Origin of the sequence: Thermoactinomyces sp. CICC 10521, assembly GCF_016055135.1 — a bacterium.
Lineage (GTDB): Bacteria > Bacillota > Bacilli > Thermoactinomycetales > Thermoactinomycetaceae > Thermoactinomyces_A > Thermoactinomyces_A daqus.
In genome coordinates this window covers 1-229,369 of sequence record NZ_JAECVZ010000001.1, presented here as the reverse complement: position 1 = coordinate 229,369, position 229,369 = coordinate 1, and the positions used below count along the sequence as shown (strand labels likewise).

The window sequence follows — 229,369 nt, the reverse complement described above, 5'->3', positions numbered from 1 at the left end:
ATTATGAAACGGATTATATCACGCGCATCCGTTTGCAATCCCGATAAGGTTGTGTTTGTTTGGCAAACAAACCCTGTTTCGTCCTCTGTTTCCGGGGGGTTGTTTTTCGTCAATGAATGAATAATTATTCATGAACAAGCAATGACTTGACGACAAAACCCCAGGATAGGCTTAAGCAATGGATTGGAGTGGTGCCCCCCTCAGTGAACATGGGGAGGTCTGGGGGGACACCACGACCCGGCAAGCAGCAAAATTTTACAGAAAAAGGATAGAGAGAGATGGGAAAAAGGGGGAACTGTATGGTGGCGGGGCCGATCATTGAGGCGGATTTTATTGCTGAACCTCAAGGGAAAAGACTTGCGTCAGGCAGCTATCGGCGGAATCGCGCCCGCATAGAGCGATTGCTCAAAAATGACCCGAGAGTCGAATATTATCTGGTGCTGTCCATTTTGGAGGCGCGCAAAGGATATTGGCACCGGGCGCAAGCAGCCGTTGAGGAAGCGCTCAAGCTGGAGCCTCAGCATGCTGATGCCATGCTCCTGTTGGCGCAAATTTGTGAGGCGCAAAACGACCTGAAAGAAGCTGCATCGCTTTATCAGGCGTGTGTGCGGGTACATACCCGCTTTGCCAAGGCTTACCGTGAGTATGCGCGCTACTTGATGAGCCATACGGATACGATCACCCTGGCGCAAAATTTGTTGTTTCGCTGTCTGGAACTGGACCCCAAAGACTCAATTGCTCACACGCTGATGGCGGAAATTTACCTTTTACGCGGAAAAACCGGACAAGCTCTTTTGCACTTGGAACTGGCAGCTCACTACTATCGGGCCAACCCCTTGTACCATCAACGCAAAGCAAAAGTGTTCATCGAGATGAAAAAGTACGAGGAAGCGGCGCGGCAATTGAAATTGGCGCTGAGGATGGACCCGAAAAACAAAGTGATACGCTCAGAATTCACCGAGGTGCTTAAAGCGACGAACACACCCCGGATTTTCCTGTTTTGGAAGCGTTGGGTAATTTAAAACTGTTGGATTAGACCGCCAAACTTGAAAAAGTTTGAAAATGATCATCGACATGATATCGACAAATTTCGGGGAGCGTGTTAAAATGTTCGTGTAAGTAAGGTTGACCTTCTTGCTTACGCTACCACGCTTCTTTTTAACTCCTTAATCTTGACCCTCTTTCATGTGACCAGGTAAACCTGGTCTTTTTTCTTTTTCCCGGGTTTCTGTTATGCTGATTAAAAATGGAATGTGAACGGAGGTTTGAATAAAAGCGATGGCTCACAATCTCTATCAATTATTTTTTATTTATTATCACCGGGGGGAATATTGGGAAGCGCACGAAGTTTTGGAAGAATTGTGGCAATCACAGCGTCACAATGACTTTTATCACGGTTTGATCCAAATTGCGGCCATCATGCATCAACTCAACAGAGGAAAAGTGCGCGGAGCCAGAAAACTGGCGACCAGTGCCATCAAATACCTTTCGCCGTTTGCTCCCGAAAAAGATGGTGTTTTGGTCGATCGGGTTCTGGATTGGTTGAACCTCTGTCTGGAGGTGCTTCCGGATGGAGTGGAAAAACTGCCGCCCGATGATGCGCTGTTGAAAGAAATACCGGTTTGTCCGCTGCCTGATGTTCGGGAGGTAAATTCCAATTAGCGAACCCTGTGAGGAAGAGTTGGAACAAAGCCCGAAGCGGAGTGAAGCGCCTGAGGAAAGGATGACTCAGCGATCAGTCAGCAACAAACTTTCACCGATGCAGGTCTATCCAAAATGAATATTTTTTATGATGTGTTATCATAAAAACCTCCTTCTCCGACTAAATAATGAATATAGAAAATGTGTAGGAGCATCATCAGCGGAGAGGAGGAGGATGGATGAAAGGGCGGGGCTGGACAGCTGAAGAAGATCAACTGTTAAAAGAATGTGTACTCCAGACAATTATCAATGGAGGCACGCAGGTTGAGGCGTTTGAAAAAATTGGAAAAAAATTGGGCCGCACGCCCGGAGCCTGCGGGTTTCGTTGGAACGCCGTCCTGCGGCAAAAAGATCCGCTTTCCTATACAGAGGCAAAAAAGAAGCGTGTCTACCGCCAATTGCAACAAAAACGCGCCAATTCCCCCCAAAGCATATCGCAGTTGATTCCCCTTATAAAGCAGATGGAAAAAGAGGGCAGCAGACTGAAAGCAGAAGTGAAATCGCTGTCTGAAAAAGTGGAGAGCAAGCGGAAACAGGAGAAAGAATTGAGGGAAGAAAATAAAAAACTGCGGGAGGAAATGAACTCTTATCAATGGTATCAGCAGGAAGTGAAAGATAAATACCAGCATCTCATCCGTTTGATCTCTTCCGTGAAAGAACAGGCAGAGATCCCGTTTGAACTGAAAAATGACAAACGCCTTCAGGTGAAAGCCGATAACGAAGAAGGAATCACAACATAAGATAAAGTGCTTCTTAAGTTCTAAGGCAGAAAGAGGTGCGGGTTTTGCCTGACCGGCTGACAGAATGCTTGGACTCTCGGTTGTCTCGCCTCGAAGAACAGATGGAAAAGGTGCAAAGCCAGCTGGAACAATTGATTAAGGAAAACCGGAAAATAAAGCAAGACTTCAAGTTTTTTGAACTCATGCTATTGGAGGAATACCAGTTATTGGTTCATTTGCTCAGCAAGGAGCAAGACCATCTTTTGATTCAGTCCATCGGCGCCGGTTCCAAACCGAATGAAGAAAAATGAGCCTGAAACGGGTAAGGCTCATGTTTTTTTGGTATTAAGAAAGTGCCCTCCGGAGCGGGGGCACTCAGCTTGTTGGCAAATTCCTGAATCGGAAGTCCGACGGGTCAGGGTGCTCTTTGTTTCCGTCGCCTTCGTCACCAATGCCGCGCGTTTCTTCCGGTTGCGTTGATTGAGAAGCTTCGGCCGAAACCGCAACAGTAAAAGCCGCTCCTTTCAATGCACCTTCAACCGGGAATCGCGGTTTATGACTATGCCAAGGGTACAAAGGCCTCCCCTGCCTGCGTTTCAAAGATTGGCGACAAAGACAAAAATCGTGGGAATGACCAGCAAAAACAGCAGCAGATTCAGCCATGGGGAAATGACGGGCGGACGGAAAACGGCGGCCTTTACTTGCACGGGTTTGTAACCCATTCTGCTTCAACCCTTTCTGCCGACTGGTTAGTAAAATCCTATACCTTTCCCGCAAAAAAAGTGTTGGGTTGGTACCCGTTTCTCCTCTTTTGGGCTTGTTGGCAGGGCTTTTGCCCCGGACTGCACCGCCTCTCTTTACATAAGGTGTACAGAGTTGCCTTAATAGGAGGGGATCTGATTGGCCGGAAATGAAATCACGGTAAAAGATTTGGTGCAGATGATCAATTCTGTCATGGGACAGCGTGTATTGACTGAACAGCAAATGGAACAGATTTTGGCCGGAGCAAAGAGAGCTCATGACCGCGGCGGAATGAACGCGGTATTGGAATATCTGATGAAAGTGACCCGAGCCGATGTTGATTTTAAGGAATTAAAACAATTTGCAGATTCCATCAGGGCTGATCCTTCGCTGGGGATGGACATTCTGCAGGGGAAAAAGAAAGTTCCGCGCAAGAAAAAATAGCAGGCTTGAAGCAAGCGAGGCCCTCCCGATCCGGGACAGGGCCTTTTCCTGTGAGTCAGTTACCATTCCGGGGACGCCTGCCCCTCTTCTCCTCGATTTTCGTTAGAGCGGATTAGAAGTAGGCGGGCTTTTGAGAAACGGGGTCCGTCTTTTCCATCGGCAAACAGCCGCCCAATTGCACGGCGAAAAAATTTCCGTCGCCGGCGAGTGTGGAAAAGACACTTGTTTCGCGCCGGCCTTTCCCGTTTCTTCATCCGGTCACGATGCTGTCCAATTTTTGTCATCGTTTTCGGTTATGCTAGTAGAATATCGCCGAATTAGGAAAAAGGAGGAGAGCATCGATGCTTTCATTGAAAAAGCTGATCGGAACGGCTGCCGTTCTGGGGCTGATCGGGGGCATCGCTTTTGGCGTCCATCAAGTCAGTTTTGCGCAGGTGAAAAAGCAAATCCTTGGCGAGAGCGGTCAGACACAGCAACTGCAGGGAACTCACCGGGAAAAAGCGGAGGAAATCGTCGCGAAACAGTTGGGAATGGATGTTGCACAGGTAAAACAATTGATGGCCACCTACCAGGTGAAGCCCGGAAAGCTGGCCATTGCCGGTGTAATTGCAAAACTGAGCCGCCAACCGCTCGATCAAGTGCTGCAAACGATGAAACAGAAGCAGAATTGGAAAGAGGTGCTGTCCGTTTATCATTTGGACCGGAGAGCGGTGGTGCAGGAGCTGCATAAGTGGTTTCCGCGCGCACACGCAGCGAAATGGCTGAAAAACCATCCGGCTGTCGCTTTTGAGATTCTGGCCGATTATCTGGGCCGCACCCCGGCGGAGATTCAACAGGCACTCTACCATTCCCGGCTCGGTTTGCCCGGGGCTGTCAAAGCTGCCGTTTTGTCCAAAGCAAGTGGAAAATCTTATGAAGAAGTGCTGAAATTGAAAGAAGAAAAAAAGTCATGGAAAGAGGTTGAACAAGCTCTGCAGATCGATCAGGCCAAGCTGAAGGCGGAATATAAAAAACTGAAGTCCGTTTTCCGCAAAGAGATCAAACAGTGGCGGCAGCAATGGGAAAAGAACCCGGCGTGAAAAGACATGAACATTCGTATCACTGTGCACTTTCATGAAATAACGCCCAAAGGTACAACCTGCTGTACCTCCGGGCGTTATGTTTTGACGGCTTAAAATCCTTGCAAGGTAGTCCATACTTCCAGTTTGGTCTGCACTTTGCTGATCACTTCGTTGGTAAATTCGGTTGTGGTGGAGCTTCCGCCCAGATCGGCAGTGCGGACGCCTTCTCGCACGCTTTCGATCACGGATTCGTAGATGGCGCGGGAAGCGGCGGTTGCTTTGGGATCATTGAAATAAGTGAGCAGGGAAGCAGCGGCCAGGATCATCGCCATCGGGTTGGCGACATTTTTGCCAAACAAGGACGGGGCGGTGCCATGGGGAGCTTCAGCCATAACGACTTGAGAATTGAAATCTTCATTAAAACTCATCAAAATCGATTCTGAGCCGGCGATCGTTCCAAACATTTGCAGAACGAGGTCGCTGAGGCAGTCACCATCGCGATTGAGTGCAGGAATTACCAGGGATTCACCGGAATTGTTGATGAGAAGCGCATAGGTGGCATCAATCAGTTGCGGCTCGTAACGAACTTCAGGATAACGTTTGGCTGCCTCATCCATTTCTTCCTTGAGCATTCCTTCATAGACGGGGCTGACGGTATATTTGGGGCCGCCAAACACTTTTGCATTGGTTTTTTTTGCGTGGCGGAAAGCAAATTCGGCCACGGCGCGGCAGGTTTTGCGGTCGATTTTTTCGGTGCGATAGGCGATTTCATCCAGACCTTCCCCTTCCCGCCATTCTTTGGCACCGTAGGCATCACCGACTGCCATGCGGATGACGGAAATCGGGGCAAATGTTCCGGCCACAGGGCGAACTCCTGGAATGCGGCGGCCGGTACGAATAATCACCTTGCCGTCGATTTCCTTGCGCAAAATTGCGTTGGGGCTGCCGACATCCCCTTTTTCCTCCGGTGTGATTGTTGCCGCTTTCAAACCGAATCCGGCCCGTTTCATGGCTTGAGCCGCATCATAAACAACTTGATTTTTCGTGTTTCGGCGATTTTCTAAACTTAAGTCAAAAGTTTGAAAATCGATCTCAAAGCCGATCACATTGGGATCAAGGACGCGCAATGCTTCGTCCAACAACTCTTGTCCTGTTTGGTCACCTTTCATGACTACGACGGATTTCGTATCCATATTCTTTCACCTCAAGCATTTTAACATTCCCCGTCTATTATACAGTTTCCAAATTGATCGTACTAGCGCTGAAGATTCGGACTAATAACTTAACCCGAGGATTTGGAGTTTTGCCTCATTTTTGGTGGAGCTTGCAGGAGACTATTCGGTACAATGAAAAAAGAAGCAAGCGGATGCGAAGGGAATATTTGTCATTCGATTTTTCGGATTCGCCTCCGCCTTCATCCCCGGTCCTGGGCGAAACGGGGGCAGGAATGATTGCTGAGAAATGGCAAGGAGGTTCTCGCGTGATTATTGAAGTGAGTGTGGCAGTGATCGCGGCAGCGCTCGTGATTCTCGTTATTTTTCTCATTCGTTCATTAAATGCTTTGACCCAAACATTGCTGTCTGTAAACCAGACACTTGCCGACCTCAAGGGGAAAGTGGAAAATACTGTTGAGGAATCGTCCCGCACACTGAAAGAAGTCCGGTTTTTGGTGGAAGACGTGCGGCAAAAATCGCAAAAGGTGGAGCACCTGTTTGATTCACTGGGGGAAATGGGGAAAAGTTTACAGGAGGCTTCCACAAGTGTATTAAAAAGCGTAGAGGTGAACCGCAACCGTTGGGGAAATGCAATTGCGCTCCTCGGTGTCGGAATCGAGCTGGCCAAAAAGTGGAGGCAGGACCATCAGTATGAAAAGGGAGAACGAGGAGGAAAGCTGGATGGCGAAAAACGGTAGATATTTTGTGGCGGGGGCCATTCTGGGCGGTTTGGTCGGTGCGGCGGTTGCCCTGTTAACCGCGCCGCGTACGGGCAAAGAACTGCGCGAAGAATTGGGGAAAAATCTTGAAACAGTGAAAGCGAAAGGGAAAGACCTGTATGTGACCGTGAAAAATCAGGCGGAAGACCTGATGGATAAAGCGAGTGATGCAGGAATAGAGTTTTCCGGCAAATGGCTGGAATTGCCGCTGAAGCCAAAAGAGACGTCTGCAGCGGAAAAAGAATAAATGAAACGGGCTTTGGAGCATGGCCTTCCGCAAGGGGGGAACACGTTCCAAAGCCCGTTTTTCTTCTCAAACGGATTTCCGTATTCTGCCAACATCGCACAAGTCAACACTCCGGAAACGGATGTGTTAAAATAAGAAAAACCGACACAAAGGGTGAAAAAGATGAGCACCTTTACACAACTGAGCGAATTAAACCAATGGGATGAAGTGTATAGCCAGTCAAAACAAATTCCGGTACTGGTGTTTAAACATAGCACAACCTGTCCGATCAGCGCCAATGCCTTTGCGGAACTGAAGAGATTCAGCGAAACCCCTGCCGCGGCCGGCGTCAAAATAGCCGTGGTGCATGTGAGGGAAGATCGGGCGGTGTCCAATCACATCGCCGACCAACTTCAAGTGAAGCATGAATCGCCGCAAGCCATTTTGCTTTCGGACGGAAAAGTTCTCTGGCACGATTCGCATTGGAATATCACGGTCGAATCCCTGCAAAAAGCAGTTGAACAATAGAGAAAGAGAGGTGAAACCCCTGTTGTGCAAAAATCGCCGTGCAACAGGAAGCCATGAACAGCAATGGGATGGGGGAAAGAGCGTGGAAAAGCGTTGCGGATGAATTTATGGAGCGGCTGCACAAACACCAGCGGTACTTGTTCCGCATCGCCTACCGCTTGACCGGAAACCCGGAAGATGCAAAAGATTTGACGCAGGAAACGCTGTGGCAGGCTCATCAGAAATCAGGCAAATATACATATGAAAAATCGCTGAAAGCCTGGCTCAGGACGATGATGACGAATCGTTTTCGCGACCAGAAGCGGAAAAAGAGCCTGCCCGTGGTTACCCTGGATGAAGCGATGCCCCAGGCCGAAGCAGCCGTGAATGCAAATGCTTCAGTCGAAGAACAGGTGGAGCGCAAGCTGTTATTGGAACGGATGAAGGAAGAAATCGGTTCCTTGCCGGAAATATACCGGCGCGTCATTGTCTTGCGCCATTATTACGGGTATTCTTACGCGGAGATCAGCAAGGAATTGGGCATTCCGGAAGGAACGGTGAAAACTCAATTGTTCCGTTCCCGCAAACTGTTGAAAGAACGGTTATCCAGGAAGGGGTAAGGGAGAGGGGCGTATGAGCCGAACCTGTAGGGAAGTAGAGACGCTGATCCAACTCTATGCGGACGGTGAGATCCAGGATCAAGAGATGATGGTGCTACAGGCGCACGTGAAGGTTTGTCCGCATTGTCGGCAGCTTTTTTTCGAGATGGTCGATTTGGTCACGTCACTGGAAAAACTGGGGCGGGAAGCACGGACAAAACAGCGGCGCATCCTGTTCCAGCCGCTGAAATGGACGACAGTCATCGTAGTGGTAGCTCTTTTCGCCTTCATTTCCTCCTTTCATGCCAAATCAAAATCCCCGCAGATCCTTTCGGCAGAAGACGATCCGGAAATGGAAGCAGTTTCCGGCTTGTTGGTATTTGCGACAAGGGACAGACAGGCTCTTCCCGAGGGGACTCCCTTTATTGGCAGTCCGGAATATGTGCCGTACTCCATGGCCTCCGAATCCGCTGCAATTAATCCGGGCAAATCTCCAATCTTTGTCCGGACAAGCACGGCCTGGATGCGAAAAGTGAACCGGTTTATTTTTGTCAGGGTGAGAGATTCGCGCACCTTTTATTACCTGCTGAAGGAGGCGGGCATTCCGGCCCAAACGGAATGGCTTGGAGAGGGATCGGTTCATTTCCCCGCTTCTTTTGTGATCACAACCGGAGAGAGGCCCAGCATTGAACTGATCGATGATTCCGAAGTCGCCCCCGAAAACCCGGGCTGGTTCAGCCGGTTGACCAGTCAAACTCTGATCACTCCCTGAAATCAGGGGGTGACAAGAAAAAAGAATTCGGATATAATGTACAAAATTATTTTTAGGATCGCTTCTGGCATCCAATCCATTTTACGCTTTTCATCGAGCGGAACCTCGTTAAACTACAACATGGTGAGGGCATGGGATATGCCATCGCAGAGAGAACGCCAGCAGGCTCAATGTAAGTGAAGCCACCATAAAAGCTGGCGGGGCAGTTTTTAAATGAGTAGAGAGGAGAAAGACGAGTGAGTGAGCATCGGTTATCTGATTTGCGCGAGAAATTGGATGAGATCAACCTGAAATTATTGGCTCTGTTAAACGAGCGTGCGAGCATTGCAAAAGAAATTGGGGAAGTCAAGAAAAAACAGGGAATTAACAAGTTCGACCCTGAGCGCGAACAAAAGATGTTGGAAGTGCTCACCAAGGAAAATAAGGGGCCTTTTTCCGACGAGACCATAAGCTATCTGTTCAAACAGATTTTCAAGGCTTCGCTCGATTTGCAACAGAGTGATCAGAAAGAAGCGCTGTTGGTCAGTCGCAAAAAGAAGAATTCCGATACGGTAATTGACCTCGGAGGAACCCGGGTTGGCACAGGACGCCCGCATGTGATCGCAGGACCGTGCGCGGTCGAGTCGGAAGAGCAGGTGTTTGCCGTTGCGCGGGCACTCAAGGCACAGGGGATCGAAATCATGCGCGGCGGAGCCTTTAAACCGAGAACGTCGCCTTATGATTTCCAAGGATTGGGCCTTGAGGGATTGAAAATTTTGCGCAAGGCTGCCGATGAATTCGGCCTGAAGGTGATCAGTGAAATCGTGAACCCGGCCGATATTGAAGTGGCAGGCGAATATATTGATGTCATTCAAATCGGGGCGCGCAATATGCAGAACTTTGAATTGCTGAAAGCCGCCGGTTCCGTCAATACGCCGGTTCTGCTGAAACGGGGACTTTCCGCTACACTGGAAGAATTTTTGTTTGCCGCGGAATACATCATGTCGCGTGGAAATGATCAGGTCATGCTCTGTGAGCGCGGGATCCGAACCTATGAGAAGTGGACCCGTAATACACTCGATATCTCAGCCGTTCCCATTTTGAAGAACGAATCGCACTTGCCGGTGTTTGTGGATATCACTCACTCAACAGGCAGACGGGATATTTTGCTGCCCTGTGCGAAAGCGGCTCTCGCAGCGGGAGCAGACGGCATTATGCTGGAGGTTCATCCCAATCCTGCTGTCGCCTTGTCCGATGCAAAACAACAAATCGATATTCCCTCGTTTGATCATTTTATGGGAGAGCTTCGTGCATCGGGCTTATTCGAACAGTCGAAAACCGCTCCAACCGGTGTTTAAAAGGGATAAAGAGAAAAAAACTTTAACGAAAAAGCGAACAGACGTCACAGTCTGTCCGCTTTTTTTGGCTGGAAATTTGGTATGATGATATACAGATAAAAGTCCCGTTTTTGGAAACAGGTTTCAGTTGTTGTCTAGAGGGAGGAACGGTTTGTTGAACACGAGGGAATATCTAGAATTAGCCAGTACCAAGCAGGTAAGCCCGGATGAACTTTATCGTTTTATGGCTACACAAGTTCCGGAGTTAGCGGTTTTGTACCAGGTGACAGAGGGAAGTAAAAAGCCGTTTTTGGCCAAGGGTAATGCGCCGGATCGCCGATATGTTGTCGCTTTCTCGGATGCGGAGGCATCGGCGGTGGTCAAGGTGGATTACCCTGAATATATGAAACGGGAAGAGGAAGCGGCCCTGCCCTTTCTTTTGAAAGCTTTTCGTTCCGATGCGGAAGGGATTGTTTTGAACCCGGGTCTTCCGTCGCGGTTGTTTTTAAATAAAGGTTATTTGAAGGAATTGATTCGCGAGTACGCTGCAGAGCAACTTGCGAAAATGCCCGGGCCGTGGGTGCCGACGATGGAGCAAAATGTGTTGTTGGTCGAATATGAAAAAGGGCAATATACGGTGGCTGTCTACTTGCGTGAGGAAGATGCCGGGGCCGTGACGCAAAAATCAGGCGGGAAGCCTGTTCAGCGTACCTGGAGCGAGGTTTTGGAGCGTTGCCGGCAACTCGGTGCCGATGCTCCCTATTTTCACTACGGATTGCCGGAACAAATTCCTTTCACAAAAGAGCAGGCAACGCGACTCTTCGCCAGCGTCCAGCCCAAGCAAGTCACGGAGACACCGTCGAAAACGGAGAATATCACACCCCAGCAACGACCGATCGATCCGGATGTGGCCGCAGGGCTTAAGAAATTGGAGAAAGCGACCATTGAAGGACAGGGGATGGGAAATGGCTGGGAAGTTTGCCGGGCGATGGCTGAACTGCGGCGGATCTGGGTCGTTGTGGATCCGGAGGGCAATATGGTGATATTGGCTGGACAAGATCAAAGCCCGATCGTCGACTTTTTCACATCGGAAGTTCATGCCAACCGTCTGATCGCCGAGGCCAGGCAAAAAAACCCCAATCTGCCTGCGATGACGCCCCGCCTCATTTCCACGAAGAAGTTGTATCGTGCTTTGGCCCCGCGCAAGCCGATCGTGTGGATTAACCGCGGATCTCCCGAGGCGTGGACCAGCATTATGGGAGACACTTTGCCCTATGTTCTGCAATTGATGGGGCAATTGCAGGGAGAGTCGGTTTAACCGGGGCAGCTCATTCTTTTTTCATGGATGGAAAAGCTAAAGAGTAACTTAGTCTGAACTTGTATTGATTTTGATAAATGGATGTGGAGATAGAATGGCAAAACAGAAGGAAACGATTACGATTTATGATGTGGCAAGAGAAGCAGGGGTTTCGATGGCGACCGTATCGCGGGTCGTAAATGGAAACCCCAACGTAAAGCCGGCTACCCGAAAAAAAGTATTGAATGTTATCCGCCAGTTGGGTTATCGGCCGAATGCCGTGGCCCGGGGGCTGGCAAGTAAAAAAACGACCACTGTCGGCGTGGTGATTCCGGACATTTCCAATCATTTTTACGCCGAACTGACACGGGGAATCGAAGATATCGCGGCCATGTATCACTATAATATTATCTTGAGCAATTCCGATCTGAAAAAGGAAAAAGAAATCAGCCTGATCGAAACTTTATTGGAAAAACAGGTGGATGGATTGCTCTTTCTCGGCGGGGAAGTGACAGAGGCGCACCGGGAGGTTTTCGCTGCCACTTCCGTCCCGATCGTACTGGCGGCGACGAGAGATGAGAAAAAAGAGTTGCCCTATGTGACGATCGATCAGATTCAGGCGGCAAAAGAAGCGACCAGCGTTCTGATCCATGAAGGAGGCCGGCGCATCGCTTTAATCGGGGGGCCGCTGACAGACTCGGTCAACGGGTATCCGCGTTATCTTGGCTATAAAGGGGCATTGGAAGAAAATGATCTCCCGTTTGACGATGAATTGATCCGGATCGGTGATTACCGTTACCGCTCCGGTTATGAGGCGATGACCGATCTGTTGAAGTCCAAACCGGATATCACTTCCGTCTTCGCTACCAGCGATGAAATGGCGGTGGGGGCTCTGCATGCCGCGCAGGACATGGGGCGGAAGGTTCCCGAAGAACTGTCGGTTATCGGCTTTGAAAATATTCCTCTTTCCTCGCAGGTTCGACCTTTGTTGAGCACGGTGGCGGTTCCGATGTATGATATCGGTGCGGTGGCGATGCGCCTTTTGACCAAATACATGAACGACGAACCGGTCGAGTCAGGCCAGGTGATCCTGCAATACCGCATTGAATTGCGAAATTCGACCAGATTGCGGGAGTGGGAAGAAGAACGCTTGTAACAGAAAACATCCTGTCTGGTCAAACTGCAGCACGGGATGAAAGGGAAGCAAAAGGGAGAGGTTGAAGCGAATGCAGGAAAATCGGAGAGTCGGCCTGATCGGCGCAATGGATGAAGAAATCGCATTGCTGCTGGAAAAAATGGATCAGGCAGTAACGCAGAAAGTGTATCAGACTACCTATTATACGGGAACGCTCAACGGGACCCCGGTTGTGGTTTGCAAATCAGGCGTCGGGAAGGTAAACGGTGCGATTTGCACACAGGTTCTCATCGAGCGGTTTCATGTTGAATCGATCATTTTTACCGGAGTCGCCGGAGCGCTGCATCCGGATCTCGATATCGGGGATCTGGTTATTTCGACCGAATGCCAGCAGCATGATCTCGATGCCAGCGCGCTCGGCTTTCCCAAAGGAACCATTCCGTTTCAGGAAACATCCGTGTTTCCCGCTGATCCGAAATTGATCGAATGGGCGGCGCGAGCGGGCGAAAAGCTCGAAGGAGTTCAGGTGCGCCTGGGCAAGGTTTTGTCGGGAGATCAGTTTATTTCCGACAGCGGGAAAGTAACCGAACTGCGTGAACAGTTGGGCGGGGACTGCGTGGAGATGGAAGGCGCGGCAGTGGCTCATGTGTGCCACTTGAGCGGAACGCCTTTTGTCGTGATTCGCTCCATGTCGGATCGGGCCGACCATTCGGCAGATGTGAATTTCACCGAGTTTACCAAGCTGGCGGCGGAGCGTTCCTCGGTTCTTGTCTGCGAAATTCTCGAACAGCGCAAACGGGAAAAAGAACGGAGTTAAAACCAAAGCACCTTGGGCTTTTGGCCCTTGGTGTTTTTTTCATCATGTTGCCAGTGTACCTCCTCCTGCCGGTGCACATAATAAGGATACGCCAAAGGGGGGAAGCATAATGCCGAAAGACGTACTGTGCGAAGTGAATACCTGCACCTATTGGGGACAGGGAAATCTGTGCAAAGCAGATGAAATTTATGTCGTGACCCATACTGAACAGGCCAAGGATACCAAAGAAACTGATTGCAAGACCTTCAAACCCAAGCACTAACCGAATTTCCGCATCCGGCTGCTTTCGTTATGCAGGCAGCCGGGCTGCTTTTTTGATGTCAAATTGCCAATATTATAATGTATGATATAATAATGAAAAATGAAATCGTTTACAGGGGAGGCGTCTTCATCATGAAAAACACGGAACGTATACCCGTTCAAACCAATGGGAATAATTTGCAAAATTATGAAGAAACCTATGCATCTTTTGACTGGAAACAGGTTGAACAGGAATTTTCCTGGTACAAAACCGGAAAAGTAAACGCCGCCTATGAAGCGATCGACCGTCATGTGGAGCAGGGAAAAGGGGAGAAGACTGCGCTCATCTACAGCGCCCCCGATCGTGAAGAAACGTATACGTTCAGGCAATTAAAGGAGAAATCCAACCAATTTGCCCATTTGTTGAAGCGGATTGGCATACATAAAGGGGACCGCGTTTTCATCTTTATGCCCCGGACACCGGATTTATATGTTAGCTTTTTAGGGACGATTAAAATCGGGGCCATTGTCGGACCGCTTTTTGAAGCCTTTATGGAAGCAGCCGTACGAGACCGCCTGGAAAACAGTGAAGCAGTTGCCCTGGTGACTACGCCAACCCTGCTGGAACGGGTTCCTGTAGACGATTTGCCTCATTTGAAACATATTATTCTCGTCGGGGCCAAAGGGGAATTGACGGACGGCTATTACAGCTTTGAAAAAGAACTGGCCAAATCCCCGACCGAACTGGAACCGGTGTGGGTGGATCGCGAAGATCCGATGCTGATCCATTATACGTCCGGATCAACAGGTAAACCGAAAGGGGTGGTTCACGCCCATAACGCGATGATCCAACACTATCAAACGGGAAAATGGGTGCTGGATCTGCAGGAAGGGGATATCTACTGGTGTACGGCCGATCCCGGCTGGGTGACGGGAACATCTTACGGGATTTTTGCCCCGTGGCTCAACGGTGTCACCAATGTCGTGCGCGGGGGACGGTTCAGCCCTGACGATTGGTACCAAACACTGGAAAAATATAAAGTGACGGTCTGGTACAGCGCTCCGACCGCATTTCGCATGTTGATGGCCGCCGGTGAAGATTTGGTGAAAAAATACGACATTTCTTCGGTGCGCCACGTCCTGAGCGTCGGTGAACCGCTGAACCCCGAAGTGGTGCGCTGGGGACTCCAAGTGTACGGCAAACGGATTCATGACAACTGGTGGATGACCGAAACCGGGGGGATTCTCATCTCCAACTATCCGCAGATGGAGATCAAGCCGGGTTCGATGGGGAAACCGTTCCCGGGCATTTATGCCGCGATCCTTGATGATCAGGGCAATGAGTTGCCGCCGTATGAAATGGGCAACCTGGCGATAAAAACACCTTGGCCCTCGATCATGCGCAAGATTTGGAAAAATCCGGAGAAATACCAAGAGTATTTCCGCATCCCTGGCTGGTATGTATCGGGTGATTCCGCTTATAAGGATGAAGACGGCTATTTCTGGTTCCAGGGGCGTTTGGATGATGTGATCAATACCTCCGGCGAGAGAGTCGGTCCCTTTGAAGTGGAAAGTAAACTCGTGGAACACCCGGCAGTGGCTGAAGCCGGTGTGATCGGAAAACCCGACCCCTTGCGCGGTGAGATTATCAAGGCCTTTATTTCCTTGCGTGCCGGTTATAAGCCATCCGAAGAGTTGAAGGAAGAGATTCGCCAGTTTGTGAAAACGCGCCTGGCTGCTCATGCGGCGCCGCGAGAAATTGAATTCAAAGATAAATTGCCGAAAACGAGAAGCGGCAAAATCATGCGCCGTGTCCTGAAAGCTTGGGAATTGGATTTGCCGGTTGGCGATTTATCCACGATGGAAGATTGAGCGACATAAAAAACCCCTTTAGGCGTTCAGTTCCTAAAGGGGTTTGGTTCGTTACTACTGTATAATGCCTCCCGGTTGCTCCGCTCCTCCGTCTGACGGGCCTTGTCCGCCGTTATTATTGTCAGTCGGTGGCTGGGACGAAGAGGGCGGTTGCTGTGTGCCCGGGTTTTGATTGGGCGGCTGAGCCGGGTTATTTTGCCCGGGGTTGGGTACGGCCGGATTATTGGCCGGCGGTTGTGCTCCTCCGCCCTGTTGACCGCCGGATTGCTGTCCGCCTTGTTGCGGCTGGGCAGGTTGGCGGTTGCACTCAAAGCATTGAAAGGGAACAGAGCCTTCGCTTTTAAACTTGCTTCCCTTCGGAATCATGGAAGGCTGCGCTTGGGCCGCCGCTTTGAAAATGCGATTCCAGGCCATCATGGAAAGATCGTGAACCACGACTGTTGCCGGTTGGTCAAAACCGGTCCAGACGCCGAGCGAGATTTCGGGTGTCGCCCCGATAAACCAGACGTCCTTTTCCGAGGAAGTGGTACCCGTTTTCCCGATCACTTCATAGCCGCTGGTTGCATTTCCAACCATTTGTGCCGTACCGGCGGCCACAACCTGTCGCATCATGCCGCGCAGGTCAGATACAGCTGCCGGGCTGAAAACTTTGACCGGCTTGTTGTCCCTGGCGTAATCGTATACGACGTGTCCTTCGGAATCGATGATCTTATCGATCAGATGCGGTTTGTTGAAAACCCCGTTGTTGGCGATCATCGCATAGCCGCCCGTCATTTGTGTGACGGAAAAACCATCGTGAAAACCGCCAAGTGCCGATGCTTCCCCGTCATATTTTTCATTTGGGTTGATATCCATTTTGCGCAGGTACTCAAACCCGTGCTCCACTCCCAGTTTGCGAATGATCTTGATGGCCGGAATATTGAGCGACCATTGCAAGGCGTATGTTGCTGTAACCGGAGCGTTATGGTATTTGCCATTGGCATTGCGGTATGGTGAACCGTCCGGCTTGTAAATCTTCTCATCCACAATCTGCGATGTCGGTGAGATGATGCCTTCATTTAAGGCCGGTCCATAGACCAGGAGCGGTTTGATCGACGAACCGGGTTGCCGTTGCGTGTCGAGGGAACGGTTGAGCCAGTCATAATGCGTTCCGCCGACAAAGGCGAGGATTCCGCCCGTTTTGTTGTCGATCAGGGTTGCACCCACCTGCTCCTTGACCCGCTTGCCATTGATCTTTTTCGACGGCATATGCATTTTGGCAACCGCGTCGTTGACGGCATCGTACATCTTTTGATCGATCGTGGTGTATATTTTGTAACCGCCATTGGTCACTTGCTGGTTATAAGCTTCCAGCGGTTTGTCAATCCCTGCTTTTTTGTCCTTCTCTTGCAGGATTTGTGCAGCTTCTTTGGTGACTGCGTTGATGATGTAAGGATAATCGGCAAATCCGTTATGGAACGACGATTTTTTCGCCAGATGTTTGGCAACATCGTAATGGATTGCTTCATCGTATTGCTCTTTGGTGATTACCTTGTTTTCCAGCATTTTGCCGAGCACGTATTTCATGCGCGCTGTACCGGCTTTCAAATGCGCTTCCTCGTCGCCGTCCTTGGGTGCGTAAAACGGGTTATAGGCATAAGGACTCTGCACCATTCCCGCAAGGTAAGCTGCCTGCGGAATGTCGAGGTCTTTGATGTCCGTATTAAACAAGCCTTTTGCCGCGACGGCAAATCCGGTCATCCGCTTTCCATCCGCATCCGGACCAAACTCGACGCTGTTTAAGTATTTGACCAGGATTTCATCTTTGCTGTAATACTTCTCCAGGCGGATGGCGTCGATGATTTCCATCGTCTTGCGTTCATAGTTCTTGGAACGGTCGTCGAGAATCTTGTTTTTCACCAATTGTTGCGTCAGCGTACTGCCCCCGGTCTGCACGTCGCTGCCGATCACTTGTTGGATTGCAGCCCGAGCGATCGATTTGGGAACAATCCCGTTGTGGGTCCAAAATTCCCGGTCTTCCGTTGAAATTAAAGCGTCGATGAGATTCGGGCTCACTTGATTGAGATTTTTGATCAATTTGCTGTTGGTTTTGGTAACCATGTACCCGATTGGTTTGTTGTCCCGGAAATAGGCGTAGCTTGTTTGCGACCAGCCTGTCAGGTATTTGTCATAATCCTTTTTGGTCATGACCGGCGCGTTTTTAGCGAATGCGGAAAAGACGCCGGTTCCGACGCCGATCACCGCGACGGCGATGATGGAAACTGACGCGAGCAGGATGAGCGCAACGCGTTTTATCACCGGAACGATTTTACTTTTTCCCCATTTTGTCTCTTTCTCGCTGGGGCTGCTTTGAGAGTCCTTCATTCCCTCATTTCTCCCCCCTTTGTCATGCGAAATTAATTATATCACATCCGCCAAACCGCTTGGTGATAGAGAATTTTTGACAATATCTTATTCATTTTTTTAAGACAAAAGACCCCCATCGGGGGAGATGGGGGCGGTCAAAAAGGAAAAGGATCATGATGCGGTTTCTTTTTTCCTTCATCCGGCGGAGGCGGATACCAGGGTTTTGTCGGAGGTTCCGAAGGTTCCGTCGGAGGTGGGTTGTCGCCGTTGTTCGGGGGCGGGGGTACCGATGGAGGAAGCGCCGGTGGAAGATCAGGCGGCTGGTTGTTATGCTGATCCCGGTTATTCTTTTGTTCTTTTTTCTTCTTGTCTTGATATTTTTTGATTTTATCGCATTCCAGGCATTTTACACCGTCAAACAGATGCCCGGGGTTTTCAAAACGGGCTCCTTTGTCGAAGTAAGAAGGGCTTGATTTTGCTGCGGCGTTAAAGATATTCACCCAGGCCCGTTTGGTAAAATGGTCATTATGAGACATGCTGAATCCGTAATCATAACCGCTCCAGGCTCCAATGGTAACCTGTGGTGTATAGCCGATAAACCAGAGATCGCGGTCATCGGTCGAGGTACCCGTTTTGCCGGCCAGGTCGTAGCCGTGAATCCGGCTGCCGATGAAGACACCGGTTCCGCTTTTCACCACATCCCGGAGCATGTCTGTTATCTGATAAGAGGTTTGCGGTGAAAAAATGCGGGTTGGAGCCTGTTTGTGTTCCCAGATCACATGGCCGTTTGCATCTGTCACTTTGGATATGAGATAAGGGCTGTTGTAGTTTCCCTGATTGGCAAAGGTAGCGAAAGCGGCGGTCATTTTAGCCACGGTGTAGCCCCGGGTCTGCCCGCCGATCGCCGCTGCTTCCCCGTCGATCGGATCAGGCGGTATTCCCAGTTTGCGGAGGTAGCTAAAGCCTGTGTCGTGGCCCAACCGGTTGAATACTTTGATGGCTGGGATATTGTACGACCATTTTAGTGCCTCCTTCACAGTAACCGGCCCGTGGTATGTTTTGCCCGAATTCTCATAGTAACCGGAGCCGTCGGCGCGGGGAATTTTCTCGTCCAGAACCAGTGTGTCGGGAGAGATCACTTTTTCCTCGATGGCCGGCCCGTAAACCAGAAGCGGTTTGATTGTGGACCCCGATTGTCTCGAGGCATCCAGCGCATGGTTTTTCGCATTCTGGTTATAACTCGAAGTGCCCGGGACAAATGCGAGAATGGCACCGCTGCGGTTGTCGATGATCACTGCTCCCAGCTGTTCGTGCCCCTTGATCCCTTTGTAGGTGCGGTTATGAAAAGTCAAATTTTTGGTTGCGGCTTTGTTTACGGCGTCATACATTTTTTGGTCGATTGTGCTGTAAACGTGGTAACCGCGCGTCTGTACCTGCTTGACATACTGTTCGAGTGTGGAGCGGTATTTGCCCTGTTTGCTGAGTTCTTCGATATTCAGGCCGTCATGCTGCATGAGAATTTCCGCTGTTTCCGTTTCCAGGGCATACATGATAAATGGATAACTGCTATAGCCGTTGGCAGACGGATCAGGTTTGGCCAGCGATGCCTTAATGTTGAATTTCAGTGCTTCGTGATACTGTTGCGGCGTAATCTTGCCAGTTTCCAGCATATTGCGCAGAACCAGTTGCATTCGCTTGATACCGTGTTGCAGATTTTTTTCACCGCGGAAGGGGTTATAATCGTTCGGCCGCTGAACCATACCGGCGATATAGGCGGCTTGTGGCAGATTCAATTCCTTGGCATCGACGTTGAACAAACCTTTGGCAGCTGCCTGGACACCGTATAAATTTTGCCGGTTTGCCCCTTTTCCGAAGAAAACGCTGTTCATATAGTAGACAAGTATCTGGTTTTTGCTAAACATTGCGTCGAGGCGAACGGCCAGAACGATTTCCTTGGATTTGCGCTCAAGGTCCTGTTCGCGGTTTTTGAGGATCACATTTTTGACCAATTGCTGGGTGATCGTGCTTCCGCCGGTCGTGACGTCCGCATGAACCAACTGCTGGTAGGCAGCGCGAAGAATCGAGCGCGGCACGATTCCGTGATGAGTGTAAAAATCGCGATCCTCCGTGGCGATAAAAGCATCGACGAGGTAAGGACTCACATCGTTGACGGATCTGATCAATTTGCGATATTCACCGTCATTGCGAAAAGCGCCAATACGTACAGGGTTATTATTTTTGTCCGTATTTTGAAAATAGGCATAACTGTTTTGAAATAAACTGTCGAGATCGCGTTGGAAATCTGCTTTGCTGCGCACCGGTTCATCTTTGACCATGGCGGAAACGATTCCCACCCCGATTCCGGCTCCGCAGGCAGACAGGATAAAAAGCAGCGCCAGGGCCCACCAGACGGTCTTTAGCGTCCATTTGAGATAGCGCCTTTTTTTCCTGTGTCGCTGGCGCCTGGATTCATGTTTTTTCATTCACTTGATACCCTCCTCGTTCTAGGGTAATATTATAACATAATCTGGATGAAACATTCTTTCACCACGAATAAACTTAAATATCAAAAAAGCTGTGAACAAGCCCAGTAGCCGATAGAGAGGACCTTTCAGAGAGCTGGTGGCCGGTGCAAACCAGCAGGCCGCTATCCGGTGAATTACACTTTGTGAGCTGACACTGGTTATGTTTGGATCAGTGTACGGACCGGTTCCGTTATCAGAATAAGCGGGAAGCAGAAGCTCTGCTTTCAATTAGGGTGGTACCGCGGAAATCAAGCTCCGTCCCTTCTTTGGGCGGGGCTTTTATTGTTGAACAAAAGGAGGGTGTCTTTGCATGAAAGTAAAAGAAGAAGTTTTATCGCCTGAAATCGAAGCGGAAGTAAACCGACAGTTAAAAATCATCAAACGGGGGGCAGCGGAAATTCTTCCTTTGGAAGAGCTCGTTTCCAAATTGCGCCGCTCCATTGCCACGAAAACCCCGCTGAAAGTAAAACTGGGACTCGATCCCACTGCACCCGACCTGCATCTCGGCCACACAGTGGTCTTTAATAAGCTTCGTGATTTTCAACGGCTGGGCCATATCGTGCAACTGGTGATCGGCGATTTTACTGCGCAGATCGGTGACCCGACGGGCAAGTCGGAAACCCGTAAACAGCTGACGGAGGAAGAAGTGAAGGAAAACGCCAAAACCTATACGGAACAGCTTTTTAAAGTACTTGATCCGGAAAAGACGGAGATCCACTTCAACAGTCATTGGCTGAGCCCGCTCACATTTGCCGACGTCACCCGGCTGGCTTCCAAATGCACAGTGGCCCGGATGTTGGAACGGGATGATTTTTCCAAACGCTACCATAGCGGGCAGGCGATCAGCATCCATGAGTTTTTCTACCCGCTGATGCAGGGCTATGATTCCGTCGCTCTGAAAACCGATGTGGAACTTGGTGGAACCGATCAAACCTTCAACCTGTTGATGGGACGCCAGTTACAAAAAGAGTTTGGCCAGGAAGAACAAGTGATTTTAACCATGCCGCTCCTCGAGGGGTTGGATGGCGTCAAGAAAATGAGCAAAAGCCTCGGCAATTACATTGGCGTCGATGATCAGCCGGATGATATGTACGGGAAAGCGATGTCGATTCCGGATGAGCTGATGGCTAAGTACTTTGAACTGGCGACCGATGTATCGCTCGAGGAGTTGGAAAACATCAAGAAAGGGCTGGAAAGCGGACAGCTTCATCCCCGTGACACAAAAATGAAATTGGCGCGCACTCTGGTGCGGATGTACCATGGTGAGGAAGCGGCAGAAGAAGCGGAAAAACGCTTTAAGGTCGTGTTCCAGCAGCGGGAACTGCCACAGGATATGCCGGAAGTGGCAATCGGGGAAAATGAGCTGGAAGATGGCCGGATGTGGATCGTCGCGCTCTTGTCCAAACTGGGGCTGGTTGCCAGCAATGGAGAAGGACGCCGCATGATTCAGCAGGGAGGCGTGCGCATCAATCAGGAAAAAGTCTCAGACCAGTCAGCACAAGTTCCGGTTGAGGACGGAATGGTCGTGCAGGTGGGCCGGCGCAAATTTGCCCGGGTCAAGCTCGAATCATGATCGTGAGGGGATGGTTTGTCAGTGGGCAAGCCGTCCTTTTTTTCATTGAAATTGTCCGATCGCGGGTTCCGGAGTTCCCCCTGAATCTCCTGACGTTTCTTACACAAAAAACTTTGGCCCGCAGAACAGCCAAAGTTTTTTGAAGCCGCCGATGACTGGGACGGAGGGTAAGTTAAAATTCTACGAAAAACGGGTGTTTTTTTTCGTCGAGGCAGTAGAAGATCCGTTGTTTCATGTTGCGCCAGGATACCAGGCGCATCGCCGTTTCAATCGGAAAATAATCAGCATCTTCGATTTCATTGTTTTCATCAATCGTAATGCGTCCACCAATGGGCTTCCCGCGGAAAAGAAAGTTGCAGATGCCGGAACGCGGATTTTGGAAAATTCCGCAATATTTGACCAGCTTAATGTGAATTCCCGTTTCTTCTTTCACTTGACGGATCACGGACAGGCGGATCGATTCTTTTTCTTCCACAAGTCCGCCGGGAAGCTCCCAGCCCCGTTTCGGATGTTTCACCAGCAAAATCTCGGCATCATAGTTGAGAACGACGGCATAGGCAGCCAAAACATGTTTGGGTGAAGCCATGGGGATCACCTGACCTTTCGTCTCATGGGGCATACGTGGAGCTCGAAAGCGAGAAGAAAACGTTTGGTTACTACCATTTTAGCAAAAACCGGCTGGAAAAAGTATAGAGCAAAAAAGTGCAGGAGCAGGATAAGAGGGGAATATTATTGGAATTGGCCGGAGTTGTGTTCTGTTTCTGTTAATCTATGCAATTGGATTTGTGATGGTCAGGGCAGCACCGCTTTCCTCCCGATTTTGTCTTCCTTTTTCACGGGGATGACCATTGCCGGATTTGTTTTGACAGAGAAAAAAGCCACACCCCGGACAGGAGTGCGGCTTTTCACGGTATATGATGAGATTAACGAGAGTAGAACTCTACGATCATCGTCTCGTTGATTTCAGACGGCAATTCGGACCGCTCCGGAAGACGGGTGTAAGTGCCTTCCAGTTTGTTCTCATCAAAAGAGAGATACTCCGGCAGATATTGACGTTCTTCCAGAGCCTCTTTTACAACCGTCAAATTGCGGCTTTTTTCGCGCAGACCGATCACATCGCCAGGTTGTACCTGATAGGAAGGACGGTCAACGGTTTTACCGTTAACGGTAATGTGACGGTGTACCACCAATTGGCGGGCTTGTGCGCGGGTACGGGCAAAACCGAGACGATAAACGAGGTTATCGAGACGGGATTCCAAGAGCTTCATGAAGTTTTCACCATGAACCCCTTTCATTTTACCCGAGCGCACGAACAAGTTGCGGAATTGTTTTTCGCTTACGCCGTACATGAGGCGCAGTTTTTGCTTCTCCTGAAGCTGCAATCCGTATTCAGAAAGTTTTTTGCGTTGGCCGGGTCCGTGTTGTCCTGGCGCATAAGGGCGTTTAGCCAGCTCTTTTCCGGTGCCGGAAAGAGAAATACCAAGACGACGGCTCAATTTCCAACGCGGTCCGGTATAACGTGCCATTTTTGTTGCTCCTTTCATCATTTGCTTTGAAATTGACGCAAATGACAGGGTGCTAATTCGCTTTGCTTTATCCAGGCCTTCCGGATAGCGGCGAAAGACCGGATACCCATGATAAAATCACGGGGCGAATTAGTGAGGGTGATCCCTTCACCTATCCTTTGCTGCTATCCTCAAATCCCCTTTGGAGGCAGTTTTGAGCCATACAAACAACAATTATAGCCGATTTGGGCGAAATGTCAATAAAGGGAAGAAAGCGGCCGGGCCTTGCCGCAGCAGCCGATGGAACGGGCCTATTCGCCCGGATCAGCGGAACCTTTCCGGCCCGGTCTTACCCGGACATAGTGGATCGGCATTCCACGGGAAACGAATTTGTCTTCATACTCGGTTGTGATATTGGCCGAAGCATAAGGGCTGTGGTGCAGATCACGGGAGAGTTCGATCGTCTCCCAACCGGCTTCCTGAAATTCTTCCAGCGAAAAATCGAAAAGGGAAACGCTGTCGGTTTTCAGGATCAGGTCACCGCCCGGAGCCAGTAATTTCTCATAGCGCTCGAGAAATGTGCGGTAAGTGAGGCGGCGTTTGGTGTGGCGTTTTTTGGGCCACGGATCGCTGAAGTGGAGATAGAAGCGGTCGACTTCCCCGGGTGCAAAAATCTCATCCAGCCATTGGACATCGGCCCAGATATAACGAAGGTTGGGGTTTTTCGTCGCTTCACCTTTCCGGACAGCCATGAGCAGCGGTTCTTCAATCCGCTCAACCCCGATCCAGTTGATTTCGGGATGAAGACCGGAGGTTTTGGCCAGGAACTGTCCTTTTCCGGTGCCCAGTTCCACATGGAGCGGTTGCGCCGGTTCGGGGAACAGCTCGCGCCACCTTCCCTGAAATTCGCTTTTATTTTCTTCCGTCGCCGTGAAGACGAGCGGGTGTTCACTTAAAATCTTCTTCGCTTCGGGTTTTCTTCGTAGACGCATTTTTCTCAACCATTCCTACATTTTTTTTCGTTTCTTATTATATCGGGGTTTCGCCCAAAAACAAACTTGAAAATTCCCCGTCGCCTTAACCGGTAAAAACAATATAAATTTATACTTGCGGGAATTTTGGATCTACATTATTCTATTCTTGAGAAAACGTTTTCATCAAATTTGTGAGTTTTTTTATTCAATTTGAAAAAAAGGGTGCCGTTTACGGGAGGTGTTGGTTCCCCGCGGCGAAAGTCGCCGGTTTACAGATCATCTCCGGGAGGGATCACGCTCCCGGGAAATGTCTTTCCGCTCAACTCATCGCAAGGAGGAGAAGGAAATGAAGCTAGGGGTTTTTACTGTTTTATTTTCCCAGAAGCCATTTGAAGAGATGCTGGATTACGTCAAGGATGCAGGTGTTGAAGCAGTGGAGATCGGAACCGGCGGATATCCTGGCTCCGCTCACTGCAATCCGGATGAATTATTGGAGGATGCGGGCAAGCTGAAGGCGTTCAAAAAAGCTGTGGCCGATCGGGGCTTGGTGATCAGCGCTCTCAGCTGTCACGGGAATCCGCTCAATCCGAATAAGGAGCACGCCAAAGCTTCTCATGACATCCTTATGAAAACGGTTCGCCTGGCTGAAAAGTTGGAGGTTCCCGTCGTCAATACCTTCTCGGGAACGCCCGGTGATCACGAGGGAGCCAGGTACCCGAACTGGCCTGTCGCACCCTGGCCGCCTGAATACCGGGAAGTGCTTAAATGGCAATGGGAAGAAAAAATCATCCCCTATTGGAAAGAAGCCGGGAAATTTGCCGAAGAGCATCATGTGAAAATCGGCCTGGAACTTCATGGCGGTTTCTCTGTCCACACGCCGGCCACGCTGTTGAAATTGCGTGAAGCGGTAGGTGAAGTGATCGGAGCCAATCTTGACCCCAGCCATATGTGGTGGCAGGGCATTGAGCCGGTGGGCGCGATCAAGATATTGGGCAAGGAAGGGGCGATTCACCACTTCCACGCGAAAGATACCGTGATTGACCAAGACAATGTGAATATGTATGGACTGACGGATATGCAGTCTTATGAAAATTTGCAATCGCGGGCATGGCAGTTCCGGACGGTCGGATTCGGGCACAGCCTGAAGGAGTGGGCCGATATTTTGAGTGCTTTACGCTTGTCCGGCTATGATTACGTAGTCAGTATTGAGCATGAAGATGCCCTGATGTCGATTGATGAAGGGTTCCGGAAAGCGGTTGCCAATCTGAAACAGGTCATGCCGAGCGAGTCACTGTCCGAGATGTGGTGGGTCTGACCGAGTAAAAAGAAGATGGGGTGGAGTGGATGAGTGCACAATTGAAGATCGGGCTGATCGGGGCCGGCGGGATTGCCCAGGCCCATCTCCGGGCCATCGAAAAAGAGCCGCGGGTCAAGGCGGTGGCGATTGCCGATGTTGCCGAGGAGTTTGCCCGCACAACGGCTGCCAAGTTTGCCATCGATCAGGTTTATACGGATTATGAGAAAATGCTCGAGCAGGAGTCACTGGACGCAGTCATCGTCTGTGTCCCCAACTTCCTGCATGCTCCGGTGGCGCAGGCTGCACTGGAAGCGGGAAGCCATGTACTGTGCGAAAAACCGATGGCTTTAAACGTTGAATTAGCCGAAAAAATGAAAGAAACGGCCGACCGGGCCGGCAAAATTTTGATGGTGGCACAGAACAACCGGTTCCGGGCGGAAACGCAACTGGCAAAAAAATGGGCGGACGATAAAAAATTCGGAAAAATCTATCATGCCAAGACCGGCTGGGTACGGCGCAACGGAATTCCCGGCTGGGGCAGTTGGTTTACGCAAAGGGAAAAAGCGGGAGGAGGGCCGCTGATCGACGTCGGGGTGCACGTGCTTGACCTGACTTTGTGGATTATGGGTTATCCTCAGCCTGTATCTGTCCTTGGCCGGACGTATGATATGTTCGGTTCACGCAAAGAGAAACTGATGGGTTATGGCCGGATTGTCGACCAGGGATCATTCAATGTGGAAGATCTGGCGGTTGCGATGATCCAATTCGCCGATGGATCTTCCCTCGTACTTGATGCCAGCTGGGCAAGCCACATCCGAAAAGAGAGCGTTTACCTTGAATTGTACGGAGATCGGGGCGGAGCCTCCCTCGACCTTATGGAGCAAACAGTGACATTGTATCAGGATGTGGATGGCAAGCCGGTCGACCAGGTCACTCATTTAGATTATCAGGATGAACGCCTGGCATTGCTGAAAAATTTCGTTGATGCGGTCACCGGAAAGGCAAATCCGATCTGCAAACCGGAAGAGAGCATCATGATTCAAAGAATTTTGGATGCGATTTACCAGTCGGCGCAAACGGGTGAATTGGTTCGTTTCGCATAAGTGTTCCCAATTTTTCCTCACGGGAGGTTATGTCGATGAAGAACTGGAAAAAGTGGATCGCGGCCGGACTGCCTTTCCTGATGGCTTTTTCATTGACTGCCTGCTCGCAGGATGAGGCGGGCGGAGGGCAAGGAAAAGGTGATGTGGTCACCATCACCTGGGCCCGGGGCAAAGACGAAACACAAGAATCGAAAAAATTGGTGGAAGCTTTTGAAAAGGCGCATCCCAACATCAAAATCAACATAAAGGACATGCCGACGGACACCGGACAGTACCATGATCAAATGGTGACGATGCTCAGCGCAAGCTCGAGTGAAATCGATGTTTTTAACGCGGATGTGATCTGGCCGGCCGAATTTGCCAAAGCCGGTTATCTGGAGCCGCTCGACCGCTATATTGATCATGACCAGATTGACCTTGGCAAATATATCCCCGGTGCTGTTCAAGCAGGGAAAGTTGATGGTCAACAGTATGCACTCCCCAAGTATATCGATGCGGGCCTTTTGTTTTATCGCAAGGATTTGATTCCGTCCCCTCCGAAAACGTGGGATGACTTGATCAAACTGGCCAAGGAAACCAAAGGCAAAGGCGGTACTCAGTTTGGTTATCTGATGCAGGCCAAGCAATATGAGGGGCTGGTCTGTAACTTTATCGAATTTGCCGGCGCTTATGGCGGCCGCATTCTGGATGACAAAGGCAATGTGGTGATCAACAGCCCGAGCACGATCAAGGGCTTGGAGAAATTGATCGAAATTACGCAGTCCGACTTCGTGCCGAAAAACATTTCCACCTTTACCGAAGTGGAAACCCATACTTCCTTTACTCAGGGACAAGCCCCGTTGGCGCGAAACTGGCCTTATATGTATAACCTTGTGCAGGACAAATCCCAGTCGAAAGTGGTTGACAAAGTGGGGGTCGCCCCGTTGCCGGCCGGAGACCACGGATCGGTCGCTGCGCTGGGCGGATGGATGATGGGGATCAACAAGTTTTCCAAGCATAAAAAAGAGGCCTGGGAATTCGTCAAATTCATGTCCGGCCCGGAAGGGCAAAAGATTTCGGCCATTTATGGAGGGAAAACGCCGACTTATCTCCCGACCTTTGACGATCCTGAAGTACAAAAGGCTTATCCGCTCTTTGGAGACAAGAACTACGTCCAGGGAGTGAGCGCTGCTATTCCGCGCCCCATTTCACCGGATTATCCGAAAATCTCTGACGTGATCCAAATCGAGGTTTCCAAAGCGGTTACGGGCAAAGAAACAGCAGAACAGGCTGTCAAGAACATGGATACACAGCTGAAACAGCTTTTGCACCAATAACATCGATGTCTGATTCGGCCCGTCCCTTGGTCAAAACCGGACCGCCGTCCGCATAGCGCTTGCGGTAAGAGGAGATACCCAAGAGCCGAGAGTCATAGGCCGAGTGCTTATGGCTCTTGGTTTATCAGGTCTTTTTGGCTCAACCCGAGTTTGATAGTCCAATCAACATCGAATCGACATGCGATGGCACTTTCACAGAAGAGGTGAAGGTAATGTGGAGAACATGGACGCAGTCAGAGAAGAGGATGGGCTTGATTCTCATTCTGCCAACCCTGATCACGATTTTGGTGATCGCCATTTGGCCCGTTCTCCGATCCTTCTGGATCAGCCTGTACGATGTGGAACTGAACAACCCGGCCAAGACAGAGATTCATCACAGTTACGGAATCGATATGGAGAAGTTTGTCAACATATTCCCCCTTTTGACCAAAAACCTGGATGAGTCCAGCGCAAAGGCCGATCCGCAGACGAAACAACAACTGGAGGAAATCAAAAGGAAGACGGAGCAATTAAAGGCAGTACTGGATGGAAATCCGCAATTTTCCCGGCAGTACAAACAAGTGGATGATATTCTTTTTGACGGTCAATCTGTGCCTGATGATCTGAAAATCTTCAAACTGGACAAAGCACAGGCAGATAAGGTGACCGGGGAGATGAAAGCGATCCGCCAGCAGCTGGCGGAGATGACGGAAGCTCACCAGTTAACGGACAATACGCTGGCCGGCTTGTCCAACGGCTTGACCGAATCACTGATCCAACCCAATTTTGTCGGGTTGAAGTATTACGAAAAGTTGTTGACGGGCGGACGCTTGTGGGCTTCGCTTACCAACACGATGATTTTTACGGTCGTCTCCGTCGGCTTGGAACTGGTGTTGGGGTTGATGATTGCACTGGTGGTCAACCGCTCCTTTCGCGGAAGAGGACTGGTCCGGGCTGCCGTTCTCATTCCGTGGGCGATTCCCACCGTGATTTCGGCGCTGATGTGGAAGTTCATGTTTGACGGTCAAAATGGCATCATGGCCAAATTTTTTGCCCAGATCGGTCTGGTATCGGATATGGGTTTGCTGCTCACCACCAAGTGGGGTTCGATGTTTGCGGTGATTTTTGCCGATGTGTGGAAGACGACGCCGTTTATGTCCCTGTTGCTGCTCGCCGGATTGCAGATGATTCCGGAGTCCCTTTATGAGGCGGCGGCTGTCGATGGCGCTTCCAAGGTACAGCAATTTTTCCGGATCACGCTGCCCCAGTTGAAATCGACCATCCTCGTGTCGCTTCTGTTCCGCACCCTCGATGCCTTCCGCGTCTTTGACCTCGTATATGTGCTGACGGGCGGGGGGCCGGCCAACTCCACGGAGACCATTTCCATTTATGCCTACAAAACGATGTTTGCTCAGATGGACTTTGGCCAGGGTTCCGCTTTATCGGTGATTGTTTTCATCTGCGTGGCGATCATCAGCATGATATTCGTCAAACTGCTTGGCAGTGACTTGATCAGTGACGGACAGGGCAAATAAGGGGGGACGAAGATGAAGAAAAAACGAACTGGCTTCCTGTTTTACCTTTTTATCACCGCCATGCTGATCGTGATCTTGTTTCCGTTTTTCTGGCAGTTTATCGCTTCGGTCAAACCGCCGCTCGAGCTGTTTGGCGACCGGGCCTTCAATTTCATTCCACAGCACCCTACCTTTGATAACTATGTGCGGGTTTTTACGGAACGGCCTTTTGCGATTTATCTCTGGAACAGCCTGGTTGTGTCCATTTTCACCACCCTGTATTGCATTCTGATCGCTTCTTTTGCCTCCTATGCGATTGCCCGTCTTCAATTTAAAGGAAAAACCGTGATCCTCGGACTGATTCTGGCGGTGTCGATGTTTCCGCAGATCGCTACAATTGCGCCGATTTTCCTGTTTATGCAGGAGATGAATCTGACTAACAGTTATCTGGGGCTCATCATTCCTTATACCACTTTCGCCCTGCCGCTTTCCGTTTGGAATCTGACCTCTTTTTACCGGAAGATACCCGCCGACTTGGAAGAAGCGGCCAAAATGGACGGGGCCAACATTATGCAAACGTTTTGGAGAGTGGTGTTTCCGCTGGCGGTTCCGGGCACCTTCACCACGGCGATTCTTACCTTCATCGCCGCCTGGAACGAGTTTTTGTTTGCTCTGACCATCAATACGGATGAAAACATGAAAACCGTTCCGGTCGGCATCGCCCTGTTTCAAGGTCAGTACACGATTCCCTGGGGGGAAATTGCAGCTGCATCCGTGATGGTGACCATTCCGCTGGTGGTGATGGTTCTCATTTTCCAGCGGCGTATTATCGCCGGGATCACGGCCGGCGCAGTAAAAGAATAGAGGAAAGCGGGTTTTGCGCCCTTAGCCTCGTTCCGGCTAAGGGTTTTTTGGAACCATTGTGAACAACGAAGAACGTTCCCTTGCCCTGTATGTTCTTGCGTTAAAATAAAAAGAAGCAGTTGGTTTTGTTAACGGTTTGGGTATGTTGGTCAATCAACAACTGCCAGTTTGGGGTGTGATTGTGACAACCAGATCAGCATTTCATTCTTTTGTCCTGCTTTGCCTCTTGTCCGCAGTCTGTGCAGGTTGCCAATCTTTTTCCGCCATGCCCCCTTGGCAGCGGGGGAGCATCTATCCCTTTTCCTTTCAGCCTTATGCCCGAAATGAAGTACCCGCTTTAAAAGAGCTTGTGGCAGAGCCGGCATTTGCGGTGTATCTGAAAACCCGGCCCTATCTTTTGGGAATCAGCGGGAACGGGCGTTATCTGGCGTTGATTGTACCCGAACGGAGCAGGGAAACTTGTCGCCTTGATGTGTTTGATTTACGGTACTCTTCCATCATCCAGTCGTTTAATTTACCCCTGGGATCAGCATCAAAGGAGCCGAATGGAGACGAATATATAAAGCTGGTGCAAAATACGGTGAAAACGGAATACCAAATCAGCCGCGGGGTCCGGCCTGCCATTCTCATTCCCGGTTATCATCAGGAACTCGCGGGGCATGGCTCGCTGATTTTTGAGGAAGATGACTTGCGCGTTTCCCTCACCACACCTGCCGGCGAGCAGTGGACGGTGGCCAAAGGGGAAACGGCGGAAAAAGATGAAGCGTCCGCCTACACGATTCCGCTGACGCCCGATCGGCAGACGTGGGGAGTGATCATCTTTGCCCGGAACCGGGGGGATGTAAAGATTGTGGCGGTTTCCGCCGTTGTCCCCCGCCAAGTGTACCGGTCACCGTCGGATCAGCAATTGGCGGGAATTTGCCAGTCCGTCCTGCAATCATCGAAGCCATGCCGGTTGCTCATGCGCGGAACCGGCGAGAATGACTGGTTTTTGGCGGGAATTGAAAAGAAGAAAACAGAAGGGGATGGCCAAACGGGTTATGCCGGGGAAGCATGGCAATTTACCGCAGGCGATTTGTCCGGCAAACGGCTGGTGATCGGGAGCAAAGAGGGGATCATCGAGGGAAAGCGTCACGTATCGCCGACGCAGCCGGTTTCCTACTATCAACTGGTGCTCTCCGCTGAGGGCGATGCGGAAGAGGCGAACAGACTGACCGTTGATGTTTACAATCGGGAAGGAAATCTGTTCCGGACATTGGAATGGGAATGGAAGAAAGGCCGCTTTCAGCGCGTGACAGGGGGATCATAATGGAAACAGAGGTTTACTTGGTGCGTCATGGGGAAACGGAATGGAATACGGAGAAGCGAATTCAGGGGCACCGGGATGTCCCTTTAAGCAAAACGGGGGAGAAGCAGGCCGAACTATTGGCGCAATATCTGAGGCAACATTCCTTCCAGGCGGTTTATGCCAGCGACTTGGTCAGGGCGCGCCGGACTGCCGAGCGGATTGCCGGTCAATGGGGGCTTCCGGTGACATGCCTGTCTGAGTTTCGTGAGCAAAGAGTCGGAGAATGGGAAGGGATGCTGCTGGAAGAAGTGAAAAGAAAATATCCCGATTGGGAGAAGTACCGCATGCACGGGGGAATGTTTGGAATTGAACCGATCGAAGAAGTGCAGGCACGCTTCGTTCGGAAATTCAATGAACTGGTTGACAAGCACCGGGGGAAGCGGATTTTGATCGTGGCCCACGGCTTGTGCCTCAATCTGGCCATCTCGTTCCTGACGGAAGGAGAATATGGTTACGGGAAAGGAATATTGCAAAATACCAGCATCACCCGGCTCGTTTCCCGGGAAAATGCGGGTTGGACGGTGAAAGCCTACAACGTTACACCTCACCTGCAACAAGGCAAAGAGAGATTTATCGACGGATAAAAGGCGAAACCGCCGGGCGTTCGGCTTTTGGACGAAATGGAAGCGAGTTGCCATTTTATTCCCGATTCGATAAGATAGATGGAGAATGGAAGAAGGGGAAAAGTACATATGACACTGGAAACATTGTACCAAGAATTGCAAGACCTGAATCCCAATGAAGTTCGGACCATTCACAAACTCGTCCAAGCCCTGAAACGAACCCGGGTCAGCCCTCTTGCTTTTGTCGAAGAGCTAATGAACTTTCAAGCGGTCGGCTATGACCAGGAAAAAGGCGCTTACGTGCATCGGATGCTGATTACCGATGAACTGAAAAATCGCTACAAAATCCTGCATGGCGGCATTACAGCCACATTTATCGACACGGCTATGGGTTCCACCATTTTCCATATGGATGAAGGAACCAAAGCTGTGACGCTGGATCTTAACGTGAATTTTCTGGCACCCGGAGAAAGCGGATGGCTGACCGCAGAGACAGCTGTCATCAAAAAAGGGAAAACGATTATCCTGTTGGAGACGAAAGTGACCGATGAACGGAAAAAGTTGATTGCCACAGCTTCTTCAACCTTTTTTCGATTACAGTAGGTGGAAAATCCGATGAACAAACCATATAAAATTGTTGCGAAAGCGATCATTTTTGATCATCAGGACCGAGTGCTCATCCTGCGCAAATCTCTGGAAGAAAGGCTGGCCAATGATACGCACGGCTGGGATTTTCCGGGAGGCGGGCTTGAGCCCAGTGAACCGTTGATGGATGCGCTGGCGCGAGAGGTGATGGAAGAGACCGGGCTGCAAGTGAAAGTGGTGGCACCGGCCTACATCTATGATGAAATTCAGGAAGATAAACACCTGATTATCGTGAAATTTGCCTGTGACAAGCCTTTGGGCGAGTTAAAGTTAAGCTCGGAGCATGATCACTATTTCTGGGTTGAGCTCCATCGCTTGAACGAAGCGGAATTTCCGGAGTGGATGAAAGAAGAAATCCGCCGTGCTTACCGGATCTATGCCGATTTTCGGGGAATTCAGCAATAGGCATGTTTCCCTCTGGTTTTTGGCCAGAGGGTTTTTTTTCGGGTTTGCAAGATTTTCTCTTCCGACCTGATCAAGCTCTGGTCAGCGGGGACCAGTCGGTTCCTTCGACCAGGATGCGGGCATATTGCTCCAAATACGTTTGATCTTCCGGGGTAAAACGGGCCGTTACCGGACTGTCGATATCGAGAACGCCGATCAGGACTCCGTCTGCCTTCAGCGGGATGACAATCTCCGAGCGGGAGGCCGCATCGCAGGCGATATGGCCCGGAAATGCAAATACATCTTCGACCAGCTGCGTTTTCTCTTCTTTTACTGCCGTGCCGCAAACACCCCGTCCGACCGGAATGCGGACGCAGGCGGGTTTTCCGTTAAAGGGGCCGAGAACAAGTTCATTCCCTTTCAACAGATAAAAGCCTGTCCAGTTCACATCGCTCAGAGTGTGATACAGATGGGAAGCGCAATTGGCCAGATTGGCCATCCAGTCTTTTTCACCCTCGATCAGATGCTTCAATTGTTTCAAGATCAGCTCATAGCTAGTTTTTTTATCTCCTTCAACACGTTCAAAAGCAAACATGATATATTTCCCGATCCTTTCCGTAAATGTTAAAATAAAATCGTTCACACGACTGCAGTAAAGCTTTCTCGTGCTATTGTACACCTGCGGATTCAATCTGAAAAGAGGGTATGCGGTGTGCATAACTTGTGAATTTACGGACTAGAAAGAATTTTGGGAAAGGTGGCGATTCGTCATAAATGCCTTTCTGTGGCATTAATTGGATAATGAGTGCCACTCTATCTATTGATTAAAATGGAAGCATTTTAAATTATAGTCATCTCGTGATAAAATAGTAGCGTCGTTTAAACGTTCGTTGTTTTTTGCAAAGGGAATACATATTAGAAGGAGATGTTTTCCAATGCGTGATCCTCGTATTTCCAAATTAGCTAAAATATTGGTTGAACATTCTTGCCGGGTTCAACCGGGAGAACGTGTTTTAATTGATATTTTTGGAAAGGAAAGAGAGCTGGTCCGGGCTTTGATCGCAGCGGTATATGAGGCGGGAGGGTACCCGTATGTGCAGCTGAATGACCATGTTGTCACCCGTGCACTCTTGCTGGGAACATCGGAAGAACACATGGAAACCATGGCGAAACATGCCCTGAACCAGATGAAATCGATGGATTGCTATATCGGGGTGCGCGGAAGCGACAATGTGAGCGAGCTGTCTGACGTGCCGGAAGACAAAATGAACCTCTATGCCCGGATGTTCAATCATCCCGTACATAGCGAACAACGGGTGAAACATACGAAGTGGGTTGTGCTTCGTTACCCCAACTCCGCCATGGCACAGCTGGCCAACATGAGTACGGAAGCATTTGAAGACTTCTACTTCCGCGTCTGCAATGTCGATTATGAACGGATGGCCAAAGCGATGGAGCCTTTGGTGAAACGGATGGAGCGGACAGATCAGGTTCGCATTGTCGGACCGGGTACGGATCTCACCTTCTCGATCAAGGATATTCCGGTTATCAAATGCGCCGGGGAGTGCAATATCCCTGATGGTGAAGTTTATACCGCACCGGTGAGGGATTCGGTCAATGGCGTGATCACCTTTAATACGCCATCGGTCTATCAAGGGGTCACCTTTGAAAACATCCGCTTTGAATTGAAGAACGGAAAAATCATCAATGCCACCGCGAATAATACCGAACGGCTGAATCAGATTTTGGATGCTGACGAGGGTGCGCGCTACATCGGTGAATTCAGCCTGGGCGTCAACCCGCACATCAACCATCCGATGAAAGATACCCTGTTTGATGAAAAAATTAACGGAAGTTTCCATTTCACTCCGGGTCAGGCCTACGAGGAGGCAGACAACGGCAACCGGTCGTCCATCCACTGGGATCTCGTCTTGATCCAGCGCGCGGATTACGGCGGAGGCGAAATCTATTTTGACGGGGAACTGATCCGCAAAGACGGGCTGTTTGTGGTCGATGACTTAATTCCGCTCAACCCGGAAAATTTAAAGGCAAGCGAATCTTTTTAAGGAGGAATCGGGTTTGTTCTGGAGACGCAAAAAGTCGGTTGAAATTGCCGCCCCGCTAACAGGGCGTTACGTTCCGCTCGAAGAGGTGCCCGATCAGGTTTTTTCGCAGAAGATGATGGGCGACGGATTTGCGATCGAACCGGAAAAGGGCGAAGTATATGCTCCGGCAGACGGTGAAATCACCAATCTGTTTCCGACCAAACACGCGATTGGAATCAAGACGAAAAACGGCTTGGAAATCCTGATTCATGTCGGCATCGATACGGTGGAATTAGAGGGAGACGGATTTACGGCATATGTATCGGAAGGAGATCGGGTTTCGGCCGGCCAGAAATTGCTCGATTTTGATATGGAGAAGATTAAAAACAGCGGGAAACCTCTGATCACGCCCGTTATTTTTCCGGAATCGGCGGCATGGTCACTGGAACTCTGTGCAACCGGTTCTCTTCAGGCAGGAGAAACCGTCGTCGCCAGAGTGGAACAGAAATGAGAACCGCTCCTGATTTAATCAAATGATGCGGATGCAAATCCCGGCCGGATTTGTGCTGGCGGAGTGATGGATGTTCTACGGCTTCCTTCTCAGACAATATAGAAGGAAGCCGTCTTCTTTCGACATTAAAAGGGAAGCGAGGTTTTGGTGATGATTTCATTTCCTGAGGAGACTGTGCTTCAAACCCTGATTCAATTATTGGAAATCCACAGTCCGACAGGCAGGGCGGAAAAAGCGGTCGATTACATTCATTCCCGGTTGAAGCAATCCGGTCTAAATGCGATGCTTACAGCCAAAGGCGGATTAATCGTCACGGTTCCGGGAGAAAACGACCAGGTTCATCGACTGGTTACCGTCCATGTGGATACGTTGGGAGCCATGGTGAAGGAAATCAAGGAGAACGGCCGCTTGCGGTTAAGTAAAATCGGGGGATTCGGCTGGTTTTCCGTCGACGGGGCTTATTGCCGGGTGGAAACGAGGAAAGGCCGGATGTTTTCGGGGACGATCCTTGCTTCCCATACATCGGTCCACGTTTATGCTGATGCGGAAGAGCAAAAAAGATCGGATGAGCACATGGAAGTCCGGTTGGATGAGCGGGTGAAATCGGCGCAGGATGTAAAGGCACTGGGAATTCGCGTCGGCGATTTTGTATCTTTTGATCCGCAGGTGGTGACGACAGAGGCGGGATTTATCAAAGCGCGTCATTTGGATGACAAAGCGAGTGCGGCCATTCTGCTTGAACTGTTGCTTTACTTGCATGAGTCATCCGTCCGGTTGCCGCACACAACCCATTTCTTCTTCAGCAATTTTGAAGAAGTCGGATTTGGTGCAAACTCCAGCATTCCGCCGCAGGTCCGTGAATATTTGGCAGTGGATATGGGCGCGATCGGTGAAGGACAAACGACGGATGAGTACTGCGTTTCCATCTGTGCCAAAGACGGAAGTGGTCCCTATCATTACGGACTTACGACCAAACTGATCGAAATAGCCGAAAGAGAAGGAATCTACCATCAGGTTGATTTGTACCCCTTTTATGCTTCCGATGCCAGTGCGGCGGTTCGGGCTGGCTATGACATGATGCATGCCTTGATCGGGCCGGGCGTCGACGGTTCTCACGCCTATGAACGCACACACCTCGAAGCTTTGAAAAATACCTATTTGCTCTTATATCACTATTTGTTGTCGCCTTCATTGTAAAGAAAGAAGGGGATCAGGGATGACGTTGGCGGATGAGCTGCGGGAAGTATTGGAAAACGGGACGGAAGAAGAAAAAGAAGTGCTGGCATTGGCCTTACAGGCGATCCGGCAGAAACGGGAACGGAACAGCGCCTATCTCTCCGGCTTTCTCGGTTTGTCCGGCCGGTTTATCGAAGAGAAAGTATACGAATTTCGCGTGCCAATTACCCCGTTTATGTTGAATCGCCGCGGCATTGTGCACGGAGGGATCGCGGCGACGCTCGCTGATTCCACGATGGGCTCCTGCATCAACCGTCTGCTTCCCGAAGGTTCGGGAGCAGTAACAGCTGAACTGAAGATCAATTATTTAAAACCGGGGACGGGCAAAATGCTCATTTCACGCGCGGAACTGCTCCACCTTGGCCGGACGCTGGCTGTTCTCAATTGTGAAATTACCAACGAGAAAGGGAAGCGAATCTGCTATGCGACAGCGACTTTTTATCTGTTGCCAAAGGGAAAGTGATATTCGCCTTTTATGGCGGACGGCATCTTGGTGAAAGGCAAGTCTGACCTGCCTATATGATGCAATCGTTTTTTGATATGAAAGGGATATAAAAAATAGCAGGCTGGTTGCCCGCTGAGGCTGTCGACAAGTTCAGGCGGAAGGGGATTGGTGCTTTTTTGTGCGACCTTTGCGGCGAAGGGGGCCGGGAGCAGAGGAAGTACCAAGAAGGGACTTTGTCAACAAGCTGGAGCGAGCCGGTTGCCTGCTTTTTCTCTTTCTCACATACTGGTTACTTCCAGTTCGGTCAGATGGGAAACCGGGTTCTCTTTGTTGCTGCCGTCTGCCAGATACAAAAGGGCCGGGCCGCCTTCGCGAATCGGTTTATTTTCCTTGGCAAAACACAAAAAGGAAGTTTGCGCTTGTTCCATTGTCAGGATCACTTTTTCTCCCACCGAACGGTGAAGAATCACGTGGGTTGCGTCTGGAGCGGGCCCGGCGTTATTCAGAAAAGGCGCGAGTTCCATGGCCAGCCCCTCCGTTCCGGGGATGCGATCGCTTAAAGAAAAACGGCGGTCATCGATGATCCAGATCGTCGGATCGAGATTGATCTTGAACTGAACTTTTCCGGTTATGAGAATAACGGAACTCATAGCGATCACCTGTTTCATAAAATATTTGATCATGCCCTATTCATTATAGCGAAGTTTGGCGTTGCAAAAAACAGAAGAAGAGACGGTGACGGAGAGAACAGCGTTGCCGGGACGGGGGGACGCAGCCGTGACAGGATGCAAGTGTTTTGCAAAAGCAGGAGGATCGTGATACACTATGATTAGTATTAGTGTACAGGTATTAGGGCCGTTTTCCGCAATCCCGAGTAGAACGGTCGATGGGGGGGTTTGCGTTGACCACACCGACACAGACCGATTTAAATCTGCGCGCGGTGCAACTCTTAAATGAAGATGCAGAAAAAATTGCTCAATTGATTTCGGTTCAATTGGATAATTTAACTTTGCCGAAATGTCCTTTATATGAGGAAGTTTTAGATACACAGATGTTTGGTTTATCCCGGGAAATCGACTTTGCTGTTCGTGCCGGATTGATCACACGTGAGCAAGGTCAGCAGATTATTCATGATCTTGAACGAAAACTTGCGGATTTATATGCAAAAATTCTTCCATGATTCCTGAAATCAAATAAAGATTACGATCGTAGACTCCTTGTGGGAGTCTTTTCTATTCTTCCGATTCGACAGGATAAATCCCGCTGATATCATGGATCAGCTGGCGAATTGCGCGGGGCAGGTAGCGCCTTTTCAGAAAATAGAGAAAAACGGGGAGCGTATGCTCAAACTGGGTTACCCGGATGTGGCGCAAGCGGAAATCTCCGCTGCCCAGGGCGAGTCCGGGGATCAGGGCGGTGCCGAAACCCTCTGCAACCAACCGCTTGATTTCTTCAACGCTGGACAGCTCGATCTGGATATTTAGTTCAATTCCGTATCTTCTCATGATCTCGTTCAGGAGATCCCGTTCGGTGGTTGCACCGGCAAATGAGATCATCGGCAGCTTATCCAACTCTTTCAAAGGGAGAAAAGACCTTTTATTATTTATAACTGGCCGGGTCGCTGAGTCAATCAGGGTAAAGGAATCGTAAAACAGTGTCTTTTTTTCCACTTGGGAGGGCAACGGGGAATAGGAATAGGCAATCCCCAGTTCGATTTGCCCTTCCTGAAGCAGCTTCATCATCTTTTCCGTTCTCAAGTTAAGGATTTTGAGCGGAAGCCCGGGGCTGCCCGTTTGGAAATATTTCGAGATGCGGGAGACAATCGCCAAAGACAGGCAGGCAGTCGTCCCGATCGTTACGGGGCTATGGGCTTTCTCTTTTTCTTCGGTAATCACTTCGCGCCCCTCTTGCATCAAATCAAGAATTTTTTGCGCATAAGGATAAAAGAGAACACCGCCGGCCGTCAGTTTCACTTGCGACCGGTAAAAGAGAGTGGTTCCCAATTCTTCTTCCAGGCTGCGGATCTGTGCGCTGACGGCAGGTTGGGTTAAGTTCAGGGTTTCCGCCGCGTGCCGGAAGTGACGCTTACGGGCCACTTCGATAAACGTGATCAATTGCTGTTCATTCATGTTTGTCACCCCTTTAATTCATTTTTAAATTTTAAAACGAGATGATCACGCCGGACAGGAACCAGGCAACCTCGTTTCTATGGAAGATTGGTGCTTTCGGAAAGGATGACGGCATGCAGAATGCCATTTTGACGTTTGGTGTGGTGATCACTGTTTTTAAAATGGAATTATCATTTAAAAAGTGTATTCATATTTAGTATTAAATTATTTCATTATTAATTTATAGATTCCTGCCGGGTAATTTTGAATAAAAAACGATCATGTCCGGTTCCGTTGCACCAAGAAAGGCCCTTCCGCACTTTGGCGAAAGGGCCTTCCCGTGTTCAGGGGGATCAGACGACAAAAAAGACAGTTCCCAAGATGATGTAAACCAGCACCAGCAGAATTCCTTCATACCAGTTGGTAGATCCATCACGGGAGATCGAGGAAGCGATCAATGAGGCCACGGCGATTGCCGCAATTTCGTAATTGCTGAAGATGATGTTCATGGGATTGCCGAATAACAGGCTGACAAAGACGAGAACCGGAGCGACGAACAAGGCGATTTGCAGGCTGCTTCCGACGGCGATTTCAACAGCCACTCCGATGCGGTTTTTCATCGCCATAAAGACGGCGGCACTGTGTTCGGCAGCATTTCCGATAATCGCAATCAGGAAGGCCCCGATGAACAATTCCGACCAGCCCAGCGCTTTGGCTACAGATTCCACACTATGTACAAGCCATTCGCTCTCGATGGCGACGAAGACAGTGGCGATCAGCAGGAACAGGAGTGATACGCCTTTGGACCAGTCCGGTTCTTCATGCTGATCCAAATCAGGCATGCCGTCCACTTTATCCCCCAGCTCTTCTTTATGGGTGACCAGGGAAAAATAGAGCCACAGAAAATATCCGATGATCAGGACAATGGCGATGACGACGCTGACCATGCTGATTTCGCTGCGGGTGAGACCGTGCATAAAGACGGCAGGGATAAACAGGGCGATGACCGCCAGCATCATCAATGAAGCGTTATGACCGGCTAAGAGTGGATTGAATTGCTGAATTTTGAATTTCAATCCGCCGGCGAATACGCTCAGCCCGAACACGAGCAGCAGATTTCCGATGATCGATCCGGTAATGCTGGCTTTAACCATGTCGAACAATCCGGCTTTCACCAGAAAGATGGCGATAATCAGCTCCGCCGCGTTACCGAAGGTGGCATTTAACAGCCCGCCCAGCCGTTCGCCGGAATAATGGGCCACGCTTTCGGTCGCTTTCCCCAGAAGCGCCGCCCAGAAGAGAAGGGACAAACAGGCACTGGCAAATTGAAAAGGCTGATTGTGGGTAAAAAAGTGTGCTCCCGCACTGATGATTGTTGTGAGAAGGAGCAAGGCAACAAACCACTTTTTCTTCAAAATGTTCACCTCTTAAATTTTCGTTTGTCAAAAACAGGAAACAAACCTCTCGATGGAAAAAGTGTGAACAACATATTAAATAATCCTCAATTTAGCATACGAAACAATCGAAATATGTCAAATCCTATCAAAGTAGATTGCAGACTGTTTTAGCCGATTTTGGAAGGAATACTCTCCCAAGGATCGAAATAATTAAATATGCTTGAATGATTAGAAAGGAGGTAGAATGGTTGAATGGCAGGGTAAAAGATACAGCGATCTTTATTGATTTAGAGAATGTTTACTACGGTTTGAAGAAATATCACATGGATCCTGACCATCCCGATGAATCACACAACCTGTTTTTGCGCCTGCAAGACCATTATGGCAGAGAATCGATCCGGATGATTGAGGCATATGCCGATTTTGAGCAGTTGGATTTGTCCATGATGAGCCTCCAGAAAAAAAGAGTTCATGTGCATCAGGTATACGGAAACGGCAGAGACGGCAGGGACCGGAAAAACGCGGCAGATATCCAGCTTTGCCTTGACGCCATGGAAGTGCTTTACCAGATCCCGGAGATCAGCACCTACATTATCGTCAGTGCAGATCAAGACATGATCCCCCTCCTGGACCGGCTATGGTCAAAGGGAAAACGGGTGGAACTTTTTTGCCTCTGTGATGAAAGTTTGTCCCGTTCGGCCGGGCTGCATGAATTCTGCGATAACACCCACAATTTATTTGAATTTCTCAATATTCACCAATTCCAAAATCTCTCCCGTGTCGACCGGCTCATTCATAACGCGGTCGTGCAAATTTATGAGTGGTATCACGATCCCAATAATATTGGGAAGAGTTATGGAAGCACTTGGATAAAGAATGATTTTATTCGCAAATTTCATTTGGATGAGCTGGAAGCCAACCAATTGTTTTCAAAATTGTTAAAAGGGAAATATATTATACCTGTGGAAATTGAGATGGATTCCAAAACATATTACGGGTACAAAGTGAATCTGACCCATCCTCAGGTACAAACGATGGTGAAAATCGCAGGATACAAAGTGAGCTAGGCCTGGGACTGCTTGTCTTCCGTGTGATGTTCCGATGCGATTTTATGACAACGAGGGGGAAAACAAATGGCAGATCTTCAAGGTGGAACGCTGCGCATTGCCGATGATGTGGTCGCTGTGATCGCCGGGTTTGCGGCGAGCAAGACAAACGGCATTGCCAGCATGTCAGGCGGGATGGCCGAGGGACTGGCCAAACGCGTCAGCGGCAAAAACATCACTAGAGGGGTCAACGTTCAGGTTGGAAAATTGGAGGCGGCAATCGATCTTCGGGTGATTGTGGAATACGGGGTGAAAATTGACGAGGTGTGCCGGAATCTGCAACAAAGGGTGAAAGAAGCCGTTGAAATGATGACCGGCCTGAAAGTGGTAGAGGTGAACATCAAAGTGGACGGGGTGGAGCTGGGGGAATTTCACGATTCGAAGGCTGCGGAAAACAAAATAAAATGAGGAAAGAGGGTGAGGATCGAAAGCACCCTCTTTTTTTGCCTTGGTGCAGCAGGCGGCATCCCTGCGGTTCCTGCCACCCCGGTATTTCACTCCGTTTTCATCCCGGGGGTGCCGGCAGACCGTCATCGTTTTGCAGCAACGATGGTCAGCCGTTTAACGCTTTTTCCAGTTCTTCCAGTTTGGCGTTTACCTGTTGCCGTAACGATTCGGGAACCTCTGCTGTTTCATCGATACCGTGCGGGAAAAAGTGGCGCACAAAGACCGGGGTTCCGATTTCCAGAAGTGCTTTCGGGTGTTCGAGACGTTTGTCATTGATTACATCTGCCCGCAAGCGCAAGAAATAATCAATTTGATCAGACGTATATTTCAAATCATAAGTGACTTTCTCATAATCCCAGGACCAGCGGACAAACCCCAATTTTTTCATGATTTTTTCCATTTCGCCGAATTCTTTCTTGATACCTTTGGTTTTTATGTGGTTAAAAATCATCTGGGCGCCTCCCTTTGCATTTCACACCGAATTGAATCATTATTTATGATAGTACGATTACCCATGTAAGCGCAACCGATCGGGGGTGACAGAAGTCCGAAATTAGAGAAACATGAGTATTCAAAAAATATCCGCTGCCGCTTCAGTTCGTGTGCCAATGAAAAGGGGAGAGATAAATGGAGAGGATAAAAGAGCGAATTGCGGAAATTTATCCACGGATGGTTGAGTGGCGCCGGGATTTTCACCGTAACCCCGAGCTTTCATTTAAGGAAAAGGAAACCGCGCAAAAAGTGGCTTCCATTTTGAAAAGCCTCGGTCTGGAAGTGAGAACGGGAATCGGCGGGCATGGCCTTGTCGGACTTCTCCGCGGAAAAGGGCCGGGGCGAACTGTCGCCTTAAGATCTGATATGGATGCACTGCCGATTCAGGATGAAAAGGATTGCTCCTACCGGTCACAGGTTCCGGGAGTGATGCACGCCTGCGGACACGACGGGCATATGGCCACTTTGCTCGGGGCAGCTGCCGTCTTGACAGAGCTCAGGGAGCAATGGGACGGTTCCATCTTGTTTTTGTTTCAGCATGCGGAGGAGTTGTTGCCGGGCGGTGCGGTGTCCATGATCGACGCTGGTGTGCTGGACGGGGTTGATGCCATTTTCGGCGTCCATCTGTGGACTCCTCTGCCTTGCGGGGTCATTGGGATTCGCAGCGGGGAACTGATGGCATCCGCCGATTCCTTTGAAGTGGAGATCATCGGCAAAGGCGGACATGGCGGACTGCCGCATGAAGCGGTTGATTCAGTGGTGATTGCATCCCATGTAATTGTCCAGTTACAGACGATTATCAGCCGCTGTCTCAATCCCCTGGATTCAGGCGTCATCACGGTCGGTCAAATCGAAGCCGGCAATGCGTTTAATGTGATTGCTGAGCGTTGCCGATTTTGGGGAACGGTCCGTGCCTTTAAGCAAGAGACGCGCGAAGCGATCGTGGCCAGGATGGAAGAAGTGATTCAGGGGGTTTGCCGGATGTTTGGAGCAGATTACCGGTTTGATTATACCTGGGGATACCCTCCGGTTGTCAATGAGCCTGCCGCCACTGACATATTGGCCGAGTCCGCCAAGGCGATTGTCGGGGAGCAGGGGGTCTGGCAAATCGATCCGGTGATGGCAGGGGAGGATTTCGCCTATTACCTGAAGCAACGGCCGGGAGCATTTTGCTTTGTGGGCGCCGGCAACACGGAGCGGAATATCACGGCTCCCCACCATCATCCCCTTTTTGATTTCGATGAAGAAGCGATGAAAATCGGGGCGGAATTGTGGGTTCGGACGGCTATGCGGTTTCTTGGAAGCGGAAAGGGAGAATGAGAATCCCCCGTTTGGTTACCATAAGGCTCAGGGGGGGGGATCTTTGATGCACACGTTGCGTGAGATTATGACGACTGATGTGGAATACGTTACGCCGCAGGACAATGTTTTTGAGGCAGCTTCCAAAATGCGGGCATCGAATGTTGGGATGGTTCCCGTAGTGGAAAACGGCGTCTTGAAAGGAGTCATTACCGACCGCGACCTCGTTGTGCGCGGAATCGCCGGCAAACAGCCCAATTCCGGTTCGGTGGCTGACATTATGTCCACTTCCCTAGTGACGGGAACTCCGGACATGACGGTGGATGAAGCGGCGAGAATAATGGCTGAAGCACAAGTTCGCCGGTTGCCGGTCGTGGAAAACAACCGCCTGGTCGGTGTCGTGTCGATTGGGGACATGGCTGTACGCGAGCAACATCAAGATGAAGCGAGCCAGGCTCTCAACGAAATTTCAGAAACGCATAATCCGAATGCATCAAATGATCTCAAGTCATAACCCGAAAGGTAAAAAGCTGCCGGTTGACCCGGCGGCTTTTTACGTCAAGGGAAGGACGTGTGCTGTGATGATTTCCGGCGAAGAATATGAGTCTTTCCTGACCTTGGTCAAAAAAACGGCCATTTTGCAGGTGCTTGCCCTTGTCTTGCAGGCCGATTACCGGACCGTGGCCCGTTCCCCCTGCAAACTGAAGGAAATTTGGTTGGAACAAATAAGGAAAATGTCAGAACGTCTGGCGGAAAAAGAAAGCGAGAGCAGAAAAGCGCTGAGGCGAATGGGCGGGCGAATCATTGCGGTGAAACAAACACCGGACCATCGTGAGATTGAAGCGGAACTGCACGGGTTTCTCTATAAAGAAAAGTTGCTGAACGAGTGGATCAAAGTCGAATGCATGCGGGAAGCGCAGACCTTGCTCGGCGAAGCGTACGGAGTGCAGTCAGAATAGCAGGGAGGCATTTTTTATGATGCATAAAGAGAGTGGGAAGGCGCACTCTAAAAACGGACAGATCGAAAAAAGGGGGCGATGGCGATGGAAAAGCACAGACAGAAGGAAAAGGAATTGGCTTATGAAAAAATCGCAAACAAACATCGGCCCAAGCCTAAAATATGGATGAATTCCCTGAAAGCTTTTGTGATCGGCGGATTGGTCTGCGTACTTGGCCAGGCGCTCATGCTGATGTATATTCACTGGTTTGGGTTTAAACCGGAAAAGGCCGGCGATCCGACCGCAGCCACACTGATCTTTATTTCCTGCCTTTTGACCGGGCTGGGAGTTTACGACCGGATCGGTCAATGGGCCGGCGCCGGATTGGCCGTACCGGTCACGGGATTTGCCAATTCGATTGCTTCGTCGGCGCTGGAACACCGGGCTGAAGGCTATGTTCTCGGAGTAGGCGGAAACATGTTTAAGCTGGCAGGGGCAGTGATTGTGTTTGGAACGCTGTCCGCCTTTGTGATCGGTTTGATCTATACCTTGACCGGACTGGTGAGATGACATGGGGGAGACGAAATGACAGGAACCAAGCTGATTGGAAAAAGCACATGGGAATTTCAAAATGATGTTCGCGTCCTGTCCAGTGCTGCCACAGTCGGCCCGATGGAAGGGGAAGGATTGTTAAGGGAGAGTTTCGATAAAATTTATCCGGATCTGTATGCCGGGGAAGAAACATGGGAAAAGGCGGAACGCAAAATGCTTGAGGATGCCGTTTCCCTTGCCATAGAAAAGGCAGGCCTGACCCCGGAACAAATCGATTTTTATCTTGCCGGCGATTTGCTGAACCAAAACATTTCCGCCTCGTTTTCCGCCAAAACGAACCAGATTCCGTTTCTCGGCGTATACGGCGCCTGTTCCACTTCGATGTTGTCTTTGGCTTTGGCGGCGGTATTGGTCGATGGCGGCTATGCCCGTCATGTGATCGCCGGTGTGAGCAGCCACAATTGTACAGCAGAAAAGCAGTACCGCTATCCGACAGAGTATGGCGGACAAAAGCCGGAGACGGCCCAATGGACCGTGACCGGGGCAGGCGCCTGCTTGTTGGGGCGTTCGGGTGACGGCCCGGTTGTTCGCTATGCCACCGTTGGCAAAGTAACCGACCTGGGCGTGAAAAATCCGATGGATATGGGTTCTGCCATGGCGCCGGCGGCCGCGCAGACGATTCAAGCGCATTTTGCCGATACCGGCCGATCCCCTGAAGATTATGACTTAATCGTCACCGGGGATCTTGCCAAAGTGGGATTGCCCATCGCGCGGGAGCTGCTGAAGAATGCTGGCTTTGAGATGGGGGAACATTTTGCGGATTGCGGGTTGATGATTTATACCCAGAAGCAAGAAACATTTGCCGGCGGCAGCGGGTGTGCATGCAGTGCTGTCGTAACCTATGGGCATCTGTTGAGAGAAATGATGCGGAACAAGTGGAAGCGCATCCTGGTAGTCGCGACCGGTGCCTTATTGAGTACCGTTTCATACCAACAGGGGGAAGCCATTCCTTGTATAGCGCATGCGGTGGCTTTTGAAATGGAAGAAGGGAAGGAAGGAAAGGCATGAACGAACAGCGGATCTCACCTGTCGCTTATCTGGCCCTGGGAGATTCTCTCACGGAGGGGATTGGAGCCAGTAACCCTTCCGCACATTTTGTTGCCCAATATTTTCAGCATTTGCGGCATTCAAACCAATGTTATGTGCGGAATTTTGGAATTTCCGGTATGACCTCTGACGAACTGCTATCCTTGGTGAGCAACCCTGCGATGATTCGCCTGTTGCCTAGAATGACGCACATTACCATCACCACCGGGGGATGCGATTTCATTTCGCTTTATGAAAATAATGAGTTGACTCTGAGAAAAATTATGAAGACAACCCATAAACTTCAGGATAATGTCAGGAAGATGCTTACGCTGATGCGCAGAGAAAATCCGGCGGCGGTGCTTCGTGTGCTCGGATTTTATATTCCTTTGCCAGCTTATGAAATCGGCGTTGGCAAAGCCTCATTTCTCATCCAATCCCTTAACCGTGCCTTGGAGAAAATCTGCAACCAATTCGGAGCCAAACTGATCAACCCGTTTGATGTTTTTTTAAATCGCAAAGAATATTTCAGCGATGAAGTACACCCGAACCAGACGGGATATGATGAGCTTGCCAAACTCTTCATCTCAACTGTCCAAACCCGCACTGATGCATTGCCATCTCTGACACCGCTTACTCAATGACCATTTTCCATTCCTTCGCCGAGCTTTTTTCGGCCGCAGGAATGGATTTTTTATTATCATAATGATATCATATAGATAACAAATTGATAAGGGGGCAGCGCATGACACGCACTGAAGAGAGAGTTGCATGGAAGGCAAATGGATTTTTGTTTTTGTTGCTCGAAATTTTCTTGCTTTTGGCCGGAGCCGGACTCGTCATCTACGGGATTGGGATCATTTTTCTGGTGGTGGCCGTTCTGCTTCTCCCCGGATTCGTTATGATTCAGCCGAATGAGGCCCGCGTTCTCACCTTTTTTGGCAAGTATGCCGGTACGATTGCGGAAGATGGGTTTTTTTGGGCGAATCCTTTCGCATCAAAAAAGAAAATCTCCCTGCGCGTACGCAATTTTCACAGTGATAAACTGAAAGTAAACGATGCTGATGGAAACCCGATTCTGATCGGCGCTGTGATTGTATGGAAAGTGGTCGACTCCGCTAAAGCGCTTTTCGATGTGGAGGATTTTAACGTTTTTGTGGCGATCCAGAGCGAAACCGCCATCCGCTCCCTGGCCAGCCGTTACCCTTATGATCGCCATGACCAGTCGCTTCCTTCGTTGATGGGAGCGCCGGAGGAAGTGGCGGAAAATCTGTGCACCGAGCTGCAAGAGCGGCTGAAAATCGCCGGAGTGGAAATTTTGGAGGCGAGGATCAGCCATTTGGCTTATGCTCCCGAAATCGCCCAGGCGATGCTTCGCCGCCAACAGGCGCAGGCGGTGATTGCAGCCAGGCAGAAAATCGTAGAAGGTGCGATCGGCATGGTGGAAATGGCGTTGGACCACATCGAAAAGAAGGGCGTCGTCGAACTGGATGAGGAAAGAAAAGCTGCGATGGTGAATAATCTGATGGTCGCCTTGGTATCTGAAGGAGAGACGACTCCGGTAATTAATACCGGAACCTTGTTTACATGAGTACCAACAAAAAGCGGTTTTTGCTGAGAATCGATCAAGAGCTTTACAATATGATAGAAAAATGGGCGGCCGATGAATTTCGAAGTGTAAATGCACAGATTGAATTTCTATTAAAAGATGCGGTGAAGAGGGCGGGCAGAATTCCCTCAAGCAAGTCAAAGAAGCCGGATGGCGAAACTTAAAATCAACTAAATACTTACCAATCTAGTCCAAGCAAAATCACCCTTTTATTCATAACTAGAATAAAGGGGTGATTTTATGTCAGCTGTTTCACCGGAAGGACGTTATACGTTTGTTTTTCGTTCAGTTGCCAAACCTGAAATCGTGAAACAAGCCGGGGGACAGATTCACCATGTCGGAAAATATTCTTCCACCGTTACGGCATCGTTTAAATCCCCGAAAAATGCCTTCAAATTGAAAAAGGACCCGGATTTAATCAGTATACAGGAAGACCGCTTGCTGCGGCTGCCTTTTTTCAAGATCGAAAAAGTGTTTTCAGCCTCCCGCAGGATCAATGACAAAAGGGCCGTCAACAGCCAGGTGCTGACCTGGAATGTCGCAAGGGTCCTCGGGAAACGCAGATTGAACAACGGTACGGGAGTGCGGGTGGGGGTCATTGATACCGGGCTCGACTTTCATCATCCGGATCTGGTTTCAAACATTAAAGGCGGCGTAAATGTTCTTTCACCTTTTCTGCCTCCGCAAGATGATAACGGCCACGGGACCCATATTGCCGGAATCATCGGGGCATTAAACAACCACTTTGGCGTGGTCGGGATCGCCCCGAAGGTATCTCTTTACGCGATCAAGGTATTGAATTCTGCAGGACACGGAACGATTTCCAATTTGATTAAGGGAATTGAATGGGCGATTGCCAATCGGATGCATATCCTGAATATCAGCATCAGCGGCGGGCAAACGATTCACCCGGCCTTGGCGCAAGCGATTGCGGCAGCCGTAAGCAGGGGGATTTTGATTGTCGCTGCCGCAGGGAACAATGGAAATGCGTCCGGAAAAGGCGATACCGTTTCGATCCCGGCAAGGATATCCCCGGTGATTTCCGTGGCGGCGCTGAATAAGTTAAACCGTCGGGACTCGTATTCAGCCACCGGAAAAGTGGATATCGCAGCGCCGGGAACGGGGATCTTGAGCACTTATTTCTACAGCCGTTATGCGGTGTTGAGCGGAACCTCGATGGCCGCAGCCCATGTGACGGGAGTTCTGGCCATCTATCGGGCTGCTTTTCCCAGGGCGACTTCGGCCGAGTTGAAAGCCATGCTGTATCACCGGGCGATCGATCTGCCGCCGGCGGGGCGGGATCCGCTTACCGGAGTAGGACTGGTGCAGGGGCTGTAGGAAGAGGGTTTCTCTCATAAGGCAGGCCGGGCGGGCATATATTGGTGGTGTATCGTCAGATCAAAGGAGGGACAGACATGGATTACGGATATTACCAACCGGGTCCGGTTGGCTTCCGAAATTATCCTGCTTACACATACGGGTTTATCCCGTATTATCATTACCATTATACGCCTGCCGGTTCCGGATGTTGCGGAGGGCAAAGCATGACCTCTGCTTATCTGCCGCCTTATGGTGCATGGCATCCCTGGATGATTCCCACACCTCCGGTTCACGCACAAGGTTTTCCGGGAGCGGCGATCCCTCCGCAAGGCCCGGGGATGATGCCTCCTCCTCCACAACCAGCGTATTCCGGCACGGAAAAACCGGTATGGGAGTCGCCGGAATCGCCGGAGTCCCCATGGCTGAGAGCTTATGAAAATCAAAAGCGGTCATGATGGATCGTCGCAACAAACGGGCTCCAGCCGGAAAGTGACAGGTTGACCCGAATTCCGTTTTTCGGAAAGAGATATATACCGTTTGCGATGCATGGATCGATCATACGGGAAGCATGCACGCTTCCTCCCCTCCCAACTGTTCCCCCCGGCTGCCGGTCGGAGGGATTTTTTAATGGGAAAAAGTGAAAACGTAAAACCGGAAGGAGTGGGAACAATACGGATAACGAGGAGGGAAGCTGAAATGATTTGTTTTAAGATACCGGATGTAACGTATCCAACACACGAACCTGAAATTTCCCAGCCGTATTTTCCGGAAATCATGACACCATATGAACCGGTCAAGGATCCATATGAACAACCGCATCAGCCTGAACAGCCGAAAAAATGACATCATCGATCATTTGTACTTATCGCTTTTTTAGGGATGCAAGGGATATAAAACTGCTTGAAAAAAGGAAGCGGAACCCTTTTCACAGGGAATTCGCCTCCTTTTTTTGTCAGCTTTGTGTCCATTTCACTTCCAAATGCTGCACCGGCTGTTTGGCGGAAAAAGTGATGATAATCGAAGGGTGGGTGATCACCTGTGCGGCAAAGCTTCCTTTCGCCGGAGTTTTTTCCGTGGCATATACCGTTACGGTATTTCCCCGGCGGACAACTTGGTCAACGGTGATGGTGTACCCGGCCGTTTTCTGTTCGCCCAGGGTAATCAAAGCGAAATGTCGGCTATCTTCGTGAAACAGAACAGCCTGTTTCTTCGGTGTCGCCAGTTTTTGATTCACTTGCTTCTGAATCTCTTCCGGCAGCCCGGAAGGTTCGATGGTATGAAAAGTTATATTTTCTTTGGGTTCTTCCATTTTCAGTCCTCCTGTTAGTCCGGGGGCATCTGCGATTTGACAACTGGTCATGAGCAAAAGAATCGGCATCAGAGCGATCAGCTTGCGCATCCTTTCTCCTCCAAGCTTGGTTTGTTGTATGAAATAGACGATGAAGAAGAGAAAAAGTTGCATGATTCGACAGAGTATTTTGCAATATCAATAGCTTTTCAGCCGTTAGGAAAAAATAGAGATGGAGGGAAAAGAATGTCAGAAAAAAGTTTGCTGAAAAAGGGGCTGATCATTCAGCACGACGGTACCGTTTTATTGGAAAAAATAGCGGACAGCGGAAGTGAACTGAGTTTGAAACTCAACCGCTTTGCGCAAAAGGTACGAGAAACGGAGCAGCTTGTCACTTTTCGTTTAACGCCGTTTACCCTGTGGCAAGCGGCAGCCTCCGGGATGTCGGCCAAAAGTCTGCTGGAATGGCTGCGCTCGCACAGCAAATTTCCGTTGACTGGTGCATTTGAGCGGCGGGTGGAAGAAACGATCAACCGGTTTGGGCAGATTCGACTGCAACGAAGAAAAGAGCACACCTTTGCACTGGTTGGTGCATCTCCTTCCATTTTCCCACAAATCCTGACGCATTTAAAGCGGGAAACTGTACCCGTACCGGAAAGTGAGCGGGCATTCATATTTCCCATGCATTCACTTGGAGCCGTAAAGCAGGCATGTGTTGCCGCCGGATATCCGCCACTGGACGAAACCGGCTTTGCCGGAGGGGAATCGCTTTCCTTTTCGCTTTCTGAACATGATCGTTTTCGCGGTTTGCGTCCCTATCAGCAGGATGCGCTCGAAGCGTATTTTGCCGAAGGAGCGGACTGGTATGGCGGGGGAGTAATCGTATTGCCATGCGGTGCGGGAAAAACGGTTGTCGCGCTGGCGATCATGCAGCGGGTCGGGAAGGCGACTCTAATATTGACGCCGAATGGCACGTCGGCGAAACAATGGGTGCGTGAGATATTGGATAAGACGGATTTACGGGCGGATGAGGTGGGGGAGTATACGGCGACGGTCAAACAGATTCGCCCGGTGACGGTGACAACTTACCAGATGTTGACTCATCGGGATGGAAAGGATGCATCATTTCCGCATATGGAACTGTTGCGTTCGCGTGATTTTGGCTTTGTGATTTATGATGAGGTTCACCTGCTGCCGGCTCCGGTTTTTCGCCTGACCGCCGAGTTTCAGGCGAAACGCCGGTTGGGACTGACGGCGACACTCGTGCGGGAAGATGGGAAAGAAGAGGATGTGTTTTCCCTGGTCGGGCCGAAGCTTTACGAAGGATCATGGAAAGAATTGGAGAGAAACGGATGGATCTCTGAGGCGGTGCTGCGGGAGATTCGCATTCCCTTTGACCCTGACTGGGAAACCGCTTATCAAAAGGCGGACCAGCGGCAGAAGGTGCGATTGGCGGCGGAAAATCCGCGAAAAATTCCGTTGATCGAGGAGATTATCAACCGGCACCGGGATGAGCAGATCCTGATCATCGGACAGTATTTGCGTCAACTGGATAGAATCTCCAGACGGTACGGATTTCCTTTGATTACGGGGAGTATGCCCGCAGATAAAAGGGAGGCGTGGTATCGCCAGTTTCGCCAGCGACGTATCCGGGTGCTGATCGTTTCCAAGGTGGCCAATATGGCGGTTGATCTTCCCGATGCCAGTGTCGCGATTCAAATTTCCGGCACATTCGGCTCCCGGCAGGAGGAAGCACAACGGCTTGGACGCATATTGCGCGTCAAGGAAACAGGGAGTAAAGCTTATTTTTATCATTTGGTGACGAAGGATACGGTCGACCAGGAATATGCCTGGCGCCGGCAGAGCTATCTTGCCGAGCAGGGATACCGGTATGAGGTGATCGATATGGAAAGGGAGTGCCGGCATGTCAGATGATTTGCGGATTTGTTTGGAATCGCTGAACGAAGAAGAAATCAGGCGGATCGGCAATCTCCATTCGGTGGCCGATCCTGACCCCGGGGCTCTCGCCGGGCGCATGACTGATCCGGCTTATTTGCGCCGCTGTTTCCAGCAGATGCCGTCGGAGAAGCGGGCCGTTTTGCTTTATTTTTTGTTCGCCAGCCAAAACGGGGTGATCAGAGAAAGGGAGATTCCCAGGGAGCAGCAGAAGTTCGGGCTCAAAGCCTGCCGGAGGAAAATATCGGAATTTTTTCGGGGAGGCTGGATATTTCCCGTGCGAAATCAGTTTCACGAACGGTTGTACTATCTTCCGGCTGAGCTGAGGCGGGCATGGATTGCGGCGCTTGCTGCCGGCTCCCTGCCAAAGCCGGTAAACGCCGCTTCCGTTATGCATTGTTCCGAACCGTCGGCAGGGATTTGGCAGGCGTTTTTCCACTTTTTGTTTATGCTGGAACAGGAACCGCTGTTGTTGACAAAAACGGGGCAGATTCCCAAAAAAGAGGCGCAAAAGCTGGATGTGGAGCTGGATTTGGATGCATCTTCCCTGAAGGAGACAAAATGGGGGAAACAGGATGAGTTGCCGCCATGGATCTCCTTTTTGCTCGAACTTAGTCAGCTGCTCGGTTTGACAGAGCGAACAAGCCAATCCGTCAGAGTGCGGCAGATGAACTGGCAACAGTGGCTTCAGCTCTCTTTTGACCAAATGATGAGAATCCTCTATCAGGCTGTTTTTAATCTGCTCACCGCCGAAAGGAACGGCTTGCATGGTTATTTGCAACTGCTCGAATGCCTGGAGGCGGAGAACTGGTACGCTTTGAAAGAGATCATTTGCTTTTTGTCCGAATGGGATCTCCCCTTTTTTTCTCCTGCGCTCCTGGAGCATCTGGAAAAGCAATTGATCGATCCGCTCGTGGCCATGGGCTGGATGGAAAAAGGACAATCAGGCTCAGGCGAAACTTATTTTCGCTGGCTGGAACTCCCGCCGAAGGGTCAGGTGCCGGATGAAGTGCCTTTTTACATTGAACCCCACATGGAAATATACCTTCCTTATTACTTTCCTCTTCCGCAACGTTATGTCTTGGCTCAGGCCGCTGACTTCATGGGCGGAGACCGGATGCTCATCTATGAGTTGAATGAGCGTTCCGTTCAACGGGCAAGGCGGTATGGCCTGACCGGAGAGGATTTGCTCAGCTTGCTGGCCGCCTGGAGCGGGACGGAGGTGCCCGAACCTGTAAAGGAACAGGTGATTCACTGGTTTCGCCAAGCTCCGTCGATTCTGGCTGAGTCTGCTTTCCTGCTGCATGGATCGCCGGAGAGACTGGACCGATGCCGCCGGATATTGGAGAAAAAAGGAATCAACATACCGGAGTTTACCGGGGAGCGGCTGATCATTTCCGCTGCCGATTTTGCTGCGGCGCAGGCTGCTTTGCAGGAGAGCGGGCAGGAAGTGCAACAAATGCACCATTCCCTCCACGGCAACGATGAACGAAACATCAAGCATGTGGATTGGGGCCGGTTATTGTCTCCCTTAAAGGAGTGGCGTGTGGAAACGCATTGGCCTTCCGGGCTGGATATGCGCTCAAATGCCGACAAACTGCCCAAAATTTGGACGAGCGGCCTGCGGGCATACGGGCGCGAAATGGTAAAAGAGATGGTAAAACAAAGCATTCATTATGGTTTTGCGCTGAAGATGGAATATCAGGGCGACCTGATCACAGTCAGTCCGCAAAAGGTTGAGTACTGCGGGGGAGATTGGCTGATGCACGCAAAAGTGGGAAAGGAAAAAAAGTTCTATCCGCTTGGGAGGATTTCCCGCGTACAAGTCATGGTGGAGCAGTGAATGGATGGATTTGTCCCTTTGCGTGCTTGTGAAATGTGAGCTGTCCGGCAGTTGGCAGGTTGCCGTTCATGGCCGGGCAGGGAAGCCGTTCTATTTTTTCCTTCTGCCAAACAGTGGGATTCATCCGGAAACTGCTATACAATAAAGGTGGAGGGAATCGATGATGAATACACTGGACATGACGGAAATATTGCTGGCAGCCTATCGTTTGGCAGATCAGATAAATAATTCCCAAGAAGTGCAGCATTACCTGGAATGCAAAAAGAGGATGGAAGAGGATCCGGAAGCGCAAAAAATGATCAGGGAGTTTCAGAAACTGAAAGACCGATACGAAGAAGCACAGCGCTTTGGCATTTTTCATCCCAATTATCATGAAGCTAAGGAGGCGGCGCTTTCTTACCAGAAGAAACTGCGCCAGTACCCCGTTGTTCGCGACTGTTTCGAAGCGGAAGAACGATTGGATCAATTGCTCCACGCGGTTTCCCTGACGATCGCCCGCTCAGTCTCCCCGTCGATCAAGGTTCCGGGCAATGATCCCGAACCGGGTGTAAAGAAACTGCGGCGCGCATGCGGCCGGTAAATGGCCGCTCCTGTTCACCTGTCCATTCTAATTTTGGTGGTCTGTTGATTGAATTCCGTTTTCCGGAATGGTACGATAATATTGGGTGAATTTTTCGCCTGTTACCCCAAACCAACGTGTAAGCGCCCTTTCGGACATGTTTTTAGAAAAGGAGCTACAAAATCAATGGATATTGTGGAAAGATTAGGTTTAGCTGTTTGGGTAAAAGATTTAAAAGCAGCTCGTTCGTTGGGACGCCTGGGAAATATTCATTATATCTCCAAACGATTAAAATATGTTTATCTTTATGTGGACGGAAAGACGTCAGACCAAGTGATCCGCCGGATCGAGAAACTGCCGTTTGTTAAACGCGTGGAACCGTCACAGCGCATGAACATTTCGCTTGAGTTCAGCAGGCCGGTTCATTCGTAAAGGCCTGATAAATTTGTTGATAACTGCCAACTCCAAAGGCAGTTTTTTTTTCTTTTGATATTTCGTTCACCGAAATATATAATAGTGACTTGAGGAGATGAAGGTTCCATGGCCTGGTGGAAAAGAAACCTATATATTTTGATGGTGTCGCAGTTTCTCGTGATGAGTGCCATTTCCATGATTATGCCCTTTTTGCCGCTTTATCTGCAGCAAATGGGGCTAAAGGATCCGAAGACCGTTCAGCTTTGGGCGGGCTTCATTTTTGGAGTCAACTTTTTATCCCAATTTATTGTCGCGCCGATCTGGGGGAGTCTGGCTGACCGTTACGGGCGCAAGCCGATGATTCTCCGCTCGGGGTTTGGGATGGCGGTGACCATCTTTTTGCTGGGATTGGCCACCTCACCCATCCAGCTCTTTTTCCTGCGCATGCTCAACGGGATGATTTCGGGCTTTATTCCGGCCTCGATATCTCTGATGGCCACCAATACACCGAAAGAAAAAGTGGGCTACGTATTGGGGATGATGCAGGCCGGGCAAGTGGCCGGTTCAATCCTGGGGCCGTTTATCGGCGGCCTGTTGGCAGAATTGATCGGTTACCGCGATATTTTCTTCCTGACTTCGGCAGTCCTGGCCATTGCCAGCTTTGTGGTTCTCTTCCAGGTGAAAGAAGAGTTCCAGGCAAGTCCGAAACAGAAAAATGAAAGCTTCTTTAAAGACGGAGCCTTCATTTTGCGGCAGCAACCGCTGCTGATTTTGTTTTCTGTTGGGATGCTGTTGCAATTTGCCATGATCGGTCCGTCGCCGCTCATGTCTTTGTTCGTTGAAAAGCTGAAGGTTCCGGGAGGCTATATTTCCTTCTTTGCCGGTTTGGTGACGGCGATGACCGGATTTGCCAATATGCTGTCCTCCCCATTCCTGGGCAAATTCGGCGACAGGTTCGGTTCAGAACGGGTTTTGTTTGTCGCTCTGATCGGTGCGGGGATTATCTTTATTCCGCATATGTTCGTACAGAATGTGTGGGAATTGCTGCTCCTGCGCTTCCTGTTGGGGCTGTTCGTCGGAGGATTGCTCCCTTCTCTCAATACCTTGATCCGCAAAAATGCTCCGGAAGAGAAGGTAAGCACCGCGTACGGATTCTACCAGAGTGCGGTAGCCCTTGGAAATATGCTCGGTCCGGTCACCTACGGGATTTTGTCGGGGCCGATCGGTATTCCAGCCACTTTCCTGCTGACGGGAATTCTCCTGCTGTTAAATGCGCTATGGCTCAAGCACGGATTTAAAGAAAAAACGTCGCTGTCGAAGAAAAATTTAATGAAGTCGTCAGCTTGAAGAAGTGTTCACCTGATTTTTGCTTGTGGGCCAGCCGAAGAGTCCTTAAAATAGACATCAGGGATGTCTGGATAAGGAGCGATTCGTTTGAGTTTTTTACAGGATTTGAAACAAAAGCTGGAAAAAGGTGTGGAAACCGCCGGCCAAAAATCGCAAAAAATGATTGAAATCAGCCGGTTAGCTCTGCGTATCAAAGGGAAAAAAGAAGACATTGAACGACAGGTTCAAAAGCTGGGCTGGGAAGTGTATACACACTGGGAAAAGACGGGGGAACTGAGACTGAACGAGTCGATTCATCTTTCGCTTCAGGGAATCCGCAGTCAGCAAGAGCAGCTTTTTGAACTGCAAAAAGAACTGGAAGAAGTGAAAAAGGCTGATATCGTTCCGCGCAGACAGGCAGAGAAAGTGAACCTGGTGATCGCCGAAACGGAAGTGGAAGCTGTACGGCCTGAAGCTGTACGGCCTCATGAGGAAACGATCTTGCTCGGGCCTGTTTCTCCGATTCAGCCGAGCGCCGATGAACGGAAAATCCCTGCGGTTGTCTTTCTTTGCCCGTTTTGCGCCCATCAGGTATCCGATGAGGCCACTTTTTGCAACCATTGCAACGAGAGGTTTTATTGAGCAAAGGAGGCGGATTGATTGCAGGGAAAGAACCGGAAGATCGTCCAAACCCTCAAGAAATTAAAACAGCGTTCGTTAACCGATGAAGGGGAACGGACGGTCCTGGATCAGTTTAATCAAAAAGTGGAGCGCGCCGGTGGCATTGAAGCGTTGATCGAGAAGCTGAAGGTGATGTATCAATATTTTCGGGATCCGCATGTGAGCAAAACGAAAAAGGGACTGGTGGGTGCGGCCCTTTTGTATTTTATTTTGCCGACGGATGTGGTTGCAGACTGGATTCCCGTTGCTGGCTACCTGGATGATATGACGGCAGCCCTCTTAGTTTGGCGTTTGCTTTCGAAGGAACTGGAGCTTTTTGCGCAAAAATCGATCCAAAATGACTCTGCCAAACGGTAAGAAATCAGCTTTTTAGGATAAAGTTGGTAAAAAGCTGATTTCTTACTTTTTTTATTCTTGCGGTTTTGCTACAATAATGGTGAAACTTGTTGAAAACCGCGGGTTTTGGGAAGGTCAACCCTGAATATTTATGTTTTTTGGCACAACTCGGCGAAAAAGACATAGCAGATTCGGGAAGGCGTGAGGACTCTGCCGGCCGACCATTTGGAAAACCGGGAGGTCAGTGAGGTTCCATAACCCGTTGCAACACGATTTCACGGAAAAATGACTGGGGATTATATCACGAAAAAAAGGAGAAACACCGATTTCATCTCGTTTACACATAAGAACAAAAAGAGGGTTAGGAAAGGGGTATCGAGCATGAACCGCATGTCAGTGGCAATTACAGTGACAAGTGGAAAAGGTGGGGTTGGCAAGTCGACCACGGTTGCTTCCCTCGGATTGGGCTTGGCTCAGCTTGGCTACAAAGTCTGCCTGGTCGATACCGATATCGGGCTTCGCAAGCTGGATCTGATGCTGGGCCTGGAAAACCGCATCGTTTACGATTTGGTCGATGTGATCGAAGGAGTCAGCAAATTAAGGCAATCTCTGGTTCGGCACAAGGAATATCCGGATCTTGCCCTGCTCCCGGCGGCACAGACGCGATACAAAGAAGAGGTGACACCTTCGCAGGTGAAGGCTGTCGTCGATGAGCTCCGCAATGAATTTGATTACATATTGATCGATTCCCCCGCCGGGATCGAAGGAGGGTTTCGCAACGCGATTGCCGCGGCTGATCGCGCCATCCTGGTCGTCAATCCGGAAATTCCGTCTGTCCGCGATTCGGATCGGGTGATTGGTCTCCTCGAATCAGCCAATGTCAAAATGATCGACTTGATCGTGAATCGTGTCCAGCCGGGCATGGTGCGTGACGGAGATATGTTGAGCGTTGAGAGAGTGCAAAGCCACCTGGCAATTAATCTTCTGGGAGTGGTTCCGGAAGATAAGCGAATTATTCGCTCCTCCAATACGGGAGAACCAGTCATTCTTGACAGCAAATCGTTGGCTGGAAAAGCATTCAGCAATATTTCGCGCAGACTGACCGGTGAAGACGTACCTTTTTTGGAATTGGATTCTACTACGTTGATCACAAGAATCAAGCGTTTGTTCCACATCGCCTAAACTTGGACAGGGGTGAATCAGGTGGCCTTTTTAAATATGTTTAATCGTGAGAAAGAAGAACCTACCGCCGTAACCGCCGATGACCGTTTGTCATTGGTACTCAGCTATCAACGTTCCGATATCGACGAAAAAAAACTGAAGCAGTTTCGAGCCCGGCTGATTGAATTGTGCGATGACTTCGGTTATGATGTTGTCGGACATGTCGAAGTGATTCCACAGTCAAAAGAGCGTACTACCATCATTAATGCCAGTATTCCGGTACGCTTAAAAGAGCCTCTCTGATGCACGGACCGATCGGGTTCGTGTTTTTTGTCAGATAAACTTGTGATGATGCAGCCTGCGCTCCAAAAATTCAATGATATGCGCCGGAAATGCCTTGTCTTCCGCCAAGGTGAAAATGGCGATGGAAACGCGGGTGCAGCCAAACTTTCTCATCAGCTCGATCAGTTTGCTTCTCGCTTCCCCGCTCGGGCGGCCATAGCGTTCCTCAAATGCTTTTAACAGCATCTCTTCCTCCAATGTAGATGTGCTGGGCTGTTCCCTTTTGCCGGATGAAAGGGAGGAGTCGGGCGTCGAACCGTAGTTATGTAAATGATCGATTGCCGCTGCCAGCTGTTTTTCCGCGGTCGATGCCAGTTCTTTCGGATGGATTGGATACGCTTCATCAAGAGAACGGATCATGGGATGCTGTGAGCCCCATTCATTGAATTTGCGGCGGCGGCGAGGGCGCTCGGCAGGTAAGTGCTTAAACCGCTCCGGATGTTTGCGGCGCAGTGTGTAGATGCGTTGATAGATGGCCCCCTGGGTTCGGGAAAGTTTTTTTTCCAATTCCATGATCGCCGCTGAGAGGGATTTGCCTTCTTCCAAAAATGTATTTACCGTGTTGATCACGATTTCTTCCTCTTCCTCATTCCAACTGTTCAACCGGTTGCCACTTTCCCCTGAATCTTCATAAGAATGGAAACGCTCCGGGTATTCTGATCTCAGCTTACGCGCATGCGACATGATTCCCGAATATCCTCGTTTTAATTGAATCGATAATTCTTTAAGGATTTCACGTTCTCGTTTTCCTTCCTTCAGCCCTTCATTCAGCGCACGAATGATCGTTTCATTTTCTTCTTTTGTATATTTTCCTTTTTTTGTTTCAAAAATCATTCGATAGAAACTCCTTTCTTAAACATAATTATCCTGAAAATCTTTACTTATAAATATAACAGAAAAGACATAATCTTTTCCACTATCCCTCTTAAAAACTTTTTTATTTGATGATATTTACAACGAAAAAGGTCACATTAAAGCGTTAGAATAAGAAAATTTAATGATATGATCATGAAATTATATATTAAATCATTTTCTGGGGAGTGTGTATGAAAAAGCGTATTTTTGACTATAACCCTTATTAAGATCAAAAATTGGATATTTTTGATAGGAAATAGCAGAAAGGGGAGTTATCATTGAACCGAATTTCGGTTAAAGAAATGAGTTCCCTTTTAATGACGCGAATTGCCGTTCCAAAAGCGGCTCAAGCCCGGGAAGAACCTCCTCACCGCGCATGGGGATTAAGGGATCGTGCGGCGATTGTAATTTTATGGGGATTGCTGGTCTATCCGCAACTGGACCCTGATTTGAAACGGGAAAAACGGACTTACTGGGTAAATATAGAGCAACTCACCTGTTTGTTTCGGGATTATGTGGGAGATCGCGAGCAGTGCTTGAAGATACTTAAGCGTTTGCAAAAACATGATTACATACGAATAAAGAGAAATGAGGAAATCATTCCCGGAACCGGTTTGTTCGCTTCGGTCGATGCCGCCAAAATGTACCGCTATTTTCGCGCTTCCGTATTGGCCAGAAAAATGTTTCAGCTTGAGAAGCCGCAGGAATAAATGAAAACCCCAGTTCCTTTCAATACAATTTGAAAGGGCTGGGGTTAATCAAATTTCAAAGATTCCAGGAAACGTCGCAACGTCTTTCGCTGATCCGGTGATAGTTCCATGGCGACATGAATAAGATGCTGAATGTCGTCAGGTAAATGATGGATAAATTGTTGCTGCTGTCCGAGTTGATTGATCAATTGTTCAATCAGATTCCGGGATTCGTTGATATGTTTGTAGGTTTGGATTAAGAGCTTTTCTGTCGGTTGACTCATCGCGGCTCATCCTACTCTTTATCGGAATGGAGTAATTGGTCAATTTCCTTTTGAATTCGCATGAGCTCCTCGTGGGTTAACTTATGGAGATCACGGATTATCATTTCCAGTTTCATCGACCGAAATTCTTCCAAAAAAGATGGCATGTATTGAGGATTAACAGACACAGAAAAAACTCCTTTCGCCCTGTGATTCTGCCAATAGTTGATTGTCTGATCGGCCGCCAGGAGATGCTCAAGGTAGACTTCCTTCATTTTATCAAAAATTCGACGCGGGTCAATGTTGATAAAAGGAAGTATGCTCCAGTTTTTGTCAGTTTTTTGACTCAGATTCGCCGTTTTACAATTTTTCAGCAAATATTTTTGCGCGTTGGGACAATTTTTTTGGGTTTAAATTGAAATCTATCAGGGTAACTATTCTCCGAACGAGCATTTTGATATCAATTTAAAAGAATTGAGGTGCTTCGTTATGTTAGAGCAGTTAAAAGCACTGGAAGAACGGCTCTGTTCCGTTAAGCAAGAATATTTATTGGCGAAAGAACGTCACGAATTTTTGGCGCAATACGACCTTTATGAAGAATTGAAACAATTGAACAAAAAGCGCCGTGAGCTAAAAATGAAACTTGGATTAAATTGAAATAGATAAACGATAAAAAGAAAGGTTTTCTGTCTTCAACATGAAGAAAAAACCCCAGGCCGTTGCGGTATGCAAGCCTGGGGTTTGTATCATTGTATTTCGTTTCAGCAAAATGAATCGCTCTGTTTCGGGTTTTTTAATCCGAACAGAGGACGCAGTTTCAGGCCGGCATAGGTTCCTAGAAGAGCAAAAATGGCCCAAATCCATCCGTGCAGACTGAAAGAGGCGATGCCGCTGAAATAGGAGCCGATATTGCACCCGTAGGCGAGTCGTGCTCCATAGCCCATCATGATCCCGCCGATCAGCGAAGCGAGATGGATTTTGAACGGGATTTTTTGCACTTTGAACGTACCGCTTGCCGCTGCGGCAAAAAAGGCGCCGATGATAATGCCGAAGTCCATCAGGGATGTTTTATCCGCCAGAATCGGGCTTTGCAGCGCCTTTGCTTTGGCACCGGACCAGTAAACCCAGGAAGAGACGTCCACACCGAAGGATTGCAGGATTTTGGAACCCCATAGAGCGAACGCGGAGGTAATGCCCCAGGGTTGGCCGCTGATGAACAAGGTAAGTGCGTTCAAAACAGCCAGCACGATGGCTGAAACCCAGAGCGGCCATGATCCGCGGATAATTCGTTTCCAGCCCTGAGCGGTTGGCACCGGTTTACGGGGCGGCGGATTTTTCCTTTTGGCAATCCAATAGGTGAAGAGGACGATGCCAGCAAACAGAATCAGTTGCAGAAGAGCGGCTCCTCCGTAACCCAGACCTGTGGATGTTGCCAGCGAGACGGGCGGAAGAGAGGGCAGGTCTTTGGACCAGAACTGCCAGTGATAAGCCGCCCAAACCGAACCGGCAATGAAACCGATCAAGGTTAAAATGAAAGACGGAGTCCCGCCGCTGACACGATAAAGGCAGCCGGAGGCACATGCCCCGCCCAATTGCATTCCGATTCCGAATAAAAATGAACCGAAAACGAGGCTGATTCCGATCGGTTCCACATTTCCTTGCGGAGCTGCTCCGGTCAGGGTCGTGCCGGTCGAGAAAATGACAGCGAACAATACGCTGGCGATCGCCAGCATAAGCATATGTGCGCGCAATCCCTGCCCTTGTCCGACGGATAATAGTTCGCGGAAAGCGGAAGTAAAACCGAACCGCGCGTGGTAGAGCGCAACACCGAGCAAAACGCCGATGATGAATAATAATTCCTTTTGCCAGCCGTACCTGTACACGAAAGCTCCCAAGACAATAAAGGCAAGGATCGCAATCCAAACGAGCGGAGCTTTCAGTCCGGGCAGGCGCGAGTGGATGGATGGTGCTGATTTTAGGGAAGTTTGCGGCATTGACATATTTTCTCACCCTTTCCGATCAAGATAGTTGGTTTAAGAGGATAAAAAAAGCGACGAACCATTCCATCGCAGGTTGAAATATGCAATTGGATATTTTATTTTAACATGTATTTACATAATAAGAAAAGAGTGTTGTGGAAAAGCAGGCTCCTCTTTGAAGCAAGGGAGCCTGCTTTTTTATGCCTTAATGCGCAGATCATAAGTTTCCGGCGACGCATCGAGGATAAAGGGGCTGGGCTTGCCGGGTGTGAAAAGATGCAGTTCATGCATGGCCCGAGTGCACGCGGTGTAAAAAAGTTTTCGCACGCTTTCGGCATGATATTGTTGTTCGGAAGCGTTCCAGATGATGACCGCATCGAGTTCGATCCCTTTGGCCAAATAGGAGGGGATGACGATGATTCCGGGCTTGAAGGCGGCAGTTTCCTCGCGGATGAGTTGGATGTCAAAGTGCGGTTTGAGCGACTGATAAATCTCTTGGCATTCGGCGGCTGTTTTTCCGATGACAGCGATAGTCTGATGCTGTGCCAACAGCAGTTCCCGGATTTGTGTTCGGACCGCTTCCCGAAGCGCAGCCTTGTCAGCCAGTTGGGTGACTGTCGGTTTTTTTCCGGCCCGATTGAAAGGAACGATGGCCTCGCCTCCGGGAATCATCGCCCGGGTGAATTCCACGATCGGCCTTGTTGATCTGTAGGTCCGGTTCAGCACAATGGTCTCGATTTCCTCCCCGTCCGACAGGAAAGTTAAACTTTGGAAAGTTTCCAGTTCACTGTCAGTGTGAGAAAAGATGGCCTGTTTCAAATCCCCGAGTATGGTCATTTTGCTCAGGGGAAACAGTTTTTTCAAATAGGCGAATTGAAACGGGGAATAGTCTTGCGCTTCATCGATAAAGAGATGTTTGACGGAGCGGTTGACATGAAACCCTGACAATTGTTCCCTGAGATAGAGAAAAGGGGTTTGATCTTCGTAAGCCAGGGTTCGCTTCTGCAATCGACTGGACGTTTGTCGGCAAATCTCCGTCCAGTGCCGCGGGGGCTGAAAGTCGGGCCAAAAGCAGCGGACATATTCCGGGTCTGTGAATAACTGTCTGTAAATATCAAGGAAGCGAACGAACTGCAGTTGTTTGATCGATTTGCGCAAGGGTTTGAAATGTTGGTCGACCACCCGGGTGGACAACAGTTCCTCTTCGCGCTGAAAGTCATCAAACGTATCTTCGCTGTAACGTTTGGCCTGTTGCAAACGGTTATAGGCTTTTTGGTATTCCTCCTGGCTCATGTAGTTGATTTCTTCTTGCACCCAGGGTTTGTGCCGTTCCTCTTTCGCCTTTTCCGCCAATGCGGCGAGCAGCTGTTCCGCTACCAACTGCAACCGGTTGGGAATGGGCAGCTTCGGATCCAGTGAGGTGAAATGCTCGTTGATCTTCGTTTTGGGAATAATGATTTCGCCGCGTAATTTCACATCCCGGAACAGCAGATCGGTTTGGCCGAGATGGGAAACATAGCGGTCAATCAATTCCATAAACTGGAGCGACGACTTGAAGCGAATCCCTGCCATCCGGGCGGCATAGCCGGGCTCGCCTTCCTTGGTCAGGATGTATTCCATCAGTTCGAACGGGGTTTCCAGACGGAACGAATGCCCCAGACGCTTCTCCAGCAGTTCCGGAAATGTGGTTTGTGCCATGTTTTCTTCACCCAGTTCGGGGAGAACCGTAGAAACATAACTGTTGAACAGGGGATTGGGGGAGAACAGGACGATCTGTTCCGGACGCAAGTGATCACGATACCGATACAGGAGATAAGCAACCCGTTGCAAGGCAGCCGAAGTTTTTCCGCTTCCCGCCGCACCTTGAACAATCAGGAGCCGGCTCCGTTCATTGCGGATGATGCGGTTTTGTTCTTTCTGGATTGTGGCGACGATGCTTTTCATCTGATGATCGGCTTGCTTGCCCAGCACTTCCTGTAAAAGCTCATCTCCGATGATGACACCGGTGTCGAACATCGCTTTGATCTCCCCGTCCCGGATGAGGAACTGTCGCTTGAGTTCCATCGTGCCTTTCAGGATGCCTCCGGGTGTTTCATATTGGGCAGGCCCGGGGGAAAAATCGTAATAAAGGCTGGAAATCGGGGCACGCCAGTCATAGACGAGAAAACGGTTGTTCTCGTCTTGGAACGACCCGATGCCGATGTATACACGATCGGTTTCGTTTTCTCCATCTTCGCGGAAATCGATGCGCCCGAAATAGGGGGAGTAACATAGCCGCTTCAGCTTATCCAGTTCCTTTTGCATATGCTGGTGCGACCGCTCTCTTTGTCCCAGCACTTCAGCTTGCTGCTTGATGGCTGTTGCTGTTTCCAATGCTTCCTCCGGGTCGTCGAAGTTAACCCGCACATCATCCCAAAAACCTTTACGGATTTCCACCACATTGGACTTAACCTGATCCATTTGTTTTTTCAGAAGCCGGAGGCGCTGTCCGGCTTTCTCTGCAACATGGCGGACACGTTTTTGTTCGGCTCTCAATTCTTGCTCGTGTTTGTCCATTTTTTCTTTCCTTTCTCTAACCTTTTTAGCCTTGACACAGCAGATTTTATATATTATAATGTATATTGGGTTTTTATTGTTTTTGCATTTCGTTGTTACCTTTTTATTATAGGATGAATGGAAGGGCAAATCAAGGGAATGCCGTAACTTGTTTATTTACTGAATATTATGATATCATGACTGCTAATACTGACCTGTGATGAATGAAAGCAATCGCCTTTAATGTCAGTTGGCCAAAAATGAATTGGCGGACCGGATGATTTTGCACGATGAAATCAGAACACAACAAATCCCCATCCACATAACGGATGGGGATTTCTTTTGAACCTGTGTGCACAGGAACCTAAAAAAACTTTTTCTGCCCCTGATACTCCTTAATCAGCTCTACTGCTTCGCGAAAACGTTGCGAGTGAACCACTTCGCGTTCCCGTAAAAACTTGAGAGCGTCGTTGATATCCGGATCATCCGAGATGTCGATCAACCACTGATAAGTGGCCCGCGCCTTTTCCTCGGCCGCAATATCTTCGTACAAATCGGCGATCGGATCGCCTTTGGCCTGGATATAGGTGGCTGTCCAAGGGGTGCCGGCCGCATTGTGGTAAAAAAGCGAATAGCCGTGATCGACAAAATGCTCTCCCAATCCCGCCTCCCGCAATTGCTCGGGCGTTGCATCTTTCGTGAGTTTATTGACGTATGTACGATGGGTACTACAGTTTGGGATAAACGATCAGTGTAAATTCATCGTTTTTTTGATGCTTCTCCTTGTGATACAGGCAATGATCGACGACGCTTTTCAGCAAGATGTTTTTTTCTTTCGGGTCATCCACATGATGATACGTATCCAGGAGATGAGTGATTTTTGGAATAACGTTTTGTTTTGCATTTTCCCTTTTCTTTTCCATTTCCAATTTCATTTTGTTTTCCCGGATTTTTTCGCGGATTTCTTTCAATCGCTTAGCAATGCTGTTTGACCGCTCGATGTATGTCTGCACATCATATACGCCTTGTTCCAATAAGTCATGCAAGTTGCTTTTTTGCGTTTCCAGTTTTCTTTGCTGCAGTGACAGGTTTTGAATCGCCAGTTCATAAGCCGTCGTTTCGTGGTTTGCAGATTCCTCGTTCAGGTTCAATTCGATCTTGTACGCCTTTAACCAGTCATACAATGCCTCCAACAGGCGGGATTCAACATAATCGAGCCGGCTGCTTTTGTTATTGCAACCGCCTCCTCTTTTCTTATTGTCGCAGATGAGATGAGCCACCTTATAACGCGAATACTTCAACAGCATCGTACCGCCGCATTGATCGCAAATTACAAGACCGGCCAAAGGATTTTTAAATGAATAATGATAGGGTGAATTTCTTCTTTTGGTCCGGATTTCCTGGGCTTTGTTAAAAGTTTCGATAGAAACGATCGGTTCATGTTTTCCTTCCACATCGATCCATTCGGTATATGGTCGTTTCCGGTATTTGCGACCGCTCTGATCCGGTGTTTTTCTTCTCTCCATTTTTCTCCATTGAATTCTCCCAATGTAAACTGAATTTCGAATGATATTGAGAACACCGTTTGAGTTCCACTTTGTCTTGTTGTAAGAAGGAATGCCCATCTCATTCAGTCGTTTGGCAATATTTACGGTTCCCAGCCTATCTTCGGTATACCAATTAAAAATTTGCCTGACAATGGGGGCTTGCTCCGAATCTGGTATAAGGTAGCGTCCGGAGTGATCCTCTTTGATTTGATATCCATACGGCGGCCGGGTACCCACATAGTTTCCGTCCTGAACAGAGCGGATCCGGCCATTCTGAAGCCGGCGGGTAATGATTTTCAATTCCTTGCGGGCCATGAATGCTTCGAATTCACTGTATTCTTCATCAAATTCATCCTGAAGATCGTATATTTTCCGGGGGGTGATGATTTTTGTCCCGGACTTTTGGAAGGTTTCCAAGATAATCCCTTGCTCACGCATGTTGCCGCGCCCCAACCGGTCCATGTCCATGACGAGAACGGCATCGTAGCAGCCGCTTTCCACTTCTCTGAGAAGTTCCATCATTTCGGGCCGATGGATCAAGCTTTCTCCGGATACGATTTCCTGCCGGATCTTCACGATGTTCAGGCTTTTTTGCTCGGCGATCTGGAGCAGCGTTTTTTTATGCTTCGCCAGTGTTTCCCCTTCTCCGCGGGCTTCGGCTTCCAAGTCGGCGCGACTCTTGCGAAGATACATGCAAACCCGATCCATACGATTCCCTCCCTTTCTGTTCTAATTTATATGGCTGTCCCTTTGCCATTCTTGCATACCATTTACCGAGGTGATCCATGTGAGGGAGAGGGAAACGGGCTTTGACAGAACTTACCGGATCGGGAATACGACCATTCATATTGTTGCCGCAAAGCAAACGGAGGAAGAAAAGGATCGGCGGTTGAGTGAAATCATTGAGATTATTGAGATGATTTGGTTGAAAAGAGCCCTCTGGTGAGGGCTCGATTGGTAAGCTTAATTTCCGGGTTTTCCTTCAGTATTTTTATTAGTTGCGAAGGCGAGCCTTTGGGTTTAATTCGACATTGGTAATATGCTGTACATAGCGGATTGCGCTTTGGGCAATTTCTTCGTCAGTGATTCTGTTTGCGTCATATTGGACAAAGGAAGGCAGGAAGGTCATGCCTACAAAATTGGCAGATGCCTGGAACGGTCTGGTCAGTTCACTCATTGAAAATGCATTGGAACCTCCGGCTTGATAAGCATGTTCAGGTGCACCGGCGGAAATGGCCAATACCCATTCTTTACCGTTCAATTTGGTTCCGCCGGGGCCGTAAGCCCAGCCATAGGCAAGCACTTCATCAAACCACTGTTTTAAGAGCGGGGGACTGCTGTACCAATACAACGGAAACTGGAACACGATACGATCGTGGGCGAGGAGTAATTGCTGTTCAAATTCCACATCAATGGGTTGATTGCGGTATTTTTCATAGAGATCGTGAACGGTTATGCCCGGTTCATTCAAAACCGCTTCTTTCCATCTTTTATTGATTCGCGAGGATTCGATGTTCGGGTGAACAACGATCACCAGCGTTTTCATCTATGTCTCCTCCTTCTATCTTTTATTGTTTGTACAAACAAATATGTGATTAAAAATCTTACTCGGTTAATTTGCGCATTGCCTCCACAATTTGACTGCTCAGCAGATCGCCTGTTTCTTTTTCGAGAACTTCTGAATATCTTTTATGCAGCTCATCCCAGCATTCTTGAATTTTGCTTTGAAATTGCACCCCGGCTTCGGTAGGGTACAGTTTCGACAGTTTCCCTCCCGTTTTTCTCTCGACCAGGCCTTTTAAAATCAATTTATCGACAAAGCGCGTGACGGTCGAAGGAGAGACATGTAATATTTTTCCCAGATCAGTTGAGGTAATACCGGGTTGTTCAATCACCACAAGGACGATAAAAGCGTATGTCGGGGACAAGCCGATCGGAGCAAAAGTTTCCTCCGCCATCTTTCTGATCTCGCGAGCCAGGCTTTGAGTCGTAAAGTAGAGACATCTATTTAAAAGGTTCTCGATCATGTACCATCACTTCCTGCATATTTGTTTGCGCAAACAAATAATATGATAAAGCACGACCGATGTCAATGGTCAAATACCATTTATTAATTTGATTCGTAATTAATCACAGAATTTAACATTTATAATTTTTATAATTTTATATTGACTGAAATAATAATAATTGATAATATTCTAATATCCTGTTGTCTAGACAAATAAAAGGAGGGGGCATTGCGTTGCGTTAAACGAATTCTGTTGGCGGCAATGGCGCTGACCGTTCTTCCCGCCGGTTTTCTGTACAGCCAAAAACTGAAAGCGGAGAAGTCAGTGAACCCTTGTGCAACGGACGGGTTGTGTTCCTTGAAAGAGGCTTACCAAATTGCCCGGAAAAAGGCAAGAGCATGGGATCGTCATGCGGAGCTCCTCGTCATGTCCAGCGTGGATGACGGCGAGAAGCAAAAAGCCGGGTCTGAAGGTAGAAGGAAAAATTGGAATTTCATCTTTGCAGATCTATCCTCTGAACAAACGTTTGCCATCACAATGCACGACGGCCTTATCACAAAAGAAATACCTTCCACGGAAAAGACGGATCAAGCGTTTTTAATTCCCACCCAACTCATTCAGCTCGATTCAACCGATGTCATTGTAAAAGTGAAGCGCCATTTCCATGTCAAACCAGGACAGAACCGGGCGAGGGGATCTCGCTTCCCAAAAATCCCAATATTGGGTTGACATCTTTTTCGACTATGAGAACAATCCCCAAGCGGTTCCAAATGCGATTCAGTTTGGTGATCAAAAAGTAAGCTATACCGTCACATGGTAAAGATTGACGATGGGAAAGAGCATCAGCCCAGCTTATACAAGGGAGGGAGAAAAATGTTGAAAAAAACACTATTGGGCATTCTTTGCCTGGCGATATTGATTGGGACGTTTATGGGAGTGCCTTTAATCCCGAAGGCTAACGCGGCAATTGATTCCGATGACTTTCTGAAAGCCAGCGGGAAAGTAATCCGGAATCACTCCGGTACCGGTGACATAGTCAACTTGCGGGGGACGAACCTTGGAGGTTGGCTGTTGCGGGAAGACTGGATGTCGCCAGCAGGAGCGGTTGACGAGTACACCTTGCGGCGCAAACTGATTAGCCGTTTCGGAGAGGCGGATACGCAAGAGCTGCTGAACGCATACCACGACACCTGGATTCAGGCGAGCGACCTTGACAATATCAAGAATTTGGGCATGAATGTGGTTCGCGTACCGATGTATTGGGAAGATTTCATGAATACGGACGGTACGATGAAACCGGACAGCATCACATTCAGAAAATTGGACTGGCTTGTTTCTGAAGCCGGAAGCCGCGGAATTTATGTCATCCTGGACCTTCATGGTACACCCGGCGCCGATTGTCCGTGGCAATCCTGCGGTCGCGAAAATTACAATCAATTGTGGAAGAACGCCACCTTCCAGGATTGGACCGTTCAAATTTGGCAGCGACTGGCTGCGCATTATAAAGGAAATCCGACTGTAGCTGCTTACGACTTGTTGAATGAACCGCTGGTCACGATGGGGGAGGGAGAAAACTCCAGCCAGATCCAGCAAAAGATGCAGTTCTATAATCGGCTCTATCAAGCAGTTCGTGCGGTCGACCCGGACCACATTCTCATTATTGCGGCTTTCTTCGATTGGTATGCGGCTTATCCGCCGTCCACCTATGGATGGACCAACGTCGTTTACGAGACACATCATTATAACTTTACAAATTATGATGACTGGAATTTGACCAATTCTGAAATAGAGAGATGGCTGACCGATCTGGCCAATTACCAAGCCAAATGGAACATACCTTTATATGCCGGTGAATTTTCATTCGGTCAAAACGATTTGTATGAAAAATGGCTTTCCAGGTTAAATGCCCTCAATGCATCTTGGACCAACTGGAGTTATAAAGTGAAGGGCGGCGGAAACTGGGGTTATTATATCAACAACAACAACCCGTCTCCCAATTTGGATACTGACAGCAAAAGCACCATCATCGAAAAATGGAAAAAATTCAGCACAGACAATTTCACTCCCAACACAACGCTCCAAAATATCGTTAAAAAATACACAACCGCACCTCCCGTTCCGGAAACCGTGTACAGTATCAAAGCGGTTGCCAACGGCAAATATGTGAGTGCCGATAATTACGGGAACAATCCGCTTATTGCCAATCGCGATGCCGTAAAGGAATGGGAAGAATTCAAAATCATCAACAATCCGGACGGAACCGTTTCCCTCCTGTCGATGGCCAACCATAAATATGTGAAAGCGGATTTGAATCAGCAGGGAAAACTGATCGCATCAGCAGATATCGTTCAACAGTGGGAGAAATTCAAATTGGAGCCTCTGGGTGACAATACCTATGCCCTGAGGGCTTTGGCGAACAATATGTATGTATGTGCTGATCTGAACCAGTCTTCGCCGGAGTTGATCGCCAATCGCAGTTCGGTTGGTGGCGCTTGGGAGTCTTTCACCATAACGGTGGCTCCGTAAGGCTTTGATGATCCGTTTGTCAGAGACGTTTTACGGGTGGCAGCGCGTATGCCCGCGGAAAGTTGATCAGATGCGATTGTTTGAATATTTATGCGATTCAACCTGAAATTGCAATCTTCAAAGAAGGCTTCTCCACTTGGGAATGCGTCTGTTTGACATCCAAGTCGCTTTTCGGAATACCCTGTTTCTTGTTTTCTGATTTTTTCCGGCATAAAAGGAGGTATACGCATGTTCTTGAAGAAGGCATTCTCTGCAGGAATATGTTTCCTGTCCCTGGTAACCACCTTGTCATGCGGGTTTATGACAACTTCACCCAAGCAGACGGAAGCGGCCGGCTCATGGGTGCAAGTCTGGGGAGATGAATTTAACGGCAACAGCGTTGATAGTTCCAAGTGGAATTTTGAAATCGGCCCCGGACCCAATAACGAACTCCAACTCTATACCCCGAATAACGTTCATTTTGAAAGTGATCCTAACAACAGCGGAAACAAATATTTGGTTATTGAAGCCAAACGGGAAAACCAGGTATACAATGGTCGGACCTTTAACTATACTTCCTCAAGACTGAACACTTCAGGCAAATTTGATTTCAAATACGGCAAAATCGAAATGAGAGCGCAACTTCCGAAGGGGCAGGGAATGTGGCCGGCCTTTTGGATGCTGGGCAGCAATTACAGTCAGGCAGGCTGGCCCGATTGCGGGGAATTGGACATTATGGAATACGTGGGAAAAACCCCATCCACGGTTTATGGAACCCTGCATGGACCCAATTACTTCGGGTCGACGGGAATCGGCGCCTATCATGACACGTCCGACACGATCAGCACCCAGTTCCATACGTATACGGTGGAATGGGAACCAAATGTGATCAGATGGTATGTGGATGGCCAATTGTATCAGGTAAGGACGCCGCAAGATCTCGATGGACGCAAGTGGGTCTTTGACCATAATTTCTTTATCATCCTGAATTTGGCCGTGGGCGGGGATTGGCCTGGTTCCCCGGATAACACCACCATCTTCCCGCAAGATTACAAAATTGATTATGTCCGGGTTTATCAGCGCCAAAACAATGATTATGAGCCAGCTCCCGCGAAAAACTTCATTGCTTTGAAAGCGGCTGCCAACGGAAAGTTCGTGACAGTGGACAAGTTTGTCGGTGACCACAAGCTCCGCGCCAACCGCGATAGTGCCAGCGTGTGGGAAATGTTTGAAGTCAAAGATCTGGGGAATGGCAAAGTGGCGCTGTTGTCCTCGACCGATTACAAATACGTTTCCGTCAAGCCGGATGGCTCCGTCTACGCCGATAAAGAAACGGTCGGACCATGGGAAACTTTCCAGGTGGAAACCCAGGCAAACGGAAAAAAGGCACTTAAAAATATTGGAAATAACGAGTATCTGAGTGCGGATCTGAATCTGGATTCGGTACTGGTGGCAAACCGTCCGACGGCCAGTACATGGGAGCAATTTGACTTCGTGCAAAAATAGGCCAATCCTTTGCCGGTTTTCTCAATTCCCTGTGGGGAAGTTCCCTGCTTCCCCGCGGGGAGGATGACACCATTAAGCAGAGGGGACGAGTGCTTTTCAGCTGCGACCTTTGCGGCGAAGAAGCGGGAGAAAAGAGAAGCATCAAATACATTGGGACCCCTGCTTTGGATCTTTGTCAACAGGCTGCGGGTTCAATGTTCGGTACATTGAACCCTTTATTGTTTGCTCAGGGGATGTACTCCGTTACTCGTGAAAGGAAGGTTTAACAGTTGATAAAAAAATACGAGCCGATTTTCAAACCCTTTACTTTTCCCTCCGGAATTACCATTCGCAATCGCATTCTGATGGCTCCGTTGACAACTGCTTCGGCATTTGAAAACGGAATGGTTACACAGGACGAGCTTGCGTTTTATGAAAAACGTTCAGGCGGTGCGGGCGCGCTCATTACTGCCTGTGCTTATGTCGAAAAAATAGGAAAAGCCGTTGCCGGAGGTTTCAGTGCGGATTCTGACAAAATGATTCCCAGCCTGAGAAAAGTGGCCAAATCCATTCAAGGTAAAGGTTCCAAAGCGATCTTGCAAATTTTTCATGGCGGGAGCATGGTTTCACCTCAGACGATTGGAGGAGAAACGCCGGTAAGTGCCAGTGCTGTTCGGGCAGCAAGGGATTGGACCGTTACCCCCAGAGAAATGACGGAACAAGAAATTGACAATGTCATCAAAGCTTTCGGGGAAGCAACACGTCGGGCGATTGAAGCGGGTTTTGACGGGGTTGAAATTCATGGAGCCAATATGTACCTTATACAACAATTCTTTTCTCCGTATTCAAACCGACGGACAGATCAATGGGGAGGGACGCTGGAAAAAAGAATGCGATTTCCGCTAGCCGTCGTGAAATCCGTTTTAAACACGGTAAAAAAACATGCGAAAAATCCATTTCTTGTCGGGTATCGCATTTCACCGGAGGAAGCGGAAGAGCCGGGGATTACAATTGAAGATACCTTTCAATTGCTTGATAAATTGGCAGAGGAAAATCTCGATTATATTCACCTCTCGATCGGAGAACTGTGGAAAGGTTCAATCCGCAACAAAGAAGAAACTGAACCTTTGCTTCTTCGTATCCATGAGCGCATTGGTGACAAGATCCCGTTGATCGGCGTGGGGTCTGTCTGGCATCCGGATGAGGTCCTGCAAGCATTGGAAAAAGGGATTCCATTGGTAGCGCTGGGCCGTGCACTGATTGTCGAACCTGAATGGGTTCAAAAAGTGCAAAAAGGGAGAGTCAATGCAATTCGTAAAAGCTTGTCCGCTCAAGATAAAGAAAAATTGGTCATTCCCGATCCCATGTGGGAAGGTTTTTCAGCAATTCCGGGATGGCTTCCCATCAGGAAAGATCAATAAGGCCGGATGATCGTGAATTTTCAATAAAATGTGCCGGATGTCCTGTACATAAACAAATGACGCTTTAAATGCCTTAATGATTTCCTGAACATTTTTTTGATGTGCGGGAAGGAAACAAGCTGTCTGTAGGGTCAGGACAGCTTGTTTAAGCTCTTCATGAATGCACAAAGACTGAATTGGGGTTAAATTCATAAATTAATTATTGAAATAAATAAAATTATATGAAATAATATTATTAATTAATTTAATTTTCCAACCTGAAAGGGGGTGTGGAAGTTCGTTTTTTTCTAATAACATTATGGATTTGAGAGTTTCCCGGCCGTCCTCGTTATGCATCTTAAATCCATGTCCGACAGGAGGTCTTGCGAATGGTAAAAAAAATCGTTGCTTTGTGTGCGATCATCACTTCACTGGTAATATTCCCGTCCATACCGCAGTCCACCGCGGCTGTCTCCAATTCCATCTACTCGATTCCCGCCTCGTCCATCCCGTTCCCGACCGGAAACGGGGTGCTGTCCGTCAAGGTCATGAATGGAACGAACGGAGCTTATGCCGATGGCCAAATCTATTGGGGGGTTCTGGGCATTGATCCATCCACCGGCCGTTGGAGTTACTTGGATTTAAACGGCAACCTGCAACCTATTTCCACTGCCTTGAATGATGCTCCCGGTCACTTGACGAAAAATGGGAACAATTATGCGAACATTTACCATAAAATCAGTGACGCAGAATGGATAAATCTTCCCAAAATCACCTCCGGGAGAATGTTCTTGTGTGTTGGCTCCCCCTGCTACATCAAAACATATGACAACGGATTTGCCGGTCCCGATATCAACAATCCAACTGATCCCAACCGTGATGTTTATTTTGATTTTGTCGAATTTACCGTCAATGATTCGGGATATCATGGAAACACAACGCGGGTGGATGGATTCGGCTTCCCCATTCAGCATCGCCTTGTGAACAAATCCGGCTCATATGACCGGACAGTGGGCGAATTGGAAACGGAAACCCGTTCAGGATTGTTCGAAAAATTTGTCAATGAAGTTCCTTCTGAATTCAAGTCGCTCGCTACGGTGCAATCTCCTTACCGGATCGTGGCCCCCATTCACGGCTCCTTTGCAGCGGGCGGGCCCAATGCCAATTACTTTGCCGGCTATTCCAACTTACCCACACAAGATATTTTACGGTGCGACGGAGCTGCTTCCGATGCGCAAACCTGTGCTGCCATCAACCGCCATGTCTACACGGAAAGCGACTGGAACAATGTCAGCCGCTATTATCAGGCAGCTCCGGCCAACTACTACGCCAAATTTTGGCATGATCACAGCATTGATCATCTCGCCTACGGCTTTGCCTACGACGATGTGAACGGACAAGCTTCCTATCTTGAAGTAAATGATCCCAAAGGCTTGATTATCCGCGTAGGTTGGTGATGCCCCCTTCAGGGGGGTCACCGGGTTTTTCCGGTAAAACCGCTCTTGGATTTCCGTTATAAACACGAAATGACTTGAGACTCCTTTTTGGGCTCAAGTCATTTTTTTATTTCCAGAGAACATACGCGGGAAGGGTTCCTGTACCGCCGCTTCTTGAACAGGGCGGATGCAGCTGCGTTGCATCGGAATTTTTTGAAAGGATCATTGACGGACAAAAGCGAACGATTTAGATTTTTGCGAGCAGTAAAACCCTTGCTTAGCGGTGGAGATGCGTCTTTGACAGAGGGATTTACCAATTTTTTTGCGTTTGCGCATCAGGAGTCTGCAAGCCTTCGATTTCCCGCTTTGATCTGATAAAGGCAATTAACTGGTTTATTTCCCCGTCCGAAAGGGGTTTGCCGTCTACTGTCAGTTTGATTTCGGATAATTGGGTGAGTTCGAGTTCCTGTATGTTTTCTTTCTCGGGATGAAAAGTTTCTGTATCTACACGGCCGAGCAGATAGTCGACCGAGGTTTCAAACAGATCAGCCATTAATTTGATCGCTTCCAATGAGGGACGGCGATATCCTGATTCGTATCCGGCATAGGTGCTTTTGGCGATTCCCAGCTGGTCGGCCGTATATTGCAGTGACCACTTTTTTCGCTTTCTCAATTCTATCACTCTGTTTAAAATCATGGCCTTCCCCCTTATATCGAACCTCATTATAATTTTCTTCTTTTGTTAAGATACCACAAAAGTACGCGAAATGAATAAAGTTTTGTTGATTTTCCCGGATACTCTCCCTATAATTACTCTTGGAGTTCGCGTTTAGCGTACATTATAGACTGCGATTCAAAAGTTTATCTTTGCCTGTTTTAAGGATGGAGCCTGAACGCTGTCTTTTAGATCGGGGTGGAGGATATGAAAAAACTGCTGTTGCTGGCCACCGGTGGAACCATCGCCTCCCTGAAAGGGGAAGAAGGGCTGGCTCCCGGAATGAAAGCTGAAGAACTTTTGGGATTCTTGCCGAAAGAACACCCGGATTACCATATTGAAAGCAAACTTTTGATGAATATTGACAGTACCAACATGCAACCTGAGTTCTGGGTGAAAATAGCAGAGGCCGTCGCTGATCATTACGATCACTACGACGGATTTGTCATCACCCATGGAACGGATACAATGGCCTATACATCTGCAGCCCTTTCCTATATGTTGCAAAACGCGGCAAAACCGATTGTGGTCACCGGCTCCCAGGTTCCGATCAGTTTTAATCGAACCGATGCCAAGAAAAATATTGCCGATGCGATCCGGTTCGCCTGTGAAGATATCGGGGGAATCTTTGTTGTTTTTGACGGCAGGGTTATCCAGGGAACCAGGGCGGTTAAATTGAGAACCAAGAGTTATGATGCTTTTGAGAGCATTAATCATCCTTATATCGCTTATATAAACGGATCAAAAGTGACTTATAACAATCCTGTTCGTCCGCCAAGGCACGGTAAACTTCAGTTTAATCCTTCACTGTGTCCGGATGTGTTTTTGATGAAATTGGTTCCTGGTGCGAAACCGGAGCTCTTTGATTATCTGAAGCATTTATACAAGGGTGTTATTATTGAGAGTTTCGGAAGCGGGGGAATCCCCTTTCAGGGCAGAAACCTTCTTCCGAAATTGCAGGAGCTGATCGCTTCAGGGGTTGCGGTTGTGATCACCACTCAATGTCTGGAAGAAGGGGAAGATTTGACCCTGTATGAAGTCGGCAGAAAAGCGGCTCAAAATAAAATTATTCTTTCCGGAGATATGAATACCGAGGCCATTGTTCCGAAAATGATGTGGGTTCTTGGTCAGACAAATGATTTGCAAGAGGTGAAGCGGATGATGGAATCGCCGATTGCAAATGACATAACCCTTAAATACGAAGAAGAGAGTTGATAGGCGGATGAGTGATCAAGAGCTTTATCGAACGGAAAAAGATTTTCTCGGAGAAAAGAAAATTCCCGCCGATGTCTACTATGGCATTCAGACATTGCGGGCAAAAGAAAACTTTCCGATCACCGGATATCACCTGCACCACTCCTTGATTTGCGCCATTGCGATGGTAAAAAAAGCTGCCGCCCTCGCCAATATGGAAATCGGCCGGCTCAATCCGCGCTTGGGAAAAGTCATTCTCACCGCGGCTCAAGAAATTATCGACGGGAAGTGGCATGATCAATTTGTGGTTGATCCGATTCAGGGGGGAGCCGGAACCTCCATCAACATGAATGCCAATGAAGTGATTGCCAATCGGGGACTCGAACTTTTGGGCGAGCAAAAGGGGAATTATTTTATATTAAGCCCGAACACGCATGTAAATATGTCCCAATCCACCAACGATGCATTTGCCACTGCCATTCGGATTGCAACACTGAGTCTCCTGGAAAAACTGCTTGATACAATGGAATCTATGCATGGTGTGTTGAAATCCAAGGCAAAAGAATTTGACCATGTCATAAAAATGGGGCGAACCCATCTGCAAGATGCCGTTCCCATCCGTCTGGGTCAAGAATTTGAAGCGTACAGCCGGATGCTGGAGCGTGACATCAAGCGAATTAAACAGTCACGACAACATTTATATGAGGTGAATATGGGGGCGACTGCGGTCGGTACAGGATTAAATGCCGATCCCCGCTATATCGGGAGTGTAGTGAAACATCTCTCTGAAATCAGCGGGTTCCCATTGGTAAGTGCTGAACATCTTGTGGATGCCACGCAGAATACGGATGCCTATACGGAAGTTTCTGCGGCATTGAAAGTATGTATGATGAACATGTCCAAAATCGCGAATGATTTACGGTTGATGGCTTCCGGACCTCGTGCGGGATTTTCCGAGATCAGGTTGCCGGCCCGTCAGCCCGGTTCATCCATCATGCCCGGCAAAGTAAATCCGGTGATGGCTGAAGTCATCAATCAGGTGGCATTTCAGGTCATTGGCAACGACCATACCATTTGTCTGGCTTCTGAAGCCGGTCAGCTTGAATTGAACGTCATGGAACCTGTTCTCGTATTTAACTTGCTTCAATCCATCACGATTATGAATAATGCTTTCCGTGTTTTCACTGATTACTGCCTGGCGGGAATTGAAGCGAATGAGGAAAAGCTAAGGGAATATGTGGAAAGCAGCGTCGGTGTGATTACCGCAGTCAATCCCCATATAGGCTATGAAGTTGCCGCAAGAATTGCACGGGAGGCCATCCTTACCGGCCAATCCGTTCGTGAATTATGCTTGAAATATGATGTCTTAACTGAAGAAGAATTGGATCTGATCCTGGACCCCTATGAGATGACGCATCCCGGAATCGCCGGAGCTTCCTTGCTTGACAAAGAGTAGGGGATTTGATTCTTTCCGCTTGTGGGAAATACGCCCATCGCTTGCTGACAAAGTCTGTTTGCTTCACAGGCCGGCAAGCGTGCCATCTGCGGCTGGGATCCTGCGCAACCGAACAGTGTTTGCTTCTGTTTCGCGATGTTGGTGATCTTCCGGATCCGGCCCCCGGTTTTGCCTTCGTCATGAAATCAAGAAGAATTGCAGAAAGCCACCCGGATGAGAATGATTCCGGGCGGCTTTTTTTGATTGCCACCAACACCGGTTTTTACAGCTTTTTCAACTGGATCTCTTGTGCATGTTTGCGAACTGCTTCCAATACGGCATCAACGATCTTGGATTCATAGGCTGTATCATAAACAGCTTGGCCATCCACGGTAATCCGGTACATCGCGGGTTTTTTTCTCAATTGAAATACTGAAGCGACACCCTCAACAATGGCATTTGCTAAACCATCCAAAAATGAGGAGTCCCGGAGCAATTCGTTTTCTCTTTGATTGGATATAAATAAGTTTTCAAGCAGGATGGCGGGCATCGATGTTTCTCTCAATACAGCAAAATTGGCCTGTTTTTTGCCTCGATCATGAATTTGATATTGGGTCAGATACTGCATGATATGTTTATGGATCTCGTCTTGGTAACGCACTGTTGAACTGGAGGCGTTCGGATGAATATAAGATTCAAAGCCATTGGCTGATGGACTGGCTGAGTTATTGTGGATCGAGATAAACAGATCACAATTGCGTTTATTGGCAAAATCCGCTCGTTCGTTCAATTCTATGAAACGGTCATCCCACCTGGTTAAAGATACCGTTACATCCTGATACTTTCCGAAATGGTCATTGATTTTTTTTGATAGTTCCAAAACGACGTCTTTTTCATTTAAACCAAAGCCTGTGGCCCCGCTATCCTTACCGCCGTGGCCGGGATCAATCACCACATATGCGCCCATCCGCTCTACCTCCCGCAAAATTTAATTAAGATTCTTTGTTTTACCAATCTGCCATAAAAAAATTGAAAAAATTTGGTTTATTCTTTCTTACTTTTATTATACCCCAACAAACGGGGACTGGATTGCGCGAATGTACAACGCTGTTCCTGGTAATTTCATAATTGTTTTATAACAAAAGGCAGGTTTTTTGGCATTTGCACAGTTCGTTTTCCATGCCGAAAAAGAATAATGGTCCGGTACTGTCCTGACCAATTCAAAGGATAAAAAGAGGGTTAATTTCTCACATTAAATAAGGATACCAAAGCGAAGGAAGTGAAGATCATGAATGCCCAATCAACATTTCAACATGATTCGGTTCAACAGCATTTAATCCATTATAAGGAAGGGCTTGGCAAATTCGCGGAAAAGATGCCGCATCTTGTACGGGCTTACAATGAATTTACGTCGCATTGTTTTCAGGAGGGGGAAATTCCCCTGAAATACAAGCATCTTATCGCATTGGCCATCAGTCTCCATGCTCAGGATGAGTACTGCATGGTTTACCATTCCAAAGGGTGCATTGATCAAGGATGCACGGAAAAGGAAATATTGGAAGCAGTTGGCGTGGCGGCTGCCATCGGTGGAGGGGCAGTGATGAGCCAAGGAGTCACCCTTTTGCAAAAATGCCTCAATGAGTTCAATCAAGGAGTGCATTAAGCGGCTGGGGAGAAAGCACTGCTTTTGCCGCCATCCTGTCCAATAAGGAGAACGTATAAGGGATACAAGCTAAAAAGCCCGGGATGGTTCGATTTATCGCAAAGTTTTCCGGGCTTTCCACTTATGGTGCGAGCTTTGCGCCTTTTTTGAATCTATCTAATGTTCGTTGTAAAATTGGCAACAGGTGATGGATTGGACATGTCCGGAATGCAGGTGTTCATGAAAACCGAGACATTAATGCCGCTTAATGTATTCTGCAAGAAAGCCGGGTTTGTCGGTCATTACCAGTTTTGGATGGGGAGGCGTTTTCTTGAGCGATACTTTTTCCAAAGCGGAGCAGGAAGTTGTTTATCGGGTGATTCGTGCCCGGCGGGATATTCGCCACTTTTCGGGCCGCCCGGTTCCGGAAAGGGTGCTCCTGCGGATTTTGCAAGCAGCCCATCATGCCCCCTCCGTCGGGTTTATGCAACCGTGGAATTTTATCCTGGTTCATTCAAAAGAGATTCGCGAACAGATTAAGAGTTCATTTGAAGAGATGAACGCTGATCAGCTTAAACAGATTTCCGAAACAGATCGAAAAGAATTGTACAGCCGTTTGAAGCTGGAAGGAATCATGGAGGCGCCTGTCAATCTGGCCGTCACTTGTGACCGAAACCGGGATGCCCCGTTTGTTTTGGGGCGGGGGCCCATGCCGGAAACCGATTTGTTCAGCACCTGTTTGGCAATTCAAAACATGTGGCTGGCTGCGAGGGTGGAAGGCGTCGGCGTTGGCTGGGTCAGCATTCTCAACCGTGAGAGAGTCGAAGAAATTTTAGGGCTTCCTCCGGGAATCAGGCTGGTGGCCTATCTGTGCATCGGATATCCGGTGGAATTTCGTGAAAAGCCGATGCTGGAAGAATTGGGTTGGAAGTCGCGGATGGATTTGAAGTCATTGATCTATGAAAATCAGTGGGGGCAGGAATTGAAATCGTTCCATCTGGATTGAGGCGATCAGAATGACATGTCGGATGTCTGTGCATTTTTTCCCCGTGTGCGGAAAAACAAGCGTTTTCAAAGGTATCCATAATGCATACGTTCATTTATAAACCATGGTGGCGATCATTTCCAAATGAGCAAACTCTTCTGTGCCGATGTCGGTCAACAGCCCTTTCACCTTGTCAGGCAGGGTATAGCGTTGGTTCAAGTAACGAAGGGCGGCTGAGAGTTCTCCGTCTGCCCCTCCGTACTGTTCAATGAGGTACTTGGCCAGTTGGGGATTGCATTTGCTAACGCGAACCGGATATTGCAGCTTTTTTTCGTAGATCCACACAAAAATCAGCCTCCTTAGATTTCCCAGGGCCAGGGACCTTCATTCCAGCCGTTGGGATACTGATTCATGCTTTGGCCGAAGTTGCGCAGAGGTCCGTAGTGTTCTTCATATGTACGTGCTATTTTTTTCCGTTCGTTCACGTACCAGTTGAATTGCTGCAATGCTTCCAGATCGCTGGGATGCGTATCGAGATAAAGATTCAGTTCCACCAGAACAAAATCGATCTCCTGTAACTGCCGCAGCAGTTCACGCTGGTGTTTTTGGTTCATGAATCATCACCTTTTTGCCATTTTGGTTTATGGTAGGGGCTGTACAGAATCGGCCATAGGGTTCCGTGGATGAGTGCTTCACTTGGAGGGAATTGGGGAAGGCAGGGTGGTTGGAAACCTAAAAACAGATTTGGAGGTACGACATACCTTTTTTTACGTATCGGGATACAAGGGTCATCGGGACTGACATAGGGGCACCACACTCGTTCCTGATGAATAAAAGGATTTGGAATGCGCCTGAATTTGCTCATTCCGACCCACCTTTCTGGCGATATGAAAAGTTTCTTACAAAAATATATGATTTACATTGCATTTTATTCGTAATGGTTGTATTTCAATTGACCCATTGCCTTCGATTTCTTTTTTTGCAAAGCGTTTGCGGAGCACCTTCAAATGATGGCCTTCTGGTGCAATTCCTCCATCTTATCCAATTTTTCCTACGTATTGATTGAAGCAAAAAACGCATGATAAGAACAACAAAGCCAAGGAGGTGAAAACACATGGCACAACAATCTCGCAGCCGTAGTTCCAACCAATTGCTGGTCGCTGGTGCTGCTCAAGCTCTTGATCAAATGAAATTTGAGATTGCTCAAGAGTTTGGTGTTCAACTTGGTCCTGATACCACTTCCCGCGCCAACGGTTCTGTCGGGGGAGAAATCACCAAACGCCTCGTTTCGATGGCTGAGCAACAACTTGGCGGAGGCTTCGTTGGTTAATCTCAATTGAATAAGCTGGTTTCTGAATGCGGTGGCCGGCCCGGTCACCGCAATTATTTTGCTGCAAGAAGGGATTTTTGGTTTTTTAATAGAATAATTTTGATTGTTCGATGTCATGATCACAGATTTTTATTACTCGGGAGGGGTAAGGATGACAGAATTTTATAACATTGCAAATGATATTGACCGGCATGCTGACAAAGACCGGGTGGCCATTCGCTGGATGAATGAAAATGGGGACAAGCGAATCGTTACATATCAGGAATTGAAAGAAAAGTCAGATGAATTGGCATCTGCATTTATAAAGGAAGGATTGGTCAAAGGCGACCGGGTTCATATTTTGTTGCCGAGGGTACCCGAAGCGTATATCGCCTATCTCGCTTGTCTCAAAGCAGGTTTGGTGATTTTGCCCGGATCCGAAATGCTCAGGGCCGGTGATATTGCGTATCGGATGAAGCATGCTGAAGTGAAAGCGGTCATCGCCGATGAAAGCTTGACGGAGAGAGTTGATGAAGCTGCGTCAGATACTGGTTTGTCCTTTAAGCGGTATGTGCGCGGGCAGGCGCATAAAGATTGGATTTCCTTAAGCGGTTTGCAAGGCGATTCCGAAATCCGGCTGCCGCAGACGCGCCCGGATGATATCGCTTTCATTTCCTATACTTCCGGCACGACAGGGGGACCAAAAGGAGTGATTCACCACCATAGCTGGGCGATCGCCCACCAGCAGACAGCGACCGGATCCTGGCTTGATCTTCACCAAGGGGATATTGTTTGGGCCACTGCCGGGCCGGGCTGGGCCAAGTGGATTTGGAGCCCGTTCGTCTCGACGCTGGGGGCGGGGGCGACCTCTTTTGTGTATCAAGGAGCGTTTCATCCGGAAAAATATCTCCGGTTATTGCAGGATCAAAAGGTGAATGTACTCTGCTGCACGCCGACAGAATATCGCATGATGGCGAAAACGGAAAAGCTGGAAAGGTTTGATCTCTCGCATCTGCGGGTTGCCGTCAGCGCAGGGGAACCTTTAAACCGGGAAGTGATTGACACATTTGAAAAAGTTTTCGGTATACGGGTGCGTGATGGATACGGGCAGACGGAAAATACATTGCTCATCGCGACATTGAAAGATATTCCCCCGAAACTGGGATCGATGGGAAAACCGACTCCGGGAAACCGCGTGTCAATCATCAATGATCAGGGCGAGGAAGTAAAGGCGGGAGAAGTGGGGCATATCGCCGTGCATCGTTCTTCCCCGGCGTTGTTTAAAGGGTATTACCGGGATCCCGAGCGCACAGAAGCGGCATTCATCGGGGATTGGTATATCACCGGCGACCGGGCGCGAAAAGATGAGGAAGGTTATTTCTGGTTTGAAGGAAGGGCCGATGATATTATTATCAGCAGCGGCTACACGATTGGGCCGTTTGAAGTGGAAGATGCGCTGGTCAAACATCCGGCCGTGAAAGAGTGCGCCGTCGTTGCCAGCCCTGATCCCGTGCGCGGCTCCATTGTAAAAGCGTTTGTCATTCTGAAGGAAAATGTGGAACCGGGGGAAGAATTGGTCAAAACCTTGCAGAACCATGTAAAAACGGTGACCGCTCCTTATAAATACCCGCGGGAAATCGAATTTGTCGACTCGCTGCCCAAAACGACAAGCGGAAAAATCCGCAGGGTGGAGTTGCGGGAACTGGAGAAACAGAGAAAGAATGCCGGGGCTTGATGGGAAATCTGAAAGTTCGATATAATAAGTGGGACTTGGACTTTAAAAGGAGAAAAAGACATGAAAGTGTTTACACACGGCAGCAATATCAACTTTGCCTGTTCGGCCCGGGAGATGACCGGAAGTGAACTGGAACGCCTGATTCACGAGTACCAACAGGAGTACCGTGAGCTGCTGTTTGGAAAAATTGATTTGGAACAAAGCGAAATTTATGTATACGGCACTTTGGAGGAAGCGGTGATCAATGAGGATGGAGACCGCTGCCGTTTCCGTTACCGCTCCGAACAGGGAGAAGGGATGGAGGAACATCCTTTTGATCAGCTGCTGTTAAGCCAGGAAGCCCACTTCGACATCATCGATGAGAAAAAGGGACGCACAGGTTACCGCGTGCTTTATGTCACCTTTTTGGAAGGCGGTGAGGACAGGGAAACAAGTTATTTTTTCGCTGATGCCAACGGGGTCAGCCAGCCTCTTGCCTGCGTGGCCGAATTTTGGCAGCAGGTGATTGACATCGGACGGGATGTCGATTTTACGATGACCGGCTGTTCAAGAGAATGCGGGTGTGAATAAAAAAAGGGTAGAAGCCGACAGGGTTTCTGCCCTTTTTTTATTTGCATGGGTGAATAACGTGTGAATGTTGCTGCGCATTTCATACTACTAAGATAAACGTGCGCTGGGATGGGAGGGAAGCAAGTTGGCTACACGTCCTTCAAAAAAAGAGTTTGCCGATTGGATCAATACCTTGACGGGTTCCGAAGTCATGACCGAAAAGAAACTGGATCAAATTTTGTTTAATGCAAAAAAGAGCGTGCAGAAACAGGGGATGAATGGTCTGTTTGAGTATATGCGCCAGTTGCTGGGTTTACCGATCTCGGATGAATTCATGCAGCATATTCTTGAACGTCTCAGTTCGCCGGACGGAGCATCTGCATTATTTCAGGAATTTCAATTAAATGTTCCGGCAGAGATCCGGAAGGCCACCAAGAAAAACAACAAGAAAAAATAATTTTTACCACTTCTTCTTTCCTTTTTGTTTCATCACTTCTCTGACAATTTCCCTCATCGCCGGGGAATTGAAAATATCGTAGAGACTGTCCCCCGTCAGGTTTTGCCCGCTTTCCATCTTGTTGTCATTACTGTTTTGCCCTTGTTTAGCCGGAGTTTTCGTAACGTTGTTTTTGTTTGAACCGGCGTTTCCTCCCTGAGAATTGGTGCTTTTTTGCGTCTGTGTCCGATTCAGATTCGCCAAAGATTGGATCATCTTCATGAAGGCACCTTTGTCACTTAGCGCCGTGTTTAAAGAATGGAGTGCATGCAAGATCTCTTCCACGTTCATTGTCGTTTTGGAAAGGTTGCCCACCCATTTGTGGATTTGCGTCCAATAATCGGCGGGATCATCGCCAGCGATCAGATTGAGGAGCTCTTCAGGCAACGGGGGGATTTCCTTCTTTTTATCCATCTCATGCCACCTCCCTTTCCGCCTGTTAAAAAATATATTCACTTTTTGGGCAATGAGTGAAGATGGGAGTGAAAAGCGATGTCTAATCCAAAATGGCTGCTCCCTTCATCAGATCAAGCAATACATCGGAGACGGCGGGTTCGAAAAATTTTTTATCTCCGGGACGGAACCCAGCTCGATCGTTATGTGGAGGATATGAAACGGTCAGGGATACGGCCGATTCGTTTTCTCACTCATTTGGGGATCGTCATCGGTGAATATTTTACGCCTTCCGCTTCGCATGTGATGGATGGACATCCGGCGGTGGAGTATACAGAACAGGATATTCGCATAACCATAACCGAACCGATTGTGGGGACGGTCACTCCCCCCTATGAACAAAAGATTCCCTGGGGGGTAGCCATGGTTGATGCCCCGAAGGTTTGGCCGATCAGCCGGGGGCGCGGGGTGCGAGTAGCGGTTATCGACACGGGAATTGCTGCCGATCATCCGGCAATCCGCGATAACTACAAGGGGGGAATCAATATTTTATCCCCGCATTTTTCCCCGACAGACTATAATGGCCATGGCACCCATGTGGCGGGGATCATCGCCGGCAGAATGGCGGAAACAGGAATTGTGGGCGTGGCCCCGCGCACGCATCTGTACGCGGTCAAAGCGTTCAACCGCAAGGGAAGTGCCAATTTGTCCGATCTGTTGAGCGCGATCAACTGGTGCATTGAAAATAAAATGCAAATCATCAACATGAGTTTCGGCATGGACAAATTAAGCGAATCACTGAAACAAGCAATACAAATTGCCCATCGTAAAGGGATTATCATGGTGGCCGCAACCGGAAACCAAGGATTGACGGCGAAAATTGATTTCCCGGCGCGCTATCCGGAGACGATTGCGGTCACTTCTGTCTCAAAAGACGGAAATCTCTCTTTTTTCAGCAATTACGGCAAAGGGGTTGACCTCGCTGCTCCTGGAGATCGAATTCCCTCTGCCTGGTTAAACAATTCCAAACGGGAAATGAGTGGAACGTCAATGGCAGTTCCGCATGTTACCGGAACGATCGCACTTTTATATCATCTCAATCCATCGCTGAATCCGGAACAGATCCGCTACATTCTGACACAAACTTCAATCAAATCGGGAAAAATCGGCATCGGTGTGATCAACTCATATCAGGCCATAAAGTTTTACCGGAAATTCTGGAGCTGAAAAATTCGTTTGTCCCGCAGCCTGCACAATATGTGACTGCGGGACATTATCGTCAAAGAAGGTTGGAAAACCGCTTCTCTGTCCCGGCATTTTTTGTGATAAACTAATACTCGTATCTAAATTAAGCATTAGACAAATAAAGGGTTGATCATTGCAATGAAGAAATTAAAGCAAAGATCAGCTTTAAATGGGCTGTTTTCACAGCGCTTGCAAAGTTTATGGTTGATCGTCGTCTTGCTTTTTGTCATCCTTACCCTGCGCCTGAGCTGGATTCAACTCGGGTCAGGAGAAAAGTACAACCAGTTGGCTGTGGAAAATAACTTCAAACAGATTCCCATCGTGGCTCCGCGGGGAAAAATGTATGACCGGTCAGGCAAGCTTCTGGTCGGAAACCAGTCGCTCTATTCCGCCATTTATCTGGAACCGGACAGCAGCCCCGAAGAAAAAATGGCCACGGCGAAACATCTGGCCCAAACGCTGCACATGCCGCTCGCCGATGTCTTAAGTGCAATGGATATCGGCCGGGATGCTCACGGCAAGCATGTGATGCGGAAACAGCCGCCGTATTATCCGAAAAAAATCAAGGACCGGCTCACTTCCGAAGAGGTGGTCAAAATCTCGGAGAATCCGGATCTGTTCCCCGGAGTCAATATCTTCACCGAGCCGCTTCGCCAATACCGAAACGATACCTTTGCTGTACAGACGATCGGGTATGTACGCCCCTACGCCGGCGCGAAAGAAACGATGGACAAATACAAACAAGCGGATGGCAAGTCAAATCAAGGCGGGTATGTGGACTGGGAACAGGTCGGGGTAGACGGTCTGGAGTACAGTTACCAAGATGTATTGCGCGGGCAAAACGGCTATCGTCTGGTCCGGGTCAATTCGACCGGCAAACTGGTCGATGTGCTGAAAGAGGTAGAACCGAAGCCGGGAGACAATCTTTATCTGACCCTGGATGAGAAAATGCAACTGGGGGCGGAGAAGTTCATCGCCGACCAACTGAAGAAACTGCAAACGTCTGGTGGTTCAAACCGGGCTCCGTACGCCAAAAATGCCTACGCTGTCGCAATGGAAGTCAAGACCGGGAAAATCCGCGCCATGGTCAGTTACCCTGATTACGACCCCAACATATGGAATGATCGGGTAACGGAAAAAGATTACCGCAATCTCAGCTATGTGATCCGAAATGGCACTATCCGCGAGGCACCGTATGATGCGCGTAATTCCAGTCATCCGGATAAAGAGTATGCCAAACATCCGTTATCGGTTCTTCCTTTGGGTTCAACCTTTAAACCGCTGATGGTGCTGATGGGGCTGTCGAAGGGATTGATTTCCCCGGAAACCGTATGGCGGGATGCCGTTTCATTTTATTACGCTAAGGCGACGCCGCCGATTCATAATTCGGGCGGCCACGATTACGGATATCTCACACCGGAAAAAGCGTTGCAAAAATCCTCAAATACCTTTATGGCCTGGTTGGGAACCCGGTGGTACAAACGGGATGGAATGAAGGTGATTCAGGAGTTTCGCAACTTTACACATCAATTTGGCTTGGGGGTTAAAACAGGTGTTCCTCTCCCAGGAGAGCAGGACGGTTCGGAAGACTACCTGCTCACGGCCAAAAAATATTCGGGTTTGGGCGCGATGGCTTTGGCTTCATTTGGTCAAGCCCAGCGCTATACGACGATGCAGTTGGCCCAATATACGGCAACCCTGGCGAATAAAGGAGAGCGGCTTCAGCCTCAGCTGGTGGATAAAATTGTCAACCCCAATACCCATGAAGAGAAAGTGATCAAACCGAAGGTGTTGAATAAGGTTAACATCAAGCCGGAGGATTACAATACCGTCCTAAAAGGGATGATGGATGTCACGCATGCCGGAGGTACGGCTGCCGGATTGTTTGATGATCTGCCGTTTGAAGTTGCCGCCAAAACGGGAACTTCAGAGCAGGACATTCCCGGCAGAGGAAGAGTGAACAACTCGGTCTTCATCGCTTTTGCTCCGGCAAAGGATCCGAAAATCGCGGTGGCGGTTGTTGTCCCGGAAGGCGGATACGGAGCCACTGCAGCCGGACCGATCGCCAAGTATCTGATCACTTCCTATTACGAACAATTTATGAAAAAATAAGCGGGGTGTATGGGAAGAAGAGACTTCGCCTGTTTCCCCGTTCGGGACTTACTTTTTAACGGTGATGAATGTCGATTGACACATTTGCTTTGGTCAACCTGGGAGAAATGAAACGGATGGGCTTTTAAATTGAGGAACAACCGGCAATTTCGGAGCAAAGACGGAAAATACGCGGTGTTTATTTGCCGCAGAGATACTTGCATTCGTGCCAAAAAGAGCAAATGGAACGGTGCCAACAAGCAGAAATAAGTCCCATCTACCTGAGCAGATGGGACTTATCTGTAAAGAAGTGATACGCAATTATTGTTTGTTTTTTTGAGCCATGGATTGGCTGTTTTGTTGGCGAACTTGTTGTGCGCTAGTTTCGGAAGCGAATTCGTTTTTGTAAGCAGCTGCTTTGGTGTTTTGTCCGGCAGCGGAAGCGAATTCGTTTTGGAAACCTTTGTTTGCAGCGCTTGCGCTTGCTCCGGCAGCCGAAGCAAACTCATTTTGGAAACCTTTGTTTGCAGCACCTGCAGCACTTGCGCTCGTACCGGCAGCGGAAGCAAACTCATTTTTATAGCTTTGATATCCACCCGGGCTTTGTTTGGATGCCTGGTTTTGGGCACGAACTTGTTGTGCATTGGTTTTGCTTTGTTGATCCATTCGTATCACCTCCTGTTAGATAGAGTGCCCGGGGGCAGGTGATTTATTTCTCCCTTTTTTTGCCAAGCTCATCAAAACCAAAGGAGGCTTTTATGAAGCAAACGGTATCAACGATGTTTTGGCGGTGCTTACCGAAAAAAGCAATATCCCGGCTGATGGGGAAGTTTGCCCGGCATCCGCTCAGCCGCCATCTCATACCTGTCTACATCCGTTATTTTGATATTGATCTCGAGCCGGTTCGCAAACCGTTGCATGAATTCCAAAACCTGCTTGATTTTTTTGTCAGGGAACTGACACCTGAAGCCAGGCCGATTGCCGCAGGGGATGACGTGATCGTGAGCCCTGTTGACGGAACCGTTTCCCAGGCCGGGCAGATTGAGAAAGGCACTCTGATTCAGGCGAAAGGGGTAGACTATTCGCTTGATCAGCTTTTGAATGATCACCCTTCCTTCGTCCGCAAATTGCAAGGGGGACAGTTTCTTACCATCTATTTAAGTCCGCGCGATTACCACCGGATTCATATGCCGGTTGAAGGTGTCATTCGTGAATGCTCCTATATTCCGGGGGAATTATATCCGGTGAATGAAACAGGAGTCAACCTGTTTCCGGGTCTGTTTACGATCAATGAACGAATCGTTTCTTACATAGAAACCCAATTCGGCTGGATGGCGCTTGTCAAGGTTGGCGCAACCAACGTCGGCAGCATCAAGGTGGAATATGATGACAATATCGTCACCAACCCCGATTGCAAGTGCGCGGCTTTCCACAAGTGTTATCAGTCACCGCAAGTGCTGGACAAAGGAGCGGAATTGGGCCGGTTTGAATTTGGCTCCACCGTCATTCTGCTGTTTGAACCAAAGAGCATCAAATGGATGATTTCGCCTGAGCCGGGAATCAAATTAAAGATGGGACAGGCCATTGCAGAAGCGGTCAAAAAAAAGGAGGACGACCGGGATGCTTCGCCACACGTTGATTCCCCTTAAGCGCTTTCCGCAGGTTTTCCCCGTTGTGACCAGCATCATCCTTGTTCAAACCATTGTTTTTGTCATGATCCTCCTGTCAGGAAAAGCGAACGATCCCTCGACCTGGGGACGATACGGGGCTTTTGTCGGTTGGCGGATTGATGAAGGGGAATATTGGCGGTTAATTTTTTCACTGTTTGTTCATGTGGATTTCATGCAGTTGTTCGTGGTTGCGCTCTCCATATACATATTGGCTCCGCAGTTGGAATGGTTTTTTGGAAAGCTGCCCTTCTTGTTTCTTTTTTTGGTGACGGGTTTCTTTGGAAATCTGGGCGTTTATCTGATGGGAACCGAAGGGGTTTACACCGGCGCTTTTGAATCGATATACGGCCTTGTCGGTGTTTATCTTTTTTTGTATATCCGCGGGATGATTCATCCGCTCCTCGGCAGGGGATTGCTCGTCATCTTGATCATCAATCTGGTCTTCGATTATCATTTTCTGTTTGCCCATATCCTCGCCCTTTTAAGCGGGTTTGTGTTTGCCGCGATCTTTATTCAATATAAGCAGATGAAAGAAAATCAAGATTCCGAGCAGTAAAAAAGACGGCCGGCATGATGGTGGTGAAAACCGGACATGCCTGGCCGTCATCCGCTTTTACAAAAAAAGTGCATGGTGCAGGAGAGTTCTTGGTTAAGCTAAGACTGGTGAGAGACAATGCACATCTTTGGTAGAACTGACCGGCTTGATCGGGAAGCTTGGTTGCTTTTGCTCATGAGTGGTCTGTTTGCCATCGCATCCGCTCTGTCCAGTTCGTTTGTCAATATTTATTTATGGAAACTAAAAAACGACTGGATTCTGATCAGTTGGTTCAATACCATTCATTATGGCTCAGCCGCTGCCACTTTTGTGTTGGCCGGCTGGATGACCAAGCATATCGAGCGGGTGATTGCAATTCGCTTGGGAGTAGCCGGTTTGTCAGTTTTTTATCTGTCTGTCTTATGGTTGGGCACGAAAGCCGTCGATTATATATTCTGGCTGGGAATTCTGATGGGAGTGGGATCGGGGTTTTTCTGGCTGGCGTTTAATGTTCTCTATTTTGAAATCACCGACCGGAAGAATCGGGATGTGTTTAACGGAGTCAATGGTTTTCTCACATCGGTTGCCGGGATCGTGGCCCCGTTTATTTCCGGTTACATCATCAGCCATATGGGGAAGTTTGCGGGTTACCGCATCATTTTTGCGGTTTCGCTAGCCATCTTCATCAGTGCCGTGATGGTCAGCTTTTTTTTTAAATCCCGCCGCACCCGCGGGGAGTATCAGTTGCTTCCCGTTCTGAAACTGGCCGGGACGCGGGGCAGCAATTGGTACTGGGTGAGTTTGGCCATGGCGGCGCAAGGGTTGCGCGAAGGCATTTTCACCTTTTTGATCAGTTTGCTCGTTTTTGTGGTGACGAAAAATGAATGGGAATTGGGCGGTTTTTTTACGGTACAATCGGCGGTTTCCTGTCTTGGATTTTTTATTGTCAGCCGTTATATGAAACCGGCCCTTCGTTACCGTTTTCTCCTGATCGGGGCGGCGATGATGGGGATTCTCATCCTTCCCCTCGTCGTCTCTCTCAGCAGTGGATCCCTGTGGATTTTGGGGGTCGGCGCTGCCTTTTTCTATCCTTTTTATGCGGCTCCGCTCATGGCCTCCGTCTTTGATGTGATCGGTGCCACGGAGAGAGCGGCGCGGCGGCGGATTGAATGTGTGGTTTCACGGGAATTGGCCCTGAATCTTGGCCGGATCACGGGGATTCTCTTTTTTATCTGGTGGATGAGTACCTTCCCCAATCTTTTTCAGATTCGCTGGTTTGTGCTGATCATCGGATTTACGCAATTGTTGGCCTGGCTGGCCATCCGGCATGTACCTGTCGGAACGGGGGAAATGGTAAAGAAGGTTGCCGGCCGTCCCTGAAGGCGGTGGAAGCATGCGGGCACCCATTTGGGAATGCCCGCTTTTTTCTAATGGCGATGCACGATTCCGCTTGTGACGGGGTAGTGGTAAAGTTGCCCGCCGATCGTGCGAATGACGGCCATGATGGTTGCGCAGAAGGCAAAGAGCGAGATGAGGGGAATCAGCAAAAATCCGATCAGCACCAGCGTCAGAACCGCGCTCACCGCCACGGCGACCAGTGAGAACAGATGAAATGCGAACGCTTCTTTGGCGTGGTGCTGCACAAAAGGCGAATTTTTTTTCGCCATCATCAAGATGACAGGAAGCAGAAAAGGAAAGAAGAAAAGGCTGGCATGGCATAAAACCGCAAAAATTTTATCTTCCGTTGTAACCATTTGATTCACCTTTCGAATGAAATGAATTAAAATTCAAAATATAGGGTTCGCCTTTTAATCTTCTCTTAAATTTAAACGATGATGGTTTGTTTTACAAGGGAGGAATTCAGGTGATTTATTACTTTGCCTATGGTTCGTGCATGGACGAGCAGAGCTTTGCCCAAACGGTCGGAAAGGATCATTATGAAGTGGCGGGAGCAGCAGTCCTGAAGGATTATCAGCTGGTCTTTAGTGCATTCAGCAAGAAACGGAATGGAGGGGTGGCCGATCTGGTTTTTGCGCCGGGCGAAGAGGTGGAAGGCGTCTTATATCGGATCACGCCTGAAGCATTGGAACCGTTGGATGAGCGGGAGGGGGTTCCGAGCGGCAAATATAAGCGAATGGATGTCCACGTTTGCTTTCAGGAGCAGCTGGTTCGCGCAATGACCTATACGATTGTGAACAAAGAACAGGAAGAGATCAAGCCGAGCAAAGAATATTTGCAGCTGATTTACAACGGAGCGTCCCGCTTTCTCAGCGACGCCTACCGGACGAGATTGGCGGGGGAATGGTCGAGCAAATTCGGCATTTCCGATTTTTTGCAGGAAACATAGTTCCGGTTTGCGTTTGCATGGTTGGAGAGAATTCGGAATGGGAAGGAGTACGGCCAGTGGATCATTTGCGGGAGCTGCTTGCCAAACAGAAGGCTTTTTTTCACGAAGGGAAGACAAGAGAGACACCGGTTCGTTATGAACGACTCCGCCTCTTGCGTGATGCGATTCGCCGCTATGAACCGGATATTATCACCGCACTGAGAAAAGACCTGAATAAGTCCGAGTATGAAACCTATTTGACGGAATTGGGCGTCATCTATGAAGAAATCAAGTATGTGATGAAACATCTGAAAACGTGGACGAAGCCGAAACGGGTCAAAACTCCTTTGATGCTGTTCGGTTCCAGAAGCTATATCTGTCCCGAACCGTACGGGGTCAGCCTGATCATTTCTCCTTGGAATTACCCGTTTCAACTTACGGTTTCCCCGCTGATCGGTGCCATCGCTGCCGGCAACTGTGTCGTGCTGAAGCCTTCCGAGCTGGCGCCGCATACCGCCAAAGTGATAAACCAGATGCTGACAGGCATTTTTGAGAGCGAGTTCGTCGCAGTCGTGGAAGGTGGCGTTGAGACCAGTTCGGCATTGTTGGATCTGCCGTTTGACCATATCTTTTTTACGGGCAGTACCCGTGTGGGGAAAATCGTGATGGAAAAAGCGGCCCGATCGCTCACTCCGTTCACCTTGGAACTGGGTGGAAAAAGCCCGGTCATCGTCACGGAGGACGCCCATATTGATCTGGCGGCGCGACGGCTGGTGTGGGGGAAATTCATCAACGCAGGGCAAACCTGTGTCGCGCCGGATTTTCTCTATGTTCATGAAAAAGTGAAAGAAGCGTTGATAATTCGGATGAAAACGGAAATTTCCCGTGCTTTCGGCGAAAACCCCCTGGTCAACCCCAATTATACGCGCATTGTCAATGAGCAGCATTTTGCCCGTCTGTCCGGCTTCCTGAACGACGGGAAAGTGATTTATGGCGGGCAAAAGGATGAAGAGAAACTTTTGATCGCCCCTACTTTACTGGACGAAGTCACATGGGAGATGCCGGTGATGCAGGAAGAAATTTTCGGGCCGATTTTGCCTGTTTTTTCATATCAGGAGATTGACGAGGTTATTCAGGTGATTCGTGAGAAGCCGAAACCCCTGGCTTTATATCTCTTTACGGAAAACAGGGAAACCGGGAAAAAAGTGATCGAATCCGTTTCGTTCGGCGGAGGGGCGATTAACGATACACTGGTTCATCTGGCAACGCCGTACCTGCCGTTTGGTGGCGTGGGCCCGAGCGGAATCGGAAGCTATCACGGCAAATTCAGTTTTGATTGTTTTTCGCACCAAAAGGGCATTGTAAAACAATCGACGAAAATCGATTTCCCGTTTCGTTACCACTTCAGCCAAAGCGGCTTGAAGTTGCTGAAAAAGATGATGAAGTAAAAAAGGGGCAATGATCATGCCCCTTCTTGGCGTTTTCATTGGCTGCCTCAACCGTTGCCTTTTTCCGGCCCTGTCGCAATCGGATTTTCTTTATGGGAAATCCAGTCGCTCCAGCTCCCCGGATAGAGTTTCACCCGCGTAAATCCGGCTTCTTTCAGTGCGAGCACATTGGGCGTGGCTGTTACACCGGAACCGCAGTAAACAATCATTTCCTTATCCTTGGGCAAAGAGGAAAAATGATGTTTCAGTTCCTCTTTGCTTTTCCATTGCCCGTCCGGACGCAAAACATCTTTCCAGAAGAAGTTTACGGCCCCGGGAATATGGCCGGCGACGGGATCAATCGGTTCCTCCAGACCGAGATAGCGGTTAAGTTCCCGCGAGTCGATCAGCAGAGTATCTTGACGGTTCATTTTTTGTTTTACCTCGTCCTGATCCGCAGCCATTTCCGCTATGATGTGCGGTTTAAAGCTGCGCGGTGTGGGGGAGGGAACCTCGGCGGTAACGGGGTAACCGCGTTCTTTCCACAGCTGAAACGTGCCATTCATCACACTGACCTTCGGATGGCCCAGATATGTCAGAAGCCACCAACAGCGGGCAGCCATACATCCTCCCTGATCATCATAGGCGATGACATGAATGTTCTCGTCCACTCCGATCGCGCTCAGAGTCTTGGCCAGGTCTTCGGGGTCCGGCAAGGGATGGCGTCCTCCGTGCTGTTGGATTTTGCCGGACAGATCCTTTTCCAGATCAAGATAAAAGGCACCCGGCAAATGCTCCTGCCGGTAAGCCTTTTCTCCCGCTTCCGGACTGCCGAGCGTAAACCGGCATTCAACGAGCAAAACCCGGGGGTCGTTCAGGTGTTCATGCACCCAGCTCATCTCAACCAAATTCATGATCTTTCCTCCTTCGCTCTCCTCTGAATATTGTAACAAAAAGCACTCGGGCAACATACCCGGGCGCTGGCTGGAAAAATTCAAATGAAAAGGAAATAGTTTACCCAGAAAATTCGTAAATCAATTATAATAGGATAAATGTTGATGAAAAAGGGGGTAAGACAACGCTTGAATTTTTTCATGTGGTTATTGTTGCTTCTTCTGTCGGCCGGATGGATTTATTTGTTTCTCACCGTCAACGAGCTGAAAAAACGGGTGATACGGATTGAGAAACAGATGAAGCCGCAAGCGGAGCCGGCCGAAGCTTCACAACCGGCTGCGAAACCGGAAAAACCGATGCCCGGCCAGCCCGTCGCAGCCAAACCGGGTATTCCCGTTCCGGACAAACCGTCTGTTCCGGTTCAGTCTGTGCCGAAAAAAGAAGCAAAAGCGAAGAAGCCGAGCCGTCCGAAGCGAAACAGGAAAGAATGGGAGTATCTGATCGGCGGGCGCTGGCTCAACCGAATTGGAGCCGTCGCTTTGGTCATCGGCCTGGTCTTTTTTGTGAAGTACGCTTTTGATCATCATTGGGTAAACGAAATCGTTCGCGTCCTCATGGGGGGAGCCTTCGGAATTTTGCTCCTGGCAGGCGGGCGCCATTATTATCGGAAGCAGTTGCCCATTTTCGCCCAGGGGCTGATCGGGGCAGGCACTGCCACCTTATATGCTTCCGTCTATGCCGCTTTTGATTTTTATCATTTTTTGTCATTCGGCATGGCGATTCTCCTCATGTCGCTGGTAACCATGTTGGCGTTATGGCAGGCACTCGTTTATGATTCACTGGCCATTTCCCTGCTCGGTTGGATCGGGGCCTTTATCACCCTGCCGGTGTTGGGAGCTGATCCTGGCAATCAAGTGGGCCTGTTTACTTATCTGGTGTTTGTCGCCCTGGGCATGGTATTAATCAGTTTGAAAAAAAGGAATTGGACCATTTTATATCATCTGACACTTTATGCGATCTATGTCTGCTGTTTTGCTCTGATGACGTCAAGCTCCCATTCATGGCATCTGTTATATTTAACAGCCTTCTGGCTGATCTTTTACCTGTACGAGCTGGCAGTGGCGCGCAAGCCGGGGGTCTGGCCCGCCGCCCATTTGGTGACCGCCAGCTTTAACGCCTTTTTCATGCTTCTCGGCCTCCTTATACTGCCGCTTCATCATGCGGTATGGACAGGAGAGAAAGTCTATCTTTTCAGTGTGGCCTATTTGCTGCCGCTGGCCTGGCTCAAATGGAAGCGGCGGGAACGGGAGTTTTCCAAGACAGAGCGAAACCGTTACGGTTTTACTTTTCTTTTTCTCGTTACGTTGGCCGGCATGATCAAGTGGAATGGGCTGGCACTTGCCAATGTCTGGACGATCGAGTCGTTTGTGCTGGTTTGGCTGGCTTTGAGGGAAAAAGTGAAGCAAGCTTTTTATTTTGGAACGGCGCTCTACGGGATTGCGGCCTTGCTGCTCCTCGGCTGGACAGCTGAAATCTTGTCATTGCATCATTGGATTCCGGTGTGGAACCGGGAAACATTTTCTTATTTCCTGTGGGCCGGGATGGTCACATTTCAGGCCTGTCAGATCAGAAAAAGCCGCACCCCCGGATGGGAGCCCTGGTTTGAAATTTTTTATACCGGCAGCGCCATTATGCTGTTCTTCTGGCTGTCGAACGAAATCAACATTTATTTTGACAGATCTGCCCGGACAGGGTTCTGGGAATTGAACCGCTATTTTGTCTTATATATGATCTGGGCATTATACAGTTTGCTCGTTCATGAAACCGGGCTGAGACAGCGGGTGCGCGTGTTGGTCCCCGTCTCCTGGGGCATGATGTTTCTCGCGCTCGTCTCCGTCGCCGTCTGGGGAATGGCGGATCAGCCGCTCTCTTCCTTTGTTCCTGTTTTCAATATGCGTTTTCTCGCCTTTCTGGTTGAGATCGGTTGCGTCATTCTCATGCTGTGGCGCGGCAGGAAGGCTGAACCGCTCCCATCCTTGAAGTGGGCTCCGGTTTTGTTGCTGGGAGCGCTCCTGGTTTTGCTGTTTGAAATCGTCACATTGGAAGTGGGAGGGACATCAGACTATTTTGCGCCGGCGTTTGGTGATTATACCCGGGCCCAATGGTACAAGGGATTTTTTATCTCCCTCAGCTGGATTGGATACAGTCTTTTGTGCGTGTGGCTCGGCAGGAGTTTCCGGCAGAAACTGATTTTGTTTTTCGCCTGGGGAAGTCTTGGTTTGGGCGTGTTGTCGGTCATGTTTCAAGGGCTGTTTTTGCCGGCGCGGATCAATTGGATGCCGGTGATAAACATTCGTTTTGCGGCCTTGTTCATCTCCGCCGCCTGTCTGTATTTGTACCAATCGAAAGGGAAGGCTTTGGAGGCCAAACGAATCTGGGTGCTTCTCGCGCGGATCCTGTTGGTCGTACTTTTGTTTGAATTAATTACGGTTGAAATCAGCGGCATTTTTGCGCACCGTTTGTGGGACCTCAACACCGACAATCCGGTTTTGCAACATCAAATCGAGAATCAGAAGCAGCTCGCGCTGTCCATTTCCTGGATCTTTTATTCGCTTCTGTTGATGCTGACCGGGATTTGGCGAAAATGGGCCTGGCTGCGCTGGTCGGCCATCAGCCTGTTCGGGCTTTCCATCCTGAAAATCTTTTTGTTTGATCTCTCCTCGATTGAGACGCTGTACCGCATTGTCTCGTTTATGGCGCTCGGCGTCATTCTGCTTGCTGTTTCTTATCTCTATCAGCGGTACAGGGAACGGTTTTAGCACTTCACGACCCGGCCCGGCGATTTTGCGGCAGCCTTTGCGACGCGGAACCGCAAGTAAAAGAGAAACACCGGAATCCGGCGGGCTCCTTTTGCGGGTTTAACCACTGAGCGAGAAGAAAAATACAGCTCTTCTCGCTCTTTTCCGCATGTGCGTTGTGTCGGGGCAGTGAAGCTTGGGGTGACTTACAGATCATCAATGTTTATGTGCGGGGATCATACCGGTCGCAGCGCACGTAACCGCGGAAAGTCCGTTCCAAATCTTTTCCGAGCCGAAAAAGCAGCTCTTCCTGCCCGGTTGCTGTAATCAGTTGCACAGCGAGCGGCATTCCGTTTTCATCCTCACCGACGGGAAGAGTTAGCGACGGTAAGCCAAATGTATTGGCATAGGTAATGAAAGGGAGGAATTTTCGGAATGTTCGTCGTACAGAAAAAATCTCGCGATATTGTTGACCGTGAGCGGGTGCGGTGGAATGGTAAACAGGCAGGATCAGCACGCGGGATTGCAGATAGTTTTGCACCGTGGTTTTGGCGAGGGAAAACGCTTCCATAAACCTCCGCCAAGTGGATGCCGTTGGTTTAAACAAACGTGATGCGATCAGGGCCCAGGTGAGATAAGGGTGCAGGCGGTGCGGCAAACCCGCTTTTGCTTTGAGCCATTCGGTCGCCACGTGGCGCATCCGCATTTCCAAGATTTCCCCAATCAAATATTTGCTACCGTCGACGGACATGATCCATTGCCACCACTGCGCCGATTCTGCCAGATAAGGAGGCGGGTCGTGATCGACGGATACGTTATTTTTTAGATGTGCCGCCATGTTTTCCAGACAGGCAACAGTCGCTTTCTGCATCGGGAAAGCAGCGGGTAACACGGGGATGATGACGGAAAAGCGGGACGAGGCTGCGGGCACGTGCCGGCCGGAGAGAATCTCATGAATCAGCTTGGCATCATCGACTGATTTGGCCAATGCTCCGACTCCCAGCATACTTTGCTGGACAGGGTGGGAAATCGGTGGGAAAATTCCTTCATGAGGCACTTGACCGAAACCTGACTTGAAACCGACGACACCATTAAAATGGGCCGGAAATCGAATCGAACCGCCTATGTCCGCCCCGATTCCGACGGCGGCTCCCCCGACTGCGATCAGGGCACCTTCACCGCCGCTCGAGCCACCCGCGCTGCAGGAGGGATTCCAGGGGTTGTTGGTGCGTCCGAATACGAGATTATCCGTTTCCTGGCAAAAACAGAGGGAAGGCGTATTTGTTTTGCAGAGGATAATGGCTCCTTCGCGTTTGAGGCGGCGGATGATTTCCGCATCTTCTTTGTCGATGATCCGGGTGCGTGCAGAGAGGCCGCCGGTCGTTTTTGTGCCTTTAACATGAAAGCATTCTTTGACACTGACGGGGACACCGAATAATCTGCCTTCTTTCGGGCGGGAAGCCATCTGCTCGGCTTCAGCCAGCGCATCTGCAAACCTCTCTTCAGTCACTGCATTGATTACGGGATGAGTGGCACGGATTTGATTGATATAAGCTTCGGCCGCTTCCTTGGGAGTGAGTTGGTTTGCTTTGATCTTCGCAGACAGGCTCGTTGCATCCAGATCCAAAATGGAGTTCAAATTGTTGCCCCCTTTGTTTCGCGATGGTTTTTTGCTATTATTATAACATTGAAAGCCAGAGGAAATTTCCGTTTTATTTTGAATAAACAGGGTATTCAGAAGGGAAGACGCACCTTTTTGTCGAATATTATTACGATTACTAACAATACTTATATAAGAATCGTAGAAGGAAATGAGGAGGAGCCAGATTGAACCATCAGGTGTTGGTTACGCATGAAATCGACCGGCAGATGCTGGAGCGATTGCAAACTGAAGCTGAGCTTGACATCGTGTCAAACAAAGCAGCATGGACACAGGAGGAGATCATTCAGCGGCTGCAAGGGAAGGATGCGCTCCTTTGCACCGTAACCGACCCGATTGGGGAAAAAGTGATCGAAGCTTGTCCACGGCTTCAAATCATCAGTAACTACGGGGTGGGTTACAATCATATTGATCTTGAAGCGGCCAGCAAAAGAGGTATTGTCGTAACCAATACGCCGGATGTTTTGACTGAGGCCACTGCCGATCTCACGTGGGCGCTGTTGCTCGATGTTGCGCGGAGAGTTACCGAAGGGGACCGCCTGGTTCGCCAGGGACGTTGGCGGGGTTGGGAGCCGTCGTTTATGCAAGGAACCGAAGTCACCGGAAAAACGCTCGGCATCATCGGCATGGGGCGAATCGGCCGGGCAGTCGCGCGACGGGCCAGGGGCTTCGCCATGAATATTCTTTATTATTCACGCACGCGTCTGCCTCTTGCAATCGAGAGGGAGTTGGGGTTACAATTTGCCAATATCGATTCTTTGCTGGCGGAATCCGATTTTGTTTCCTTGCATACGCCGTATACCCCGGCCACTCATCATCTGATCGGGGCAAGGGAACTCGGGCAGATGAAAGAATCGGCATTTCTCATCAATACGGCGCGCGGTGCAGTCGTCGATGAACAGGCACTGATCCGTGCGTTGCAGGAGAAGAAAATAGCCGGCGCGGCGTTGGACGTGTATGAACGTGAACCGTTGGTTCCCAACGAGCTCATCCGGCTGGACAATGTTGTGCTCGCCCCTCATCTTGGCAGCGCCACGAAAGAGACGCGAAGAGCGATGGCTGAGCTTGCGGTGCAAAATCTAGCAGATTACTTTGCAGGGAAAAAGCCAAGGTATTTGGTTAATGAAGAAGTATGGGAAATGAGATCCCGGCGTCTTCAGGGAAAATAAAAGGTGTGGAAAATTTTCCGAATGCCTTGGACGAAACAAGCAAATGTGCTAATATATTCAGCAGCTTGATTTTTGGCTTAACCCTTTTGCCGGATCGGGCAAAAACGGGTGACTGCGCGAGGAAAGTGTTGTGTAATCGCTTACAACGCGGGATGAAAAAGCCGTGCCGGCGGCGGAAATTCCTGCCGTCCAAAGCGGTCTGTTGTCGATTGAAGGAGGTAAATTACATGTCGCAAAATAATAAAGAGGTTTTGTTAACGGAAGAAGGACTGGAGAAATTAAAGCAGGAATTGGAACATCTCAAAACGACGAAACGTCATGAAGTGGCACAACGCTTGAAAGAGGCGATCGCCCAGGGTGATTTAAGCGAAAACTCCGAGTACGATGCAGCAAAAGAAGAGCAAGCGTTTATTGAATCCCGGATTATTACGCTGGAAAATATGATTCGCAATGCGAAAATCATCGGTTCCAATTTGGATAAAAATGTTGTGAGCGTCGGTTCAAAAGTGACCATTCAGGAACTTCCCGACGGCGATCGGGAAACATATACGATTGTTGGAAGCGCTGAATCGAATCCGTCCGAATTTAAAATTTCAAACGAATCGCCGATTGGAAAAGAATTGATCGGGCGTCGTGTCGATGATGTCGTTCATGTTGCGACACCTTCCGGTACCATACAATTTAAAATCATCGAAATCGATTAAGCCTTGATTTAACCCTTTGTCCCTTGCCGGCAAAGGGTTTTTTATGTGGTACCGGGTTTTGGTCCGCTCTGGTTCCGGATGCCCTGCTTCCATCCCGGCCTTGCTTAAGTCTCTTTTCCGGTGATGCTCTATCCCGGCCGGTTTTTTATTTCTGCATGATTTTTCCTCTTTTCCGGCAAACTACAATGGAATCCAAATGTTTTTCCGGGAAAGGTGTGGCCGATGGTTAAAAGACGAGTGGTAGTAACGGGATATGGCTGTTTAACGCCGCTGGGAAAAGATCCGGATACTTTTTGGGCAAACCTGGTCGCCGGAAAAAGCGGGGCAGGCCCGATTACCCGATTCGATCCGTGCGATTTTCCCACGAAGATTGCTGCGGAGATCCACGACTATGATCCGGAGGATTACCTTGATGCCAAAGATGCCCGGAGGATGGATTTATTTTCCCAATATGCGGTGATTGCCGCCAAACAGGCTTTTCACCGTGCACAATTACATGAGGATAAATGGGACGCGGAGCGCGTTGGCGTGATGGTCGGTTCGGGCAGCGGCGGATTGGCGATGATTCAGCAGGAATACAGAAGAATATTGGAAAAGGGACCCAATCGTCTCAGCCCTTACCTGGCTCCATCGATGCTCTCCAACATGGCTAGCGGCGAAATTGCCATCGCGCTGGGAGCACGGGGACCGTCTGCTGCTGTGGTGACTGCCTGTGCCACCGGGAGCAGTTGCATCGGGGAGGCGATGCGAGCCATCCAGTATGGGGAGGCGGATATTGTTCTGGCCGGAGGAACGGAAGCACCGATCACGCCGCTCGGTTTGGCCGCTTTTTCCAAAATTCGCGCACTCTCCAGGAAAAATGAAGAACCGGCCAAGGCTTCGAGGCCTTTTGATCGCAACCGCGACGGTTTTGTGGCTGGCGAAGGGGCAGGGGTGCTTGTTTTGGAAGAGTTGGAGCATGCTTTGCGCAGGAATGTGCCGATTTTGGCCGAACTGATAGGGTATGGGGTGACCACCGATGCCTATCACATCACGTCACCGCGGGCGGACGGAGAAGGGGCGGCCGGAGCGATGCGTTTGGCTTTAAGAGATGCGGGTCTCTCTCCCGGTCAAATCGATTATATCAATGCGCATGGAACGGGAACCCGGCTGAATGACTGGATTGAAACGCAGGCGATCAAGCAGGTGTTCGCGGATGACGCCGGGCGTGTTCCTGTAAGTTCGATCAAATCGATGACCGGTCATATGTTGGGGGCGGGAGGAGCGGTTGAGATGATCGCTTCGGTTCAGACCCTGAATACCGGCCTGATTCCTCCGACAATTAACTGGGAGGAACCGGATGAGGGGGCCGATCTCGATTATGTGCCCAATGTGGCCAGACGAAAAGAATGCCGTTATGTCATGAGCAATTCATTTGGTTTTGGCGGGCACAATGTGAGTTTGATTGTGAAGAAATGGGAGTGAACAACGAAGAAGCTCATCGCGGAATCCAGTTGTGCCGGTGAGCTTCTCCTGCAAAGCTATTTATAAATGATATGAGGTTTGACACTGCGCAAAAAAGCTTCCACCCTGGCGATATCCTCAAGCTGAACGTTAAACTTGCGCAGGGAGCTGTTCAAGTGCTTGATCGCGATTTCGTACTCTTCGGATGTGATGTTCAATCCGGCATGGGATTGGCGAAGGGTGCTGCCTTCGTACCGTTTGGGCCCGCCAAGGGCAAAACTCATAAAGTAAGTAATTTGATGACGCCGAAGCGCTTCCATATTAACTCCGATAAAGTGGTGATTCACCCGGTCATCCTGGATCATGCGGTTGTAAAATTCATTGATCACCGCGGCAATCGTTTGTTCTCCGCCCAGTCTCTCATACAAAGTGCTTTTCGTGCTTTTTAACATAAGCAACCTCCCGTTCAGGGGTGAAAGTTTGCAAATAAACAAAAGATTGTAGCAAATATGTTCATAAGATAATCGGATAAAAAGAACAGAAAAAGGCCTAAAACTTCGGGAAAACCCCGAAAAATATAGTAGGAAAAACGAGTTGATTTTACGTTTCTATATTATAGCATCAAAAAAAAGTGTATGCTATTTCTTCTCTTTGTGCAATAAATTTTATTTCTAAATCATACGTAAAGAAGGTGTCCCATGTAAGACATGGGACGTGAACAACAAATATTTTTCTATTCTTGTTCGGGGATTCCTGCCTGACTATAACTTTCTTGAATCGCACTGATCACATGACGGGTGGGTTCATCGGCGTAAAACTCATTGGAAAATTCGACGTCGTCTCTGATTTCCTCTGCTGCTTCCGGCAATTTTTTTTGTTTAATCACTTTTTTCCTTGCCATTTTTTTCACCTCCATCATCATCTCTCTTTAACGTGTCTTGTTTTAACTGAAATATACGAAGAAAAGGAAGGCGGGAACAGGCACATGGCTGGTTGGCTCTATTTACATTTCGATCCTGAAATTGGAAATGGAGCGGATTTGCCCGGCGGAACGGAATGGGCTATTTCCGATACGGTTTATATTGATCCCGGATTGAGCCGGATGGGTTTGAACATGCAGGAAAATCGGATGACATTTGACCGCTTTGTGCGTGCCTGCTTGCCGGACCGCGGGCAGCGGCTGATGTCACCGTCCGAGCAGCAATGGGTCGTGCTGGAAGCGGTGCAGCGGGCAAATATGGACCATCCCTTGACCGCTCTTGCGACGGTTTTGAGCGAACCGGGAGGCGGTGTCAGCATGATCGAGCAGGTGATCGGCGAATTAAAGCGATCCGGGGTCAGCCCGGTCAGGCTGAAGCGATTGTGGGAAAAGCACGAACCGAAATATCGGGAGTTGGCCGCCATTTATGAAAAATATCAGGAGCTGCTTTGGGAAGGGAACTTGTGGGATCATGAAGAGCCGTATATGGAATTGATGCGCTCATTCCAGCGGGAACCGGAATCCGTTTCGCTTCCCGGCCGCCTGGTTTTGCGGCATTTTTATGAGCTGAATCGTTTGCAGGAACTCCTGTTGGGCCAGTTGGTCACACAAGTGGAGATTCATGTGCATCTGATTGTTCCGAAAGGGCGGGAGAGGCTGGGCAGATTGGTGAAACCGCTGATTGAGCGACTCACCTGCAGAGGGTTCCGGATCGCCGGAGAAATCGGATCCGGCAGCGGGAGAGTCCGCCGTGATTCGCTCAGGCATTTGGCAGAACACGTTTTCGACGACGATCCGCCGGTTTTTCCTCATTCGGATGGTCTGGAAGTGATTGCCGCACCGGGAATGGAAGCGGAGGTGGAAATGGTTGTCGCCCGCTTGAAACAATGGCTGTTGTCAGAGAAAAACCACCTGGACGATGCGGTGATCTTGACATCAGACCGGGAGGCGTACGCCCCGCTTCTTCATCAAAAGCTGGATGAAGCCGGGATTCCCGTCCGCACGGAAGAAAGGCATTTCCTGAGTTCGCATCCCCTTTTACAAATGATTCATGCTGTTTTTTCGGCACGGGATGACGGCGGAAAAAAGGTGGAAGAGCTTCTGTACTCTCCTTTTTTGCCGGTGTCTGAAGAAAATGGCTTAAAGTGCGATGCTTGGATGGAAGCGATACCGAAATCGCAGACATGGGCGGAGTGGGGAAAATGGTTTCTTGAATGGATCAGGCCCTTGAAACGGGTTGACCGTTGGCGCGAACTGATTGCCGAAAAGGAACTTTCCTGGCTCGCTGCCTATGAAATGAAGGGATGGCATGCCCTCTACCGAATGGTGCGGCAATGGGGCGATAGCCTGGAAGGGATTTTTGGTGACAGAAAAGTCACCGACCGGCAGTTTGTTCAGTTTTTGATGCAGATGGCGGAGCGGTGTGAATTGACGGCGCGGGAGGGAGAGCGGCGCGGCATTCGCATCCTGGAGGCAAACCAGGGTTTGGCAGAGCCGGTTCGCGCTGTGTTTATGGTTGGTTTGGCCGAAGGAAGGTGGCCCCGGCCTTTTGCTGATCATTGGTTGCTCCCGGACGCGGAACGGGTTCGCCTGCGCTCCGAAGGCATTTTGCTGGAGACTTCAGGGGAACTGCGCCAGCGACAGCGGCTTCCTTTCTTTACCGGGATCTCTCTGGCAACCGAGCTGCTGGTCCTCTCTTATCCGCATACCGACGAAGAAGGAAAAAAACAGCTTCCCTCCCCTTTTTTGGAGGAGTGCACCGATCTTTTTGCCAGTGTAAAAACCGTTTCCCTCGATGTTCCCCAACGAATTCGGCCGGCCGGCTGGGAATGGTGTTTTTCCGACGGACAGGGACTCGCCCAGGCCTTGATCCAACTGCGAAACGGGGAGAGAATTCTCGATGAAGAAGGACACCCGGCATTGGAAATGTTCATGAAGATGCTTGGTGCCGATCAAGAAAAAGGCCGGGATTTACTGGCGCGCATTCAGGCGGAGCGCTTTCGCCGGGGAGCCGTGTTTACCCGATATGACGGAATCATTCCACGGGGGATCGCGGGAGCAATGGAAAAGCGGGTTTGGAGCGCCGGCGCTTTAAATCACCTGGTGGAATGCCGCTTTCAGTTTCTGGCGATCCGATTGTGGAAGGCAGCGGAAAAGGAAGCACCGCAGCGGGGTTTATCCTGGCGGGAAGAAGGGGAACGGATTCATGAGATCTTATGCCGTTTCTTTCATGAATATCGCCGGGGACGATGGACGTTTGCGGATGAAGAAAGGGCGCTGGCCCGTCTGGAACAACTGGCGGATGAGGTGTTGCGCGATGAAGAAAGGGAGCGGGATCCCTTTTACCTCATGATCGACAAATTCCGGATCAAGCAGAAACTGCTTTCCATCTGGAAACATGAAAAAGAATGGCGCCGTAAAACCGGATTTTATGCGGCTCCCGCCCATCTGGAACTATCGTTTGGATTGCCGGTTTGCAAGGAGGATGTGGAGACGGGGCGGCTTGATCCCGCTTCGCGTCCGGAGCCGGTCACGCTGGTGCTCGGCGGGAAAAGAAAAGTGCGGTTGCAGGGGAAAATGGATCGGATCGACCGCGATGAAGAAGGATATTATGCCATTTACGACTACAAAACGGGAACGGTTCCGACAATCGAACAGATCGGCCAAGGCAGAAGTTTGCAACTTCCCCTTTATTTATGGGTTTATCAGCAAGGATTCGGGCAAGATCCCGCTTTGGCGATCGGCAGCGCTTATTATGTGAAAGGAAACGGAGGAAACGCGGCGGCAAACCAGCGAAATAAAGGGTTATGGCGCAAAGAGGAAACCGGACGCGTCGGGTTGAATCCGAGAAAATCCCTCGATCCGGATGACTGGCGGAAAACGGAAGAGAATATTCAGCGCTTGATCGACCAGTCATTAAGCAAAGCGGAACAAGGGGATTTTGCCGTCTCGCCCACCTGGGATTGTCCCCGTTTTTGTCCGGCGCGCCATATTTGCCGCGTCGATGCGTGGATTCTTTCAAAAAAGCGGGGAACGCGCTGAAAAATGGAGGACGGGAAACGGATGAACAAGTCGATTCATTTGACGGAGGAGCAAAAGCGGGCAGTGGATACCCTGCATGAAAACAGCATTGTCTATGCGGGGGCAGGATCGGGAAAAACGCGGGTGTTAACGGAACGGTATTTGAAGATTTTGGAACACAGCCGGCTTGATCCGGATGCCTTGGAGAGAATTGTTGCCATCACGTTTACGGACAAAGCGGCGGCGGAGATGAAAGAGAGAATACGCACAGGGATCAAGGTGAAGCGGGTGGAAGCGCTGGCGAGGGGGGAGCGGGAAAAGGCGAACGGATGGCGGAGACTTTTGGCCGAGCTCAGCCGGGCGCGCATTTCGACGATCCACTCCTTCTGCCACAGCCTGCTGAAACGTTATCCGCTTGAGGCCGGTCTTTCCCCTGACTTTGATGTATTGGACGAAGCGGTGAGCCGGGCGTTGATGCTCGACGCGGCTGAAGAGGCGATCAGGGACGGATTTGCCGCATATGGGGAGAAAAATGGCATGCTGCGCCATTGGCTGGTCGCGCTCGGCATCGAAGAAGCAAAGAGGCTGCTGGCCGGTGCATTGGAGCGGCTTTTCCAGTACGGCTGGACAGTGAAGCGGCTGAGAGAGATAACCATCCGGCATCTGGACGCTTGCCGGACTCAATTGGAAAAGAAGAGGCGGGAGCAGCTGCCGCTTTGGGAACAGTCCTTTTTGGAAGCGGCGGAATATTTGCGCGGTTTGCGCGGGAGCAAACGAGCGGAAGCTTTTCGCCGGGCCTGTCCGGATCTGCCAGGGGAATGGCAGCAAAGGAATACGGTCTCCGAACGCCTGAAACTGCTTCAGGGAATCGAAGCCAGCATAAAAGTGAACTGGAGCAAAGCGCCGGAAACGGCGGCAGCGCTAAAAACTTGCAGGGAGATGCACAGGGAACTGGTGTCTCTATATTCCGGGATGCTGCATCTGGACGAAGAAGAGACCTGGCTTCGTCTCTTCTGTCGTTTGCTGGAACAGGCGCAGATCCGATACCAGGAAGGGAAAGCAAAAAGAGGCGGAGTGGATCATGATGAATTGCAGTGGCGCCTGTGTGAATGCCTGGAGAGAAATCCGGCGGTGCGCGCCGAAGTGCAGGCAGGGATCAGCTATCTTTTGATCGATGAGTTTCAGGATACCAATGAATTGCAAAAGCGGCTGATCGATCTGATCACCAAAGATGACCGGGGAGAAGTAACCCCGGGGAAATGGTTTGTCGTCGGTGATCCGAAGCAGTCGATTTACCGCTTTCGCGGCGCCGATGTTTTTCTGTTCCAGCAAATCAGGGCAGAGACGGAATCGCATTCGCACGGGAAGGTACATGTCCTTTCCGACAATTTTCGCTCTCACCCCGAACTCATCTCGATGGTTAATTTTGTGTTTGGACGGATCATGAATCAGGATCAAGGATCTCCCAACTGTTTTCAGCCGCTGCGGGCCAAACGGGAGGCCGAAGGTTCCGGAGGGGCAGTGGAGTGGCTCAGGGTCTCGGAAAAGGAGGAACTTCCTCCCGGTCTGACTGAGCGGGAGGCCGAAGCGAATCTGGTCGCGAGCCGGATCAAACAAATGATCACTGAAGAAAACAGCGCCCGACCTGCTGAAATTGCCATTCTGCTGCGAACGATGACCCATGTAAAAACGTGGGAGCAAGCGCTGAGGTGGATGGATATTCCCTGTTATGTAGTGAAGGGAAGGGGATTTTTTGACCAGCAAGAAGTGAAGGATATCCTTTCTCTACTGCAGCTTCTGATCCATCCGGAGGATCATCATGCTTGGGCGGTCGTTTTGCGCTCTCCTTTTTGCGGAGTGTCCGATGCGACCATCACGCGGATTGCCCTGATGCAATCATGGGAAGGAACCATTTTTGATTGGAGTCGAATGGCCGGACTGGATGAAGGTGAGAGGCTGAAACTCTTCAATTTTGGCAGTTTCCTCGAACGGATGACAAAAATGGCCGGATCTGTGCGCATTGCCGATCTGCTGGAATTGCTGGTCCGGGAAAGCGGATATCTCACTGTCATGTGGGCAACGGAGAGCGGGCAGCAGGTGGCAGCCAACCTGAAAAAACTGAGCGAACAGGCACGCAGGCTGGAAGGATTTGCTGCTTTTTCCATTCCGTCTTATCTCGATTGGATGCGGAGGCTGGCGGACGAACAGGCGCGCGAAACTGAAGCGGCCATTGAGCCTGAACATGGTGACAGCGTGAAAATCATGACCGTCCATCAGGCAAAAGGGCTGGAGTTCCCGGTTGTTTTCTTGCCTGATTTGCATTCCGCACCGCACGTGCGTTTTCCGGAATGCTGGGTGGATGAAAAGTCCGGCCTGGTCTCCTTGCTGTGGGATGAGAACGGGGTGAAATGTGAACCGGAGCGTTATCAGGAAGCGAAGGAAAAAAACCGGAAGATGGAATGGGAAGAATCGGTGCGCCTTTTGTACGTGGCCATGACCAGGGCGGAGCGGCGCCTTGTTTTGAGCGGCTCGTTGAAAGCATCCAAAGAGGCGGGATCGACGAAATGGAGCGAGTGGATCATCGGCGCGCTCGGTCTGGAGGGGCTTGACTCGGAGCGGGGAGAATGGCGATTTTCCCCGGATTGTTGCCCGCTGCGCCTGGTGGAGATTGATGCGGGAATAAAGGAAGAGCGGGAAAAGAGATCAGCCTTGGACATGATGCTCGCGGGGGAATTTGACCTTTCCCGGTCATCCGTCAGGGAGGAACCGGAACTTTTGCTTCTGAAAAAAGAAAGATGGGACGGAAGGGACGGGCTGGAGATCAGTGTGACTGAGTGGAAAAACCTGTTCAATTGCCCGCGCCGCCACTGGTTCGCGAAGGTCATGGGAGTCCCCGACCTGAGAGAACCGGCTTCGCCGGAGACCGGATCATCCAGAGCGCCGTCTGGTCTGCCGGCAACAAAGCGGGGCAGCATCGTTCACCGGATAATCGAGCTTTTATCCGATCCGAACAGAGGGCGGCTGTCCTGGGAAGAAACGTTCCAAACGGTATGGGAAGAGCACGGGATTCCGGACGCCGACCGGCAGAGGGTGATGGAGGAGATCAAGCCTGATCTGACCTCTTTTCTTCACAGCCGTTTTTACACAGAGAGGAGAAGCGGCTCTTTTTCCATGACAGAGACGGAGTTTACTCTGGAAGAAGGCGGACTTCGCCTGCATGGCGTGATTGACGCTGTCTGGAGACGCCCGGATGGCAGCCTGGAAATCGTCGATTACAAAACGGATCGCACTCCTGCCGGGGAGTTGGAGCAAATTGCGCAGGAGTACTTGCCGCAGCTGAAACTGTATGTTTGGGCATGCAGGCGCAAATGGGGGTTCTCCCCTGAGTGGGCCACGCTCTATTTTCTTTCACCGAACCGGGAGTTCACGTGGCAAGTGACGGAGGAGTGGGAGAGGAGCACGGCTTCCGAGATCCGCCAAAGCATGGACTGGTTGCGCGCGGGAAAAGAAAACATCCTCCCGGCCAAACCGGGCAGACATTGCCGTTATTGTCCCTGCCAATGGTTATGTGATGAAGCGGAAGGGGGAAATAGTCGTCTTCAGCAGGGATGATTCTTAATAATTTTTCATATATTTCATTTGCAGCAAGTGAAACTTTACTCTAATATGTTGATGTAGTTATTTCAAATAATTAAGGAGAGAGGAAATCAAGTGGAAGGGTTTCAAGAAGGATTTATGACCTTTATCATGGGATTTTCTCATGTGTTTATGGTTTCTGTCATCGTTTGGATGATTGGGTTGCTTGTTTTGCTGTTCAAAGAGATGTTCAACACGGCTGATTTCAATATTCGCGATTATTTATATAAAGTCTGGAAGTTGTTGCTCTCCTCGTTTGAGTGGACTGCGTATCTGGGGGTGGTGGTGGCCCCGGTCGTCATGCTGGTGACCAAAGATTATGCCAAGTACGGCATGATGACAATCGCTGCCATCATATTATCGGTCATATACCTCTATATTCGCAAGCAGACGGGAGGCTTTAAAAAGCTCAACTTTCGTCAGTAACCCTGCCCGCCGGTTGGTTGTCAGCCGGCTTTTTCTTTTTTCCGTGCCATTGCTTCCAGAAAGCCTCTCTTTACTTTCCCAAAGGCTTGGGAGATAATAATAGGAAAATTATTTTCAGGGTGACGGAAGTGAGAAAAACATGCCGACTGAACAAATGCCGATCGAGCAACTTCTGAATATATCAGCTGACTATTTGACGCATGAGGAAGTCAACCAGTTGGAGAGGGCATATCGGTTTGCGGAACAGGCCCATCGCGGGCAATACCGCAAATCCGGCGAACCTTATATTCATCATCCGGTGCAAGTCGCGGAAATTCTGGCCAACTTGAAAATGGATGTCACGACATTGATTGCGGCTCTCCTGCACGATGTGGTGGAAGATACCGGTGTGACCCTGGAACAGGTGGAAGCGGAATTTGGCATGGCGGTTCGTCAGTTGGTGGATGGTGTGACCAAACTGAAAAAGCGGATGCGATTCAAATCCAATGAAGAGCACCAGGCGGAAAATCACCGCAAAATGTTTGTGGCGATGGCACAGGATATTCGCGTGATTATCATTAAGTTGGCCGACCGCCTCCATAATATGCGAACCCTTAAATACATGCCGGAACACAAACAAAGACAAAAATCGAAGGAAACATTGGAAATTTTCGCCCCCCTGGCCCACCGCCTGGGCATATCCAAGATCAAGTGGGAGTTGGAAGATATCTCTCTCCGCTACCTCAATCCGCAACAGTATTATCGAATCGTCAACCTGATGAAGAAAAAACGGGCCGAACGGGAGAAATACCTGGATGAGATCATCCACACGCTAAAAGAACGGCTCCGGGATAATGTCAATGTGCTGGATATATCGGGACGGCCCAAGCACATTTACAGCATTTACCGCAAGATGGTATCGCAAAACAAGGAATTTAATGAGATTTATGATCTGATGGCCGTCCGCGTCATCGTGGAATCGATCCGCGATTGTTACGCTGTTCTCGGCATTATTCACACGATCTGGAAGCCGATGCCCGGCAGGTTTAAAGATTATATCGCCATGCCGAAGGCAAATATGTACCAGTCCCTTCACACCACGGTGATCGGACCCAAAGGCGAGCCGATCGAAGTGCAGATCCGGACGATGGAGATGCACCGTACCGCGGAATACGGGATTGCCGCCCATTGGGCTTATAAAGAAGGAACGACGGTTGAAAACAGCAAATTTGAGGAAAAGCTGAAATGGTTCCGCGAGATGATGGAACTGCAACAGGAAACGCGGGATGCCCAGGAGTTTGTGGAAAGCCTCAAAATGGACTGGTTTTCCGATTCGGTGTTTGTATTTACACCGAAGGGAGATGTGATTGAGCTGCCGGTCGGTTCCGTGCCTTTGGATTTTGCTTACCGCATTCATACGGAAATCGGAAATACTTGTATCGGGGCCAAAGTGAACGGAAAGATCGTGCCGCTCGATTATCAGCTAAAAACGGGCGATATTGTGGAAATCCTCACTTCCAAGCACAGTTACGGACCTAGTCAGGATTGGCTGAATATCGTAAAATCTTCCCATGCGCGGAGCAAAATCCGCAACTGGTTTAAAAAACAACGCCGGGAAGAAAGCATCGCCAAAGGCCGGGAGATGGTGGAGGCGCTTCTGCGCAAGCATGATTTCGACGTATCCGAAGTGCTGACGACGGAGCGGATCGAAGAAGTGACGAGCAAATTCAATTTCCATGAAGCGGATGATCTCTTTGCCGCCGTCGGTTATGGCGGAATTTCCACGGCCCAGGTGGTTCATCGTTTGACTGATGGATTGAAAGAGCAAAAACCGGTCGTGCTGCCGGAGGTCAAATCCCTTCCGCGCCATCATCGCAAGGTGGATCACGGTGTCAGGGTAAAAGGTGTTGACAATCTGTTGATTCGTTTGTCGCGATGTTGCAATCCGGTTCCGGGCGATGATATTGACGGGTATGTCACCCAAGGGCGCGGGGTTACCGTCCACCACTCGGATTGCCCCAATCTGAAGTCGGTACCGGAAGAGCGGCGTATCGCAGTGGAATGGGACAGCAACACGTCACATCAATATCCGGTTGATATAGAGGTAACCGGTTTTGACCGGCAAGGGCTGCTCAACGATGTCCTGCAAGTGGTCAATAATGCCAATACCCAGCTTTCCGCGGTCAGCGCCAAAACCAATCGCCGCGGAATCGCTTCCATTCATATTCGGATCGGGATTCAAAATATCAATCACCTGCAATCGGTCGTTGAACGCGTCAAACGGGTACGGGATATTTACAGTGTCAGACGGATCATACAGTAAGGGGAAGGTAAGATGAGAATCGTTCTGCAGCGGGTAAAAGAAGCGAGCGTCACGGTGAATAACGAGTGTACAGGTGCGGTCGGTCACGGGCTTCTTTTGCTCGTCGGTTTTACCCAGGGGGATACCGAAGAGGATTTGCGCTATCTCGCGGATAAAGTAGTAAATCTGCGCATCTTTGAAGATGAGACAGGCAAAATGAATCACTCTCTCCTCGATGTCGGGGGGAGCATTTTGTCTGTTTCCCAATTTACCCTGTACGGCGATTGCCGCAAAGGCCGCCGCCCCAATTTTATGGATGCGGCAAAACCCGACCTGGCTGAACCGCTTTACCGGCGGTTTAACGAAATCCTGCGTGAGTACGGGGTAAAAGTGGAAACGGGAATTTTTGGCGCCATGATGGAAGTGTCACTGGTAAACGACGGTCCTGTCACGCTCTTATTGGAAAGTAAAAAAACGGGATAATCAGTGCAGGCTGACGACAAACTTAAATAGTAGGGGATTGGTGTTTTTCACCAGCGGCTTTTGTGGCGAAAGAACCGGGAGCAAAAAGCATCAGGATCCGATGGGCTTCTGTCTTGGGACTTTGTTTTGGATTCGCCTCTGTAAAAAGATGTGTTTTGTTCGGGCAAAACGGGAATGAAAACTCCGTCAGGGGGGCGGATGAAACCCTGACCACCCATTTGGAACGACGGGAGGTCAGGGGAACACCGCAACCCGGCCCGCAACAAAACTCAAGAAACGGCAACCCTTTGGGTGGTGTCCGGTTTTCCGGAAGGACGGAGGGAGTTGCCAAGAACTGCCCAAAAGAGTATCATTCCTTATTACATAGGAAGTAGAACCATAAGGGGGAACCAACCTTGAAAAATATCGAACAACTGGCGATTAATACTATTCGCATGCTGTCAATCGATCAAGTGGAAAAAGCCAATTCAGGCCACCCCGGATTGCCGATGGGCGCCGCGCCGATGGCCTATGAATTATGGGCAAAACACATGAACCACAATCCGGCGAATCCCAACTGGTTTAATCGTGACCGCTTCGTTTTGTCAGCAGGGCACGGTTCTGCTTTACTATACAGCTTGTTGCATTTGTTTGGCTATCCTTTGTCCATGGATGATCTTAAAAGTTTCCGCCAATGGGGCAGCCTGACACCGGGACATCCGGAAGTAAAACATACACCTGGGGTGGAAGCGACGACAGGGCCGCTCGGACAGGGGATTTCCATGGCGGTCGGCATGGCGATGGCCGAAGCGCATCTCGCCGCGAAATTTAACCGCGAGGGATTGGACGTCATCGACCATTATACTTATGTTCTTTGCAGCGACGGGGATCTGATGGAAGGCGTATCCGCCGAAGCCAGTTCGCTTGCCGGACACCTTCGTCTGGGAAAACTGATTGCTCTGTACGACTCCAATGACATTTCCCTGGACGGCGAATTGGCTCATTCCTTTACGGAAAGTGTACAAAAACGGTATGAATCTTACGGATGGCAATACCTGCGCGTGGAAGACGGCAATGACATCGAAGCGATCGGACGGGCGATTGAAGAGGCAAAACAAGAGCCGAACCGCCCGACCCTGATCGAGATCCGTACTGTGATTGGTTACGGCAGCCCGAACCGTGCCGGCACCTCGGAAGCGCATGGGAAGCCGCTTGGGCAGGAAGAAGTTGCCGGCGTAAGAAAAGCGTACAACTGGCCTTCCGAAGAGCCGTTCCATGTTCCGGCCGAAGTGCGGCAACACTTTGCCGATATTCAGTCCCGTTTGGCTGAAAAAGAGGGAGCATGGCAGGATTTGATGAAGCAGTATGAAGAGCGCTATCCGGATCTGGCCAGAGAATTGCACCGGGCCATTCGCGGTGAATTGCCGGAAGGATGGGAGCAAAGCCTGCCGAAGTTCAACACCGGCGATAAACCGATAGCCACACGGGCGGCGTCCGGAGCGGTTTTGCAGGCTCTGGCAAAAAGCGTTCCGGCGCTGGTTGGCGGATCAGCTGACCTCGCTTCGTCCAATAACACCTTGATGAAAGAGGAAGGCACATTCCACGCTGAAGATTACAGCGGCCGGAATATCTGGTTCGGTGTGCGTGAGCACGGAATGGGGGCAGCCCTCAACGGAATGCTGCTGCACGGTGGTGTGCGCGCATACGGCGGAACGTTCCTCGTGTTCTCCGATTATTTGCGTCCGGCGATTCGTTTGGCCGCTCTTTCCAAACTGCCGGCTGTCTATGTCTTCACCCATGACAGCATTGCCGTGGGCGAAGATGGCCCGACTCACGAACCGATCGAACAGGTTCCGTCGCTGCGCCTGATCCCGGGATTGCGAGTGATTCGTCCGGCGGACGCCAACGAAACGGCTGCTGCTTGGCAATACGCCCTCTCCCAGACGGAACATCCGGTCGTTCTGGCACTGACTCGGCAAAATCTCCCCATTTTGCCCGGTACCGTAGGCAAGGATAAAGAGATCATCGAGAAAGGCGCTTATGTCGTATCCGAAGCGCAAGGCGGACAGCCTCAAGCGATCATCATCGCCACCGGATCAGAAGTCAGCCTGGCGGTGGAGGCTCAGGCCAAACTGCAGGAAAAAGGCATTGCGGTGCGGGTTGTCAGCATGCCTTGCCGCGAGCAGTTTGAGGCGCAACCGAAAGAGTATCGCGATTCGATCCTGCCGCCGTCCGTCAGGGCCCGTGTCGCCGTGGAAGCAGCGCATCCGGCCAGCTGGGATCGCTATGTCGGTGATCAGGGAAGCGTGATCGGCATTGATCATTTCGGCGCATCGGCACCAGGCGGATTGGTTATGGAGAAATTCGGCTTTAACGTGGACAATGTGGTAAAACATGTCGAAGAAGTCTTGAAGGGTTAAAAAGACCTCTGTCACTTCTGACATGATCTCCTTAAAGTGGTTAGAGAAAAAACTGTGAAATTACTTTAAGGGGTGCGGAAGTATCAATTGATTTTGCTGTCATTTGCCCAAGAAACGAATTTAGTTTGCACTTGGTGACAGTGACAGCAACGCTGTTGTATCTGGAAAGATAAGCAAGAAAATAAATCAACCGACTCCTTGTTCGTTAAGGAGTCGGTTGATTTGTATCTAAATATGTCTAAACGTACAATTTTTATAAAAATTTTCTCAGTATTCATTAACCAGAGGAGAAATTTTATGAAAAGGATTTGATCTTTGGGTCTAGCGGAACTGTAAGCAAAGCATTAATCAATCAATTGTCATTATTTGGTAACTATAATATTTATGGCACATATAATAAAAACCTCCCTATCCTTCCAAAAGAGAAGTGTTTTCAACTTGAAATTGGAGATCTAGACAAGCTCGATCAAATATTAGAAGATGTAAAGCCTGATATTACGTTTCTTGCACTAAGAGGCGATTTTGAAAAGCAATTAATCTTTCACTGCAGAGTGGCAGAATACCAAAAAGAGCAGGGAGGGCTGATGTACTTTTGTTTTACAACCGGTTCAATTGACAAACCTCATTATGAAGATGATGAAACTGTTGCAGAAAGTTCATATGGACAATATAAATGGAATTGTGAAAAAGAGCTGAAAGAAATCTTGTCTGATCGAGTGGGGATTTTACGTATTTCTGAAGTATGGGGCAAGAACTCGCCAAGAATGACCAGTCTATTGGAGCAATTGGCTAAAAATCAGGGAATATCAGTATATAGTAATTTGTATATGAATCGTACTACAGACATTGTATTAGCCAAGCAAATCGTCTATCTGATGAATAAGGGGATGACCGGAACCTACCATTTGGGAAGTAACGATATGATGACCCAAGCTGATTTTTATAAACAGCTAATCAAGGCTCTGGGTTATCGGAATTTTAAATTAGAAGAGATCAATCTACCTGCAGATTCTTATTTTGCAGTTTTGGCAAAAAATCTAACTATTAAGGAAATGAATATTACAAATAGAGAAATTATTAATTACCTCGCTTCAGATTAACCAAGAGAAAATGTTGATGTTATGAACAATGATCATGAGAAGCTTCACTAAATCGTTTGTGATCAAGAACGAGCCCGGAATATGCAGATAACAATGTATATCGAACTTCTGGCGGATGACGGCGAATTTCACTTATTTTTCCGAAGCATAACGTAATCGGTACTTTCTCAACTTTTTTGCTGGGACTTGTTAAACAGGTCGTAAGGGAGTTTCAACATACTTAGCTCTTTAAGCTTTTGAATTTCAAGCAGAAGACTTACTCTTCCTTCGAGGGAATTTCATTGGGGGAAGCTGGCATTTAACTGAAAGAACTTAAACAAAATTGCAAAATAAGAGCGGATTCAGCTGAAATTGAATAGGCTGACGCCAGTAAAACGGACATCAGCTTTTACCATAACCGGGTGATTTTTTCGTGTCTACTTTTTGGCTGAGATCAGGGCCGGATGCTGTTTGTCGGCATCCGCTCTCCGTGGCAGAGATTTTTTGAGGTCTGATCCCGGCCGGATTCGGGTATGCTATATAAAAATAATGGCATGAAAGTGGGAACGACTCATGTGGCGAATCCAAAAGGAAGACCGAAACCGGGATCAAATGAACTTGCAGGGAACGGCCGACATTGCGGACAAGTCATACCTTCCCCTTGATTCATGGGAATGGAAGGGCTTTGTCTTCGAGCCCGGCCCGTTTGACAAGAACAAATGGAAAAAGCGGTGAAGCAATTGTTCAACCGAGATATTTGGCGGCGGAGACGGCGACAAGTACCCATCCGGCAATAAATGACACACCGCCGATCGGGGTGATTGCCCCCAGAATTTTCACATTGGACAACACCAAAGCATACAGGCTTCCCGAGAAGAAAACGATTCCCGCAAACAGCAGCCATCCGGCCACAGTGAGCAGAGTCGCATTTCCGTTCGTTTTGGCCAGCATCAGACCGACTGCAATCAGTGCCAGGCCGTGGATGATGTGATAATGTGCGCCTGTGTTCCATATCTGCATCATCTTTTCGCTCACTTTTCCTTCCAGACCGTGTGCGCCAAACGCTCCCAGGGCGATGGCCAGTGCCATGTTGATGCTGCCGAGCATGATCATCAGTTTCATCAGTTGTGCCTCCTTCATTTTAATTCGGACAGGTTTTGTTTAAACTATACCACAGTCAAGCGTCTCTCCTGAGAGAACAGACCTGGACAATCGTGAAATCTTAATGACATGTTAAAAATTCCTTGACAAACGAGGGGCGGGTCTTTAAAATGAGTAAACAAATCCGCTAAATGACTTATATTCTTGCCTGTGAAGGGAAAAGTACCCGATTGACGGACAACTAGAGAGGAGAACTCATGGGCTGAAAGGTTCTCTTTGTTACGAATCGGCGAAAGACACCTGGAGGTTCTAACCGAACACCGCTCAAGCGGTCAGTAGACTTAGACGTCATCCTGGCGATAACGGGAATCGAGTGGGAAATCGGCTTTGTGTCGTTTTCCAACTAGGGTGGCACCACGGGAATCGTTAACCAATCTCTCGTCCCTGACAAACAGAGGTCAGTGGCGGGAGATTTTTTAATTTGTGGAACGAACGAACCGAAAAGGAGGGTTTGCCATGAAATTCAAAGCTTCGGCGAAATACCAAATTCCCCGCGGCACCGATGACCTGATGCCTGGTGAGGTGGAGATTTGGCAATGGGCAGAAGCGAAAGCGCGGGAAATCTGCCGTTTGTATGACTACAAGGAGATTCGCACCCCGATTTTTGAATACACGGAACTGTTTCAGCGCGGTGTGGGCGAAGCGACCGATATTGTGGAAAAAGAAATGTATTCGTTTCAGGACCGGGGCAAACGGGACGTTTCATTGAGACCGGAAGGAACAGCGGGGGTTGTACGTTCATTTGTCGAAAAGAAGATTTTTGCCGAACCGCAGCCAACCAAATGGTATTACATGGGACCGATGTTTCGCTATGAAAATCCGCAGGCGGGAAGGCGGCGCCAGTTTCATCAATTTGGCGTTGAGGTTTTCGGCAGCTCCGACCCTGCCCTCGATGCGGAAGTGATTTCGCTGGGGATTCATTTTTTTGAGTCGCTCGGTTTAAAAGGAGTCCGGGCGGAGATCAACAGCGTTGGTGATCCGGAAGTCCGGGCCGTATACCGGGAAAAGTTGATTGAATACTTTGAGCCGTACAAAGCGGAATTGTCGACGGAAGCACAAGGGCGGCTCTATAAAAATCCGCTGCGCATTCTCGACAGCAAAGATCCGAAAACGAAAGAGATCGCCCAAGGGGCGCCATCGATTCTCGATCACTTGAATGAACCTTCCCGGAAGCATTTTGAGCAGCTGAAACAATACCTGGATATGCTTGGCGTCGAGTACGTCATTAATGACCGCCTCGTGCGCGGACTCGATTATTATACACATACCGCTTTTGAATTTATGGTCGATATTCCCGGCGCGCAGGCTTCCACCATCGGAGGCGGCGGCCGCTACAACGGTTTGGTCGAAGAATTTGGCGGGCCGGAGATGCCGGGCGTCGGCTTTGGCATCGGCCTGGAACGGGTGATGCTGGCGATCGGGGAGCAGAAAGTGGATGTTCCGGTCAAAACGGGACTGGACTGCTATCTGGTTACTCTCGGCGATGAAGCGAAGCTCTACGGGGCGAAACTGCTGAACGAGATGCGCCATGCCGGCCTGACTGCCGATCGTGATTACCTTGACCGCAAGCTGAAAGCGCAATTTAAGGCAGCCGACCGCTTGCAGGCACGCTTTGTGGCGATCCTGGGTGATGAGGAATTGAAGCAGGGACAGATCAACGTCAAGCAGTTGGCTACAGGCGAACAGGAAACGGTCAAACTGGAAGAACTCATACCATACCTGAAAGAGAGAAGTTGAGGAGGGAACAGCATGGATAGCGTCTTTCGTACACATCAGGCCCGGGAATGCACCAAGGAAAAAATCGGCGAGAGAGTCACCCTGAATGGTTGGGTGCAGAAGAGGCGGGATCTTGGAGGCTTGATTTTTCTGGATCTGCGTGATCGCTCCGGCGTTGTGCAAATCGTATTTCAGCCGGAAGTTTCACCGGAAGCTGCGCGTTTGGCAGATCAGTTGCGAAGCGAATATGTGGTCTCCATCACCGGGACGATTGCGGCCCGCGATCCGGAAAATGTGAATCCGAAAATGGAGACCGGCGACATTGAAATCATCGGGGAAGAAGTGCATATTTTTAATCCGGCCAAAACACCGCCGTTCTCGATTCGTGACAACAGCGACGTGGAAGAAGCGGTTCGCCTCAAATACCGCTATATCGACCTGCGACGCCCGAAAATGCAGGAGACCATGCTGATCCGCCACCGTGCGATGCAGTCGGTGCGCCGTTTCCTGGATGAGCGGGGCTTTATCGAACTGGAAACCCCGATGCTGACGCGCAGCACGCCGGAAGGAGCGCGTGATTATCTCGTTCCCAGCCGGGTACACGAAGGTTCGTTTTACGCATTGCCCCAATCACCGCAACTGTTTAAGCAATTATTCATGGTGGCGGGGATGGAGCGCTATTTTCAATTTGCCCGCTGTTTCCGCGACGAGGATCTTCGCGCGGACAGGCAGCCGGAATTTACCCAGATCGACATTGAAACGTCATTTATTCCGCCGGAAACCTTCCTGGCGATGATGGAAGAGATGGTTGCGACATTGTTTAAGGAGACGATCGGAGTCGATGTGCCCGTTCCGTTCCCGCGCATGTCCTACCGGGAAGCGATTGAGCGATTCGGGTCGGATAAACCGGACCTGCGTTTCGGAATGGAACTGGTGGATTTGTCCGATGAGCTGCGCGATTCCTCCTTCAAGGTGTTCAGCGGTACCATCCAAAACGGCGGCCAGGTAAAGGCGGTCAATGTAAAGGGATGTGCCGGCTGGAGCCGCAAGGAAGTGGATCAGTGGGGGAAAACAGCTGAATCGTTGGGCGCAAAGGGATTGGCCTGGCTGTCCTTTAAAGAGGAAGGGGTCAAAGGTTCTGTAGCCAAGTTCCTCACACCGGAAGAGATCGATGCGATTGCTGGCAAAACCAAAGCGGAAACAGGCGACCTGTTATTCTTCGTCGCCGACCGTCCGCAGACAGTGGCAAACGTCTTGGGCGAACTGCGTTTGCGCCTTGGAAAAGCATTGAACCTCATTCCCGAAAATGAATATAAATTCGTCTGGATCACCGAGTTTCCGCTGCTGGAGTATTCGGAGGAAGACGGGCGCTACTATGCGATGCACCACCCGTTTACGATGCCGCTCGAGGAAGATATTCCGCTTCTGGATACAGACCCGGGCAAAGTGCGGGCGCAGGCGTATGACATGGTGCTGAACGGTTACGAAATCGGCGGGGGAAGCCAACGAATCTACCGGCGCGAAGTACAGGAGAAAATGTTTAAGGCGCTGGGCATTACAAATGAGGAAGCAAAAGAAAAATTCGGTTTTCTGCTTGAAGCGTTTGAGTATGGCGCTCCGCCGCACGGAGGAATTGCCTTCGGCTTTGACCGCATCGTGATGCTGCTTGCCGGGCGGAGCAATTTGCGCGAGTGCATCGCTTTCCCGAAAACGGCAAGTGCAACCTGCCTGCTGACAGAGGCCCCGAGCCCCGTCGATGAAAAGCAGCTGGAGGAATTGCACATTAAAATCAGACAACCGCAAAAATAGAATTTCCTGTAAAAAGTGGGGGGATAGCTTGATCTCCTTTTAAATATCTGGTAACATATAATCACAAAATGAGTCCTGCGATGTGCGTGTCCGCCGGGATGTTTTGAGCCAACACCCGAACGAAAGGGAGTCTGCGTCATTTGAGCTAACAGAAGCCGCCTTCAGAGCGGAACTGTGAACTCAGGTGCAGGACACCCACCTGCGAGAGCAGGTTCAAAACGAACGGAGCACGGCATAACGGGGCTCCTTTTTTTTGCATGAGAATGAACGACACCTCGGATTCAATGCAATCCGGGGTTTTTTATTTTGTTCCGGGCTTTTTGTCATATTCACGCCTCCGCCCCCGGCAAACGTATGATAACATGTCAATAGGGACTGATTTTTAAATAGAATAATTTCTCTCCGACAGGGAAAGGTTAAAATGGACATTCATACGAGGAAGGCGAGTTTAATGATCATCGGTGTGGACATTGACGGAACAATCAAAGATACGCAACGAGCGGCTGTTGAGGTGCATAACCGGGTCTTGAAGCGGAATGTGCGCGTTGAGGATGTGAAGGAATTTTATCTGGACAAGGCGTATGGGCTGACGCCAAAAGAAGCGTCCAAATTATGGAGGAAGCTGGAAGAAGAGATTTACACGCTGGGCCTTCCTTTAAAGAACGCGGCGGAAGTGTTGAACCGCCTGGCGCAAAACGGGCACACCATTTATTTCATCACCGCCCGTCCAGGGATGAAAAACATTCGGAAAGTGACGGAAGATTGGCTGAAAAAGCACGGCTTCCCATTCAACGGGAAAAACCTAATCATGGGGGCGCAAGATAAAGCAAAAGAGGCAAAAAAAGTGCAGGTTGACCTCTTCTTTGAAGATGCACCCAATCATCTGCTCAATCTGGTGAAAAACAAGATTCCCACAGTGATTGTCGATGCCGTTTATAACCGCGATTTCCCTTATTCTTTGCCGCGGATTACCGACTGGCGGCAGGTGTATGAACTGGTTGAAAAAGGAGTGTAATTCGGACACCTTAAGGAAAGAGGTGTCCATTATTTTTATTTAAATTATTCAAAAGATTATTTATATAAAGTATAATATAACCAGGTAAATTGTCGACAGTCGACAAAGGAGGTGAGAAGTGATGACAGCGGCGGAGATCCAAAAGGCCAAATCATTAAGTGACCAGGTTTATGAATATTTGCGGGCACAAATATTATGCGGGAACATGAAACCCGGAACGAGAATTGTGGAAAGCGTGTTGGCCCGGCAATTGAAGATCAGCCGCAGCCCGATCCGCGAGGCGGTGCAACTGCTGAAAAAAGACGGGTTGTTGCAGCAGGAGAACGGACGGATTCTGGTATTCCGCCCTTCGGCAGACGACTTTCAAGAGTTGTATGAATTGAGGCTGGCTGTGGAACCGATTGCCGTGGAGCTGGCAACCGGGCGCATCCAGGCGCATGAGTTGGAGCAAATCGCCGGATTGTTAATCTCTGCTGATCAGTGTTTGCAAAGAGGGGAAATTGACAAGGTGATTGAGCTGAATTCCCTGTTTCATGAGCAATTGATCCGCTTTTCCCGGAATGGGCGGTTTCAGCGGATGATGACGGAAATAGCCAGCCTGGTTCGGTATTATCGTACCTTTGTATTTAAGGTATATAAACGGAATATTGAAACAAATCAGGAGCACTGGGCCATTTATCGGGCCGTGAAGGAGGGAGACGCCGCTTTGGCCCGAAAGCGCATGGAAAGCCATATCAAAAACGATCTGCACTTTATTCTCATGAGAAGCGGTGAGAGAGGAGGAGTGAAGGAGTGAATCATCAACCGCTTGACGGCATTCGGGTGATTGAATTGGGTTCTTTTATCGCCGGGCCTTTTGCCACGCGCATTTTGGCCGAATTCGGGGCGGAGGTGGTAAAAGTGGAGCCCCCGGGCGGGGATCAGATCCGCAAATGGGGACTTGCGGCTGAAGGCGAAGAAGATTCTTATTTCAGCAAAGTAATCCTTCGCAACAAAAAATCGGTCGTCGTTGATCTGCATTATGAAGAAGGCAGAGAAATTGTCCGCGAACTTCTTCGCCAGGCAGATGTGGTCGTGGAAAATTTCAAACCCGGAACCCTGGAGAAATGGAATTTGTCGCACCGGGAGATGCGCGAGCTGAACCCCGGTTTGATCATCACCAGCGTCACCGGATACGGACAGACCGGTCCGTACCGCCACCGGCCCGGCTTTGGCAACATTGCCGAATCGTTTGGAGGGCTTCGCTACGTTACCGGTTATCCAGACCGACCGCCGGTCAGGGTCGGACTGTCGCTCGCCGATTCGATCTCCGGCTTGTATGCAGTGATCGGAACGTTGCTGGCTTTGTTTCATCGCGACCGTAATCAGGACGCGACCGGCCAGGTTGTTGATGTGGCATTGTATGAATCCGTTTTCAGTCTGCTGGAGTCCATCCTGCCGGAATATGTCCACCTTGGAGCGGTGCGCGAACGGACGGGAAATCAACTGGCGACCACGGCTCCTTCCAACATTTATCCGACCAAAGATGGGAAATGGGTGGCGATCGGCGCCAACAGCGATTCCTTGTTCAAGCGGTTGATGACCTTGATGGGCAGAGAGGATCTCGCGCAAAAGCCGGAGTTGTCCGACAATCGGGGGAGGGTGGCCGCTGCCGGCCGGATCGATGCGCTGATCGGGGAGTGGACATTAAGGCATACGTGTGATGAAGTGGTTGCCATGCTGGAACAGGCCGCAGTCCCGGCTGGCCCTGTTTATGGAATCGCGGATATTTTTCGTGACCCTCATTATCGGGAGCGGGAGATGTTTCTGCCGGTTCCGGATGCAAGCGGCGCGGAGATTATGATGCCGGGGATCGTGCCAAAAATGAGCGGGACGCCGGGATCTGTTCTCCAGGCAGGGCCTGTCAGTGGTGCCCATACGAAGGAAGTGCTTTCCGCCTGTGGCTTTACGGAGGAACAAATCAACGAGTGGCGGAACAAAGGGGTTATCCATTGTGGCTGATCAGGCTCATGTGCTGTTGCGCGATGTGACGCTAAGGGACGGGTTGCAAAACGAATCGGTGTTTGTGCCTACAAAGATAAAGCGAATCCTGGTTGATCGCATCATTGCCTGCGGGTTTCGCTCATTGGAAGTAACCTCTTTTGTGCGGAAAGACCGTGTGCCCGCTCTCCGTGATGCCGACGAACTGGCACAGAGCCTGCCCGAATATCCGGGGGTTGAATATCGGGCGCTGGTTCCCAACCGGCGGGGGATGCAGCGGTTTTTGGCCGGGAAAACAGAAACGGCCGTCCTTTTTCTTTCTGCCAGTCCCCTTCACAACCAGGCCAATGTTCAGCGGACCACGGAAGAATCGCTGGCTGAAATCATCAGTCTTATTCGTCTGGCCGAAGAGAACGGGCGCCGGGCGGCCGGGGCAATTGCTACCGCTTTTGTCTGTCCCTATGCCGGAGTCGTGCCATATTCCCGGCTGGAGCGGATTGCCGAAGCGCTTGCCGAAAGCGGAGTGAAGGAGATGTCTCTGGCCGATACATCCGGGCAGGCGACGCCCGATTTGGTTTATGAACGGTGCGTCAGCATAAAAAAACAGTTTCCCATGCTGGAGCTGAGCCTTCATTTGCACGATGCTAAGGGTTACGGGCTCAGGAACATGCTTGCCGGGATCGAGGCGGGGGTTTGTACCTTTGATGTCGCGCAAGGGGGATTGGGCGGTTGTCCCTTTGTTCCGGATGCACCGGGAAACCTCTCTTCAAGAAGTGTTCTGGAATGTTTGGCGGAACGGGGAATTGCCACGGATTTGGATTACAAAAATGTGTGCCAACTGGAAGAGTATGTTCTGCGCATCATGAAGCGGAGGAATGAATGATGGCAAATATATCGATCGGCGCCCGCCTGGACAGGCTTCCGATTACCCGTCTCCACAAAAAGGCGACGTTGTTGATCGGCACGGGAATCTTTTTTGACCTGTTTGATATTTTCCTGGCCGGTGTGCTTAGCACCGTTTTGGTTGAACAGTTTCATATTGACGAAAAATGGCTGCCCCTGCTTCTGGCTTCCGGTTTTTTGGGAATGTTTATCGGAGCGATTGTGCTGGGAGGGCTGGCGGACCGCTTCGGGCGGAAAAAAGCCTTTATGTATAATCTGGCGATCTACTCGATTTTTTCGTTGCTGGCTGCGTTCAGTCCCAATGTCGGATTATTGATCTTTTTCCGGTTTGTTGCGGGACTCGGCCTCGGGGCGGAACCGCCGCTTTGCGATGCCTACCTCAGTGAATTGCTGCCGGCATCACAGCGGGGAAGATATGTTGCTTGGGCTTATACGTTAGCCTTTTTGGCTATGCCGGTGGAGGGGATTTTGGCAAAAATTTTGGTTCCGGTTCAACTTTTCGGTTTGGAAGGCTGGCGTCTGTTGTTTATCATCGGATCCGCCGGTTCACTCATCGTTTGGGTGTGGCGGATGCATCTTCCCGAATCGCCGCGCTGGCTGGAAGCGGCGGGCCGCCTTGAAGAAGCGAATCAAATCGCTGTTCAGATGGAAGATGAAGCGAAAGCATTGGGTGAGCTGAAACCGGTACAGTCGACAACGCCCCGGCAAACCCCGGTCGCCTCTTTTTCTGTTTTATGGCAAAAGAGATATCGGCGATACACGCTGATGCTGTGGTTTTTTCATATTTTGCAGACGATCGGGTACTACGGCTTTGGAACGCTGGTTCCGCTGATCTTGAAGGCCAAAGGCTATACGATTCTCCATTCACTTGAATATACTGCCTTAACCTTTTTGGGTTATCCGCTCGGCTCGCTGTTATCACTGCCGCTGGTTGAACGGATCGACCGCAAATGGCTGATCGTCTTGTCTGCCTTTTTGATGGCGGTGTTCGGCATTTCCTTCGGCATGGCAAACCTTCCCTCGCTCATCGTCATCTTCGGATTCCTTTATACTTTGGTCAGCAACGTTTTTTCCAATGCGTTTCATATTTATCAGGCAGAAATATTTCCGACCTCTGTGCGGGCCACTGCTGCCGGGTCGTCCTACAGTTTAAGCCGTTTGATGAGCGGTTTGATGCCGTTTATGTTGCTTCCGGTGCTCAATCATTATGGTTCTGCGGCGATGTTTTCCGTTGTTGCTGTTGCCATGGGACTGATCATGGTTGATATCGGGCTGTTTGGTCCCCGTTCCACCGGACGGTCTCTTGAGGATGTGAACGGGGAAGAGAGGGGTTCGGAAACGGGTTTCAAAAACCGGATGTAGAGCCGGAAAACGAAAAAAGTTCAGGCGACCCGTAAGCCGCCTGAACTGCTATTGAATCGTTCCCGTCTGGCCGGGCAGCGGAGTGGTTGCCGTGGCCGGAGCGTAGGAATGGGTCAGTTGCTGCATGTCTGCTTGCGGGAGTTGTGCCACTTGATAATATCCGTGTTTGTTTTGCCACAGGAACAATTCATAAGCCATTTCGATGCAGTTGGGAATGCTGTCGGCCAGAACGCGGCGCACGACCGGATTGGTTACTTCGCAGGCTGCATGCGCTTTGACCGCAGCTGACGATTTCATGGCACTCAGCATTTGTCCGGAAATGCGTTGGTCATTGATCTCGGCCGGACTTTTCATCGGTGCTTTTGGCTGGCTTTGCCTTAAGCCGTAGGTCACGTTGTTTCCCTGCTGCATTTTGTATTTGCCGGTTGGTTGTGCCGGTTCGCGGCCGGTGGAGAAACATTCGACCAGAGTATTGTACTCATTGGCCATAAATTGATACTGGCGATCAAGGATGTTCCGCAGCTCAGGATCTTTCACATGCTGCGACATCATCACATACTGGTCCATGCAGTTGACCGCGCAAGACAAAACTTCGTGAACATCGTACACTTCATGGGCACCATGATTCATGGCCGGTGAAACTTGGGGATTAATGGTGGTATTTTCAATTTTGCTGTCGTTGGGACGCATCGTGTTCATAAAAATATCCTCCTTTCAAACTGTAACCAGTAGTTAATATGTACAAGCACGATGCCGGCTACTCATCGGAAAAAAAGAAATCCCCTGAAAAGGGGGCATTTGACATCGCTGTGTGACAACCTAGAGGCGGGGGTCCTCCAGCAGCCGCTGCATCTCTTCTTTATGTTTCGTTTCATCGGCAATCATATCTTCCAACTGGGTTTTCAGTTCAATATCATGGACCGCCTCCGCCTGTTCAATCCGCTTGGTGTATCGTTGAATTGTGTCGATTTCAGCTTGAACGGTTGCTTCCAACATTCCTTTTACATCCCGATGGCGGGAGAAAGGTTTTGGTTCCACCATGGGCTCGCCGCCAAGGGTGGCTATTTTTTCTGCCAGGTATTGAGCGTGCCCCATTTCATCCTGTGCTTCTTTGGCAAAGAAGTCGCGCAGGGTCAGGCGGGCCAGCCCGGAAACGACGGCCGCGTTATAAATATATTGGTTAATGGCGGAGAGTTCATAGGCAAGGTCTTCATTTAATCCGTTGATCAGTTCTTGTTTGGCATCCATTGTCCAATCTCCTCCTTTGATTCATATTACTACACTGCCCATTTTGGAAAAAAACATGCTTTATAGGGCGTCGGAGGAATTGGATTATTTTTCGCCTTCCTTCATCCAGCGGATCAAGGTCTGCAATTTTTGTTCGTACCCGTAAGCAGACGGATGGTAAAAGGTTTTTCCTGCATGTTCATCAGGCAAATATTGCTGGGGAACATATCCGCGCGGATAATCGTGGGGGTATTTGTATCCTGAACCGCGCCCTTGTGCCTTGGCGCCCGAGAAGTGGGCATCGCGCAGATGGGGTGGAACTTCCCCACTCTTTTCCTTGCGAACGGCGGCATTGGCTTCCCCGATTCCCTTGACGACTGAATTGCTTTTCGGAGCGGTGGCGATATAGATCACTGCTTCTGCCAAGGGGATTTGCGCTTCCGGCAGTCCGATATAATCGACTGCATGCGCGGCCGCTGAGGCGATGAGCAGCGCACGGGGATCGGCCATCCCCACATCTTCAGCGGCATGAATAAAGATGCGCCGGGCGATGAAACGGGGATCTTCGCCGGCTTGCAGCATTTTGGCCAGATAATAAAGAGCTGCATCCGGATCAGAACCGCGCATACTCTTGATAAACGCAGAAATCGTATCATAATGGTTATCGCCGCTTTTATCGTAGCGGATCATTTTTCTCTGGATCGATTCTTCCGCGACTTCCAACGTAATGTGGCGTATCCCTTCATCGTCCGGTGGTGTGGTGAGTACGGCGAGCTCCAGCGCGTTTAAAGCATTGCGGCTGTCCCCGCCCGCTGTTTGAATGAGATGCTCCAGAGCGTCTTCTTCTATTTTTACTTGGTAATCTCCCAACCCCCGTTCAGGGTCTTGCAGGGCGGCCAGCAGGATCGCGCGCAACTCGCCGGGTTCCAGTTGTTTTAACATAAACAGGCGTGAACGGGATAAAAGGGCGGCATTTACCTCAAATGAAGGGTTTTCCGTTGTTGCCCCGATCAAAATAACCGTTCCGTTTTCGACATAGGGAAGCAAAGCGTCTTGTTGTGATTTATTAAAGCGATGAATTTCATCGATAAACAGCACGGTTCGTTGCCCGTGCAGATTGAGCCGCTCCTTTGCTTCTTGTACCACTCGGCGCAGATCCGCCACTCCGGCAGTCACGGCGTTCAATTTTTCAAAATATCCTTTTGTATGGTTGGCGATAATGTGGGCCAGGGTTGTTTTGCCCGTGCCCGGAGGACCGTAGAAGATCAGAGAGGAGAGCTGATCCGCTTCGATCATGCGCCTCAGTAATTTCCCGGGTCCGATGATGTGGGACTGGCCGATCATCTCGGAAAGCGTACGGGGTCGCATTCTGGACGCCAACGGCTCGTTTTGCTTTTTCTCTTGCATTCGTCCAAATTCAAACAAGTCCACCATGGTCCCGCCTTTCTATCTCTGGCAAAAATAAGGACAAGTCCCTATGATAGACAATATCACAGCAGCCGGGCCAATGTCATGATCTCCGCCGCCCAGTTCTCCTTTTTCCGTGAAGGTGGCGGAAGTCGGGAAGTCGTCACCCCTGCTTCTCCCGTTTTTGCCGTTTTTCATCCCTGATCGTGCCGGTAAGGTTCATTTTTGTTTGCAATGATTGTGTAAAAAACTTGCTAAAAGAGAATACTCCTATGATACACTTGCTAGTAGGGTACTTTCCCCATCATCCTTGGCCATGCCGTCTGATGATGGCGTCCGGATGGATGAAGGGATTGATTTATCTTATAATGAAACTAATTCTCCCCTGACCGGAAGCAGGGCGCAGTACATATCGGGAATGCGAATGATCAATGAGAGGTGGGATAACTTGAAGATTTCGACCAAGGGCCGTTACGGTCTTACCATCATGATGGAACTGGCGACGCAATACGGGAAGGGGCCTGTTCCGCTCAAAAGCGTGGCCGAGCGTCATGAACTGTCGGAACACTATCTGGAGCAGCTGGTCGCGCCGCTGAGAAATGCCGGATTGGTGCGCAGCATTCGCGGAGCTTACGGAGGGTATAAGCTGGCGAAGCCGCCCGAAGAGATCTCGGCCGGTGATATCATCCGCGTATTGGAAGGTCCGATCAGTCCGGTGGAATTCACCGAGGAAGAAGACCCGGCACGCCGGGATTTGTGGAAACGGATTCGCGATGCGATTGCGAAGGAACTGGATTCCACGACGCTGGCTTCCCTTATCAACTTTTCGCATGACGGAAACAATGATAACTACATGTTCTATATTTAGCAAAATTAGCAGGTGACGTGAAAATGGCGATTTATTTGGATCATGCAGCGACCACCCCGATTCATCCCGAAGTGAAAAAGGCGATGCTTCCCTTTCTGGATGAAGCGTTTGGCAATCCGTCAAGTATTCATCAATATGGAAGGGCCGTGCGAAATGCCATTGATCATGCGCGGTGGCAAGTGGCAGAAGGACTGAATGCCGAAGCGAGCCAGATCATTTTCACCAGCGGCGGGACGGAAGCGGATAATACCGCTCTGATCGGGGTGGCCCTGGCGTGCAGGGAACAGGGAAAAAAGCATCTCATCACATCGGAGATCGAGCACCATGCTGTGCTGGATACGTGCCGTTATTTGGAGCACATGGGCTTTGAGGTTACCTATTTGCCTGTGGACCGGACAGGCATGGTTGATGTGGAAGATTTGAAATCGAGCATCAGACCTGATACTGCACTGATCTCAATTATGTACGGAAATAACGAAGTCGGCACGCTTCAGCCGATAGAAACGATTGGGGCGATTGCCCGTGAACACAGGGTATTTTTCCATACGGATGCAGTGCAGGCGTTTGGGATCGAGAAAATTGATGTCAAGAAGCTGCCGGTCGATTTGCTCAGCATCTCCAGCCACAAGATCAACGGGCCAAAGGGAGCAGGGGCGCTGTATGTGTCCAAGCAGGTGAAGTTGATGCCCCGCTTTTTCGGCGGTGCCCAAGAACGGAGAAAACGCGCCGGAACGGAAAACGTGCCGGGGATTGTGGGGTTCGGAAAAGCTGCCGAGCTGGCGGCACGAAATCGGGATGTTCATTACCGCGAGATGCTGCAACTGCGCGAGGCGTTTCTGGAGGAATTGAAAGAGCAACAGGTGACTTTTGTCATAAACGGGCATCACGAGCGCTTTTTACCTCATATTTTAAATCTCAGCTTCCCGGGAACCGACACGGAAACGCTGCTGATGAATTTCGACTTGGCGGGAGTTGCCTGCGCGAGCGGCTCGGCCTGTACTTCCGGCACACTGGAAGTATCTCATGTGCTAAGAGCAATGCATCTGAGTGAAGAAGTGACCCGATCCGCGATCCGCTTCAGTTTCGGGCGGGGGAATACAGAAGCAGAAGTACGGCAAGCTGCCCGGATCACAGCGGAGATCACGGGAAGGCTGATTCATCGGTAATTGACCAACAGACAGTTAAACAGGGGAGAGAGGACTGTGAGCATCAATCCGCTTAACCAGATGGAAGACTGGGAAAAAGAGATGGATAACATCGATTGGAAATCGATACTGAAGGATATAGATCGTGCCCTGATGGATAATTTGGCAGCCGAACTCGGCTTTCCTTCCTTTGAAAAATTGGAGCACGCTTCCGAACGGGTTGTGGACGATTATTACATTGCTCACCTCTCCGACGGACGGTGGGTATGGTGGAATCCCGTAACCTATGCCAAAGAAGACCCGCTCTATTTTGCTGATAAGCGGGAAATCATGGCGTTTATTGCCAAATTTTTAAATCTGCCCAAAGACCGGCTCGGACAGCTGAAAGCGGGATTGGATCAAGTGATTCAAACCAGGCGTTGCAGCTGTTGCGAACATGAATTTAACCCGGCGGACCCCGAGCGCTACAAGTGGGATGAAAGACGGGAGCAGAACCAATTTTGTTCCCCGGAATGCGCGATGGAGAGTCTGATGGGGGAAATGAAAGATGATTTTCTCTGAGAGATGACCCTCGGTTCGGGGTCATTTTCCTTATCATCGGTAAAAGGTGTAGGATCATGAAGCCATCTCAAATGGAATTGTTTCAAACGAGTTATGTAAAAGGCTCCTTTATCCAGGAGATCTTTTACAATGAGGAAAACGGATACGGAGTTTTTCTCATGCGGGCCACGGAGGCATCGGAAGAACTTCCGCAAGAGGAAATCACCGTGGTGGGGAATATGCTCCGTCCCCATGAGGATGAGATCTATACCTGCTACGGTGAATGGAGAGAGCATCCCAAATTCGGGCGTCAGTACTATGCCCGGCAGGTGAAAAAGGAGTTTCCGCGGACAAAAGAAGCGATCGTCAGATATCTTTCAAGTGAGATCTTCACCGGAGTCGGAAAAAAAACGGCTGAAAAAATCGTGGAGCATCTCGGGGAAAAGGCGCTGGATCAAATTGCCGCCAATCCTGAAGTGCTAACGGAAATCAGGGGGATCTCCCCTGCCAAGGCGCGGACGATTGCCGAGCACCTGCAGGAAAACCAGGCTCTGGAAGAAGCGCTGGTCTATCTATACCAGTTTGGCATCGGACCTGCTTTGGCGCTCAAGATCGTGCAGACGTATAAACATCGCACTATCGAACTGTTAAAAGAGAATCCGTATCGCTTGATTGATGATATCGAAGGAATCGGTTTCCGCCGGGCCGATGAGATTGCGCGGGAGCAGGGATTGCCGGAAGATGCGCCGGAACGTTTTCAGGCGGCTGTGTTATATGCCGTGAAAGAGGCATCCGTCTCCAAAGGGCATGTTTATGTGACGTGGGATCAGCTCAATCAGGAAGTCAATCTTCTCCTGGGAGGGGCAGGGGTTGAACTTTTTTCCGAAAGCGCCCGGGAAAAATATGTCGAAATGCTGATTGATGATGAACGGATTATTTTGGAGGATGACCGTTATTATCTGCCGTCGCTCTACTACGCCGAATATGGTTTGGCCATGCGGATCAAACAATTGCTGGAGCAGGAATCGGAAACGGATTATCCCGTATCCGAACTGTACCGAGCGATCGGCGAGATCGAGGAAGAGCTGGGAGTGACCTATGCGGAAAAGCAGCGGGATGCGCTTCTCACCGCCCTTTCTTCACCGTTTATGATTTTGACCGGTGGTCCCGGTACCGGAAAAACGACGGTCATCCAGGGGATATGCCGGTTATTTGCAAAACTGCGTGAAATCTCGCTCGACCCTGATCATTATGAAGCCGCGGAGCAGCCGTATCCGATCCGCTTGGTGGCTCCGACCGGTCGGGCGGCCAAGCGGATGTCGGAAACAACCGGTCTTCCGGCGATGACGATCCACCGCCTGCTGGGGTGGAAAGGGGACTTTTTTGAACACGGTGCCGAATCCCCGATTGAAGGCGACCTGCTGATTGTCGATGAAGTTTCGATGCTGGATACCTGGCTGGCCAATCAATTGTTTCGCGCGGTTCCCCAAGGGATGCAGGTGATCATGGTGGGAGATCAGGATCAGCTGCCTTCGGTCGGGCCGGGGCAAGTGCTTCACCATCTGCTTCAGGTGGACAAAATCCCCCGTGTCGAGTTAACGGAGATTTTCCGGCAGGCGGAGGGCTCTTCCATCATCAGGCTGGCCCATGCGATGAAACGCGGGGAAGTTCCGGGAGATTTGCTCATCCCCCAGCCGGATCGGCGTTTTTTTCCCTGCAAAAAAGAGCAGGCCTTGCCGATCATCGTCAAAACGGTAACCAATGCCATGAAAAAAGGGTACACGATTTTCGATATTCAGGTACTGGCGCCGATCTACAAAGGGCCGGTCGGGATCGACCGCATCAATCGGGAAATTCAAGCGGTGGTCAATCCAAAGGATGAAAACAAAAAGGAACTGACCTGGGGCGATTCTGTCTTTCGGCTGGGGGATAAAGTGCTCCAGCTGGTCAATCACCCCGAGCATCCCGTCTACAATGGCGACATGGGAAAGGTGATCGCGATCGAGGAGAATGCATCCCCGGATCAGCCGGTTTTATGGGTGGCCTACGAACGGTTGGAGGTCCCGTATAAAAAATCGCAGCTGGGACAAATTGCACTTGCTTATGCCTGTTCCGTGCATAAGGCGCAAGGCTCTGAGTTTCCCATCGTTGTGTTTCCAGTTTTGCACACGTACCGGCGGATGTTGGAACGAAACCTTCTCTATACCGGGATTACACGCAGCAAATCGTATCTGATCATGTGCGGGGAAAAGGAAGCATTTGCCGACGGATTGAAGCGACAGAGCGGAGAAAAGCGCAACAGCCGGTTGAAAGACCTGATTGAGGAAGAGTGGTAGCCACGGTAACCCGGCCCCGGCAAGACCGGCACTTTCATGGAAAAATGGCAACAACTCCCCTACATGCACGGCGAAGCCTTTCCCAATACTAATGACAGCGGGGGAGGCTGATTTCCTTGCGCAAATCCCAGGAAGTGATCGGGCTTTCCGTCATCCATTTAAAAACAGGGGAAAAATTGGGTACGGTTACGGATCTTTTGTTTGATCGGGATCAGCGTTGGCGGGGGGTTGTTTTGCAAGAAGGTGGTTTTTTCAAGAGGAGAAAATATATTCGATCTGACAACATCGTATCAATCGGCAAGGATGCGGTAATGGTGGACAGCGACCAGGTGATTCTTCCCTTTGACCGGAACGCGGAAGAGTGGATCAGCATTTATAACGGCGAAAACAAATTGAAGGGCCGTCCTCTGCTTACCGCCGGCGGTTATGAAATGGGGATGGTAGAAAATGTCTACTTCATGGAAGAAGTGGGAACGCTGATAGGGTACGAACTATCCGGCGGGCTTATCAGCGACCTGGCAGAAGGGCGAAAAGTGGTGAAAACCACGCATCCGCTCACGTGGGGAAAAGATGTGCTGATCGCCCCGCATGACCGGATTGAAGTTAAGGATGCAAGGATTTAAAGGAAGGGAAGAATCATGCTGCGTTGTCCCAACTGCAATTCGCACGACCTGGGAAAAGTGGGAACAAACCAACTTTATTGTTGGCAATGCTTTATTGAAATGACCACCGAAAATGACAAAATCGCTTCTGTCTACCAGGTGGAGGAAGATGGAAGCTTAACCTCGCTCAACGACCTGTTTTTGGAGGAAAGCAGTCACGTTCAATTTTTCGATTAACCGTGCCAAAGGAGGGGAAACATGGCTCGCCAGACAATCATGACCCTTTTGTTTGGTGGACTGTTAGCGATCGGAGCAAGCATGTTTTTGAGAAGAAACAGACGGGTTTCCAAGCCTTTTGTTCAGACCGTTGTCCGCGGCATCCAAAAAAGTCCGTTTCTGCGCCGGTTTGTCGTCGAGGAAACCCTTCGACGCATGTTCCGTCGCCTCCGGATGGCAAGGTAACACAGGAAAACCCCTGGCTGAAAATGTCAGGGGTTTCCATTCATGCGGCGAGCTTCATAAAATGGTTCCGGTTTTCGTATCTTATGGATAAGCCCATCGTTTAAGCGGAGGTGCCGCCAGTGGAACGCTGGAGTGTGCAAAGAGCCTTGACCATTTCGCTGTTCATTCTGGTTCTGCTGGGAATCGTCTTCCTGTTGATGCAAATCAGCCCGTGGATCCGCCTTTTATTTGCTTTTCTCAAGGCGGTTTTGGGCCCATTTCTCATTGCGGTCATTATTTCCTATCTGCTCAATCCGATAGTCAATCTGTTAAGCCACCGCTTATTGCCGCGTTCGCTGGCGGTTCTCCTCATTTATACGCTGTTTATCGCTTCGATTGTGATTCTGGTCATCAATCTGGCGCCCGTGCTCGAGGTTCAGCTGGGCGAATTGGCTGAGCACTTGCCGAAGTGGAACGCCAGGCTGCAAAGCATGATTCAGGAGTATAATGACCACAGCAAGGAGATGTTGCCCCTCAGTCTGCAAACGGCCGTGGAGCGTTCGCTGGGACGGCTGGAGATGAAAATGACCGATTATGTAGGCGGACTGATGAGCGGTATCGGGAGTACGATCAATCAGCTGTTTTTGTTTTTGATCATTCCCTTTCTCGCTTTTTATATGTTGAAAGACATCCATTCCATCGAACGAACCTTGCTCCTCATCATCCCGAAAAAGAGCCGGCGCGAGACGATTCGCGTTCTGAGGGATATGGATCTGGCGCTGGGCAACTACATACGCGGCCAGTTTCTGGTTTGTCTGGTCGTCGGGCTGCTGTCCCTGATCGGTTACGTCATTGTCGGCCTTCCTTATGCCCTGCTGTTCGCCGCGCTGGTGGCCGTCTTTAACGTCATTCCCTATCTCGGCCCCATCTTCGGCCTGATCCCGGCCCTCTTTGTCGCCTTTATTTCCGGATCGATGAAGATGGTGATCGGGGTGGTCATTGTCAATCTGGTCATCCAGATCCTCGAAGGGAATTTTATTTCCCCGCAAATCGTGGGGAAAAGTTTGCAGCTGCATCCGCTGGCGATCATCTTCGCCCTGCTCGTCGGAGGAGAACTGGGCGGAGTACTGGGCCTGATCCTGGCGGTTCCTCTCTTTGCCATGGGAAAAGTGGTCTTTGAGTATGTGATTGATCATTTTGTCCGGCGGGGGGTTTGAAATTTTGTGCAAAGCGGGTATAATAGATCGTGAATTGCAAAGCGCTAAAGATGATGACGGAACCGAGCGATCTTGTCCCCGCCAGAGAGGAAAACCCGGTGGCTGGAAGGTTTTCCCGGAACAGACAGGTTTGCAGCCAGTTCCCGAGTGCAGCTAATCCCTGCCGGTGAGTGAGCATCACTTGCCGTTATCTTATTTTGCTAGAGTGACCGTGATTACATACCTGAGCCAGGTGCTCGGGAAAAAATAAAGCGGTAAAAAGGGTGGTACCGCGGGAAGCCTTCTCGTCCCTTATTTGAGGACGGGAGGGCTTTTTTGGTTGCTCATAAAAGCATTCATCTTCTTTAGCACAACCTTGGAATGAACGTTCTGGCAAATTCGGGAGGGTGAATGGTGCTTTTGTTGACGGTCGGGAGCGCGCATGACCCTTCCGGAAACACTTTATTCATGAACCAGAAATCTGAGAAAAGGAGGACTCCGCATGAAAGCAAGTGAAATTCGTCGCAAGTTTTTGGACTTCTTTGCGCAAAAAGGTCACAAAATCGAACCCAGCGCTTCACTCGTTCCGGTCGATGATCCCACCCTGCTCTGGATCAACAGTGGCGTGGCAACGCTGAAAAAATACTTTGATGGACGGGTGAAACCCGAAAACCCGCGGCTTGTCAATTCGCAAAAGGCGATTCGCACCAATGACATCGAAAATGTCGGTTATACGGCGCGCCACCATACCTTTTTCGAGATGCTGGGCAATTTTTCTGTCGGGGATTATTTCAAGGAAGAAGCGATTACCTGGGCGTGGGAGTTTTTGACCAGCCCTCAATGGATGGGATTGAATCCGGATCGTCTGTCGGTCACCATCCATCCGGAAGATGATGAAGCTTACCGGTTATGGCATGAAAAAATCGGCATTCCAGAAGAGCGGATCATCAAATTGGAAGACAACTTCTGGGATATCGGGGAGGGTCCGAGCGGACCGAATACGGAGATCTTTTATGACCGGGGAGAAGAATGGTGCGATCCGAATGATCCGGAATGCTACCCGGGCGGGGAAAATGAACGTTTCCTTGAGATCTGGAACCTCGTTTTTTCCCAATACAACCATAATCCGGACGGTTCTTACACCCCGCTTCCGCAGAAGAACATTGATACCGGGATGGGTCTGGAGCGGATGGCTTCCGTCATGCAGAACGTTCCTACCAACTATGATACGGACCTGTTCCGGCCAATCATTCAGGCTACATGCGAGAAAGCAGGGGTAAGGTACGGAGCGGATCGCGAAACGGATATCGCCCTTAAAGTAATCGCGGACCATATCCGCACGATCGTTTTTGCGGTGGCCGATGGGGTGCTGCCTTCCAATGAGGGCCGGGGCTATGTATTGCGCCGCTTGTTGCGCCGGGCTGTCCGTTACGGCAGAAAACTGGGAATGACGCGCCCGTTCCTTTATGAATTGACGGGCGTCGTTGCCGATGTGATGCGTGACTTTTATCCGGAACCTGCCGGGAAACGGGAGTTTATCGAACGGGTGATCAAAGGGGAAGAGGAGCGCTTTCTGGAAACATTGACAGAAGGACTGCATATTTTAGAAGGGGTCGTGGAGAAAGCCCGGTCCGAAGGGCGTACAGCCATCACGGGAACGGAAGCGTTCAAATTATACGACACCTATGGTTTTCCGCTCGACTTAACCGAAGATTTCGCCCGGGAGCACGGCCTGAGTGTCGACCGGGAAGGTTTTGAAAAGGAAATGGAACGGCAGAGGGAGCGGGCACGGTCCGCCCGTCAGGATGTGAACAGCATGAAGGTTCAAGGAGGACCGTTGGACGAACTGAAGGTGGAAAGCGAGTTTGTCGGTTACGGGGTATGGGAAACCGGGACGGAAATTGTGGCCATCATCCGCGAGAACGAACTGGTGGATCAATTGAGCCAGGGGCAAACAGGGCTTCTCCTTCTTGCCAAAACCCCGTTTTACGCTGAGAGCGGAGGGCAAGTGGCTGACCGCGGAACCATTGTGACCGGTCATGGCCGCCTTCGTGTGACAGACGTGCAAAAAGGGCCGCGCGGTGAACACGTTCATACAGTCGTGGTGGAAGAGGGCAGCGTCTCTGTCGGCGAATCCGCCCAGGCGCAGATCGATGGAAGCCTTCGTCAGGACATCGTGAAAAACCACACCGCCACTCACTTGTTGCACAAAGCTTTGAAAGAAGTTCTCGGAACCCATGTCAACCAGGCTGGTTCTCTCGTTGCACCGGATCGCCTCCGCTTCGACTTTACCCATGTCGGGGCGATGACGGCGGAAGAAATTCAGGATGTCGAACGGCGTGTAAACGAGCAGATCTGGGCAAATACTATAGTGGAAACCATGATCAAACCGCTTGATGAAGCCAAAGCGATGGGGGCAATGGCTCTGTTTGGCGAAAAATACGGTGAAGTGGTACGCGTTGTGAAAGTAGGGGACTACAGCCTGGAATTGTGCGGCGGAACCCATGTTCACAGCACAGGGGAGATCGGGCAGTTCAAGATTGTCAGCGAAAGCGGAATCGGATCGGGCACACGCCGAATTGAAGCAGTAACCGGCCGGCATGCCTATGCCTACGTGGAAGCAAAATTAAATCTGTTGCAGGAAGCTGCCGAATGTTTAAAAGCAAACCCGCAGGATTTGGTCGCCCGCATTGAACAATTGCAGGAGCGGATGAAAGAGATGGCGCGCGAAAATGAGTCGCTCAAAGCGAAAGTGAATCGTGCGGCTGCTTCCCAATTGGAAAGTCAGGTTCAGGAAGTGGCGGGCATTCCGGTTTTGGCCGCCCAAGTGGAAGCAGGGGATATGGAAGGGCTTCGCTCCATGGTTGACGACTTGCGCCGGCAACTGGCAGAAGGGGTGATTGTGCTCGGTTCCGCATCGGGCGGAAAAGTGCAGATCGTCGCTTCCATCTCGCCGAAGTTTGTCAAGGAAGGCCTTCATGCCGGCAAGCTGGTCAAAGAGGTGGCGACCTTATGCGGAGGCGGCGGAGGTGGCCGTCCGGATATGGCTCAGGCTGGCGGAAAACAACCCGAACGTTTGCCTGATGCACTGAAACGGGTATATGAATGGATAAAGGAGCAAAAGTAATTTTAAAATGAAAGGATAATGTCCGAGCAAAGGCGAAGAAGTAAAAAGCTGGTCATCCAAACGAAAGAGGTGTGAGATTATCCATGGATGAAACGATGAAATTCAATTTTCGGGGAGATCAAAATGTCGATCCGAAAGACGTCCTGTTTCATGTATATGAAGCCTTAAAGGAGAAGGGTTATAACCCGATCAATCAAATCGTGGGTTATCTCATTTCCGGAGACCCGGCTTACATTCCTCGCCATAAGAATGCTCGCACAATGATCCGCAAGCTTGAACGCGACGAACTGGTTGAAGAACTGGTGAAATTTTACCTCGAAGCAAAAAAATGAAAGGAAACGACCATGGGTTTGGATGAGTTTTCCTTGGATATAGATGGTTCATCCAGAGTGCTCGGACTTGATATCGGTGATCGCAGGATCGGTGTAGCCGTCAGCGATTCCCTCGGGTGGACGGCTCAAGGAGTGAAAGTGATCGACCGAAAGCATGCAGATTGGCTCTCCGAGATGGACAAATTAATGGAAAGCCTTCATGTGAAAGAGATTGTGGTCGGTTTGCCGCGTAACATGAACGGAACCATCGGCCCGCGCGGGGAGCTGTGCATAAAAGTGGCGGAAGAGCTCAAGGAGCGCTACTCTCTTCCCGTGCATCTCTGGGATGAACGCTTATCTACAGCCGGCGCGGAACGAACGCTGATCACGGCGGATGTTTCGCGCCGCAAACGAAAAAAAGTAATCGACCAAATGGCCGCAACTTGGATTTTGCAAGGGTTTTTGGACGCGAAGAGGAGGCAGACACATGACGGATCACACCCATGAACCGGAATACTTGATCATTCCCAATGAAGACGGGGAAGAAGAGAAATTTGAAATCATGTTTACGTTTGAGCATGACGAAACAGGAAAAAAATATATGTTCGTCACACCCGCCGAGGAAGACGAAGAAGATGACGGAGACGATTACCAGGAAGTGCTCGCTTTCCGCTATGAAGATGAGGACGGCGATTTCCGGATTGAAATGATCGATGAGGACAATGAAGAAGAATGGGATATGGTGGAAGAAATGTTTAACACACTCTTTAGCGGGTTAGAATTAGAAGAGGAAGAAGACCATCGCGAATAAGAGGGATTGACGATGAATCAATCAGGACCCAGAGAAGTCTATATCTTACGGAATCGCCTGCACCCGGGCGAACCGCTTCAGTACCCATCGGACAATGGCAATCCCGTCCCTTATCGCGTTCTCAGTGAAATGGAAGTGAACGGTGAACATTACGCTGTTTTGCAAAAACACGATGATCATCCGGATGATGCATATCTCTTTCGGGTCAAGCAGGGGCAGATTGTGGAAATTGATGATGAAACCGAGTGGGAAAATATTGCCGAAGCTGTAGACGAAATGTTATATTTTCATGACTTTCAATAAAAACGGGGAGATCTCCCCGTTTTCTTTTTTAAAATCTATGCTAACATTAAATAAAGGTTTTTCGGGAAAGAAGGTATAAAGGGGAAAAAGGAGTCTTTAAATAATGAAATGGTTCTGGCGCATCTTCTTTACGCTGGTGTTGCTTGCCGGTTGGGGAGTATTGGGATATCAGTTTGTGTTTTTTACGTTGGGTTCACCCAAACGGACAGCACCGGTTGAAGTTGAATTACCCAAAAATACCTCACTTGTACAAATCGGCGAAATTTTGCAGAAAAAACATCTAATAAGAAGATCCTATTTTTTTCGTTACTATGCAGCTTATAAACATAAAACCAATTTGCAAGCAGGAGTATACCAGATCGAACCGACCGAATCCCTGGATGACATGCTTGCCAAATTTCAAAAGGGCGAACAGAATACAGTGAAGGTGACGATTCCAGAAGGATGGAATGTCATGCAGATCGCCAATGCCTTGGAGCAAAAAGGCTTTGATAAAGAGAAGTTCCTGTATTATCTAAACAATAAAAAGCCCAAGTATGAATTTGAAAAAGAGATCCCGAATAACCCCGCCCGAAAATACAAATTGGAAGGGTATTTATATCCCGCTACATATAATTTTTATAAAGAAGAGTCACCCGAGGAGATTATCAATGAAATGCTGGGTGAGTTTGCCAAACATATGGAAGAACTTCATGCGCGGGACATTTTGGAGTCCAATCCGCCAATGAAGGGAATGACAGTTGATCAGTGGGTGACGGTTGCTTCGATGGTGGAGAAAGAAGGAAAAGTAAAGACGGAGCTCCCGATCATTGCCGGCGTGATTTACAACCGTTTGAACAATAATGATCCCAAGGATGATCATCTGGGAATCGATGCCACCTTTTTGTATGTTGAGATGTTGACGGGCCAAAAGATGCCCATGCATAAACTGCGGAAAATCCCCAATCCCTACAACACCTATTTAAACAAGGGATTGCCTCCGGGACCGATCAGCAACCCGGGTGTTCAATCATTGCAGGCGGCCCTGAGTCCGAAAAAACATCCGTACATCTATTATGTTGCCCGCAGTGACGGGACAGGCCTCCACTATTTTGAGACGACCGTGGCTGAGCATAATCGGGATATAGCCAGAAGCAACGCCAATGAACGTAAATTAAAAGAGAAATCTTCAACAGCTCAATAAAAGCTCCCCCCCTCCAGACCGGAGGGGTTTTTTTGCCGGTCTATCTTGTGCCGGAAAGCGGTGTCCCCTTAACCCCCTCTTTTTGCTTCGTGTGTTAATCCCCAGAGTGTGCCAAAGTCATGACAGTTTTTATCCATCCAAAAGTATACCTCGTTCTTTTCCTGTCCATGCTGGAGAAAGAGAAGAGCGGGGTGGAATCTATGAGAAAAATACGAAGGAGCTGGATCGTCAGCCTTTTGTTCATCATCGCTTTTATGGGGATTATCTTCAGGCTGTATATGATTCAAATCGCATCCACCAGATCGTTTTCCTTGTTTGATGAGCAAGTGGACCTGATTGCAATGGCGCAATCGCGACAGAATAAGGAAGTCGTCATCGACAGCGGACGCGGGGAGATCCTGGACCGCAACGGAAAGTCACTCGTGGGGGAAAAGAATTGGCATTTGCTCGTTTTTCCCCAGTCTGAAGAACAAATTGCCTATCAGCAAAAAAAAGTGAGAGCTATTACCGATCTTATCCACTATCCGATGAAAGAGTTCATATCGCTGGTGACCCGGTTGCGGACACCGATGATTCTGACGCGGGAAGACGGCAGGGAGCTGATCCTGACACCGGATCAGAAAGAAAAGATCGATGCCCTTCACCTGCCGGCCGTGCGAACGGTCATGTCCGATCAGCGAATGACCTTGAATCAGCTTGGGCAACAGGTGATCGGTCAAGTGGTTCGCAGTCCGTTGCTGATGAAAAAATGGTTTGAACCGGAAGTGGAAAGCGGAAAATGGAACAGCCAGTCTCTCTTGGGGATTTCCGGATTGGAAGCGGCTTTTGAGCCTTTTTTGCATGGAGAAAATGAAGATCTTCTCGTCTATACCACCACTCAAACCGGCAGGCCGCTGACCGGAGTACAGATGCTTCAAAAGAAAATCGGCGGAATTAATGAAGATCCTCCGAAAACCATTGTGACCACGATTGACAAGGAACTGCAGCGGCAAGTGGAAGAATTGATGAAAGAGAAGCGGATGGAAGACGGTGCAGTGGTGGTGCAGCAGATTGCCGACGGGGATATTTTGGCCATGGCGAGCAGCCCGAAAGGGACGACGATAGAGGATGAGAAAAATCCCTGGGAAAACCGGGCCGTGATGGAAGCGACACCGGGATCGATCTTCAAGACGGTGGTCGCGGTCGCCGCGCTTGATACAGGATTGGTTAAACCCGACACCGTTTTTTACTGCAATGGAAAACTGGACCGGTATCACTTGCACGATGACAATCCCAAAGGGCACGGACGGGAAACCTTTGCCGACGCCTATGCCAATTCCTGCAATGTCGTATTGGGAACAGTTGCACAGACACTCGGTGCTCAAAAACTCTCCTCCTATGCCAAGCGGTTGGGGCTTGCGCAAGAGGTGATCTGGAACGGCCGCGTTTTTGATGAAGCGCATTTTTCCCAGTTTCCGGAAGAGCAGACCGGGCTGATTTTCGCCAAAAACACGCAGGCAAATGATCCGGGTGTTCTGGCACAAACCGGAATCGGGCAGCATGATGTCAAGATGACACCGCTTCAGGCGGTCAATATGATCACTTCTCTGTTTCACAGGGGAAAAACGCTGGAACCCAGACTGGTGAAGGAAATTTGCGATCAGAACGGGCGGGTCCTCTACCGCTTTCGCAACCAGTTCATCCCGGGTGCAAAGCCGATCAAAGCGGATGCGCTGAATGCCGTCAAAAAAATGATGCGAAAGGTGGTGACGGACGGGACGGGCAAATCTGTCTCCCGTGCCCCATGGCCATTGGCGGGCAAGACGGGAACGGCCCAGGTCGGTGTAAAGAAAGACAAGTATAATAAATGGATGATCGGATTCGGTCCCGCCGACCATCCGCGATATGCGGTGGCTGTCGTCCTTCGTTCGGTTCCGGACGACGGAGATCCGCGAGCCATGCAAATCTTTCAACAGGTAATGGAGTTGCTGGCTCAGATGGAAAAAGCGGAAAAAAAGATCGATGAAAAAGATGATGGCCAGAAATAAGTGAAGCAGACGTGATTAGTGGTAAGCAGGGAATCCGCTTGAATCAGAACGTCACTTTTCCATGGAATGAAGAGCGGGACAATTGGAGATTGCATGGAATAAATACATTTTTAAAGAAAATAAAACTGATTTTGATGTGAGAAGAGCATTTGAATATAAAATCAACCAGTGCGAGTTTTTGTTGTTTTGTTATTTCGATCCGATTATGATATAGGTAGTGATAGGATAAGGTTAAAGGAGTAGAAATAATGAAAATCACAGTTAATTTGACAAAAGCCGAACTGGACCTGATTGAAGAGGCTCTTTTGCAATATCAAAATCTTTTGCTCAAGTCGAAAGATCAAGATGAAATGGTCAATGATGAACTGAAACTGGCCCGCCGTGTCCTGGAGGAATTCGGGATGGAGGGACTGGAAGAGGAGACTCAGCCGCAACAGCAACAGCAACAACAAAAGGCTTTGCCGATGCCTCCGTCCAACCAGTATCCCACACCCCATAACCAATACAGCCCGCCGAACCAGTATCACGGTCCCAATACATTTGTGGCGCCGAATCAATACCCTTTTTCCCGTTAAGGGTGGAAATAACAAAAAGCTTCCCGCAAGAGGGGGGCTTTTTGTTATGCACTTGTTCCGGGCATGCGTTTCAACGTGGGTATGTACGAACAGGCTGAAGGCCGGTGGGAGAGGAAGGGGATTGGTCACCCCCTTCAACCCGAATTCACCGATTTGCGCCTATGAAACGATCCATCCTTTCCTTGGCCGGTTCCGGCAGATTTTTGATCTGATTGGTCAACTGCTCTTTGCAATATTCATAGATTTGATAATCCAAAGCGTTTTGTTCCTTGATGTGCCGGATTGCCTGATCGGACAACGGGATTTTTTTCGGCTTGTTTTTGGTGATGTTTTCTTTGCTGTAAGGCTTATGTTTCCATCCCATCAGCCGGTTCAGCATAAAAACGGATTCAGGATACATTTCCGTAATGCCGACGAAGAGATAATGCTTGCGGATGTTTTCCATCGCCAGTTTGATGTCGGGATCATTTTTGCCCGAGATGAAACGGGTTTGGTGATTATGCAACGGAAGGCTAATCCGCGGATCGCGGCTGAAGATATACTCTTCCAGACTCATTTTATTTACTTTATTGTGAAGCCTGTTGCTGGGACTGGAGCGAATAAAGTAATAGGATGAAATGATTCGTTTCAGCGGATCGCGCAACATCGTGATATATTGAAATGGCCGGTCAAAATGACGGTGTACTCCGAAGCGGCAATGACCATAGACGCAGCGGATATGGGAGATTTTGGACTGTGGCACGAGGTTGAGGACACGTGCCTGATGATGAGCCGGATATTTATAGATATGATGCGGAGCAAAATGCTGGTCGATAATTTTGCGCAAGGTCAGCCCGCCGGTTTTCGGAATGTGAGAGAAAATGAGGATCGGTTGAGACATCTGGTTCCCGCCCCTTTCCCTGATATAATGACTATCAACGAACCTATTCGTAATATATGGTAAACAGAAAAGTTTGCCTCTGCTAGATGTCTTGATTCATGCGCCTGATCAAAAATGGATACTCGTTTTTTTGCCATGGTGTTCATTGAGTTTTTTTGGGTGGAATCATAAAATAATAAAAAAAGAACCCCTTCTTAAAAATCAGGATTTGTCGATGTGGGTTACTGGCATAGGGAGCTTTTGGGGATGAAAGATAAAGAATTGAGGAAAAAGTTGCAGGAAATGCGGGTAGGAGAGGTGTTGCGGTTTTCCGCAGACCCTCCTGATGAATCATTGGAAGTGGAACGCATTATGATCGGAATGGAGGAAGGATGGGCCGTTTATCATCGTAACGAACGAATGATCATGCACGATCAGGAAGAAACGGTTCAATACTTGAGTAAATACTGGAATATCAATATCAAAAAAGTAATGGATTCGAGATATTCAGAGCTGGGGGAGATCATTGACCTCGGTGAATATTGAAAGATGCACAGCCCGGAAAGGCCGGAGGAAACCCTCCGGTGTCCCCATGCACTTTCACGGAGAAAACGGCCGGATGAAAAAGACCCGGCCGTTTTTTCTGTGTTTACTGTTCCGGATGAACCGATTGCGACCGCTGAACCCCTTTTTTCGCCAAATAGATGAGGGTCAGCAGAAACAACCAGCAGAATCCGGTATAAATGGCGAAGCTCCATGCCTGATTCAGCAGCATGGTGAGCAAAAACAACACCAAAAGCACGGCACCGGCCCATGCAAGAACCGAAGCTTTTCCGGTCTTTTTTCTCCGGAGGCGGGCGTAACTGAGAAAGATGATGATCCAGGTGAAAATACCGCCGAAAATCGAAATGCCGAAGAGTGTATTATAGGCTTGCGGATCAAACAGATTGAGGAGAACGGCGACACCCAATCCAAAGGAAGAGACGATCAGAGCCATGAGCGGAATTCCGCGGCGGTTGACCTTTCCGAAAACAGCAGGGGCATAGCCGCTCTTGGACAGTGAAAACATCATCCGTGTACAAGCATACAAATTGGCATTCATCGTGGAAAGCGCAGCGGTGAGGATGATGAAATTCATCACTCCTGCAGCATAGGGAATATGGAGCGATTGCAGCACTTTGACAAACGGACTTTCCTGAATCTGTTCGCCTCCGATTTGATTCCACGGCACGATGCAAACCATGACCAGTGTGGATAGAAGGTAAAAAATAACGAGTCGGGCCACCATCCATTTCATGGCCCTGGTCAGTGCCTGCTTTGGTTTTTTTGCTTCTCCCGCCGTGATGGCGATGATCTCGGTTCCCATAAAGCTGAACATCGCCATGGCGCTGCCCATCCATACCCCTTTCCATCCATGGGGAAGAAATCCGCCATAAGCGAGCAGATAGTGGGTGCTTTGCGTGCCGTTTCCGAAAATGAGGGCGATGCCCAACAGGATAAAACCGATGACGGCCACCACTTTCAGCGTGGAGAACCAGTATTCAAACCAGCCGAAACTCTGAACAGAAATGGCGTTAATCCCGATAATCAGCAGGGAGAATGCAATGATCCAAATCCAGGATGGCAGGCCGGGAAACCAATATTTCATATAAAGCCCGATCGCCGTCGCTTCACCGCCGATCACGATCGCGTTTGCCGCCCAATACGTGAATCGAACCGCGAAACCAAACCAAGAACCCAAATATGTTTCTGCATGGAGGCCGAAAGAGCCCGCGGTCGGATGGATCACCGAGAGCCGGGACAAGCAAAAGACCATGGCCAGAACGATCAACGAGCTGAGAAGATAACTGAATAAAACACCCGGGCCGGCATAATGGATGGTCAGACTGGAACCCATGAATAAACCGGTTCCAATCGCACTCCCCAATCCAATCATGATCATCTGCCGTTCAGACAATGACCGCTGTAATACATCCTCGCGTTTCTCAAACTGATCTCTGCTCAAACTCAACTCAACCACCCTCAACATAAATGAAATTATTTTATAGTAAGCAAGAAACAACTCGCTCTGCTCTATTTTACGGGATGTGTCCGCAAATTGCATAACAATTTCTGGTTTGGTGATAACAGGCCGGAAGCGAATTACAAATTTGAATGACCAGCCATAAAATAGTATAATGATTCGTAAATTACATAAATTAATGTGTATACAGTATTGTTTTCGTTATTTACCGATTCAACATCTTTCAGCGGGATAAGATTTAGTACAAACATATTTGATGCTTTGCGACGATTTCAAAACGATGGGAGGAGGGGGCTTTTTGCTTAAGCTCATTGGCATCCTGGTTGTGGTCATCGGTTTCCTGTTCCGATTCAATACGTTGCTCGTTGTCATGGGAGCGGGAATTATTACCGGATTGGTATCTGGAATGTCATTTAATGATATTATAGAGAAATTTGGCGAAATTTTTGTGCAAAACCGGTATATGTCGATGGCGATTATCTTAACGCTTCCGGTTATAGGCGTTCTCGAACGTTACGGTCTGAAAGAACGGGTGGAGATGATGATCGCCAAAGCAAAAAATACAACGGCCAGCCGCATTCTGCTCGTTTATTTATTTATAAGGGAGTTATCGGCGGCAATCGGTCTTAACATCGGAGGGCATGCACAAACCGTTCGCCCGTTGGTCGCTCCGATGGCGGAAGTGGCAGCGCAGGTGCGATATGGAAAGCTGCCGGATAAAGTGATGCAAGAGATTCGCGCCTATGCAGCTGCGATGGAAAATACGGCCTGGTTTTTCGGAGAGGATATTTTTATTGCCACCGGGGCGATTTTATTGATGAGCGGGTTTTTTCATTCGGTTGGCATGAATGTGGGAATCTGGGATATGGCTTTATGGGGATTGCCCACCGCGACAGCTGCATTTTTGATCAGTTGGTTTCGCCTGTACCGGCTGGAAAAAAGACTGGGCCGCTTTGGCAAAACAGCACAAGCGAAGAGCAGGGAGAAGGGCGGTGCCAATAAATGAAATCACTGGTTCCTATGAATGACCTGTATGCGCTGATCGGCCTGATCGTCGCAATGATCGCGATTCAAGTGGCTTTAAACAAAAAGCATCCGACCCGATGGACATCGGCCCTTTTTTGGGGGATTTTTGCCTTTACTTTCATCGCCGGCGATTTCGTTCCTCCTTTGATCATCGGTTATCTCGTCATCGTGATGGTGATTTTGGCTGCTCTCGGAAGAGTGAAAGCCCCGTCCCACTCGGAAGGGTCCGGCAAGGATGAACGGATTCATCTGGCCCAACGCCTGAAGTGGAAAATTTTTATACCAGCGCTTGCCATTCCGGTTGTGACGGTGATTGGCACACTCACGTTGGACAGGTTGAAATGGGGTTCGGCCGTGCTGGTGAAGAAAGAGGATGTCACACTGGTATCCCTGGGGCTGGCCACGATTATCGCTTTTGCGATTGCCCTTTATGTGACGAAAGCGAAGATGAATGTTCCGTTTCAAGAGGGGAGCAAATTGCTCCAGGCGGTTGGCTGGGCCGTGTTGCTGCCGCAAATGCTCGCCGCTCTGGGAGGCATTTTTGACAAAGCGGGTGTGGGTAATGCCGTGTCCCATCTGGTAAAAGGGTATCTGCCCGCAGATAACGGGTTTGTCGCCGTCGTTGCTTATTGTGTCGGGATGACTCTTTTTACAATGGTTATGGGAAATGCTTTCGCCGCCTTTGCCGTGATCACCGGAGGAATCGGTTTACCCCTGATCGTGCATGCACATGGGGGCAATCCGGCGATCATGGCTGCACTGGGCATGTTTTCCGGTTACTGTGGAACACTGATGACGCCGATGGCTGCGAACTTCAATATCGTTCCTGCGATGTTGTTAAACCTGGATGATCAGAATGCGGTAGTGAAAAAGCAAATACCGACCGGTATCGCTCTGTTCCTGGTCAATATGTTTCTGATGTATTTTCTCGTTTATCGCTTTTAAAGGGAGGCATTGCGGATGGAGACGGTTTTATTGACGGGATTTTCCCCCTTTGGAGGGGAAACGGTCAACCCTTCATATGAAGCGGCCAAACGACTACAGGGAAAATGGGTGCACGGGTATCAGGTGGTGGCTGAAGAATTGCCAACCGCTTTTGGCCGTTCGCTCGAGCGGCTCTGGCAACTGATCGACTATCATCAGCCGAGGATTGTCATTTGTGCGGGACAAGCCGGCGGGCGCGATTCCGTCAGCATTGAACGCGTTGCACTGAACATCATTGATGCGCGGATTCCCGATAACGAGGGACAGCAACCGATTGATACACCGGTCGTTGAAGGGGGCCCGGCAGCGTACTGGTCCAGCCTGCCGGTCAAGGCCATCGTAAAAAGGATCAGGGAAGAAGGGATCCCCGCACATGTTTCCCATACGGCCGGAACGTTTGTGTGCAATCATGTGTTTTACGGATTGATGCACCGGCTTCAACAGGAAAAAGGAGTGCGCGGCGGCTTTATTCACATCCCTTTTTCGCCGGAACAGGCTGTCCATCATCCGGGACAACCGAGTATGCATCTGGATCTGATTGTAAGAGCTTTGGAAGTGGCGATTGAAACCACCATCCGGACAGAGGAGGACATTCGCGAAGCGGGTGGAACCATCAGTTGATTTTTTCCCGGATCATTTGCTTGCGGGAACCGCAATTTTTTGGTGGTTGGGAGGATGGAGAGAATGATTGGGGTTCGGAGGCGATTTTGTGTTAAGATAGTCCAGACAATCGTTCGTTAAAGGAGTTTTATCGGATGAAAGAATATTCTCTGACCCAATCACAGCAGCTGCCAGCGAGAAAAACCCTTTTAGTTTTGGGAATCATCTTTGTCGCGCTGAACTTGCGCCCGGCGATTACTTCCGTCGGTCCCTTGATCGGGTGGATACGCGAAGATTTGGGCATTTCCAACGGGATGGCGGGATTTATCACAACGCTCCCTCTGATTGCCTTTGCCCTTCTTTCATTGCTTGCCCCCCGCTTTTCCCAATGGTGGGGAAATGAATTATCGGTGTTTTTCGGTTTGCTCATTTTGACCGGCGGGATTGTGATCCGTTCAACGGGAACGGTCTTCGCCGTTTTTTTGGGGACAGCTTTGGTGGGGATTGGCGTTGCCATCGCCAATGTGCTGTTGCCCGGCATTGTGAAGCAGCGATTTCCCGGACAAGTCGGGTTGATGACCAGTGTTTATTCGACTTCCATGTGCGCGTTTGCGGCGCTGGCATCCGGGGTGAGCATTCCCCTGGCAAAGGGGTTTCATCTGGGATGGAAATATTCCCTGATGTTTTGGGCCGTTTTGTCTGTCCCTGCCGTTCTCATTTGGATTCCCCAGTTGCGTGGCCATGGCAAACCGGCCGCGACCTTGCAACCCGGGATCCCGGAGAGGTCTGCCGGTTCCTTGTGGCGTTCGCCCCTGGCTTGGAAAGTGACATTTTTCATGGGGTTGCAGTCTTTTTTATTTTACTGTACCGTCGCCTGGCTTCCCGAAATTTTGCAAAGCCATGGCATGAGTGAAGAAATGGCGGGATGGATGCTCTCCGTTTTGCAATTTGTCAGCCTTCCGGCGACATTTCTCACTCCGGTGCTTGCGGACCGGATGCCGCAGCAAAAAGGCATTGCCGTGCTGATCGGCTTGATCCAGTTAGGTGGAATAGCGGGCCTGTTTGCTGACGGAACGGCCGCTCTGATCAGCAGTATTGTGCTGACCGGAATTGCCCAGGGGGCGAGTATCAGCTTGGCTCTCTCCCTGTTGGGGCTTAGAACCACCGATGCCGTCCAGGCGGCCAAGCTTTCCGGAATGGCTCAGTCGGTCGGATACTCCCTGGCCGCCGTCGGGCCCACCCTGCTCGGTTTCTGGTATGATTTGACTCATTCCTGGGAGCCTTCGTTGATACTTCTGGCGCTGGCCACAATTCTTATGATTTTGGCGGGGATTGGTGCCGGCCGCAATGAATATGTACTTTCTGAAAAAAATGGGCCGATAGCTGAGTAATTGGCGTCCCGTGAGGGGGATGCCTTTTTTTGTGCTCATCACCAGACGTAATCAGTCAAAAGCTATACTTGTGACGATCACGTTGAACAGCCCGGCGTGGGGAAGCGAAATGTTTGAGAAAGCCGGCCCGCCAGGCTTCAACCTCGGCATGTTCCCCTCTTGATTTTTGCCGTGAATGTGGAGAGTTATGTTCGAAATTGCTTTATCATGGTACTTATAGTACCATATAAGTATTAATGGTACTATAAATTTTGGATGAATGAAGGAAGGCGCGATGAATAAACAGGAGAAAGCGAAGCAGAAGATTTTGGACTATGCCGCGAAAAAGATCTGGACCGAAGGGTATTCCAACGTCTCCATCGCGGATTTTGCCTCCGAACTCAAAATGAGCAAATCGACTTTCTACAAATATTTTTCCAGCAAAGAAGATTTGCTGAATGAAGTGATTGAAAGTTTTTTCGGTGGGATCGTGCGGGAGATTGATGGGATTACCTCAGACCCGGCCCTGGATTTGACCGGGCAAATCAAAAAATTGTTGTTTGTGATCAGCGGACGGATCTCGCGAATTGAGGTTGCCGCCCTCCATGACATGAAACGGGCGGTTCCCGATGCCTATGCCCGGTTTGAGGCACAGCGCAAACACGTGATTTTGAACAAGCTCATTCCCCTGTTTGAGGAAGGAGTGAAGCAGGGGATCTTTCGAGACGATCTTGACCAGACCTTGGTGGTGACGATTGTCATGAATGCGATTCAAACCGTTGCCAATCCGGAATTTTTGGCCCACACCCCCTATACGCTGAAGGATGTATTCAGACACATCTCTACGCTCATGATTGAGGGGAACCTGACAGATGCGGGCAGACAGCGCTTTTTTGCAAGCGCCGGGCTTTAAGAATCGGCTGGAGAGTGTTACTCCTCACTGACCATTAAAAACGTGGGGAGGCACGATCTGACCTGATATACACTTCACATAAAGAGGGTGAGTTCGATAGAGCGATATGTATTGAGCTTCCACGACATCGATCATGCCAGTCTTCCATATGTCGGGGGGAAGGGAGCAAATCTCGGGGAGTTGACTAAAGCCGGTTTTCCGGTTCCCGCCGGATTTTGTGTCACCACTTCTGCTTATCGGCGGTTTATTCATGAAAGCAGTGAAATGGATGGGTATTTTCGGCAGCTGGAGCAGTTGGATGCCGGACAGCTGGAACCAATTCGGGAAATCGGGCAAAAAATCCGTGAGCATTTGCATACCTTGCCCATTCCTGATGAGATCCGCAATGCCCTGATCGAAGCTTGGCAGGAAGCGGGGAACGACGCCGCCTATGCCGTCCGCTCCAGTGCGACGGCGGAAGATTTGCCGACGGCATCGTTCGCCGGGCAACAGGAAACGTATTTGAATGTGAAAGGGGAACAGCAACTCCTTCAGGCCGTAAAGCAGTGTTGGTCTTCTCTGTTCACGGATCGGGCAATCATCTACCGGATCAAAAACGGTTTTGATCATCGGAACGTATTGTTGTCAGTTGTCGTGCAGCAAATGGTATTCCCTGATGTTTCCGGGATCTTATTTACGGCTGACCCGATTACCGGCCACCGCCGCACCGTTTCGATCGATGCCAGCTTCGGTCTGGGAGAAGCGCTGGTTTCCGGGATTGTCTCTGCCGATCTCTATCAGGTGTGCTCCGGAAAAATCGTCAGGAAAAAGATTGCCGACAAGCAAAAAGCGATTTTCCCGTTGCCGGAAGGGGGAACCAAAACCTGCGACTTGCCCCACGAGCAGCGGAACGAACAAGCTCTCGCTGACCGGGATATTTTGGCGTTGGCGGAGCTGGGAAAGAAAATCGAGGCCCATTACGGAAGCCCGCAGGATATCGAATGGTGTCTGGCTGACGGGAGATTTTTTATCCTGCAAAGTCGCCCGATCACCTCTTTGTTTCCGGTTCCGCAGGTTGAAGAGGATGGAAAGTTGCACGTTTTCTTCTCCTTCGGTCATCAGCAGATGATGACGGAAGCGATGCGGCCGTTGGCGGTTTCGACCATGCGGACGGTTTTTCCTTTCGGAAAGCGGGATCCGCACACGGGGGAAAGCACAGCCGCTTTGGAAGCAGGCGGGCGGATCTATATCGACCTGACTCCGGTTTTATATTCCAAAGTTGCCCGGAAAATCATCCCGAAGCTGATGGTCAATATGGATGAACGGATGAGTTATGCGTTGTCCGAGGTCATCCAGCGGGAACGTTTTTTGCAGGAAGCGGTTCCCAACAAGGAAGTGGGCAGAACCGTCCGGCGTATTATTCCGCCTTTGCTCGCCAAGGTGATCCGGATTATTTTCTTCAGCGATCCCTCCAAGGCAGTGGATAAATGTAACGAGATGATGGAGCGGCTGGTGGAAGAGAGCAAACAGGAACTCGCCTCGCTCACCGGGGCGGAGCGGATCAAAAAAATCCGTGAAAATTTGGGAACGCTGTTGCTCAGGATGATTTCCCATTTCGCCCCTTACCTTTTCACCGGAATCGTGACACTGAAATGGATCGAGCATTTTTCCGTTCGCTGGCTCGGTGATGCCCGGGAAGTTCCGCTGTTGAACCGGTCGCTGCCGGGCAATGTGACGAGCGAGATGGGACTTGCGCTCGGGGATTTGGCGGATGCCGCGAGGCCGTACCCCGAAGTGATCGCAGCGTTGAAAAAAGCCACGGACGCGACGCTTTATGATGAGCTGGGGAAAGCGGAGGGTGGAGAGGATTTTTGCGCCGCCTTTGCGCATTTTTTGGATAAATACGGGACGCGCTGTCCGGGTGAGATTGACATTACCAGACCGCGCTGGCATGAAGCGCCAACCACGTTGGTACCGGCCATATTGAGCCATCTGCAAACGGTGGAACCCGGAGAACATCGAACCCGCTTCAAGCAGGGGATCATCGAGGCGGAACAAGCGGAAGAAACACTGCTCAGACGGCTTCGCGAGAAGAAGGGCGGCTGGCTGAAAGCGAAGTGGATGTCCTTTCTGATCCGCAGATATCGCAATGTGATGGGAATACGTGAGCATCACAAGTTTACCATGATCCGTCATTTCGCGTTGTTTAAGCGGGCGATAATGGAAGAAGCCCGCCAGCTGGCGGAAAATGGGGTGTTGGAGCAGGAGACGGACGTGTTTTACCTCACTCTCCATGAATTGACTTTGCTCCTGGAACAAGGAGATTCCGGCGAGGTGCAAACCAGGATCAGCCAGCGCAAAAAAGAGTATGAATGGCAGCGAAAACTGACCCCTCCCCGGTTGATGACAAGCGAAGGGGAAGTGATTACGGGAATAAGGAACGATATTGAGGTTCCGGAAGATTCCCTGGTCGGGACACCGGTCTCCTCCGGGGTGGCGGAAGGGTATGCCCGTGTCGTTTTAAAGCCGGAATCAGCGGAGTTAAAGCCGGGTGAAATCTTGATCGCCCCATTTACCGATCCGGGGTGGACCCCGCTTTTCCATTCGGCCAAAGCTTTGGTCATGGAAGTGGGAGGTTTGATGACCCATGGTGCCGTGGTCGCCCGCGAATACGGCATTCCCGCTGTTGTCGGAGTCGAAGGGGCAACGGAGAAAATCAAGGACGGGCAATACATCAGGGTGGACGGAACATCGGGGTATGTGCAAATCCTGGAGGATCATCCGCAGTCACTGACGGATTGACAGAAGATGCCGTGGACGATCGGCTGATGCGGCTGGCAATCTGAATTAGGGGCAAAAAGAGGAAGCAGGGTCTCGATTCCTGTTCAGGCTTTGCCGGCAACCTTCGGCCGGGTGTGTCCACGGCCGGACAAAATGAATTGAAGGGGCGGGGGACAGATGCAAATTCGCGAAATCAGACGCCGGGATGCCGGTTCTTTTTTGGCGTTCCTCCGGCAACTTGACCTGGAAACCGAATTTATGCTGCTGGAACCGGGTGAACGAACAGAAAAAGTGGCAGAACAGGAAAAGTGGATTCAGGAAATCCTGAGTCATCCCAATCAAACGGTTTTCATTGCCGAAGAAGGAGAAAAAATCTTCGGTTTTATTGAAGTTTTCGGCGGAGGATTTCGGCGGAACCGAGCCACGGCCCATCTGGTGCTGGGATTGTTGCGGGAAGCCAGAGGTCAAGGTTGGGGAAGCAAACTGCTGCATGCCGCAGAAAACTGGGCCCGGCAGCATCGGATCCACCGCTTGGAATTGACGGTGATGACCTACAACGTTGCCGCCGTCTCGTTATATGAAAAAATGGGTTTTCAGCGGGAAGGGACGAGAAAACATTCTCTGATTTTGGAAGACCGTTTTGTCGACGAATATTATATGGGCAAAATACTGGATTAGCTTTTAAACAGAGCCGCATTATGAGAGATGAAGAGGGAATCCGGCCGTATATGCGCATCAGCAATCCGTGCGGCCATAGATCGGCCGAAATCCCGACCGAGCGAAATAACTCTTCCTGCCAGCCGGACGATATCCGTCTTTAATATTGATAAGTATATTCTTATAATTTAGAATGTATTATGATAACGTTGTGTTTTTTGTTCTCCCGCAGAGATGGCGCAACCGGAAAGGTTTGGAGATCGGGAGGTTGAAAAATGAAACTGTTATACCATGTCGAAGAAAAATCCGGCTATCAAAGCGTGATCGATGAGTCTTGTGATGTCCTTGAATATAACCGTTTCGATTTCCTGCGTTTGGGCCGGGGAGAAACCTGGCGCGGGGAAACGGGAGATTATGAAACGGTGCTGGTCATCCTCGGCGGAAAAGCCACGTTTACCGTGGAAGGGCTAACATGGGATAGGGTCGGTCAACGGGAAAATGTGTTTTCCGGAAAGGCGACGGCTCTCTATGTACCGATCCGTACGGCGTTTTCAGTGACGGAAGCCGGAGGCGGAACGCTTCAGATCGGGGTTTGCAAAGTGAAGGCGGAGCAAAAATTTAAACCGTTTCTGGTCGAACCGGAAGAGATCGTCGTCCATCACCGTGGCAAAGAGACTTGGAAACGGGAGGTACACGACATTATCGCCGACAATGGAGAAGGGCGCGTCCAGCGGATCGTGCTCGGCGAAACCTACGGTGAACCCGGCGGGTGGTCCAGCTATCCGCCGCACAAACATGACGAAAACAACGAGACGGAAGTGAAAATGGAAGAAATCTATTATTTTCAGATGGAGCCGCAGCAAGGTTTTGGTGTACAGCTCGTCTACACCGAGGACGGTGAGGTAAACGAATCCTTTATCATTCGTCACGGAGATGCGGTCGCCCTGCATAAGGGATACCATCCGGTGGCCGCGGCGGGCGGTTACAAAATCTACTACCTCTGGTTCCTTGGCGGTGGTGATGGACGCCGCCTCAAACCTTTTGACCAGCCGGCACATAAATGGCTGCTGCAGGATTGAAAGCGGATCCGACCGGCTATTTTCAAGTGCGAGATGGCAGAGAACGTGCTCGCCTGTAAGTTGAAGGGAAAGATCGAGACTTGGCTCTTTGCAGTCAAGTCTTTTTTATGCCTGGATGATCACAACCCGATGACGGAAACAAATTGAACCAAATCACTGACCGGGACACGTAACCACAACGGACTCTTTTTCATAAATATGAAGCAGATTTGAGCAAAGGCAAAAGATGCCGGTTCAGTGATGTTCCGGCGCAAGCATTCAAAGCATAAGCGGAGGTTGCTGATCATGGATGATTTTAAAAAACAAATTCAAAAATTAAGCGTCGACAGTTTTAAGCCCGGGGAGTTGGAGACTTGGGAATACCCGGAATATCCCTATTATTATGATGCGGAAGTATCACAAAGGTGCTGGAGATGCGGAGGATGTTTCCGCTGTGGCGGTTGCGGCAGGTGCTTCGGCTGTGGCGGTTGCGTTGGATGTTTTGCGTGTGTATTTCCTATTTTTTAGACTTGAAAACAGCATTGTCCCCCAATTGGTTGACTCTGCCAGCCGGCTGCCCGGCTCGCAGGGTTTTTTTCAGATCAACAGGAAAGAGGACAAATTACTGCAGATAAGATATCAATGAACGGGAAATGATGCGGGGCAAAACAGACCCGCGGTGAGGAGGAGTGGAATGACCGGTTTGAAGCCTTCCATGCGTTTGAAAGTGAAGGGGGACACGTTTTTTTTCCCGGATGCCAAAGGAGGGGTGTACTTTCGGAATAACTCATGCTCATTCCGGATTGAAGGCGAAACGGTCGATCAGTGGATGGAAAAGCTGCTGCCGATGTTTAACGGCGAGCACACCTTGAAGGATTTAACAGACGGATTGCCGGAGGCGTACCGCAACCGGGTGTATGAAATAGCGGAAGTATTGTGCCAAAACGGCTTTGTGCGGGATGTGAGCGAAGATCGTCCGCACCAATTAACCGATGAAGTGCGGCAAAAATTTGCTTCGCAGATTGAATTTCTGGATACGTTGGCCGACTCCGGCGCTTCCCGTTTTGAGTCCTATCGCCGGGCCAAAGTGTTGGCAGTCGGCTGCGGCCCGATGTTGGCCTCATTAACGCAGGCCTTGCTGGAATCCGGATTGCCCCGGTTGCGTCTGCTGGTAACCGGCTCACATCCAACCAATCGCGAGCGCTTGTTTGAATTGGCGTCGCATGCCCGCAAAACCGACCCTGAGGTGGAACTGGAGGAAATTTGCCGGGACAAGGAGGGGCCGGATTTCTGGCGGGAAGCGGTGGATCCGTTTGATTATGTTTTATACGTGTCGCCAGGAAGAGGGCTTGATAAACTGCGGCTGCTTCATGCCATTTGCCGGGAGGAGAAAAAAGTGTTTCTCCCGGCCGTCGGTTTTGCCCGGTTCGGGATGGCGGGGCCGGTGGTGGAACCGGGCGCGGAGGGATGTTGGGAATCGGCGTGGCGGCGTCTGCACCGGAACGCGATTGGCAAAGAAACTGGGCAAAATGCATTCCCGTCGACCGCCGGGGCGCTGTTGGCCAATGTGATCGTGTTCGCCTTGTTCAAAACTGTTACCGGCGTGGCTCAGGCGGAAGAGAAAAATAAATTATTTTTGCTGAATCCGGATACATTGGAAGGAAGCTGGCACTCGTTTTTCCCCCATCCATTGGTGGCCGGACACAGGGAACCAACATGGGTTCAGGAGCCTGTTCAGCAGCTGGAAGAGAGTGCGGGCAGCGGGGCAGGAACGGATTTGTTTTCTTATTTCAATCACCTGACATCGGTGGAATCGGGAATTTTCCACGTTTGGGGAGAAGGAGACCTGAAACAGCTTCCGTTGTCCCAGTGCCGCATCCAGGCGGTGAATCCGCTGTCGGACGGGCCGGCAGAACTCTTGCCGGAAATCATCTGTTCCGGGCTGACGCATGAAGAAGCGCGAAGGGAAGCCGGTTTGGCCGGAGTCGAGGCATATGTATCTCAAATGACCGGTTTGCTCGTAAAGGATGGCATCATCCAGCCGCAGGAATTTGTCGGTGTCGGCGCAGGAACAACCGTTGCCGAAGCGTTCTGTCGCGGATTGCAAAAGTGCCTGGCTGATGAACTGGTGAAGCAACTGATGGAACGGCGGCCTGTTGTTGTTCCGGTGCAGTTGCCGGAGGTCAGCGATGAACGCTCCCAGTTTTTTTTGCAAGCATTGACAACCTTGCACGGGGAAGCGGTGATCGGTTTGGGCGAAAGCGTATGCGGGTTTCCGGTGGTTTGGATCGGTACGGGAGGCAGATGGATTGGCAGTGCCGGCTTGAATGAGACCATGGCCTTGCGAACGGCATTGCAACAGGCCGTGCAAAGAGAACAAAATCAAACGGAGTGCGGGGGAATCAAAACAGCAGAAGTTTCATCTGTCCTATTACGGGATCAGGAACCGCATCACCTGCGGTTGCCTTCCTGCGGGGAATCCTCATCACAATTGTGGCAATCTGCCTCTCAGATTCTGACACAGAACGGCTGGGAGGTTTTCGTCTTGGATTTGGCACTGGAACCCTTTTTACAGAAAGCACTGGCAGGAGTGTTTGGCGTGTTGCTAAGGAGGGGGGAGACAAGATGAGCGCGGTGGTGTTGGTAGTCGGAGATGGACTTTTGGCGGACATGGTGTGTGAAGAGATCTCACTCCGATACCGGATCGTTCGGAAAAGCAATTTAACAACAGGCGTGCCGGAAACAGCAGAGATGGCTTTGATGCTGCACGATTCCTGGGATCCCTCCGTTTATGCCGTGGCCGAGGAGGTGTTTTCATCTGCCGGGATTTCCTGGTTGCGCGGCTTCGCTTTCTTTGGCGAAGGTGTGGTCGGGCCGCTGGTTCGCCCGGGTGTGCCGGGATGTACCCGCTGCGCTGATGCAAGGCGGATGATGGCGAGAACGGATCGCACTGAGATATTGGAACTTCAGCAACGCCTTGCAGACATCGGGGGACTTAAACGTGACGCATGGGCATCGCGCTCCGCCCTGTTGCAGATGGTTCACGTTCTGACGGAGGAAACACACAGAGTTTTGCAAGGAAAAGAGTCCCATTTACAAGAACATCTCTATTTGCTCAATCTGAGAACGCTCCAAAGCTCTCGTCACTTTTTCCATCCCGACCCGCTGTGCCCGGTTTGCAGTCGATTGCCCGATGATTCCCCGGCTGCGGCGCGCCTTTCCCTGAAACCGAATCCGAAAATCAGCGCGGACAGTTACCGCTGCCGTTCGCTTGATGATCTGAAGGAATGTCTGGCCAGGGACTATCTGGATCACCGTACCGGTCTCTTTAATGGAAAAATGATCGATTCTGTCACGCCGTTCGCAGTTGTGGGGGTAAACATGCCCTTGCTCCGGGGAGATGAGACATCGGCAGGCCGGACCCATTCCTATGCGGAGAGCGAAATGACGGCGATTTTGGAGAGCCTGGAGCGGTATTGCGGCATCACCCCCCGTGGCAAACGGATGACAGTTCATGACAGTTACCGCAATCTGGAAAGTCAGGCGCTCAATCCGCTGAAGGTGGGGGTGCACGCGCCGGAACAATATGAGGAGCTGATTTTTCCCTTTAAACCGTTTGATCCTGACCGTTCGATGGATTGGGTATGGGGCTATTCATTTACCGAGGAACGTCCGATTCTCGTGCCAAAACTGCTTGCCTATTACAGCCTGGGCTTTGAGGATGGCTTTGTTTATGAAACGTCCAACGGGTGCGCTGTGGGCGGAAGTTTGGAAGAGGCGATCTTTTACGGCATTTTGGAAGTGGTCGAACGCGATTCATTCCTGATTACCTGGTACGCGCAATTGCCGCTCCCGCGTCTTGATCCGTATTCTGCGGAGGATCGGGAATTGCGATTAATGGTCGATCGCATCAGAGCGGTGGCCGGGTATGATGTCCATCTGTTTAACGCGACGATGGAACACGGGATTCCCGGTGTGTGGGCATTGGCCAAAAACCGGAAACCAAAGGGCATGAATCTCCTCTGTGCGGCCGGCGCCCATCCGGATCCGGTCCGGGCAGCAAAAAGCGCGATTCACGAGCTGGCAGGCATGATGCTCAATCTGGATGAGAAGCTGGAAGCGAACCGTGACAAGTGCATGCGAATGTATCGCGATCCTTACCTGGTGCAACAGATGGAGGATCATTCCCTGCTTTACGGGCTGCCCGAAGCGGAAGAGCGCCTGCGGTTTTTGCTGGATGAAAATCGGCCGCTGCGAACATTTGCTGAGGAATTCCAACGGGAGGAGTGGTATCCGGATTTGACTGATGATCTGAAGAGGATAATAAAAAAGCTTCGCCGCGTGAATCTTGATGTGATTGTGGTCGACCAAACGACACCGGAATTAAGGCGCAATGGCCTGTTTTGCGTGAAAGTGCTGATTCCGGGAATGTTGCCGATCACGTTCGGGCATCATCTGGTGCGCTTGACCGGGTTGGATAGGGTATTGCAGGTTCCGGCCGAACTGGGGTATGCCAAACGGCGGCTGACCCCTGATCAGCTCAATCCGCATCCGCATCCGTTTCCATAAACCGCATTCGGGAGAGATAAGGATGAATCTGGATGAGTTTCTGCAGTCGCTGCATTTTGATGTCGACAAAGTCAGGCCGCCGGACTGTAAGGTGGACTGGGAGGATGCACCGCTTCCCTATAAACTTTATCAGGATTTGCCTGCGATCCCCCTGTCATCGGAAGTTCCGCTGTCGCTCATCGGAGGAGAAGCGCCCGTGCAGCCCCGTCTTCGCGAAATGGGACATTTTCTCTGGTATGGATACGGGCTCACCCAATGTTCCCAGCCTGCTTATGCACTCGATTCCACGGGAAAAGGCCGGGGACCGATGCACCGCAGCCGCCGGTTTGTTCCCTCAGGAGGGGCGTTGTATCCAAACGAATTGTATCTCTATTTGAAGATGGAAGAGGTGCCGGACGGAATCTACCATTATGATGTGGCACATCACCGGCTTGTCTTGTTGCGCGAGGGGAATTTTGATTCCTATTTGCTCCGGGCGCTCGGCAACCGCTGCGATTGGTCGTCATGTTTTGCCACGGTTTTTGTTTCAGCCGTCTTTTGGAAAAATTTTTTTAAATACAATTACTTTTCCTATCGGCTGCAAGGGTTGGATGCCGGCGCACTGATCGGTCAGTTGCTGGAATTGGCAAAACGGTTCGGCTTCGTCTCCGGCGTCTGCTTCCAATTTCTCGATCGGGCTGTGAACCATCTGCTCGGGTTAAGTGAACAAGAGGAAAGTGTATATGCCGTGATTCCGCTGTCACTGCAGCCGGTGGACGCTTGGTTTGCCGGGGGATCGGACGGAGACGGGCAGGTCAGGGACAGGGAATTGTGCCGGGAATTGCCGGAAATACGGCACCGGCATTTCATTCGCTCGCGGAAGGTAAAACCGTATCCGATGCTGGTGAAGATGAATCAGGCGGCGATGTTGGAAACCATGCCGTCGTTTCAACGGCCGGCCGGCGGGAAGCGCGTCAGCGGTGAGGGGCCGTCACTCACTTTGCCTGAGGCGGACCGATTGTCATATGATCTGGCAGCGGCCTGCCGAAAGCGGTACTCACCTGGCATGGATTTCTTTTTGGGCAAAGTGTGCCAACATCAACTGGCTGCTCTGCTTAAAGAGGCAACCGTTTCCTTCGCCTATCGCAATGATTTGGATGCATCACAGGAAAAAGCCAGGCCTCGTATCTCGCTTGCAGGCTGTTTTTATGGCGTTGAAGGCATCCCGGATGGTGCCTATCGCTATGACAGCGAGGCTCATGCTTTGCAATTGCTGCAGCCCGGAGATCATCGGTTCAGTTTGCAACAGGGAATGACCTTGCACAATGTCAATCTGTTCCAGGTTCCCCTCTGCCTGCATGTGACCGGAGACCGGAATCATTTGAAGGAGGCACTTGGATACAGGGGATATCGCATCCAACAGATGGAAGCGGGCATGCTGATGCAGCGATTATTGTTGGCGGCGTCGGCGCTCGGGATGGGAGGACATCCGCTTCTCGGATTTGATGTGAACCTTAGTGACGGGCTTTACGGGATGAAATCGCGAGGAGAAACATGCCTGTTGCAGATTCCGGTCGGTCCTGTCCGTCCTCATCCGCAACTGCAAGGAAATCTTCATGCTTAGAGAAGAATAGGAGAATTGCACAGGAATATATGCCTGCGGCAGGTTATGCCAGGACATAGCTTTATCGCAGAGATTGCAAAGATGGCTTGCACTCGTCGCGTCATGTTTTCCGTTTAATCCTTTGTGTGCGGTTCTCCGGCGTTGATGACGGCCAAAGTTTTGTGCCAATCCACATTCCCGGGCCTCCCGGTTCTCCCTTCACTTTTTTGCGCTTTCTTTCCTTGTCGCTAACCAAGAGGAACACCGGTTCAGCTGTGGCTGTGATTGTCGATTGTTTGCCAAACCATGATACAAATGATCAGCCATGCTCCTCCGGCGACAAAACCGGCGATGACATCACTGGGAAAATGAACCCGCAGATAAACCCGGCTCAAGCCAATCAAAAAAATGAGCATTCCTGTAAAGGCCGGCAAAGGCCAAGAACATTTCCCTTGCTTTTGCCGGCTTCGCCAGATGCAATAGCCCAGCATGCCGTAAAACGAAGCGGCTGCCATCGCGTGCCCGCTGGGAAAACTGTATCCGCCGGCTTCGACCAGATGCGGGAGCGTAGGGCGGGAACGGTGAAATATCTCTTTCAGGAAGAGGTTTAATAATTCGCTCCCGGACAGGCTGATCGCCAACATCACGGCTTGCCAGTGCTTTTTGGAGCGGAAGAGCAGCCAGGCCACTGTTCCCAATAACAAAGGAACCTCTACAAAGGCCGAGCCCAGAGTGGTAATCCAGACTGCTGCTGTTGTTACTCCCGGTTCGGTAAAGCGGTAGATCCACTCACCGATGATGGTGTCAAACAGCTTTAATTTACCGTGTATGAGATCTTCAGATAATGCGGCAAAAGTTCCCAAGAGCGACATGAACATCAGCATTTCCCAGAGGAACTGCTTTTTCTTTTTGCTGAGCGAAGAGAGGAAACTGATGAGGATTTTATCCGATTTGGCCATCGCTGATCAACCTTCTTGCATTTTATATGTTCTTACTGTAGACAAAGGACACCGGCGAAAGATAAAAAGTTCATACTTGACCCGTTTTCATGAAGAAATTCCTCTTTTTTGCAATAATCCCGGGACAGAAACCATGCCTGTCATCAATCGGAAGAATTTTTTTGTTTTCACGTGAACTTATTTTGTTCATTTGGTGTCTTTGCAGATGTACAAACGGAAAGAAAAAAGAAGGAGAGGTTGGCTTTGGATTACAGACTGTTTCAATATATCAATGGATTGGCGGGGCATAACGCAGTGCAGGACCATGTTTTTGAGGCGCTCAGCTCTTATGGTCCCTACGTTTGTGTGCTCGTCGTCATGATCATGGCACTTCGTCCCGCTACGCGCCTGGCCGCCGTATTTGGTTTTGTGTCACCCTGTGTGGCGATGGCGGTGAATTTTTTAATCGGAGTTCTATATAATCGGCCGCGTCCGTTTGTCACTCACCATGTCCATTTGTTATTGCCTCACGATCCCAACGCCTCTTTTCCCAGCGACCATACGGCCGGAGCGGTGGCGATTGCGATGGCGCTTTGGTTCTTTAGCAGAAAAGCTGGGGTGCCTATGTTTCTGTTGGCTTTGCTGATCGGGTTCTCCCGCATTTATGTAGGACATCATTATCCGACGGATGTTCTGGGAGGTCTGGCAGTCGGCGTTGTGAGTGCGATTATCGTCCATCAGGCGGGAACCAAACTGGTCAAACGTTATCTTCCTTCAATGGTAAAAGAAAAAGAAGAAGCAGCCTGATCAAAAACGGGATGTCAACGGCCTGGTTCTGGATTTGAACCAGGCTTTTTCCGTGAAGTGCATTGCAGTCCGGTCATGGTGCGCGCTTTTCTCCTGATTCCCCAAGATTTTCAAGGAGACTTGAGTGTACCGGGAACTTTTATCTCCCGGTTGTGCCGGTCTGTGTACCTGGGTGGTATTCATGCAGTACGGATTTGCAGGGGATAATTCTCGTAGATCCTTTTTTTTGCCAGGTGAGTTGCCAGTGTGAACTTTTTTGCTTGACGTACTGTCTTTACGTTAAAAGAAAAGGATGACCGGAACGGGAATGGAGGCAAGAGTGGAGGGAGTGTGGTGGATCAAAGTTTAACCCAACTTATCAAACAGGTGAAACAGGGAGATAAACAGGCATTTGCCCGGCTGGTGGACCGATATAAGCGTCAGGTTTTTTATCAGGCCTATGCTATGCTTAAGGATAGGGAAGATGCGGAAGACATTGCACAAGAAGCTTTTATTAAGGCCTTTTTTTCCATGAATCAACTGGAAAGCGCCTATGCGTTTACAGCTTGGTTAAGCCGGATCGTTTATAATCTGTGTCAAGACCGGATCAAACAAAGAGAAAAACAGAGGCGGGTGATCAGGGAATGGATTCATGAACAGAGAGACCGGATCAGTCATTCGGGAAACCAGATTGAGCAGAAACAAGTGCAGCTCGATTTAAAACGCGCCCTCCAAAGGTTGACTCTGGAGCACCGTACGATTCTGGTGTTGAGGGAGATTCAGGGCTTGTCCTATCGGGAGATCAGCGAAATCATCGGTGTTCCGGAAGGGACCGTCAAGTCTCGCATACATAACGCGCGCCTTTCTTTACGCGCGGAATTGGAAAAAGAGGGGGGTTTAAAGTGAATCATGTGAAAGAGATGCTCTCTGCTTATATGGATCATGAACTGCCAGCAAGCGAAAAAGAAGAAGTGGAGAAACATCTGCAAACATGCTCCGATTGCCGGGATGCTCTAGATCGGTTAATGGAGATGAAAATGCTTTTGGCGCAGTCTCTGGAAGAGATCGAGATTCCGGAAGCTTTTACCAATAAAATCATGTTGACCATTGATCAGCGGGAGCAGGTCATGATCAGCAGGGAAGATACAAGAAGAAGACCGTCCCTGTTTTCCAATCGGGCGTTGCAACGGGGTGTGATTGCCAGCATCTTGCTTTTGTTTATCGCCGACGGCGTGCTGATGTCAGCATTTGCGTTTCTGTTGTCCTTTCAATTCCTCAGCTTTTTCGTGGGCTTGTCGCATGCGGTGTTGACGTTGATTACGGCTCTCCCCTATATTGGAACCATTGTTTCCGTCACTTCCTTGCTGGTCATCCCGCTTTTCGGATGGTGTCTGTGGCAACTGTTAAGCTCGAAAAAGGTGGAACTATGGTCATGAAACAAAAAGTGCTTCTGTTGTTGTCCCTCTGTCTATGTATTCTGGTGTGGGCTCTGCCGGCCAGCGCGAACGCACTCCATCCGGTTTTTCAACCGGGAAATACACTTTTCTCCGATGATAATATCACGATCGGACCGCAGGAGTCGATTGAACACGTGGTCGACCTTGGCGGAAATGTGACCATTGCCGGAAGAGTGCATGAGGTAGTCGTCATCGGCGGCAACCTCCATCTTCAAAAAAGTGCCCGGGTACGGGATTTCATCTTGGTAATCGGCGGTTCTGTCACACAAGAGCCGGGAACGATTACCACTGACAGTTTATTTCACATCGGGACGAACAACCAGATTGTGAACAGTTTGCTGATCACCGGCACCACCCTGTTTGGCTTATGGTTTTTCCAATTGTCACTGAGCTTGGTCCTCATCCTTCTCTCCATCGGTGCCGCGGTATTTTGGCAAAAGAGGATGGAAGCGTTTATTCAGCCCATCCGGCTGGATTTTAAGAGGCTGATGCTGATCGGATTTGCTGCCGGTCTCCTGCTTGTTGCCGTGGGAAGCGTCCTTATCCTCAGTATCATCGGACTGCCGCTCGCGCTGGCTTTGTTCCTTTTGGTCATCGTTTTTACGGTGATCGGTTTGACTGCCGTTTCCATGATGATCGGGGGGCAGTTTCCGTCTGCACATGAACGGCAACCATGGTTAAATGCAGCGATCGGGTCGGTATTGATCGTGGCTCTGCTCAATTTTCCCCTGATCGGTTTTTTCATTTTCCTGGGGCTTTATTGGCTGGCTTTGGGACTTCTGACTACCTGGCTGTGGGAAAAAAAGAAGATGTTGTTCAAATAGAAGCGTTAAAAAAGCATCCGGGATCGCAACATTTATCCGGATGCTTTTTTATTTCCGATGACATATCTCCATACGCCTCAGAAAGTGATCCGATCGAATTTTGCTTCGCGGGCCGGACGGATGGACTTCGGCTACCAAAAGGGGGAGATGATATGGATCTTGAATATCCTTAATATGGATTTAAAGAGAATATTTAAATGTCAGGTTTGTTTTAATAAAAAGGGTGGGAATGTTTAAGAGGCTGAAGCAAGAAAAGCGGGTCTTGCCAAGTTCTCAGGTCGGAGGGAGTCAGGATGCATCAAGTCCATTTGCTTGAGATCGAATTTGAAAATGACGGACTGAAGCAAGTTTATACACCGGTTCTGATTCAGGATGAGCATGAAATGATTCTGATTGATTGCGGGTATCCAAATTCCGGGGATCATCTTGAAAAGGCGGCGGAACAAGCCGGTGTTTCGTTATCGGGCCTGACCAGGGTCATTGTGACACATCATGATCTTGATCATGCGGGGGCATTGTCCGGTCTGAAGAAAAAGTATCCGCACATTGAAATTATTGCGCATGAACTGGAACGGCCTTACATCGAAGGAAAGAAAAAGTCTCTGCGACTCGAACAAGCAGAAGCCATGCTTGCCGTTATCAAAAATGAAGAGAAGGCTGATGCTGAACGATTCATTTCCTTTTTGCAAACTTATGAGCCGGCAACAGTTGACCGTACGGTCGTGGCTGGTGAGCGATTGCCCTGGTGCGGCGGCATTGAGATTGTCCATACGCCGGGTCACATGCCGGGGCATATCTCGCTGTATTTGCTGTTCAGCAAAACGATGATCGCCGGAGACGCCGTTGTGGTGGAACACGGAAGGCTGAACATTGCAAATCCGCAGTACACGTTGGATATGGAAGAAGCGCTGCGTTCTGTCCGGCGATTGCTTGACTACGACATTGATCATCTGATCTGTTATCACGGAGGCACATTCCATGGCGATATTAAAAATGCGTTGAAACAACTGATTCAGGATGATGCTTTGTAGCATTGGATTCATCCGGCAAACCGATGCAGAACCAGCCAATCTTTGCAGACCGATGGTCCGGGAGCGAAGCTTGTTTACGATAAGTACAAATTGTTGAAAGACTTAATGTAATGTATTTCCACCGTTTCCAAATTGATGATCTCGGACTTATTGATTATAATCACGGAGAGAGAAGATTGGCTGAATGTCGTTATTTTGATTGGAGTGGTTTTGTGTTTAATATTATCGTAGCTTATGATCAGAACAGGGGAATTGGCAAAGACAACAAATTGCCTTGGAACATTCCGGATGATCTGAAGCACTTTCAACAAATGACTCTCGGGAAGACGGTTATAATGGGAAGAAAAACGTACGAGTCAATTGGCCAACCTCTGGAAGGAAGAGCAAATATCGTACTTACCTCAAGCTGGGGTAATGTGGAACATGATCCATTGAAGCAACAAAACATTACGATATTCAAAGATCCGGAACCCATTCTCAACATGAATAACCAGGAAGATATGTTTATCATCGGCGGACAAAAGATCTTTGAACTCTTTCTTCCGCACGTAAAACGGATCTATGCCACGGAGATACATGACACTTTTGACTGTGATACGTTTTTCCCGGAATTCAAACACCTTGATTTTAAAGAAATTGAAAGAAAGCCAGGATCAGTGGATGAGGAAAATCAGATTCCTCATGATTTTGTTGTTTATGAAAGGAGTCCGGAATAACCGGACTCCTTTCATAATTATTCTTTGCGTGCCCGGAAGACCTCTGACCTCTGGCTTCAGCCATGGGGATGAGAGTGCGTCAGACGTGGGAGTGAATACGCAACGATCTTTTGTTCTCTTTTTTTGTACCTGTTTAATTGGAAATCATTGTTGTAAATCGGCAATGGATGAAGAATGTTTAAACTGTTCAAAGTGATCGAAACGCCATGTACGACTGACCAATCCCTTCCTTTTGGATAACCCCTTGCAAAATCGTTCGAAACTCCGGCATGACCCAACGGTGAAAAAATATTTCTTATCTGAACTTTTCTTCCCACTGGGAAGTCTTTTTTTATTGGTTCCGAAAACTGATTAATCGGATCACGTGATGGATTAGTTTCCTATTTGAGAAATAATAAAGAAAGGTGAAAAAGAATGCAGCAAATGATAAAAAAACATTGGATACAAAACAAGAAGGAACGCAAATGGGTATATGCCGCACTGGGGTTCGCTGCGGCCATTGTCTTTATCGGGCTGTGGAGAATAGCTCATATTTCCCTGTATGCCTTGCATACCCTTCAATTTAAATCTTCATTTAAGAATATCGGTTCGTTGGCGAGAATTGTGCTTTTTATTGTTTTAGCTTATTATGTTTGTCTTTTCATCCTGCAAAAACGATTGGCAGAACGTTGGGGTTTTCTTAAAAAATGGGTGATATCCATGTCTCGCGTGGCTCGAAGTTTGCATACGCCTGTTGCGATCATTGCAATGGGGCTGATCATTCTTCATGTGGTGGGAGCTTTTCTTTATGGTTTTCGGTTCGATTTCAACAATCTCAGCGGGTTGCTTGCATTGTTCGCTTTGCTGCCTGTGCCCGTTTCCGGCTTGTTTCGGTATCGAAGATTGGATCGAAAATGGCATTTGCGGTTAGGATTGGCTTTCGCTGTTTTGTTTTTGATTCATGCATTTTTGTAAAAGTCAATGTCCGCCTGTCACATGGGAACCGTCTTGGCTGGTTATTCTTCTTTCGGTTGTTCCGATCTGAAGAAACCGGCTTTTTTATGTCGGTTAACAGGAGTGGCCAGAAAGGGCACGGCTGCTTCTTAGATAAAACCTCTGTTGACCCGGATGGTTTGACCCGTGATCCATGAATCTCTCAATTTCCTCCCCTGACTTTCCAACCCTGTCATCTCCATGGATAAGCTTTTCTTCCTTTCCCCTTTTTCGGCAAAAATAATTTTTCTCTTTTCGATCCATGCTTTCTATTCTTATTTTGCGAACAATCATCCACCATTTATGGCTTCGATTGAAGAGGCCTTCCTGCCTTGTAATCCCCGGCGGGTCAGGAGACTAAGGTCCGTCACGCCGATACATAATAGGGATATATCCCATGTTACCTCATCATGTCCGTGATCATACATGGACCATGATGAAATGGGCCGAAATGGACACTTGATTTTTGAACAGGCAGAATCATACAGTTGCAGATATTGCATGTATGTTGCACTTCCCTGATAATACACTTGTAACTTTGAAAGACAGGTGGTATGGAAATGCATACATTGGGATGGATTGGATTGGGTCATATGGGAGCACCGATGGCCATGAATCTTTTGCAAGCAGGATGCAAGGTGAATGTTTATAATCGTTCCCGGGAAAAAACAACGCCTTTGACAGAATCGGGAGCAACCCGGCTGAATTCACCGAAAGAAATCGTGGAGCAATCGGATATTATTTTCATGATGCTGTCAGACTCAAATGCGGTTCGGGCTGTATTAACCCAGGAAAATGGAGTTTTGGCAGCCATGAGGCCAGGTAAAGTGGTCGTGGACATGAGTACAATTTCCCCGGAAGATACCATGTCCTTTGCGAGCATGGTATCAGAAAGGGGCGGCGTGTACCTGGATGCACCCGTGTCCGGTTCAGTGGGAGTTGCAAAAGCAGGCCAATTAGTAATAATTGCGGGAGGGGATCAGCAGGCGATCGAAATTTGCCAGCCTTATTTTAATATTTTAGGTAAGAAAACCATATATTTTGGTTCTAGCGGAAAAGGCAGTTCGGCAAAATTGGCGATTAATTTGTTACTGGGCGTGATCGGACAAGGTATCGGGGAAACCTTAGTATTTGCAGAGAAATCAGGATTGGATAAAGAGAAAGTATTGGATATGATCTCCCAGTCCGCATTGAATACTGCGCTATTCCAAGGCAAGAAAGATATGTACCGCAATGAGGAATTCCCTTCTGCATTTATGGTGGAACTCATGTCCAAAGATTTAGGACTGATCAAAGCTGAAGCAGATCGGATGAACATAACATTGCCGCTTGCTGAAGCAACAAATATTACTTATCGTTCTGCAAAAGAAAATGGAAAAGCAAAATTAGATATGGCAGCCGTTTATTTGGAGTTAAAAGAAAAAAATACAAGATAGAATCAAATAAATGCTCCCTCCGATTTGAGAGGGAGCGGCTCCGAGATCAGAAACCGAAAAGATGAGGTTTGACATATCACGTGTCCAGACGGGTTCGTCATTTGACGGAAGTTAACTCAAGTTGTCTTCCGAATACATTTGCGTTGAGGCATCTGCATTAATTGCAAACTGCTTTCCCCTTCTTCTCGTTTAAACTTCCCGATTTCGCTTCCCGTATCCGAAAGAGTTTCCGGTACCACTTGACCATTTCTGCGTTCTTTCACCAACTTTGCGTACTTCAGTTACCACATCTCATCAAAAATGATTCAAAATACCCGATCTTTCCCCAAAGCGGGTAAAAATCGGGCTTTGGCTTTACCTCATCGATTTATTCAGAAACTGCCAGAGCTTTCTCCCCAACCGTAACTGCGCGGGCCCCCATACGGATATCTGTATGGATACCGATTATATCTTCGCTGACGACGCCAAGGTGAATAAGGGTATCCGGGAGTCATTGGATAGAATGGATACCCCGGAGACCAAGGATAACCGGGAGTTGGATACCCGGGGGGCATGGGGTACTGCGATATCCAGTAAGCGTAATCCATCAAACCACTCCTTTGTATGTTTGCATGATCATTGTATGATCGTCTACCGGCAAAGGAACCAAGTGATTTTCCCAAATTACGGCCCAATCCAAATCCGGCTCCGGTTTGGTTAAGCATAAAATTTACCAGAGTAAATGAGAGAGATGAAAGGCATAATTAATCAAAACTTTCAAAGTGAGGTCATTTCCAATGAAGAAACTGGATAAGAAAACAAATCATGACTATACGACGGAATTTACTTTTGAATTGTATGACCGGGAGCGGAATGGTCAACCAGTGACAAATTCGATCTTGGAATCGTATGGACAGGTCGGAATTTCAAATGAGCGTGATCAGATAAAAAAAGGCCGCAAGTAAGAACCTGCAGCCTTTGCATCGCTTTTCATTTGTCCAAAATGCCTGAGAACAAAAGGGGGTGGGTTATTGCAAATAAGGTTTGGGATTGACAGTATGCCCGTTTTTCCAAACCTCAAAATGCAAGTGATAACCGGTCGCTCCAATAAATCGTCCGTTGTTGCCCACCTCGGCGATTTTTTGGCCGCGGCTTACATGCTGACCGGCATGAACGGTTACGGTGCTTAAAAACATATGGGCGTACCGTGTTTGCAACCCATTTGGATGTTGTATATCAATATACACCCCGTAACCGTCCGGGTCGGAAGTACTTACCCTCAAAACTGTACCACTTTCCGCAGCGTAAATGGGGGTTCCTTTCGGACGCGGAAAATCGTCTCCTTTATGATAGTGATTCCCGCGGAACTGCATATAATTCCAGTACACCATACCCGGTGTAGTCGGCCAGCCCAATTGGCCGCTGCCTGAGTTAAAGTAACCGGCATATTGTTTCAAAACGGCATTTTCTTGCTTTTCATATTCTTCCAATTCGCTTTTGTGTTTGTCCAGCTCAGCTTCATATTGCTTGACTGCTTCATTTGCCTTTTCCATTTCCGCAGCCAGGCTTTTTTGTTTCTCGTTCAATTCAGCTTGCTGTTTCTCCAGATTTTTTTGCACAGTCATATATTCGTTAAACACCTGGTAATCACTTTCGACAATCAAACGCAATACCTCGTATCGTTTGAGGAAGTCACTGAACGAATCGGCTGCAAAGAGCTGGGCCATATAACTGTTGCTCCCTTGCAAATAGATCCGTTTCAGCTTATTTCCCAAGGATTGCCGTGATTGTTCCAACACTTTTTTGTTTGCTTCGATGTTTTTGTTCAATTTGGCGATCTGATCATTCAAAGCGCCTGCTCTTGCTTCAATTTCATGAATCCCCTTTTGCTTCTCGTCGATCAGTTTTTGGACTTTGGCGATTTCCGCTTTGGATTCACTCTGCTTTGATTTAATATCTTTCAGTTTTTGTTTGCCTTCCTCCGCTTTGGAGGTCGCGTATGCAGTCGGGATGGTTTTTTCCAAAGGTCCGGGAGTCAGACTGATCGTCAGGCAGACCGTCAGCACGGATATGATCAGTTTTCTCTTCATCAACCATCTCCTCTTTCCTGTTGGTATGTAATTGATCTGATTCACCCATTTCTATTACCCTATCATTTTATCAATAAAGATGAAATAGATCGGGTTTTACTCGAAAAATTACCATTTTGTTTGCATTTTATTTATTTCATAAAGGAAAAAACAGGAATTTGTTTGGTAATCAAGTTTATCAGGTAGAAACTTATGCAAAAATTGGATATACAATTCCCGTCCGGTGGTGAAGTGACGCATTGAATCCCGCAGGAATATTGACAGCTTGTTTCCATATGAAATCAAGGGTTGAGCCGGGGATCGTGAAAACTTCAGAAAAACATGTTGCAGTTGAAAAGCGGATGGTGAATGAGGGGAAACCGGTGATTTTTATGGAGTGAAAAGCGAACAGGCTATGGGATGAAAAGGATTTTGTCATCATGGTGTTAACAAAATCCGATCTCTTCATTGTTTTTTTAATTGATATAATAGTGGAAGAAGATTGGTTGCTATTTTGTAAACCTTAAATTTCATCGGTCAACCGAAATGTTTGTCATTGGCGAACACCCTGAGCTTCAAAAAAGACCCAAGAGATGTTCGGAAATGCCGAAGACCACAAAAATAAAGGGGAAACCGGATTTTTGATGAGAAAGAGATCCGGTTGAACAGTCAGAAACTTGGTCCAATAGAGGAGATGCTCGGAAAATAAAGGATAAACCCAATAAAAATTAAGGGGTACAGCGAACGCCTTCTCAATCCATACACCTCAGGCAGGAGGATTGAAACGCAAGCTGGATGGGCGCATTGTAAGTTGGGTCAATGTCTCAATCCATACACCTCCGGCAGGAGGATGAAACTTTCTGGCGAACTTCGGCACTTCTGATAGAAGAAGATTAATAAAAACACCAATGAAAGCCTATCTCCATTCATGAAAGGAGAAGTCCGATTTTACAGGAGGATTCCATGTACCGTTTACGCTTGATGGCAGACTCGCCATATCACCGGAATACAGTCGGAGTGTTGTCAAAGCGATTCCATGCGTTTGTACTGAGGTCAATCCAAAGCCAGTCTCCCGTTTTGTCTCAACTTCTTCATGACAGAAAGAAACGGCAGGTATTTTCGACCCATCTGTTGTTGAAGAAAGGGGAGATGTGGATTAACACGCCGAATCGGGAACTGATTTCTTGTATCCAACAGCATTTGTTGCTTCATCCGGAAATTGACTTGATTGATTGGAAAGGAATCGTTCAGGAGTTTCATTGCCAAACATACTCCCGTTCTTTCATAGAGGAGAAGTTTTCACCCAATTTCACCCTGCATTTTTTGACTCCGACCACCTTTTATCAAAGAGGGAACTATTATCCCCTTCCTGAACTGAAACGCTTATTGTCCAGCGCAGCCAAAGCGTATGAGATTTTCAGCGGGGAACCGGTTGACTGGGGGGATCTTGAACCGCTGGTTCATCTGATCCGGATCGAGCAGGTGGAGGTGGCCACCGAGCGGGTTCATTTCGGAGAATTTAACGTCATCGGATTCAAGGGGAAAATAGCCATGAATATTAAGGCTTTGCCAAAGGAAAAGCAGCAAATGGTTTGGAAATTGATTTCCTATGGGGCACTGATGGGGTTTGGCTACAAGACTGCGTGGGGATTGGGACAAACCATGCTGGATCCCTTGGAGAAGCGACACATTTCCGAACACAGGGGGGCTTCGAAAAAATCCCCGGAGTTGTTCGGAAATCCCAAAACCCGCATGGGATAAGAAAAATCACCTTCAGAGAATGATTGCTAGGGGTCTGGATAGCCGAATTTCCTGTTATGACAAGGAGATGTTCGGAAAGCCCTAGAGAGAGCCAAAGACGTTGAAGGTTTCAGCGAACGCCGTCTCAATCCATACACCTCGGGCAGGAGGATTGAAACTCTTTTCTCTCCAAAGGCAATTTCCTCAATAGCATGATCCGTCTCAATCCATACACCTCTGGTAGGAGGATTGGAATATCATCAACAGAAAAACCGAAACGCATTCCTCTGAAAGAACTTCAAGCTGCTGCAAAGACCGGGCGAATTCAGGAAGAAGATATCGTTGAACGCAAGCAGGAACTGGAATGTTAATCCGAGGGCACAAATTTCCATAAAACAACAGGGGAAAACCATAAGTTTGTAAAAGCCGGGGAAATTTTGTTCTGAACCGGGCTTTTTTTGTTCTGTTCAGCTTTCTCCATGATCACGGTTTATCCTAACTTTCGGAGATATGTACAAGCCAATTAGCATAATCTTTTATCTGTGTCTGTCATGTTTACTGATTCAATCAGTGATGCGTTTAACATGTACCTAAGCCGGATTACGTTTTCTTCAAAATGAAGAAAAAGGTTTGTGAAAGGTGGCGATTCGAATATGAGATGTTTTGGTGAACCCGAGCCGTTTGATGTGGTTGCGCTTAAAGATCCGTATGAGTTCGACCTGGATATCGATCCACCGCGTTCGTAGGGGAGTTGTTACGTGAACTGTATTCAGAAGAAGAGATGATCCAGGATTTAAGTGTGATCAATAAAGAATTAAAAGCGCAGGAGACCGAAGTCGAAAAATTACAGGAATGGTAGCACATTTCCATGTGAAACGGTTTCCTCGGGGCTGTATTACTGGTCAGGACATCCCGGATCAGCAATCAGCCCATCCGTTGTTTTCGGTGTTCGCTGCTTCTACCCCCAAATTTTTCACATTTTCAGGAAAAAATAAATCAGGATATTGACACTACCATCTACCTAGTAATACTATATAGATGTACTAAGTGTTACAAAGTAGAGGGGATGCTCGCTTTGGAAGATTTGACCGAGATGCTAAAGGGTATTTTGGAGGGTTGTGTACTCGAAATCATCAGCCGGAAAGAAACTTATGGCTACGAGATCGTGAAAAAGTTGAATTCCCTAGGTTTTGAAGATGTTGTTGAAGGAACGGTATACACGATTTTACTGAGGCTAGAAAAGAACAAATTAGTCAACATTCAGAAGAAGCCTTCTAAAATCGGACCGCCACGAAAGTTCTACACACTCAATGAGGCGGGTCGAAATCAACTCCAAACCTTTTGGCGTAAATGGGATTTTATCGCATCAAAAATAAATGAATTAAAGGAGAATAAAGATGGAAATTAATATTTTTTCGATTTTACAAAGATGGAAACAAGAAAAAGCGGAATATAGACGTTACAAAAAACGGATTAATTCTCTGCCAAGGGATTATCAGATCGTGATGAATGAGATTGAGAATTTCTTATGGACTTCTGCAGCCGATCATGACTCTGCCATGTTCATGTTTAAAGTGCTACAAGATGTACTGGAATTTTTTGAATCAAAAGCACAAGAGGGTATGGATGTACTTGATGTAGTGGGGCAGGATGTCGGTGGTTTTTGCGATGATCTGTTGCATGAGCTTCAAGGGCAAACTTGGAACGGAAAAAGAAAAGAACAATTGAACGAGAACATTCGTAAAAAGCTCGGTAGAGGGGAATAGGCTTTTTGGGGTCAAAGATTAAGTTGAAGATTTTACGTTGCAGATCGTTTCCTGCATTCGGTTTTCAAAGAACTACTACTATTCGAACAAAGGTCTTCCAGGCTTGCGAGAGGGGTAAAAATCCTCTTCCCTCGCCTGACGCTCGCTCTCATCCCCATAGCTGAAGCAGAGCTTTCGCAAAGACAGAACAAAGGAGAGATTCATGATGGGACAAAAAAGCAGAGGATTCTCCAAAGCAGGGTTGCGTAGAATGCGTGACGTGCTGGAACGGCATGTCGAGTCCGGGAAGATTCCTGGACTTGTCGCCCTGGTCAGCCGGTGCGGTGAGACTCACGTCGAAGCGATCGGGACAATGCGCCATGACGGTGGCGCGCCGATGCGCCGGGACACGATCTTCCGGATGGCCTCGACATCCAAGCCGGTTACGATGGCAGCGGCGATGGTCCTGCTCGACGAGTGCAAGCTGCGGCTGGATGATCCAGTAGAGCAGTGGCTGCCTGAACTCGCCAACCGGCAGGTGCTGAAGCGAGTCGATGGCCCGCTCGACGAAACCGTGCCTGCGCGAAGGCCGATAACCGTACGGGATCTGTTGACCTCTACGTTCGGGCTTGGAATGGATTTGACGTCGCTAGACTTTCCAATCATGGCTGCAGTTTTTGAGCATGGTATATTCCCTCAAAGAATGACAGATTATCCTGAGCCGGACGAGTGGATGCGCCGCCTTGGAATGCTTCCGCTAATGTACCAGCCTGGAGAGCGCTGGCAGTACCACATCAGTCACGATGTACTCGGCGTACTTGTCGCCAGGGTAACAGGGCAGCCATTCGCTACGTTCCTGCACGAACGGATCTTCGATCCATTGGGGATGAAGGACACTGGTTTCTATGTGCCCTCCAACAAGATTGACAGGTTGCCAACCGCCTACAGCCCTGATCCGCAGACCGGAGAGTTTATCGTATGGGACGAAGCTGCAGGCGGACAATACAGCCAGCCTCTGGCGTTCCAGTCAGGCGGCAGTGGGTTGGTCTCCACCGTCGACGATTATCATTCGTACTTCCAGATGCTGCTGAATCACGGAATGCACGGGACCAAACGGATCCTGTCCCGGCCTGCCGTCCAGCTGATGACCACCAACCGCCTCACACCCGAGCAACAAGCTGCCCGAGACGCACTGGCCAAAAACAACGTACATGTATCGTTCGGCCAAGGGCAGCATGGCGGCTGGGGATTCGGGATGGCGGTGCGCACCTATCGTGGTGACTACGCGTCCATCGGTCAGTTTGGCTGGGACGGTGGTACCGGCACCTCGGCGTACGCTGACCCGGACAAACAGCTCATCGGAATCCTGCTCACCCAGGTCGGGATGTCCACCCCGGATTCAGCGCGGCTGATCCACGACTTCTGGACTATGGTTTACCAAGCAATCGAAGACTGACCGAGCCCGTTCCCCTCTTTTCATATTCTTACAATTCGCTTTTAAAGCGGAAATGGCCAAAGTCAGAACGGGGGGCTTTGGCTTCGGCCTTAAGTTGCATGGCGGTGTTATTATGAATTTGAGGTTTACACCTGATTGTGTTCCTTCAAGTGCGCAAACCAATCGTTTCCGAATATGGATGTTGCAATTTCACTTAATATTTTGCTGATGCTCTCATGAATGACATGATCGGCCAAATAATCCAAAGGAGTGGAAGTTTTGTTGATGATCATGATTTTTGAACCTGTTTCATGTGCTAACTCCACCAATCCGGCAAAAGGATAAACTTGAAGAGAAGTGCCCATTACCAGTACCGTATCTGCTTGTTCTACTTCTTGAACGGCTGAATCCCAAGCATCCGAGTCCAGTGGTTCGCCGAACAGAACGATTGGCGGACGAATCGGCGCTTTACAATTCTCATCTGTACAATAATAAGTGCATTGGCGATAAGCAGTGGCGGGATACTCTTTTCCACAGCGGGAGCAGACCAGATAGCGCATATGACCATGTACTTCGATAACCCTCTGCGTTCCTGACAGTTGATGGAAACCATCGATATTTTGCGTAAGAAGCGCTTTTAAAATTCCTTCCTTCTCCAGTTTAGTGAGCACATAATGACCAATATTGGGTTTATGTTTCAATAGGTCTTCAATGCGCATTTGGTAGAATTCAAAAAAGTCATCTGTTCCGATCGCTTGCGGACTGGCGATTTCGTAAGGATCTCTTCCGCACCATAGCCCGCCTTGTGAACGAAAATCGGGAAGGCCGCTTTCTGTCGACATACCCGCACCAGTAAGGGCAACCAGATGGTTGGAGTTTTGGATCAACTCAATAAATTCTTTCATAAAGTTCACTCCTCTTTTACAGCATCGTGATTACCTGTCATGATTTTACCCCAAATCCAAAGGTCCCTTTAAATCGTCGCCATCTTTATAAAAAGGCCTTGCTTCTTTTTCTTGATCCCGTAAGCATTCATCGTTTCTCTTTCCCATTGACCAGATTGATGAATCGTCCTTTGGTATGAAACCATACTGTCCAACGGGTCACTGATCGGTTGGGATATGAAAAACGAAGCGTGGTTGGTTGTCTGTCAGTCTTTGCCTGTGTGCAGGGCAATCGGGTTGGGTTCGCCTCCATCAAGGAACTTATGTTCGCATTCCTGGCCGTTTCGTAAAATGGGGGACTGTGTGTCTCTTTTTTTATGCGCTTTTTTCATTCCCCTTTTGATCATGACGCGGAAGAAGTCTGACTCAGTTTTTTATGAGGGGTGCACTGTGCGCCATCCACCATCGCAGTAAAAGATGAATGAAAAAAGAGGCGGTTTCCTAAAGACCGCCTCAAATTTCCTTTAGTATTTAATTCCGTTGGGACTTCATATTGAAGCAACTTACATGGTGCTGGTGTCAATCACGAAGCGATATTTCACATTTGAAGCCAATACGCGTTCGTAGGCTTCATCAATTTGGTCGGCTGAAATGACTTCAATCTTAGGAACTACATTGTGTTTTGCGCAGAACTCGAGCATTTCCTGCGTCTCCCGGATTCCTCCAATCAGTGAACCTGCAAATGAACGGCGTTGACCGATGAGAGACATTACGTTTAGTGACAACGGTTCCGCGGGAGCACCAACGTTAACCAGCGTGCCATCCAGAGTGAGCAGTGACAAGTACGCATTCAGATCGATTTTTGCACTTACCGTGTTAAGAATTAAATCAAATGTTCCGGCCAGTTTCTCGAATGTTTCCGGATCGCTTGTAGCGTAATAATGATCTGCGCCTAATTTCAGGCCATCTTCTTTTTTCTTCAATGTTTGCGACAGAACGGTAACCTCGGCCCCCATGGCATGTGCAATTTGAACTGCCATATGACCAAGACCGCCCATACCGACAATGGCCACTTTTTTACCTGGTCCGGCACCCCAGCGTTTTAGCGGCGAATAGGTTGTAATACCGGCGCAAAGTAATGGTGCTGCAACGTCAAGCTCAATGTTGTCAGGAATTTTTACTACGAAGTCTTCCTTTACGACAATGTGGGTGGAATATCCGCCTTGAGTAGGCTCGCCGTATTTATCCACACCGGCATAAGTAGGAACCATGCCATTGAGACAGTATTGTTCTTCTCCCTTACGGCAGTTCTCACACTCTCCGCAGGAGTCCACCATACATCCGACCCCTACCCGGTCACCTACTTTGTACTTGGTGACCTCAGCTCCTACATCCGTGACAATGCCCGCAATCTCGTGTCCGGGAACGAGTGGATAGTTTACAGGTCCCCATTCGCCGCGGGCAGTGTGGATGTCGGAATGACAAATGCCAGCATATTTAATTTCAATCAGGACATCATGCGAATCAAGATCGCGCCTTTTAATTTCAGCTGCTTGAAACGGTTTGTCCGGACCATAAACAGCTCGAGCTTTGGCAGTGATCATTTGCAAACCTCCAATAATTTAAATATTCTTGTAAAAAGAAGCGATGTTTACTTCAAATTCTAAGTAAAGAATGCTTCCAACTATTCAACTGGAATCAATTACATCTTGTCGTACAAATCACTATCATGTAAAACTACAGATGATGTTTATTCATTATATGTCAATAATTTATAATAAAAATGTAAACAAAACAAGGCGTATTACTCGTTAATTCGATCCAATTTGTTGTTTAAACAACAATTCGATAAAAATTATCAATCACCCTGGGAAAGTGTTGGTGCAATTTCATGGTAAAAGTGGACAGAAGAATTATCAGAACCAGAGAAGCGATTAAAAAAGCATTTCTTGAGTTGATGTCAGAAAAAAATTTCGATCGCATCACCATTCAGGATATTGCCGACAGGGCCAATATCAACCGTGCAACCGTTTATCTTCATTACTTGGATAAATTTGACCTGTTGGATAAGATCATTGAAGAGCATATCAAGAATATGAGTAACATTTGTGAGTCGGAAGCGGAATTGGATTGGATTGAATCGACAGTACACTGCATGGAATATCTTGAAAGGAATTATTTATTTTTCTCGACGATGCTGGCGAGTGAAGGAGCTCCCTATTTTCGCAGCCGGTTCCTTCAGTTTAATATCGAGGAATTCAAAAAAGACGTTGATATAACCAAAGGCAAAAATCTCGGTCAAAATGCAGATGTAGTGGCCCAATTTGTTGCAAATGCTTACGTGGGTGTCGTGGAATGGTGGCTGAAAAACGGAATGCCTCATCCACCACGGGAAATGGCAGAGAAAGTAGGGGAACTTTTAGCAAGGATTTTGTAAGTTTCAGGGGCCATATGGATACGAAAAGTCGGAAAGTGGAATACGCCATCAAGTAAGGATTTGAAGTTACGTTTGTCGGTGAAGATTCGACTCGGGCGGATTTACCGTTCCTGTTAGATGTGCTTGGAAGGGCCGTCCGCTTGGGCGTGAAGCGGATTAGCATTTCCGATACAGTGGGAGTGGCCACGCCGGAATCGGTGGCGCTTCTCACCCGTATCGTCAACAGGCTTTTCCCGGTGTAGTCGTTTCGATGCACTGCCATGATGATTTTGGACTGGCCACGGCCAATGCGCTTGCCGGTGCTCCAAATGAACAAAACACCCCCATAAACACGCCCCGCTGATTTCAAAGTATAAGGTCACTTTGAGAAAGAATAGGGGAAGGGTTTTGATCCGAAATGAAGTTAATTGTTTTGATGTTCCTGTTCATATAAAAGAATGGAAACAACGCCTGAACACCCAGGTTGGATGCGCAAGCGCTTTTTGTTCGGTTCAATTGCTCAGCTTTTTGTATTTCCAAAAAATATAGGCTCTTCTGGAGATGACGGTCCCCAAAGAGAGGGCCAGCAGTCCAGAAGTAATGAGATTTGCATGGGACCAGATGCCGGTAAGTTCCTGGCGAAGCAGGAGTTTGATGCCAATTAGGATAAGCCAGACAATCACCCCAATTAGGGAGCCCTTGGCGATGATTTCTTTGGAATGGGGGTCGACCCGGATTTCAGTTAGTGCCCCTCGCAAAATGCCAAGCAGGATACCAATCACAAATCCGAGCATAATGACGAGTATATGGAACATGTCAGCAACAAAATCCTTATGCATCACGTTATAGCTTAAATAAAGCATGATCAGCGGCAGTATCCACATATTGACCACTTTGATCCGGCGCTCTTGCAACTGGCGTTTCACCAAACAGATCATGACCAGTATAATTACGACAATCAACAAGGTATTATTGATACCGATCCCTCATTTGTGTACTTTGTTTGATTGGATATGGAGACTTGTTTTCTGTTTAGCAATTCAAACATGACGGGAACAACAAGCAAAGTCAGGGGGGGGAACTGAACAGCCCGCCGGTGATAACGATGAGCCCGCCTTCAGCAAAGTCAAGGGCTAAGGGCAACAGGGCAAACATCGTGCATAAGGCAGTCATCCAAATGGGACGGAAGCGGACAGTTCCAGCATCGATCAGGGCTTCTCTAATCGATTTTCCTTGTTGCCACTGCGTTTTTGCCCGGTCGATCAAGATGATGGCATTGGTTACCACAATGCCGATCAACATCAAGGCACCAATCAGGGAAGGGATGGATAACAGCTCACCGGAGAGAAATAAACCGAGAATACTTCCGATCAAGGCCATAGGCAACGAGAATAGTATGGCAAACGGCGAACGGCCTTCAACAAAGGTTACGACCATCACAAAATAAACAATTCCCATCGCGATCAAGAGCGCCATTGCAAATTGCGGAAAGATTTGTGATTGTTGTTCAGCTGCTCCATTAAAGTTGACTTTCGCATGTGCTGGCAAATGGAGCCGATTGAGGACTTTTTTGGCGGCAGTGGTGACGTTGCCAAGTTGATTGTCAGCCACTTTGTCTGTGATGACCGCATAATTGGTGCCAATTAAATGATAGAGTACATTAGGTTTGTTTATCTTTTTCAAAGTAGCGACTTGGGAGAGGGGGATAAGTTGGCCGTTGCTGAACGGGATATAAATCTTGAGTAAATAGACGGAATTGTTTATATCATACGATTCATGGAGGAGGATTGAAACTTCGACGATGGTTCGGGTAGGGGATGGTGGAATAGTCTTAATCAATACACCTCCGGTAGGAAGATGGATTAATAAATACACCAAAGACAGCCTATCCCCATTCATGAAAGGAAACGGGTCATGTCCAAAGTTCACCAAGTGCACAGCAAATATCGTGACCGCTTGCTTGGGATTATCGCTGAGTTGCTCCACGATCCCGGTCCCCACCGGATCAAGGATACTGCTGAACGTTATGGTGTTTCTCAAGAGAAGAGACGAAGGGATCGCAATGATCTGATTGAAAAACTCAACAAGGTTAACCAGAAAGAATACATCCTCCGTGGCCGGGGGTATTACGCAGGCAATTTTGTGCGGGCAGTTGCCAATCTATCCCCTGAAGCTTGCGCCAAGTGCAGCCTTTGTTGAAGGAAGATGGGGAGAAGGCGTATCGCGAACTTCTGGAACACACCTATTCTGTTTTAAATCCGGAAGATGTTCGCAGGTTGAAGGAATGGTCCGATTTCTATTTTGTGAGCGAGTACGGATATCCTCAGATCCGAGGTCATTTTTATCATTCGCTGCAGGAAGTGTTTGAAGCACAAGGAAAATATTCGCTATTTTGTCCCGTATGCGGTCTATTATGCCAATGCGAACCGTTCATTCATCTTCGCGTGTGGGCATGAAAGAAGAGGTTTGGATTTACAAAAAAAACCACGCTCAACAATATATCAATCAGATGTTGGAAGCAGAGCACGGAAAAAGTAAGGATGACTATGTGATTCGGATTTATGACAAGGAAGTTTTTAAGCGAATTCGGGAAAACAATGGCATCCTGAACAGAAGATTATCCCGTTTGAGGGAGAAGGGGCTGTAGGTGAGATTCCATTTTCAAAAGTGTCCAGCTGGTTGGAGATGAAGAAATGGGTTTTGGGGTGGGGAAGTGTGGTTGAACTGATCCAGCCGGTCGAGAAACGAAGGGAGCTTTGTGAAGAAATAAAAACATGAACTTGATGACATACCTCAAGCTCTTTTCGTAAGAAATGGGCTTGGGGTTGTATATTTCAGGGAGATAAACAAATTAAGGAAAATAAATTTATCGATCAGCCAGATTACAAAGTTCTCTATGTTGACCGTTTCGAGTTGAAATTCTCTGGATGCGTTGGTTCTGAACGTAGGAAGCCTTTCTTCGGAATGTTTTTATTCCCATTTCGACAAAAAAGGCGATTGACCTTCTTTTGTCAACAGCTTCAGGAGCTTCCCTTTTATGGAAAGCTCCTTTTTCTGCTACATTCCCATTATATGGTATCCTGCATCTACATGAAGCACTTCACCCGTTATTCCTCTAGACAAAGAGCTTAACAAAAATAATGTGGCGTCCCCTACTTCGCTTTGATCAACGTTTCGTCTAAGTGGGGCCTTTTCCGCAATAGTACCCAAAATATCGTTGAATCCTGAAACGCCTTTTGCGGAAAGAGTACGAATCGGGCCAGAGGAAACAGCATTAACCCGAATGTTATATTTGCCAAGATCCTCTGCTAAGTACCTTACACTTGCCTCCAATGCCGCCTTTGCAACACCCATCACATTATAGTTTTTCACGACACGTTCGGCACCGAGATATGACTGCGTAACAATGCTTCCGCCATCCGTCATTATTTTTTTCGCTTCCCTGGCAACCGCAACAAGCGAATATGCGCTGGCGTTTTGAGCTAAAAGATATCCTTCGCGTGAAGTGTCCACATATTCGCCACGTAGTTCATCCTTTTCTGCAAATGCAATGGAATGAACAAGACCATGGATAATCCCTACTTTTTGTTTAATCTCAAGAAAGGCGTTTTCAATACTTGCATCATCGGAGACGTCGCACGAAACTGTGAGAAGAGGAGTGATTTCAGCCTCGGACAATAATGCAGAAAGCTTCTGGAAAGAACGTTCTTTCCTATATGTAAATATTAAATTTGCACCTGCTTCATGTAGTGATTTTGTAATTCCCCACGCCAGGCTTCTCTCGTTCGCCACACCCATAACTACTACGTTCTTTCCCGACATCAAGTTATTCATATGTTTCCTCCTTGGAAAAGCTCGACCTCCTTGTACATTATAATCTTTTTATGGCAAAATTGTTCAGTCCTTAACGTGTTCTCAAATCATCTGCAGAGCTTGCAATACATCCGCTTTCAGATCATCGATATGCTCGATGCCGACCGAATAGCGCACGAAATTGGGCGGAATCCCAGCAGTCCTCATTTGCTCCTCGTTCATCACTCCACCCCACATCGCCGCAGTGTGTACCACCAGTGAATCGACCCCGCCCAGGCTGACTGCGTTAAGCGACAGTTTCAGTGCAGAAACGAAACGCGCAGTCGCCTCATAACCTCCTTTGATTGCAAAGGCGATCATTCCGCCGAAACCGCTCATCTGGCGTTTCGCTAACTCGTGTTGGGGATGGCTGGGAAGACCGGGGTAATATACCCGTTCAATCTGCGGCTGCTCCTCCAGAAACTTTGCCAAAGCGAGGGCATTGGCGTTAATGCGTTCGATCCGCATCGGAAGCGTACGCAAACCACGCAATAACAACCACGCGTCCATCGGCGAAAGAACCGAGCCAATGGAGATATGGGTATGCCAAATACGTTCGGCCAACTCCTCGCTGGTGCAGATCACACCTGCTGTCAAATCATGGTGTCCCCCTAAATATTTGGTTGCGCTGTGAACGACCACATCGGCACCCAGCTCATGAGGACGCTGATTGATCGGCGACGCAAACGTATTGTCGGCTACGATGATGATACCACGCGGGCGGGCCAACTCCGCCACAGCAGCCAGATCAGTCACCACCAGAGTCGGATTGGCCGGCGACTCCACCATGATAAGCTTTGTATTAGGCCGAATTGCTGCGGCAAAGGCTGAGACGTCTGCTTGCTCAACTAGTGTCACTTCGACACCAAATCGCGGTAGCATCTCGTCCATGATCTTCGCTGTACTCATATAATGCCGCGTCTGTGCAATCACATGGTCGCCTGCGCTGACCAGCGATAGAAGGGTCGTAGCGATCGCCCCCATCCCGGAGCCGGTTACCAGTGCGGTTTCTGTGCCTTCAAGCTCAGCCATCACCTTCTTTACGCGCTCATGCACCGGATTGCCATAACGGGTGTAATACTGTGGATGGCGAGGAGTTCCCGCCATGTCCGCGAACTCGATGGAATCTTGTGCACGGAACGTGGCTGAGTAATAAATCGCCGGAGCCACCGTCCCATCTTTGGTCACCTCATCATCGGCGTGTATCACCAAAGTTTCGTTTTGGAGTTTGCCGAGGATCGGATCTTGATGATCATTCCGTTTGTTCATACTCTCTCTTCCCCTCTAGGTACCCGTTTTCTTCAAAGGACGCTCAGCCGTATATTCTGTTTCATCAAATACGCTAGTTTTTACAACGAACTTATTACAGATATCTCCAATGCCACATTGTTGATTAAGCTTATTAAAATCTCCCTCACTCAATTCGAGTGCAATCTACATTCCTATTAAGCATCATAATTTTATCTGAATTATAACATTTATTTAGATGTTTTTGTATTTGTTTGATAAAGTAATACAAAATTCTGCTTTTTATAGAGTATTGTTAGGACAATCACTAACTACCCGCAAATATCCACAAGAGCGTAAAAAAGAGCTGGAGAATACTCCGGCCGAGCTTGATGACAAATCTCAAGCTCTTTCCGTAAGAAATGGGCTTGGGGTTATATATTTCAGGGAGATAAACAGATTAAGGAAAATAAATTTATCGATCAGCCAGATCACAAAGCTTTTTCCTCTCTTCGAGAGGAGCAAGGCCAATTTTTTGATGTTTTGTGTAACGGCAATTAGGGGGCATTGCTCCTTAACTTTGGCAAGCCCCCTGTAGCGTGCGTAACGAAGACCATGAAGTTCCTTTGCGTCAGGAAGCTGAGCTCAATGGTTTCGCCACGTCGTTTGTATAGTTGTTTTCCTCTTTCACTTAAACGGTTTTTTCGAACCCACTCCTTGGAGTTTTCCCACACATGGCGAGTAACGACCTTTTGATGGGATTTGGAGCGAGTACAACGGGAGAGGAACGGACAGTTCTGGCACACATTTGGGTTTGACTTGTATTCGCGGTATCCTGCGCGATTTGTGGTGTTTTTTTATTGTCCGATTTTCGGTCAAGGAAAAACTGGCAACCGCGGAACCGCAGGCTGAATTGGGCGTTTACGCAGGATGGGGGTTTTCCGGTTGTACCTGATGAAGAGCGCAAAGCAACCCGCCGGATATTGACCTGAATTTACCGTCGGTCATGATGACGCCGTGCTGTCCTTTACCATTCGATATCGATTTGCATTTAGATGCCATAAGACAAAAACCATTCAACATATAAATGAAAAGGAATAAAGACAAAAGAATCACCCCGGAGCCCAGCCTCACATAAGATGGTATGTCTGCGTTGATGAACGGGTGGAGGTGGAGCCGATTGCTGTTAACTGCGGTGGCGATGATGATCAAAGAGGTAATCGCCTTTATTTCTTATATCAAGAACAACGCTTTCCCACAACCCCTGACGGAGGAGGAAGAAGCCGAGCATTTGCGGCGCATGGCGGATGGTGACCCGGATTCGAGAAATAAATTGATCGAGCACAACCTTCGGCTTGTAGCCCACATAGTGAAGAAATTTGAAAACACCGGGGAGGATAATGAGGATCTGATTTCCATCGGAACCATCGGTTTGATCAAAGCGATTGAATCGTACCAGCAGGGGAAAGGAACGAAGCTGGCAACCTATGCGGCAAGGTGTATTGAGAATGAAATCCTCATGCACCTGCGTTCGTTGAAAAAAGCGCGAAAAGATGTTTCCCTGCACGATCCGATTGGCACAGATAAAGAAGGCAACGAGTTAACCCTCACTGTTTATCTGTGTAGTATTATACCTAAATTTTCGGATAAAGTCTAAGGGAAAACTCATCGCCCGTTTGCCATTTTTCTTTTTTATATTCGCAATGGTCCAGGATACTTTTAAGGAGAGTGTTTTTTATTTTTGGATCATCTGATTCACGGTAAAGGTCGAGGACATTCTCGATCTTGGGTATAATTTGGTTTTGAGCTTTAATCCGTTCTTTTTCGGTTTCAAGCTCTTCTCTCACCTTTTCTATAGCTGCCCGTGTCTCATTCATTCTGTTAGCTATATTGTTGGAACGCTCAATATAGGTTTCCTCGTCATAAAGCCCTCTTTCCAGAAAATCGTGGAGACGGCCTTTTTGAGTTTCCAGGTTTTTGAGTTCCTGTTCCAAGTTCTTTATTGTAACCTGGTAAAGCTCGATTTTTTGATTGTTTTCTGAAGGGGCCTTGCTTTTTTCCCATTGCAATTTATAATCGCTTAACCAATCTTCGAGGCTGTCGATCAGGCGCGATTCTACAAATTCAAAACGAGTGCTCTTGTTGTCACAGAATTTGTTATAGCACATGAGGTGAGGTTTTTGCCCAGTATAAGGCCTGTAGACCATTGATGCACCACATTTACCACATCTGATCAACCCGGCGAGGGGATTGGTTATCCCATTCTCCAGCTGGTAGGGTGGATGATACTTTCTCTTAAGTATTTCCTGAGCTTTTTGAAATGTATCCATCGAGACCAACGATTCATGTTTTCCTTCCACGTCGATCCATTCAGACTGTGGCCTTGTTTTAGTTTCCTTGGTTTTCAGTGGATTGGATGGTTTTTTGTACTCCTTTTTTTTCCACTGGATCCGGCCGGCGTAGACGGCGTTTTTAAGGATTGCCAAAACACTGGCGCTGGTCCATTTTTTGCCTGTGTAGGATCGATATCCAAGTTCGTTCAACTTGTTTGCGATTTTGTTTGAACCCATTTTTTCATGTGGATCATCACTGGTATACCATTGAAAGATCATTTTCACTACGGGTGCCTGGTCTGGATCAGGGATCAAGTATCGGCCCGTTTGGTCTTCCTTGATTTGATATCCATAAGGTGGCCTGGTCCCTATGTAATTTCCATCCTGAACAGATCGGATTCGGCCGCCTTGGAGCCGGCGCGTGATTACTTTTAACTCTTTTCGAGCCATAAATGCCTCGAATTCGGAGTACTCCTCATCAAATTCATCCTGGAGATCATAAACTTTCCGAGGAGTAATGATTTTCGTGCCAGATTTCTGGAACGTTTCCAGGATGATCCCTTGCTCCCTCATGTTCCCGCGCCCGAGCCGGTCCATGTCCATGACGAGAACGGCATCATAGTGACCGCTTTCTACTTCCCTGAGAAGTTCCATCATCTCGGGGCGGTGGATCAAGCTTTCACCGGAGGCGATCTCTTGCCGTATCCTAATGATATTCAGCCCTTTTTGCTTGGCGAGCTGGAGCAGAGCTTTTTTATGCTTGGCAAGTGTTTCACCTTCTCCACGGGCTTCGGCTTCAATGTCTGCCCTGGATTTCCTGAGATACATACATACTCGGTCCATCGCATTCACCTGCTATAAATTTATGCCTGTCCTCATTTGATCCCTGCATATGCTTTATCGAGGTGATCATTATGCAGGTGGGGTGTAAACCAGATAAACAATATAAGATCGGGAGGACAAGAATAGAAATAATCGGTCCCAAAATTACCGAGGAGGAACGACTATTAAGAAAAGAGGAAATTCAACATGTGGTTTGGATGTTGTGGGACTCATTATCTGATAAAGATAGAACCAGAATCATACAAAAGTATAACACAGATAAACAGTTGTAAGGTAGTCAGGTCGCAGTACATTCTGCGGCTATTTTATTTTTGCACATAAAAAAAGCCGGCCACATGGACCGGCTTCAATCATGTATGAACAGGTTCCCCCTCTGCTTGGTTTGTAATGGTTGTAGTGCCATCGATTGACGTATGAACAGGCTCACCGGCAAGAATTGAAGAACGAACATGTTCCCAATTACCCGCAAGATAAACGAAACCTACAAGAACAAGTAATAAAGCAATCAGTTTTTTCATTTCTTAACTAACCTCCTGCTCCATTTCTAAATAATGTTTTTCAAGTAACACGTTCATCATTTTTTCTTTTTGACCACAGACATCATAGCAATGAGCAAGTTTTTGAAGGATTTCAATTTGTTTCCCATTAATTGAGTGGTCTTTGGATAATTGCAGAGCTTTTTCTAAGGGCTCAATCGCTTCTTGTGTTTCGTTGTTTTTGATAAAGAAGCTTCCTAAAGTGGACAGCACTTCTATAGCACTCTCTTGGTTGTCAATATGTTTTATAAGCTGTAGGGCACGATCGATCATCTGTTTGGATTCGTCCAATCGATCTTGAAACATATAAAGCTGCCCAAGTTTAAGGAAGCTGACAATGAGCAGGTCGTGGCGATGATCTAAACCCAAGTCAAGAGTGGTTAAATAACAAGATTCCGTTTGCCCGTATTCTTTTAAGTCGTACAGAGCATCGCCTAAAGTAATCCAGAGATAATAAGACAAACTTGCAAGGCCGCTTCCAGTATCTCCTATGAGTTCGAGCCCCTTTTTGGCGTATTCAACCGCTTCCTCTGCACGACCGGTCTGTAAATATATTTTTGCTTTATATTCATGTAGCTGGATCTTTATGCTGCTGTTATTGATCTGGTCTAGATCCCGATAAAGATCATCAACGGCCCTTTTTAAATCTGAGAAATCATTCGTTCTTTCCAAAAAGAGAATTTGATTGAACTTAGCATAATGAATGTAACGAAGTCTATCGCCTGAATGATCGAAGGTCTCAATCGCTTGACGAACGAGTGTAAGTGCTTCTTTGATTTCATTACGCTTAAATGCACTTATTGCTAATTCGGTGTAGGCGGCTGTCTTAAGATTCAAGTGGTTGTCTTCCACTTGATCCGATACACGGATACATTCAAGAAAATGCTTCTCGGACTTTTCTTGGAAGCTTTTTTTCACTTTTGCTTTCCTTACATACGCTTTTCCTTTTAAGTATTCAACCAGCGGGAAATAGATGTGATTTTTCGTTATACCAAGATTCTTCAGTTTTTTCAGAGCGCGATCAGGCGAATTTGAATCAATGATATTTTCAATGGTCAATAATTTGAGTTTAATATCCTCCAATTCCTTTTCTTTAAGCCTTAAGTAATCACTAATTGAATTAAAATCCAATCCTAGTTTGTTGAGCAAATATTCGACCTTTTCGCGCCTAACCCCAGCGTCTCCATTTTCGATTTTTGAGATGGTTCCGGATGAAATGTTTTCATCCGCCAACTCTTTGATAACCAATCCATCTTCAATGCGCTTACTTCTTACAACGCGGCCAACAAGAATTGGATTATAAGGTTTCATATTCTTCACCTACTCTAATTATAAATATGGATCACCAAAGAAGGGGTGATTTAATTCAATAGCATTTTGTTGAACCGTTTAGCAAAAAAAGAGCCTTCTTACATCATAATTCCCCTTTTGTTCATTTACTAGCCTATTTTTAAAAGGGTATTTTGAATTTTTAATTTCATTAAAGATTAAAGAAAATAGATCCGGTGATGAAGATTGATTGGTAGTATTTTCTTTGCTTTAATATTGATAGAAAGCGATCAATACGGTAGTTGCACATCTAAAATCAGTACCTTACGTTGTAATATTTTTCAAGAATCTGACTAGGTAAGATGTGTTATAATGAATAAACTCGAACTAATGTTCCTATATCGCTTTGAAGTGGCCATAAATTTATTTCGTCTTCCGAATAATGAATTGGGAGTAATATATATTCCGCATATCCGATAGGAGGCAACTGGATGGGGAAGACAAATAGTAGCCTTAGAAGACTGGTGGAGTATAGTGGAGTAAGTGAACAAAAAAAACACCACTTGCTTGGAATGAGTGGTGTTGCAAATGAAAATGAAATTAGCAAGAAATTAAATAAACAATTCGGAGATTTCGGTAAAGTGATCTATAAATTAAATCAAAAAGGCTTTATTAACGATTTTAATGTTTTCAAGTTACTTCAAACAGTGAAGGGGAATACATAGCCTATATGCTTTCTTTAAATGAAGGTGTTTACTTGTTAATAACCCTTAAACGATTTACATCTTCTTTAAGCAGGTGAATGTCTTTGTCATGTTCACCTGCTTTGCCAGCAAGATAGTCAGCTGATCGGTTAATTCTCTCCACTTCCATACTTAATTCCTTTAGTTGCCCCTCAACACTACTTAATCTAAGTTCCATTGATTCTAATTTAGCGTTAGTTACTTCCTGGCTTGCGCGGATTGCATTTACATTTTGTTTTACTTCCTCTAGTGCCATAACTTTTTTAGTTAAATCCTCTAGTTTTTCTAGGATTAAATCTAATCTGTCGCTCATTTTTAAACACCTCCATTCAATTATTGTTCGTTTTTCAGTATTAATACATCGCGTGACAAATAAGCTGTAGCTTTACTGGTTTGTGTTAGTTCCTTTTTCTGAGCTGCCAAGTCATCTTTTAGTTCATTCACGGCTTGAATGATCGTTTGCTGTCCTTCTTCAAGTTTTTCGATTCTTTCGGTTAGTCTTTTCTCCATGCTGTCTACTTTTGCACCGACGTGTTGGATCGCATTGAGTACATCTGCGAGCGTAACATCCTTGCTTTGCGACATCGTCAATTTTCCTCCTCACTTATCTTCTTTTGTAAGCCCTTTTCCTTTTTATCCGCATTCTCTGCTACAACAGGAAGTAAATCTTTTAATAACTTTATAATTGCATCTTTCTTATCGCCTTCAACAATATATTTTTCATCGTTTTCCACGTAATAAAGCTCATCTAATTCCTTCATGATCTCAATCAACTTTTTTAAATCACCAGATTCTATTGCATTAAGCATATCCTGGGTTCGATCAATATCTTTAGATTCTTTTTTGGAAGTTTGATGGTCAGTGCGACCGGCTAAGTAATCTAAACTGATTTCATAAAAATCGGCTATTTTTTGAAGAGTATCGATATCTGGTTCACGTCTATTTACTTCATATTGGCTGTATGTCACACGATTAATTCCCAATTTTTCAGCTAAGTCCTTCTGTGACAGCTTAGCTTTATTTCTTAGCGCTTTTAATCTTGTCCCGAGATCCATACAAGGGTCCTCCTATTACACTTATGTATAAATTATATGATGCAAATTGCATCCAGTAAAGTTAGAACGAAAACAAATCTGTACATGAAATCAAAAATTTGATGCAAAAAGAATCAAAAGGGTGTTGACTTGATGCCTAAAGCATCATATAATGAAATCGATGGATGCGATAAGCATCATAAAAATTGGTTGGGGGTGACAGCATGAAACGAAACTGGTTAATTAAACTTCGTCTTAAAAAAGGTTTGAGTCGGCGAGATGTAGCAGATCAAGCTGGAATTAGCCGGGTTACTTACGGTCAATATGAAAACGGGATTCGCAATCCTAGTGTTGCTGCAGCTCAAAAGCTCGGAAGCGTTCTTGGTTTTGATTGGACAATTTTTTTTACCATTAATAGATGCGATTCGCATCAAAATGATGAGCATTTACAATCGACCGGCACCGAAGGAAGGAGCTGATCCGGATGGCCATACCTGCTAAGAAATTACCTGAAGAAATTCAGGTTCTCCAAAAAGATGGTTCCGGCGCATGTTACAAGATCGGCAACACCCAAATCGAAGTTTTCGCTCCCCAGATCGGAGAAGAGGAACGGGCTCGCCGCTTTGATCAGATTCAATCTGTAGCCTGGTATGCTTGGGACCAAATATGTAGATCAAAATGATGGCTGATAGTATTAGCAAGTTATGTAAGAAGATTCGTAATACTACCTCTTTATCTGTTCTACCAAATATCCGCAAGTTATACAAGAGATTCATAGAATCGAATTTTTGGATATGGAGGGCATTCCCATCATGATTGGCAAGGAAGTCATTTACCGCGGACGGCGGTGGCTCGTGATCGGTGAAACCATTCAGCATTATTACTTGGTAGATGAAACCTTCGGATTCCAGACTGCACGTAAAAGCAAGGTGAAGGAGGTCAGCGGAGCATGAAGACTTATCCAATTCATCTAACAGCCCGAGAAATTGCCGATCTTGCAGCGGCAATCGAAACTCGCAAACAACGCATCCAGGGAATCCTGCAAAAATCGGAGTCCCAAGAGATTATCAAAATGTATAAACGCGAGATGAAAAAGTACCAGACGCTGAGGAAAAAGCTGTCTGCCGTGTTGTCGGTCTATCCGGGTGAATTCTCCGGCCGATTGACATCGGGGGGAGGTGATAAAGTGAATATCCGGTGGCGCAGTTTCAATGACCGTGGGGTTTTGAAATACCGGATCTACAAATGCGGGAAATTTTGCGGATATTTGACGTTGCCAGGATTGTTGCAGTGGATCAATGAAAACGAAAAGCCCGCTTCTGGGCAGAGAAGCGAGCTTTCCAACTCAAAAATAACTTGGATCTTCTCTAAGTGTAACACACACTTGGAGCGGTGAGGAGGGGCTAAAATGAAGCCTTATCTGAAAAGATTGGCCGAACTTTACCACAAAACCCAATCCGGCCAAGATTTTACCGAATCGGAAACAAGAGATTGGTGCGATTCCTTGAACGCCAATCTGACTTGCAAAAAAAAGCATTACGCATACGAGTATACGCTGGCTTATCTTTGGGAGCGCTACAAAGCGGTCGGACGGTTGTGTCCGGTTGAACGGATGCTATGGCGAAAAGCGATGCAACAAAATCTTTCACTCTGTTGTGAATTGAGCTGGCTTGAACACCTTTCTTTTATCGTCTATCAAACCGGCGACACAGATTACCAGCACGAAATCTGCGCGAAGATCGACTGGTTGAACGGAGACGGAGTGGTTCACTGATCTTTCAGCCTGGCTGGGAGGCTGAATCCCGGCCCCATTTTTCCCGAAAGGATGACGCTCATGTTTTATGTGAAAAAAGCCGAGGTCTACCTGGTTAATCTCGAACTTCCTTTTCAAGTCAACGGAAACGAGGCACAAAATCTTTACTCACTCTCTCTGGATCGGGACCAGGAAGAAACTTTTCCTAACTTCTTCATTTCAAATGCCGATATCGGCAAGTCTTTATTCCCGGCGATAAGGTTCATTCGATCTACTTTTATGAAGACAAAGAAGCGAAGGACCTTTACCGACAAATCTGCGAGAAATGGAATGAAGTGACGCAGATGACCGGCATTAAAGACGATAAAGGCAAAGAATGGTTTGTCATCAATGGCGTTACCTATATCGGGGATGAGAACACACAAGAAAAAGTCTCCAATGATCCGGAGGTTGCTCGTTTGATGTTGGAAATTGAGCAGCTGGAATTTCTGTTCAATGAGTTTCGAAAAAGTCGTGAAGTGGGTGAAGTAGATGGCCAAGTATAAAGCCAAACTCACCTGGCGTGAAACGGATCCCCAGGAACGCCGGGAAGTCCAAGTCGGTGACGAAGTGGAGATTCAAAAGGGACTTAAGTTTACCGTTCTCGATATATTCCCTTGGGAAGGCCGTCAAGCCTACTGGACGGATAAGATCGGCGTCGTTTATGCGGATGAGCTGATCAGGCAATGATCTTCAAAAGGAGCGGATGAAAATGTTTCAACCGGCCAAAAAGGTAAAGAAATCCCTGAAGATTGCAGTGTACGGTGAACCGGGAACCGGAAAAACGTGGTTTGGCCTGATGGCCCCTGGACGTAAGGCAGTCATTGATACAGAGAACGGAACGGATTTCTATGGTGAGCGCTTCGAATTTGATGTTTTGAAAACGCGGTTGTATAGCGAAGTCCGCCAAGCGCTTGACTACATTGAACAAAACCCCGGCCAATATGATGTTTTGATTGTCGATCCAATCACCAACATCTATCAGGTACTGAAAGATGCAGCGCAAATGAACGCAGAGAACCGGGCCAGAAGGAACAAGAAAAATCCCGATGACGCAGCGCTCACATTCAGAGACTGGGGCATCGTGAAGAATAAATATAATTCGCTGATCAGCCGCCTTTGTAACCTACCTTGTCATGTGGTGATCACTGGATGGCTCAAAGACATCTACGAAGGTGAAGGCGAGAACATGAAGAAAGTCGGCTCTCGGATCGATGCCGATAAGAAAACCGAATACCAGCCGGACGTCATCATCAAGTTAGAGGTTGACAAAAATGGCAATCGATACGGCGTGATTGAGAAAGACCGGACCATGACATACAAGAAAGGCCAGAAGGTGAAAGATATCTCGTTTGAGAGCTTTCTGGGGGCTGTAAATAAAGTTGGAACGGTAAGCCGGCTGATGACAGAGGAAGAAGCAGCCACTGCAGAAGCGGAGATCACTGTAGAGACTCTTGAAAAAATCAAAGACAAATGGCTCAAGAGCGGTAAAGCTCCCCAAGAGTTAACGGTCCATTTGAAACAAACATACGCAGCTAAAGACATATACAGCCTTACCGAGAAGCAGGGACAAGAGGTGCTGAAGTGGATCGCAGGAGGAGGGGCTGATGGCAAACGTGAGACCGCTTGAGCAAACAGTCGAAGCGATCCGGGCAGCGGCTCTGGTGTTCAACAAGTCGCTCAAGATTCCGGCTCGGTGGCGAGTAGCTGAACGGATCTCCTCCTCCAGCCGGTTGATGAAGATTAATCGCGCTCAACATGTTCTCCTGCTGGAAGATATCAACGAAGGACGGTTCAAACGTAAGCGGGGCGAGTTCCTCTGCAAAGCACGGATCACAAACCCTTCGGCGCATGAACGGTTGAACGTGGTCGATATCGACGCCGACAAGAGCAAGCGGGTCAAAGTGGACTGTCAGAAGTGCCTAGAAATTGCGCGGAAGCGTTGGAGATAAACAAACCGGGGTGGCTCCGGCTACCCTCTCCTGGGGGGATCACGATGAAACATGGAACCTGCCGGAATTGTGGCAAGGAGTTGAATCAGAAGCCCAAACATCAGCTTGATGAAAATCGGAAGTTTTGCGGAAAACGATGTTTCTGGAAACACCTAGACAAAGTAATGATGATGCACGTAGAACATAGCGGCAAATGTAATGTGGAACGGCTCTAAACTAAACGGGCGGCTCGTCTGCCTCTTGGAGGGATAACGATGTTCAAAGCGTACTGCAAGCATCCTGAGTTCGGAACTATGCCGGCAGTTCATCTGGCAGATGTAGATGAGATTTTGCGCTATACCAGCCTGCAACGGCATTTTTTCCCCGAAATCATCGTGACAGACGAACTGGATCTGACAGTAGTGCACGTTCAGAATCATCGATATGTGTTCCCGGACGAGTGGAAGAGATTGAACAAATAAAGGGCGGCATTGTCCGCCCCCCGATACGGGGGAGGGTGTGAGTGTGGCAAATCCACAACCGGACAAATTTACACGGCTCAGTAATGAACTGTACGAAGCAATTATGACCACCGATTTTAGTAAGAGGCAACGGAATATTTTAGATTTGGTTCTTAGACTAAGTTATGGATGCGGAAAAAAAGACGCTCTCATCAAGCCATCGGAATTTGAGTTGGTTGGTGTTCGGAAAGGTCATGTGAAGAAAGAACTTACCTATTTGGCCCAATCAAAGGTGTTATTTATTGATGGGGATCGGATTCAGATAAACAAGAATTACGATCAGTGGCGGGTCAGTTTGGTCAGCTGCTTTAATCCCGAGAAATTCAAAGATCTGATCAAACGAAATCTGGATGCTAAATCAGTTACCAAAACAGTAACTACTGATGAGAGCGAGTTATCAAAACAGGAACCAGATAGTTACCAAAACAGTAACTCGGTAGTTACTGAAACGGTAACCGACATGGCCTCTCATCCCTACAGCCACAAGGCTTACGACGATCCGAAAGATATATTAAAGAAAATTAAAGAAAGTAATAATAATAACTCTGCTGACGAACCACTACCTGATCCATTTGAAGAAGAGCTGACAGACGAACAGAAGTTGGAAAACGAAATAGAGGACTATTACCAATCAAAAAGAGGGAAGTATGGTTTCCCTGTAAGCCCCAAAGATCGAGACTTAATCAAGAAAGCGATACACGAGGAAAAATTCACACGCGATGAAATGTTCCAAGGTATTACCCTGGCTTTCTCGCAATCTGAAAATATAAATTCCTTCAATTACTGTTTGAAAGTGATGAGGACAGAAAGAGAAAAAAGGATGAAAGTGCAACAGAAAAAGAAAGTCGTTCCGCTCAATCGCCGGACTGATACTGATGAATTACCGATGGTATTACGTCCCGAGTTTCAGCAACAACAAAACCAATTGTCGCCAGAAGAGGCTGAGGCAAGAGTGAAGGCTTTAAAAGAAAAAATCAAACAACTCAATAAGAAAGTGCCGAAGGTGGGAGAAAAATGAATCACGCACGAACCGAAATTCGTAAAATCCTAGCTGGCAGACAGGTCAAATCACCAGATGAACGAGTGAGAGAGCTGATGGACCACACCTTGATTAGATCGTTTATGAAAGAACATCCAGAAATCCCGTTGGAAGCCTATAAGAGATCATTGTCAAAGCTCAGTCAATATGTACGGGAGCAAGGTAACTGCGTCAGGTGCCAAGGGTTGGAGTCCTGCCCGAATATCATCACCGGCCATCATTCCGTTTTGGTTGGATACGAAACCAATATCGATCTGCAAATGAAGAAGTGTCACCGTCTGGAAGCGTACGAACAGATGAAGAAGCGGCAGGCGCTAATGAAAAGTCACATGATTCCAAAGAGTATCTTGGCTGCCACTTTTGACACAATCGATTTAGATCCGGACCGGACGGAAGCCATCAGCCAGGCAATCGAATACTGCGAGCGGTTTGAGAGTGGGGTATTCCCGAAGCATGGGCTTTATCTATACGGACCTTACGGCGTAGGCAAAAGCCACATTGCCGGGGCGATGGCAAACTACCTGACGGGGCTTGGTGTTGACTCGTTCATGGTGTATGTGCCGGACTTTGTTCAATCGGTTTATGATTCCATCCGCAAGCAGAAAATCAATGAGCTGGTTGATTCGGTGAAACAGGCGAAAGTGTTGATTTTGGACGATATCGGAGCAGAAAACCTCAATCCTTGGATGAGGGATGAGATCATTGGGGCGATTCTTCAATGCCGAATGGGTGAAGAGCTGCCGACAATTTACACGTCCAACTTGACGCTAAAAGAATTAGAAGATCACCTGGCTTTCACGAACAAAGGAGGAGAGGAAAGAATTAAAGCCGTCCGGATCATGGAGCGGATCAAACATTACACCAAGCCGATTCGCGTTGGCGGTAAGAATCGGCGGGAGGGAGCGATTTGAATGAGCGCAAAAGCCAAAAAGAAACGGAATCGCCGGGGCCGTCCTCCGGTCGATGAACCGAATTACATCGCTTGTCTCGATTGGAATTTCGGGTGGAATCATCCACGCGACTTTGAGGAACTAAAGCGGGCCAGGAAGCAAGGACTCGGATATGAAGAAATTGCCCGGGCGTTAGGGCGGCCAGAAAAGGAAGTAGTCGTCTACATCATGGACCAATGGGAGAAAGGGAATCTCCCGGATCGGCCCAATGGGCTGTGGGGAAGGAGGAGAAGGGCGTGATGGAACAGCTTGAACTGTTCGGCATGGATATTCCACCGTTGAACCCCAACCCGATGGTTAGAGCCTTTGGACGTGGCCCTGATGAGAAATGCCGGACATGTAAGTTTCTGAAAAAGAAAGTATGGGACAAGACCTATTATAAATGCGTATATCGCGGCGACACCAACGGGCCGGGTACAGATCACCGGGTAGGTTGGGATGCCTGCTCGTTATATAGGAAAGGTGGAAGCGAGCATGAATTTCATCGACCGTAACTGGCACAAGCTCGACGATGAGACCCGGAAAAAGGTTCAGGAATTACTGGCCAGCGCTCGGGAACACGAGGAGAGGAAAAAGCGGCTCCAAGAAAAACTCCGGGAGCAATTAGAGAAAATGGGGAGGCGCCAGGGATGAGCCATACACGCCGCTTGATGGTGAACCAGCCAGAAACCGAACGGAAACCTAGTCCATATGAATGTGATTTCTGCGAAGACAAAGGCTGGTTTGAGTTTTTGGATGAAGATGGGAGTATTGGTCGTTACGATCGTTGTCCTGAATGTGAAAGAACAGCAGAAGGAGCAAAAAGCAAAGGAAGCTCGGGAACGAGCGAGACAACGAGCGAGAGAGCGGAGAGAGTACATCAAGCGAATCCAAGAACAACGCGAAACAGAAGCACAAAACATGGCGAAGGTGATCCCGTTTAGAAGGAAAAACAAAGTGATCCCGCAGTTTGAGAGAGGAGATGCATCATGAGAGTTCTTGATTTGTTCAGCGGGATCGGTGGCTTCAGCTTGGCAGCGCATTGGGCAGGAATGGAGACAGCGGCGTTTTGCGAGATTGAGACATTCTGCCAGAAGGTGTTACGCAAAAACTTCCCTGGCGTACCGATTTACGACGATGTCCGATCAGTCACGAAAGAACAACTGGAAAGGGACGGTGTTATAAATGGCGATCGAACAATTGAGCTTGTTTGCGGAGGATTCCCCTGCCAGCCATTTAGTGTTGCCGGCAAGCAACGAGGCAAGGAAGATGACCGCCACCTCTGGCCGGAGATGTTTAGAATTATCAAGGAATTGCGGCCCGCTTGGGTTGTTGGAGAAAACGTTACTGGACTCATTAAACTGGCACTCGATGACGTCATTGCTGACCTGGAAAGCGAAGGCTACACCGTCAGAGCGTTTATTATTCCAGCTGCAGCCGTCGGGGCACCACACAGAAGGGATCGGGTCTGGATTGTGGGCGACTCCAACCGCCAGCGATGCAACAGCGGGAGCAGTGATTGGCAAGAACGACAAGTTCACAATTACAAAGAACGGGACTATCAGAAGACATGTGCAAACCGGAAACAATTGCAGTCTCAGCCTTGGCCGAATGGTAAAATTTTGGCCAACACCGACAGCGCAGGATGGGAAAAACGCCACCTTGCCACCGTCACAGAAGGAACGGGATTCAGTACCCGGGGCGCTGATCCGAGAAGGGCAGAAGCTCAATCCCGATTGGGTCGAGTGCCTGATGGGCGCCGGGATGGTCAGACATCGATGGCCAGCAGGATTAGGGCAACAGCAACACCCCTGGGAGCCGCCGAGAGTAGTAGAGGGAGTAAAACACAGAAAAGACCGATTGAAAGCACTAGGCAACGCAATTGTCCCACAAGTCGCCTATCAGATATTACGTGCCATCATGGAGGTAGAAAATCATGAGCCTGCCAGCAGGGATGATTCAAATGGACATATTTGAGATGATGCAAAGTCGAGAAGCAGAGAAGAAACCGAAGCGAAAACCGAAAGGAACCGTCTACCGTTGCGACAAGTGCGGCAAGTCGATAGTCATGAATATACCGGCCATCGTGATCGTTTGCGGATGTGGACGGGTTATGCAACAAGAGGAGTGATCAGCATGGCAAAAGTGGTAAGGGTGAAGCTGCCGAATCCGACACCGGGAGGGGCCGTAATTGACGGACGAAGCATCAGGGTGACGTTGCAAAGCCTGATTAGCCAGATTTCAGTGGAGCTACTCGACCGGCGGGTTACAAATTTTAGGACTGATTCAAAGGCTCGTGAGATTCAAATTCACTTTGAGGAGGAGCACGATGATACAACTTGAGTTATTTGGTCCTCCGCCAAAACGGAAGATGAAGACGAAAAATCCTCAGTTAAACGCCGGATTGTTTAGTTCCGATTGGTTTGGAAAATGACGGCTGACCGCTTTATTGTGGATCATCCGAGCAAACAAAAGGTTGAAGTGGAGTTTATATCTTTGCCAGAAGCTCAAATAAGCTAACGGAGGGATCGCAGAATGGTTGGGCGGCTATATCATGATCTATGTGCGGAAATTGATATTTTGGAAGTACGAATCAAGGATTTAGAGGCTGAATATAATTTTTGGTATCGGTCATGTTTTGGGGCTCGGATCAATCGAGCGATCCCGCTGGACGTTTGCTTGAATCGAATGAAAGAGATATGTGACCAGGTGGAAGCCTACAGCGTGATCCTGGAAGAGAAGGAGAAGGCCCGGAAAGAGATGGAGAAGAGAATGGCTGATATTGAAAGTATTGAAGGTAAAGTAGCTTATATGCGGGATGTGAAGGGGATGACGCTGGCGGAAATCGCCGCCGATCTCAATTTTAGCTACAGTTGGATTAAAAAATTGAGTATGAGAACCTCAACGAAAGGAACTAAGAGTGAACTGACAGGTTGATTTCTTATGATATGATGATATTGATCAAAATTATCAATTGATCACCTTTCATTTATCGGAATCCGTGAGCGTGAGCGTATACCATTAAGCCGGGGATATCTAAGATACGGAGGTGAAAGTCCGTCTCTATTATAGTTGCGCATCCCGGCTCTTTTTCTTAATTAATTTGAGATGAGGAATGATTTCATGATCACTTTGGATTCCATTATTCGACTTTGGGAAAAATCGCTTCGAGAAGGAGATTTAAGGAAAGCTCAGTCTATACGGTATGAGATGACAAAAATCATGAAAGAGATCGAAAAGGAAAAATGCATGGGCTAGCGAGTGAATCTTTTTTCTAGTTTAGAGCAGGGGTGGACTTAACTCTTCGGATGATATTCCCATCTGTTCAAAATTGGGCCGTCTTCTTCCTTCCACCCTTGCTCTAAGCCAGGAAATCACTAAAAAGGGGAGTGGGTTCCCTCCATCGTCCGCTCCTCCTGGCTTCAATAAAGGTACTTTTTCCATTTATTAGTGTCTATAAAGGTACACCTTTTAGAACACTGTTCCATCCTACTTTCAAATAGCTTATTTAGTGTTTATAAAGGTACATAAATAAATTTATAAACGTCCATAAATTTAGATAGACCATTATAGACAGATTTGCTATAATTTACAGTAACAAGGCTATTTAAGAGGGTGGGATGATGCAGAAGGTTTTTGGATACATTCGGGTGAGTTCCAAGGACCAGAACATTGACCGACAAATGGAGGAAATGCTGGCACTCGGCATCGAAGAGCGCGACATATTCATTGATAAGGAGTCCGGGAAAGACTTCAACCGTCCCAATTATCAGGCCCTTAAACGTTTCTTACGAAAAGGCGATATTCTTTATATCAAGTCAATCGACCGGTTCGGCCGTAACTCCCGAGAGATTAAGCGCGAATGGGAAGAGATCACCCAAGAGATCGGTGCGGACATCCGGGTGATTGACATGCCGCTCCTGGACACGACAAAACATAAGGACACGCTTGGTTCTTTTGTGAGCGATCTAGTCCTTCAGGTGCTGGCGTTCGTGGCTGAACGGGAACGCGAGAACATTAAACAGCGACAAAGGGAAGGCATTGCGATCGCTAAGGCTAAAGGGAAACATCTGGGTAGGCCGGCGATCACTCTGGATAGCTTGACACCAGACCAGCGCCGTCTGTTGGAAGACAATTATGGACGGTGGCAAAGAAAAGAGATTACTGCGGTCCAGTTCATGAAGGTTTTAGGGCTGAAAAAAGGGACGTTTTATAAATTGATGAAGGAATATGGACAATCAAAAGAGTTCGATGCAAATGCAATATGATTTCGATTTTTTCGTTATACGGCCTTTTAAATATCAGGGGGTACCCCAGAGTATTCGGAGCGATTTTTCATCGCTCAGAGAGGCTCCTAGACCCCTGTTTTTATGAATGAAAAAGAGCTGCCCGATAATGGGTAGCTCTACTTGGTTGGGAGGGAGTTAGGGTGCTCAGGTTTCAGTTGGTTTCGGTTTTTTCAGGTTTTGTTAAAAACCAAATCCTCCGCCGACAAAGACGAAGATGGTGGCGATAACGAGAAGGAAAATTAAAAGCCTTCTCAAACCAAAACCGCCAAAACAACTACCGAAACAACTGCCGCAACTAAAACCCATTTTTTTCACCTCCAACATCAAACTCGAGATATGCTATTCATTTGTGAACGAGTCGAAAGTGCGCTTTCACTAAACACTAAAAAAGAGGCTTCAGTGAAAAAAAAGAACTCCCCAAGTAAATTGGGCAGCTCTTTTTTGTTTCAGGGTGATTTGGTTGGCGCAATTATTTATTCGTAATAACAACAAATTTTATGTCCGGGTGATGACATCTTGAGCGAAAACATCAGGACGAATATTCAAGCCGGCGTTTGCCGGGTAGTGGCCAAGCTGAATGATCTTTGTTTTTATGGTGTCCCGGAAAATGACATCAACGAGATTCGGGCTACTCTCTATTCCATCCTGGACCACTTGGACAGCTCAGGTGTAATGGAATATACAGCGAATCGGTTCGAGCGCGGGTCTTTACAGTTCTTCATGGAGGTGAACTGAATGTATCGATCCTATGGAGTAAATCCATGCCGTTATTTTCCAAATGTGAAAATGCCGGGGCCCATGTATGTCCTGCGGAGTTAATCGTGATCGTTACTCTTGGGGGCCAAGCGGAAGAAAGATTAAAAGGATCAAGATTAAGCTTGGATCGATCTGATGAGGGTATCATAAACGCAAAACAGAAAAAGAACCCAGCAGGGTATTCCCTACCGGGTTTCTTTGATTCCCAACGCTTCTTTGATTGCCGTTTGGAGCAGTTGAGAAAAGTTCAAACCTGCCGCTTCTCCCGCATCACGAAGCCATTTGGGGAGAGTGCAGTTTTTTGTTACAGCTTTATTTGCAGCCTCATCCCGATAAGGCTGCATCCAAATTTCCACATAAACAATTCGATCAGTCGGATCATAAAGCTCAATATCTTTTGGATCGGAAGGAGAAGGAAGCTCTTTTCCTTCTGCTTCGTACTGCAAAATAGCTTCTGCCAATAAATTACGAGCAACAGGCAGCCCTTTTTCAATGTTTTCATGCGATCCAACAAAACCGGGAAAGTCCGGGAAGTAGAAGCTAACATTTTTTTGGGCCTGCTCAAAAACACAAGGATAGATAAAGTGGTTTTTCATTAGCCAACCCCTCCTGTGATATAATTGGAGGATGAAGAGATTGGGTGAGGTTCCCCGAAGGAATTCCTTCGGGGTCAGGATTAGAATTTCAGTCCTGATTGGCGCTCAATGCTTTTGAGTGTACCTTTCGGAACATCGTCGCCGAGGTGATGAGGAGCGACGGTGACTTTCCGTCCGGTTTCTTTATGTACCCAAACGTTATGGCTTCCATCAGTTTTCTTGTGGTTTGGGTCAGGGTGAAATCCGTTTTTGCGAAGTTCTTTCAGGACTTGACGCCATTTGAGAACCTTGCCCAATCTCGTAACCTCTTTTCTGATAATATTATAACACGCATTAATTATGCGCGTCAATGAAAAATGAGCATAATTTATGCGTGTAAATAATAGGCGGATCTAGGCTAATCGCTGACGCGGTTGGCCTTTTTTGTTGGTTACTAGGGTAAAATAATCACTTCTAGGAGAGGAGAACATGACGCAAAAGAACCTTGTTAAACCTCCACCGTCGTTTGAGTCTAAAGTCGCTCGTGATCGAGCTTATTTTGAGGAATTGATCTTGATGTTAAAGGAAATAAAGCCAGAGGGATGGCGCGCTGAAGTCCGTTACGCAAAGAAAATGATAAAGGCCATCGACCGGGTGAATGACTTAAACCGTCTTGAAAAGTTACGTAATACATGTAAAGCATTGGTCCGGCGGTATCGGAAACAAAACCACCCTTGAAAGGTGGCTTAATAATTTCCGGTGAGTATCCGAAGAATTCTTTTCCAAAATGGATCCTTTGTGTTTTTCTGGTTAATCTGCAATTGATGCGACGATTGTGGCTCTTGATCTAATGGCTTGCCCTCTGATGTGATCTCTGATATTGGGGTTGCCTCAACAGGTTTTGACGTGACATCGAGTGTTTGAGATGTCAGAACTTCGTTGGAAGATGTCGGGGCCATTGGAGTTGGTTTGTCTAGTTTCGCCTTTGGATCTGTTTTTTTCTCTGCTGCTGTGTTGATCGGCTTATTGCGTTTTTTGGATTCTTTTTTAGCGGGAGCCTTGGCAGCGGCAACTTCATCTTTAGCGATACTCAGAACCTTTTGGATGACTTCTAGTGTCGCATAACAGTCAGACAGGGCGCGATGCTCGATTTTATGACCACAAGCTTTCTCAAGGCTAACCCATCGGGGAGATCCGATAAAATTGGAATATGCTTTCATTACACAATCAACATCAAAGGGATAATGAATTGGAACATCCCATTTCTTTAAGCTCTGCAACATTAATCTCGTGTCGTAATCAGCATTATAAATAAGCACTTTACGATCTTTGATAATTGGCCAAACTTGCTGCTCCCATACTTCGGGGAAGGTAGGGCTATCCTTGACCATAGCTCGATTGATCCCATGAATATCCGTTGCTGTTTTAGGGATTCTTCCTTTAGGCCTGACAAAAGTGTTTACCAAGATCTGACCATGTTTATCGATGATTGCGATCTCTAAAATTTCGGATGACTTAGTAAGCCCGGTTGTTTCAGTGTCGATAATGACATAATCTAATTGATCCCATTCATTGAATTTGTGTAGTGCGCTTAGTTGATATTTATTCATATTACCCTCCTAAGTGTGATGAGCATGGAGAAAACACCATTCTATAAAAGTAGAACATGGAAGAAATGTAGGGAAACTATTCTTGCTAGGGATAATTATCTTTGTCAAATATGTTTGAGAAAAGGAAAGCTGATTCCTGCAAATACTGTCCATCATATTGAACACTTGAAAGCCAATCCGGATCGAGCGTTGGATGAGTCGAATCTCATCAGTATTTGTGCGACTTGTCATAATCAATTGCATCCGGAGAAAGGACAAGGCAAGCCGAAAGAAAGGAAGAAGCGGAAAGCGCGTGTGATTCGATCGGTGGCCAACGCTGAAGCGACATAGCCCCCCTACCCAAAATTTCGGGATGCGGGGAGCCGTAGACCGGCGCGGCCCCTTCGTTTTCAGCGCGGCACAAATTCTCATGTGAGGGGGGGTTGAAATGGCGGCGGAATACAAACCCAAACGCATCATCAAGCACAAAGAGGCAAAAAAGTTGTTCCATATCATTGTACAGGAACTGGAAAAAGAGAATGCGCTCAATGATCGGACCATGATGATCGTGGACAACATTGTCTTGCTGGAACAGTTGAAACAGGATCATATGGCCGATATCAAGGAGCGCGGCGTCGTGGAGTTGTTCAAAAACGGCTCACAGGAAATGTTCCGCGAAAACAAGTCGGTGGACAAGATCCTGAAGATCGTCGAACAGCAGCGGAAGCTTCAGGCTGAACTGAAACTGACACCTGCCTCCGAGAAGAAGATCACGGAGGTGGTGACGGTGGATGAGTTTGAAGAGTTCTGACCTGATGACCACATCCTATGCCAAGGACGCAGTTGCTGGCCGCATAGTCGTTTCAAAAAAGGTACGTTTGGCTTGCGAGCGTCATTTGCGCGATCTTGAGCGTCAGGGAACCGACGATTTCCCGTTTGTATTTGATAAGGAAAAGGCATTACGGCCAATCGAGTTCATCCAGCGCTTTTGCAAGCCATCGAAAGGGAATTACAAGCGTTTGATTCTCCAGCCCTGGCAACACTTCGTTATTGGTTCGCTTTATGGCTGGGTTCACAAAGACACTGGACTCCGTCGATTTAAAGAGGGGCTTATTTTTGTTGCCCGAAAAAACGGGAAATCGACGATGGTTTCCGGTTTGGCCAACTACGGATGCTCCAAAGACGGCGAAAAGGGCGCCGATGTCTATTTGCTGGCCAACTCCATGAAACAGGCCCGCGTGGTATTCGATGAGTGCCAGAAGATGGTGAAGTCATCGCCGCTCTTGTCCAAACACTTCCGGGTGTTGCGGGATGCGATTCATTTTGACAAGACGTTTTCCAAGATCGAGCCGCAGGCATCCGACAGCGAAAAACTGGACGGATTGAACTGTCATCTCGGGATCTTCGATGAGATACACGAGTATAAGGATTACAAGCTAATCAACGTCATCAAAAACAGTACCGGCGCGCGCCAGCAGCCGCTAATTCTTTATATCACAACCGCCGGTTATCAACTGGATGGACCGTTGATGGACTACTACGAAAAAGCGGCGGACGTGTTGGAAGGCGTGATTCAGGATGAGCGATCGTTCTACTTCATCGCGGAACTGGACGAGGATGACGACATCGCTAATCCTGAAAACTGGGTAAAAGCCAACCCAAATCTGGGCGTGTCGATCGATCTCGAAACCATGATCGAGGAGTGGAACACCCGAAAACACATCCCAGCAGAACGTAATGACTTTATCACCAAGCGGCTCAATCTGTTCGTTCAGTCAGATGAGCAATCTTTCATTGATTACGAGGTGATCAAGCGAAACGACAGCACGATCGCCCCGGATGATTTGACCGGAATGAGCTGCATCGGCGGCTTTGACTTATCCCAGACCGAAGACTTTACCGCCGTCTGCTTGGAATTCTGGCTGGCTGACGGACGGATAGCGGTCCTATCTCATTCTTTTGTGCCGCGACGGAAGGTAGAGCTGGATAACGAAAAACTACCATTCTGTGAGTGGCAAGAGGAAGGGCTACTCACGATCTGCCCGGGCGATTACGTCGATTACAAGTATGTTTTCGATTGGTTCGTCGATCAATCCAAGCGGTACGCAATCGAATTGATTACTTACGACCCAGCCAATGCCTTCCGATTGGTCGAAGAGATGAAAGGCTATGGGTTCCAGACTCAAGTAGTCCGGCAAGGGGCCATCACTCTCAGCCCAGCACTCAAGGATGTGAAGGAACTTTTACTTGATGGAAAGGTGATTTTCAACAGAAATAAACTGTTTCGCTGGTATCTCAACAACGTCAAGCTGGTGGAAGACCGAAACGGTAACTGGCTCCCTACGAAACAGAGCCGATACCGAAAAATTGATGGGTTTGCCGCATGGTTGAACGCTCATACAGAAGTAATGAAAAGGATGGTTGCACCTCAAGGCGCTGGAAACATTAGCGTTATATCCATGAACGATCTACTCAAACGATGAAAGGTGGTGATTATTTGCGATGGCTTACCAGACTTAAAGCGGCTATTAATGGCGCCATCACTGGCTGGAAAGGTGAAAATTTCGACTTCACAAACTGGATGGGACGAACGTTTTGGGGGATAGACAATTCAACTCTTGCGACAAACGAAACGATTTTCAGCGTGATCACGCGGTTGTCAAATAGTTTGGCGTCTCTTCCGCTCAAGCTCTATCGAAATTATGATCTGGCATCTAATCAGGCAGCGGACGTACTCATAAACGGACCAAACGCGAACATGACCTCTTTTGAGTTTATCCGGAACCTGGAGACGATACGAAATGAAAAGGGCAATTCATACGCACTCATTGAGCGGGATATTCGCGGGCAAGTAGCAAGACTGACTCCGCTTAATCCGGATTATGTAGACCCTGTTTTCGACACGGATACCGGTGATTTGTGGTATCAGGTTATTGGCAACAATGGCACGTACTATTTCTACAATATGGACGTTCTTCATTTCAAACACATTATCGGGAGCAGCGCAGTGAAGGGGATCAGTCCGATTAAGGTATTGGCCAATACCAATGATTTTGACCGAGCGGTCCGCGAATTCAGTTTGAAGGAGATGCAGAGCGCGCCAAACTCCTTCATCTTGAAATATGCAGCGAACGTGGATATGGAGAAAAGGCAACGGGTAATTGACGATTTCAAGCGATTTTACCAAGATAATGGGGGAATTTTGTTCCAAGAACCGGGCGTGGAGATTGATCCTATCGAACGCAAATTCATTGCTGCCGATATTTTCACATCTGAGAGGATCACGAGGTCGAGGGTGGCCAACGTGTTCAATGTCCCGGCCCATATGCTCAATGACAGCGAGGGGCAAAGCTACTCCAGCATGGAACAACTCATGCGAGAGTTTGTACAACTGACTTTGATGCCCATTGTCAGGCAATATGAACAGGAATTTAACCGAAAATTGCTTGCACCGACTGAAAGGCAAGCCGGTTATTACTTCAAATTTAATGTAAATGCTCTACTGCGAGGTGATACAGCTACACAATCAGATTACTATATGAAAGGAATCCGAACAGGCTGGTTAAAGCCGAATGAAGTGCGCCAGTTGGAAGATTTGCCGCCGGAGCCGGGAGGAGAAAAACTCTATCTCAGCGGCGATTTATACCCGATTGATATGGACCCGAGCCTGAGAAAGGGGGTGAAATCGGGTGAAAACGCAGCAAACAACTAAATTCTGGGAAATCAAACTGTCTGCCGAAGACGCAAAAACGGCGGACATTTTTATTTATGGCGACATTGTTAGCTCCCAATGGTACGAGGAAGACACCACTGCTTTGAGTTTCAAAAACGACCTCGATGCCGCAGGCGATGTTTCTGTAATCAATCTGTATATCAACAGCCCCGGCGGAAACGTATTCGAGGGCGTTGCAATTTACAACATGCTGAAACGCCACAAGGCCAAGGTAAACGTCCATGTTGATGCACTGGCCGCATCGATCGCAAGTGTGATCGCAATGGCGGGTGATACCGTCTCGATGCCCAAAAATTCCATGCTGATGATCCACAATCCTTGGAGTTTTGCGGTCGGAAATGCCGCTGAACTGCGAAAAATCGCTGACGATCTGGATCGGATCGGACAATCCGTCAAGCAAACGTATTTGCAAAAAGCTGGCAGTAAGCTAACAGACAAGAAGCTGCAGGAGATGCTTGACGCAGAAACCTGGCTTTCGGCTGACGAGGCTTATGCATACGGTTTGTGTGATGTTGTGCTGGAAGCGAGTCAGGTGGCCGCATCAATTAGCGATGAGTGGCTCAATCGATACAAAAACGTGCCCAAACAGCTGAAAAATCAAGCCGAAAAGGATCAAAAAGCCGAAAAAACGGGCATTTCAGCCCAAGAAATGGAGATTCGCAAGCGAATTTCCGAAGAAGCAAAAGCAAATTTAGTCTATATTGACTCAATTTTAGGAGGATTGATCAGATGAAAACTTTGTATGAACTGAAACAAAACTTGGTCACGATCGGTCAGCAACTGCAAAAAGTTGAGAGTGAATTGGCCGAAAAAGCGATCGACCCAAAGACCACAACGGAAGAGATTCAGGCTCTGCGGGAGACAAAAGAAGACCTGAAAATGCGTTTTGACGTGATCAAACAGCAACATGATGCGTTGGAAGCGGAACAAAAGGCGAAATTGGAAGCTCAAATGGCTTCTCAAAAGGATTTAAAGACCATTGATGACCCCAAGGAACGCCTCATCAAAGCAAAAGCGGAGCTGATCCGTGCGACTATGCGCGGGAAACCGATTCCGGCTGATGTTCGAGCTGCTCTCGGTGACAATAATTCGACCGGTGGTGAAAAATTCTTACCGAAAACGGTCTCTACGTCCATCCTGACGGAGCCTTTTGTAAAAAATCCGCTTCGTAACCTCTCCACGGTGACGCAGATTACCAATCTGGAGATCCCGAAGCTGTCTTTCACCCTCAGTGATGACAACTTCATTGCAGACACGGCAACTGCGAAAGAATTGCAAGCAACCGGTGATGTAGTCACGTTTGGTCGTTATAAATTCAAGGTTTTGGCGGGAATCTCTGAGACGGTGTTGAACGGCTCTGACGAGAATCTGGTCTCTTACGTTGAAATGGCCTTGCAATCCGGTGTCGCCGCAAAAGAAAAGAAAGTGGCCTTTGCAACAACACCGAATACTGGTGAAGAACATATGTCGTTCTACGCCTCTGGTATCACGGAGATCACAGAGGATAGCATGTACAAGGCAATCAAGTCGGCATTGGCAGACCTCCATGAAGATTACCGCGAAAACGCCACGATTGTCATGCGGTATCAGGATTACTCTGACATGATCGAGACGCTGGCGAATGGCAATGCCACCCTGTACATGGCACAGCCTGAGCAAATCCTTGGGAAACCGGTGGTCTTTTGCGATAGCGCCGTAAATCCAGTGGTCGGTGATTTCTCCTTCTCGCACTTCAATTACGACCTAAACGCGCTGTATGAGAACCAAAAGGATATCACAACCGGTATTGAGCAATTTGTTGTCACGGCTTGGTTTGATCATCAAATCAAACTGAAATCCGCATTCCGCATTGCTAAAGTTGCACCGCAAGCTTAATGAAAGGGGTGTAGACAGTGTATCTAAACCAAATTGACCTGACGCCAGGTGGAAAAATCACTGCTGACGGCAAGCAAGCTGATGCTATTGCCGATCATCCCGACCCGGCAACAGCCACTACAACAGACATTGCAACCAAACAAAATCAAATTCTAGCGGTCCTTCGCAGTCTCGGGATTATTGCATCATCTTAATTGGGGGCATGACAAATGCTTACCCTGACTTTGGATGAGCTTAAAAATTATCTTCGGATTGATGGGAGTGAGGATGACTCTTTCCTCACTCTCCTCATTGATAGTGCCAAAGAGTATTTGACCAATGCAGGGGTGCCGGAATCCGATAGTAATTTATATAAACTGGCCGTTATGCTGTATATCGCTATGCAATACGAAAATCGAGACCCGAGTGCCCGTATGGATGGGTTCAACTTTGCTTTGCAAAGCATCATTCTGCAGTTAAAGGACTACCCAACGGACACAACGACAACAACGTGAGGTGAATGATATATGGGAAAGTATCTGGTGACTTCGGCCTTTATCGATCGATTCACCCGGGTGCTTTATAAAAAGGGGCAAGTATATGAAACGAATGACACCAAACGTATAGAAGAGCTACGAACAGGCGGTTTCCTTGGCGAAGAGGTTGCCCCACAAACAAAGGCGAAAGAGAAACCCGCCAAAAAGGAAACGACGAAGGATGCGAATCAGTGACCTTCGCCATCGGATCACCATCCAGCAAAAAACTACGACCCGTGACGCTGAGGGAAACGTGCGCGAGTCTTGGAATGATGTGGCGACAGTATGGGCCGCCTTTGAACCGATGACTTCCCGATGGAGAGAATTTCTTCAAGCGGCGGCTATCAACGCGGAAAGTTATGTCCGCTTCCGGATCCGATATCGTTCAGATGTGACCTCGGCCATGCGGATACTTTATGCTGGTCGGCAATTCGATATTGTAGAAACCATCGACCTGAATGGCCGTCATCAAAAAACCCATATTTTTGCAAAGGAAGTGAGTTCCGGTGGCTGAAATGGAGTTCTCCGGCTTGGATGAGATGATCCTGAAGCTCCAACAGCTTGGCACTAAGGCGGCGCGTGTCGAGAACAGTGCACTTCGGGCGGGAGCGGAGGAATTGCAGGAAACCATGTCTCGGAACGCACCGGGCCCATCCGAAAAACAGCGACAGGTCCACTTGAAAGACAACATCAAAATGAGCCGCGTTAAGCAAAAAGACTATGGTAAAGCAATCGAAGTAGGACCAGGCAAAGAATCGTTCTACGCTCAGTTTCTTGAATTCGGTACTAGTAAGATGAGTCCGAAAAGTTTTATACAGCCGAGTGTGAATGAAGCGGCTCCGCGTGTAACCAAAGCAATGGCTGAGAAGTTGAGGGAAGGGATTGGTCTATGATCAATCTCAAACCACTTGTTGTATCAGCGCTTGAATCAAATCAGGCGCTTATTTCATTGCTTGGCGGCCCCCGGATCTACTTCATGGTGGCTCCTGATGCGGAGGAATTTCCCCGGATCACCTATTTTGAGCTGAACAACGTCGATGAAGATTATGCCGATGACGATCCATTTTTCAGTCGGGTTTCCTTTCAAATCTCCATCTGGACAAAAGATCCGGCCCAAATTTCTCCGATCGCCCTGGAAGTTGATCAATCGATGGGGAATGCCGGGTTTTATCGGACATTCACAACTGACCTGTTTGAAGACGACATCAAAGTCTTCCATAAACCAATGAGATATTCAATTATCAAGGAGGTTGTTTCCTAATGAGCGGTGTTCAAGTAGGTTTGCGCGACTTGCACTACGCGATTTTAAACCAAGATGATGCGAATGGTGTTTCTTATGATACGCCAGTGAAAATATCGGGTTTTATCAATGCTAAGATTACTCCAACCACGAACTCTGAAACACTCTATGCAGACGATGGGCCGGCTGAGGTAGCCACGTCCTTGGGTGAGATCACCGTTGAGCTTCAGGTGAAGGACTTGCCGCTCGATGTTCAGGCGGCTTTGCTTGGCCATACAGTTTCCGATGGAATGCTGATCAAAAACGCAGATGATCAGGCTCCTTATGTGGCAATCGGCTTCAGATCACTCAAATCGAACGGAAAATATCGATATGTTTGGCTTTACAAGGGGAAATTCACCACCCCAGAAGCCGAATTTCAGACGAAGGAAGACAAACCAACGTTCCAAACGCCAACAATTTCTGGCTCTTTTCTCAAAAGGGAATACGATGGAGCTTGGCAAGTGGTTGGCGACGAGGATATGCCTGGTTTCAACAAAGCCGATACTTGGTTTGACTCGGTTGTAAATGCTTCGTCTGATACGAATGCACCAACTGTTATGGTTACTCCTGCGGATGGGGCAACAGGTGTCGCCGTGACCTCAAACATTGTCTGGACCTTCGACGAACCGATACAAGAAAGCACTGTTACTCCTGCAAACTTCTTCGTGGTGGATTCGACCGGAGCGGAGGTTGCTGGTACTCTGTCGCTTAGCGCGGACAAAACAACTGTTACCTTTGATCCGACGAGTGATCTTACTTCCGCCACTTCCTATACGGCAATCGCAACGAAAAACGTCAAAGATTTGGCTGGAAACAGCCTAGCGCAAAACAGCGTAACCAACTTCACAACTGCTTAAGAGGGCTGATTTGGCCCTCTTTTTTCTTACATAAGGAGGGAAAAATGTGCTTAAAATCACGCTTCATCTAAACGGAGAAAAGAAAACATTCTCCACCAACTTCATCTCGGGATACATGTTTCGGAGAGCATTGGAGCTTGACGAAAAGCGAAATAAATATTTGAAAAAGCTGTTAGAGGAGCAAGAACCCAGCAGAGAAGAGCAAGAGGAGCTTTTGGATGAGTTATACACCTTCATTTCTGAAGTCTTTGGCCAACAATTTTCGGCTGAGGAGTACGAAAAAGGAACGGACGCTCGGAATATAGTTGATCAATCCTGGGCGGTCGTTCACGGAATCATTAATCAGACGATGGAACCATTTGAGGGAGTGGCCGATGATGATACCCAAAAAAAGAAGTCGAACCGGCGGAAGTAGTGAACGAAATGTATTTGAACCTGATTCAAGCCGGTTGGAAGCTCCATGAGATTGACCATATGGATATTGTTTTTTATATGCGGCTACAGGCTCATGCATTGAAAGGGAAAAAGCCTGAGAATCAAACGGTTTACATCGACCAATTAGGAATTTTTTAAGTGAGGGGGTGAAAAGATGGCAGAAGAGATTTTGAGCCGAATTAAAGGTGAAGTCACGTTAGATAGCAAAGGGTTTGCCCAAGGTGTAGCTCAAATAAACCGACAATTGAACGTGTTAAAAACTGAATTTGATGCTTCAAGAGCGAAAGTGCGGGCATTTGGCAAATCGCAGGATCAATTAAAAACGCAAGCCCAATTGTTGGCGCGGCAAATTGAACTACAAAAGCAAAAAGTTTCCCTTTTAGCTCAAACTCATCAGGAATACAGCCAAAAAATTGGAGCTGAAGCAAAACAAACTCAACAGCTTGCGTCCCAGCTTAACAGAGCAAAAACCGCTCTAACCAATATGGAAGGTTCCTATCAACGGCTTAACGCCGAATTGGGGCCCGCCGCCGAAATGCAGCAACGTTATACTCGCGCTCTTGACCAGCTGGAATGGAAAATGCGCTTGATTCAATCCGAATTTCGGGTATCGGAAGCTCAAGCTAAGGCATTTGGGGATTCCATTGATCAGACACGAGTTCAAATTTCTAGTTTGGAAAAACAGATTGAACTTCAACGGCAAAAGGTTAATCTCTTATCGCTGGCTTATAAAGATGCAACCCGAAATCTCGGGAAAAATGCGAGCGAAACAAGAGAAGCAGCCGTTCGACTGAACGAAGCAAAAGCCGCATTAGCTGGTTTAGAGGGGCAACTACGCCAAGCAAATAGAAACTTAGCTACCTCTTCACTTGCCCAATCGTTCGATCAACTCGAACAGAAAATGCGGTTGGTCCAGTCTGAATTTCAAATTTCGGAAGCACAGGCAAAAGCATTTGGAAAATCAACTGACCAAATACGAGTTCAAATCTCCGGTTTGGAAAAACAAATTGAACTTCAACGAGAAAAAATCCATCTTCTTTCGATCGCATACGATGATGCAGCGCAGAGTTTGGGGAAAAACGCCAAGCAAACCCAGGAGGCGGCAATCCGATTGAATGAGGCCCGGGCCGCATTGACCGGAATGGAAGGGTCACTCAAGCGATTGAGCACTCAATTATCCCAACAAAATTCTTGGCTCGGTCGCTTTGGCCAAAATATGTTTCATGTCCGGGATCAAGCAATTGAAACGGGTGCCGCTTTGGGGGTTATGTCTGCCGGTTTGGCAGTTGCTTTCGGAAGCGCGGTAAAGAAAGCTGCCGATTTTGAGGCGCAACTATCCAGTATTCAAGCGGTGACTGGTGCTTCAGCACAGGAGATGGAGCAATTCCGCCAATTGGCCATTCAGATGGGGTCGCAAACCAAATTCTCTGCGACAGAGGCCGAACAAGGGATTGAGGAGTTGGCCAAAGCCGGTGTTTCAACTAGCGATATATTGAATGGTGGACTGAAAGGAGCCCTCGACTTAGCGGCGGCTGGTGAGTTGGATCTGGCAGAAGCTGCACAAATCGCCTCCACTGCCCTCAATGCCTTTAAAGCGGATCATCTTTCCGTCGCCCAAGCCGCCAATATTCTCGCAGGTGCCGCTAACGCATCAGCAACGGACGTAAGGGAACTTAATTTCGGGCTTTCTCAAGTTGCAGCGGTCGCCGCTGGAGTAGGGCTTTCATTTAAGGACACATCAACTGCTCTTGCCGTCTTTGCCCAAAATGGATTGAAAGGCTCCGATGCTGGAACATCGCTTAAAACCATGCTTTTGAACCTGACTCCCTCTACGAAACAAGCAACAAACGAAATGAAAAAACTCGGGATTATTACTGCGGATGGTAAAAACCAGTTTTTCGATGCCCAAGGGAAAGTAAAATCCTTTGCTGACATCGCAGAGATTTTGCAAAAACACTTGAGCGGCTTAACCCAACAACAGCGTCTGCAAGCATTGCAAACGATGTTTGGAACCGACGCGATCCGTGCAGCCAATATCGCGTTCAAAGAGGGAGCATCAGGTGTCCAATCGATGTATTCTGCTATGAGCAAAACAACTGCTGCGGATGTGGCCGCAAAACGGATGGACAACTTGAAAGGGACCATTGAACAGCTCAATGGTGCTTGGGAAACGTTCCAGATTCAAGTGGGTTCAGCCTTCCTTCCAGTACTCCGGGAACTAGCCCAAGATTTGAACGTCGTCGTCGACTGGTTCTCTCAATTGTCTCCTAGTACAAAAGAAGCCATCGGTATTTTTGCCGGGGCAACCGCAGGAATCCTAGCGCTCGGTGGAGCTATTGCCGGAATCATCGCGATCGCGAATCCGTTCACTGCTGCTGTAGCTGGTGCGGCTGTCGTCATAGGTGGGCTGTCTGCTGCGTCCTATAAACTCAATCAAGATATGAAACAAAATGAGGAGAACGCTATCCGTTTTGGGTATGGAGTATCACAGGGGACCATTCAAGCGGCAAAGGGCTACATGGACCTGCGTGACAAGGCTTTGGTCAATCTCGCCCAATTGCGAATCTCATCTGGAGCAGAAGCACAACGGATCGTGAACGAAACGGTCAATATCTTCGCCCAAATGGGAGACAAGATAACGGCCGCATTAAATCAAGATAAAATCAACGTGCAAAAAGCCGCTGCCGGTCTGTTGGATCAGGTTCCTAAAGCCTTACAACCTGCTGTCCAAAACGTTACCGACACAGCCATCAAAGCAATCGATGCTCAAATCCGGAGAGTGCAAGATGCTAATAAAATCATCCGGCAAGGGCTGATTCAATACGGCGGCGATGTGTCAAAGATGCCCAAACAGTTCGCCGCTGCTTACCAACAGGCCCTGAAAGACTTGGATCAAACCTCTCGTACTTTCGTAAAGAAAATTGATGACTTGAACAGCTACATGGAGAATATCAACGCCGACCAAGGGAAAATCACTGCCCAAGGTGCAAAACAGTGGCTCAAGGAAATTCAAGGAGCCTATGACCAAGCCATTCAAGCCGCTCATAAATGGGCCAATGAGCAACGGAAAGTTTGGGAAGAGCAATTTGCAAATGGAAATATAACGAAAGATCAATACGATCAAATCATCCAGATTGTAAATCAAGGGGAACAGGAAAAAATCACAGTCGCCAAACAAGCCCGGGCAAAAGCAATAAAAGAGTTAAGAAATGACTTGTCTGATGAGGCGTATTTGTACGATTACAAAACAGGAGAAATGCTGGATCGATATGAAGGGTATGTCACTGCCAAAGCGGGTCTAATGAAAAGCGATGAAGAACTGATGAAAGAAGGTAAAGAACGATTCCGCGAATACACTGACAGCATTATTCAAGATGCAGCTAACTCAACAAAAGAGGTTAAGAAACGGCAACAAGAACTCATCAAATTGTACGGTAACATGGGCACAGCATCCGTAAACCAACTTGCCGATATGATTAAAAAGGGCGGCAAACAAGCACAGTTGGCCACGGAAGCGCTGGCAGTCCAAACCCGCGAGGGATTTAAAATTGATTTAGGCCCTGAAGGCATTGTGACCGTCAATTCCTTTATCAAAGGGCTTCAGACCGGGAAGTATACCGCCCGGGACGTTGCTATCGCCCACATGAGCCAACTTCGGGCAGTTTATGGCTCTGGCAATTTCACACAAGAGGGAATCAAGGCAATTGAATCTTTTACAAATGGACTTCGAGCGAAAAAACCGGAGGAAATCGCCAACCAGCTTGGCTTGGACCTCAAATCGAAGATGAAAATCGATCTTGGACCGTTGGGGAAAGTCAGCGCTCAGACGTTCGCGAAGGGCCTCTCCGACGGAACATACACCTTTGATGCCGTTTATGCCTATTTCCGGAATCAATTGCAACAAGGGATGAAATTCGATCTTTCATCTGAAGGGAAACACAACATCGAAACTCTCAAGTCAGGAATGCAGTCAGGAGCAATTGATCTGCAAGAAGCGGCCGCAGTACTGGGGCTCAATATCAAAAGCAAAGTTAAAGTGAATCTCGGGACTGAAGGTCAATTCACTGTCCAAACCCTTCTGTCTGGACTTCAATCGGGCAAAATCAACATCCAACAATTTGCCCAGGGGGTTCAAGCTCTACTGAAAAAAGACACAAAGACCAATCTGTACCCAGAGGGGAAAAGTGCTGGAGATTCGCATGCATCTGGTCTGAACGCAAGCAGACCAAATGTGCAGAAAGCCGCTTCTTCACTCAAGTCTACGACTCAGAAAACTCTTGGATCTGCAACTGATGGAGGCGGCGGTCGTCAAGCAGGAAGCCAATTTGCTGGAGGAATCGCAGCAAATAAAGGAAAAGCCGGAAGTTCGGCCAGTGCGGTTGCCAGCGCCGCAAGAAGTAATCTTCATGTGAGTGGAACCTACTCACTCGGTCTTGCTGTGGCTTCCGGGTTTGCCTCTGGCATCCTTGGTGGTCAATGGGGGGTTATTCGAGCAGCAGCGTCAATTGCTCGTTCAGCCTGGGCTGCGATTAGAAAAGAGATGGACATCAACTCCCCATCCCGGCGGACGATGGAACTTGGACGATATACAGCAATCGGATTCGAGGAAGGGATGAAGTCTCGACTTTCCCAAATCCGCCAAGTCAGCAACCTTCTTTCCCAGGCAGCACTTCCTGTAGTAGCAACCGGATCTGGAAGCGCTGGAGCAGGGGCGACTGTTCAATCAGTGAGTTCAGTATCTGCGCCGGTTTCAGTAATCATCCAGTTTACCCGACCAGTCTTTCTCCAGAATCGGTCAGATATGCAAAGGTTGGGTGAAGAATTGGCCCCATTTATATCGTCAGCGATCAACAAACAGGATACATTAGTGAACCGTGCGAAAGGGGTGATTCAATTTGGGAGTTAGACTCGCCTACAACGGAATCGAACTTCCTTCTTTCGCAAAAACAGGGAAAATCAAAAACCCTCTTCATCCACCTATCTCCTTGGTGACGACCGCGATTGCCGGTCGCCCAGGGAGTTTTTACTTTGGCCAGAATCTTGGCGAGAAAACGATCGAGGTGCCTATCATTTTCTCATCAGTAACAAAAGCCGATCTGCCCGCAGTCAGACGCGCTCTGGTAGATTGGCTTTTTTATGATGAACCAAAGCAACTAATTCTTCCAGATGAACCTGACAAATATTATATGGCCAAAGTTTCGGGCGATCCCGATATTGATCAAATGATGAATACCGGTTGGGGGACAATCACCTTCATTTGCTCGGACCCGTTTGCCTACAGTGTAACGGAAAAAACGGTCAGTTTTGTTCCCAACAACCCGCTGACCGTCACGAACAACGGCGGACTCGAAACCTATCCTCAGTTTCATTTTGAGTTCACCGGAAACACCACGGAATTCGCGATCATATCGGCGGACGAGTACATCTATTTCGGGCAGCCAGCGAGTGTAGACACTCAAACTCCTACCACCAAGAGAACAAAGGTTTTAGATGATCCTTGCTCCAGTGTTGCCAGCTATACTGCCGGGGTCGGAGTGGATGGAGGGACAGTCACCGGTACTCTCATGTCGGACGGGAATGCGATCAAGGCAAGTGACTACGGGTCGGGGAGCGCCTGGCACGGTCCAGCAGGGGTGAAATCCCTTGGCCAGCAGATTCAGGACTTCACCGTCCAGGTGGAAGCTGGCTTCAAATCCGGATATGGATACCAAGTCGGCCGGTTAGAAGTGTATCTACTGGACGTCAACAATGCAATCATTGGAAAAATAGCCATCCGAGACAGCGACGCCGGCATTGAAAACCCATATATGGAAGCCAGGGTCGGCAACCTGTCAACTGGCCATACTTTTGTCAATTACACCGGCCCTGTTGGACACTGGAAGCAGTTCAACGGGCCGATTAGAATCACCCGGATCGGGCAAAGGTGGGAGTTCAGTTGCTCCCGCCGGGATTCAAATGGGAACCTGTACAGCACGTTCACATACTCATTCATCGACAAAGATAATCTGTACAACCAAAAGCTGGCCGGCATCCAGATCCACTTTGGCACATACGGAACACGGAGTGCTGTTTCCACCAACTATATCGAACAAATTCAAGTGTGGAACGAAAAAACGTTGCTTTCTACTGAAGTTCCCTATGTATTTGAACCGGGAGACATACTTGACATTGATTGTGCTGCCGGTACCATTACGAAAACCAGCAACGGGAACCAAGAGTCGTTCTACTATCAGATGGATCCATCCAGTTCGTTCATTCGGTTGGAAAAAGGGAGTAATGATCTTTCCATTTATCCGAATGACATCATCACAAATTCCTATGTAACATTCCGTGAGAGGTGGTTGTGATGGACAAAATTCCAAATCTATATGTATTGGATCGATTCGAGAAGGCGATCGGGGTTTTGAATCCATCACTTCCTAACTCTTGCCCATTCTTCGATGATCTACGGACGGAACGCATCGAATACGCCTATCTGACATTTGAGTTTTCCGTACCAGCCGATCATCCCCAGGCACAAAATCTGGTGGTCGGAAACAAAATCGTTTACCCGTTGAAAAATGGTCAATTCAATTTGTTTCGGATCATCAACACCGAAGACGACCACAACGATGGCCAATATATTAAGAAAATCACATCCGAAAACAGTGCGGTTGGCGATCTGCTCGGGAACATTATTTTGCCGACCACGTTGAACAGCTATACTCTGCAACAGGCGCTCTCCTATCTTCTCCAGGGGACCAACTGGCAAGTGGGAGATGTTGAGCTTTCCACCACACAGAACCTGCAATTTGATGATGTGGTCACCTCTTTGGATGCACTACATCAAGTTATGGATCAATTCGGGGCGCAGATTGAGTTTGTGGTTCAATTCTCCGGTCTCCAAGTCGTGAACCGCCTTGTTCATGCCCGACTAAGTCGTGGACGTACTCTCAACAAACCGTTTGTCTATGGTCTGAACCTCAAGGGTGTCAAGCGAACAGAAGGCAATAGCCCGTTAGTGACCGCCTTATATGGAATTGGAACCAAAGACTCAAACGGAAATCTTTTGACCTTTGAAACTTACAATCCGACCCTTTCCTATCCCTATGAAAAGCCGGCGGGAGCCAAGTGGGTTGGAGACCAAGACGCGCTTCAGCAATGGTCCCCAGACGGTAAGCACATATTCGGGGTTTACAAAGACGACAAGGCCACCAACCCGGTGGAACTTTTCAACAATACCCTCGAAGAGCTGAAAAAGCGAACCAAACCGGCTCTTACGTATGAAGTAGATGTTGCGCTTTTACCCGAGGACGATGTTCAGCTGTATGACTACATCATCGTTAAGGACGCTACCTTTCAGCCAGAATTGGTGCTAGAGGCTCAGATCGTCGAAACCAAAACGTCACTCACGGACCCCAGTAAAAATCAGGTGACGTTGGGAGATTATCGGCCGATCCAAATTACAGGAACGGATCGAATCGACCAAATCAAAAAGCAAATCAGCGAAACCCTTACCATCGCTAAAGGTGCAGCGGGAACCGGATTACATGTAGTAGCAAATTCGCCTAAACCTGAAGTGGATGGATACTATTCCTCTGATCCTGGTTACTTGGAAATCGAAGTGACTGAAAATGTCCACCTGGGATCTGTTTCAGTATTCACTTTTGATGAGAACACCACAGGGACAGTCAAAGTGCAAGATGGAAATGGTAATGACTTAAAAGTGATTCCTGTAACCCTTCCAGTAGAAGGAGAAAACATCATTTCCATTGATTATTTGCTAAGAAAAGATGTAGGCTCCTATAGATTGTATGGGGAGTTTGACAAAGAAGTGTTCTATTCGGTTTCCCCAATCAACTATCCATTCGATTCTGGGAGCTTCAAAGTTGTGGGAAGCTTCACAGATGGTTGGGATATTTTCTACAACATCTATATCGGTGGCCCGGGGATCAAAGGATCTTATGGTCAGGACTTGGTATTAGACCAGGTTAATTCATTTGTCCAATACGCTAATGGTGAGGCCCAAATCGTTGCAGATAGTAATCAGATCGCTTTGGGAACCGTGATTGCAGGAAAAGTTATTGCTCCAAATGTGGTTACGCTTGGAACAAGTGATGATGTCACCTATTATGTCAATCCTCAGAGTGGATCGGACGAAAATGATGGGTTAACATCTGCTACCGCCTTTGCATCGGTCGATAAAGTATTGAGTATTACAGACAGAGCCTTTGATGGTGACATAACCATCAACATTCTCAATGATGTCTATGATGATATTGTCATCATTGGGTATCAGGGAAGCGGCAGCTTCAACTTCCAGTTTAATAACAACGTCATAACAGGAACCTTTAAGGTGCAATCCTGTAGTGTCCGGGTTAATGTCTATGATGCAATCATCAAGCGGAAAGCCGGAGAAGTTACAGCAGTCGCACAGATATACACCAGCAATTATGTCTACTTTAGCAACTGCACCTTTATCGGTGTCAGGGATTTAAACAACACAGCAAACGCCACCTCAGCCACGGTTGCAGTATACGACAACAGCTTTTGCTATTTCTATCAGTGCCAAATGTATGGAGCGAACAGGGAAAATATTAGGGCTAGTTATGGTGGAAGAGCGATGGTACATGACTGTACTGGAGGTAATTCTTCGTATGGGGTATTTGCAGAATATGCGGGGTTTGTAGGTGTCAGAGGGACTGTACCAAATGCCTCCTCTCCTCAGAATTCCCAGTATGGCGGCCAAGTAGTAGGGGTTACCAGTGGTAACAATGGGACTACTCCTTCAAACCCGACAACCACTTACACCTCTTCCTGGAACTCAACAGAAGGGAATACCTGGTCGATGAAATACAATCTGTGGCGGAATACCGGAGAGGTTAAGCAGGGGCAATGGTCGACCTATGGAAATAACATCGGTTGCTGGTTCTTTAATAATGGCCCGTCCTCAACAGTGACAGGGAAGAACATTAAAAGAATGCAATTTTACTGCAAAAGGAAGGCCACGGGTGGATATGGTTCGACTAAAGTGACTATTCGGTACCATAACTACACCAGCAGGCCAAATGGACAACCTTCCGTGTCCAATGAATATGTTTATGCCACCTTTAATCGGGGAGATGCCCTGTGGATTGATCTGCCGACAACATTCTTTGCCCCATTCCAAAATGGGGCTGCAAAAGGCATAGCCCTCTACACCGCTTCCGGGGATGATGCCTACTATGCTATTTTCGATGACTCAGCCATCTTGAAAATCACTTACCAGTAAGGGAGTGTTGATACATGGCTACTACACCAATGAATATCATCAACTATTTGCCTCCTGAGAACAACAATGTGATCGATGTTTTCAAGAACTGTATAAGCATCAAGTGGTATGAGTCAGAGTGCATAGTCGAATTTACCGGTGAATCTTCAGGCTGTTCCTTTTCTTATGGTGGGGAACCGCATTTTGTTGTAGTTGATCCAAGCTATGTGCCTAAAATGTATCAGCCAATTCCCGATGAGTATTTCACTATTGATCAAAAAAATAATTACAAGGTAGTGGAGGAGTGAAGCATATTGGAAAAGGAAAATGTAGCGGTCGTGATCACCCCAAAGGAGATGTACGAATTGGTTCAAGAGGTGACACGATCATTGCAAAGAATCGAGGCCCGCCTGGATATTTTAGAGAGTAAAATCGCAACTGCAAATAATGCGGACGAAAGAAGTAGGCAGGCACTGAATATGGCTGAGGATGCAAATCAAAGGGCTAATGAAGCATTCGAAAAGGCAAAGGAAGTTGAAACCCGTCAACTGTGGCTATTAGGGATCATCATAGTGGAAGTTATTTCTGGCGCTATCGGAGCGCTTTTTTATTTTGCTCAAAAAGGAATTGGAGGATGATAACATGTTTGACGTTCAAGTATTTGGAGTTAGCGCTGTGGGTGCAATTGTGGCTGTTTGTGCTTTACTCAAAGAAGTAGGATTCCCCCAAAAGTATGCTCCGCTGGTGGCCGTAGCACTTGGAATCATGACCGGTATCTTCCTGGTTGATCCACACAATTGGCAACAAGGAATTGTCACCGGTCTGTCATTGGGCCTCTCCGCTGTGGGGATTCATAGCGGCGTTAAAAACGTGAAAGAAGGCGTTTTGAACTTAGTGGAAAAAGATCAGCCAGCACAACCCCAACAACCGCAACAATAATCAAAGAGGGCGCTTGCCCTCTTTCTTATTTCATAGAAAGGAGCCTTTAAAGATGGAAATTAAACAACTTCTCATCCCCGCAAGCAATACCAAGACTCGCCCAGGCATCAAAATGACACCCAAGTATATCACCGTCCACGAGACGGATAATGACAAAGCTGGGGCCAATGCAGCGGCTCATGCCAAATTGCAATACAACGGAAACAGTCGGACCGCGTCCTGGCACTTCACCGTAGACGACCGCGAGATTTGGCAATCCATTCCCGAGGATGAAGTGGCCTGGCATGCCGGCGATGGACATGGGACAGGAAATATGCAATCGCTGGCTGTTGAAATCTGTGTGAATCGCGACGGAAACTTTGAGAAAGCCAAATCCAACGCGATTTGGCTGATCCGGCAACTGATGAGCAAGCATAATATCCCAATTGAACGGGTGGTTCCGCATCAACACTGGAGTGGAAAAAACTGTCCACGTCATATTTTGACCTATTGGAATTCCTTCATCAATGAAATCAAATCAGGAGGAGGTGAAAGCGTGCCAAAAATCACGTACCATAACGACAATGAACTCCCTATATCGCTTGGTTCTAATGGGGAATTGGTGAAACAGGTTCAGCAACGTTTGGGAATCGAGGCCGATGGATATTATGGCCCGAAAACGAAAGCCGCAGTGGAGGCATACCAGAAGCAATATGGATTGAAAGTTGATGGAATCGTTGGCCAGGAAACGTGGCATTCTCTTTTCCGACCGACGTATCGTGTAGAAGTGGATGGAAAGGTGGTGATCGATACCGTTTATTCTGACAAAATTGCGGAATCAGTCAAAAGAGCTGTAGACAGCGAAGCCAAAGAGATCAAAATTTACCCTCGGTCTTAGTGGCTGGGGGATTTTTTAGCAAGCTAATCGAAGGGAACATTCCCATTCAGGTTTTCTGAATCGCTACAATCTGGAAGGATAGAGCAGGCCAAGTTATTGGTCTGCTCTATCCGAGGTTGTTGACAAAGAAGGTCAACAGCCTTTTTTTGTTGAAAAGGTATAAAAAAATTCCGAAGGAAGGTTTCTATGTTCAGGACGAATTCATCCAGAGAATTTCATCCAGAGATGGTCAACATAGAAGACCTGGTCCCACAAGATCA

At 48.7% G+C, this 229,369-nt stretch carries 242 protein-coding genes, 1 other RNA gene, 6 pseudogenes and 1 other annotated feature (1 of these 250 cut by a window edge); of the genes and pseudogenes, 190 read left to right on the top strand and 59 right to left on the bottom strand.

Annotated elements, in window-relative coordinates:
• From I8U17_RS01225 to I8U17_RS01205, 5 genes are all read left to right on the top strand, one after another.
• Positions 1–47 carry the end of a DUF3907 family protein gene (locus I8U17_RS01225; RefSeq protein WP_198055178.1) on the top strand. It extends 454 nt beyond the left edge of the window, so the window shows 47 of its 501 coding nt (coding positions 455–501); the start codon falls outside the window, past its left edge; its stop codon occupies positions 45–47.
• Between the two features lie 255 nt (positions 48–302).
• A complete protein-coding gene (locus I8U17_RS01220) occupies positions 303–1,022 on the top strand; it encodes a tetratricopeptide repeat protein (RefSeq protein ID WP_160173772.1) in 720 nt (239 codons plus the stop codon).
• Between the two features lie 256 nt (positions 1,023–1,278).
• Positions 1,279–1,662 (top strand): DUF309 domain-containing protein, encoded by a 384-nt coding sequence (locus tag I8U17_RS01215; protein ID WP_033099096.1) that lies wholly within the window; start codon positions 1,279–1,281, stop codon positions 1,660–1,662.
• Positions 1,663–1,880: 218 nt separating this feature from the next.
• The gene (locus I8U17_RS01210) at positions 1,881–2,441 is read left to right on the top strand and encodes a Myb-like DNA-binding domain-containing protein (protein ID WP_052153834.1); all 561 of its coding nucleotides are present in this window, start codon (positions 1,881–1,883) and stop codon (positions 2,439–2,441) included.
• 44 nt (positions 2,442–2,485) lie between these two features.
• Positions 2,486–2,731 carry a hypothetical protein gene (locus I8U17_RS01205; RefSeq protein WP_033099095.1) on the top strand — a complete coding sequence of 82 codons (246 nt, stop codon included), beginning with the start codon at positions 2,486–2,488 and terminating at the stop codon, positions 2,729–2,731.
• 285 nt (positions 2,732–3,016) lie between these two features.
• On the opposite strand, the gene I8U17_RS18540 is transcribed toward I8U17_RS01205, so the two are convergent.
• Positions 3,017–3,142 carry a hypothetical protein gene (locus tag I8U17_RS18540; protein WP_255517802.1) on the bottom strand — a complete coding sequence of 42 codons (126 nt, stop codon included), beginning with the start codon at positions 3,140–3,142 and terminating at the stop codon, positions 3,017–3,019.
• 178 nt (positions 3,143–3,320) lie between these two features.
• Here I8U17_RS18540 and I8U17_RS01200 point away from each other — a divergent pair, with 178 nt between their 5' ends.
• Both I8U17_RS01200 and I8U17_RS01195 read left to right on the top strand, forming a co-directional pair.
• Positions 3,321–3,605 carry a hypothetical protein gene (locus I8U17_RS01200; protein WP_033099094.1) on the top strand — a complete coding sequence of 95 codons (285 nt, stop codon included), beginning with the start codon at positions 3,321–3,323 and terminating at the stop codon, positions 3,603–3,605.
• Between the two features lie 341 nt (positions 3,606–3,946).
• Positions 3,947–4,684, top strand: a complete 738-nt coding sequence (locus I8U17_RS01195) for a hypothetical protein (RefSeq protein WP_198058917.1) — start codon at positions 3,947–3,949, stop codon at positions 4,682–4,684.
• A 92-nt stretch (positions 4,685–4,776) separates the two neighbouring features.
• Here I8U17_RS01195 and I8U17_RS01190 read toward each other — a convergent pair whose 3' ends face one another.
• Positions 4,777–5,859 carry an isocitrate/isopropylmalate family dehydrogenase gene (locus I8U17_RS01190; RefSeq protein ID WP_033099092.1) on the bottom strand — a complete coding sequence of 361 codons (1,083 nt, stop codon included), beginning with the start codon at positions 5,857–5,859 and terminating at the stop codon, positions 4,777–4,779.
• 287 nt (positions 5,860–6,146) lie between these two features.
• Here I8U17_RS01190 and I8U17_RS01185 point away from each other — a divergent pair, with 287 nt between their 5' ends.
• The 11 genes from I8U17_RS01185 (at position 6,147) to acsA (ending at position 15,380) form a co-directional block, all read left to right on the top strand.
• Positions 6,147–6,578 (top strand): DUF948 domain-containing protein, encoded by a 432-nt coding sequence (locus I8U17_RS01185; RefSeq protein ID WP_160173771.1) that lies wholly within the window; start codon positions 6,147–6,149, stop codon positions 6,576–6,578.
• Entirely contained in the window at positions 6,562–6,846 is a 285-nt protein-coding gene (locus I8U17_RS01180) for a YtxH domain-containing protein (protein ID WP_052153833.1), read from the top strand. Before I8U17_RS01185 ends, I8U17_RS01180 begins: the two co-directional genes overlap by 17 nt.
• A 162-nt stretch (positions 6,847–7,008) precedes the next feature.
• On the top strand, positions 7,009–7,353 hold the full coding sequence (ytxJ, locus tag I8U17_RS01175) for a bacillithiol system redox-active protein YtxJ (RefSeq protein WP_033099090.1): 345 nt from the start codon (positions 7,009–7,011) through the stop codon (positions 7,351–7,353).
• Between the two features lie 53 nt (positions 7,354–7,406).
• Positions 7,407–7,952 carry an RNA polymerase sigma factor gene (locus I8U17_RS01170; protein ID WP_152568441.1) on the top strand — a complete coding sequence of 182 codons (546 nt, stop codon included), beginning with the start codon at positions 7,407–7,409 and terminating at the stop codon, positions 7,950–7,952.
• A gap of 13 nt (positions 7,953–7,965) precedes the next feature.
• On the top strand, positions 7,966–8,703 hold the full coding sequence (locus I8U17_RS01165; protein WP_033099088.1) for a zf-HC2 domain-containing protein: 738 nt from the start codon (positions 7,966–7,968) through the stop codon (positions 8,701–8,703).
• Between the two features lie 236 nt (positions 8,704–8,939).
• Complete coding sequence (locus I8U17_RS01160; RefSeq protein WP_198055181.1) at positions 8,940–10,040, top strand: bifunctional 3-deoxy-7-phosphoheptulonate synthase/chorismate mutase; 1,101 nt, start codon at positions 8,940–8,942, stop codon at positions 10,038–10,040.
• A 154-nt stretch (positions 10,041–10,194) separates the two neighbouring features.
• Positions 10,195–11,337 carry a hypothetical protein gene (locus tag I8U17_RS01155; protein WP_152568440.1) on the top strand — a complete coding sequence of 381 codons (1,143 nt, stop codon included), beginning with the start codon at positions 10,195–10,197 and terminating at the stop codon, positions 11,335–11,337.
• A gap of 94 nt (positions 11,338–11,431) precedes the next feature.
• A complete protein-coding gene (ccpA, locus tag I8U17_RS01150; RefSeq protein ID WP_033099085.1) occupies positions 11,432–12,472 on the top strand; it encodes a catabolite control protein A in 1,041 nt (346 codons plus the stop codon).
• 70 nt (positions 12,473–12,542) lie between these two features.
• Positions 12,543–13,268, top strand: coding sequence for a 5'-methylthioadenosine/adenosylhomocysteine nucleosidase (locus tag I8U17_RS01145; protein ID WP_033099084.1), 726 nt, complete (start codon positions 12,543–12,545; stop codon positions 13,266–13,268).
• A gap of 109 nt (positions 13,269–13,377) precedes the next feature.
• Positions 13,378–13,530: a DUF1540 domain-containing protein gene (locus I8U17_RS01140; RefSeq protein ID WP_081943620.1), complete on the top strand. Its 153-nt coding sequence runs from the start codon at positions 13,378–13,380 to the stop codon at positions 13,528–13,530.
• Between the two features lie 131 nt (positions 13,531–13,661).
• Positions 13,662–15,380, top strand: coding sequence for an acetate--CoA ligase (gene acsA / locus I8U17_RS01135; protein WP_198055184.1), 1,719 nt, complete (start codon positions 13,662–13,664; stop codon positions 15,378–15,380).
• Positions 15,381–15,434: 54 nt separating this feature from the next.
• Here acsA and I8U17_RS01130 read toward each other — a convergent pair whose 3' ends face one another.
• Positions 15,435–17,744, bottom strand: a complete 2,310-nt coding sequence (locus I8U17_RS01130; RefSeq protein WP_198055185.1) for a transglycosylase domain-containing protein — start codon at positions 17,742–17,744, stop codon at positions 15,435–15,437.
• 137 nt (positions 17,745–17,881) lie between these two features.
• Positions 17,882–20,209 carry a transglycosylase domain-containing protein gene (locus I8U17_RS01125; RefSeq protein WP_198055186.1) on the bottom strand — a complete coding sequence of 776 codons (2,328 nt, stop codon included), beginning with the start codon at positions 20,207–20,209 and terminating at the stop codon, positions 17,882–17,884.
• An 85-nt stretch (positions 20,210–20,294) separates the two neighbouring features.
• Positions 20,295–20,517: a binding site (T-box leader), on the top strand.
• Between the two features lie 44 nt (positions 20,518–20,561).
• Here I8U17_RS01125 and tyrS point away from each other — a divergent pair.
• Positions 20,562–21,824, top strand: a complete 1,263-nt coding sequence (gene tyrS, locus I8U17_RS01120) for a tyrosine--tRNA ligase (RefSeq protein WP_198055187.1) — start codon at positions 20,562–20,564, stop codon at positions 21,822–21,824.
• A 172-nt stretch (positions 21,825–21,996) separates the two neighbouring features.
• Here the strand turns inward: tyrS and I8U17_RS01115 are convergent, their stop codons facing one another.
• The 3 genes from I8U17_RS01115 to trmB all read right to left on the bottom strand — a co-directional run bounded on the left by I8U17_RS01115 (position 21,997) and on the right by trmB (position 24,321).
• Positions 21,997–22,410 (bottom strand): NUDIX hydrolase, encoded by a 414-nt coding sequence (locus I8U17_RS01115; RefSeq protein ID WP_033099081.1) that lies wholly within the window; start codon positions 22,408–22,410, stop codon positions 21,997–21,999.
• A gap of 337 nt (positions 22,411–22,747) precedes the next feature.
• Entirely contained in the window at positions 22,748–23,350 is a 603-nt protein-coding gene (gene rpsD, locus I8U17_RS01110; protein ID WP_033099080.1) for a 30S ribosomal protein S4, read from the bottom strand.
• Between the two features lie 290 nt (positions 23,351–23,640).
• A complete protein-coding gene (gene trmB, locus I8U17_RS01105) occupies positions 23,641–24,321 on the bottom strand; it encodes a tRNA (guanosine(46)-N7)-methyltransferase TrmB (RefSeq protein WP_033099079.1) in 681 nt (226 codons plus the stop codon).
• A 328-nt stretch (positions 24,322–24,649) separates the two neighbouring features.
• Between trmB and I8U17_RS01100 the strand changes: the two genes are divergently transcribed.
• The 9 genes from I8U17_RS01100 to I8U17_RS01060 all read left to right on the top strand — a co-directional run bounded on the left by I8U17_RS01100 (position 24,650) and on the right by I8U17_RS01060 (position 33,337).
• The gene (locus I8U17_RS01100) at positions 24,650–25,618 is read left to right on the top strand and encodes a sugar phosphate isomerase/epimerase family protein (protein ID WP_033099078.1); all 969 of its coding nucleotides are present in this window, start codon (positions 24,650–24,652) and stop codon (positions 25,616–25,618) included.
• A gap of 29 nt (positions 25,619–25,647) precedes the next feature.
• Positions 25,648–26,703, top strand: coding sequence for a Gfo/Idh/MocA family protein (locus I8U17_RS01095; RefSeq protein ID WP_033099077.1), 1,056 nt, complete (start codon positions 25,648–25,650; stop codon positions 26,701–26,703).
• Between the two features lie 35 nt (positions 26,704–26,738).
• A complete protein-coding gene (locus I8U17_RS01090; protein ID WP_198058916.1) occupies positions 26,739–28,019 on the top strand; it encodes an ABC transporter substrate-binding protein in 1,281 nt (426 codons plus the stop codon).
• Between the two features lie 212 nt (positions 28,020–28,231).
• Complete coding sequence (locus I8U17_RS01085; protein WP_198055190.1) at positions 28,232–29,533, top strand: carbohydrate ABC transporter permease; 1,302 nt, start codon at positions 28,232–28,234, stop codon at positions 29,531–29,533.
• A gap of 12 nt (positions 29,534–29,545) precedes the next feature.
• Positions 29,546–30,376, top strand: a complete 831-nt coding sequence (locus I8U17_RS01080; RefSeq protein ID WP_033099074.1) for a carbohydrate ABC transporter permease — start codon at positions 29,546–29,548, stop codon at positions 30,374–30,376.
• Between the two features lie 181 nt (positions 30,377–30,557).
• The gene (locus I8U17_RS01075; protein ID WP_198058915.1) at positions 30,558–31,685 is read left to right on the top strand and encodes a hypothetical protein; all 1,128 of its coding nucleotides are present in this window, start codon (positions 30,558–30,560) and stop codon (positions 31,683–31,685) included.
• Positions 31,685–32,308, top strand: coding sequence for a histidine phosphatase family protein (locus tag I8U17_RS01070; RefSeq protein WP_198055193.1), 624 nt, complete (start codon positions 31,685–31,687; stop codon positions 32,306–32,308). Before I8U17_RS01075 ends, I8U17_RS01070 begins: the two co-directional genes overlap by 1 nt.
• 108 nt (positions 32,309–32,416) lie before the next feature.
• Complete coding sequence (locus tag I8U17_RS01065) at positions 32,417–32,890, top strand: PaaI family thioesterase (RefSeq protein WP_198058914.1); 474 nt, start codon at positions 32,417–32,419, stop codon at positions 32,888–32,890.
• 12 nt (positions 32,891–32,902) lie between these two features.
• Positions 32,903–33,337 (top strand): NUDIX hydrolase, encoded by a 435-nt coding sequence (locus I8U17_RS01060; protein WP_052153828.1) that lies wholly within the window; start codon positions 32,903–32,905, stop codon positions 33,335–33,337.
• A 70-nt stretch (positions 33,338–33,407) separates the two neighbouring features.
• Here the strand turns inward: I8U17_RS01060 and I8U17_RS01055 are convergent, their stop codons facing one another.
• Positions 33,408–33,911, bottom strand: coding sequence for a GAF domain-containing protein (locus tag I8U17_RS01055; protein ID WP_198058913.1), 504 nt, complete (start codon positions 33,909–33,911; stop codon positions 33,408–33,410).
• A gap of 340 nt (positions 33,912–34,251) precedes the next feature.
• Here I8U17_RS01055 and I8U17_RS01050 point away from each other — a divergent pair, with 340 nt between their 5' ends.
• The 4 genes from I8U17_RS01050 (at position 34,252) to I8U17_RS01035 (ending at position 37,571) form a co-directional block, all read left to right on the top strand.
• Positions 34,252–35,382 carry an aminopeptidase gene (locus tag I8U17_RS01050; RefSeq protein ID WP_033099070.1) on the top strand — a complete coding sequence of 377 codons (1,131 nt, stop codon included), beginning with the start codon at positions 34,252–34,254 and terminating at the stop codon, positions 35,380–35,382.
• A gap of 13 nt (positions 35,383–35,395) precedes the next feature.
• Positions 35,396–35,872, top strand: a complete 477-nt coding sequence (locus I8U17_RS01045) for a PTS sugar transporter subunit IIA (protein ID WP_033099069.1) — start codon at positions 35,396–35,398, stop codon at positions 35,870–35,872.
• 150 nt (positions 35,873–36,022) lie between these two features.
• On the top strand, positions 36,023–37,069 hold the full coding sequence (locus I8U17_RS01040; protein ID WP_033099120.1) for a M42 family metallopeptidase: 1,047 nt from the start codon (positions 36,023–36,025) through the stop codon (positions 37,067–37,069).
• A 19-nt stretch (positions 37,070–37,088) separates the two neighbouring features.
• A complete protein-coding gene (locus I8U17_RS01035; protein WP_309485181.1) occupies positions 37,089–37,571 on the top strand; it encodes a PaaI family thioesterase in 483 nt (160 codons plus the stop codon).
• 260 nt (positions 37,572–37,831) lie between these two features.
• Here I8U17_RS01035 and I8U17_RS01030 read toward each other — a convergent pair whose 3' ends face one another.
• Positions 37,832–38,203 carry a hypothetical protein gene (locus tag I8U17_RS01030; RefSeq protein ID WP_033099068.1) on the bottom strand — a complete coding sequence of 124 codons (372 nt, stop codon included), beginning with the start codon at positions 38,201–38,203 and terminating at the stop codon, positions 37,832–37,834.
• Positions 38,204–38,454: 251 nt separating this feature from the next.
• Between I8U17_RS01030 and I8U17_RS01025 the strand changes: the two genes are divergently transcribed.
• A complete protein-coding gene (locus I8U17_RS01025) occupies positions 38,455–38,733 on the top strand; it encodes an Fpa/YlaN family protein (protein ID WP_033099067.1) in 279 nt (92 codons plus the stop codon).
• Between the two features lie 52 nt (positions 38,734–38,785).
• Here the strand turns inward: I8U17_RS01025 and I8U17_RS01020 are convergent, their stop codons facing one another.
• Positions 38,786–39,682, bottom strand: coding sequence for a LysR family transcriptional regulator (locus tag I8U17_RS01020; protein WP_198055195.1), 897 nt, complete (start codon positions 39,680–39,682; stop codon positions 38,786–38,788).
• 332 nt (positions 39,683–40,014) lie between these two features.
• A complete protein-coding gene (gene cax / locus I8U17_RS01015; protein WP_198058912.1) occupies positions 40,015–41,076 on the bottom strand; it encodes a calcium/proton exchanger in 1,062 nt (353 codons plus the stop codon).
• A 230-nt stretch (positions 41,077–41,306) separates the two neighbouring features.
• Here cax and I8U17_RS01010 point away from each other — a divergent pair, with 230 nt between their 5' ends.
• The gene (locus I8U17_RS01010; protein ID WP_160173843.1) at positions 41,307–42,125 is read left to right on the top strand and encodes an NYN domain-containing protein; all 819 of its coding nucleotides are present in this window, start codon (positions 41,307–41,309) and stop codon (positions 42,123–42,125) included.
• Positions 42,126–42,191: 66 nt separating this feature from the next.
• Positions 42,192–42,572: an Asp23/Gls24 family envelope stress response protein gene (locus tag I8U17_RS01005; protein WP_033100977.1), complete on the top strand. Its 381-nt coding sequence runs from the start codon at positions 42,192–42,194 to the stop codon at positions 42,570–42,572.
• Between the two features lie 145 nt (positions 42,573–42,717).
• Here the strand turns inward: I8U17_RS01005 and I8U17_RS01000 are convergent, their stop codons facing one another.
• Positions 42,718–43,062, bottom strand: a complete 345-nt coding sequence (locus tag I8U17_RS01000; protein ID WP_033100978.1) for a YugN family protein — start codon at positions 43,060–43,062, stop codon at positions 42,718–42,720.
• Between the two features lie 176 nt (positions 43,063–43,238).
• Here I8U17_RS01000 and I8U17_RS00995 point away from each other — a divergent pair, with 176 nt between their 5' ends.
• The 10 genes from I8U17_RS00995 (at position 43,239) to I8U17_RS00950 (ending at position 50,362) form a co-directional block, all read left to right on the top strand.
• On the top strand, positions 43,239–44,423 hold the full coding sequence (locus I8U17_RS00995; protein ID WP_033100979.1) for a M20 metallopeptidase family protein: 1,185 nt from the start codon (positions 43,239–43,241) through the stop codon (positions 44,421–44,423).
• Between the two features lie 46 nt (positions 44,424–44,469).
• Positions 44,470–44,916 carry a CBS domain-containing protein gene (locus I8U17_RS00990; protein ID WP_033100980.1) on the top strand — a complete coding sequence of 149 codons (447 nt, stop codon included), beginning with the start codon at positions 44,470–44,472 and terminating at the stop codon, positions 44,914–44,916.
• A gap of 67 nt (positions 44,917–44,983) precedes the next feature.
• The gene (locus I8U17_RS00985; RefSeq protein ID WP_198055198.1) at positions 44,984–45,361 is read left to right on the top strand and encodes a YhjD family protein; all 378 of its coding nucleotides are present in this window, start codon (positions 44,984–44,986) and stop codon (positions 45,359–45,361) included.
• Between the two features lie 84 nt (positions 45,362–45,445).
• Positions 45,446–45,910: a stage V sporulation protein AC gene (spoVAC, locus tag I8U17_RS00980; protein WP_152568543.1), complete on the top strand. Its 465-nt coding sequence runs from the start codon at positions 45,446–45,448 to the stop codon at positions 45,908–45,910.
• A gap of 15 nt (positions 45,911–45,925) precedes the next feature.
• The gene (gene spoVAD / locus I8U17_RS00975; protein ID WP_033100983.1) at positions 45,926–46,960 is read left to right on the top strand and encodes a stage V sporulation protein AD; all 1,035 of its coding nucleotides are present in this window, start codon (positions 45,926–45,928) and stop codon (positions 46,958–46,960) included.
• Positions 46,957–47,622 (top strand): GDSL-type esterase/lipase family protein, encoded by a 666-nt coding sequence (locus I8U17_RS00970; RefSeq protein ID WP_033100984.1) that lies wholly within the window; start codon positions 46,957–46,959, stop codon positions 47,620–47,622. The genes spoVAD and I8U17_RS00970 overlap by 4 nt, the downstream gene beginning before the upstream one ends.
• A 101-nt stretch (positions 47,623–47,723) precedes the next feature.
• Positions 47,724–48,569 (top strand): SPFH domain-containing protein, encoded by an 846-nt coding sequence (locus I8U17_RS00965; protein WP_033100985.1) that lies wholly within the window; start codon positions 47,724–47,726, stop codon positions 48,567–48,569.
• A complete protein-coding gene (locus I8U17_RS00960; protein WP_033100986.1) occupies positions 48,566–48,751 on the top strand; it encodes a type II toxin-antitoxin system antitoxin in 186 nt (61 codons plus the stop codon). Before I8U17_RS00965 ends, I8U17_RS00960 begins: the two co-directional genes overlap by 4 nt.
• 76 nt (positions 48,752–48,827) lie before the next feature.
• Positions 48,828–49,925, top strand: coding sequence for a S8 family peptidase (locus I8U17_RS00955; RefSeq protein ID WP_198058911.1), 1,098 nt, complete (start codon positions 48,828–48,830; stop codon positions 49,923–49,925).
• Between the two features lie 77 nt (positions 49,926–50,002).
• Positions 50,003–50,362, top strand: a complete 360-nt coding sequence (locus I8U17_RS00950) for a hypothetical protein (protein ID WP_033100987.1) — start codon at positions 50,003–50,005, stop codon at positions 50,360–50,362.
• On the opposite strand, the gene I8U17_RS18535 is transcribed toward I8U17_RS00950, so the two are convergent.
• On the bottom strand, positions 50,347–50,481 hold the full coding sequence (locus I8U17_RS18535) for a hypothetical protein (protein ID WP_255517803.1): 135 nt from the start codon (positions 50,479–50,481) through the stop codon (positions 50,347–50,349). The genes I8U17_RS00950 and I8U17_RS18535 overlap by 16 nt on opposite strands.
• A gap of 378 nt (positions 50,482–50,859) precedes the next feature.
• On the bottom strand, positions 50,860–51,306 hold the full coding sequence (locus tag I8U17_RS00945) for a protease complex subunit PrcB family protein (protein ID WP_198058910.1): 447 nt from the start codon (positions 51,304–51,306) through the stop codon (positions 50,860–50,862).
• A 135-nt stretch (positions 51,307–51,441) separates the two neighbouring features.
• On the opposite strand from I8U17_RS00945, the gene I8U17_RS00940 reads away from it, so the two are divergent.
• The 9 genes from I8U17_RS00940 to I8U17_RS00900 all read left to right on the top strand — a co-directional run bounded on the left by I8U17_RS00940 (position 51,442) and on the right by I8U17_RS00900 (position 59,774).
• Positions 51,442–53,130, top strand: coding sequence for a DNA repair helicase XPB (locus I8U17_RS00940; RefSeq protein WP_033100990.1), 1,689 nt, complete (start codon positions 51,442–51,444; stop codon positions 53,128–53,130).
• Entirely contained in the window at positions 53,120–54,994 is a 1,875-nt protein-coding gene (locus I8U17_RS00935; RefSeq protein ID WP_033100991.1) for a hypothetical protein, read from the top strand. The genes I8U17_RS00940 and I8U17_RS00935 overlap by 11 nt, the downstream gene beginning before the upstream one ends.
• A gap of 163 nt (positions 54,995–55,157) precedes the next feature.
• Positions 55,158–55,574, top strand: a complete 417-nt coding sequence (locus I8U17_RS00930) for a YlbF/YmcA family competence regulator (protein ID WP_232330819.1) — start codon at positions 55,158–55,160, stop codon at positions 55,572–55,574.
• Positions 55,575–55,739: 165 nt separating this feature from the next.
• Positions 55,740–55,985, top strand: coding sequence for a YlbG family protein (locus I8U17_RS00925; protein ID WP_033100993.1), 246 nt, complete (start codon positions 55,740–55,742; stop codon positions 55,983–55,985).
• A 108-nt stretch (positions 55,986–56,093) separates the two neighbouring features.
• Entirely contained in the window at positions 56,094–57,314 is a 1,221-nt protein-coding gene (locus tag I8U17_RS00920) for an MFS transporter (RefSeq protein ID WP_198055205.1), read from the top strand.
• Positions 57,315–57,401: 87 nt separating this feature from the next.
• Positions 57,402–57,935 carry a zinc ribbon domain-containing protein gene (locus I8U17_RS00915; RefSeq protein WP_033100995.1) on the top strand — a complete coding sequence of 178 codons (534 nt, stop codon included), beginning with the start codon at positions 57,402–57,404 and terminating at the stop codon, positions 57,933–57,935.
• Between the two features lie 18 nt (positions 57,936–57,953).
• On the top strand, positions 57,954–58,331 hold the full coding sequence (locus tag I8U17_RS00910; RefSeq protein ID WP_052154182.1) for a YkvA family protein: 378 nt from the start codon (positions 57,954–57,956) through the stop codon (positions 58,329–58,331).
• Between the two features lie 369 nt (positions 58,332–58,700).
• Positions 58,701–59,492, top strand: coding sequence for a septum site-determining protein MinD (minD, locus tag I8U17_RS00905; RefSeq protein WP_033101156.1), 792 nt, complete (start codon positions 58,701–58,703; stop codon positions 59,490–59,492).
• A gap of 36 nt (positions 59,493–59,528) precedes the next feature.
• Positions 59,529–59,774 (top strand): hypothetical protein, encoded by a 246-nt coding sequence (locus I8U17_RS00900; protein ID WP_033100996.1) that lies wholly within the window; start codon positions 59,529–59,531, stop codon positions 59,772–59,774.
• 30 nt (positions 59,775–59,804) lie between these two features.
• Here I8U17_RS00900 and I8U17_RS00895 read toward each other — a convergent pair whose 3' ends face one another.
• A complete protein-coding gene (locus I8U17_RS00895; RefSeq protein ID WP_198058909.1) occupies positions 59,805–60,647 on the bottom strand; it encodes a hypothetical protein in 843 nt (280 codons plus the stop codon).
• Positions 60,648–60,946: 299 nt separating this feature from the next.
• Here I8U17_RS00895 and I8U17_RS00890 point away from each other — a divergent pair, with 299 nt between their 5' ends.
• A complete protein-coding gene (locus tag I8U17_RS00890) occupies positions 60,947–61,378 on the top strand; it encodes a hypothetical protein (protein ID WP_033100998.1) in 432 nt (143 codons plus the stop codon).
• Between the two features lie 44 nt (positions 61,379–61,422).
• On the opposite strand, the gene I8U17_RS00885 is transcribed toward I8U17_RS00890, so the two are convergent.
• Positions 61,423–61,641, bottom strand: coding sequence for a hypothetical protein (locus tag I8U17_RS00885; protein ID WP_033100999.1), 219 nt, complete (start codon positions 61,639–61,641; stop codon positions 61,423–61,425).
• A gap of 468 nt (positions 61,642–62,109) precedes the next feature.
• Between I8U17_RS00885 and I8U17_RS00880 the strand changes: the two genes are divergently transcribed.
• Positions 62,110–62,277, top strand: coding sequence for a hypothetical protein (locus I8U17_RS00880; RefSeq protein WP_160173846.1), 168 nt, complete (start codon positions 62,110–62,112; stop codon positions 62,275–62,277).
• 104 nt (positions 62,278–62,381) lie between these two features.
• Here I8U17_RS00880 and I8U17_RS00875 read toward each other — a convergent pair whose 3' ends face one another.
• From I8U17_RS00875 to I8U17_RS00860, 4 genes and pseudogenes are all read right to left on the bottom strand, one after another.
• A complete protein-coding gene (locus tag I8U17_RS00875; RefSeq protein ID WP_370589194.1) occupies positions 62,382–63,620 on the bottom strand; it encodes a YeeE/YedE family protein in 1,239 nt (412 codons plus the stop codon).
• Between the two features lie 177 nt (positions 63,621–63,797).
• Positions 63,798–66,155 carry an RNA polymerase recycling motor HelD gene (gene helD, locus I8U17_RS00870; RefSeq protein WP_198058908.1) on the bottom strand — a complete coding sequence of 786 codons (2,358 nt, stop codon included), beginning with the start codon at positions 66,153–66,155 and terminating at the stop codon, positions 63,798–63,800.
• A gap of 343 nt (positions 66,156–66,498) precedes the next feature.
• A pseudogene (locus I8U17_RS00865) lies at positions 66,499–66,852 on the bottom strand (manganese catalase family protein); the annotation flags it as partial.
• A gap of 10 nt (positions 66,853–66,862) precedes the next feature.
• Positions 66,863–68,389, bottom strand: a complete 1,527-nt coding sequence (locus I8U17_RS00860; protein ID WP_198055209.1) for a recombinase family protein — start codon at positions 68,387–68,389, stop codon at positions 66,863–66,865.
• A 79-nt stretch (positions 68,390–68,468) separates the two neighbouring features.
• Here I8U17_RS00860 and I8U17_RS00855 point away from each other — a divergent pair, with 79 nt between their 5' ends.
• Positions 68,469–68,627 carry a hypothetical protein gene (locus I8U17_RS00855; RefSeq protein ID WP_160173847.1) on the top strand — a complete coding sequence of 53 codons (159 nt, stop codon included), beginning with the start codon at positions 68,469–68,471 and terminating at the stop codon, positions 68,625–68,627.
• A 48-nt stretch (positions 68,628–68,675) separates the two neighbouring features.
• On the opposite strand, the gene I8U17_RS00850 is transcribed toward I8U17_RS00855, so the two are convergent.
• Positions 68,676–69,227 (bottom strand): NAD(P)H-dependent oxidoreductase, encoded by a 552-nt coding sequence (locus I8U17_RS00850; protein ID WP_033101002.1) that lies wholly within the window; start codon positions 69,225–69,227, stop codon positions 68,676–68,678.
• A 58-nt stretch (positions 69,228–69,285) separates the two neighbouring features.
• Positions 69,286–69,708, bottom strand: a complete 423-nt coding sequence (locus I8U17_RS00845) for a MarR family winged helix-turn-helix transcriptional regulator (protein ID WP_198058907.1) — start codon at positions 69,706–69,708, stop codon at positions 69,286–69,288.
• A 210-nt stretch (positions 69,709–69,918) separates the two neighbouring features.
• Between I8U17_RS00845 and I8U17_RS00840 the strand changes: the two genes are divergently transcribed.
• From I8U17_RS00840 to I8U17_RS00820, 5 genes are all read left to right on the top strand, one after another.
• A complete protein-coding gene (locus I8U17_RS00840; protein ID WP_033101004.1) occupies positions 69,919–70,419 on the top strand; it encodes a hypothetical protein in 501 nt (166 codons plus the stop codon).
• Positions 70,420–70,563: 144 nt separating this feature from the next.
• Positions 70,564–72,216, top strand: coding sequence for a cellulase family glycosylhydrolase (locus I8U17_RS00835; protein WP_033101005.1), 1,653 nt, complete (start codon positions 70,564–70,566; stop codon positions 72,214–72,216).
• A 228-nt stretch (positions 72,217–72,444) separates the two neighbouring features.
• A complete protein-coding gene (locus I8U17_RS00830) occupies positions 72,445–73,701 on the top strand; it encodes a family 16 glycosylhydrolase (protein ID WP_033101006.1) in 1,257 nt (418 codons plus the stop codon).
• 269 nt (positions 73,702–73,970) lie between these two features.
• Positions 73,971–75,101 (top strand): NADH-dependent flavin oxidoreductase, encoded by a 1,131-nt coding sequence (locus tag I8U17_RS00825; RefSeq protein ID WP_198058906.1) that lies wholly within the window; start codon positions 73,971–73,973, stop codon positions 75,099–75,101.
• A gap of 368 nt (positions 75,102–75,469) precedes the next feature.
• The gene (locus I8U17_RS00820) at positions 75,470–76,537 is read left to right on the top strand and encodes a glycoside hydrolase family 64 protein (RefSeq protein ID WP_198058905.1); all 1,068 of its coding nucleotides are present in this window, start codon (positions 75,470–75,472) and stop codon (positions 76,535–76,537) included.
• A 289-nt stretch (positions 76,538–76,826) separates the two neighbouring features.
• On the opposite strand, the gene I8U17_RS00815 is transcribed toward I8U17_RS00820, so the two are convergent.
• Positions 76,827–77,213, bottom strand: coding sequence for a helix-turn-helix domain-containing protein (locus I8U17_RS00815; RefSeq protein ID WP_052154183.1), 387 nt, complete (start codon positions 77,211–77,213; stop codon positions 76,827–76,829).
• A gap of 225 nt (positions 77,214–77,438) precedes the next feature.
• Here I8U17_RS00815 and I8U17_RS00810 point away from each other — a divergent pair, with 225 nt between their 5' ends.
• Entirely contained in the window at positions 77,439–78,446 is a 1,008-nt protein-coding gene (locus I8U17_RS00810; protein WP_198055211.1) for an asparaginase, read from the top strand.
• Positions 78,447–78,453: 7 nt separating this feature from the next.
• Positions 78,454–79,881 carry an aspartate ammonia-lyase gene (gene aspA, locus I8U17_RS00805; RefSeq protein ID WP_198058904.1) on the top strand — a complete coding sequence of 476 codons (1,428 nt, stop codon included), beginning with the start codon at positions 78,454–78,456 and terminating at the stop codon, positions 79,879–79,881.
• Between the two features lie 262 nt (positions 79,882–80,143).
• Here aspA and I8U17_RS00800 read toward each other — a convergent pair whose 3' ends face one another.
• Positions 80,144–80,815, bottom strand: a complete 672-nt coding sequence (locus I8U17_RS00800; RefSeq protein ID WP_198055213.1) for an N-acetylmuramoyl-L-alanine amidase family protein — start codon at positions 80,813–80,815, stop codon at positions 80,144–80,146.
• Between the two features lie 333 nt (positions 80,816–81,148).
• On the opposite strand from I8U17_RS00800, the gene I8U17_RS00795 reads away from it, so the two are divergent.
• Both I8U17_RS00795 and bluB read left to right on the top strand, forming a co-directional pair.
• A complete protein-coding gene (locus I8U17_RS00795; protein ID WP_033101010.1) occupies positions 81,149–81,523 on the top strand; it encodes a carboxymuconolactone decarboxylase family protein in 375 nt (124 codons plus the stop codon).
• Between the two features lie 310 nt (positions 81,524–81,833).
• Positions 81,834–82,508: a 5,6-dimethylbenzimidazole synthase gene (gene bluB, locus I8U17_RS00790; protein ID WP_033101011.1), complete on the top strand. Its 675-nt coding sequence runs from the start codon at positions 81,834–81,836 to the stop codon at positions 82,506–82,508.
• Positions 82,509–82,601: 93 nt separating this feature from the next.
• On the opposite strand, the pseudogene cotJC reads toward bluB, so the two are convergent.
• The 3 genes and pseudogenes from cotJC to I8U17_RS00775 form a co-directional block, all read right to left on the bottom strand.
• Positions 82,602–82,832 (bottom strand): annotated as a pseudogene (cotJC, locus tag I8U17_RS00785) (spore coat protein CotJC); the annotation flags it as partial.
• 14 nt (positions 82,833–82,846) lie between these two features.
• Positions 82,847–83,101 carry a spore coat protein CotJB gene (locus I8U17_RS00780; RefSeq protein WP_033101012.1) on the bottom strand — a complete coding sequence of 85 codons (255 nt, stop codon included), beginning with the start codon at positions 83,099–83,101 and terminating at the stop codon, positions 82,847–82,849.
• A complete protein-coding gene (locus I8U17_RS00775) occupies positions 83,098–83,352 on the bottom strand; it encodes a spore coat associated protein CotJA (RefSeq protein ID WP_198058903.1) in 255 nt (84 codons plus the stop codon). The genes I8U17_RS00780 and I8U17_RS00775 overlap by 4 nt, the downstream gene beginning before the upstream one ends.
• Before the next feature lie 249 nt (positions 83,353–83,601).
• On the opposite strand from I8U17_RS00775, the gene I8U17_RS00770 reads away from it, so the two are divergent.
• The 4 genes from I8U17_RS00770 (at position 83,602) to I8U17_RS00755 (ending at position 86,537) form a co-directional block, all read left to right on the top strand.
• Positions 83,602–83,817, top strand: coding sequence for an alpha/beta-type small acid-soluble spore protein (locus I8U17_RS00770; RefSeq protein WP_033101013.1), 216 nt, complete (start codon positions 83,602–83,604; stop codon positions 83,815–83,817).
• 151 nt (positions 83,818–83,968) lie between these two features.
• Positions 83,969–85,531, top strand: coding sequence for an acetate--CoA ligase (locus I8U17_RS00765; protein WP_198058902.1), 1,563 nt, complete (start codon positions 83,969–83,971; stop codon positions 85,529–85,531).
• A 60-nt stretch (positions 85,532–85,591) separates the two neighbouring features.
• Positions 85,592–86,101: a hypothetical protein gene (locus tag I8U17_RS00760; protein ID WP_198058901.1), complete on the top strand. Its 510-nt coding sequence runs from the start codon at positions 85,592–85,594 to the stop codon at positions 86,099–86,101.
• 124 nt (positions 86,102–86,225) lie between these two features.
• Positions 86,226–86,537 carry a hypothetical protein gene (locus I8U17_RS00755; RefSeq protein ID WP_033101016.1) on the top strand — a complete coding sequence of 104 codons (312 nt, stop codon included), beginning with the start codon at positions 86,226–86,228 and terminating at the stop codon, positions 86,535–86,537.
• Positions 86,538–86,540: 3 nt separating this feature from the next.
• On the opposite strand, the gene I8U17_RS00750 is transcribed toward I8U17_RS00755, so the two are convergent.
• Positions 86,541–86,990 (bottom strand): hypothetical protein, encoded by a 450-nt coding sequence (locus I8U17_RS00750; protein WP_033101017.1) that lies wholly within the window; start codon positions 86,988–86,990, stop codon positions 86,541–86,543.
• Between the two features lie 78 nt (positions 86,991–87,068).
• On the opposite strand from I8U17_RS00750, the gene I8U17_RS00745 reads away from it, so the two are divergent.
• Both I8U17_RS00745 and I8U17_RS00740 read left to right on the top strand, forming a co-directional pair.
• Positions 87,069–88,196 carry a S8 family peptidase gene (locus I8U17_RS00745; RefSeq protein WP_052154185.1) on the top strand — a complete coding sequence of 376 codons (1,128 nt, stop codon included), beginning with the start codon at positions 87,069–87,071 and terminating at the stop codon, positions 88,194–88,196.
• A gap of 156 nt (positions 88,197–88,352) precedes the next feature.
• Positions 88,353–90,326 (top strand): peptidoglycan D,D-transpeptidase FtsI family protein, encoded by a 1,974-nt coding sequence (locus tag I8U17_RS00740; RefSeq protein ID WP_052154186.1) that lies wholly within the window; start codon positions 88,353–88,355, stop codon positions 90,324–90,326.
• Between the two features lie 300 nt (positions 90,327–90,626).
• Here the strand turns inward: I8U17_RS00740 and I8U17_RS18675 are convergent, their stop codons facing one another.
• On the bottom strand, positions 90,627–90,971 hold the full coding sequence (locus I8U17_RS18675) for a hypothetical protein (protein WP_033101018.1): 345 nt from the start codon (positions 90,969–90,971) through the stop codon (positions 90,627–90,629).
• Between the two features lie 92 nt (positions 90,972–91,063).
• On the opposite strand from I8U17_RS18675, the gene asd reads away from it, so the two are divergent.
• From asd to I8U17_RS00720, 3 genes are all read left to right on the top strand, one after another.
• Positions 91,064–91,954: an archaetidylserine decarboxylase gene (gene asd, locus I8U17_RS00730; protein ID WP_052154187.1), complete on the top strand. Its 891-nt coding sequence runs from the start codon at positions 91,064–91,066 to the stop codon at positions 91,952–91,954.
• The gene (locus I8U17_RS00725) at positions 91,926–92,531 is read left to right on the top strand and encodes a rhomboid family intramembrane serine protease (protein WP_033101019.1); all 606 of its coding nucleotides are present in this window, start codon (positions 91,926–91,928) and stop codon (positions 92,529–92,531) included. Before asd ends, I8U17_RS00725 begins: the two co-directional genes overlap by 29 nt.
• 117 nt (positions 92,532–92,648) lie before the next feature.
• Positions 92,649–93,890, top strand: a complete 1,242-nt coding sequence (locus I8U17_RS00720) for an MFS transporter (protein ID WP_198055218.1) — start codon at positions 92,649–92,651, stop codon at positions 93,888–93,890.
• Between the two features lie 47 nt (positions 93,891–93,937).
• Here the strand turns inward: I8U17_RS00720 and I8U17_RS00715 are convergent, their stop codons facing one another.
• Entirely contained in the window at positions 93,938–94,264 is a 327-nt protein-coding gene (locus I8U17_RS00715; RefSeq protein WP_033101020.1) for a DUF4870 domain-containing protein, read from the bottom strand.
• A 110-nt stretch (positions 94,265–94,374) separates the two neighbouring features.
• On the opposite strand from I8U17_RS00715, the gene I8U17_RS00710 reads away from it, so the two are divergent.
• Positions 94,375–94,857, top strand: coding sequence for a gamma-glutamylcyclotransferase family protein (locus tag I8U17_RS00710; protein ID WP_052154189.1), 483 nt, complete (start codon positions 94,375–94,377; stop codon positions 94,855–94,857).
• 56 nt (positions 94,858–94,913) lie between these two features.
• The gene (locus I8U17_RS00705) at positions 94,914–96,284 is read left to right on the top strand and encodes an aldehyde dehydrogenase (RefSeq protein WP_370589193.1); all 1,371 of its coding nucleotides are present in this window, start codon (positions 94,914–94,916) and stop codon (positions 96,282–96,284) included.
• Between the two features lie 47 nt (positions 96,285–96,331).
• Here the strand turns inward: I8U17_RS00705 and I8U17_RS00700 are convergent, their stop codons facing one another.
• Entirely contained in the window at positions 96,332–97,180 is an 849-nt protein-coding gene (locus tag I8U17_RS00700; protein ID WP_198058954.1) for a sulfurtransferase, read from the bottom strand.
• A gap of 165 nt (positions 97,181–97,345) precedes the next feature.
• On the opposite strand from I8U17_RS00700, the gene I8U17_RS00695 reads away from it, so the two are divergent.
• Entirely contained in the window at positions 97,346–99,976 is a 2,631-nt protein-coding gene (locus tag I8U17_RS00695) for a DUF2339 domain-containing protein (RefSeq protein WP_198058900.1), read from the top strand.
• Positions 99,977–100,178: 202 nt separating this feature from the next.
• On the opposite strand, the gene I8U17_RS00690 is transcribed toward I8U17_RS00695, so the two are convergent.
• Positions 100,179–101,594 carry an amidase gene (locus I8U17_RS00690; RefSeq protein ID WP_198055221.1) on the bottom strand — a complete coding sequence of 472 codons (1,416 nt, stop codon included), beginning with the start codon at positions 101,592–101,594 and terminating at the stop codon, positions 100,179–100,181.
• Between the two features lie 188 nt (positions 101,595–101,782).
• On the opposite strand from I8U17_RS00690, the gene I8U17_RS00685 reads away from it, so the two are divergent.
• From I8U17_RS00685 to fabF, 3 genes are all read left to right on the top strand, one after another.
• Entirely contained in the window at positions 101,783–102,784 is a 1,002-nt protein-coding gene (locus I8U17_RS00685) for a 2-hydroxyacid dehydrogenase (RefSeq protein ID WP_232330817.1), read from the top strand.
• Between the two features lie 227 nt (positions 102,785–103,011).
• Positions 103,012–103,488, top strand: a complete 477-nt coding sequence (gene greA, locus I8U17_RS00680) for a transcription elongation factor GreA (RefSeq protein ID WP_033100888.1) — start codon at positions 103,012–103,014, stop codon at positions 103,486–103,488.
• A 222-nt stretch (positions 103,489–103,710) separates the two neighbouring features.
• Complete coding sequence (gene fabF, locus I8U17_RS00675) at positions 103,711–104,952, top strand: beta-ketoacyl-ACP synthase II (protein ID WP_033100889.1); 1,242 nt, start codon at positions 103,711–103,713, stop codon at positions 104,950–104,952.
• Between the two features lie 56 nt (positions 104,953–105,008).
• Here the strand turns inward: fabF and I8U17_RS00670 are convergent, their stop codons facing one another.
• Positions 105,009–105,383: a group I truncated hemoglobin gene (locus tag I8U17_RS00670; RefSeq protein WP_033100890.1), complete on the bottom strand. Its 375-nt coding sequence runs from the start codon at positions 105,381–105,383 to the stop codon at positions 105,009–105,011.
• Between the two features lie 281 nt (positions 105,384–105,664).
• Complete coding sequence (locus I8U17_RS00665) at positions 105,665–105,832, bottom strand: hypothetical protein (RefSeq protein WP_160173838.1); 168 nt, start codon at positions 105,830–105,832, stop codon at positions 105,665–105,667.
• Positions 105,833–105,916: 84 nt separating this feature from the next.
• On the opposite strand from I8U17_RS00665, the gene I8U17_RS00660 reads away from it, so the two are divergent.
• The 7 genes from I8U17_RS00660 to I8U17_RS00630 all read left to right on the top strand — a co-directional run bounded on the left by I8U17_RS00660 (position 105,917) and on the right by I8U17_RS00630 (position 119,256).
• Complete coding sequence (locus I8U17_RS00660) at positions 105,917–108,952, top strand: PD-(D/E)XK nuclease family protein (RefSeq protein WP_198058899.1); 3,036 nt, start codon at positions 105,917–105,919, stop codon at positions 108,950–108,952.
• Between the two features lie 21 nt (positions 108,953–108,973).
• Positions 108,974–112,543: a UvrD-helicase domain-containing protein gene (locus I8U17_RS00655; protein WP_198058898.1), complete on the top strand. Its 3,570-nt coding sequence runs from the start codon at positions 108,974–108,976 to the stop codon at positions 112,541–112,543.
• 99 nt (positions 112,544–112,642) lie between these two features.
• Positions 112,643–112,993, top strand: a complete 351-nt coding sequence (locus I8U17_RS00650; protein ID WP_198055225.1) for a hypothetical protein — start codon at positions 112,643–112,645, stop codon at positions 112,991–112,993.
• 139 nt (positions 112,994–113,132) lie between these two features.
• Positions 113,133–115,295 carry a RelA/SpoT family protein gene (locus tag I8U17_RS00645; RefSeq protein ID WP_198055226.1) on the top strand — a complete coding sequence of 721 codons (2,163 nt, stop codon included), beginning with the start codon at positions 113,133–113,135 and terminating at the stop codon, positions 115,293–115,295.
• Positions 115,296–115,307: 12 nt separating this feature from the next.
• Entirely contained in the window at positions 115,308–115,757 is a 450-nt protein-coding gene (gene dtd, locus I8U17_RS00640) for a D-aminoacyl-tRNA deacylase (RefSeq protein WP_033100897.1), read from the top strand.
• Positions 115,758–116,152: 395 nt separating this feature from the next.
• Positions 116,153–118,156, top strand: coding sequence for a transketolase (gene tkt, locus I8U17_RS00635; protein WP_255518233.1), 2,004 nt, complete (start codon positions 116,153–116,155; stop codon positions 118,154–118,156).
• A gap of 308 nt (positions 118,157–118,464) precedes the next feature.
• Positions 118,465–119,256 (top strand): sugar nucleotide-binding protein, encoded by a 792-nt coding sequence (locus I8U17_RS00630; RefSeq protein ID WP_198058897.1) that lies wholly within the window; start codon positions 118,465–118,467, stop codon positions 119,254–119,256.
• A gap of 723 nt (positions 119,257–119,979) precedes the next feature.
• Here I8U17_RS00630 and I8U17_RS00625 read toward each other — a convergent pair.
• On the bottom strand, positions 119,980–120,357 hold the full coding sequence (locus tag I8U17_RS00625) for a DUF423 domain-containing protein (RefSeq protein ID WP_033100900.1): 378 nt from the start codon (positions 120,355–120,357) through the stop codon (positions 119,980–119,982).
• A 495-nt stretch (positions 120,358–120,852) separates the two neighbouring features.
• On the opposite strand from I8U17_RS00625, the gene hisS reads away from it, so the two are divergent.
• The 8 genes from hisS (at position 120,853) to I8U17_RS00585 (ending at position 129,181) form a co-directional block, all read left to right on the top strand.
• Complete coding sequence (hisS, locus tag I8U17_RS00620; RefSeq protein WP_033100901.1) at positions 120,853–122,133, top strand: histidine--tRNA ligase; 1,281 nt, start codon at positions 120,853–120,855, stop codon at positions 122,131–122,133.
• Positions 122,134–122,145: 12 nt separating this feature from the next.
• A complete protein-coding gene (gene aspS / locus I8U17_RS00615) occupies positions 122,146–123,921 on the top strand; it encodes an aspartate--tRNA ligase (RefSeq protein WP_198058896.1) in 1,776 nt (591 codons plus the stop codon).
• 69 nt (positions 123,922–123,990) lie between these two features.
• Positions 123,991–124,169, top strand: a non-coding RNA gene (gene ssrS, locus I8U17_RS00610) — 6S RNA.
• Between the two features lie 173 nt (positions 124,170–124,342).
• Positions 124,343–124,936, top strand: a complete 594-nt coding sequence (locus I8U17_RS00605; protein ID WP_081943821.1) for a 5' nucleotidase, NT5C type — start codon at positions 124,343–124,345, stop codon at positions 124,934–124,936.
• 121 nt (positions 124,937–125,057) lie between these two features.
• Positions 125,058–125,732, top strand: a complete 675-nt coding sequence (locus I8U17_RS00600; RefSeq protein ID WP_033100959.1) for a GntR family transcriptional regulator — start codon at positions 125,058–125,060, stop codon at positions 125,730–125,732.
• On the top strand, positions 125,729–126,937 hold the full coding sequence (locus I8U17_RS00595) for a CaiB/BaiF CoA transferase family protein (RefSeq protein WP_370589192.1): 1,209 nt from the start codon (positions 125,729–125,731) through the stop codon (positions 126,935–126,937). The genes I8U17_RS00600 and I8U17_RS00595 overlap by 4 nt, the downstream gene beginning before the upstream one ends.
• Entirely contained in the window at positions 126,930–127,799 is an 870-nt protein-coding gene (locus I8U17_RS00590) for a hydroxymethylglutaryl-CoA lyase (RefSeq protein ID WP_198058895.1), read from the top strand. Before I8U17_RS00595 ends, I8U17_RS00590 begins: the two co-directional genes overlap by 8 nt.
• Positions 127,799–129,181 (top strand): MFS transporter, encoded by a 1,383-nt coding sequence (locus I8U17_RS00585; RefSeq protein ID WP_198058894.1) that lies wholly within the window; start codon positions 127,799–127,801, stop codon positions 129,179–129,181. Before I8U17_RS00590 ends, I8U17_RS00585 begins: the two co-directional genes overlap by 1 nt.
• A 48-nt stretch (positions 129,182–129,229) precedes the next feature.
• Here the strand turns inward: I8U17_RS00585 and I8U17_RS00580 are convergent, their stop codons facing one another.
• The 3 genes from I8U17_RS00580 to I8U17_RS00570 all read right to left on the bottom strand — a co-directional run bounded on the left by I8U17_RS00580 (position 129,230) and on the right by I8U17_RS00570 (position 131,839).
• A complete protein-coding gene (locus I8U17_RS00580) occupies positions 129,230–129,871 on the bottom strand; it encodes a spore coat protein (RefSeq protein WP_198058950.1) in 642 nt (213 codons plus the stop codon).
• 129 nt (positions 129,872–130,000) lie between these two features.
• A complete protein-coding gene (locus I8U17_RS00575) occupies positions 130,001–130,429 on the bottom strand; it encodes a ferritin-like domain-containing protein (protein WP_198055230.1) in 429 nt (142 codons plus the stop codon).
• 84 nt (positions 130,430–130,513) lie between these two features.
• Positions 130,514–131,839 carry an AAA family ATPase gene (locus I8U17_RS00570; protein WP_268745619.1) on the bottom strand — a complete coding sequence of 442 codons (1,326 nt, stop codon included), beginning with the start codon at positions 131,837–131,839 and terminating at the stop codon, positions 130,514–130,516.
• A gap of 424 nt (positions 131,840–132,263) precedes the next feature.
• Between I8U17_RS00570 and cymR the strand changes: the two genes are divergently transcribed.
• From cymR to I8U17_RS00490, 16 genes are all read left to right on the top strand, one after another.
• Positions 132,264–132,683 (top strand): cysteine metabolism transcriptional regulator CymR, encoded by a 420-nt coding sequence (gene cymR / locus I8U17_RS00565; protein WP_033100957.1) that lies wholly within the window; start codon positions 132,264–132,266, stop codon positions 132,681–132,683.
• Between the two features lie 17 nt (positions 132,684–132,700).
• Positions 132,701–133,849: a cysteine desulfurase family protein gene (locus I8U17_RS00560; protein ID WP_152568541.1), complete on the top strand. Its 1,149-nt coding sequence runs from the start codon at positions 132,701–132,703 to the stop codon at positions 133,847–133,849.
• Positions 133,850–133,885: 36 nt separating this feature from the next.
• Positions 133,886–134,389: a hypothetical protein gene (locus I8U17_RS00555; protein WP_033100955.1), complete on the top strand. Its 504-nt coding sequence runs from the start codon at positions 133,886–133,888 to the stop codon at positions 134,387–134,389.
• A gap of 56 nt (positions 134,390–134,445) precedes the next feature.
• On the top strand, positions 134,446–136,704 hold the full coding sequence (recD2, locus tag I8U17_RS00550; RefSeq protein WP_198058893.1) for an SF1B family DNA helicase RecD2: 2,259 nt from the start codon (positions 134,446–134,448) through the stop codon (positions 136,702–136,704).
• Positions 136,705–136,820: 116 nt separating this feature from the next.
• Complete coding sequence (locus I8U17_RS00545; protein ID WP_198058892.1) at positions 136,821–137,327, top strand: PRC-barrel domain-containing protein; 507 nt, start codon at positions 136,821–136,823, stop codon at positions 137,325–137,327.
• 15 nt (positions 137,328–137,342) lie between these two features.
• Positions 137,343–137,543 carry a hypothetical protein gene (locus tag I8U17_RS00540; protein ID WP_198058891.1) on the top strand — a complete coding sequence of 67 codons (201 nt, stop codon included), beginning with the start codon at positions 137,343–137,345 and terminating at the stop codon, positions 137,541–137,543.
• Positions 137,544–137,564: 21 nt separating this feature from the next.
• Positions 137,565–137,768 (top strand): hypothetical protein, encoded by a 204-nt coding sequence (locus I8U17_RS00535; protein ID WP_033100952.1) that lies wholly within the window; start codon positions 137,565–137,567, stop codon positions 137,766–137,768.
• 119 nt (positions 137,769–137,887) lie between these two features.
• Positions 137,888–138,964, top strand: coding sequence for an AI-2E family transporter (locus I8U17_RS00530; RefSeq protein ID WP_370589191.1), 1,077 nt, complete (start codon positions 137,888–137,890; stop codon positions 138,962–138,964).
• Between the two features lie 481 nt (positions 138,965–139,445).
• Positions 139,446–142,070: an alanine--tRNA ligase gene (gene alaS, locus I8U17_RS00525; protein WP_033100950.1), complete on the top strand. Its 2,625-nt coding sequence runs from the start codon at positions 139,446–139,448 to the stop codon at positions 142,068–142,070.
• An 83-nt stretch (positions 142,071–142,153) separates the two neighbouring features.
• Entirely contained in the window at positions 142,154–142,402 is a 249-nt protein-coding gene (locus tag I8U17_RS00520; RefSeq protein ID WP_033100949.1) for an IreB family regulatory phosphoprotein, read from the top strand.
• A 12-nt stretch (positions 142,403–142,414) separates the two neighbouring features.
• A complete protein-coding gene (gene ruvX, locus I8U17_RS00515) occupies positions 142,415–142,888 on the top strand; it encodes a Holliday junction resolvase RuvX (protein WP_052154173.1) in 474 nt (157 codons plus the stop codon).
• Entirely contained in the window at positions 142,869–143,192 is a 324-nt protein-coding gene (locus I8U17_RS00510; RefSeq protein ID WP_033100948.1) for a DUF1292 domain-containing protein, read from the top strand. The genes ruvX and I8U17_RS00510 overlap by 20 nt, the downstream gene beginning before the upstream one ends.
• Positions 143,193–143,204: 12 nt before the next feature.
• Complete coding sequence (locus I8U17_RS00505) at positions 143,205–143,495, top strand: DUF1292 domain-containing protein (protein ID WP_033100947.1); 291 nt, start codon at positions 143,205–143,207, stop codon at positions 143,493–143,495.
• 103 nt (positions 143,496–143,598) lie between these two features.
• Positions 143,599–144,678: an endolytic transglycosylase MltG gene (mltG, locus tag I8U17_RS00500; protein WP_052154172.1), complete on the top strand. Its 1,080-nt coding sequence runs from the start codon at positions 143,599–143,601 to the stop codon at positions 144,676–144,678.
• A 200-nt stretch (positions 144,679–144,878) separates the two neighbouring features.
• Positions 144,879–146,705, top strand: coding sequence for a peptidoglycan D,D-transpeptidase FtsI family protein (locus I8U17_RS00495; protein WP_198058890.1), 1,827 nt, complete (start codon positions 144,879–144,881; stop codon positions 146,703–146,705).
• A 248-nt stretch (positions 146,706–146,953) separates the two neighbouring features.
• Positions 146,954–147,280 (top strand): hypothetical protein, encoded by a 327-nt coding sequence (locus tag I8U17_RS00490; protein WP_033100946.1) that lies wholly within the window; start codon positions 146,954–146,956, stop codon positions 147,278–147,280.
• 145 nt (positions 147,281–147,425) lie between these two features.
• Here I8U17_RS00490 and I8U17_RS00485 read toward each other — a convergent pair whose 3' ends face one another.
• Positions 147,426–148,160, bottom strand: coding sequence for a sulfotransferase family 2 domain-containing protein (locus tag I8U17_RS00485; RefSeq protein ID WP_033100945.1), 735 nt, complete (start codon positions 148,158–148,160; stop codon positions 147,426–147,428).
• Positions 148,161–148,406: 246 nt separating this feature from the next.
• Here I8U17_RS00485 and I8U17_RS00480 point away from each other — a divergent pair, with 246 nt between their 5' ends.
• Positions 148,407–148,685 carry a hypothetical protein gene (locus I8U17_RS00480; RefSeq protein ID WP_033100944.1) on the top strand — a complete coding sequence of 93 codons (279 nt, stop codon included), beginning with the start codon at positions 148,407–148,409 and terminating at the stop codon, positions 148,683–148,685.
• A 103-nt stretch (positions 148,686–148,788) separates the two neighbouring features.
• Here I8U17_RS00480 and I8U17_RS00475 read toward each other — a convergent pair whose 3' ends face one another.
• The gene (locus I8U17_RS00475; protein WP_198058889.1) at positions 148,789–150,150 is read right to left on the bottom strand and encodes an amino acid permease; all 1,362 of its coding nucleotides are present in this window, start codon (positions 150,148–150,150) and stop codon (positions 148,789–148,791) included.
• 310 nt (positions 150,151–150,460) lie between these two features.
• On the opposite strand from I8U17_RS00475, the gene I8U17_RS00470 reads away from it, so the two are divergent.
• From I8U17_RS00470 to I8U17_RS00410, 13 genes are all read left to right on the top strand, one after another.
• Positions 150,461–151,168, top strand: coding sequence for a DUF969 domain-containing protein (locus tag I8U17_RS00470; RefSeq protein WP_198055238.1), 708 nt, complete (start codon positions 150,461–150,463; stop codon positions 151,166–151,168).
• On the top strand, positions 151,165–152,133 hold the full coding sequence (locus I8U17_RS00465) for a DUF979 domain-containing protein (RefSeq protein WP_033100942.1): 969 nt from the start codon (positions 151,165–151,167) through the stop codon (positions 152,131–152,133). Before I8U17_RS00470 ends, I8U17_RS00465 begins: the two co-directional genes overlap by 4 nt.
• A gap of 15 nt (positions 152,134–152,148) precedes the next feature.
• A complete protein-coding gene (gene pcp / locus I8U17_RS00460) occupies positions 152,149–152,793 on the top strand; it encodes a pyroglutamyl-peptidase I (protein ID WP_033100941.1) in 645 nt (214 codons plus the stop codon).
• A 134-nt stretch (positions 152,794–152,927) separates the two neighbouring features.
• Complete coding sequence (locus I8U17_RS00455; protein WP_052154170.1) at positions 152,928–154,163, top strand: CynX/NimT family MFS transporter; 1,236 nt, start codon at positions 152,928–152,930, stop codon at positions 154,161–154,163.
• 274 nt (positions 154,164–154,437) lie between these two features.
• The gene (locus I8U17_RS00450) at positions 154,438–155,055 is read left to right on the top strand and encodes a TetR/AcrR family transcriptional regulator (protein WP_033100940.1); all 618 of its coding nucleotides are present in this window, start codon (positions 154,438–154,440) and stop codon (positions 155,053–155,055) included.
• Positions 155,056–155,142: 87 nt separating this feature from the next.
• A complete protein-coding gene (locus I8U17_RS00445) occupies positions 155,143–157,836 on the top strand; it encodes a phosphoenolpyruvate synthase (RefSeq protein WP_370589190.1) in 2,694 nt (897 codons plus the stop codon).
• A 156-nt stretch (positions 157,837–157,992) separates the two neighbouring features.
• Positions 157,993–158,493, top strand: a complete 501-nt coding sequence (locus tag I8U17_RS00440; protein ID WP_198055241.1) for a GNAT family N-acetyltransferase — start codon at positions 157,993–157,995, stop codon at positions 158,491–158,493.
• Positions 158,494–158,747: 254 nt separating this feature from the next.
• Positions 158,748–159,551, top strand: a complete 804-nt coding sequence (gene iolB, locus I8U17_RS00435) for a 5-deoxy-glucuronate isomerase (RefSeq protein WP_033100939.1) — start codon at positions 158,748–158,750, stop codon at positions 159,549–159,551.
• Between the two features lie 240 nt (positions 159,552–159,791).
• Complete coding sequence (locus I8U17_RS00430) at positions 159,792–160,058, top strand: heterocycloanthracin/sonorensin family bacteriocin (protein WP_370589189.1); 267 nt, start codon at positions 159,792–159,794, stop codon at positions 160,056–160,058.
• The gene (locus tag I8U17_RS00425; RefSeq protein ID WP_198058961.1) at positions 159,985–160,176 is read left to right on the top strand and encodes a hypothetical protein; all 192 of its coding nucleotides are present in this window, start codon (positions 159,985–159,987) and stop codon (positions 160,174–160,176) included. The genes I8U17_RS00430 and I8U17_RS00425 overlap by 74 nt, the downstream gene beginning before the upstream one ends.
• 48 nt (positions 160,177–160,224) lie before the next feature.
• Positions 160,225–162,159 (top strand): putative thiazole-containing bacteriocin maturation protein, encoded by a 1,935-nt coding sequence (locus tag I8U17_RS00420; RefSeq protein ID WP_198058888.1) that lies wholly within the window; start codon positions 160,225–160,227, stop codon positions 162,157–162,159.
• Positions 162,156–164,099 (top strand): TOMM precursor leader peptide-binding protein, encoded by a 1,944-nt coding sequence (locus I8U17_RS00415; RefSeq protein WP_033100938.1) that lies wholly within the window; start codon positions 162,156–162,158, stop codon positions 164,097–164,099. The genes I8U17_RS00420 and I8U17_RS00415 overlap by 4 nt, the downstream gene beginning before the upstream one ends.
• 22 nt (positions 164,100–164,121) lie before the next feature.
• Positions 164,122–165,702, top strand: coding sequence for a SagB family peptide dehydrogenase (locus I8U17_RS00410; RefSeq protein ID WP_198058887.1), 1,581 nt, complete (start codon positions 164,122–164,124; stop codon positions 165,700–165,702).
• A gap of 248 nt (positions 165,703–165,950) precedes the next feature.
• On the opposite strand, the gene I8U17_RS00405 is transcribed toward I8U17_RS00410, so the two are convergent.
• Entirely contained in the window at positions 165,951–166,640 is a 690-nt protein-coding gene (locus tag I8U17_RS00405; RefSeq protein WP_198055247.1) for a phosphatase PAP2 family protein, read from the bottom strand.
• Between the two features lie 243 nt (positions 166,641–166,883).
• Between I8U17_RS00405 and I8U17_RS00400 the strand changes: the two genes are divergently transcribed.
• From I8U17_RS00400 to I8U17_RS00360, 9 genes are all read left to right on the top strand, one after another.
• On the top strand, positions 166,884–167,426 hold the full coding sequence (locus I8U17_RS00400) for an undecaprenyl-diphosphatase (RefSeq protein WP_198055248.1): 543 nt from the start codon (positions 166,884–166,886) through the stop codon (positions 167,424–167,426).
• 333 nt (positions 167,427–167,759) lie between these two features.
• Positions 167,760–168,311: an RNA polymerase sigma factor gene (locus I8U17_RS00395; RefSeq protein WP_052154166.1), complete on the top strand. Its 552-nt coding sequence runs from the start codon at positions 167,760–167,762 to the stop codon at positions 168,309–168,311.
• Complete coding sequence (locus I8U17_RS00390) at positions 168,308–168,841, top strand: anti-sigma factor family protein (protein ID WP_033100934.1); 534 nt, start codon at positions 168,308–168,310, stop codon at positions 168,839–168,841. Before I8U17_RS00395 ends, I8U17_RS00390 begins: the two co-directional genes overlap by 4 nt.
• The gene (locus tag I8U17_RS00385) at positions 168,838–169,686 is read left to right on the top strand and encodes a bactofilin family protein (RefSeq protein WP_033100933.1); all 849 of its coding nucleotides are present in this window, start codon (positions 168,838–168,840) and stop codon (positions 169,684–169,686) included. Before I8U17_RS00390 ends, I8U17_RS00385 begins: the two co-directional genes overlap by 4 nt.
• A 293-nt stretch (positions 169,687–169,979) precedes the next feature.
• Complete coding sequence (locus tag I8U17_RS00380; protein ID WP_198055252.1) at positions 169,980–170,717, top strand: MBL fold metallo-hydrolase; 738 nt, start codon at positions 169,980–169,982, stop codon at positions 170,715–170,717.
• A gap of 176 nt (positions 170,718–170,893) precedes the next feature.
• Positions 170,894–171,433, top strand: a complete 540-nt coding sequence (locus I8U17_RS00375; RefSeq protein WP_052154165.1) for a dihydrofolate reductase — start codon at positions 170,894–170,896, stop codon at positions 171,431–171,433.
• A gap of 414 nt (positions 171,434–171,847) precedes the next feature.
• Positions 171,848–172,387, top strand: a complete 540-nt coding sequence (locus I8U17_RS00370) for a hypothetical protein (protein ID WP_033100931.1) — start codon at positions 171,848–171,850, stop codon at positions 172,385–172,387.
• Between the two features lie 578 nt (positions 172,388–172,965).
• Complete coding sequence (locus I8U17_RS00365) at positions 172,966–173,841, top strand: NAD(P)-dependent oxidoreductase (protein WP_198058886.1); 876 nt, start codon at positions 172,966–172,968, stop codon at positions 173,839–173,841.
• Positions 173,842–174,617: 776 nt separating this feature from the next.
• Complete coding sequence (locus tag I8U17_RS00360) at positions 174,618–174,785, top strand: hypothetical protein (protein ID WP_198058885.1); 168 nt, start codon at positions 174,618–174,620, stop codon at positions 174,783–174,785.
• A gap of 63 nt (positions 174,786–174,848) precedes the next feature.
• On the opposite strand, the gene I8U17_RS00355 is transcribed toward I8U17_RS00360, so the two are convergent.
• Complete coding sequence (locus I8U17_RS00355; RefSeq protein ID WP_198058884.1) at positions 174,849–175,910, bottom strand: murein hydrolase activator EnvC family protein; 1,062 nt, start codon at positions 175,908–175,910, stop codon at positions 174,849–174,851.
• Between the two features lie 942 nt (positions 175,911–176,852).
• On the opposite strand from I8U17_RS00355, the gene cas6 reads away from it, so the two are divergent.
• From cas6 to I8U17_RS00335, 4 genes are all read left to right on the top strand, one after another.
• Positions 176,853–177,650: a CRISPR system precrRNA processing endoribonuclease RAMP protein Cas6 gene (gene cas6, locus I8U17_RS00350; protein ID WP_033100928.1), complete on the top strand. Its 798-nt coding sequence runs from the start codon at positions 176,853–176,855 to the stop codon at positions 177,648–177,650.
• A gap of 1,054 nt (positions 177,651–178,704) precedes the next feature.
• Positions 178,705–179,037, top strand: coding sequence for a PadR family transcriptional regulator (locus I8U17_RS00345; protein WP_198055258.1), 333 nt, complete (start codon positions 178,705–178,707; stop codon positions 179,035–179,037).
• Positions 179,027–179,395, top strand: a complete 369-nt coding sequence (locus I8U17_RS00340; protein ID WP_033100927.1) for a DUF1048 domain-containing protein — start codon at positions 179,027–179,029, stop codon at positions 179,393–179,395. The genes I8U17_RS00345 and I8U17_RS00340 overlap by 11 nt, the downstream gene beginning before the upstream one ends.
• A 205-nt stretch (positions 179,396–179,600) precedes the next feature.
• Entirely contained in the window at positions 179,601–180,830 is a 1,230-nt protein-coding gene (locus I8U17_RS00335; protein ID WP_198055354.1) for a serine hydrolase domain-containing protein, read from the top strand.
• A 125-nt stretch (positions 180,831–180,955) separates the two neighbouring features.
• On the opposite strand, the gene I8U17_RS00330 is transcribed toward I8U17_RS00335, so the two are convergent.
• Positions 180,956–181,714 (bottom strand): NAD-dependent protein deacylase, encoded by a 759-nt coding sequence (locus I8U17_RS00330; RefSeq protein ID WP_052154164.1) that lies wholly within the window; start codon positions 181,712–181,714, stop codon positions 180,956–180,958.
• Positions 181,715–182,256: 542 nt separating this feature from the next.
• Positions 182,257–183,297, bottom strand: a complete 1,041-nt coding sequence (locus I8U17_RS00325) for an NAD(P)-dependent alcohol dehydrogenase (protein ID WP_198058883.1) — start codon at positions 183,295–183,297, stop codon at positions 182,257–182,259.
• Between the two features lie 287 nt (positions 183,298–183,584).
• On the opposite strand from I8U17_RS00325, the gene I8U17_RS00320 reads away from it, so the two are divergent.
• Together I8U17_RS00320 and I8U17_RS18670 are read left to right on the top strand one after the other, a co-directional pair.
• Positions 183,585–184,130: a TetR/AcrR family transcriptional regulator gene (locus I8U17_RS00320; RefSeq protein WP_033100924.1), complete on the top strand. Its 546-nt coding sequence runs from the start codon at positions 183,585–183,587 to the stop codon at positions 184,128–184,130.
• 74 nt (positions 184,131–184,204) lie between these two features.
• A pseudogene (locus tag I8U17_RS18670) lies at positions 184,205–184,372 on the top strand (hypothetical protein); the annotation flags it as partial.
• Positions 184,373–184,621: 249 nt separating this feature from the next.
• On the opposite strand, the gene I8U17_RS00310 reads toward I8U17_RS18670, so the two are convergent.
• Both I8U17_RS00310 and I8U17_RS00305 read right to left on the bottom strand, forming a co-directional pair.
• Entirely contained in the window at positions 184,622–185,074 is a 453-nt protein-coding gene (locus I8U17_RS00310) for a CcdC protein domain-containing protein (RefSeq protein WP_198058882.1), read from the bottom strand.
• 103 nt (positions 185,075–185,177) lie between these two features.
• A complete protein-coding gene (locus tag I8U17_RS00305) occupies positions 185,178–185,948 on the bottom strand; it encodes an efflux RND transporter permease subunit (protein ID WP_198058881.1) in 771 nt (256 codons plus the stop codon).
• Positions 185,949–186,023: 75 nt separating this feature from the next.
• On the opposite strand from I8U17_RS00305, the gene I8U17_RS00300 reads away from it, so the two are divergent.
• The 3 genes from I8U17_RS00300 (at position 186,024) to I8U17_RS18985 (ending at position 186,887) form a co-directional block, all read left to right on the top strand.
• Positions 186,024–186,308 carry a hypothetical protein gene (locus I8U17_RS00300; RefSeq protein ID WP_198055262.1) on the top strand — a complete coding sequence of 95 codons (285 nt, stop codon included), beginning with the start codon at positions 186,024–186,026 and terminating at the stop codon, positions 186,306–186,308.
• 214 nt (positions 186,309–186,522) lie between these two features.
• Positions 186,523–186,756 carry a hypothetical protein gene (locus I8U17_RS00295; protein ID WP_198058880.1) on the top strand — a complete coding sequence of 78 codons (234 nt, stop codon included), beginning with the start codon at positions 186,523–186,525 and terminating at the stop codon, positions 186,754–186,756.
• A 20-nt stretch (positions 186,757–186,776) separates the two neighbouring features.
• Positions 186,777–186,887: a WCX domain-containing protein gene (locus I8U17_RS18985; protein WP_483316474.1), complete on the top strand. Its 111-nt coding sequence runs from the start codon at positions 186,777–186,779 to the stop codon at positions 186,885–186,887.
• Between the two features lie 279 nt (positions 186,888–187,166).
• Here the strand turns inward: I8U17_RS18985 and fabI are convergent, their stop codons facing one another.
• The 3 genes and pseudogenes from fabI to I8U17_RS18215 form a co-directional block, all read right to left on the bottom strand.
• Positions 187,167–187,943 (bottom strand): enoyl-ACP reductase FabI, encoded by a 777-nt coding sequence (gene fabI / locus I8U17_RS00290; protein ID WP_033100918.1) that lies wholly within the window; start codon positions 187,941–187,943, stop codon positions 187,167–187,169.
• An 81-nt stretch (positions 187,944–188,024) separates the two neighbouring features.
• On the bottom strand, positions 188,025–189,230 hold the full coding sequence (locus I8U17_RS00285) for a trans-sulfuration enzyme family protein (RefSeq protein WP_198055264.1): 1,206 nt from the start codon (positions 189,228–189,230) through the stop codon (positions 188,025–188,027).
• A 360-nt stretch (positions 189,231–189,590) separates the two neighbouring features.
• A pseudogene (locus I8U17_RS18215) lies at positions 189,591–190,039 on the bottom strand (transposase); the annotation flags it as partial.
• A 305-nt stretch (positions 190,040–190,344) separates the two neighbouring features.
• Between I8U17_RS18215 and sigK the strand changes: the two are divergent.
• Positions 190,345–190,842 (top strand): annotated as a pseudogene (gene sigK / locus I8U17_RS00275) (RNA polymerase sporulation sigma factor SigK); the annotation flags it as partial.
• Here sigK and I8U17_RS00270 read toward each other — a convergent pair.
• The 3 genes from I8U17_RS00270 to I8U17_RS00260 form a co-directional block, all read right to left on the bottom strand.
• Entirely contained in the window at positions 190,823–192,364 is a 1,542-nt protein-coding gene (locus I8U17_RS00270) for a recombinase family protein (RefSeq protein WP_033102430.1), read from the bottom strand. The pseudogene sigK and the gene I8U17_RS00270 sit on opposite strands and share 20 nt — an antisense overlap.
• Positions 192,365–192,714: 350 nt before the next feature.
• Entirely contained in the window at positions 192,715–192,882 is a 168-nt protein-coding gene (locus tag I8U17_RS00265) for a hypothetical protein (RefSeq protein WP_160173942.1), read from the bottom strand.
• 3 nt (positions 192,883–192,885) lie between these two features.
• The gene (locus I8U17_RS00260; protein WP_033102428.1) at positions 192,886–194,211 is read right to left on the bottom strand and encodes a tetratricopeptide repeat protein; all 1,326 of its coding nucleotides are present in this window, start codon (positions 194,209–194,211) and stop codon (positions 192,886–192,888) included.
• 449 nt (positions 194,212–194,660) lie between these two features.
• Here I8U17_RS00260 and I8U17_RS00255 point away from each other — a divergent pair, with 449 nt between their 5' ends.
• Entirely contained in the window at positions 194,661–194,894 is a 234-nt protein-coding gene (locus tag I8U17_RS00255) for a hypothetical protein (protein ID WP_033102427.1), read from the top strand.
• 28 nt (positions 194,895–194,922) lie between these two features.
• Here I8U17_RS00255 and I8U17_RS00250 read toward each other — a convergent pair whose 3' ends face one another.
• From I8U17_RS00250 to I8U17_RS00240, 3 genes are read right to left on the bottom strand one after another with little or no spacing between them, the layout of a single operon-like run.
• Positions 194,923–195,225 (bottom strand): hypothetical protein, encoded by a 303-nt coding sequence (locus tag I8U17_RS00250; RefSeq protein ID WP_033102426.1) that lies wholly within the window; start codon positions 195,223–195,225, stop codon positions 194,923–194,925.
• 20 nt (positions 195,226–195,245) lie between these two features.
• Positions 195,246–195,497: a hypothetical protein gene (locus I8U17_RS00245; protein ID WP_198058877.1), complete on the bottom strand. Its 252-nt coding sequence runs from the start codon at positions 195,495–195,497 to the stop codon at positions 195,246–195,248.
• A 2-nt stretch (positions 195,498–195,499) separates the two neighbouring features.
• Entirely contained in the window at positions 195,500–195,967 is a 468-nt protein-coding gene (locus tag I8U17_RS00240; RefSeq protein ID WP_052154473.1) for a helix-turn-helix domain-containing protein, read from the bottom strand.
• Positions 195,968–196,170: 203 nt separating this feature from the next.
• Between I8U17_RS00240 and I8U17_RS00235 the strand changes: the two genes are divergently transcribed.
• The 21 genes from I8U17_RS00235 (at position 196,171) to I8U17_RS00135 (ending at position 206,426) form a co-directional block, all read left to right on the top strand.
• Positions 196,171–196,425 carry a helix-turn-helix transcriptional regulator gene (locus I8U17_RS00235; RefSeq protein ID WP_033102424.1) on the top strand — a complete coding sequence of 85 codons (255 nt, stop codon included), beginning with the start codon at positions 196,171–196,173 and terminating at the stop codon, positions 196,423–196,425.
• A gap of 5 nt (positions 196,426–196,430) precedes the next feature.
• The gene (locus I8U17_RS00230) at positions 196,431–196,628 is read left to right on the top strand and encodes a hypothetical protein (protein WP_033102423.1); all 198 of its coding nucleotides are present in this window, start codon (positions 196,431–196,433) and stop codon (positions 196,626–196,628) included.
• Between the two features lie 130 nt (positions 196,629–196,758).
• Positions 196,759–196,899, top strand: coding sequence for a hypothetical protein (locus I8U17_RS00225; RefSeq protein WP_160173941.1), 141 nt, complete (start codon positions 196,759–196,761; stop codon positions 196,897–196,899).
• Positions 196,896–197,342, top strand: a complete 447-nt coding sequence (locus tag I8U17_RS00220; RefSeq protein WP_198058876.1) for a hypothetical protein — start codon at positions 196,896–196,898, stop codon at positions 197,340–197,342. The genes I8U17_RS00225 and I8U17_RS00220 overlap by 4 nt, the downstream gene beginning before the upstream one ends.
• Positions 197,343–197,354: 12 nt before the next feature.
• On the top strand, positions 197,355–197,720 hold the full coding sequence (locus I8U17_RS00215; RefSeq protein WP_033101651.1) for a DUF7667 family protein: 366 nt from the start codon (positions 197,355–197,357) through the stop codon (positions 197,718–197,720).
• 323 nt (positions 197,721–198,043) lie between these two features.
• Positions 198,044–198,244, top strand: coding sequence for a hypothetical protein (locus I8U17_RS00210; RefSeq protein ID WP_033101649.1), 201 nt, complete (start codon positions 198,044–198,046; stop codon positions 198,242–198,244).
• Positions 198,231–198,428, top strand: a complete 198-nt coding sequence (locus tag I8U17_RS00205) for a hypothetical protein (protein ID WP_033101648.1) — start codon at positions 198,231–198,233, stop codon at positions 198,426–198,428. The genes I8U17_RS00210 and I8U17_RS00205 overlap by 14 nt, the downstream gene beginning before the upstream one ends.
• A 22-nt stretch (positions 198,429–198,450) precedes the next feature.
• A complete protein-coding gene (locus I8U17_RS00200; RefSeq protein ID WP_033101647.1) occupies positions 198,451–199,368 on the top strand; it encodes an AAA family ATPase in 918 nt (305 codons plus the stop codon).
• A complete protein-coding gene (locus I8U17_RS00195) occupies positions 199,346–199,690 on the top strand; it encodes a hypothetical protein (protein WP_198058875.1) in 345 nt (114 codons plus the stop codon). Before I8U17_RS00200 ends, I8U17_RS00195 begins: the two co-directional genes overlap by 23 nt.
• 254 nt (positions 199,691–199,944) lie before the next feature.
• A complete protein-coding gene (locus tag I8U17_RS00190; RefSeq protein WP_033101645.1) occupies positions 199,945–200,151 on the top strand; it encodes a hypothetical protein in 207 nt (68 codons plus the stop codon).
• A 43-nt stretch (positions 200,152–200,194) separates the two neighbouring features.
• Positions 200,195–201,208 (top strand): replication protein, encoded by a 1,014-nt coding sequence (locus I8U17_RS00185; RefSeq protein ID WP_052154326.1) that lies wholly within the window; start codon positions 200,195–200,197, stop codon positions 201,206–201,208.
• Positions 201,205–202,140, top strand: a complete 936-nt coding sequence (gene dnaI, locus I8U17_RS00180; RefSeq protein WP_198058874.1) for a primosomal protein DnaI — start codon at positions 201,205–201,207, stop codon at positions 202,138–202,140. Before I8U17_RS00185 ends, dnaI begins: the two co-directional genes overlap by 4 nt.
• On the top strand, positions 202,141–202,419 hold the full coding sequence (locus tag I8U17_RS00175; RefSeq protein WP_198058873.1) for a hypothetical protein: 279 nt from the start codon (positions 202,141–202,143) through the stop codon (positions 202,417–202,419). It abuts the gene before it with no gap.
• Entirely contained in the window at positions 202,419–202,673 is a 255-nt protein-coding gene (locus I8U17_RS00170; protein WP_198058872.1) for a hypothetical protein, read from the top strand. Before I8U17_RS00175 ends, I8U17_RS00170 begins: the two co-directional genes overlap by 1 nt.
• Entirely contained in the window at positions 202,654–202,812 is a 159-nt protein-coding gene (locus tag I8U17_RS00165) for a hypothetical protein (protein WP_198058871.1), read from the top strand. The genes I8U17_RS00170 and I8U17_RS00165 overlap by 20 nt, the downstream gene beginning before the upstream one ends.
• Before the next feature lie 102 nt (positions 202,813–202,914).
• Complete coding sequence (locus I8U17_RS00160; protein ID WP_198058870.1) at positions 202,915–203,151, top strand: hypothetical protein; 237 nt, start codon at positions 202,915–202,917, stop codon at positions 203,149–203,151.
• Positions 203,148–204,098, top strand: a complete 951-nt coding sequence (locus I8U17_RS00155) for a DNA cytosine methyltransferase (protein WP_198058869.1) — start codon at positions 203,148–203,150, stop codon at positions 204,096–204,098. Before I8U17_RS00160 ends, I8U17_RS00155 begins: the two co-directional genes overlap by 4 nt.
• Positions 204,095–204,289 carry a hypothetical protein gene (locus tag I8U17_RS00150; protein ID WP_198058868.1) on the top strand — a complete coding sequence of 65 codons (195 nt, stop codon included), beginning with the start codon at positions 204,095–204,097 and terminating at the stop codon, positions 204,287–204,289. The genes I8U17_RS00155 and I8U17_RS00150 overlap by 4 nt, the downstream gene beginning before the upstream one ends.
• 5 nt (positions 204,290–204,294) lie before the next feature.
• On the top strand, positions 204,295–204,501 hold the full coding sequence (locus I8U17_RS00145) for a hypothetical protein (protein ID WP_198058867.1): 207 nt from the start codon (positions 204,295–204,297) through the stop codon (positions 204,499–204,501).
• A gap of 237 nt (positions 204,502–204,738) precedes the next feature.
• Positions 204,739–205,095 (top strand): hypothetical protein, encoded by a 357-nt coding sequence (locus I8U17_RS00140; RefSeq protein ID WP_198058866.1) that lies wholly within the window; start codon positions 204,739–204,741, stop codon positions 205,093–205,095.
• Positions 205,096–205,778: 683 nt separating this feature from the next.
• The gene (locus tag I8U17_RS00135; protein ID WP_198058865.1) at positions 205,779–206,426 is read left to right on the top strand and encodes a recombinase family protein; all 648 of its coding nucleotides are present in this window, start codon (positions 205,779–205,781) and stop codon (positions 206,424–206,426) included.
• Positions 206,427–206,627: 201 nt separating this feature from the next.
• Here the strand turns inward: I8U17_RS00135 and I8U17_RS18530 are convergent, their stop codons facing one another.
• The gene (locus I8U17_RS18530) at positions 206,628–206,753 is read right to left on the bottom strand and encodes a hypothetical protein (protein ID WP_255518232.1); all 126 of its coding nucleotides are present in this window, start codon (positions 206,751–206,753) and stop codon (positions 206,628–206,630) included.
• 210 nt (positions 206,754–206,963) lie between these two features.
• Between I8U17_RS18530 and I8U17_RS00130 the strand changes: the two genes are divergently transcribed.
• Positions 206,964–207,182 (top strand): hypothetical protein, encoded by a 219-nt coding sequence (locus I8U17_RS00130; RefSeq protein WP_198058864.1) that lies wholly within the window; start codon positions 206,964–206,966, stop codon positions 207,180–207,182.
• A 206-nt stretch (positions 207,183–207,388) separates the two neighbouring features.
• Here the strand turns inward: I8U17_RS00130 and I8U17_RS00125 are convergent, their stop codons facing one another.
• Both I8U17_RS00125 and I8U17_RS18665 read right to left on the bottom strand, forming a co-directional pair.
• Positions 207,389–207,799 carry a type II toxin-antitoxin system HicB family antitoxin gene (locus I8U17_RS00125; protein ID WP_198058863.1) on the bottom strand — a complete coding sequence of 137 codons (411 nt, stop codon included), beginning with the start codon at positions 207,797–207,799 and terminating at the stop codon, positions 207,389–207,391.
• A gap of 80 nt (positions 207,800–207,879) precedes the next feature.
• Positions 207,880–208,095 (bottom strand): type II toxin-antitoxin system HicA family toxin, encoded by a 216-nt coding sequence (locus tag I8U17_RS18665; RefSeq protein WP_198058862.1) that lies wholly within the window; start codon positions 208,093–208,095, stop codon positions 207,880–207,882.
• Positions 208,096–208,267: 172 nt separating this feature from the next.
• On the opposite strand from I8U17_RS18665, the gene I8U17_RS00115 reads away from it, so the two are divergent.
• On the top strand, positions 208,268–208,516 hold the full coding sequence (locus tag I8U17_RS00115; RefSeq protein WP_198058861.1) for a hypothetical protein: 249 nt from the start codon (positions 208,268–208,270) through the stop codon (positions 208,514–208,516).
• Positions 208,517–208,524: 8 nt separating this feature from the next.
• On the opposite strand, the gene I8U17_RS00110 is transcribed toward I8U17_RS00115, so the two are convergent.
• A complete protein-coding gene (locus tag I8U17_RS00110; protein WP_198058860.1) occupies positions 208,525–209,388 on the bottom strand; it encodes a 3'-5' exonuclease in 864 nt (287 codons plus the stop codon).
• A 24-nt stretch (positions 209,389–209,412) separates the two neighbouring features.
• Between I8U17_RS00110 and I8U17_RS00105 the strand changes: the two genes are divergently transcribed.
• From I8U17_RS00105 to I8U17_RS00005, 21 genes and pseudogenes are all read left to right on the top strand, one after another.
• Positions 209,413–209,718, top strand: coding sequence for an HNH endonuclease (locus I8U17_RS00105; RefSeq protein WP_232330816.1), 306 nt, complete (start codon positions 209,413–209,415; stop codon positions 209,716–209,718).
• A 97-nt stretch (positions 209,719–209,815) separates the two neighbouring features.
• The gene (locus tag I8U17_RS00100; protein WP_033100740.1) at positions 209,816–210,178 is read left to right on the top strand and encodes a P27 family phage terminase small subunit; all 363 of its coding nucleotides are present in this window, start codon (positions 209,816–209,818) and stop codon (positions 210,176–210,178) included.
• Positions 210,159–211,850, top strand: coding sequence for a terminase large subunit (locus I8U17_RS00095; RefSeq protein ID WP_198058858.1), 1,692 nt, complete (start codon positions 210,159–210,161; stop codon positions 211,848–211,850). Before I8U17_RS00100 ends, I8U17_RS00095 begins: the two co-directional genes overlap by 20 nt.
• 14 nt (positions 211,851–211,864) lie before the next feature.
• The gene (locus I8U17_RS00090) at positions 211,865–213,079 is read left to right on the top strand and encodes a phage portal protein (protein ID WP_033100771.1); all 1,215 of its coding nucleotides are present in this window, start codon (positions 211,865–211,867) and stop codon (positions 213,077–213,079) included.
• Positions 213,057–213,833 carry a head maturation protease, ClpP-related gene (locus I8U17_RS00085; protein WP_198058857.1) on the top strand — a complete coding sequence of 259 codons (777 nt, stop codon included), beginning with the start codon at positions 213,057–213,059 and terminating at the stop codon, positions 213,831–213,833. Before I8U17_RS00090 ends, I8U17_RS00085 begins: the two co-directional genes overlap by 23 nt.
• Positions 213,830–214,975 carry a phage major capsid protein gene (locus I8U17_RS00080; RefSeq protein WP_198058856.1) on the top strand — a complete coding sequence of 382 codons (1,146 nt, stop codon included), beginning with the start codon at positions 213,830–213,832 and terminating at the stop codon, positions 214,973–214,975. Before I8U17_RS00085 ends, I8U17_RS00080 begins: the two co-directional genes overlap by 4 nt.
• A gap of 17 nt (positions 214,976–214,992) precedes the next feature.
• Positions 214,993–215,169, top strand: coding sequence for a hypothetical protein (locus I8U17_RS00075; RefSeq protein ID WP_181735440.1), 177 nt, complete (start codon positions 214,993–214,995; stop codon positions 215,167–215,169).
• Positions 215,170–215,184: 15 nt separating this feature from the next.
• Entirely contained in the window at positions 215,185–215,469 is a 285-nt protein-coding gene (locus tag I8U17_RS00070; protein ID WP_198058855.1) for a head-tail connector protein, read from the top strand.
• A 12-nt stretch (positions 215,470–215,481) separates the two neighbouring features.
• A complete protein-coding gene (locus tag I8U17_RS00065; protein WP_198058854.1) occupies positions 215,482–215,685 on the top strand; it encodes a hypothetical protein in 204 nt (67 codons plus the stop codon).
• Positions 215,672–216,004 (top strand): phage head closure protein, encoded by a 333-nt coding sequence (locus I8U17_RS00060; RefSeq protein ID WP_198058853.1) that lies wholly within the window; start codon positions 215,672–215,674, stop codon positions 216,002–216,004. Before I8U17_RS00065 ends, I8U17_RS00060 begins: the two co-directional genes overlap by 14 nt.
• Before the next feature lies 1 nt (position 216,005).
• A complete protein-coding gene (locus tag I8U17_RS00055) occupies positions 216,006–216,383 on the top strand; it encodes an HK97-gp10 family putative phage morphogenesis protein (RefSeq protein WP_232330826.1) in 378 nt (125 codons plus the stop codon).
• A complete protein-coding gene (gp17, locus tag I8U17_RS00050) occupies positions 216,380–216,751 on the top strand; it encodes a tail completion protein gp17 (RefSeq protein ID WP_198058851.1) in 372 nt (123 codons plus the stop codon). Before I8U17_RS00055 ends, gp17 begins: the two co-directional genes overlap by 4 nt.
• Complete coding sequence (locus I8U17_RS00045) at positions 216,751–217,629, top strand: major tail protein (RefSeq protein ID WP_198058850.1); 879 nt, start codon at positions 216,751–216,753, stop codon at positions 217,627–217,629. Before gp17 ends, I8U17_RS00045 begins: the two co-directional genes overlap by 1 nt.
• Positions 217,630–217,675: 46 nt before the next feature.
• Positions 217,676–218,044: a phage tail assembly chaperone G gene (gene gpG, locus I8U17_RS00040; protein WP_033100749.1), complete on the top strand. Its 369-nt coding sequence runs from the start codon at positions 217,676–217,678 to the stop codon at positions 218,042–218,044.
• Positions 218,045–218,218: 174 nt separating this feature from the next.
• Positions 218,219–222,970: a phage tail tape measure protein gene (locus tag I8U17_RS00035; protein WP_198058849.1), complete on the top strand. Its 4,752-nt coding sequence runs from the start codon at positions 218,219–218,221 to the stop codon at positions 222,968–222,970.
• On the top strand, positions 222,960–224,411 hold the full coding sequence (locus I8U17_RS00030) for a distal tail protein Dit (RefSeq protein ID WP_198058848.1): 1,452 nt from the start codon (positions 222,960–222,962) through the stop codon (positions 224,409–224,411). The genes I8U17_RS00035 and I8U17_RS00030 overlap by 11 nt, the downstream gene beginning before the upstream one ends.
• Complete coding sequence (locus tag I8U17_RS00025) at positions 224,411–227,314, top strand: phage tail spike protein (RefSeq protein WP_198058847.1); 2,904 nt, start codon at positions 224,411–224,413, stop codon at positions 227,312–227,314. The genes I8U17_RS00030 and I8U17_RS00025 overlap by 1 nt, the downstream gene beginning before the upstream one ends.
• 14 nt (positions 227,315–227,328) lie before the next feature.
• The gene (locus I8U17_RS00020) at positions 227,329–227,601 is read left to right on the top strand and encodes a hypothetical protein (protein ID WP_198058846.1); all 273 of its coding nucleotides are present in this window, start codon (positions 227,329–227,331) and stop codon (positions 227,599–227,601) included.
• Positions 227,602–227,607: 6 nt separating this feature from the next.
• A complete protein-coding gene (locus tag I8U17_RS00015; RefSeq protein ID WP_198058845.1) occupies positions 227,608–227,931 on the top strand; it encodes an alanine-zipper protein in 324 nt (107 codons plus the stop codon).
• A gap of 4 nt (positions 227,932–227,935) precedes the next feature.
• Positions 227,936–228,232 carry a hypothetical protein gene (locus tag I8U17_RS00010; protein ID WP_198058844.1) on the top strand — a complete coding sequence of 99 codons (297 nt, stop codon included), beginning with the start codon at positions 227,936–227,938 and terminating at the stop codon, positions 228,230–228,232.
• A 52-nt stretch (positions 228,233–228,284) separates the two neighbouring features.
• A pseudogene (locus tag I8U17_RS00005) lies at positions 228,285–228,962 on the top strand (peptidoglycan recognition protein family protein); the annotation flags it as partial.
• Positions 228,963–229,369 lie beyond the last annotated feature (407 nt).

Bases quoted from the DNA above. Each gene is read 5' to 3' on its own strand.
- I8U17_RS01190 (WP_033099092.1), bottom strand. From the start codon at position 5,859: ATGGATACGAAATCCGTCGTAGTCATGAAAGGTGACCAAACAGGACAA.
- I8U17_RS00830 (WP_033101006.1), top strand. From the start codon at position 72,445: ATGTTCTTGAAGAAGGCATTCTCTGCAGGAATATGTTTCCTGTCCCTG.
- I8U17_RS01020 (WP_198055195.1), bottom strand. From the start codon at position 39,682: ATGAATGAACAGCAATTGATCACGTTTATCGAAGTGGCCCGTAAGCGT.
- I8U17_RS00725 (WP_033101019.1), top strand. From the start codon at position 91,926: ATGCTTCGCCACACGTTGATTCCCCTTAAGCGCTTTCCGCAGGTTTTC.
- I8U17_RS00875 (WP_370589194.1), bottom strand. From the start codon at position 63,620: ATGTCAATGCCGCAAACTTCCCTAAAATCAGCACCATCCATCCACTCG.
- I8U17_RS00080 (WP_198058856.1), top strand. From the start codon at position 213,830: ATGAAAACTTTGTATGAACTGAAACAAAACTTGGTCACGATCGGTCAG.
- I8U17_RS00340 (WP_033100927.1), top strand. From the start codon at position 179,027: ATGGAAATTAATATTTTTTCGATTTTACAAAGATGGAAACAAGAAAAA.
- I8U17_RS00750 (WP_033101017.1), bottom strand. From the start codon at position 86,990: ATGGATAAAAAGAAGGAAATCCCCCCGTTGCCTGAAGAGCTCCTCAAT.
- I8U17_RS00365 (WP_198058886.1), top strand. From the start codon at position 172,966: ATGCATACATTGGGATGGATTGGATTGGGTCATATGGGAGCACCGATG.
- I8U17_RS01055 (WP_198058913.1), bottom strand. From the start codon at position 33,911: ATGTTTGCTTTTGAACGTGTTGAAGGAGATAAAAAAACTAGCTATGAG.
- I8U17_RS01060 (WP_052153828.1), top strand. From the start codon at position 32,903: ATGAACAAACCATATAAAATTGTTGCGAAAGCGATCATTTTTGATCAT.
- I8U17_RS01065 (WP_198058914.1), top strand. From the start codon at position 32,417: ATGACACTGGAAACATTGTACCAAGAATTGCAAGACCTGAATCCCAAT.
- I8U17_RS00965 (WP_033100985.1), top strand. From the start codon at position 47,724: ATGACACGCACTGAAGAGAGAGTTGCATGGAAGGCAAATGGATTTTTG.
- I8U17_RS00105 (WP_232330816.1), top strand. From the start codon at position 209,413: ATGGAGAAAACACCATTCTATAAAAGTAGAACATGGAAGAAATGTAGG.
- I8U17_RS00240 (WP_052154473.1), bottom strand. From the start codon at position 195,967: ATGGATCTCGGGACAAGATTAAAAGCGCTAAGAAATAAAGCTAAGCTG.
- ruvX (WP_052154173.1), top strand. From the start codon at position 142,415: ATGGGTTTGGATGAGTTTTCCTTGGATATAGATGGTTCATCCAGAGTG.
- I8U17_RS00440 (WP_198055241.1), top strand. From the start codon at position 157,993: ATGCAAATTCGCGAAATCAGACGCCGGGATGCCGGTTCTTTTTTGGCG.
- spoVAC (WP_152568543.1), top strand. From the start codon at position 45,446: ATGGAAAAGCACAGACAGAAGGAAAAGGAATTGGCTTATGAAAAAATC.
- fabI (WP_033100918.1), bottom strand. From the start codon at position 187,943: ATGAATAACTTGATGTCGGGAAAGAACGTAGTAGTTATGGGTGTGGCG.
- I8U17_RS00285 (WP_198055264.1), bottom strand. From the start codon at position 189,230: ATGAACAAACGGAATGATCATCAAGATCCGATCCTCGGCAAACTCCAA.
- I8U17_RS18675 (WP_033101018.1), bottom strand. From the start codon at position 90,971: ATGGATCAACAAAGCAAAACCAATGCACAACAAGTTCGTGCCCAAAAC.
- I8U17_RS01035 (WP_309485181.1), top strand. From the start codon at position 37,089: ATGACGTTGGCGGATGAGCTGCGGGAAGTATTGGAAAACGGGACGGAA.
- I8U17_RS00820 (WP_198058905.1), top strand. From the start codon at position 75,470: ATGGTAAAAAAAATCGTTGCTTTGTGTGCGATCATCACTTCACTGGTA.
- I8U17_RS00645 (WP_198055226.1), top strand. From the start codon at position 113,133: ATGCCGACTGAACAAATGCCGATCGAGCAACTTCTGAATATATCAGCT.
- I8U17_RS00125 (WP_198058863.1), bottom strand. From the start codon at position 207,799: ATGAAAAACCACTTTATCTATCCTTGTGTTTTTGAGCAGGCCCAAAAA.
- I8U17_RS00260 (WP_033102428.1), bottom strand. From the start codon at position 194,211: ATGAAACCTTATAATCCAATTCTTGTTGGCCGCGTTGTAAGAAGTAAG.
- I8U17_RS00385 (WP_033100933.1), top strand. From the start codon at position 168,838: ATGAAACAAAAAGTGCTTCTGTTGTTGTCCCTCTGTCTATGTATTCTG.
- I8U17_RS01180 (WP_052153833.1), top strand. From the start codon at position 6,562: ATGGCGAAAAACGGTAGATATTTTGTGGCGGGGGCCATTCTGGGCGGT.
- I8U17_RS00940 (WP_033100990.1), top strand. From the start codon at position 51,442: ATGTCAGAAAAAAGTTTGCTGAAAAAGGGGCTGATCATTCAGCACGAC.
- I8U17_RS00605 (WP_081943821.1), top strand. From the start codon at position 124,343: ATGGACATTCATACGAGGAAGGCGAGTTTAATGATCATCGGTGTGGAC.
- I8U17_RS00625 (WP_033100900.1), bottom strand. From the start codon at position 120,357: ATGAAACTGATGATCATGCTCGGCAGCATCAACATGGCACTGGCCATC.
- I8U17_RS00035 (WP_198058849.1), top strand. From the start codon at position 218,219: ATGGCAGAAGAGATTTTGAGCCGAATTAAAGGTGAAGTCACGTTAGAT.
- I8U17_RS01130 (WP_198055185.1), bottom strand. From the start codon at position 17,744: ATGAAGGACTCTCAAAGCAGCCCCAGCGAGAAAGAGACAAAATGGGGA.
- I8U17_RS01145 (WP_033099084.1), top strand. From the start codon at position 12,543: ATGCAGGAAAATCGGAGAGTCGGCCTGATCGGCGCAATGGATGAAGAA.
- I8U17_RS00380 (WP_198055252.1), top strand. From the start codon at position 169,980: ATGCATCAAGTCCATTTGCTTGAGATCGAATTTGAAAATGACGGACTG.
- pcp (WP_033100941.1), top strand. From the start codon at position 152,149: ATGGAGACGGTTTTATTGACGGGATTTTCCCCCTTTGGAGGGGAAACG.
- I8U17_RS00230 (WP_033102423.1), top strand. From the start codon at position 196,431: ATGGCCATACCTGCTAAGAAATTACCTGAAGAAATTCAGGTTCTCCAA.
- I8U17_RS00270 (WP_033102430.1), bottom strand. From the start codon at position 192,364: ATGGACCGAGTATGTATGTATCTCAGGAAATCCAGGGCAGACATTGAA.
- I8U17_RS00115 (WP_198058861.1), top strand. From the start codon at position 208,268: ATGACGCAAAAGAACCTTGTTAAACCTCCACCGTCGTTTGAGTCTAAA.
- I8U17_RS01090 (WP_198058916.1), top strand. From the start codon at position 26,739: ATGAAGAACTGGAAAAAGTGGATCGCGGCCGGACTGCCTTTCCTGATG.
- I8U17_RS00175 (WP_198058873.1), top strand. From the start codon at position 202,141: ATGAGCGCAAAAGCCAAAAAGAAACGGAATCGCCGGGGCCGTCCTCCG.
- I8U17_RS00505 (WP_033100947.1), top strand. From the start codon at position 143,205: ATGAATCAATCAGGACCCAGAGAAGTCTATATCTTACGGAATCGCCTG.
- I8U17_RS00335 (WP_198055354.1), top strand. From the start codon at position 179,601: ATGGGACAAAAAAGCAGAGGATTCTCCAAAGCAGGGTTGCGTAGAATG.
- I8U17_RS00100 (WP_033100740.1), top strand. From the start codon at position 209,816: ATGGCGGCGGAATACAAACCCAAACGCATCATCAAGCACAAAGAGGCA.
- I8U17_RS01195 (WP_198058917.1), top strand. From the start codon at position 3,947: ATGCTTTCATTGAAAAAGCTGATCGGAACGGCTGCCGTTCTGGGGCTG.
- I8U17_RS00760 (WP_198058901.1), top strand. From the start codon at position 85,592: ATGAAAGTGTTTACACACGGCAGCAATATCAACTTTGCCTGTTCGGCC.
- I8U17_RS00025 (WP_198058847.1), top strand. From the start codon at position 224,411: ATGGACAAAATTCCAAATCTATATGTATTGGATCGATTCGAGAAGGCG.
- I8U17_RS00715 (WP_033101020.1), bottom strand. From the start codon at position 94,264: ATGGTTACAACGGAAGATAAAATTTTTGCGGTTTTATGCCATGCCAGC.
- cas6 (WP_033100928.1), top strand. From the start codon at position 176,853: ATGTACCGTTTACGCTTGATGGCAGACTCGCCATATCACCGGAATACA.
- I8U17_RS00885 (WP_033100999.1), bottom strand. From the start codon at position 61,641: ATGAGTCAACCGACAGAAAAGCTCTTAATCCAAACCTACAAACATATC.
- I8U17_RS00430 (WP_370589189.1), top strand. From the start codon at position 159,792: ATGTTCCGGCGCAAGCATTCAAAGCATAAGCGGAGGTTGCTGATCATG.
- I8U17_RS00170 (WP_198058872.1), top strand. From the start codon at position 202,419: ATGGAACAGCTTGAACTGTTCGGCATGGATATTCCACCGTTGAACCCC.
- I8U17_RS00945 (WP_198058910.1), bottom strand. From the start codon at position 51,306: ATGCGCAAGCTGATCGCTCTGATGCCGATTCTTTTGCTCATGACCAGT.
- I8U17_RS00415 (WP_033100938.1), top strand. From the start codon at position 162,156: ATGAGCGCGGTGGTGTTGGTAGTCGGAGATGGACTTTTGGCGGACATG.
- I8U17_RS00330 (WP_052154164.1), bottom strand. From the start codon at position 181,714: ATGAAAGAATTTATTGAGTTGATCCAAAACTCCAACCATCTGGTTGCC.
- I8U17_RS00600 (WP_033100959.1), top strand. From the start codon at position 125,058: ATGACAGCGGCGGAGATCCAAAAGGCCAAATCATTAAGTGACCAGGTT.
- fabF (WP_033100889.1), top strand. From the start codon at position 103,711: ATGGTTAAAAGACGAGTGGTAGTAACGGGATATGGCTGTTTAACGCCG.
- I8U17_RS00900 (WP_033100996.1), top strand. From the start codon at position 59,529: ATGTTTAATCGTGAGAAAGAAGAACCTACCGCCGTAACCGCCGATGAC.
- I8U17_RS01030 (WP_033099068.1), bottom strand. From the start codon at position 38,203: ATGAGTTCCGTTATTCTCATAACCGGAAAAGTTCAGTTCAAGATCAAT.
- I8U17_RS00995 (WP_033100979.1), top strand. From the start codon at position 43,239: ATGGAGAGGATAAAAGAGCGAATTGCGGAAATTTATCCACGGATGGTT.
- I8U17_RS00295 (WP_198058880.1), top strand. From the start codon at position 186,523: ATGCCAATGCGAACCGTTCATTCATCTTCGCGTGTGGGCATGAAAGAA.
- aspS (WP_198058896.1), top strand. From the start codon at position 122,146: ATGGATAGCGTCTTTCGTACACATCAGGCCCGGGAATGCACCAAGGAA.
- I8U17_RS00215 (WP_033101651.1), top strand. From the start codon at position 197,355: ATGAAGCCTTATCTGAAAAGATTGGCCGAACTTTACCACAAAACCCAA.
- I8U17_RS00065 (WP_198058854.1), top strand. From the start codon at position 215,482: ATGGGAAAGTATCTGGTGACTTCGGCCTTTATCGATCGATTCACCCGG.
- I8U17_RS18540 (WP_255517802.1), bottom strand. From the start codon at position 3,142: ATGGGTTACAAACCCGTGCAAGTAAAGGCCGCCGTTTTCCGTCCGCCC.
- I8U17_RS00850 (WP_033101002.1), bottom strand. From the start codon at position 69,227: ATGAAAACGCTGGTGATCGTTGTTCACCCGAACATCGAATCCTCGCGA.
- helD (WP_198058908.1), bottom strand. From the start codon at position 66,155: ATGGACAAACACGAGCAAGAATTGAGAGCCGAACAAAAACGTGTCCGC.
- I8U17_RS00420 (WP_198058888.1), top strand. From the start codon at position 160,225: ATGACCGGTTTGAAGCCTTCCATGCGTTTGAAAGTGAAGGGGGACACG.
- I8U17_RS00935 (WP_033100991.1), top strand. From the start codon at position 53,120: ATGTCAGATGATTTGCGGATTTGTTTGGAATCGCTGAACGAAGAAGAA.
- I8U17_RS00200 (WP_033101647.1), top strand. From the start codon at position 198,451: ATGTTTCAACCGGCCAAAAAGGTAAAGAAATCCCTGAAGATTGCAGTG.
- I8U17_RS00960 (WP_033100986.1), top strand. From the start codon at position 48,566: ATGAGTACCAACAAAAAGCGGTTTTTGCTGAGAATCGATCAAGAGCTT.
- ccpA (WP_033099085.1), top strand. From the start codon at position 11,432: ATGGCAAAACAGAAGGAAACGATTACGATTTATGATGTGGCAAGAGAA.
- I8U17_RS00770 (WP_033101013.1), top strand. From the start codon at position 83,602: ATGGCACAACAATCTCGCAGCCGTAGTTCCAACCAATTGCTGGTCGCT.
- I8U17_RS00095 (WP_198058858.1), top strand. From the start codon at position 210,159: ATGAGTTTGAAGAGTTCTGACCTGATGACCACATCCTATGCCAAGGAC.
- recD2 (WP_198058893.1), top strand. From the start codon at position 134,446: ATGAAGCCATCTCAAATGGAATTGTTTCAAACGAGTTATGTAAAAGGC.
- I8U17_RS01100 (WP_033099078.1), top strand. From the start codon at position 24,650: ATGAAGCTAGGGGTTTTTACTGTTTTATTTTCCCAGAAGCCATTTGAA.
- I8U17_RS00810 (WP_198055211.1), top strand. From the start codon at position 77,439: ATGAAAAAACTGCTGTTGCTGGCCACCGGTGGAACCATCGCCTCCCTG.
- I8U17_RS00405 (WP_198055247.1), bottom strand. From the start codon at position 166,640: ATGGCCAAATCGGATAAAATCCTCATCAGTTTCCTCTCTTCGCTCAGC.
- I8U17_RS01000 (WP_033100978.1), bottom strand. From the start codon at position 43,062: ATGATTTTTAACCACATAAAAACCAAAGGTATCAAGAAAGAATTCGGC.
- I8U17_RS00150 (WP_198058868.1), top strand. From the start codon at position 204,095: ATGAGCCTGCCAGCAGGGATGATTCAAATGGACATATTTGAGATGATG.
- I8U17_RS00780 (WP_033101012.1), bottom strand. From the start codon at position 83,101: ATGAACCAAAAACACCAGCGTGAACTGCTGCGGCAGTTACAGGAGATC.
- I8U17_RS00320 (WP_033100924.1), top strand. From the start codon at position 183,585: ATGGTAAAAGTGGACAGAAGAATTATCAGAACCAGAGAAGCGATTAAA.
- I8U17_RS01125 (WP_198055186.1), bottom strand. From the start codon at position 20,209: ATGAAAAAACATGAATCCAGGCGCCAGCGACACAGGAAAAAAAGGCGC.
- dnaI (WP_198058874.1), top strand. From the start codon at position 201,205: ATGAATCACGCACGAACCGAAATTCGTAAAATCCTAGCTGGCAGACAG.
- I8U17_RS00465 (WP_033100942.1), top strand. From the start codon at position 151,165: ATGAAATCACTGGTTCCTATGAATGACCTGTATGCGCTGATCGGCCTG.
- I8U17_RS00010 (WP_198058844.1), top strand. From the start codon at position 227,936: ATGTTTGACGTTCAAGTATTTGGAGTTAGCGCTGTGGGTGCAATTGTG.
- I8U17_RS00070 (WP_198058855.1), top strand. From the start codon at position 215,185: ATGCTTACCCTGACTTTGGATGAGCTTAAAAATTATCTTCGGATTGAT.
- I8U17_RS00585 (WP_198058894.1), top strand. From the start codon at position 127,799: ATGGCAAATATATCGATCGGCGCCCGCCTGGACAGGCTTCCGATTACC.
- I8U17_RS00670 (WP_033100890.1), bottom strand. From the start codon at position 105,383: ATGTTAAAAAGCACGAAAAGCACTTTGTATGAGAGACTGGGCGGAGAA.
- I8U17_RS00925 (WP_033100993.1), top strand. From the start codon at position 55,740: ATGGATATTGTGGAAAGATTAGGTTTAGCTGTTTGGGTAAAAGATTTA.
- dtd (WP_033100897.1), top strand. From the start codon at position 115,308: ATGAGAATCGTTCTGCAGCGGGTAAAAGAAGCGAGCGTCACGGTGAAT.
- I8U17_RS00580 (WP_198058950.1), bottom strand. From the start codon at position 129,871: ATGCGTCCCAACGACAGCAAAATTGAAAATACCACCATTAATCCCCAA.
- I8U17_RS00745 (WP_052154185.1), top strand. From the start codon at position 87,069: ATGTCTAATCCAAAATGGCTGCTCCCTTCATCAGATCAAGCAATACAT.
- I8U17_RS00325 (WP_198058883.1), bottom strand. From the start codon at position 183,297: ATGATCACTGCCAAAGCTCGAGCTGTTTATGGTCCGGACAAACCGTTT.
- I8U17_RS00355 (WP_198058884.1), bottom strand. From the start codon at position 175,910: ATGAAGAGAAAACTGATCATATCCGTGCTGACGGTCTGCCTGACGATC.
- I8U17_RS00660 (WP_198058899.1), top strand. From the start codon at position 105,917: ATGGCTGGTTGGCTCTATTTACATTTCGATCCTGAAATTGGAAATGGA.
- I8U17_RS00110 (WP_198058860.1), bottom strand. From the start codon at position 209,388: ATGAATAAATATCAACTAAGCGCACTACACAAATTCAATGAATGGGAT.
- I8U17_RS00510 (WP_033100948.1), top strand. From the start codon at position 142,869: ATGACGGATCACACCCATGAACCGGAATACTTGATCATTCCCAATGAA.
- I8U17_RS00135 (WP_198058865.1), top strand. From the start codon at position 205,779: ATGATGCAGAAGGTTTTTGGATACATTCGGGTGAGTTCCAAGGACCAG.
- gp17 (WP_198058851.1), top strand. From the start codon at position 216,380: ATGATCAATCTCAAACCACTTGTTGTATCAGCGCTTGAATCAAATCAG.
- I8U17_RS00485 (WP_033100945.1), bottom strand. From the start codon at position 148,160: ATGTCTCAACCGATCCTCATTTTCTCTCACATTCCGAAAACCGGCGGG.
- I8U17_RS00920 (WP_198055205.1), top strand. From the start codon at position 56,094: ATGGCCTGGTGGAAAAGAAACCTATATATTTTGATGGTGTCGCAGTTT.
- I8U17_RS00255 (WP_033102427.1), top strand. From the start codon at position 194,661: ATGGGGAAGACAAATAGTAGCCTTAGAAGACTGGTGGAGTATAGTGGA.
- I8U17_RS00300 (WP_198055262.1), top strand. From the start codon at position 186,024: ATGTCCAAAGTTCACCAAGTGCACAGCAAATATCGTGACCGCTTGCTT.
- I8U17_RS00880 (WP_160173846.1), top strand. From the start codon at position 62,110: ATGTTAGAGCAGTTAAAAGCACTGGAAGAACGGCTCTGTTCCGTTAAG.
- mltG (WP_052154172.1), top strand. From the start codon at position 143,599: ATGAAATGGTTCTGGCGCATCTTCTTTACGCTGGTGTTGCTTGCCGGT.
- I8U17_RS01050 (WP_033099070.1), top strand. From the start codon at position 34,252: ATGCGTGATCCTCGTATTTCCAAATTAGCTAAAATATTGGTTGAACAT.
- I8U17_RS00220 (WP_198058876.1), top strand. From the start codon at position 196,896: ATGAAGACTTATCCAATTCATCTAACAGCCCGAGAAATTGCCGATCTT.
- I8U17_RS00190 (WP_033101645.1), top strand. From the start codon at position 199,945: ATGTTCAAAGCGTACTGCAAGCATCCTGAGTTCGGAACTATGCCGGCA.
- I8U17_RS00155 (WP_198058869.1), top strand. From the start codon at position 203,148: ATGAGAGTTCTTGATTTGTTCAGCGGGATCGGTGGCTTCAGCTTGGCA.
- I8U17_RS00740 (WP_052154186.1), top strand. From the start codon at position 88,353: ATGAAGAAATTAAAGCAAAGATCAGCTTTAAATGGGCTGTTTTCACAG.
- I8U17_RS00775 (WP_198058903.1), bottom strand. From the start codon at position 83,352: ATGAGCAAATTCAGGCGCATTCCAAATCCTTTTATTCATCAGGAACGA.
- I8U17_RS00160 (WP_198058870.1), top strand. From the start codon at position 202,915: ATGAAGATGGGAGTATTGGTCGTTACGATCGTTGTCCTGAATGTGAAA.
- iolB (WP_033100939.1), top strand. From the start codon at position 158,748: ATGAAACTGTTATACCATGTCGAAGAAAAATCCGGCTATCAAAGCGTG.
- I8U17_RS00535 (WP_033100952.1), top strand. From the start codon at position 137,565: ATGGCTCGCCAGACAATCATGACCCTTTTGTTTGGTGGACTGTTAGCG.
- I8U17_RS00265 (WP_160173942.1), bottom strand. From the start codon at position 192,882: ATGAAAAAACTGATTGCTTTATTACTTGTTCTTGTAGGTTTCGTTTAT.
- I8U17_RS01095 (WP_033099077.1), top strand. From the start codon at position 25,648: ATGAGTGCACAATTGAAGATCGGGCTGATCGGGGCCGGCGGGATTGCC.
- I8U17_RS00490 (WP_033100946.1), top strand. From the start codon at position 146,954: ATGAAAATCACAGTTAATTTGACAAAAGCCGAACTGGACCTGATTGAA.
- I8U17_RS00540 (WP_198058891.1), top strand. From the start codon at position 137,343: ATGCTGCGTTGTCCCAACTGCAATTCGCACGACCTGGGAAAAGTGGGA.
- I8U17_RS01165 (WP_033099088.1), top strand. From the start codon at position 7,966: ATGAGCCGAACCTGTAGGGAAGTAGAGACGCTGATCCAACTCTATGCG.
- aspA (WP_198058904.1), top strand. From the start codon at position 78,454: ATGAGTGATCAAGAGCTTTATCGAACGGAAAAAGATTTTCTCGGAGAA.
- I8U17_RS01115 (WP_033099081.1), bottom strand. From the start codon at position 22,410: ATGGCTTCACCCAAACATGTTTTGGCTGCCTATGCCGTCGTTCTCAAC.
- acsA (WP_198055184.1), top strand. From the start codon at position 13,662: ATGAAAAACACGGAACGTATACCCGTTCAAACCAATGGGAATAATTTG.
- I8U17_RS00210 (WP_033101649.1), top strand. From the start codon at position 198,044: ATGACCGGCATTAAAGACGATAAAGGCAAAGAATGGTTTGTCATCAAT.
- I8U17_RS00250 (WP_033102426.1), bottom strand. From the start codon at position 195,225: ATGAGCGACAGATTAGATTTAATCCTAGAAAAACTAGAGGATTTAACT.
- I8U17_RS00060 (WP_198058853.1), top strand. From the start codon at position 215,672: ATGCGAATCAGTGACCTTCGCCATCGGATCACCATCCAGCAAAAAACT.
- I8U17_RS00410 (WP_198058887.1), top strand. From the start codon at position 164,122: ATGAATCTGGATGAGTTTCTGCAGTCGCTGCATTTTGATGTCGACAAA.
- I8U17_RS01005 (WP_033100977.1), top strand. From the start codon at position 42,192: ATGGCAGATCTTCAAGGTGGAACGCTGCGCATTGCCGATGATGTGGTC.
- I8U17_RS00480 (WP_033100944.1), top strand. From the start codon at position 148,407: ATGAAAGATAAAGAATTGAGGAAAAAGTTGCAGGAAATGCGGGTAGGA.
- spoVAD (WP_033100983.1), top strand. From the start codon at position 45,926: ATGACAGGAACCAAGCTGATTGGAAAAAGCACATGGGAATTTCAAAAT.
- I8U17_RS00205 (WP_033101648.1), top strand. From the start codon at position 198,231: ATGGCCAAGTATAAAGCCAAACTCACCTGGCGTGAAACGGATCCCCAG.
- I8U17_RS00765 (WP_198058902.1), top strand. From the start codon at position 83,969: ATGACAGAATTTTATAACATTGCAAATGATATTGACCGGCATGCTGAC.
- I8U17_RS00970 (WP_033100984.1), top strand. From the start codon at position 46,957: ATGAACGAACAGCGGATCTCACCTGTCGCTTATCTGGCCCTGGGAGAT.
- I8U17_RS00930 (WP_232330819.1), top strand. From the start codon at position 55,158: ATGAATACACTGGACATGACGGAAATATTGCTGGCAGCCTATCGTTTG.
- I8U17_RS00360 (WP_198058885.1), top strand. From the start codon at position 174,618: ATGAAGAAACTGGATAAGAAAACAAATCATGACTATACGACGGAATTT.
- I8U17_RS01170 (WP_152568441.1), top strand. From the start codon at position 7,407: ATGAACAGCAATGGGATGGGGGAAAGAGCGTGGAAAAGCGTTGCGGAT.
- I8U17_RS00835 (WP_033101005.1), top strand. From the start codon at position 70,564: ATGTTGAAAAAAACACTATTGGGCATTCTTTGCCTGGCGATATTGATT.
- I8U17_RS01215 (WP_033099096.1), top strand. From the start codon at position 1,279: ATGGCTCACAATCTCTATCAATTATTTTTTATTTATTATCACCGGGGG.
- I8U17_RS00020 (WP_198058846.1), top strand. From the start codon at position 227,329: ATGGCTACTACACCAATGAATATCATCAACTATTTGCCTCCTGAGAAC.
- hisS (WP_033100901.1), top strand. From the start codon at position 120,853: ATGAAATTCAAAGCTTCGGCGAAATACCAAATTCCCCGCGGCACCGAT.
- I8U17_RS00665 (WP_160173838.1), bottom strand. From the start codon at position 105,832: ATGGCAAGGAAAAAAGTGATTAAACAAAAAAAATTGCCGGAAGCAGCA.
- I8U17_RS00955 (WP_198058911.1), top strand. From the start codon at position 48,828: ATGTCAGCTGTTTCACCGGAAGGACGTTATACGTTTGTTTTTCGTTCA.
- I8U17_RS00455 (WP_052154170.1), top strand. From the start codon at position 152,928: ATGAAAGAATATTCTCTGACCCAATCACAGCAGCTGCCAGCGAGAAAA.
- I8U17_RS00815 (WP_052154183.1), bottom strand. From the start codon at position 77,213: ATGATTTTAAACAGAGTGATAGAATTGAGAAAGCGAAAAAAGTGGTCA.
- I8U17_RS00235 (WP_033102424.1), top strand. From the start codon at position 196,171: ATGAAACGAAACTGGTTAATTAAACTTCGTCTTAAAAAAGGTTTGAGT.
- I8U17_RS18530 (WP_255518232.1), bottom strand. From the start codon at position 206,753: ATGGGTTTTAGTTGCGGCAGTTGTTTCGGTAGTTGTTTTGGCGGTTTT.
- I8U17_RS00795 (WP_033101010.1), top strand. From the start codon at position 81,149: ATGAATGCCCAATCAACATTTCAACATGATTCGGTTCAACAGCATTTA.
- I8U17_RS01140 (WP_081943620.1), top strand. From the start codon at position 13,378: ATGCCGAAAGACGTACTGTGCGAAGTGAATACCTGCACCTATTGGGGA.
- alaS (WP_033100950.1), top strand. From the start codon at position 139,446: ATGAAAGCAAGTGAAATTCGTCGCAAGTTTTTGGACTTCTTTGCGCAA.
- I8U17_RS01210 (WP_052153834.1), top strand. From the start codon at position 1,881: ATGAAAGGGCGGGGCTGGACAGCTGAAGAAGATCAACTGTTAAAAGAA.
- I8U17_RS00495 (WP_198058890.1), top strand. From the start codon at position 144,879: ATGAGAAAAATACGAAGGAGCTGGATCGTCAGCCTTTTGTTCATCATC.
- I8U17_RS00575 (WP_198055230.1), bottom strand. From the start codon at position 130,429: ATGGATGCCAAACAAGAACTGATCAACGGATTAAATGAAGACCTTGCC.
- I8U17_RS00450 (WP_033100940.1), top strand. From the start codon at position 154,438: ATGAATAAACAGGAGAAAGCGAAGCAGAAGATTTTGGACTATGCCGCG.
- I8U17_RS00990 (WP_033100980.1), top strand. From the start codon at position 44,470: ATGCACACGTTGCGTGAGATTATGACGACTGATGTGGAATACGTTACG.
- I8U17_RS00895 (WP_198058909.1), bottom strand. From the start codon at position 60,647: ATGATTTTTGAAACAAAAAAAGGAAAATATACAAAAGAAGAAAATGAA.
- tyrS (WP_198055187.1), top strand. From the start codon at position 20,562: ATGAAAGTAAAAGAAGAAGTTTTATCGCCTGAAATCGAAGCGGAAGTA.
- I8U17_RS00055 (WP_232330826.1), top strand. From the start codon at position 216,006: ATGGAGTTCTCCGGCTTGGATGAGATGATCCTGAAGCTCCAACAGCTT.
- I8U17_RS00225 (WP_160173941.1), top strand. From the start codon at position 196,759: ATGATTGGCAAGGAAGTCATTTACCGCGGACGGCGGTGGCTCGTGATC.
- I8U17_RS01040 (WP_033099120.1), top strand. From the start codon at position 36,023: ATGATTTCATTTCCTGAGGAGACTGTGCTTCAAACCCTGATTCAATTA.
- I8U17_RS00720 (WP_198055218.1), top strand. From the start codon at position 92,649: ATGCACATCTTTGGTAGAACTGACCGGCTTGATCGGGAAGCTTGGTTG.
- I8U17_RS01070 (WP_198055193.1), top strand. From the start codon at position 31,685: ATGGAAACAGAGGTTTACTTGGTGCGTCATGGGGAAACGGAATGGAAT.
- trmB (WP_033099079.1), bottom strand. From the start codon at position 24,321: ATGCGTCTACGAAGAAAACCCGAAGCGAAGAAGATTTTAAGTGAACAC.
- ytxJ (WP_033099090.1), top strand. From the start codon at position 7,009: ATGAGCACCTTTACACAACTGAGCGAATTAAACCAATGGGATGAAGTG.
- I8U17_RS00165 (WP_198058871.1), top strand. From the start codon at position 202,654: ATGAATTTCATCGACCGTAACTGGCACAAGCTCGACGATGAGACCCGG.
- I8U17_RS00370 (WP_033100931.1), top strand. From the start codon at position 171,848: ATGCAGCAAATGATAAAAAAACATTGGATACAAAACAAGAAGGAACGC.
- greA (WP_033100888.1), top strand. From the start codon at position 103,012: ATGTCGCAAAATAATAAAGAGGTTTTGTTAACGGAAGAAGGACTGGAG.
- minD (WP_033101156.1), top strand. From the start codon at position 58,701: ATGTCAGTGGCAATTACAGTGACAAGTGGAAAAGGTGGGGTTGGCAAG.
- I8U17_RS00245 (WP_198058877.1), bottom strand. From the start codon at position 195,497: ATGTCGCAAAGCAAGGATGTTACGCTCGCAGATGTACTCAATGCGATC.
- I8U17_RS00655 (WP_198058898.1), top strand. From the start codon at position 108,974: ATGAACAAGTCGATTCATTTGACGGAGGAGCAAAAGCGGGCAGTGGAT.
- I8U17_RS01080 (WP_033099074.1), top strand. From the start codon at position 29,546: ATGAAGAAAAAACGAACTGGCTTCCTGTTTTACCTTTTTATCACCGCC.
- I8U17_RS00985 (WP_198055198.1), top strand. From the start codon at position 44,984: ATGATTTCCGGCGAAGAATATGAGTCTTTCCTGACCTTGGTCAAAAAA.
- I8U17_RS00520 (WP_033100949.1), top strand. From the start codon at position 142,154: ATGGATGAAACGATGAAATTCAATTTTCGGGGAGATCAAAATGTCGAT.
- I8U17_RS00845 (WP_198058907.1), bottom strand. From the start codon at position 69,708: ATGATCGAGAACCTTTTAAATAGATGTCTCTACTTTACGACTCAAAGC.
- I8U17_RS00195 (WP_198058875.1), top strand. From the start codon at position 199,346: ATGGCAAACGTGAGACCGCTTGAGCAAACAGTCGAAGCGATCCGGGCA.
- asd (WP_052154187.1), top strand. From the start codon at position 91,064: ATGAAGCAAACGGTATCAACGATGTTTTGGCGGTGCTTACCGAAAAAA.
- I8U17_RS00950 (WP_033100987.1), top strand. From the start codon at position 50,003: ATGGATTACGGATATTACCAACCGGGTCCGGTTGGCTTCCGAAATTAT.
- I8U17_RS00045 (WP_198058850.1), top strand. From the start codon at position 216,751: ATGAGCGGTGTTCAAGTAGGTTTGCGCGACTTGCACTACGCGATTTTA.
- rpsD (WP_033099080.1), bottom strand. From the start codon at position 23,350: ATGGCACGTTATACCGGACCGCGTTGGAAATTGAGCCGTCGTCTTGGT.
- I8U17_RS00860 (WP_198055209.1), bottom strand. From the start codon at position 68,389: ATGGATCGGGTTTGCATGTATCTTCGCAAGAGTCGCGCCGACTTGGAA.
- I8U17_RS01085 (WP_198055190.1), top strand. From the start codon at position 28,232: ATGTGGAGAACATGGACGCAGTCAGAGAAGAGGATGGGCTTGATTCTC.
- I8U17_RS00145 (WP_198058867.1), top strand. From the start codon at position 204,295: ATGGCAAAAGTGGTAAGGGTGAAGCTGCCGAATCCGACACCGGGAGGG.